Origin of the sequence: Pseudomonas sp. FDAARGOS_380 (assembly GCF_002591235.1) — a bacterium.
Lineage (GTDB): Bacteria > Pseudomonadota > Gammaproteobacteria > Pseudomonadales > Pseudomonadaceae > Aquipseudomonas > Aquipseudomonas salmasensis.
In genome coordinates this window covers 2,452,233-2,682,918 of record NZ_CP023969.1, presented here as the reverse complement: position 1 = coordinate 2,682,918, position 230,686 = coordinate 2,452,233, and the positions used below count along the sequence as shown (strand labels likewise).

Sequence of the window (230,686 nt, the reverse complement as noted above, 5' to 3'; positions counted from 1 at the left end):
CGCCACCAGCGCCGTGGCCTGGGCCAGTTGCAGCGGTGTGGCCTGCATATAGCCCTGGCCGATACCCAGGATCAGGGTTTCGCCGGGGAACCACGCCTGGCGGCGGGTCGCACGCTTCCACTCCCGCGACGGCATCAGGCCGGGGGACTCTTCGAACATGTCCAGGGAGACTTTCTGACCGAGGCCGAACTTACCCATGTAGGCAGACAGCCGATCAATCCCCAGCTTGTGGGCCAGGTCGTAAAAATAGGTGTCGTTGGAGCGCATGATTGCGGTATCCAGGTCGACATAGCCGTCACCGGAGCGGTTCCAGTTACGGTACTTGTGGTCGTAGTTGGGCAGCATGTAATAGCCTGGGTCGTACACCCGGCTTGAAGCCGTGACCACGCCAGCATCCAGGCCGGCAATCGCTACCGCCGGCTTGATGGTCGAGCCCGGTGGGTACAGGCCGCGCAACACACGGTTGAACAGTGGCCGGTCGATGGAATCACGCAGCTCGGCGTAGGCCTTGAAGCTGATACCGGTCACGAACGGGTTGGGGTCGAAGCTGGGCTGGCTGACCATCGCCAGCACTTCGCCGGTTTTCGGGTCCAGCGCCACTACGGCACCCCGCCGACCGCCCAGGGCCATTTCGGCAGCTTCCTGCAACTTGATGTCCAGGCTCAGGACAATGTCCTTGCCCGGCACCGGATCGGTGCGCTTGAGCACGCGCAATACGCGGCCACGCGCATTGGTCTCGACTTCTTCGTTACCCACCTGGCCATGCAGCTCAGCCTCATAGAAGCGCTCGATGCCGGTTTTGCCAATATGGTGGGTGCCGCTGTAGTTGATCGGATCGAGGGTTTTCAGCTCTTTCTCGTTGATCCGCCCCATGTAGCCAACCGAGTGGGCAAAGTGCGGCCCTTGCGGGTAATGCCGCACCAACTGCGCCACCACTTCCACACCCGGCAGGCGGAACTGGTTCACCGCAATGCGGGCGATCTGCTCTTCGGTCAGCTCGAACAGAATCGGCACCGGCTCGAACGGCCGGCGCCCCTGCCGCATGCGTTTCTCGAAGACCACCCGGTCTTCCGGCGTCAGTTGCAGCACCTCGACGATGACATCGAGCACCTGCTTCCAGTCGCCGGAACGCTCACGGGTCATGCTCAGGCTGAAGCTGGGCCGGTTATCGGCAACCACTACGCCATTGCGGTCGAAGATCAGCCCACGGGTCGGGGGAATCGGCTGCACATGCACCCGGTTGTTTTCCGACAGCGTGGAGTGATAGTCGTACTGGATCACCTGGAGGAAATACAGCCGCGCAATCAGCACGCACATCAGCACCACCACCAAAACAGCACCGAACACCACCCGCGCGCGTACCAGACGTGCGTCTTTCTCGTGGTCCTTGATGCGGATCGGCTGGGTCATCGGGGCGGCGCAGACTATTTGTGGTAAGGGTGCCCGGACAGAACTGTCCAGGCGCGATACAGCTGTTCACCGATCAGAATCCTTACCAACGGGTGCGGCAACGTCAGCGCCGACAGCGACCAGCGCTGATCGGCCCGCGCACAGACTTCCGGCGCCAGCCCTTCGGGGCCGCCGACCATGAAATTGACCGTGCGCGAATCCAGGCGCCAGCGATCCAGTTCCACCGCCAGTTGCTCGGTGCTCCAGGGCTTGCCGTGCACTTCAAGGGTGACGATGCGCTCATTGGGGCCGACCTTGGCCAGCATGGCTTCGCCTTCCTGACGGATAAAGCGCGCCACGTCGGCGTTCTTGCCCCGGGTATTGAGCGGTATTTCCACCAGCTCAAGCGACAGCTCAGCGGGCAGACGCTTGGCATATTCGTGCCAGCCTTCTTCCACCCACTTGGGCATGCGTGAACCAACAGCGATCAGACGCAGGCGCACAGCCGTTCCTTATTCCTGGTCTTTGTTGAGCTTGTCGAAGTGCGCGTGGCCTACTTCCGGGCTGTGGTGCTTGCCATCGGCAGCACGGCTCTGCTCGGCGCCTTTCCACAGACGCTCCAGGTCGTAGAACTGGCGAGCGTTGGAGGTCATCATGTGAACGATCACATCGTCCATGTCCAACAGCACCCAGTCGCTGTCGCCCTTGCCTTCTTCACCCAGTGGCTTGACGCCCTGGGCTTTGACGGCTTCGCGAACCTTGTCCAGCATCGCGCCGATCTGGCGGTTGGAGGTACCGGTGGCGATGATCATGAAGTCGGTGATGCTCTGCTTGTCGCGCACGTCCAGCACCTGGATGTCCTGGGCTTTAACGTCTTCCAGGGCAGCCACGGCGACTTTCACCAGCTCTTCGCCAGCCAGTTCCGGGCCAACGTGGGCTTCAACCGGCAGCGGCGCGCTTTTGAAGGTGCCTTTGCGCTTAACTTTGCTTACGTCTTTGTTCGTCATATAAAACTCGTTTTGCTCGTATGTTCGGGCGCTTGCTGCACGGTTCGTGCGTTCAAGCGCGCCTTTTCAGTTCGACGCACGGTAAAGCCCGTGCGCATCGATGTAGGCCAGGACCGCGTCAGGCACCAGGAAACGTACCGACTTCCCGCTGGCCAGCAGTTGACGGATCTGGGTGGCGGACACCGCAAGCGGGGTCTGCCAGACGAATGCAATATTCCCGTTCGGCCCGGTCAGGGCCAAGGGGTCACTTACCGACCGCGCGGCCAGTAGGTTGCGCAAGGCATCCGGCGGTTCGCTGTCGGCATCCGGGCGTTGCAAAACCAGGATGTGGCAATGCTGGAGGAGTTCCTCCCAGCGGTGCCAAGAGGGCAGGCCGCAAAATGCGTCCCAGCCCAAAAGCAGAAACAGTGGGTCATCTGCGGCCAATTCGGCGCGCATCAGCTCCAGGGTGTCGATAGTGTAGGACGGTTTATCGCGCTTGAGTTCGCGATCGTCCACCACCAGCGGCGATATACCTTCTACGGCAACACGCACCATTTCCAGGCGTTGCTCGGCGGCCACCTGCGGCGTGTCGCGATGGGGCGGCCGGAAATTGGGCAGCAGGCGCAGCTCATCCAGCGCAAGGGCATCCGCAACTTCCAGGGCACTGCGCAAATGGCCGATGTGCACGGGGTCGAAAGTACCGCCGAGCAGCCCGATGCGTTTAGTCATCAAGTGCGCACATGACCGTCGCCAAACACCACGTACTTCTCACTGGTCAGCCCTTCGAGGCCCACCGGGCCGCGTGCGTGGAGCTTGTCAGTGGAAATACCGATCTCCGCCCCAAGGCCATACTCGAAGCCGTCGGCAAAACGCGTCGAGGCGTTGACCATCACCGAAGCGGAATCCACTTCGTTGAGGAAACGCCGGGCATCGCTGAAATGCTCGGAAACGATGGCGTCGGTGTGCTTGGAGCCATAGGTATTGATGTGTTCGATGGCCTGGTCCAGATCGTCGACGATGCGGATCGACAGGATCGGGGCCGTGTACTCGGTGTACCAGTCCTGCTCGGTCGCCTCGATGACGTCCGCGCCCAGCAACGCCCGGGTGCGCTCGCAACCACGCAGTTCTACCGACTTGTCACGGTAGATGGCAGCCAGCGGCGGCAGCACGCGCTCGGCAATGCCGGCGTGCACCAGCAGGGTTTCCATGGTGTTGCACGGCGCGTAGCGGTGGGTCTTGGCGTTGTCGGCGATGCGAATCGCCTTGTCGAGGTCGGCGGCGATGTCGATGAACACATGGCAGACGCCGTCCAGGTGCTTGATAACGGGCACCTTGGCATCGCGGCTGACGCGCTCGATCAGGCTCTTGCCACCTCGCGGTACGATCACGTCGACGAATTCCGGCATGGTGATCAGCGCGCCCACGGCGGCACGGTCGGTGGTTTCCACCACTTGCACCACTTCGGCCGGTAACTCGGCCACGGCCAGGCCCTGCTGGATGCAGCCGGCGATGGCGCGGTTGGAATTGATCGCCTCGGAGCCGCCACGCAGGATGGTGGCGTTGCCCGACTTCAGGCACAGGCTCGCGGCGTCGATGGTCACGTTCGGGCGCGACTCATAGATGATGCCGATCACGCCCAGGGGCACGCGCATCTTGCCTACCTGAATGCCGGACGGCAGGTAACGCATGTCGCGAATTTCACCGATGGGGTCAGGCAGCTTGGCTACCTGACGCAAGCCTTCGATCATGTCGTCGATACGCGCCGGGGTCATCGCCAGGCGGTCCAGCAGGGCTGGCTCCAGGCCATTAGCGCGCCCATTGGCCAGGTCCAGCTCGTTGGCGGCAGTCAGCTCGGAGCGCGAAGCATCCAGAGCATCGGCAGCCGCCAGCAGCGCACGGTTCTTCTGCGCAGTGCTCGCACGGGCGATCAACCGCGAGGCCTGCCGGGCAGCGCGACCCAGGCGGGTCATGTAGTCAAGAACGGACTCAGTCATGGTCAGGGAGTCTTGGCAAAGAGGAAAGCGGCAGATTATAGCTGTGACGCCGCCCGACTGACAGCGGTGAGGGGCGGATGGTCGAAATGAACTGTAAAAACCCCAGGTTCAGGCGTAATTAAGGTGAGAGTTGTTATGATTCGGTCACATTTAGCCTTATCAACCCTTGACCGCCATGCCCGACTTTTCGCCCCAACTCCCCGCCAGCCCCCTGCCCGATAGCTTCTTCGACCGCGACGCGCAACTGCTTGCGCGCCAATTACTCGGAAAAGTCATTCGCCATCGCGTGGGCGATCTCTGGCTTTCGGCGCGAATTATTGAAACCGAAGCCTATTACGTGGCCGAAAAAGGCAGCCACGCCTCACTCGGCTACACAGAAAAGCGTAAGGCTTTGTTTCTGGATGGTGGCCATATCTACATGTATTACGCCCGTGGCGGTGATTCGCTGAACTTCAGCGCCCACGGCCCGGGCAATGCCGTGCTGATCAAATCGGCCTATCCCTGGGTCGATGACATTTCCGGCGCGGCGAGCCTGGCGCAGATGCTGTTGAACAACCCCAACCCCGACGGCAGCCCACGCCCCTCGCAAAAGCTGTGTGCGGGCCAGACGCTGCTGTGCAAGGCACTGGGCCTGAAAGTGCCGATGTGGGACGCCAAGCGCTTCGATCAGGAACTGCTGTATGTCGAAGACGTGGGCCAGGTGCCCACGCAGATTATCCAGACCACGCGCCTGGGCATCCCCAGTGGGCGCGATGAGCATTTGATGTACCGCTTCGTCGATGCTGGCTATGCGCCTTATTGCACGCGGAACCCGCTGCGTCGGGGGCAGGTCGAAGGCCGGGATTATTTTTTGATTTAACCCGCGACACATCCCATGTGGGAGCTGGCTTGCCTGCGATAGCGGTGGGTCAGGCAACTTCAATGCTGGCCATGCCGCCGCCATCGCAGGCAAGCCAGCTCCCACAACTGAATCTTCAGTGTTTTTGAATATGTATGCATGGAGTGGATTGTATGGGCCAATGGCTCGATAGCATCACCGGCTGGTTGACCCTCAACCCACAATGGCTGGCAGCGGCGGTGTTTATCGTCGCGTGCGTGGAGTGCCTGGCGATTGCCGGGCTGATCGTGCCAGGCACGGTGTTGCTGTTTGCAATCGCCGCGTTGGCCGGCAGCGGCGCGCTGTCGTTGAGTGAAACCCTGCTGCTGGGCTTCCTCGGCGGCTTGTTGGGCGACGGCGCCTCCTATTACCTGGGCCGCCATTTCCATCAGAACATCCGGCGCCTGCCCGGCCTGCGCCAGCATCCTGAATGGATGAACGGCGCAGAAACCTACTTCCACAAGTACGGGATTGCCAGCCTGTTGGTCGGGCGTTTCATCGGGCCATTGCGTCCCATGCTGCCCATGGTCGCGGGTATGTGCGACATGCCCTTCCCGCGCTTCGCCGCCGTGAGCATCATTGCCGCAGCAGGCTGGACCGTGGCCTATCTGCTGCCGGGCTGGGCCGCCGGCGCCGCGTTCCGCCTGCCGTTGCCGGAAGGTTTCTGGCCGGAAGCGGCGATTATCGCGGCGTGCCTCGCGGTGCTGCTGGGGCTGAGTTTGAACAGCAGTTGGCGTGGGCATCGGCGCGCCACCTTGTGGATCGGTTGCGCCAGCCTGGTGTTGTTGATCGCGCTGTTTATCGGCTACCCCCACCTCAATGACTTCGACCAAGGCCTGAGCGCCCTGGTGCAGGAACATCGCAGCCCGTGGCTGGACGAAGTGATGGTGCGTGTCACCCAACTGGGTGAGTTCAAGAAGATGTTTTTCGCCAGCGCCGTGTTCACTGGCCTGTTGCTGCTGGCACGGCAATGGCGCCATGCCGTGTTTGTCGGCGCCACCCTCGCCGGCGCGGCAGTGATCAACACCGGCACCAAGCTGTTCTTTGCCCGTGGCCGCCCGGAAATCCTCACCGACCCGCTGACCAGCTTCAGCATGCCCAGCGGCCATGCCTCCGGTGCCTTTGCCTTCTTCCTGGCGCTCGCGGTATTGGCCGGTCGCGGCCAACCCACGCGGCTGCGCCTGACCTGGATGCTGCTGGGCTGCATTCCCGCGGCGTTCATTGCCTTGTCGCGGGTGTACCTGGGGGCTCATTGGCCCACGGACATCCTGGCCGGCACCTTGCTGGCGATGACCGTGTGTGCGTTCAGCCTGACGGCCATCCAGTACCGCAGCCCATTACCAGCCATGTCGCAAAAAGCCTGGTGGCTGGTGCTGCCCGCCGTGGTGGCTGTGCTCGGTTTTATCGCCTTTACCGGCACGCCCCACGCCCTGCTCAGGTACGCCTACTGACCCTTGGCCGGGCCGATCCAGTCCACGGAGGCGCTGCGCCGTTCAACGCAACGTTCGCGGCGCTCCAGCAGCATCTCATCGGCCACTTCGGCGGCGCGCTCGGCGATGTACTCCGCGCCCCGCGAGGCTTGCTGCTGGAGTAATTGCGTGGTCACGCTGACGAAATAAGCGTCCCACGCGACTTGTTCCGAGGGTGTCAGCCGAATCATGGTTATCTCCGATCATTGTTGTGTGATCGGAAAATAGTGCAGGCGACGCAGTGGAGACGACCGAGCAAAGTCTGAAAGCTCTGTCAGGCAAATCCGAACCTCAGGTGAACAGCTCGCCCTGCAGTTCATCGAGCAACATCTGGATCGCATCCAGCCGTTGCTGTGGGTCGTCCAGTTGCAGCAAGTCGATCTTGTCGGCCTCGGTAAACGGCAGCAGATAGGCCAACCGGTTGCCCAGGGCTTGCTGGCCTTCGACGTCACCGCCCATGTCCAGCGAAGCCACCATCGGGTGCTCGGCCAGGGCCTCAAGCAACGCCAGCAAGTCGGCGTCTTCTTCGCCCAGTGGCGGGTCCGGCAACTCTTGCAACCATTGCACGTCGGCCACCAGCAATTGGTCTTTCTGTACGTCGGTCTCATGCACGCGGAAACGACGCCCCCCTTCGACGCGAATGCCCAGCAGGCCGTTGTCCTGCTGTTTGAAGTCACGAATCAGCGCTTCACAACCGACAAGCGCATAACCGTCAGGGGCCATGCCCACCTCTGAGCCATCCAGGATGCACACCACACCAAAGCCTTCGCCCTTTTTCATGCAACGGCCGATCATGTCCAGGTAGCGCGCCTCGAATATCTGCAAGTCGAGGGTGCAGCCCGGGAACAGCACAGTGTTGAGGGGGAATAGCGCCAGACTCATAACGGTTTCCTTAAAACCTGGTTTAAACAATGACCGACACCGCCAACGGCAGGAACACCGCCGTAGCCACGCCCATCAAACTCATGGCCAGCGCCGCAAAGGCGCCGCACTCTTCGCTTTCCTGCAAGGCCACCGAAGTACCGACGGCGTGGGCGGTCATGCCCAAAGCCATGCCGCGCGCTTCGGGGCTGCGTACACCCAGGCGCGTCAAGAGCGCTGGGCCGATCATTGCGCCGACCACCCCAGTGATCAACACAAACACCGCTGCCAAGGCCGCCACGCCGCCGATCTGCTCGGCCACCAACATGGCAATCGGCGAGGTCACTGATTTGGGCGCCATGGTCATCAACACTCTGTGTTCGGCACCAAACCACCACCCCAACGCCACACAAAGGCCGGTGGCCAACACCCCGCCTACCACCAGCGTAGTAAAAATCGGCCAGAACAATTGGCGAATCCGTCGCAGGTTCAGATAAAGCGGCACCGCCAGGGCCACGGTCGCAGGCCCCAGCAGGATGCCCATGATCTCGGTGCTCTTACGGTATTCGGCGTAGCTCAGGCCGCAGGTGAGCAGCACGCCGATCACCAGCAACATCGACACCAGCACCGGCTGCAGGAAGATCCAGCGGGTTTTCTCGAACCCCGCCAGCACCAATTGATAAGCGCCCAGGGTGATACCGATACCGAACAGCGGGTGATGAATGACCGCCGTCCAGGCGCCCTGCCAGTCGAGGATCATTGGTCCTTCTCCTTGCGCTTGACCATCTGCTGCATCAGCACACCGACAAAGCCCATGGCGATCACCAGCGACAACACCAACGCCCCAACGATGGCCCAGAAATCCGCCACGATGTCCTTGGCGTACACCATCACCCCCACGGCCGGCGGCACCAGCAGCAGCGGCAGGTAACGCAACAGGCTGCCGGCCGCCAGGCTCAGGGGCTCGCCGACTTCACCGCGCCAGACCAGAAAGCCCAGCATCAGCAACAAGCCGATGATCGGCCCCGGCAACACCGGCACCAGCAAATGATTGATCGCGGTGCCGATCAATTGAAACAGCACCAGCCAGGTCAGGCCACGTAACAGCATCCCGCTCTCTCCCCCTCAACGCTCGCGCGCATTATAAGCATGCCCGACCTATGCTCCGGCATTCGCCAAAAGCATCTTGGGTTGACCGGGCTGATTGCCCATGATGATCTACATTGGTTCTCTGTCACCGATAAAAACGCCCGTTACCGATGGGCAAAAATGATGAACCAAGGAGAGACGCAATGCCCTATGTACCCGTAGCGCAGCTCAAAGATTACGTCGGCAAGGAACTGGGACGTTCCGAATGGCTCACCATCGACCAGGCGCGTATCAACCTGTTCGCAGAAGCCACCGGCGATCATCAGTTCATCCACGTCGACCCGGTCAAGGCGGCGCAAACCCCGTTCGGCAGCACCATCGCCCACGGGTTTCTGTCGCTGTCGCTGATGCCCAAGCTGATGGAAGACATCCTGATCATGCCCGAAGGCTTGAAGATGGCCGTCAACTACGGCCTGGACAGCGTGCGCTTTATCCAGCCGGTGAAAGTGAATTCCAAGGTGCGCCTGAACGTCACCCTCACTGACGTCACCGAGAAGAAACCCGGCCAATGGCTGTTCAAGGCCACCGCCACCCTGGAAATCGAAGGCCAGGAGAAGCCGGCCTACATCGCCGAGTCGCTGTCACTGTGCTTCGTATAACCACCACACCCCCACGGTAGGAGCGAGCTTGCTCGCGAAGGTCGTCATCGATAACGCGTGCTGGCTGAACAAATGCGGCGCCTGTGAGTTTTTCGCGGGCAAGCCCGCTCCTACAGGTGATGGATCCTGCGCATAGACCACTAGGTTCGGCACCCCGGCTACGGCATACTCGGCGCTCAATTATCCGGATCCCGCTATGCGCCCACTCGCTCCCCTTGCCCTTGCCCTGTTGCTCACCGCTTGCGGAGACGGCGAATCGCTGTTGCCGCCCGATGCGCGCCTGCCCGATGGCGGCCGCTACCGTGGCGATGTGGTCAACGGTTTGCTGCAAGGCCAAGGCCGCGTGGACTACCCCAATGGCAGCTGGTACGCCGGCCAGTTCGACAAAGGCCAGTGGCACGGCCAGGGCGAATGGCACGGCAGCAATGGCGAAGTCTATAAAGGCGAATTCAAGCAGGGCCTGTTTGATGGCCAGGGCAGCCTGACCACTTCGGGCAGCAGCTACGTGGGCGGCTTCAAGAACGGTCGACGCAACGGCGAAGGCACCCTCAAAGAGGGGCAGATGACTTATCGCGGCGAATTCCAGGACGACCAGTACTCAGGCCTGGGCCGCCTGGAACTGGCCGACGGCAGCCAGTACCAGGGCCAGTTCGCCCACGGCAAGCCCAATGGCGAAGGCCAGCGCAATGACGACAGCGGCAACCAGTTCAGCGGCCGCTTTGTCGATGGCCAACTGGAAGGCAATGGCACTTTTAATAGCGCCGAAGGCGATATCTATGTCGGCCAGTTCAAGCAGAACCAGCTCAACGGTAAAGGTCGCTACGAGAACGCCGACGGCGATGTATGGATCGGCCAGTTCAAGGAAGGCGCGCTGACCGGCAAAGGCGAACTGATCGGCGTCGATGGCAGCCACTATGTCGGCCAGTTCAGTGACTGGCGCTTTACCGGCGAAGGGCGTCTGAACCTCACCGATGGCAGTTTCTATATCGGAGGTTTCGACAGCGACAACTATCAAGGCCGTGGCACCCTGGTGCTCACCGACGGCACCGTGCAGTCCGGCACCTGGGTCAACGGCCTGCGCGTGCGCGACGCCGAGGGCACGCTGCTGCCCGACCCACTGGAGACCGGCATACTGGCCCAAGGCCGCTTGCTCGATGACGCCCTGGCAGCCGTGCCCGCGTCCACCCCGGCCGTGGAGCTGTACACTCTGGTGCTGGCCGGTGACGGCAAACAAAGCGTGTTCCTGCGCGAAGCCGATTACGTCAGCAACCTGCTCGCTACCCGCTTCGGCGCGCGCGGGCAAGTGCGCCTGGTCAACCACCGCGACCATATCGCCGACCGCCCCCTGGCCACCCGCGAAAGCCTGCGCCGCTCCGTGCAAACCCTGGCCGAACGCACCGGGCCGGAAGACCTGGTGTTCATTTACATGACCAGCCATGGCACCCATGAGCATGAACTGGTGCTCGACCAACCGCGCATGGAACTGGCCGACCTGCCCGCCGATGAACTGGCGGCCGTGCTCGCACCACTGAAAAACCGTGACAAGGTCATCGTGATCTCCGCCTGTTACTCCGGCGGCTTCATACCGGCGCTCAAAGATGAGCGCACCCTGATCATGACCGCCTCCCGTGCAGACCGCGTGTCGTTCGGCTGCTCGGAAGAAGCAGACTTCACCTACTTCGGCGATGCCCTTTTCGCACAAGCCTTCAACCAAACGGATGATTTGCAACACGCCTTCAAACTGGCACAACTGCACGTGGCCGAACGCGAACAGGCGGACAATTTCGAAGCCTCCGAACCGCAGATCTGGGCGCCTAAAGGCGTGATCGCTCATTGGCAATTATTACGTAAACAGCAGGCACGAAAGGCGCTCGAAAGCGTCTCAATGAATAGCAAGGAAGCCAAAGGCAACTAAGCTGTAACGTGTAACAAGGGGGAAACACCATGTACCTGACACCGCAGCATATCTTGCTGGCCGGGGCTTCCGGCCTCACGGGCGAACACCTGCTCGACCGCCTGCTCAACGAACCCACCGTGACCCGCGTGCTGGCACCCAGCCGCAAACCATTGGCTGAACATCCACGCCTGGAAAACCCGGTGGGCGACCCGGCGGTGTTCCTGCCGCAACTGAGCGGCCGCGTGGATATCGCCTTCTGCTGCCTGGGCACCACGATCAAAAAAGCTGGCTCGGAAGCGGCGTTCCGTGCGGTCGACCTGGACATGGTAGTGGCCTTCGCCAAGCGCGCACGGGAACTGGGCGCGCGGCACCTGATCGTGATCAGTGCGATTGGCGCCGACCCGAAATCCTCGGTGTTCTACAACCGGGTCAAGGGAGAAATGGAACTGGCGCTACGAGCGCAAGACTGGCCGCAGTTGACCATCGTACGTCCGTCGCTGCTGCTGGGCGAACGACTGGAACCGCGCCTGGCCGAGCAGTTGGCCGGGCCTTTGTCACGGCTTATTCCGGGCAAGTACCACGGTATTGAAGTCTGCGAACTGGCCCGCGCCATGTGGCGCCTGGCGCTGGAAGAACAGGATGGCGTGCGAGTGGTGGAGTCGGACGAGTTGCGCAAGCTCGGCAAGTAATGATGCAGGGCTCGTACTGGCCTCATCGCAGCATCGGTATCTAAATAACGCAGTAGCGCTCAACGCTAACCACGATGCGAAGCGAGCCGCTCTTGCTCTTGATCTGCTTGTGATCTTGATCTCAGGCGCCCCGTTAAACCACGCTGGCCGAACGCAGGCTTGAATTCGTGGGCAACCCGGCAGGACGCCGGGTTAGCCGCCCCGCGCCATGGATGGCGCGTGGCGGCGGCCCACGGATTCAAGCCTGCGTTCGGGCACACCGAGCCTAGGCGAGGTGCCGAGTGGTGGGGCGAGGACCTTTTGGTTACTTTTGGGTCCTTCCAAAAGTGACCCGCTGTCAGAGCGGAACCCTAGGTGGCCGTTACCGCAGCAATGGATATGTACACAATCCAGCTGTGTTGACTGCCAGGCCGCCTTCGCGAGCAAGCCCGCTCCCACATTTGGATCGCGGGGCGTCAGGTAGATATGCGCTGGCCGCCGGGGCCGGCCCAGGCAGCCACTGTCTTACAGCCCGCCCGTGGCGTTGAAGCCCACCCCCAGCACCGTCAACACCGACAGTGGCAACAACAAGGTATCGAACAGCGCACTGGCCGGCAGGTCGAGCTGTGGATAGCTCGGCGCCTCGGCGCCAAAGCGGTCCTTGGCGCAACAGCCACCATTGATCGCGTACAGATCCAGCCGCGTGCCGGCATACACCACCGGCGCGCCCGGTTGCGCCGCATCCAGCGTGCGCGCCGTGGCGCAGCCGGTAAGTTGCAGCGCCATCACCAGCAGCAGCGCTTTATTCATCGCCGCCCAGATGGTGCTCACCCCAACGCGGCAGCATGTCCTGGGGAATGTTCAACAGGTTGAGAATGCGTGCCACCACAAAATCCACCAGGTCATCGATGGTCTGCGGCTGGTGATAAAAGCCGGGCGACGCCGGCAAAATGGTCACGCCCATGTTCGACAACTTGAGCATGTGCTCCAGGTGAATGCTCGAATACGGTGCTTCGCGCGGCACCAGGATCAATTGGCGGCGCTCCTTCAAGGTCACGTCCGCCGCCCGTTCGATCAGGTTGTTGCAGGCACCCGTGGCAATCGCCGACAAGGTACCGGTGGAGCATGGCACCACCACCATGGCCGCCGGCGCACCGGAGCCCGAAGCTACCGGCGACATCCAGTCTTCTTTGCCGTAGACCTTGATCTGCCCCGCCGCCGCACCGGTGTACTCGGTGAGGAACGCCTGCATCGTCTGCACTTTGGAAGGCAGCGCGACATCAGTCTCGGTCGCCAGCACCAACTGCGCCGCCTTGGAGATCAGAAAATGCACTTCACGGTCTTCACGCACCAGGCAATCGAGCAGGCGCAGGCCGTAGGGCGCACCGGATGCGCCGGTCATCGCCAGGGTAATGCGCTCCGGCCCGCTCATTTCAGTGCCTCGGCCAGCTTGCCGTGCAGACCGCCGAAGCCGCCGTTGCTCATGACCACCACGTGGGTGCCGGGCTGGGCCAAGGACTTCACCTGCTCAATGATGCCTTCCAGCGAATCGCAAACCTTCGAAGGTATGGTGCACAGCGCAGCAATGCCCGGCAAATCCCAGCCGAGGTTGGCTGGCGCATACCACACCACCTGGTCGGCATCGTTGACGCTTTCGGGCAGGCCATCACGGTGCGCGCCGAGCTTCATGGAGTTGGAACGCGGTTCGACGATGGCGATGATCTGCGCATCGCCGACGCGCTTGCGCAGGCCATCGAGGGTGGTGGCAATTGCGGTTGGGTGGTGGGCAAAGTCGTCGTAAATGGTAATCCCATTCACGTCGGCGACTTTCTCCATACGCCGCTTCACGCTCTTGAAGGCGCTCAAGGCGGCAATGCCCATGGCTGGCACCACGCCAACATGCCGGGCGGCAGCCAGGCTCACCAAGGCATTAGCCACGTTGTGCTGGCCAGTCATGCCCCAATCGACGATGCCTTGGGCCTGGCCTTCGAACAGCACTTCAAACCGCGAACCGTCATCGCTGAGCAACCTGGCCTGCCACTGCCCGCCCGCGCCGGTGGTTTGCACCGGGGTCCAGCAGCCCATATCGATCACACGCTGCAACGCAGGCTCAGTGGTGGGATGAATGACCAGGCCTTCGCTGGGAATGGTGCGCACCAAGTGGTGGAACTGCCGCTCAATCGCCGGCAGATCGGGGAAGATATCTGCGTGATCGAACTCAAGGTTATTCAGGATCGCCGTGCGCGGGCGGTAGTGGACGAACTTGGAGCGCTTGTCGAAAAAGGCGCTGTCGTACTCATCGGCCTCGATCACAAAAAACGGTGTCTCACCCAGGCGCGCCGACACCGAGAAGTTCTGCGGCACACCGCCAATCAGGAAGCCCGGGCTCATGCCCGCATGCTCCAGCACCCATGCGAGCATGCTGCTGGTGGTGGTCTTGCCGTGGGTACCCGCCACTGCCAGGACCCAACGGCCTTGCAGCACGTGGTCGGCCAGCCACTGGGGGCCGGAGACGTAAGGCAAGCCTTTGTTCAGTACGTATTCCACCGCCGGGTTGCCGCGCGACATAGCGTTGCCGATGACGACCAGGTCCGGCACCGGGTCGAATTGCGAAGGGTCGTAGCCTTGCGTCAGCTCAATCCCTTGCGCCTGTAGCTGCGTGCTCATGGGTGGATAAACATTGGCATCGGAGCCTGTTACGTGATGGCCCAGCTCTTTGGCCAGAACCGCCATCGAACCCATGAACGTACCGCAGATACCCAGAATATGAATGTGCATAGTCGACCTCGTAAACATCGAGGCAGGTTAGCGTAGGGTGGGAAAGTTCGCACGCATTAGCTGAGGGCGAAACGCCCGCCGGTAGGATCCGGCGGGCAAAAGGGATGACTTAAACCGTGGTGCCCGCGTTGTTAAGCTCAGCGCCTTTCAAGGTCATGATTCGGTCAGCGGTTTTTTTCAAGGCATGGTACCGACGCTCGATCACGCCTAAGCGGCCACCGGTACCAGGGGACGTTTGTGACTCGATGTGAGGTTTGAAAATCAGCTCGTTGTCCTCGGCAATTTGTTTCATATGGGTTTCTGAAACGTCCAGTAACTGCTCAAGGTTACTCATGCGTGCCCCGCGCTCCTTGGGCCAGGCGTCGTCCATGACAAGCCGGTCTCCGGTGTTTCCCGCCAGCGTGATGATGAGATTGGCAAACTCCAGCAGCACCTTTTCTACGCGATCCAGATGGCGTGTGGCCCCAGGCGCAGGCTCATCGGGTGTGGGTGGCGTAACGACTGGCGGCGCTGGCTTCTGACCGGCTTGCACACCGCCAGGCAAATGCGGTGGCGGAGCCGGCACCGGCGACGGTACGTATTGGCCCTTGATCGCTTCCCCCGCAGCCACGGACCCGGCATAGGCGCCCACATTGATCGGCGCGCTGACCATGCCATTGATGCCTGCGTTGATGAACGCGTCCTTGACCATCTTGCCGGTAGAGGGCGATGTAGAAATAACGCCCGACTTGACCAGCCTGTCGGCATCCAACAGCCGCTGAGTGACATCGGCCACACTGACCTTGGGCGATTCCGCCGGTTTCACGGGGGTGGTGCCACCGAGAGGGGGCGTCTGAGGCCCCTTGGTCAGCGCGTCCTTGAGCCTACTGGCCGTCGACTGGCCTGAACTGCCCGCGGTCACACTGGTGCCAGAGGTGTCGTGGGTTGTCGTCGGTTTTTTCCCTCCCGTCGCGGTTTGGGGCCGGGTAGGCGTGGGACTGACCGGGGCCGGCGGTACCCTGGGCGACGGCGGGGGAGACACGGGCGGTGTGGGCCTGGACCCTCCCCCGAACCGCCGCCCGAAGATTCCACGCTTGACGCGCACCTTCGGCGTTTGATCTGCCTCCGGCTCAGACAACTGCGTGCCAGGCTCAGGCTCAAGGGGGTGCATCGGTTCGCCCCAGCCCGCCATCAAGGGCTGCGGTGCAGGCGCGGGCGTAACATCAAGTTGAACAGGGAGTTGTGGCACAGGAGTCGTTATTGGACTTGTAATATTCATGTGTTGTCACCCTAGAAGTTTCAAACAACGGTGTTTAAGGGCAAGTGATGCTCTGCCCTTATTCCATCAGTGCTTAAAACAACGCGCCACGTTCCGGGACGACGTGAGTGCGTAGAGCGATAAAAAACCTTAAATCACGTGGGACAAAAAACGAATAGTCCGCAATAACTGAGTTATTCCGACAACTGTCGCGCCCCTAATGCATAACCTCCCGTGAAATCCCATGTTTGCGTAACTTGCGGTACAGCGTATTGCGACTGACGCCCAACTGTTCAGCCACATGGCTCATATGCCAGCGCTGCTGCGCCAACGCATCGAGTAATGCCTGGCGCTCGGCGCTCTCCAGCGGCGAGGCGCACGGCGCATCCACCCTCTCCCCTTGGGGCCGCGCCTGTCGAATCAGCGCCGGCAAGTCTTCAAGACCGACTCGCCCGCCCTCACAGAGCGCCACCACCGTGCGCAACACGGTACGCATCTGCCGCAGGTTGCCGGGCCAGGGGAATGCCAACAGGGCCTGGCGCGCCGACTCGTCGAGCCTCACCTGCTCGGTGCCCGCCTCTTGGGCCAGGAGGAAGTCCAACAGTTGCGACTTGTCAGTGCGTTCGCGCAACGGCGGCAGGGCCACTTCCAAGCCGTTCAAGCGGTAATACAGGTCTTCGCGAAAGCTGCCATCGGCCACACGCTCCAGCAAATTGCGGTGCGTGGCGCTGATGATGCGCACGTTCACGGCTTGGGGTTCACCACCGATAGGCACCACCAGGCGGTCTTCCAGCACCCTTAACAGGCGGGTTTGCAGCGCCAGGGGCATGTCGCCGATTTCGTCGAGAAACAGCGTACCGCCATCGGCCTGTTGCAGCTTGCCGCGCATACCTTCTTTAAGGGCGCCAGTAAAACTGCCGGCGCGATAGCCAAACAATTCGCTCTCGATCAGGTTTTCTGGAATCGCCGCACAGTTCAGCGCGACAAAGGCCTTGTCGCCCCGCAGGCTAGTCTGGTGCACGGCCTTGGCGAAGGCTTCTTTACCACAGCCGGTTTCACCGTTGATCAGCAAGGGCACGTCGCGCTCGAAAACTCGCGAGGCCTTGCGCAGCTCATTTTGCAACGCCGGGTCGCCCAGGCAAATACCCAAAGGCCGTGGCGCCTGCGGCTTGATGATAGGGGCCGGCACACTGCGCGGCTGGCCTCGCAGCGCTGCAAACAGAGGCCGACCCTCGCGGGTGCGCAGCGGCCAACTGGCCGTGGCGTTCGCGCTGGCCCGCCCCAGCAACTGATCCAGGGAACAGTCGAAAAACGCTTCCACCGGCTGGCCCACCAAACCGCCGCGCAACTGCCCCAACAGGTTCAGGGCGCTCTGGTTGACCGCACAAATGCGCCCTTCGCCATCGAACGCCAGCAAGCCCTCGCTGAACAACCCGACCGACTCGGCCTGCAGGTGAAAACGCAACAGCCAGTGATGTTCGAAGTGGCGCAGGAAATAGCAACTTTCGATCATCTTGGCCGACAGGTTCACCAGCGCCATGGTGTGGAACTGGCTCTGGCGCGACACGGCTTCGCGGGCCGAGGACACATCCAGTACCGCCAGCAATTCACCGTGAGGGTCGAACACCGGGCTGGCCGAACAGGTCAGCCCGGTATGGCGGCCGCGAAAGTGTTCGTCACGGTGGATCGTCAACGACTGCCGTTCCACCAGGCAGGTGCCGATACCGTTGGTGCCTTCGCAGGCTTCGCTCCAGTCAGCGCCCAGCCATAAGCCAGCGCGCTCGAAGATCTTGCGCTCCGACGGCGCGGTGACACAGTTGAGGATCACCCCGCGCGCATCGGTGAGCAGCACCGCATGACCGGCGCCGGAAAGCTGTTGATGCAGGCTGTTCATTTCGCTGCCGGCGATGTGCAGCACTTGGCGCAGGCGTTCGCGACTTTCCAGCAGGCGCCCGTGTTCGAGCACGGTGGGCGCGATGGTCAGCGCCGGGTCGAGGTGGTAGTCCTCCACGCAGCGCAGCCAGGAGCGGGCGATGGACGGGTCGCTGCCAGGCCCCTGGGAAAGCTCTTGGCCCCGGGTGACGGTCAAGACTTGCTGGGCATGGCGACTGAAATGATCGTTATGCATGTTCTTATTATTCTCCCTGCGTGAGAACGCCCAGCATCCCCCAGCCATCCGGCCATTGCAATCCCGGCCCGACCCACCGGTCACAGGCTGTACCGTTTGTGGCACAAACTGTCACCTGCCTGTATCGCCCCTGTCACGGCAACGCCTTGCAACAAAGCCCAACCCCTTGATTTTGCGGGCCCGCACAGCAGTGGCCCAACCTTTGCTCTACGCTTTATAACGCGCTTGCCGCGCTGTACTCCAATAAACATAAAAGCAGGAGATGCCCACCATGCGTTATGCACACCCCGGTACTGAAGGCGCCATCGTTTCGTTCAAGGCCAAGTACGGCAACTACATCGGCGGCGAGTTCGTGGCGCCGGTCGATGGCAACTACTTCTCCAACACCTCGCCGGTCAACGGCAAGCCGATTGCCGACTTCCCGCGCTCCACCGCCAAAGACATCGACAAGGCGCTGGACGCCGCTCACGCAGCCGCCGATGCCTGGGGCAAAACCTCGGCCCAGGACCGCTCGCTGGTGCTGCTGAAAATCGCCGACCGCATCGAGCAAAACCTCGAGCTGCTGGCCATCACCGAAACCTGGGACAACGGCAAGGCCGTGCGTGAAACCCTCAACGCCGACATCCCCCTGGCCGCCGACCACTTCCGCTACTTCGCCGGCTGCATCCGCGCCCAGGAAGGCAGCAGCGCCGAAATCAACGAACTCACCGCCGCCTACCACTTCCACGAGCCGCTGGGCGTGGTCGGCCAGATCATCCCCTGGAACTTCCCGCTGCTGATGGCCGCGTGGAAACTCGCGCCAGCCCTGGCCGCCGGCAACTGCGTGGTGCTCAAACCCGCCGAGCAAACGCCGCTGGGCATCAGCGTGCTGATGGAACTGATCGGCGACCTGCTGCCGCCAGGCGTGCTGAACGTGGTGCACGGTTTTGGCAAGGAAGCCGGCGAAGCCCTCGCCACCAGCAAGCGCATCGCCAAGATCGCGTTCACCGGCTCAACGCCTGTGGGCTCGCACATCATGCATGCGGCGGCCGAGAACATTATTCCGTCCACGGTTGAGCTGGGCGGCAAGTCGCCGAACATCTTCTTCGCCGACATCATGAAAGCCGAACCTCAATTTATCGAAAAAGCCGCCGAAGGCCTGGTGCTGGCGTTCTTCAACCAGGGTGAAGTGTGCACCTGCCCTTCCCGTGCACTGGTGGAAGAGTCGATCTACGACGACTTCATGAAAGTGGTGATGAAAAAGGTCGAGTCGATCAAGCGTGGTGACCCGCTGGACACCGACACCATGGTCGGCGCCCAAGCGTCCGAGCAGCAGTTCGACAAGATCCTGTCCTACCTGGAAATCGCCAAGGGCGAAGGCGCGCAATTGCTCACCGGCGGCAAGGTCGAGAAGCTCACGGGCGACCTGGCCACCGGTTATTACATCCAGCCGACCCTGCTCAAGGGCACCAACGACATGCGTGTGTTCCAGGAAGAAATCTTCGGCCCGGTGGTGAGCATCACCACCTTCAAGGATGAAGCCGAAGCCCTGGCGATTGCCAACGACACCGAGTTCGGCCTGGGCGCTGGCCTGTGGACCCGCGACATCAACCGCGCCTACCGCATGGGCCGGGCAATCAAGGCCGGCCGCGTGTGGACCAACTGCTACCACCTGTACCCGGCGCATGCCGCGTTTGGCGGTTACAAGAAGTCTGGCGTGGGCCGTGAAACCCACAAGATGATGTTGGATCACTACCAGCAGACCAAGAACTTGCTGGTGAGCTACGACATTAATCCGCTGGGCTTTTTCTAACCCCACCAAGGCAACAACCGTCACTGTAGGAGCGAGCTTGCTCGCGAAGAACGTTAACGATAACGCGAGCAGCCTGACTCCCCGAGGCGCTCGCAAGTTTTTCGCGAGCAAGCTCGCTCCTACATTAGCGGCGTGTATCAGCCAAATAAGGGGTAGCAGGCAAGCCAGCTCCCACATTTGATATCACACGCAATTGCTACCTCGTTCGGCACACAGATGCCGAGTCAAAAACAATAAGAATGGAAGGTACTTCCCATGCCTAGCGAACCCACTGGTTCTTCTGTCGACTTCGAAAACGTCGGCACCGATTATTTTCAACAACGCGAACTGAAAAAAGGCGCCGCCGGCTGGGTATTACTGGTTGGCCTTGGCGTCGCCTATGTCATCTCCGGCGATTACGCCGGCTGGAACTTTGGCCTGGCCCAGGGCGGCTGGGGCGGCATGTTCCTCGCCACTTTGCTGATGGCCACCATGTACCTGTGCATGTGCTTTTCCCTGGCCGAATTGTCTTCCATGATTCCCACTGCTGGCGGTGGCTACGGTTTTGCCCGCAGCGCCTTCGGCCCCTGGGGCGGATTCCTCACCGGCACTGCCATCCTTATCGAATATGCCATCGCGCCCGCCGCCATTGCGGTGTTTATCGGCGCCTATTGCGAGTCGTTGTTCGGCATTGGCGGCTGGATGATCTACCTGGCGTTCTACATCATCTTTATCGGCATTCACATTTTTGGTGTGGGTGAAGCCTTGAAGTTGATGTTCGTGATCACCGCCGTCGCCGCGATTGCCTTGGGCGTGTTCCTGGTGTCGATGGTGCCGCACTTCAACGTCGCCAATCTGCTGGATATTCCGGTGACCGAGGCCAAGGGTGCCAGCAGCTTCCTGCCGTTCGGCTACGTCGGCGTGTGGGCCGCGATCCCTTATGCCATCTGGTTTTTCCTGGCGGTGGAAGGCGTGCCGCTGGCCGCTGAAGAAACCAAGAACCCCAAGCGCGACCTGCCGCGTGGGCTGATTGGCGCCATTGTGGTGCTGACCAGTTTTGCCCTGTTGATTCTGGTGATCGCGCCGGGCGGTGCGGGCACTTATGCGCTGATCAAATCCGGCAACCCACTGGTTGAAGCCTTGGCGTTGTCCTACGGCGGTTCCACCTGGATGGGCAGCTTCGTCAACCTGGTCGGGCTGGCGGGATTGATCGCGAGCTTTTTCTCGATCATCTACGCCTATTCGCGCCAGATTTTTGCCTTGTCCCGTGCCGGTTACCTGCCGCGCAAATTGTCCGAGACCAACAAAAGCAAGGCGCCAGTACTGGCACTGGTGATCCCCGGGATTATCGGCTTTGGCCTGTCGCTGACCGGCCAGGGTGACTTGCTGATTCTGGTGGCGGTGTTTGGCGCCACGATTTCCTACGTGTTGATGATGGCCGCCCACATCACCCTGCGCATCCGTCGCCCTAAAATGGAGCGGCCATACCGCACGCCCGGTGGCATCTTCACCTCGGGTGTGGCGCTGGTGCTGGCTTGCGTAGCCGTGGTGGCGGGCTTTTTGGTAGACCCACGCGTGGTGATTGGCGCGGCGATCATCTATGGAGTATTAATTGCTTACTTTGCTTTCTACAGCCGGCATCACTTGGTAGCAGGCACGCCGGAAGAGGAATTCGCGGCGATCCAAGCCGCAGAGGCCGCCCTGCACTAACTGCCGAAAACCTCGACGCGGCGCCTTGCCCACAGCAGGCTCGCGTCATCAAGGAGACACTGTATGGCAAGTTTTTCCCACGCGGTGGGTGCTCAAACCTACCGCTTCGACAGCCTCAAGGACGTGATGGCCAAGGCCAGCCCCGCACGCTCCGGGGACTTCCTCGCCGGTGTCGCCGCGCAGAATGACGGTGAGCGTGTGGCGGCGCAGATGGCGCTGGCAAATATCCCGCTCAAGCACTTCCTGCAGGAAGCATTGATTCCCTATGAAAGCGATGAAGTCACCCGGCTGATCATCGACACCCACGATAAGCAGGCGTTTGCAGCGGTCAGCCACCTCACTGTCGGCGGCCTGCGCGACTGGCTGCTCAGCGACGCGGCCGATGAACAGGCCCTACGCGCCTTGGCGCCAGGGCTGACACCGGAAATGGCCGCGGCCGTGTCCAAGATCATGCGCGTGCAAGACCTGGTGCTGGTGGCGCAGAAGATCCGCGTGGTCACCCAGTTTCGCGGCACCCTGGGTCTGCGCGGGCGCTTGTCCACGCGCTTGCAGCCCAACCACCCCACCGACGAACCCGCCGGCATCGCCGCGAGCATTCTCGACGGCCTGCTGTACGGCAACGGCGACGCCATGATCGGCATCAACCCGGCCACCGACAGCATCGCCTCGATCTGCGCCATGCTGGAGATGCTCGACGCGATCATCCAGCGCTACGAAATCCCCACCCAGGCCTGCGTGCTGACCCACGTCACCACCTCCATCGAAGCGATCAACCGCGGCGTACCGCTGGACCTGGTGTTTCAGTCGATTGCCGGCACCGAAGCGGCCAATGCCAGTTTCGGGATCAACCTGAACGTGCTGCAGGAAGGATACGACGCGGGCTTGAGCCTCAAGCGCGGCACCCTGGGCCAGAACCTGATGTACTTCGAAACCGGCCAGGGCAGCGCCTTGTCGGCCAATGCGCACTTTGGCGTCGACCAGCAAACCTGTGAAACCCGTGCCTACGCCGTGGCGCGGCACTTCAAGCCGTTTCTGGTGAACACCGTGGTCGGTTTTATCGGCCCGGAGTACCTGTACAACGGCAAGCAGATTATCCGCGCGGGCCTTGAAGACCACTTCTGCGGCAAGCTGCTCGGCGTGCCCATGGGGTGCGACATCTGCTACACCAACCACGCCGAAGCCGACCAGGACGACATGGACACCCTGCTGACCCTGCTCGGCGTGGCCGGCATCAACTTCATCATGGGCATCCCCGGCTCCGATGACATCATGCTCAACTACCAGACCACCTCGTTTCACGACGCCCTGTACGCCCGGCAAACATTGGGTTTAAAACCGGCGCCAGAGTTCGAGCAGTGGCTGGCGAAAATGGGCATCTTTACGCAGGCTGATGGCAAGGTGCGCTTTGGTAACAGCCTGCCACCGGCCTTTCGTCACGCCTTGGCGCAATTGGGATGAAGGAGCCGACTGTGCAACCAGAATTGCCTGACAACCCGTGGCTGGAACTGCGCCGCCTGACCCCGGCGCGTATTGCCCTGGGCCGCACCGGTACCAGCATTCCCACCAGCGCCCAACTGGACTTCCAGTTTGCCCACGCCCAGGCGCGGGACGCGGTGCACCTGCCCTTCGATCACACCGGCCTCAGCCGCCAATTGGCCGAACGTGGCCGAGACAGCCTGTTGTTGCACAGCGCCGCTACAGACCGGCACATGTACCTGCAACGCCCGGACCTGGGGCGACGCTTGAGCGATGAGTCGGCGCAAACATTGCGCGACTATGCTTCGGCCCAGCCCGGCGGGGTGGACTTGGCCATCGTAGTGGCCGATGGCCTGTCGGCATTGGCGGTGCATAAACACACAGCGCCGTTTCTGGCGCGCCTGGAAGAACAGACCCACGCCGAAGGCTGGTCCTTGTCACCGGTGATCCTGGTGGAGCAAGGCCGCGTGGCGGTAGCCGATGAAATCGGGCAGTTACTGGGCGCCAAGATGGTGGTGATCCTGATCGGCGAACGGCCGGGGCTCAGCTCGCCGGACAGCCTGGGCCTGTATTTCACCTACAACCCCAAGGTCGGCCTCACCGATGCCTATCGCAACTGCATCTCCAATGTGCGGCTGGAGGGCTTGAGTTATGGCATGGCGGCCCATCGCTTGCTGTACTTGATGCGCGAGGCGTGTCGCCGGCAGTTGTCGGGGGTCAATCTCAAGGATGAGGCGCAGGTTCAGACCCTGGAATCCGACGACCCGGACCTGATGAAGGGCAATTTCCTGCTCAGCCCGGCGGATGACCGATAGCGGCACGATTGCGCTTTTTGGCGTCATTAGGCAGCATCGAGTCACGGCCGCTCGTGTGGTCATACCCCATTTGGAAGTTGAGGCCTGGCATGCGGATTACTCAAGCGACCCTGGAACACCTGGACCTGTTGACCCCGTTGTTCGTCAAATACCGCGAGTTCTATGGGGCCTTGCCGTTCCCGGACTCGTCACGGGCCTTTTTGGAAAAGCGCCTGCGGCGCAAGGAGTCGGTGATCTACCTGGCCCTGGCCGACGATGACGACAAGCGGCTGCTGGGGTTTTGCCAGCTGTATCCGAGTTTTTCTTCGCTGTCGCTCAAGCGGGTGTGGATCCTCAACGACATCTATGTGGCCGAGGATGCGCGTCGGCAACTGGTGGCCGACAACCTGATGCGCACGGCCAAGAAAATGGCCAAGGACACCCACGCGGTGCGGTTGCGGGTATCGACCAGCAGCGATAACGACGTGGCGCAGAAGACCTATGAGTCGATTGGGTTTCGCGAAGACACCGAATTCAAAAACTACGTGCTGCCGATCAACGAAGACTGAAAACCGGTAAGCCAAACACCGCCATTTCCTTGTGGGAGCTGGCTTGCCTGCGATGGCGGAGGGTCAGCCATACTGTATCGGCTATCGCAGCATAGGTATCTACCTGACCCTGTGGCGAGGGAGCTTGCTCCCGTGACGGCCTGACATCCGACGCTTATCTACCTGACGCGACGCAGTCCAAATGTGGGAGCTGGCTTGCCTGCGAAGACGGCCTGACAGCCAACACAGTTGGATTGTGTACATATCCATAGCCGCGGTAACGGCCACCTAGGGTTCCGCCCTGACGGCGGCTCACTTTCGAAAAGCGCGAAAGTAAGCAAAGCGCTCTTGCCCCACCACTCGGCACCTCGCCCAGGCTCGGTGTGCCCGTAATCCGTCAGTGATTTGGGGGGCCGCCGCCACGCGCCATCCATGGCGCGGGGCGGCTAAACCGGCATCCCTGCCGGTTTACCCCCCAAATCCCTGTCGAATTCCGGCCAGCGTGGTTTAACGGGGCGCCTAAGATCAAAAGCAGATCAAGATCAAGAGCGGCTCGCTTCGCATCGTGGTTACCTTTGGCGCTACAGCGTGGCGTTAATACCTATGGCCATCGCAGGCAAGCCAGCTCCCACACTTGATCCGGCGACTCAGGCGAAGCCCAACCCCTTCACAATTTCGCGACACTCCCCGCTACAAAAGCCACACGCTTTTCACCTCTCAATCCGTATAATGCCGACCTTTCAGGGTTGTAAGAACCGCGACAATTACTTGTAGCCTTATTGCCTGAGCTTCCGCACAAGCCCGCTGAGCCGGGCTATTCACACAGGTGCCATCCATGGATTTCAACCCGCTCGACCTTATCCTGCATCTCGACGTTTACCTCGACATGCTGGTAACCAATTACGGTCCGTGGATCTACGCCATTCTGTTCCTGGTGATTTTTTGCGAAACCGGCCTGGTGGTCATGCCCTTCCTGCCGGGCGACTCCTTGCTGTTTATCGCCGGTGCCGTAGCGGCCGGCGGCGGTATGGACCCAGTCTTGCTGGCCGGCCTGCTGATGCTGGCGGCCATCCTCGGCGACAGCACCAACTATGTGATCGGACGAACGGCGGGCGAGCGGTTGTTCAGCAACCCGAACTCGAAAATCTTCCGCCGCGACTACCTGCAAAAAACCCACGACTTCTACGACAAGCACGGCGGCAAAACCGTGACCCTGGCGCGCTTCCTGCCGATCCTGCGCACCTTCGCGCCGTTCGTCGCGGGCGTGGCCAAGATGCCGTATCCGCGCTTCTTCGGCTTCAGCGTACTGGGCACCATCCTGTGGGTCGGCGGCCTGGTGACCTTGGGTTACTTCTTCGGCAACGTGCCTTTTATCAAGAAGAACCTGTCGCTGCTGGTGGTGTTCATCATCCTGCTGTCCCTGGTGCCGATGATTATTGGCGTGGTGCGCAGCCGCTTTGGCCGCACTTCTTCCGAAGCCAACCCGCACTGACTGCCCGTGTGGTCCTTCAGCGCCTGGCGTCGCCGGCGCCTGCTGGCCAAGCACCCGATTGCCGATGACACCTGGCAACGGGTGCGCCACCACCTGACCTTCCTCGACGGCATCACGCCGGAGCAAGACCAGTGGCTGCGCGAAGCCTGCGTGGTGTTCCTCAGTGAAAAACACCTCACCGCCCTGCCCGGCGTCGAACTGCACCAGGAACAACGCCTGCTGCTCGCCGCCCAGGCGCAACTGCCGCTGATGAACCTGGGCGACCTCGACTGGTACCAAGGCTTTCATGAGATCGTGCTGTACCCCGACGACTTCCTCAGCCCACAACGCCATCGCGATGCCAGCGGCGTCGAACACGAGTGGGACGGCGAACACAGCGGCGAAGCCTGGCAACAGGGCCCGGTGATCCTCGCCTGGCCCGGCGTGCTCGCCAGCGGCCAATGGGAAGGCTACAACCTGGTCATTCACGAACTGGCGCACAAGCTGGACATGCTCAACGGCGACGCCAACGGCCTGCCGCCCCTGCACCACGACATGCGCGTGCAAGACTGGGCCAGCGTCATGCAAGGCGCCTTCGATGACCTCAACCGCCAACTGGACGCCAACCCGGACGCCGAGACCGAGATAGACCCTTACGCTGCGGAAAACCCGGCGGAGTTCTTCGCCGTCACCAGTGAATATTTCTTCAGCGCCCCGGATTTATTGGCCAATAGTTATCCACAGGTGTACGCCCAACTCAGCCGCTTTTATCGCCAGGATCCCTTGGCCCGCCTAGCCCAACTGCAAGCCAGCGACCCGCGCTACTCGCCACAGGGCGAATGACCGTACGACGCTTGGCGCATGGCATCGGCGTCAGAATATGCCTATAATCGCCGCCACTTTTAGGCCAATCCGGCCATGTCATATGGCCAACTAACGGGGGCAAAGCCCAATGAGCTACAGCAAGATTCCGGCTGGCAAAGACCTGCCGAACGACATCTACGTCGCCATCGAAATTCCGGCCAACCACGCGCCGATCAAATACGAAATCGACAAAGACAGCGACTGCCTGTTCGTTGACCGTTTCATGGCCACCCCGATGTTCTACCCGGCCAACTACGGTTTTATCCCTAACACCCTGGCTGACGACGGTGACCCCCTCGACGTGCTGGTGGTGACCCCTTACCCGGTCACCCCAGGCTCGGTTATCCGCGCGCGCCCAGTTGGCATCCTGAACATGACCGACGACGGCGGCGGCGATGCCAAAGTCATCGCAGTACCACACGACAAGCTGTCCCAGCTGTACGTGGACGTGAAGGAATACACCGACCTGCCGCCACTGCTGCTGGAACAGATCAAGCACTTCTTCGAGAACTACAAAGACCTCGAAAAAGGCAAATGGGTGAAGATCGACGGTTGGGGCAACGCAGACGCCGCCCGCGCCGAGATCATGAAGTCGGTTGCCGCCTACAAAGGCTGATACCCGCGCCTCATTGCTACTGCAAATAAAGAGCCCCGTTAATTCGGGGCTTTTTTATGGGCCGAATTAAACATCAAGTTCAATGTTTATTTGCAGCGTTTAACTAAGTTGCACACCTGAAAGATCCAGCCACAACTAAGCCAAATCCTACAACCGCAAATCAACGCATGGTTTATTTGATTAGACTTTCCGGCCAGTAAACTCTGCGTTTATGAATACATCAGGTGATCGTTTAAAAGCGCTACTACGGGAAGTTCATCTTTCCGCCTCCGACTTCGCCAAGAACCGCGGCGTCACGCCTCAGCACGTGAACAACTGGTTCAAACGCGGCGTCCCCATGGGCCGACTCAACGAGATCGCAGAATTGCTGTGCGTCTCAAGTCGCTGGTTAAGCGACGGCAAAGGCCCCAAACACCCGCCTGCCAACTACCTGTTGGAAGGCCCCACCGCAAGGATTGCAACCGCCCGCGAAGACACAGGCAAATACCTCACAGGCCCCGCCTGCCGCCCGGAAAAAACCGACGTGGAGATCCCTCTCCACCCCACCTTCACCTCAACCGAACGCATCCGCGTCTCCCTGCACAGCCTGGAAACACTCAACGTCAACCCCGACCGCGCGATAGGCGCCTACATGGTCGACAACAGCATGATCGACATCATCCAACAAGGCGCTACCCTCGCCATCGACCGAGGCCGCACCCAAATCATCGACGGTGAAATCTACGCCGTCGAACACGACGGCATGCTGCGCATCAAATACCTCTACAACCGCCCTGGCGGCGGCCTGCGCATGCGCAGCCACAACGCCAGCGAACACCCGGACGAATACCTCAACCACGAGGAGCGCTTCGAGCAAAGCTTCAAGATCGTCGGCTGGGTATTCTGGTGGTCCACCCTCAACAACCGCCGCCCACCGGTGCCACTGGATGAACACCTGCTGGGCTGGGAAGGCTCTAAATCGGAACCGGAGGTGGGCAATTGAAGTGAATGTGGGTATCATGCGCCGCACATTTGGCAGGGGTCGCTTTTAGCTGATTCCCTGCTGGCGAAGCGGAGGAGTTCCCGCGGATGCCCCTACTATTCAGCCTGACGCAATGTGGGCTGAGCGATTTGAAGGCTGGTGAGGTTTGTCAAAAACAAGCTGAGGCAGTCCCCGAGAAGCCGGCCACAAGCCGGCTTTTTATTTGTCCAAAACAATCCTACCAAATCCAAATAAAAACCTGATAGCCTAGTAAAATCAAGGGCTACGGCTATTTCCTTATCCTATCCCGTCCTATGCTGTACAACCCCATCCGACAACAAAGTGGGGGGACAGATGGGGGGATAACTAATAGCCATGCGGTGGGGACACGATGGGCAAGCTAAATCCAAAACAGGTTGAGAACCTGACAGAAGCAGGTACCTATGAAGATGGTGACGGACTACGCCTCGTAGTCAAAGCCACAGGACGCAAGTCTTGGTTGCTTCGATTTCAGCTCGCGGGTCGCCGTCGAGAAATGGGACTGGGTTCTTATCCAGAAGTCAGCCTCAAGAACGCCCGACTTGAAGCAAGCGCCAAACGCCGACATTTGATAGATGGTATCGACCCTCTTGCCGCACGGGATCAGGAGCGCACAGCTCGACGTGAGGCTCAACGATCCCAAGAGGCAAAACAACTCAAGTTTGAAACGCTGGCAAAAGATTATTGGACCGCGCACGGTGGGGCTTGGTCTGAACGGTGGCGCAAAGGCTGGATGCGCAAGCTAGAACTCTATGCATTTCCACATATTGGCAAGCTGGCTGCAGAGCAAATCGAGACTTCGCACCTTCTCAAGCTTTTACAACCTATCTGGGTCATAAAAACACGAACGGCAGACGAGGTACGTGGACAAATTGAACAGATCCTAGACGCTGCAAAATCTCGAGGGCTTCGCGAAGGAGAAAACCCAGCAAGATGGCGTGGTCATCTGGATAATTTGCTGAGCCGAGTGGAAAAGAAAAAAGCCAGGAAACGTGAACATTTCCCTGCAATGCCGTGGCAAGACGTACCAACTCTAATGCGTCAGCTAAAAACACACATGACTGCACCATCGCTTGCCGCACAACTGCTAATTATGACCGGTGCACGTGCTCATATGGTGAGGTTCGCTCGGTGGGATGAGTTCGACTTGGAGGCTTGTACGTGGTCACTTGCTGATGAGCGCATGAAAACTCGAGTCGCCTTCACAATTCCACTTACTGACGAGATCGTGGAGTGTGTTCGTGCCATCCCCCGTATTGAAGGCAGTCATTTTTTATTCCCCGGCCAAGGAAAAAGCGGTGTAATGCATGCGAATGCGATACGCAACCTCCTACATGGAATGGGCTATAAGTCGATTACGCGCCATGGTTTCCGATCTTCATTCCGTGATTGGGCCGGCGAATGTACAAATTACCCCCGAGAAGTTTGTGAAATGGCCCTGGCGCATGATGAGCGCGACCAAACTGAAGGCGCGTACTCTCGATCAGACTTCCTAGAAAAGCGCAGAGAATTGATGAGCGAATGGACCAGCTATATTCATAGCAAGTAGAGTTAAGCGAACCTACCTCTCAACACTACAAACAAAAATCAAGATCAGCGAAAAAGTATGCGTATCAAAAATAGAGTACCAGACTCACTAAAGGAGTTCCTGACAAAGGAGTCCCCTTCTAATGCCGAGGGGTGCCTTGAGGCTTTCGACACTATTGCTACAAATATTTTCCAAAAACTTCTTGGTGACTCTACGTACGAGGACCTGCTAGATCAACATCAGAAAAGCATAATCCTTGGCAATTTTGACGCTGACAAATTAAAGACTATGCGCCAAAATCTAAGCAACGAACTAGACAACTCAATACTCAGCCTGACTTATCACAGCAAACTTGCCCTCACATACAGAATCATCGCAGAAGATTATTACGATGCAAAGCTACACATCCAGACCATTGTAGAACTGATGAACGCAAACTTCCATCTAGGAGCAGCAGCATCCGCATACGAAGTCACCCTAGGAAAGGCCGTGATACTTTCGGAAAAGAACTCAAACAGCGCAAAAAACAAAAATGAAATCTTCGAAGTCTCTGCAACCCACTTTGCTTCTCTGATTAGAACACACGCACCCAACAACGGCTGGAGAACCAAGCAAGAAGCCGCAGACAAGCTTAACGACCTAATGGTTAATTACGAAAAAAATACTCTGCACAGAACCAAGGTGAAAAATGATATTACAGATCGTCTAAAAGCGTGGATGCGAGAAAGAGAATGCGTCAAGCATGCTATAATCGAGACGCTGTCATCTTCGCGAAAGTAAGTAGTAAAATCACCCTTTTAAAACACTCCGCCCGATTGATCGAAAGCGTGCATCAACATCAACTCGAAGAAGAACATCAGACTTTATTATCAGGCAAACTTCTTCTTGCACCTGGCGCTCGATTGCGACGAGCCCAACTCTGCCTTGTGGATCGTCTCGAGATACGACATCATGAAACTCTATAGAGGGGTCATTTCGAGCAGAACCAAAACTCTTTCCCTGACCTTCTAAAAAGCACTCCAACTTTCTCAAATAGTTCGCATCAAAAAAAATATAAACCTTTGAATAATATCTTTTAAACAGTCCAAACTCAATTTTCCAAACATACCCAAAAACCTCAGAAGATCCAAAACTTCCTCCCATGTTGCGCACAAAACTTTTCAGGTTCTTTCTAACCTGAGCCAAATCCCCCACTCCAAAGCACCCCTCACCGAAGCTATAGCTATAATTTATATTTACAACCATTACTCTCGCATGAGGGTAACGACAAAAAACATTCCGAACATACACTTCATATTCTTTTATATTACCCCTCACATTGCGCTCATAGTTTCTAGCTACAACCCTCAACTTATCCAAGCCGATACGGCGATCGAGCTCAGCGCGCAGAGCTTCCGCAAAAATCAAATAATCTGCACCACAACTAAAACCAGAAACTTCTGACTTGATCATTCCTTCTCCTATTATTTCTTTAACCGTGCAAAACGCCGAAATATAAGGATGCAGCCTTGCTCCGGAGAAGGCGTCCACCAACCCCTTTTGATCTATACACAACCCGCTTATAAAATTGCGTCCAAACGCAGTAAGCCCGCTCATCCCATCAGATAAAACCAGTTCTTTCCCTGCAATAAACCCCGCCATAATCTCAATAACAGAACACGCATCCGGTATAGAGTTGGAGTCTAATAAAACACGATTTTTACACCCACTCACACGCAAAAACGCCCTATCAACGATCAATCTATCTTGATCAACACCTTTAGAAATTTCATCAATCAACATGTTCAGCCTCAATCGCAGCCTATACTCAGTAAACCTCACTCACTAAAACTGCACGAGAACGAATCCACAGCTCGATACTACTCTCCAGCCAGCCAACTGCGGACAGACCGATTTTAAAAGGGCGAGGAAAACACTCATCGTATCGGGGCGATTTAGGATTTAACCGATCATAGATCGCTGATCTGGATAGACCGACCCGCTCCTCCACATGCTTGATACGTAATATCTTTGCTGCTGCATCCTCTGTCCACATAGTTCCACCAAAGGCAAACAATTTGGTGCAACCTTAAGGACTGCCACGCTCGCTGTGTAGCAGAGTGCCGTGGCACTCCCACTTTTTCATTCAAATAAGTTAAATCCCACCCCACGCCCGTTTCGACACAATTAAATCCCACCCCCCAGTTTTTCGGGCCTCAGAGCCATGTAATCGCGCCGTGCCACGATTCAAAAAAAACTCGACCACACATAACACCGATGACATCTCCACCAAGAAGGTTAGCCTCATGTCATTGCAGTGCCCTCGCTGTCACTCCCCAAAAGTCGCTTCATTCCATCACGCCATGAAAATCGGCGCGACCATCGGCACCGTTGGCGGTGCTGCGCGCGGCATCAGTGCTGCGCTGGCTGGCGGTCAGGCTGGTGCGCTTATTGGCGCTATTGCTGGGCCTGTGGGTATCACACTTGGCTCCGTATCGGGTGCCATCCTCGGTGGCCTCGCCGGCGGGGTTGGTGGTTGTGCGCTCGGCGCCCAACTCGGTGAGTCGCTCGATCGCCACGTCCTGGCCCACAACCTCTGCCTGCTATGTGGTCACCGCTTTAACCTACCGACCTAATCCGGTCACTTTCTCTTCTATCTATTAGGTCCGTTTCGGTGCTGCGTTGTGCGCGGCGCTTTATGACGGATAGCACCCAAAGGAATCACAACCATGGCTCATCTCGTCGAAACTATGGCCTACGCCGGAGCAACTCCTTGGCACGGCCTTGGCAATCACCTCACTCAAAAGCAACCCATCGAAGTTTGGCAACGCGAAGCCGGCATGGACTGGGAGATCCAGGAAAGCCCCGTCCTCTTCAAATCAGAGACCATCGGCCACCTAGGCGCGATCCATTCCTTCCCCGAACAGAAGGTGCTGTTCCGTTCGGATACCAAGGCGCCGCTGTCAGTCGTTTCCCAGCGCTACCACACCGTGCAGCCTCGGGAAGTCTTGGAGTTCTATCGTGACCTCACCGAGGTCTCCGGCTACGAGCTGGAAACGGCCGGAGTGCTCAAGGGTGGGCGCAAGTTCTGGGCGCTGGCGCGTACCGGTCAAGGTGCTGCGCTCAAGGGTAACGATCAGGTCAACGGCTACCTACTGCTGGCCACGTCCTGCGACGGCACCCTGGCCACCACGGCAACACCCACCACCGTGCGCGTAGTCTGCAACAACACCTTGACCATCGCCCTGGACGGCACCAGCCGTGCGATCAAAGTGCCGCACAACACGCGTTTCGATCCAAAGGCGGTGAAGAAGCAGCTCGGCATTGCCGTCTCGCAATGGGACGACTTTATGTACCGCATGCGTGCGCTGGCCGAACGCAAAGTGCAGTGGCATGAAGCGCTGGGCTTCTTCATGAGCGTGCTGTGCGAGACCAATCCGACCGGCGCACTGCCGGAGGTACTGCCCAACGAACGCGCCCTGCGAAAGGTTCAGGAGCTGTACGAAGGTCGCGGCCGAGGCAGTCAGCTGGACTCGGCTCGCGGTACCGCCTGGGGCCTGCTTAACGCCGTAACCGAGTACGTCGACCACGAACGTCGCGCCCGTAGCAACGAGTACCGCATGGACTCGGCCTGGTTCGGCCAAGGGGCGCAGATCAAGCAACGTGCTCTGGACACCGCCCTGCAACTTGTCGCCTAACCGGTTGCTTCCTCCACCCCAAAACGCCCGATCAGCCTCGTTGCTGATCGGGCGTTTCTATTTCTGCAAGGTGAACGCTATGAACGCTACTCCGTTGCGCAGCACTAGCAAGGCTCGTCCAGCGCTGCGCCTGATCAGCACCAAGGAACTGCCTCGTGAAGATTGGCTGGCGGTGCGCAAACAAGGAATCGGCAGCTCGGATGCCGGCGCTGCGGTGGGTCTAAATCCCTACAAATCGCAGTTGGAGCTGTGGCTGGAGAAAACCGGTCGAGACACCACACTGCCAAAAGCCGACCCACATGATGAAGAAAGTCCGATGTACTGGGGCAACGTGCTGGAACCAATCGTTGCCTGGCACTACAGCAAGCGTACTAAGAAGAAGGTGCGACGGATCAACGCCGTACTGCAGCATCCGAATCCGGATATGTCCTGGATGCTAGCCAACATCGACCGTGAGGTGATCAGCGCGGACGACGTGCAGATCCTCGAATGTAAGACCGCCGGCATAAACGGGGCACGTCTCTGGGAGAAAGGCGTACCCGAGTATGTAGAACTGCAAGTGATGCACCAACTCGCAGTCACCGGCAAGCAGGCGGCAGATGTGGCGGTGCTGCTCGGCGGTCAGCACTTGGAGATCCATCGCATTGAGCGAGATGAGCAGATGATCGCCCGCCTGATCGAACTGGAGCGTAAGTTCTGGACCTACGTGGAAACCGATACCCCGCCGCCAGCCGACGGCAGTGCCTCGGCCGAGGCGGCTTTGCGCTGCTTGTACCCGGAGGACAACGGTCAGACCGTCGACTTCAGCGGCCATGCAGGATTGGCGGAGGCCTACTTAGAGCTCAAGGCCGTGCGCCAATCCATCGGCGAGAAACAAACGCGCGAGGCCCAACTTAAGCAGATGCTGCAGCAAGCCATCGGCGAGGCCACCCGAGCGGAGTTTTCCAGCGGATATATCAGCTGGAAGAAATCCAAGGGCTGCACCGTGCTCGATGTCGAACGCCTACTGAAAGAGAAACCTTACCTGCAGGTTCGCTACGCCAAAACCAAGGAAGGCAGTCGCCGCTTCCTGATCAACTGACTCCGCTATTCCTTACTTCCCTCCCCTTGGCCAGTCCACGCAGTTAGCGCTGCGTAGCTGGCCTTTTTTTCATTTTCAGGAGAACCATCATGTTGAAAGGCTTAGCCCTAACGCCGCCCGTGCTCGGACGCATCTCCATCGGCAAAGTCATTGAAAGAAACGGTAAGCGCCTGCCGGAGAAAGATGATCAGTTCACCATCACATCCCAGGTACAAAGCAGAGATGGCTGGCTGCTACATCCACTCAACGACGAACTGCGCCAGAGTAAGGAAGACAAGCTGCGCAGTATTCCTATACGCCTATTGTTCAACGAACCGGAGCTGAATTTCCGGGCCGATTACACCCTGTTCGACCGGCAGTCCGGGCGACCGATGTGCGTGGGCAATGGTGAAACCTGCAAGCGCGCTGCCCAGGACGGCATACAGTCTCTGCCCTGCCCTTCGCCCGATGCCTGCCCACTAGCCAAAGGCGGTGCCTGCAAGCCTTACGGCCGACTGAATGTGATTATCGGTCATGAGGATTCGTTGGGTAGCTTTGTGTTCCGCACCACCGGATTCAACAGCATCCGCACCCTGGCCGCTCGACTGCATTACTTCCAGGCCATCTCAGGTAATCGACTGGCTTGCCTGCCGCTGGAGCTGCGTCTACGCGGTAAGTCCACCCGGCAAAGCCATGGCACGCCGATCTTCTATGTCGACCTCACCATACGCGCTGGCATGGATATGGGTGAAGCGCTGCAGAAGGCGAGCGAGCTGGATACACAGCGGCAAACAGCAGGTTTCGATCAGAGGGCTCTAGATGACGCAGCTCGCCGAGGCTTCGGCAACGGCGCCTTCGAGGACAGCGAGGAGGACAGTCACGTCGTGATCGAGGAGTTCTTCGTAAACTCGGAGCCCGCCAGCACCTCTAGCCAGGGTGAATCGCAGCCAGCTCCCAACTCCCTCGCGGGAAAACTAGAAGTCCTCACCTCGCAGGCCCACTGAATCAAACCTATCGGTGCCGAGTACATCGCCAGGCACAAGATCTTGGAGACCCGCCATGTCGCTACTGCGATTTTTGCTCTGCTTGTTCATATTCGTCGGCGCGCTTGCAGCCGCCGGGGCGCTGGTGCTGAGTATTCTGCTCATACTGCGCTTCCCACCGCTGTTACTGGTCGTGGTGCTGGCCTGCTGGATCCTGAGTCGCTTGCTCAGACTAATGTCCCCCAGTCGGGGCAATCCTACCTGAAATATTCCAAGCAACCGTCAGCGGCCATGCGCACGGCCGCTTTTACCAGGAGAATGAATCATTCTTCGATACTGCTTGATCTGCGACTCCAAGGCCGTCCTGACTAGGGAAGCAGCCAAAGGCATCGCCCTGTTGCTCGGCCTGGCTGACAGCGCGTTGCGAGAAGTGCAGAAAGCGAATGAGAATACCCAAGCGCCAGGCAGCCATCTGCTCATCAATGGGTTGGCCGCTATCACTCCCGCGTATCCATCGGCGTTGCGGGTAGCCGAGGATGTCGCCAAATATCACTTCGCGGGGTTCAACTGTTTGTGCCTACGCTGTGGTGCTCTGTTCGACGAGCCTGGGGAAAAGAATCCTCTGAAACAACAAAGCAACCGCCGTGACTGAGCCCATCAGTCGCGATCAAGCCTAGTGACAAGACGCTCCACCATGTCCATGACGAAGTCGCGGTCATGCGCCTCCAGCCTAGACAGCAAGTCATAGAGCCTCCGCGCCTGGTCCTCTGGGCGTGAACTCCCCTCGGTCAGCAGGTCAGCCGTTTCACAACGAAAAACCGCTGCCAGCTCCACCAAACGCTCGATGTTGGGCATAACGATCCCTCGCTCGATACGGGATACGGCCTCGCTTCCAATCCCAAGCTTTTCCGCAACCTGCTCCTGACTCAGCTTGCAACGAGCACGCTGGCGAGCAATTGCTTGGCCAACAAGCTCCGCCAACTGCTTCGATTCGGTTTTTGACATGCCGCCCTCCAGTTCAACCTGGATGGTTGAGCATCAACCTGTTGACATGAAGGACTTATCAAACCGAGACTCACCCTAAAAGGTTGGTAATCCACCCTTTCTCAAAACCACTATCTCTTGCAGGGAGCTCAGAAAACCCATGACCGTCGTAACAGGTCTGAATGAAGCGCAGATTGAAGGTCTCGTGAAAAGTAAAGCGTCCTTCGAGATCCATGGTCTCAGGGGCAATTTCATGGCAGGTATCAAACTGGTTGAAACCAAGATTGAAAGCCAGGGGCTGAAGTGTCGAGTCAAAAGCGATGTGAAAAGTGCAGTGGTACAAGGCGGCGCACTCGGCGCCGTATTCACCGTCCTGACAACACCTGCAACATTGACCATAGCGACATTAACGGCTGCAGCAGGCGTAGGTCATACGCTCGTTACGTACAACCCCGACTACGAAATCATCAAGGACTACGTCAACAAGCGGCTCAAGGTTGTTTACAAGAAATAGCAGCTTTGCTCAGCCCCCTCGTCAAACCCTTCATAGTAAGAAATAAACCATGAAACGTATCCTCAGCATCCTTCTTCTCGCGTCCTGTGCTCACGCCAACGCTGAGATCTCCGCGTACCAAGGGACAGCGGCTTTCTTTCCAGACGAGAAATCGACTCACAACCTCCCGGAAGCGATTCCATGTGTCACTCGCCCTGCAGCAACTGGCCAACCCATGCTCTTCTGCACTTGGCTCACCAGCACGCGGTACGTGGATATCTGGGATGCTCAACGCCAGCAAAATGTCCGCATCACCAACAAAGTCAACGGCATGTGTCAGCGTGGTAACTGTCGAATCCAAGGTGCGGATGTAGGTAACTGGAAGGAGGACACTCCGTTCCAACTCTCGATCTGGTATCGCATAGGCAGTAGCACTGACGGCAAGCCAGTCGCCTACCGTACCAACGCCACTCGTCAAGTGTCGTACGTCGAAGCAGGCAGTCTACTGATGAAGTTCTACCTGGATGCAGGTGTCCCGGACAATGAACTGGCTTCGACCTTCGACAAGCGCTACATCGGTGGCTGGGCAGCATGGAATCAGGAGAAGGGGGACACTGCATCAGCAACGACGAATACTCCGACTGCTTCCCAGTCCAGATGGCCAGAAGTCAAAAGTGCCTGGTGTAACCCACGAGCCGATGATGAGTGCTACATTAACAACAAGAAGGTGTCAGTATCTGAACTGGGTAAGTGGTTGCCGGACATCAGCGAATCGAATGCCGACCAGCTAGGCGGCCACTGTGAAACCATCATCTGCTTTGGCAAGGATGACCAACCCATCGGCTATCTACTGCAATAACGACGCCAAGCCACATAGTGGGCCTTCAAAGCAATTCATTGAGTAGTGAATAAGGGGGAGATGTACATCTCCCCTTTTGTACTCATTTCTTTTTTGCCGATACCATTACTGCGTCTATCCTGCGAGCGCCAACTGACATTACCCTCTACTGGTATCGAATCCGCGCTGACGCCCCCCGTAGGACTTTGTAGCCACCTTGCACAGGTAGCTAGCTCGGTAGAACAGCGCTGGAAGCTCATCCACATCACCACGACGGACACTCTGATCAATCCGGTACTCAGCATTTTCCGGGATGTGTACCAGTCCTCTGACCTCGTCGACTGACAGTTCCAACGCGCCAGCCCAGGATTCTTCCATGCGGCTCATCATGTTGACCCTCTCTGAACGCAGCCGTCCTACCGTGTAATAGGCGTTACCGTTCAGCAAAATCAGTACGTGGTAGTGCTGCTTACCTTCCTGACCGACCTCCCTCGACCAGACGTACCTGACCTTGCAACCACGAGCGTAGCCATCACGTTGACGCACTTTGTCTTGGTGGTATCGGATCTTCTTTGTGAAGGACTCGAAGAACCTGCTGATGACCTGGTTCGTATAGGCGTAGTCCGGCAGTTCGATCTGCTGAGGAAACCTGAGATCCACTCTGAATGCCAGCACCCTCGGATACTCAGCCATAGCCAATTCAATGGTGTGCTTGAGAGCAGACAGGTACTCCCGGATGAAAGGCCCTTTCTCGGCCATCACGGGCAGACTTTCGAAAGCATCGCTGTAATGTAGGCGGAGGTTTGCATTGTCAGAATGACGAAGCGGGTAGTGGCAGGGCGTATCTGGATGACTGAACATGGTTATGAGTCCTCAGTGGTGAGTTTCATAACCAACGCCTGCGAAGTTTTAATTTACCACTTACCTTTCCTACCTGATTACCCTCGGCTGGTGACGGAGTACGAGCCCTTCGGCAATGGTTCGCTGCCTGTAGCTCGCTATACCTTCAGGTACGCTGGATCTAGTCGAGGGTATATACCCTACTATCATCTGAGAAACCCTTTAGGTAGCGATACCTGGTAAAGCATACTACCCGCACCGCAAGAGCGCGCGCTGGCCGGCTCGGAAAAATCCATCCCGCTCACCAAGCTACAGCGGCATCTTTTGCTGGCATCCTATTCCGGAGATAAACCAGCCTAATGGGCCATGCCTCTGGAGTGGCTTTCGCCAGCCCACGAAGCCGGATTACCAATAGAGGGAGCCCTGATCTCCCTATTTTTTTGCCCTCAAACAGCGCAAGGGCTCTAGATTGTAGCTACAACGATCACAGTACGACTTGCGAATAGGCTTTTCCCGCGTCACGACGACCTCTTCACCTAGAAAAAGAGGCCGTAGGCATTGAGAAACCTCCGTAGCTGCCTGCCTGAAAGGTCTGAATGACCGTGGCACCAATACCTGGATGTGAATTGAATAGGTGCCCGAGTCCGTGTAAACACCGTGGCAAGCCAATCGACATGGACCTCCCAAGAGATCTGCACCAACAGAGCTTGATCGTTTGCTATCGCCGTGGAGCACACATTGCTGTATATTTATACAGCGATGTCAGTTGTGAATGCGCAACTGGAGCTATTCACCAGTTCGGGTTAAGCTGCGACTCATGAAAACTACCTCATCAAAAATCAGTCGAGTCGCATCTGTTCATTTCTCTGGACACGAAACGTTTCCATTGCGTCAGATGTGGCTCAAAAAAGCTTTCGACCAAGCGAGCGGCGACGGCCTGATTCCAAAGACAACCTTTACTACTGAAAGCTCTATTGCCGCTTTCGGAGTAGGTAAGAACATGGTTGCTTCCATTCGGCATTGGGCCTTGGCATCCGGCGTCATGAATGATGAAGGCGATACCTTTCGCGTAACGAGACTCGCCATGGAGATACTCCAAAGTGGAGGCCTTGATCCTTACGCGGAGGATCCTGCTACAGCATGGCTTGTTCATTGGCAGCTAGCCGGGCGGCGCTACCGTTCAACAACATGGTATTGGCTATTCAACCATGTAACCGCGCCAACCTTTACACGCCAAGAGCTCGAAGAGCCTCTGACCGAGTACGCTCGCAGCCTCGATCCTAAGCATCGCCTTTCAAGCGCGACCATATCGCGAGATTTGGAGACATGTTTGCGCAGCTATGCCCCCAGAACCGCAGCCGGTTCGCCCGAAGATTTTGCCGAGCCCTTACTCGCTGAATTAGGTCTGCTCCAAGAGGTTCACAAAGGCCAGTATGCTTTCCGTCGAGGCCCTAAAGCGTCCCTTCATGACGGTATTTTCACCTATGCGCTCATCGACTTCTGGAATAGAACCGCAGGGAGTCAAAGCTCGCTGGCCTTTGAGACTATTGCGTACGCAGAGGGTTCTCCCGGCCGCGTCTTCAAACTAGACGAAGAATCAATCGCTCAAAGACTGATTTCGCTGGCCGACTTAACCGGAGGCAAGCTTGCTTGGACCGACTCCGCCGGCCTTCGCCAAGTGCACAGAAAAGCGCTATCCAATGAAGATCAAAAAGAAATGGCCAGGCGCGCATATGAGTGAGAGAAAAGAGTTAATGCTCTCGGATATTGTTCACATCTCGCATCAATATCAACGATCAATCCGAATAGACGCAGACATTGGTCGTTCAGACGCATTGGATGGGTATATCATCCATGCAACTGCGGCATCCGTTGTAGCTGGAATGTGCAGGCAGCTTGCAAGCACAAATCAACGAAGCTTTACATGGACCGGACCGTTCGGTGGCGGCAAGTCATCACTAGCTGTCGCCCTCGCGAGCGCGCTCCATCCTGATGAGAGCCTGCGTACCAAAGCTCGTACCGCCCTAAAACTTGACTCGAAATCAGATTTCGACCAAGCCTTTCCTGTCCAAGACGGGTGGCTAGTTGTCCCTGTCGTTGGCCGGCGTGGCAGTGTTGTAAAAGAGCTGGACGCAGCGATCCGAAAAAGTCGAGGCATGAACGTTGACGGTCGAGGCAAGCCAACGATCCAAAGTGTTATCTCTGATCTAATTGTCGAAACCAAGAGCCGCCCAAACGATGGCGTCCTGGTATTTATCGATGAAATGGGTAAGTTTCTGGAGGCATCCGCTCTAGGTTCTGGCGACGACGTCTACTTCTTCCAAGAGCTTGCTGAAGCATCTGCTCGCGCCGATGGCAGACTGGTTGTAGTAGGTGTTCTACACCAGTCATTCGCGCAATACTCCAACCGACTGGGCATCGACACTCGTGACGACTGGGGCAAGGTTCAGGGACGATACCTAGACCTTCCTTTCGTAGCTGCAAGCGACGAGGTCGTTGAGCTTATCGGCAGCGCGATCGAAGCCAAAAGCCGCCCGGAGTGGGGGCAAAAAGCATCTGATGCGATAGCCGACGCGATCCGATCTCGCCGCCCTGCAGTTGGGAAGGATTTTTCTGCCGCACTAGAACGTTGCTGGCCGCTACACCCAGCCATGGCCGCATTACTGGGCCCGATTTCTAAGCGTCAGTTTGGACAGAATGAGCGTAGTACCTTTGGTTTCCTATCATCGGTGGAGCCCCATGGCTTCCGCGCTTACCTAGAGTCCACCCCTTCAGAACAGTCGTCCTTGTATCGTCCTAGTGACTATTGGGACTACCTGCGCGCAAATCTAGAGCCTGCAATTCTAGCCTCACCTGATGGGCACCGCTGGTCCCAAGCGGTTGAGGCTGTAGAGCGTGCAGAGGCAAAGTCAGGTGACCCACTGCTTGTGGCGATAATCAAAAATATCGCCGTGATTGATCTATTCCGTAACGGCTCAGGACTTTCTGCAGATCTACCTGTCATCGCGGCCCTATTCCACGATGTACCTCGCGAGCAGATTGAGGATGCTCTGAATAAACTCTCAGCACTCAAGGTTGCCTTATACAAAACTTACACCGGCTCTTGGTCAGTATTCGAGGGTAGCGACTTTGATATCGATGCGGCTATTTCTCAAGCGCTGGCCGCATCTGCTGGAGTCGATTACGCAAAACTCTCTCAACTGATGGGCATCCATCCTGTAGTAGCCAAACGGCACTACCATGAAACGGGCGCTATGCGCTGGATGGAGCTCTCACTGCAAAGCATTGAGCAGGCCGAAAAAATCGCAAAGGCCTACACTCCGCAACGGGGAGAGTTTGGTCAATTCATACTAGCGCTTCCAGGACGCGATATCTCAGCACGCGAAGCTGGCAAGCGAGCTCAAGCATGCGCGTATTTAGAGCCCTGGCCGGTACTGGTAGGCATCCCAGCTAACCACGCCCGCATCGCAGAACTTTCGGCTGAATTAGTCGCTCTAGAACAGGTAAAAGAGCGCCACGAGCTCGGAGGTGATTCCGTAGCTCGCCGCGAAGTCTTTGCGCGCTTGGCCGCGACCAAATCTGATCTCGAAGACCAGCTACAAGCAGCTGTTTCACTTTGCAAATGGCACGATGGAGGCGACACGGTCATCGAGCCCGGAACAAAACTCTCGCCGAAGGCTTCTGAGCTCGCCGATGAGCTCTATTATTCCTGCCCACCGGTCTGGAGCGAATTAGTAAATCGCGACAGCCTCTCTAGCAACAGCGTAAAAGCCCGACGCGATTTGCTACACGCAATGATCGACGCCGAGGGCATCGAGCAGTTGGGCATCGAAGGTTTCCCAGCAGAACGCGGCCTGTTCGAAACGCTGCTTGTAGCGTCTGGTGTATACCGCAAAGAAGGTGAAGTTTGGCAGTTCTGCCCCCCACTAGAAGAAGTGCACGAAGGACTTTACGAGCTTTGGAAAGTCACGCAAAAGCTCCTCATCGACGCCAATACACGAGTAAGCGTGGAGTCGATCTACAACCGCTGGCATCTGCCTCCATTTGGCATGAAACAGGGTATTTTGCCCGTGTTTCTCACTGCTTTCTTGTTGGCACATAAAGCCAACATCGCCGTTTACAAAGACAGCATGTTTATTCCGCGACTGAGCGATGCGGATATTGACGAGTGCCTGCAAGATCCTAAGCGATTCACTCTCCGCTGGATCACGATTGATGAAGACAAAGTCCAAATCCTGGAGGGCATTTCCCACCTCTTAGAGGAAGTCGGGGAGAAAGCCGGCTCTGCAGATCCGCTTGAAGCCGCACGCGGACTAGTGGCATTGATTTTCAGCCTCCCAGATTGGGGACGGCGCACACAACGCTTAGGTGAAACAGCCAAAGCAATACGCGACATGCTGCTAAAAGCCAACGACCCACACAAAGTTCTGTTCGTCGATCTAGCGTCGCTTCTTGGAGCTGATGACGGCGAGGCCTATGTAGAAGCACTGCGTGCCCCTCTGCATGAAATCGCAGGGGCCTATCCAAAGATGCTCTCCGAGGTAGAAGCCAAGATGCTTCAAGCTCTCGATGCGTCTCTCGACAACTTGGATTCGCTCCGCGACAGAGCGAAGGCTGTGGCAGGAGTTTCCGGTAACTTTAGGCTCGATGCATTCTCTACACGACTCGCGTCTTACGATGGCAGCCGTTCCGCACTGGAGGGCATTCTGAGCTTGGCCGCTGAAAAACCACCACGCGACTGGGTCGACCGCCACATCGATGCGGCTGTGCTTGAGCTTGTCCAATTCGCCCGGCGCTTTCGCGAGGCAGAGGCGTTCGTCACAGTCAAAGACCGTCCCGCACATAGCGAAGCAATCGCAGTTGTTATAGGTGCAGGTGCGGAAACCACGACGATATCCAGATCATTCTCGATATCGGAGCGCCACCGTAAAACAGTCGAAGACAAGGCTGCTGAGCTTACCTCGATGCTGCAAGATCAAGGTTTTGAAACTGACATTTTGCTGGCCATTCTTGCTAAAACTGGAATGAACCTGGCTGGTGAGAAGGAGCAGATGGATGATTGAACGACACGTGCTAGGCTTATCCGGCGGGAAAGACAGCGCCGCCTTGGCCGTCTGGATGCGTGACCACCATCCTGAGCTAGACATCGACTATTTCTTTACTGACACCGGTGAAGAGCTTCCCGAGGTCTACGAGTTTCTAGGACGACTCGAAGGCTATTTGGGCAAACCCATCGAACGACTCAATCCTCGCCGTGACTTTCGCTTTTGGCTGCGTGAATTCAATCATTTCCTCCCCAGTGCGCAGACTCGCTGGTGCACACGTCAACTCAAATTGGCCCCGTTCGAACAGTGGGTCAAACCATGGCTCTCAGCAGGAGATAAAGTTTCCTCCTATGTAGCGATCCGAGCTGATGAGGAGTATCGCGAAGGGTATTCAGCAAAAGCCGAAAACATGATTGTGAAATTTCCATTTCGTGAGGCGGGCATTGATAAAGCCGGCGTCGTCGACATACTAGAGTCTTCTGGACTCGGTTATCCGAAGTATTACGAATGGCGCTCTCGCAGTGGCTGCACATTCTGCTTCTTCCAGCAGAAAATCGAATGGGTTCGACTCAAGGAGCGACACCCTGAGGACTACGAAAAAGCCAAGGCGCTAGAAAAGGACGCACTAGAACACGGCTCGCCTTTCACTTGGTCTAAGGGCGAATCACTTTGGGATCTAGAAAAGCCTGCGCGCATTATCGAGATCAAAGCAGAATATGAGGTTCGTCGTGCACGACTTCGCAAGAATATTCCGACGAACCCACTTCGCCCCGTGAAAAACTGTCCAGAAGACATCGACGACGTGTACGGAGACGACGAGGGAAACAGCTCTTGCTTAATTTGTCACAAGTAAAAGTCAGAGCACATCCGAAAAACTCTCAAGATCAGAGACACAAATAGCGCTTGTACTCAGTGCCAATTACCGAACTTTCATCCACCGCAACCAATACAGAAATTTTCTTGACGGAACTCGGCACTGACTGCCCCACACTTTTGATAAACAGCTCTAGCTAATACCGGCTCATTAACGACATAGCAGTCACCGGCAAAGCTCGCCCCTCCTAGCATGAGTTCACACGTAAGCGTCCAGCCAAGTCACCTTCCGAACTCCAGCATTAAGGGCGATGGTGTCCGCGTATTTTTAAGCGGACGCGATCGTCCTTAACGTTAGGATTTCCATGCGCCAACGAAGCTCTTACCCCAAACCGTTCAAGGTCCAGGTCGTTCAGGAATGCCTACAACCGGGTGCGACCGTCTCCAGCGTTGCCATCCGCCATGGCATCAACGCCAACGTCATTCGAAAATGGCTACCGCTTTACCGAGATCAGCTACCCGCGGTGTTGTCGGCGTTCGTTCCATTGAGGGCTACGCCCAAACGGCCGACTGCAGCATCGGTGATTATTGAGCTATCGCTTGGCGAGCAGTCAGTCACAGTGAAATGGCCAGTGTCCGATCCTGACGGCTGCGCCCGCTTTGTCCGGGGGCTTGCCCCGTGATCCGCATCGATAGCATCTGGCTTGCCACTGAGCCGATGGACATGCGCGCCGGCACCGAGACCGCATTGGCCCGTGTAGTGGAGGTATTCGGTGCGGCGAAGCCGCACTGTGCTTATCTGTTCGCCAACCGCCGCGCCAACCGCATGAAAGTGTTGGTGCATGACGGTGTAGGGATCTGGCTGGCCGCGCGGCGATTGAACCAGGGCAAGTTTCACTGGCCAGGCATCCACCGCGGCTCGGAAGTTGAACTCGACACCGAGCAGCTTCAGGCTTTGGTGCTCGGTTTACCTTGGCAGCGGGTTGGTGCAGCCGGTGCGATCACAGTGCTGTAGCGCCGGCCATTAGCCCATCGCTTTATCTGCGCTGATCGCCTGCTCTGGCACAATCAGCGGCATGACTTCCTCGCCCAATCTCGACCAACTGACACCTGAGCAACTGCGCGCACTCGCTGCGCAGTTGCTGTCGCAAGTCGACACGTTGGGTAAGACGGTTGAAACGATGGGCAAGAAGATCGACCGCGATCAAACCGTCATCGAGCAGCTCACCCATGAAATCGCCTGGTTCAAGCGATACAAGTTCGCCAAGCGTAGCGAGCAACTAAGCCCTGACCAGGGCAGCCTGCTGGATGATTTGCTCGACACGGACATTGCCGCTATCGAGGCGGAACTGAAAACCCTCAATCCTCCGGCGGCTCCGGCTGAACCCCGCCAACAGCCCAAGCGCGCACCGCTGCCAGCCCAGTTTCCGCGTACTGTGATCCGTCACGAGCCGCAGAACACTCAATGCACCTGCGGCTGCCAGCTGCAACGCATCGGCGAAGACATCAGCGAAAAGCTGGATTACACGCCGGGCGTGTTCACCGTCGAACAGCACGTGCGTGGCAAATGGGCCTGCCGTCAGTGCGAAACACTGATCCAGGCGCCGGTACCAGCCCAGGTGATCGACAAGGGCATCCCCACTGCCGGCCTGCTGGCTCACGTGATGGTGGCCAAATTTGCCGACCACCTGCCGCTGTATAGGCAAGAAAAGATTTTTGGGCGCGCTGGCCTGGCCATCGCCCGCTCGACGCTGGCGCAGTGGGTCGGACACACCGGCGTACAGCTCCAACCATTGGTCGACGCCCTGCGCGAGGCGGTACTGGCGCAAGGCGTGATCCACGCCGACGAAACCCCCGTGCAAATGCTGGCCCCTGGCGAGAAGAAAACCCACCGGGCTTACGTCTGGGCATACTGCACCACACCCTTCGCCGACCTGAAGGCCGTGGTGTATGACTTCAGCCCCAGCCGGGCTGGTGAGCATGCGCGCAATTTTCTGGGTCAGTGGAGTGGCAAGCTGGTCTGCGACGACTTCGCCGGCTACAAGGCCAGCTTCGAGCAGGGCATCACCGAAATTGGCTGCATGGCCCACGCCCGCCGCAAATTTTTCGATCTGCACGCAGCGAACAAAAGCCAGTTAGCCGAACAGGCGCTGCACTCCATTGCCGGGCTGTATGAAATCGAGCGGCAAGCACGGCACATGAGCGATGAAGAACGCTGGCGAATACGGCAGGAAAAGTCTTCACCAATCCTCGATGCGCTGCATAACTGGATGCTGGCCCAGCGTGATCGGGTGCCCAACGGATCAGCCACGGCAAAAGCCCTGGATTACAGCCTAAAACGCTGGTTAGCGCTGACGCGCTATCTGGACGACGGCGCCGTGCCTATCGACAACAATCAGGTCGAGAACCAGATTCGACCATGGGCCCTTGGACGCTCGAACTGGCTGTTTGCCGGGTCGCTGCGCAGCGGCAAACGGGCGGCGGCGATCATGAGCCTGATCCAGTCGGCGCGGATGAATGGGCATGATCCGTACGCCTACCTGAAGGATGTGCTGATGCGGCTGCCGACACAGCGGGCCAGCGAGATTGGCCAACTACTGCCGCATCAATGGGCACCCGCCTGAATTACGCAAGGTGAGTTCGGCAGACGCTTACAGTTCCGCGCCCCCAGCGACCGTTGATGGCGCTCATGGTGCTCACCAAGTCCGGCGTTAGCAAACATCGGGTTGCTTCTCTGTGTCATGGCGATTCGCCGCCGGCAATTTATCGCCTAGTGCTGACGAGCTGCTGTGCCAAAAAAGAGTTACGGAAGTATTCGCGGAAGGCTTTCATTGGCGCGGTACATGGCCAGATCTGCATGCATGATGAGATCGTTCGTGCATTGCCCATCTTTGGGCGCGATGGCGACCCCCAGGCTGGCTGACACGACTAGGCTGTGCCCTAGGATTTCAATGGGGTGCGTGAACGGTCTCCTGGACACGGGCTAACTCACGCAGACGCTTGTCGAATGAGCGACTAAAACAGATCTCCAGTCTGAGTTCGATCTCATTCAGCGACGGCTTTATAACCTTCGCTGACAACTTCATTTACAGCTCAGCCTTACACGCTAATTTCCCCTTATGTTCGGGTGATCGGTTCCGGCTTACCAAACAGGTAACCTTGGAACGCTCGGCAGCCGATAGCAATCAGCAACTCCAGTTGTTCGCGCTGCTCCACGCCTTCGGCTACCACCTCCAGGCCGAGGTTTTGCGCCAGGGTCACCACGGTGTGAGCGATGGCGCTGTCGGTGTTGTCGGTGAGGATTTCGTCGACGAAGGACTTGTCGATCTTCAGCTGATCCAGCGGCATGTGCTTGAGGTAGCTCATGGACGAATAGCCGGTGCCGAAGTCGTCCAGCGAGAAGCGCACGCCGACCTGGCGCAGTGCCTGCATCTTGCCGATGGTTACCGTCAGGTCGTGTTGCAGCATGGATTCGGTGATTTCCAGGCGCAGGCGGTTGGCCGGTGCGCCGCTGCTGGCCAGCACCTGCAGCACCTGCTGGACGAAATCGGCCTGGCTGAGCTGGCGGGCGCTGATATTCACGGCAATGGTCCAGACCTGGCGCATGGGGTCGTGCTGCCACTCGGCCAGCTGGCGGCAGGCGGTGGCCAGTACCCATTGGCCGATCGGAATAATCAGGCCGCTTTCCTCGGCCAGGGGAATGAACTGCGCCGTGGAAACCAGGCCGCGCTGCGGGTTTTGCCAACGCAGCAGGGCCTCAAAGCCGAGGATCTGCTCGTCGGCGTCGACTACCGATTGGTAGAACAGGCGCAGCTCATCCTGCTCCAGGGCCAGGCGCAGGTCCCGCTGCAGCAGGGCGCGCTGGTTGATTTCGCTCTGCAGGGCGTTATCGAAGAAGCACAGCTGGTCGCGCCCGGCATCCTTGGCTTTGTACAGCGCCATGTCGGCCCGCTTGATCAGTTCGTCGGCGTTCTGCAGCGTGCCATCGAACAACACCACGCCAATGCTCGGGGTGATCTGCGCCATATGGTCGTGGAGCTGATAGGGCGCGGACAGCACCTGGCGGATCTTCTCGCCAGTATCGCTGGCATGGTGCATGGCGCTTTCCTGGCTGTTGCCCAGCTCTTCGATGATCACCACGAACTCGTCGCCGCCCAGGCGCGCCACCGTGTCGCTCTGGCGCAGGGTGCCCTGCAGGCGCACGGCCACTTCCTTGAGCAGCTGGTCGCCGATCGGGTGGCCGAGGGTGTCGTTGATTTCCTTGAAGTGGTCCAGGTCCATCAGCAACAGGGCACCGTGCTGATTATGCCGTTGGCTGTTGTGCAGGGCGCGGATCAGGCGTTCGCTCATCAGGCGGCGGTTGGCCAGGCCGGTGAGGGCGTCGTGCAGGGCCATGCGCTGGGCGGCTTCTTCGATGCGCTTGCGCTTGGTGATGTCGGCGCGGATGGCGATGTACTGCTCGGGCAGGCCATCCTTGCCGATGAAGGGCATGATGGTGCTCTGCACCCAGTACAGCGAGCCGTCCTTGGCGCGGTTGCACACCTCGCCACTCCACACCTCGCCATGGCTGATGGTGCGCCACAGGTCCTGGAAAAATTCGCGCGGATGATGGCCGGAGTTGATCATTTTGTGGGTGCGGCCGACCAGTTCACTGCGGGCGTATTGGGAAATGGCGCAGAACTTGTCGTTAACCTGGGTGATTACCCCGCGGGCATCGGTGATGGCGACGATGGCGTGGGCATCCAGGGCGGCCTTGATCTCGGCGATTTCACGCAGTGAGTCAATCAACTGTCGGCGATTGTGCTCGCGTTCGCTGGTGTCGGTGAAAATCGCCAGCACCCCGGCTTCGCGGCCGCTGACCTGGCGTTCCGGCACCACCAGGCAGGAGGCATAGGCGCTGTTGCCGTCCGGGCGCAGGTATTGCAGGTCCAGGTCGCTGCGTATGCCGTCGAGGGCTTTGATCAGGTGTGGTCTGATCTGCTCGGCAACGTCGTCCAGCAGCAGATCGCCGATGGTTTGGCCGATCACGCTTTCCGGACGACGATCCTGGCTGCGGATTAGCGTCGGGTTGGCATAGCGCAGGTGCAGGTGCTCATCCAGGCGGGCGATGCCAACCGGCAGGTTGCTCAGCAGGTTGTGCAGTTCGGTTTCCTGTTCGCGAATGCGCTGCTCACGCACTTCCAGCAAACGATAGGGTTTGCGCACGGCAATCTGGAAGGCAGCCAGGTAGAAGAAGCAGTAGGCGGCCACCTTATAGATGTGGCCGAACAGGTTGATGAATTCCGAAGTCGTTCGGTATTGGGTAAACGCCAGGCCGCCCATCGCGGTAATGAAACAGGCCGCGCCCAGCCATAGATCGCGGCTGCTCTGAGTCTTGCGGCTACGCAGGAAGAACCACAGGGCCAGGCCCAGGTTGGCGACGCACAGGATGAGTTCGCAGGTGTTCTTCAGTGGCGTCAGGCCGCTGCCGGGGATATAGCTCAGCGGCAGCCATTGTGGGCGCTGAGTGGCGATCAGGAACAGGGCGGCGACCAGGACAATGCCTGCTATCAGCCAGGCATTGCGGCTGCCGGGTAGGCGCAACGACAGGGCTGCCAGGCAGAGAACGGCCACCTCGACCGCACGGCTGCTGAGCCAGAAAAAGATCGCCGTGTTGGTACTGCCATCCACCACCAGCCCCGGCATGCCGGCGAAATACAGGGTATGCAACATGTCCAGGCCGGCCACGCTGGCGAAGCCGAAGACCAAGGTCTGAGCTATGGGCTCGGCGTCATGATCAGGGGTATTCCAAGCAATAGTCACAATCATCAGCGAGACGCTGATGGCGAACATTTCCAGCAGGATATGCACCGAGAGGTAGTCGGCCGGACGGGCAGTGAAGATGGCAATCGGAGGCAGGCTCAGGGCCAGGGCCATCAGTACCAAGGCCAGGGCGCAGGTGCTCAGAGCCAGACTGCGGTGGTTCAGATAGAGAGGCTGCAAGGCGTTGTCCGGGGGCGCTGCTAGCGCCCGTTGTGCAGGATTATTAACTGTTGAAACGCTCGACCAGCGCGTGCAGGGAGCCTGCAGTGGACTGTAGCTGGCTGCCTAGGCGCGCGCTATTGCCGGTGACTTCGGCATTGTCGTTGGTGGCCTGGGAAATCGAGTTGATCTGCCGGGCAATATCCTCAGCGACCAGACTCTGCTGTTCGGCGGCAGCGGCCATCTGCTCGGCCATCTGATGGATGTTGTCGACCGTCTGGCTGATGCCCTGTAGCGACTGTTCGGTTTGCGCTACCCGCGCCACGCCGTTACGCGCTTCCTCGCTGCCGGCGCGAGCTACGCTCAAGGCACGTTCGGTTTCCTTATGCAGGCCCGTGATGATGCCCTGGATGACGTCGGTAGACTGGCGGGTCTTGGAGGCCAGGGCGCGCACTTCGTCGGCCACTACGGCAAAGCCACGGCCCTGCTCACCGGCGCGGGCTGCTTCGATGGCGGCATTCAGGGCCAGCAGGTTGGTCTGCTCGGCAATCGCGTGGATCATGCTGGCGGCTTGCTGGATGGAAGCGGTTTCATCGGCCAGTGACTGCACCGATTGGCCGATGCCATCGACAGTCTGCGCCAGTTGCTCGATGACCTGGCGGCTTTGCTGCGACTGCTGGGCGCCGGCCATAGCCAGTTCACTGGCCTGACGTGCTTCCTGAGCGGTTTGCTGGACGTGGCTGGAGACCTGATTGATCGACGCGGCCATCTCGTGCATCGCCGTGGCGGCCTGGTCAGCTTCATTGCGCTGGGCCTGCAGGGCACGTTCGGCCTGCTCGTTGAGGCGGCCGTTTTCCTTGGCCAGGGCGGCGGTCTGGTCGGCGAAGTCTCCCAGGCGGCAAAGCGCCGTGCGAATCCGTGCATCCTCGCTGATCAGTGCCAGGTGCAGCAGCGCCAGTGGCCCGGAGGCATCGCTGTAGGTGCGGGCCACCAGCGGGCTGTCGAATGTTTTTGGCGCTACTGCACGAGCCCGGCCGAGCAGCTGGCTGGAGTTGTGCAGGCTGGCAAAACCCTGCAGCCCAAGCAGGACCAAGGTCAGCAGCAACGCCGTGCCGGGCAATTCCAGGCTCCAGAGCGCCGCGCCGCTCACTACACCGAGCAGCGGCAGCACGAAGAAGCGTGCCAGTTGCGCGAATGCCTCGCCACGGCCGATGGCCGGGCGCCCCTGGTTCAGGCGCGCGTAGAGCGCTTCGGCACGGCGCACCTGCTCGCTGTTGGGTTTGCTGCGCACCGACTCGTAGCCGACGACCCGGCCGTTTTCCTGGATGGGCGTGACATAGGCGCTGACCCAATAGTGATCGCCGTTCTTGCAGCGGTTCTTGACGATGCCCATCCAGCTGCGTCCGGATTTTAGGTAGTCCCACATATGAGCGAACACGGCAGGCGGCATATCCGGGTGACGCACTAGGTTGTGCGGGCTGCCGACCAATTCCTCGCGGGTAAATCCGCTGATCTCGGCGAACTCGTCGTTGCAGTACGTGATGATCCCGCGGGTATCGGTGGCGGAAATGAGGTGCTGTTCTGCTGGGAAACTGCGTTCGCGGCCGCTGAGTGGTTGATTGATTCGCATGGGGAGGGCTCACCTGAATGATAGGCACATCGATAGCCTGGGAGGCAGTGGGTCTAGTCGGCTCTGTAAGCTGATCGTTTAGTCAAACTTTTTCACATTAGCAGGCACCCCTCTTGATGCTCCCCCCATAGAGGGGGGGCTAAAAGACAGGTGAACAGCCTGATAGTCACAACTGTCGAAGAGTGCTCCCCCTTGATAGGTATTAGGGCTGGCAAACAGTTGTCGACCTGCGGCGGCAAAAGTTGAGTGCAGCACCTGGCCTTTCCGGTACGGTGCTGCCCCTATGTCTTACTCCGAACTCAGCGTTGAAGAGCGCGTCATTTAAATCGGTCATGCCCAAGGTTTCAGCCTGCGTAGGATTACCTGCTTGATCACCCGATCCCCTTCGACCATCAGCCGGGAGCTGCGCCGCAATCGAGATGCCTGCGGTTGTTACTCGGCCCGTGCGGCCCGGCAGCAGATGCAGGCCCGCCGCTAGGTTTGTCGACCGATGCGAAAGCTGTTGCTGGGTAGCGAGCGCTTCGAGTTGGTGGCCCATCTGCTGCGTGAGCGTTTGTCTCCCGATCAGATTGCCCGCAAGCATGCGCAGCATGAAGACTCCCAACCTCAGAGAGGCCTACGTCTGTCGCAAGACGATCAATAACGCGATCTATGCCCTGCCGGTCGGTGAACTGCGCAAGGAGCTTATCATCTGCCTGCGCCAAAGCAAGACGACGCGCAGACCGCGCTATGGCGGTGTGGATCGGCGCGGCCTGATCCCTGAGATGGTCAGCATTCATGTGCGTCCGCCGGAGATCGAAGACCGGCTGATGCCGGGGTATTGGGAGGCGACCTGACCAAGGGTAAGGCTAACGCCTCGTCTGTAGGCACGTTGGTGGTGCGCGCCAGCGCCGACCCACAGAGAGCAGTTCCTGGTAGATATGGTGATATTGCACCGTGTTGCGCGGTCGGCTACCAGGCAGCGGCGCTTTCGGTCGGCCAGTTCACTTTGATGGTACCGCTCGGGTGTGGGATTTCCAGACAGATAGTCGATGACGCGGAATCCGACTTTGTCCCAATAGCCTGCAAGGACAGAGGAATGAAAGCAGGTTGCAGCGCCATGGCTTTCTGCGTGTGCACTCGGATCCATTTATGGACGAGGTTTGCGTTGAGGCTGTGGCTCAGCGCAACGCTGGCAATCGAGGCCCCGGGCTGGGCGCACTCTTGAATAATCTGGGCCTTGAAGGATTTGGAGTAGGAACGGCGTTGTGGCTGCATGAAAGACCCGCTTAAAAGGCTAGAAATGGTGTCCACTTAAATCAGGTGGACACCATCGCCTTTGGCGTCGGGGCCAGGAAGGTGTGTTGGCCGGACGGATACGTTCACACGACTTACGCTACAACAGCAAATTGAGGAGTGGGCAGAGTTTTCCCTCATAAAACCCCACCCAAAAAACCTAGCGATACATCTTAAGCTTCTGCCCGACGCCGTGCACAGGAAAACTTCCCAACCATGAATCTTTAGTCCGGCACCCTATGTACGCGCAATATATTCAATAGCCTCATCCAAGCCTCTGAACACTCGAGTTGAGCACTGTCGAACCATTTCAAAATAGCGCTTAACTGAAGGATCTTCAATCTGGTCGACCAAGTATATTGTTTTACCTAGAGCCTTTGCGTACCCAATTTCCAATGCCAGTGCGTAACCTGCAGGATTGGATGCCTCCATGTTCGCCAATATAATTTCAGAATCACGGACAGCCGCCAAGTCCCAGCGCGTGTATTCAACAGGATCATCAATGCAATGGGCGCCAGGATCCAAAATAACAAAATTTTTGAGCCTAGCTTTCACACTCTCTTGCCAACCAGAATGAAACCCTCCAGCAAGGTAGATTTTTCTATGGATTACCGGCATTGGGGCCTCTCTTAAACTTAATTTCTGCAAAAGCTACCGAGAATGGTGTACTCATAGCTCGGGCATAAAAGACATTGGCCTGCTTAAAAAGAAAAACAGCCGCACTGAAGAGCAGAATAGCTTGCACTCCCCAAGGAGCGACCCGCTCATATCCGTATAAGAGCTCAGGAAAAAAAGATAAGCAGATGAGATAATCAACGCCAATAAGAACCAAAGCTGTTCCGACCCCGCTGCATAACAGCGAGATAAACATAAATCTTCGCCCAAGTGAAGCCGCCTCATCCGAAATCGACAAAGCAACACTTCGAAGATCATGAAACTGCCAAACAGCTTGACCGGCACCTTGCAATTCGTCTACGAGCTCATTAAACAACTTGTAAGACTGTCTCGTCCGAGCTTTTGATTCGTCAAAATCGCTTATTACCTTTACAAATTTAAGTAATGGCTTCATCGCAGTCTCATTCACTGCCAATAGCAGGTGCCCCACAGCAAAGAGCAAACCTGCCATTGTCAATGCCACACCAGCACCGTCACTTAACTTGGCTAACAACTTAATATAGTCAGGCCCCAGGTGCATTATTACCAACCCGATTGCCAACACTAAGCCCGGAACCCATGCGCCGATTAGATCATTAAAAAACCTCGTAATCGTCTCAACGGCATCATCAACCTTCACTAGTCTCTCCTAGTTCAGCATTATCGGAGTATATTGCTGCCACCGCGATTTCGATATCTTGATCTGAAAGAAACGGAGCTTGGGCGAATACTAAGCCCTGTTCCCCGTTGAGCTTAGCTGCCATATGCCCCCTACCTAGCAAAAGCTCTGCGCCTGGCCTATCAAGAGCTATTTTAGAGGTGGCTTCGCTGGAAACCTTTAAGATCAAACGATTACCTAAATTCTCGCGAAGCTGCATAGGCATCACATCTTTATCCGGACGCTGGGCCGCGAATATCAAATGTATCCCTGCCGCACGAGCCTTCACTCCGAGCCGTTGAACTGCGGCACCGACCGCTGCCTTGTAAGCATCGTCGAGCATCCAATCAGCAAACTCGTCATGAACCAGGAAAACCATCGGCAAACGGTCTGCGGCTGAAACTTTCGAATTATAGGTCGGTAAGTCGCGAGCCCTTGCTTTAGCAAAGGCGCGGTAGCGATCCTCCATTTCTTGAACCAGGGCGCCCAAGACCTCGGCAGCCTTTTCCTTGGTGGTAACAATTTCATCTCGCATATGTGGTAAATCGGCCAATGGCGCGTAGTCCACTCCCATCTTGGGATCTATCAAGATAATTTGAGCCAAATTTTTGGGGTTGGTCGCCGCAATATCCAATATAAGGGCCTGAATCAGAACCGATTTGCCACTACCCGTAGCTCCAGCCACCAAAGAATGTGGCTCATGCGATGAAAGCCCACCGAACTCAGTTCCCAGATTCAAATACAGCAACGCGCCATTAATCTCCTGAAGTCCCAACAAGAATGAGGTGTTGATACCCGCAACGTTTCTATTGAGCTCTCGACGTGACCAAAGCTCCCAAAGCGACACAGCCTGCCGCCTTCCTCCTGCGACCGTCACCACGATCTCTCCTGGCTTAGGTTGGACGGTTACTAGATTGATAGCGTGAGTAGTGAGCAGCTGTGTTCTTTTATTTTCGATATCTTCGACACGTAAGCGATCAGAACCCGCCAGACGAACGAGGCAGCCATTTGGAGTCAAGCGAGTGCCGAGGATCGCCGCCTGAAGACCGTAGCTGTTTAGCGCAGATTTGAGCTTCTTAGTGATCTCTTCGGACCACTCCTCCCGCTCAGCATCGGCCTGCGCACTGCCGGAGAATTTGGACGCAACTAGATCAGATAGCCCGCCACCAGAGTTGGTAGTCGCAGCGACAAGCTGGTCCGAATCTGAATCACCATTAGCTACAGAGACAAGAGTCAGTTCCTCCATTACAACCGAAGGCTCGGCCACTGGGTAAGTCGGCGAAGCCTTCTCGCCGTTTTTGTCTAATGACGAGACTTCTTCAACAAAGGTATCGATCAGTCCACTCGATAGCTGCGCCATTGCGGCCATCCAGGGTACTCGCGGGGCGGGCATTTTAAAGTGGTGTCCGCCCCAAGGCTGCTGGGGCCCAATCCCTGATCGAACTTCGTGGCCACCAGAGCCTTTGGCATAGGCTTCAGCGAGCTTTCGCAGATCCGGTCGATCGAATACCTCTTGCCAAGCCATTACGCCTTCTGTCTCATCCAAAAGCTCTTGCTCAGTAGAAGAGGCAGCTCCCGCGTCCGAGGTGTGGACGTAAACATGCGAATAGCCACGCAACGAAATCTCTACATCACCCTCTCGCAGTTTGGCTCGAGCACGCTCCATTAAGCCCGTCATACCAGGCGGGATGTCGGCATCTAATAGCATGTCTGCCAAACGGGCCAACCAAACATCCCGATCAAGACGACCCGGATCACCAAAAAGAGCTTCACGGAACATGCCCAATGTTGCCAACAATTGATCCTTGGAGCCTCGTCGAGCCTGAGCGAGCCCATCGACACTGACATATTTCGACTCAACAATTGAAATGACGACACGAACGGTTTCCTCGTGTTCCTCAACGTTTAGCGCCAAAATATCCGCGATACGGCTTTCAGGCTGGGATAGCCAACTTGCGTAATCGTCGAGCAGAAAATAGGCGGTTAAGACCTGCCCACCGTTCGACGAGGCCTGGAACTCCTCTGCGAGCAGGTGACGACTTAGCACAAGACCAAGCATCTCTCCTGCAGAAACGCCTCGCTTGGCCGCCCGCAGTACGATATCTCCAGAGACTGACAGCGCATCGCGCTTCGCCTTGTCGGCAGTTGCCTGAAGCTCGTCGGATCCGAGCTGGAGATTCAACTCTTCCAATCGCCGGCGAACCAGCACACCCAACAACCGGAGTTCCGAGGTTGAGCTCACAATCATATTGCGGCCGTTAGTCGAGTTTCGACGGTAGCGCACCACTGTGATGTTGTTGTGCTGGAGCTGTCGCTTGTCGAGTAGTTCGTCGTAGGTAGCCACCCATTCGGCCAACTCGTGCGCATCCTTGATCATTGCAGCCAACGCTGGACTTTGTAGAGAAATACGACGCGCAGGCAAGAATCGCTCCTCAGGCATAGCATCCGTCTGCCGGCAAACCGCTGCGACCGCCGACACATATGCCCAGCCTGAAGCCGTTTGCCATGGACAGGTCAGGAATGTGGTTGACTTCAGCTCGTTCTCGCCCGACACGCTCCGATAAGACCAGCGCGAGGGGGCATGATCCAAATTTGGTCGGTCATTGGTCCACTGTACGGGAAGCCATTCTGTTTGGGCCTCCCGTGCGACTACGTCATGCAGGAAGGCCACATCGAAAGCCTTGAAGCCTTGCGCACTCTCACTCGGAGTCGCCGAGAGGGGAGTCACAGAAATACGCAACTTGGAGATGAAGTTATCACTGGTCTCGCTGACCACTGGCAGATCAGGATCGTCTCCGGCCTTGTTGACCAGCTCGCCATACACTCGTCGCAGCTTTCCTGGATCTGAGTGGCGAACAGAAACGCTACATTGGAGCTTGCCATCCTCTTGGATTGAGGAGAGTTCCCGCACTGTGGCCAGCGGTAGCTCGGCTGCATCGGCATTATAAAGCACAACGCTAAGGTTGCTTGCCTCGTGGGGCTGCAGCCCCACATAGCGTTCCAAAAGCTCACGCGCCTGTTTTGCTGCAGCCGTCGGATCGACATCGGTCATAGCTCCTGCAGCCCCACGCGTGGGCGACTCCAAAAGGCTATAGCCGTTGATTGTGCTGCTTTCCGATACCAGCACCAGAGCTCCGTTCCGATTGAGAACTGCGATCTCTGGATAGAACGGATGAGCGATCTCGTCAGTGAGCTCCCGCATAAAAATTTCGCGGTCGCCATAGAGAATGCTACCGCTGGAAAGCAAATGAGTGGCGAAACCAGCTACGCGTCGCGTCTTTACCGCAAGTGCCTTCATTCGTTCTGGATGCCACGGGGGAATGATTATTGCGAGGTTATCGCCTGCAATCCGAACCGTGCCCACAGATAGTATTTCAGAGACCAGGCGCGAACGACATACATCGCCACGGGCATGTGCCATCAGAGTGTTCAACAGTTCCGCGTAAGACTCCGCTTGACGCATAACGGCATCGCCATGCAGCCCGGTCGTGACGAAGTCCTCCATCGCTTTGATGTAGTCCTCCTCGAACTTATCCCAAGAAGCCTTTACCTCATTTTGCTGATGAGCCGTGAGCCTACCCTCCTGGGCGAGCTCTTTGATCCGAGTCTTGATCACATGGCGCAGGCTTTGGAGCTTACTGACTGCAGGGACCAGTGACCCTGCATCAGTCGAGTACGTCGCCTCCAACGTCCCAGTGTCGAGTAACGAGACGTTTTGCACCCCCCCCTTCTTGCTCACTAACTTACGGGGTACTTCGGTACAACCTACTGCCCCCTTTTCCAAGAGGCGACGCATGTCGGCGGCCAAAGAAAGACCAATCACCGTTGGCTTGTAGCTCCAAAGGAGCTGCGTCTTAGCCAGCACCGTCTCTTTATCGTTAGCAACCTGAATTAAGGCCACGTCAAATTTGATCTGCAGGGCTAAGCGCGATAACGACAGATTCGGACGAACCTTGTTCTTCTTATCGTTGCGAAGTTTCTTTTCCTCGGCGAAGAAGGCTTCATAGTCGAAGAGGGGGTCGGGTAAATTTGCATTCCCCATCCGCTCAACCTTCCACTCGACTTTGGAGCCCATAAGCTCCTTTAAACCGCGGTACATAGCCGAGAAGTAGCAGCCGGCATCGTAGTTGAATCGCTCACGCCACTCCTTTCGGCCCTTAGTCACAGTGAAGCGTAGGATCCGCTCTCCTTCTGGATCGCGCAGACCAGCATGCAAACTGTTGACCACACGAGCGAAGCCCTCGAAGAAGTCATTGCAGTCAATGGGCTTGCCATAGAGAGCCTTTTCCCAGCGCGAGCAAAGCTTGGTGTCTTGCTCCAAGAGTCTTCGTTGCTTAACGAAAAACTCTTCATCCTCTTCAGTGAAATCTGAGCGTCGCTCACGGCCTTTCAAGTCCTCCAATAGCTTGCGGCTCTCAGCATCAAGTGAGTCCTCCTGATCGCACTCATGATCGAAGAAACGGATCGTCGACTCTGCTAAACCAAGTTGCTGCTCTTTGGGTTTGTCGAAGGCAAGGTATACGCCATCGCTTTCCCACTCGAATTGGGCAAGGACATCGGATGCTTCTGGATCTCCAGCAGGGGCGGCGGCGAAAGCATAGAGAGCTTGACGGGCACCCTCCGAAATTTCTGAAGCATTAGCATCGACTCGCTCGGTAATCTCCTCCGGGTCAAGAGCTTGGCCATTCTGGCGGAGTTTTTTGAGCAGCGGCGCACGCTGAGAAAAGAGTTTGATAAAAGCCTTGTGCCAGGGCTTGCGCGATTCCGCGAAAGTCTTCGCATTCGAGAAATAGGTGCTGTCTCTAGGGAGTCCTGAGCATGGCAAGGCGAAACCAACCGCATCACGGATGGGCAGCCCGTACGTGGCGATAGCCTCAACGATGGCAGAGCAAAATTCGCCAAGCTGCACTAACGAAAGCTCCGAGGATGCTAATAACCCGCTAAGAGCTGCATGGAACACCGCTCGGTCGTCGGGGACTGGTGAAATACCACCAGAGTGGAGCGTGGCCTCGACCCACGGCTGAGGATCAGCTCGCATTTCCTTAGCGCCTATGGCCATGACGTGACCCAAGGTGTCCGCAAGGTTGTGTTCATTGCCATTGGCCGTAAGAATTGCAGCCTTGACGGTCAGAGCGTTGTTGCGCACGTAGCCTGCGTTATGTGGTATCAGAATGCCAGGCGGCAGGCCTTGACCTCCTACCAAGGCCTCCGGGATCATGAGATCCACTTGGGCGACCAAGTCCGGATTGGCAAGGATAGCTCGCGCTACTGCTGCAATCTGACTGGCTGAAAGCTTATCCAGCCTGAAGAGCGCGGCCAAATCACCGGATTGAAGAGGATTGGATATACGTTGGGCAAGAATGTCCGCGCCAACGCGTCCAATAATGCGATCGGTCAGCATGCGGCTTCTCCCTGAAACGCGAACGGGTTTTCGACAAACGAGCAGGAGTCGGAGAGCCTGCGAACCAAGCCCAAACTGACGAGACGGGCTTCAAGATTGGTTCGGTTCTCGTTGAGCTCTTCTTGGTCAACTAGCTTGGCGCCGACTAGGCGCGCCCCCTCGGCATCACCTATTACCAAGCCATAGCGGTGCTTGGCTTCAGCGAGAAACTCATCGAACTGCATACGGTCTGTAACGATGGAGATCACTATCGACTTGAGCAATCTATCGTTCGGCGCGTAGCGAGTACGTCTCGAGAGCCGGCGTGAGCTGAGCCCGATAGCACGCGACCATGACGCGTGAATCTTGCCGACATGCTGCGCATGACGCGCCAAGGCATTCTCAACTAGTTTGGCAACTAATTCTTCTGGGCTCTTATCGATGGAGTCTTCATCGTCACCGGCATCAGTCGGCGGCCACTGAAAGCGATCACGCATGAGTTTCACACGCTCAGCATCCGGAAACTCCACGGATTCAGCAGCAGCCCACCCAACATCCGACCGGATTGACTCGATATGAGCTCGCACTGCCTTTGCTGGCAGCCCCTGATTGAATTGATAACTATCGCCAGAAAGCGCTCGCACCTTCGTGCGCTCCTTGGAGACGATTTCGCAAACAATTTCGACCGGATCGTCATCGCCAGCTACCCTCTTCGCACGCTCTAAGAAGTAGAGCAGCATGTTCAGACCGGTGATCGCAATCAAATGCTCCAAGGCATCGTAGATCGGCATATCCGTGTTCAAGATCGACAACCAGTCGTCGCAAATTTGGTCGAATCGTTCATTGGCAGCCTCGGGCAGATAGCCCGCACGCCTTGGTTCTTCGGCACTCTGAGGCATACCTTGCAGAGCCCTTACTAATCGGTTCATCGGCGCCTGATGGTCAAATAGACGCCTGGCGAGGATGCCACCGAGCTCCTCTCCACGCTTGGCCCGTGAGAGGATGAGATAGAGCAACTCACCAGTACGAGCGAAGAAGCGACGATCGTTGCTCATCCCCCCTTTCGCATTGATCGCTAAGTCCTCATAAAGAGCATCAGGACCGAAAGGAAAGACAAACTTAGAACTCCAACGCTTGTTACTGCGAGACTCAAATGACGAGGAACGCAGCAGTTCAATTGCCTTTGCAAAATCATCAAAGCTAGTGAACGAGCGACGGAGATAGGTCATGTCTTCATCACCATTACCTGTTGCTCCCTGCCTAAAACGCTCAAACCACTGCTTCCACTTCTCCTCATCAGACGCGGCGCTCTCCGCAATCGATTCAACGTAAGGATTGTTGAACAGAAGCCCACGCAAGCGAATTTGCCGCTGCGGCCTGAACATGACTGAGCCGCCCAGCTCTTGATGAGGCCTGAGCGGATGTTCCATATTCGATCCGAATACGCCCAAGAACTCCAGAACAGTCAGGTGAGGAAGCTGCTCGTCATAAAGTCGATGTCCCCAAATGTTCTCATCGACGCAAAAGTCGACGCTTTTAATCTCAGGCCTCTTGATGATTACACTCATTCCGAGACCCTCACAGTCACTGGACGCGAAAAACCGCGACCACCTGGCTCTATATCGATGAAGTTAAGTGTCAGTACAGAGGCCTCACCTCCGACTTCGTCATCATCACCAGCCACGCTGGCCTTTTTGACAATCTCAGCCTTACGCAAAAGCTTCGCCTTGAATGCCAGCAGATCTTCGAGACATTCGTTGGAGAAGCTCGCGGGCAAAGCACCCTCAGCCACCCGCGAGAGGAACTCATGACGAATAGGGGTCAAGTCAAAAGCAACTGAATTGCTCAAGCCCACAGCAAGCGAAATGTCGAGACGAGGGCGGCCGGTCTCCTCGACAAGCCTAATCGCCATGCCAACGCCGCCTTGTCGACGGGAAAGCGTCTCATAATCGCAAAGCACGCTTACTCGGCTTTGAGTAAAACCTCCCGAGCTTGCGATGAAAATGCGATCTTCGTTTTCGAGGAGAAGACCTGTTAATACTCGGTTAAGACCCTTAGCGATTCGTCCACGAATCGTCTCGCTTACTGGTTTCTGCGCTTTGAGCGCATCGATAATTTCCAAGTAGTCTCCAGCAAAGCAGAAGGCTGTCATCGACCAATGCGGATAGCCTCCTTCCCCATCCGGAAGTGTGAAGAAAAGCCTGCGTCGCTGGTCTTCAAGCATTGTAAGGAACTCGGAAGCCCCCCCTTCCAAACGGGAGCCCTCATACCCTTCTAAATAGGCGTCCTGGGCAGCGCGAAACGCGGCCGTGGCCCCGTAGATCGGATCGCTTGCGACCAAGCGGCCGAAGTCGGCTTGCAGCCGCGAGTCATCCTTGCCATAAACCAGAAGCCCATCAGCAGCATTGGTGGACTCATCGCCTACTCCAAAGCTGGACATCGCCTTGAAGATGGGACGATCAGACGTTCTTCGTTTAAGGAGGTTGGCCCCGAAGGCATTGGAATAGACACTAGCTTTACCAAGGTCCCCTCCTCCCTGAATCTTCGCAACATCTGCGCAAGTCAGCAGGTTGTCTTTTGCCTGCTTGGCATCGGAACAACCAAGGATCATATTCGAACACAGCGCAAGTAAGTCACGTATAGGGAGGTGCAGCCCATTGTGCCTGGCAATTTCTACCAGATCGCCCAAGCGGCGTGAGAGCTGTCCACCATCTGAATCACCCAAAAGTCTGCGGCGATTCTCATTGATGGGACAAACTTTATCTTCAGTCTGAAGTGCACAGCGATTGCAGTTGTCCCATTCGGGATGCCCTGCCACAGCCATGGCCACTTCGTCTAACGTTTTGCGGCTAGTAGAGCGGCTGAGATCGAACACCGCTAGGCGTTCAGGAGCCGGGCCGGCCTGTAGAAAGCGCTCTTGCAGCGGCTTGCGAAGTGGGTGATCCCGCTCTTGGCGTCGGCCTAAATCACGGAGACGATCAAGAATTTGACCATGGTTTGCGGCAAGGATCACGACCTCAGAGTCCTCGCCCTCTAGCACCGACCTTTCGAGTCGCTGCAATGGCAAATCGCTCTCCTCGCCATTGAGCTCAGAAAGGTCCTTGATAAAGATAGCCAAGCGTCCATCTGCCAGCTGCAATTCTTTCACGTTACCTTTGGCGGCCCAAGCATCGGGGTCTCCACCAATACGTTCCCACAAGGCACGGCAATGGTACGTCTTACCATCACCAGCAGTTCCGGCGATCAAGATAGACCCCGGCGCCTTGGATTCAATGTGTCGAACCATGTCCTCTAAAAAAGGTGCTGATAGGCTAATTGGCTTGACCCTTGCCTGTGCCAATGCCCTCGAAACATACTCGTCGAACATCGCTAGATTGGTCGATGACGGCCCATAGCTACGCAAAAAATGAACCCAAGCACTTGATGGTGGAGCCTCAACGTCAGCACGCCGTACGGAGCCGCCACGACCTTTACCGGCCTGCAGAATCCGCTGATCAATCAGTGCGTCACGTGTTTCCCAATAAAACTCATCAGTTATATGGGGGAACTGAATTCTGAGCCGCTCTAGCAGCGACTGGTTGCCAATACTAGAACCATCGGCGGGAACGGCGGCCAGCAAGGCCTCAACCAACTCATTCATTCACAACACTCCCCTGCAGCCCGCGGCAACACGGGCCAGCCAAAATCAGATATGGCGACCAATAAACTGGAATAAATCAGTGGGAAACTGACGCTAATAGCCTGGCAAAGACCTACGCTCATGAAGAGCCATCCCTGGGGGCAACCAATCGCTCAAGATACCGATCACCTTATCCACTGGCAAAGCATGGGTAAAGCCAAAGTCACAGCTTTTTGCCATCATGGATAGCTTACAGAACACGTTCGTCGGACATTGATGTTGCGGCCACACGCCCGAGACTTTTGCATAACAGGTATATGAGCAGGCTTTTAAGTGCTCGCCATTCCGCCCAAGAGCTGAAACGGCTGCAACCTGATTGTAAACGAAGCCCCGATGGATACCCTGAACTCACGCCTCTCGCGAGTGGGGGGATAAATGGGGGGACAAAACAAAAATCTAAAAATAAATCATTATAAATCATTAGCTTAATAAATATAAAAATCCGGCCACAAGCCGGCTTTTTAATGTCTGCTGAACACACAATACACCGTCGCGCGCCGTGCTGGCGACGAGCGAAGTTGTCCAGCAGGCCGCTGCTCAAATGATAGGGAATGTGTTGATATGTCGCCAATAACGACATGAAGGTAAAACGTGTCGCCAAAAATGCCAGATAGCGACATGAACCGGTAAATGAGCAGGCGGCCAGTACGGCATTGAATCAGCACCTTGCTGACCCAATGCCAATGTCACCTCACCTGGGCTGCAAACACTCCACCGCCCTATCCGCCACCATCTTCGCCATCTCCACCAAATGCATCACCGCTCTCTGCGGCGCAGCCACTGACTCGCCGATCACCTGTGACGTAGCCAACGCACAATGCAACAGCTCAGCCACCTGCACCCAGGCATCCTCGAAGCTCAGTTCTTCATTGACCTTGAATGGGTTGGTTGCGCCTGACGACGGCAAATCTGAAACAACGTTATCCATAGCAAAACTCCAATCGATAATTTGAAGCTGCCATTTACGCGACTAAACGAAAGGTGGCAGCTGTACGCAGGTTAGTCGACCGGTCGATTGGAACCCGGCGCACCCGAAGGTGCCCTGCGCACAGCCACCATAAGATGCAGGCGATGGGGTGCCTGACTCATGAGTTGCTTATGCGCCAATCGAATCCGGGCGACTAAACCCGATCACTGAATTAGCAGTGACGGTCAGCAGCCTAGTCACCCAATTCCACTGGCGCAAGCGGTTGGGATTCTCTCGGAAACGTCCTGCAAAGGAAAGGGATCGGACCTGCTGGCTACTCAAAATCAGGCAATTCACTCCTGTTCTGCACAGCAACCCGGAGGCCTGAAATCGGGCGCCAACCATTGTCCACTTTAAGTTGACAGTAAGACTCCTCCCACCCGATTTATCCCTCATCACCCACCCATTAATCTGTGCCCATGTTGAACGCAACGCCCAACCAACCTAAACAAAAAAAGGATTCAACCATGAGCGCTCCCACCTACAACCGCTTGAACAAAGACGACGCCATTGTTCTGCTGGTCGACCACCAGACCGGCCTGATCTCCCTGGTGCAGGACTTCTCCCCCAACGAGTTCAAGAACAACGTGCTGGCCCTGGCTGACCTGGCCAAGTTCTTCAACTTGCCGACTATCCTCACCACCAGTTTTGAGCAAGGCCCTAACGGCCCGCTGGTGCCGGAGCTGAAGGAGATGTTCCCGGACGCGCCGTATATCGCTCGCCCTGGTCAGATCAATGCCTGGGACAACGAGGATTTCGTCAAGGCAATCAAGGCCACCGGGCGTAAGCAGATCATCATTGCCGGTGTGGTGACGGATGTGTGTGTGGCGTTCCCGACCTTGTCGGCGCTGGCAGAAGGCTTTGAGGTGTTTGTGGTGACGGATGCGTCGGGCACGTTCAACACCACGGTGCAGCAGGCGGCGTGGAGCCGGATGACGCAGGCCGGTGCGCAGTTGATGAACTGGTTCTCGGTGGCGTGTGAGTTGCACCGCGACTGGCGCAACGACATCGAAGGGCTGGGAAATCTGTTGTCCCAGCGGATTCCTAACTATCGCAATTTGATGAACAGCTACTCGGCCCTGTCTGCTCGCCAGAGCTAAGACTGCCATGCTCCGTATTGAGCCTGCCTGAAAGGCAGGCTTTTTTATGGGTGTAGATTGAGAGGCGTGCGGGTGACGCGGAGCGTCACTGGATGCGTTACCACGCGGAGCGTGGGAACGATCAACTTCCTTAATCCAGGATCAAGTGCGGCAGAAACCGGCTCGAGTCCTTGGTGATCAAGCTATTGTCCTCGCGCACGCCGATGCCTGCGGCCTGGTCGCCAATTACCCAAGAGCCGATCAGCGTGTAGCTGTCACCAAATTTTGGTAGCGGTGCGAACTCTTGAAGGATGAACGGTGCGTCCGTGTAGGGGCCGTCTTCTTTTACGGTCAGGCCTTCGGCGGTTTGCAGTTCGATGTTGGCGCCTTCCCGGGAGAAGAACGGTTTGCGCACCCAGCCCTTGGGCACGGCTTTGCCTGGGTCGGTGTCCAGGTGGGACGCGAGCAGGTTGGGGTGGCCTTTGTTGAATTCCCACAGCAGCGGCAGGATGCCTTTGTTGGAAATAATGGATTTCCACGCGGGCTCAAAGAACTGTGTGTCGCTCTGGGCAATCGCGGTACCAAAGGGTTCGTGGAAGATGAACTCCCAGGCGTGCAGTTTGAACAGGTGGGGGATCCAGCGATCTTCAAGGTCGACGAAGCGGCCCTCGCTGGTCAGGCCGATGTCTTCGATGTCGATGTGGCGCGATTCGATGCCGACCTTTTCGGCGACCAGGCGCAGGTAGTCGGTGGTACCTTTGTCTTCGACCGAGTCTTTCATCGAGGCGAAGTAGAAGGGCTGGTTGACCTGCAGTTGCGCGAAGGCCTGGTGCAGTTTGGTGTCGATGCTATTGAACTGGTCGGCGTGCTTGGGCAGCAGGCCGCGTTCGATGCATTGCTCCAGCCAGCCCCACTGAAATGCCGCGGCTTCGTAGAGGCTGGTGGGGGTGTCGTAGTTGAGTTCCAGCAACTTGGCGGGCCCGCTGCCGTTGTAGGAGAAGTCCATGCGCCCGTACAGGTGCGGGTGGCCTTCAAGCCAAGAGGTGCGGATCATGTCGTAGAAGGGCGCGGGGATGCTCAGGCGTTCAAGCAGCTCTTCGCTGTGGACCACGCGGGCGACGAGGTCCATGCACATGTCATGGAGCTCGGTGGTCGGGTCTTCGAGGTCGCGCTCGATTTGCTTGAGCGTGAACTGGTAGTACGCGCTTTCGTCCCAGTAGGGTTCGTCGTCGATGGTATGGAACAGGAAGCCGAGACTCTCGGCGGTGTGTTTCCAGTCATGACGCTCTGCGCATTGGATCTTCTTCATGGCCGGTTTCCTTAGCTGCTCGACCCGCCGCCCCAGCCGCTGCGTGCGCTGGCTTTGCTGCCGAAGCCGCCCCGGGAGGTGGCCGATGAAACCGAGCTCGACTTAGGGGAAGAGCGCAGCGTGTTGGTGTAATTGCTGCTGCCGTACCGGGCCTGGTTGGAACGGCCAAAGGTCGCGCCATTGGACACGCGTTGGTTGAGCGTCGAGTTACCGTAGTTGCCGCGATCATCGCGATAGCGGTACACCGGTTCCGAGCGGTAGCTGTTGCGGTTGTTGCTCAGCATGTTGCCGATCAGCAGTCCGGTCAGCAGGCTGCTGGTAGAGAAGCCTGAGCCGCCGCCGCTGGCCTGAGCGTTGGCCGCTTGCGCATTGGCCGCGTCGACCTGGGATTGGGTCACCTGGCCTTCGGCGGTCAGTTCGAAGCCGCCCAAGCGTGGGATGAACTTGCCGGTGGAGTCTTGCTGGCACCAGTCGGCGACAAAGTCGGCGTCGCAGTCGGCCTGGCTGTCGTACACCGGCGCTATGCGGCGATGCTCGGCCATGGCGGTCATGTAGGCGTCCGAGCAGACGTCTACCGGAAGCTTTTCATCGGCGCATTGCTGTACCGATTGGAAGTTGTACTTCTTTTGCAGGTCGTAGGTTTTTTCCGTTGGGCCGCAGCCGGATATCGCCATGGCGACCGACGCTGCCAGCGAAAGCTGGACGTACTTGCTTCGTTTCATCGGGAGCTCCGTGGACAATCAGTTCGAGGTGGGCGTCATGCACGCGGCATTCAGCATGCCGACGCTGATGGCCACCGCGGCCACGTAGATACCGGCCGCCAGTTCGCCCTTCTTGATGCGCTCGGACGTGCCTTTGAGCACCAGGCTGGTCAGCAGGAACGCCAGCAACTGGACGACGGCGGCGATCACGGCCCAGACGATGAAGTCGAGAACGTTGATCGAGTAGGCAATCACGTTGCTGGCCGGAATGGCGAAACCGACGATGGCACCGCCCAGGGCGACCGCTGCGGAGGTGTTGCCCGCACGGATCAGTTCGAACTCCTTGTGCGGGGTGATGCGGGTGTAGATGAACTGGAACAGCGCGAACAGTACCGCAGCCCCCAGGATGTAGAGGACAAAGCCGAGCACGGCGGCTTTGTTGAGGGAGATGGAGAGTGCTTCTAGCATGGACGGCTTCCTTTTTTAGAGCGTAGTCAGGTCGGTGGTGTACAGCGAAATGCCCAGGGATGTGCTCAGGCTGATGGTGCCTTCGGCATCTTCTTCGACGGAGAACAGCAGGAACTCTCGACGGTCGGTCAGGCCGGTGTCGCGGGCGTATAGCATCGAACGGTGCTCGACGTTGTAGGTGGCCTCTGGGCTGGTGACCTGTTCGCTCATCGCCACCAATTCGGTCTGGCCGTCCTCACTGCCCCACTCGCGGAAAAACTCGACACCGTCGTGGGTGTAGGTCGGCAGACCGATCAGGCTCTGTGGGCCCGCCAGCCTGCGCAGTTCCGCTTCGCTGCTGATGGTGACGTAACTGAGGTAGTTGAACAGAATCACCGACTCGACCTGGCCTGCGATCTGGCCGGTGGTGTGCACCTGCAGCCAATAATCTTCGTCGTTCATGTAATAGCGCGACAGCCAGGTGGACTGGCCAAGATCGATGGTGCCATTGCTCCAGATTTCCTGGGAGCCGGGGATCACCACGTTGGTTTTTTCGTCGAGCAGCAATTTCAGGGTGGTGTCGAACATCACCCCTTTGCCCGGTGCCAGGCCAAGCGGGCCGGTGGCTGGCAGGCTTGGGCTGACGGCCCGGTTCGAGTCGGTAGTGGTTTTTGGGGCCTCAAGCCCCATCAACTGTTTAAGCCATCCCATGGGAGATTTCCTTAAGTCGAGTGGAAGCGATGTAGAAGAGTTCGCCGCCTTTGACCTGTGTGGCACTGGGCGGGTTGATCGACGCCTGCTGAACACCTTGGGCGCGATAGCCGATGAGGGTGGCGTTGTGGCGCTCCTTCATCTGCGTGTACAGCTCGCCGAAGGTTGCCTCAAAGGCATCGGGCAATTTCATCAGGTATTGGGTGGCACCCTGCCCCACGCACAGCAATTCATTGATGACCACCGACGAGCCCGGATCCTGAGAGGCGCGCACCAGCATTTCGATTGCCATGCTGGACGTGCACTCCAGGCGCGGCGCGTAGGAGCTGGCGAGTGCGGCGATTTCACTTTCGTTGAAGTGGGCGACCACATGCCCGACGGGGCTCAGTTGGTTCACCGCCAGCACGGTGGCCAGGGTCAGGTCATCAGACGGGGTTCGCACCAGCACGCGCTCGGCACCGGGCACACCGGCACGCAGCAACAGCGCGGTGGAAGACAAGCTTTCGCCGCGGATGAACGCTGCTTTGCCCGGCATCGGGTTTTCTTCAAGGCTGCAATCGCAGATCACGATCAGGTTGTCGTTGGAGGTTTCGTCTTGCAGCAACAACTCAATCACCCGCTCGCTGGACGCGCCCTCCCAGCCGATCAGCACGGTATGGCCGACCTTGCCGGTGAAATCACCTTTGCCCTTCATGCCTTTTCTCCATGCATCGATAACACTGCTGGTGGTTTTGCCGATGGCTGCCGTGAGCAGCGCAATGCCGCCGAGCATGACCCAGGCCGCCACAAAAATTCGCCCCGCCGAGGTCTGCGGTGCGAGGTCGCCATAGCCGACGGTGAGTGTGGTAGTGAGATAGAAGTAGATAAACGTGGCGGGAGCGGTGAGGTGTTGTTCGCCCAGCAACACCAGGCCCAGATAAGCCGTGCTCAGGTGGACACCCAAGGCAACGATCAGGCCTGCCCAACCGAAGCGGTGAAAGAGCGACGAGGCGTACATGCGTAACAAAAGGAAAATCGACATTTAGCCCCTGGCTCCCTGGGTACTTGAATCCTGACGACAGCATCGCCTCGGCTTCTGGATGCTCAAGTGCGTTCACCCGGCATTAAACCCGCTGCGCGGCCTGGATAGAAGTACCTTGGCTGCAATAAATCCAGCGAGCGCACCAAACAGATGTCCTTCGAAGGAAACGCCCTGCCGGGGAAGGAAGCCCACGATCAGGCCGCCATATAGCAAAGCCACCACAGCGGCTGTTAGCAGGTTGCCCCAGCTTCTGTGGAACCAGGCGCGAGAGAGTAGGTAGGCCCATAGCCCGAACACCCAACCGCTGGCGCCGACGTGTACGCCTGAAAAACCAAACAGCCAGACCAGCGAGCCGCCCAGCAGAATAACGATGGAACTGACGGCAATGAACCGGTTGACCCCTTCGATCATGACCAGGGAGCCCAAAACCAAAAAGGCAATCAGGTTGGCGCTCAGGTGGGCGAAGGAGGCGTGCAAAAACGGTGAGGTGAGGATGCCGAACAGGCCTTGCACCGTTCTGGGGATTAGCCCGAACGACATGAGGCTGTAACCGGTGGCCACATTGAGCAGTTGCAGCGCGACCATGAAGAAGGCCAGGCCTGCGATTGTCTTGAAACCGTTCAAGGCGTTCACCCTGACCTCAACATACAAAAGAAGAGCACTGCCACTGTGGCAGTGCTTAAATGTGCGAATTTGTTACTCAGCCGACTTTTGCTTCAAGCGCTCCAGAATCGCATTGGCACTGCCTTCGTTCGGCGTGATGCCGGCATCGCGCAGTTTGCGTTCCAGGTCTGTCCCCGTCGACGCTTCAGCCAGTTCATCCTGGGCTTGCAGCTCAGCGGCACGTTGCTGCTGTTTGGCCTGCAAGCGATTGAGCGTACCGACGGCAGTTTCCAGCTTGCCGTTGGCACCGCCGCTGGCAATGGAGGCGCTAACCTGAGCCTTTTGCACGCTGTCGCGAGCCTTGGCCATGTCCACTTGCTGGCGCAGGCTTTTGATGCGGCTCTCGGCCTTGGTGATGTCTTTGCGCATGCTCTCAGCATACCCACCGAACTCGGTGGTCTGCTTTTGCTCCACATCCCGCTCGTTGGTCAGGGTCGAAATGGCTTCGGCCACTTCCAGGGCGAGGTCTTCACGGTTGGCCTGGATAGCGGCCATCGCCTTGGATTCCAGGTCTTTGATCTTGGCGTCGTACTCGCCAACACGATCAGCCGCCAGTTTGTGCTTGGCCATGATGCTCACCAGCTCACGCTTGGCGTTGGCCAAGGCGTTGTCTGCATCGCGAATTTCCTGGTCAAGGATGCGCAGGGCCTGTTGGTCGACGATCGATTCGCCGACTTCGCTGGCACCGCCACGCAACGCGGTGAACAATTTGCTCCAGATGGACTGAGTCATTGGATTTTCCCGAATAATTAAATGAAGAAACGTTCGAAGGCTTCGCTGGCGCGCTGCACGTTATCAACCAGGGTTTTCACCTCGGTCACGATGTTGGTCAGGCTGGAGTCGGAGCTGAGCGCACCGAACATGTTGTAGACCACCTGCCCGTTCGGCATGGACTCGATACCGATGGACGACAACGGGAACATCTCCCGGCTGCGCAGCACGGCGTCGTTGAAGGCCGGCACGTCGTTGATGGACTCAGCGTCAACCAGGACGGTATCCACGATGATTTGCTCGCCCACCACCGCGATGTAAATCGGCAAGCCACCAAAGTCGTTCATCTCAAGCTTGATGCTGGACTCGGAGCCTTGGACGAGAGAAAGCGTAATGTCATTGGACGTCACGTCATCCAGGGCCTGAAGAGCACTGAAGAGGCGATCGATATTCCAGTTGGTACCTGCGCTCATGAAATTCTCCGACATGAATGAGCCAGCCAGGATCGGTTGGCGTAGCTGTTTCTCCATTTGCTTGAGCAGGCTTCGGTTTTCGGGAAGCACCCAAGTCTCGTGTTTCACATAACCGGCCGCCGCCAGGCCCGCACGCATCTGCTTCATGTAAAAGCTCGACGGCTTTTTTGCGGACGGCTTCAAGCGCTCTCCCTTGAGGCTTGCTGAATCGGTATCGAGCCCAGTTGATGGGCTCGATGGAGAGCTGCTGTTCATGGTACTGACCTCGCTGTGAAAAACTCACGCGTGAGAAAATCTACAGGCAATCCGCAAGGTACTCAATAGCTCACGCGTGAGATTTTTCCTTACATTTTTCAGCCACCGAAAAGACCCAGCCTACCCCGCCAACTCTCGCTCGATTTGCTCGTCTGCCGGGAAGTTTGTCCAAAAGCGCGACTTGATGGCACCAAGACAATTGTGCAGCAGCCTGTTGCACAATTTTCCGAACCCGACCACGCCTTAGCAAAAGCACGCCTGTACTTGAAATCGCGCGGCGAAGAACCCTGATGTCAGGGAAGGCAGGCTAGCCAGCCCACAGTACCGTCACAAGCGTTCATGAGCACTTCAGGAAGGGTCCTGCGCACCTCACAGAAAGGTCCTGCTGGCCCTTGACTCTCCCCTATACGGCAACCCCTACCCTGAATGCCCTTTTCAGGACCTATCACCATGAGTCAGCGCATCCTGGTCATCCTCAGCCACCCGTCCGCCGATAGTCTTTGTTCCGCTCTCGCGCACACTTATATCCACGCCGCTAAAACGGCCGGCCACGAAGTCCGCGTCCTGCGCCTGGGTGATCTCAGCTTCGACCCCACCCTTAATCATGGTTATACCCAGGCTCAGACGCTGGAGCCCGACTTGCTCAGTGCCCAAGCCGACATCCTTTGGGCCGAGCACCTGGCGTGGGTTTTCCCTGTTTGGTGGGGCGGGGTCCCGGCTCTGATGAAGGGCTTTATCGACCGCGTTTTCCTCCCCGGCTTTGCCTTCAAATACCGCGCAGGCAAGGCATTCCCAGACAAGCTGTTAAAGGGCCGAACCGCGCACTTGTTAGTGACCCTCGACACGCCGCCGTGGTATTACCGCTGGGTTTATCGCATGCCGGCCATCCACCAGATGCGTCGTACCACACTGGCGCTTTGTGGCATCACGACGAGCAAGACGCTGCTGTTGGGGCCGGTGCTGGGCTCTACGCTGACGCAGCGGGCCAAGTGGCTGAAACAGGCCAGCGCACTATTTGAAAAAGGGAGTTTTCATGTACATCGGCAAAGCCGCGCAGTTGTCCGGCACGACCATCAAGGCAATTCGTCACTATGAGGCGATCGGGCTGATGCCAGCGCCTGCGCGTCAGGGCGGTTATCGCGTTTATACCGAGCAGAGTGTCGAGCGGCTGATGTTTATAAAGTGCGCGCAACAGCTGGGGTTCAAGCTCAAGGAATTGCAGGAGATTTTGCTGGGGTACGAGGGTGATGCGCTTCCTTGGGACCGGGCTGAACAAGCCATCGCCGACAAGAAGCGCACGCTGGCCGCGCAAATCGCCGTATTGCAACAGATGCAGGCTGGGCTGATTGAGTTCGAAACCCAACTCAAAGGCGCTCAAGGGGACTGCTCGTCACTCAGTAGCGTCGCCATTTGAAGTAGCCCTTGCGTATGAATTAGTGCCGCCTTTTGCAAGCCCATTGCTCGGAGCCTTCTAGACGATGAGCCGAATACCCAGCACAATCGGCTCACAAAATGAGCCGAATAGACCCTCTATTCGGCTCACGCACCCAGGCACTCATCCATGGATCATCCGAACTGGATCTGGCAACACACCGACTGGCCTCACTTTCACTGGCAGCCTGGGCGGCTGGCGGCCTTGCTGCGCGAGTGTGGGCAGGCCCAAGGCAAGCTACTGGGCATGCTGGGTTCTGTCACCCAGGCAGTCAGCGCGCAGAATGAATTGGATACCCTGCTGCAAAATATCCTGACCTCTTCGGCCATCGAGGGTGAGCAGTTGAACGTTGGTTCGGTGCGCTCCTCCCTGGCACGACGAATGGGTTTGGAAGCCACGAAGGACGGCCAGGTCAGCCGCCGCAGTGAAGGGCTGGCCGATCTGATGATGGATGCCACCGAGCAATTTGCGCAGCCGTTCACCCTCGCGCGCCTGATGAATTGGCACCATTTGTTGTTCCCAGAGCCTGAGGCAGGCTTTGCCACACGAGAACTCAGCATCGGGACGTTGAGGGGCAATGAGCCGATGCAGGTGGTGTCGGGCAGGCTTGATCGGCCAACCGTGCATTTTGAGGCGCCGCCACGTCAGGGCCTGGAGCACGCTGTGGAAGATTTCCTGGAGTGGTTCGAAACCAGTCGCAATCAACCTGAACTGGATCCATTGGTTCGTGCAGGTGTTGCGCACTTCTGGTTCATCACTTTGCATCCTTTCGATGATGGCAATGGTCGCCTGACACGCGCTATCACTGACTTGGCCTTGGCTCAGGGTGAACACCACGCCATTCGCTTTTACGCCATGTCGGCCAGCATCCTGGAGGACCGGGCCGGTTACTACACCGCCTTGGAGTCCAGTCAAAAGGCCACACTGGATATCACCGACTGGCTGGAATGGTTTCTTAAAACTCTGTTGCGCAGCCTGCAACAGGCGATGACACGGATAGACCGGGTGTTGGCCAAAAGCCGGTTCTGGCAGCAGCACCGTGACGTCTCGCTCTGCGTCGAGCAAGTCAAGGTACTCAATCGCCTGCTCGAGGGTGGTGAGCGGGGCTTCGAACAGGGCATCAGCGCCGCGCAATACCAAGCGGTGGCCAAAGTGTCCAAGGCGACTGCGACGCGGCACCTGGCAGACCTGCTGGAGAAAAACTGCCTGGTGCGCCTCCCCGGGGGTGGCCGCAGTACGCGTTATCACGTCAATCCCCCTTAAGAGTAGCCCCCCACTCATTTGCCCCAATCCCCCATGTCTGCTAGTGTCGCGCCGGTTTACCGTCTACCGGAATTGCCGCCATGGCCCGCAAAAAAGTTGCACTCGATTTCGAACAATCCCTCGCCGACCTGCAAGCCTTGGTCGAGCGTCTGGAGAACGGCGAGTTGTCGCTGGAAGACTCGTTGACGGCGTTTGAGCAAGGCATCGGCCTGACCCGCGACTGTCAGAGCGCGTTGGCGCAGGCGGAGCAGAAGGTCCAGGTGTTGCTGGAGCGTGACGGGGAGTTGGCCGAAGAACCTTTCGATGCGGAACAGCCGGAATGATCAGCGCGTATCAGGCCAGTAGCCAAGCCCGGGTGAATGCGGCGCTGGAGCCCCTGTTTGTAGCGCCAAGCCCGGAAATGACGCGCCTCTATGCAGCCATGCGCTACAGCGTGATGAATGGCGGCAAGCGTGTGCGTCCGTTGCTGGCCTATGCCGCCTGCGAAGCTCTCGGGGCGCCGGCAGCCGAGGCGAATGGTGCGGCCTGTGCGGTCGAGTTGATCCACGCCTATTCCCTGGTGCATGACGATTTGCCAGCAATGGACGATGACGATTTGCGTCGCGGCCAGCCCACCACCCATAAAGCCTTTGATGAAGCCTATGCGATCCTGGCCGGTGACGGCTTGCAAAGCCTGGCGTTCAGCGCATTGCTGGACCCGCGCTTGAGCAGCGTCAACGCCGAGATCCGCCTGCGCATGGTCACCGCCCTGGCTCACGCCGCAGGCCCGGCTGGCATGGTTGGCGGGCAAGCCATCGACATGGGCTCGGTCAGCCTCAAGCTGGATCAAAAAGCCCTGGAACACATGCATCGTCACAAGACCGGCGCGCTGATTGAAGCCGCCGTGCAGTTGGGCGCCCTGGCCAGTGGCCGCGCCGACGCCGAGCACTTGGCAGCCTTGCAAACCTACTCCCGCGCTATCGGCCTGGCCTTCCAGGTGCAGGACGATATTCTCGACGTGGAAAGTGACACCGCCACCCTGGGCAAACGCCAAGGCGCCGATATCGCACGGGACAAGCCGACTTATCCTGCATTGCTCGGGCTGCAAGCCGCCAAGGCATATGCCATCGAGCTGCGTGACCACGCCCTGGACGCCCTGCGACCTTTCGACGCGGCGGCCGAGCCACTGCGTGACCTGGCGCGGTATATCGTCGAGCGTCGCCACTGACAGCCGCGGCCATTTGCGCCGCATATCGGCCAAGTTCGGCGCTCTGCGTGGGCAGTTTGCACGGCTTGAGGTAAACTGCCGCCTCTTCTATACCTATAACGATTCGCCTGATGCCCACGACGTTTCAAGAGATTCCCCGCAAACGCCCGTCTACGCCCCTGCTCGACCGTGCTGCCACGCCGGACGGCCTGCGTCGACTGGGTGAAGCCGAGCTGGAAACCCTGGCCGATGAGCTGCGCCTGGAATTGCTCTACACGGTCGGCCAGACCGGTGGGCATTTTGGCGCCGGGCTGGGCGTGATCGAGCTGACCATCGCCTTGCATTACGTGTTCGACACCCCGGACGACCGGCTGGTGTGGGACGTGGGCCATCAGGCGTATCCGCATAAAATCCTCACCGGCCGTCGCGAGCGCATGGCCAGCCTGCGCCAGAAGGACGGCCTGGCCGCCTTCCCGCGCCGTGCCGAGAGCGAGTACGACACCTTTGGCGTCGGCCACTCCAGCACCTCTATCAGTGCAGCGCTGGGCATGGCGATTGCCGCCCGCCTGCAAGGCAGTGAGCGCAAGGCGATTGCGGTGATTGGTGATGGCGCGCTGACTGCCGGCATGGCCTTCGAAGCGCTGAACCATGCGCCGGAAGTGGACGCCAACATGTTGGTGATCCTCAACGACAACGACATGTCGATTTCGCGCAACGTGGGTGGCCTGTCCAATTACCTGGCGAAGATCCTCTCCAGCCGTACCTATGCCAGCATGCGCGAAGGCAGTAAGAAAGTGCTGTCGCGTCTGCCTGGCGCGTGGGAAATTGCGCGTCGCACCGAAGAATATGCCAAGGGCATGCTGGTCCCCGGCACCCTGTTCGAAGAGCTGGGCTGGAACTACATCGGCCCTATCGACGGCCACGACCTGCCCACCCTGATCGCCACGTTGCGCAACATGCGCGACCTCAAGGGCCCGCAGTTCCTGCATATCGTCACCAAGAAAGGCAAAGGCTTCGCTCCGGCGGAAGTCGACCCGATTGGTTACCACGCGATCACCAAACTCGAACCCCTCGATGCCCCCGCCGCCGCGCCGAAAAAGGCCAGCGGGCCGAAGTATTCCGGGGTGTTTGGCGAATGGCTGTGCGACATGGCCGCCGCCGACCCGCGCCTGGTGGGTGTGACCCCGGCGATGAAGGAAGGCTCCGACTTGGTGGCGTTCAGCGAGCGTTTCCCGCTGCGTTACTTCGATGTGGCGATTGCCGAGCAACACGCCGTGACCTTCGCGGCCGGCATGGCCTGCGAAGGCGCCAAGCCGGTGGTGGCGATCTACTCCACTTTCCTGCAACGCGGTTATGACCAGCTGGTTCACGATGTAGCGGTACAGAACCTCGATGTGCTGTTCGCCATCGATCGCGCCGGCCTGGTAGGCGAAGACGGCCCGACCCATGCCGGCAGTTTCGATCTCTCGTACCTGCGCTGCATCCCCGGCATGCTGGTGATGACTCCGAGCGACGAGAACGAACTGCGCAAGATGCTCAGCACCGGCCACCTGTACAACGGCCCGGCCGCTGTGCGGTACCCGCGCGGCACCGGCCCGAACGCCGTGATCGAAAAAGACCTGGAGCCGATTGAAATCGGTAAAGGCATCGTGCGTCGCCAAGGCAGCAAAACCGCGTTCCTGGTGTTTGGTGTGCAACTGGCCGAAGCCTTGAAAGTCGCTGAGAAGATCGACGCCACCGTGGTCGACATGCGGTTCGTCAAGCCACTGGACGAAACACTGGTACGCGAAATTGCCGCCAGCCATGAGCTGCTGGTGACCGTCGAAGAAAACGCCATCATGGGCGGCGCCGGTGCGGCAGTCAGTGAGTTCCTGGCGCGGGAGAACATCCTCAAGTCGGTGCTGCACCTGGGCTTGCCGGATGTGTACGTCGAACACGCCAAGCCGGCGCAGATGCTGGCTGAATGCGGGCTGGATGAAGCGGGTATCGAGGCGTCCGTTCGCGAGCGCCTGGCGCTACTGACTCTGTAATCAGCCCCAACTGTGGGAGCTGGCTTGCCTGCGATGACGGCGGCACATTCGCTAACAATGTGTCAGATACACCGCTATCGCAGGCAAGCCAGCTCCCACAGTGGTTTTGCATGATCTTCAAATGCCATGGACAGCCCATGAAACGCCTGTGCCTTGCCCTGCTACTGCTTCCCTGCGCCGACCTGCTCGCCGACACCCGCGACCAGGCCCTGAAGCTCTCCGACGTGGTCATCAGCGCCAACCGCCAAGTCCAGGCGCGTAACGACAGCAGCGCCGCCAACACCGTCTTCACCCGCGCCGACATCGACCGCCTGCAACCCACCAGCGTCACCGACCTGCTCAACCGCGTGCCCGGTGTGCAGGTTGCGCCAACCGGTGGGCGTGGCAGTTTGCCGGGGATTTTTATTCGTGGCACCAAGTCGGCGCAGAGCCTGGTGCTGGTGGACGGCCAACGCATCGCCAACACCACCTCCGGCGACAGCGGCTTGCAATACCTCAACGTCGATCAGATTGAACGGGTGGAAGTGCTGCGCGGTTCGCGCTCGGTGATTTACGGCAGCGATGCGATTGGTGGGGTGATTCAGGTGTTCACCCGGCGTAATGCCGAGCAAGGCTTGCAGCCGCGCTTGAAACTGGGGTTTGGCAGCAACCAGACCTGGGAGCGCAGCCTGGGCCTGTCGGGCGGCGATGAACACACGCGCTTCAACCTGGGCGCGAGCCTGGATGAAACTGCCGGTATCAACGCGAGCCACGCGTCGTTCCCCAGTGACGGCGACCATGATGCCTACCGCAACCAGTCCATCAGCCTGAACCTCAGCCATTCGTTCAGTGATGAGCTGGAGGTGGGCTTCAATCTGCTGGATAACCGTGGCAAGTCGGAGTACGACAACAGTTATGGCCGCTATGACGGCGCCACCGGGCAGAGCCTCGGCCAGAAACCCTACACCGAATACACCGTGAGCAGCGCCAGCGGCTATGTCGATGCCAAGCTCAATGACAGCTGGCAGTCGCGCCTGGAGCTGGGCCACAGCGAAAACCGCGACACCAAGCGCGATGCCCTCAGCGATGATTACAGTGCATTCAACACCTACCGCGACTCGGTCAATTGGCAGAACGACCTGACCCTGGATGAGCAAAACAGCCTGATTGTCGGCGGCGACTGGTACGAAGACCGTTTCCACGGTTCCACCACCTTTACCGAGAACAGCCGCTGGAACCGGGCGGCCTTTGTGCAGCACCGTTTCAAGAGCCAGTGGTTTTCCACCGAGCTGGGCCTGCGCCGCGACCAGAACCAGCAGTTCGGCGGCCAGAACAGTTGGAGCGGCACCCTGACCGTGCCGGTCAACCCTGACAATGACCTGCTCTTGAGCTACAGCGAAGGCTTCCGGGCGCCGACCTTCAACGACCTCTATTACCCCGACACGCAGTACAGCAACCCCAACCTGCAGCCCGAGACCTCAAAGAGCTACGAGCTGCAGTGGCGCAGCCAACTGACCGACAGCACACGCCTGGAAGCCTCGCTGTATCGCACCGACCTGAGCGACGCGATCATCCTTGACGCCGGCAAGCCGCAAAACGTGGCCTCGGCGCGGATCAACGGCTTTGAAGCGGCGCTCAAGCAGGAACTGTTTGGCTGGCAGGGCAACCTGGGCCTGTCGCTTATCGACCCGCGTGACCGTGACAGCGGCCACACCCTGGCACGTCGCGCGCGGCGCACGGTGAACCTGGATCTGGACCGGCAATTTGATCAGCTCGGTCTCGGCGCGAGTTGGCAGGCGATCAGCAGCAGCTACGACGATGAAGCCAACCGCAACCGTCTGGGCGGTTATGCCTTGTTGGGGCTGCGCAGTAGTTGGGCGTTGAACCGGGAGGTGTCGTTGTCGCTGAAGGTGGATAACGTGCTGGATAAGTCTTATGCACGGGCCAAGTACAGCTACCTCGGGGAAAGCCAGAATTATCGTGAAGAAGGTCGGGTGTGGATGTTCGGGGTGACGTGGACGCCTGAGATCTGAGTAACCTGAACCGGCGTCATCGCAGGCAAGCCAGCTCCCACAATTGAAATGCATTCCCCTGTGGGAGCTGGCTTGCCTGCGATAGCGGTGTCACAGGTTCGGCGCAATCACCTGGCACAACCGCGCTACCGCCTCCAGCATCTGCCCACTCGGCCGTTCCAGCCCCTTGTCCGGCACCAACCGTACCCGAGCAGCCATCATTGGCCATGCCTTCCAAGCGTCCTTCTGAGCCTGATCCCCCACCAGGATCACCTCCGGATCACGCGCCAGCACCGACTCGATATTCACCTGCGGCGCCGGCAACTTCAGGTCATCAAACACATTGCGCGCCCCGCACACGCTGAGGGCATCGCTGATGATCTGCCCGCCGCCCACGGTGTACAGCGGTTGGTTCCACACTTGGTAGAACACCCGCAGCGGCTCGGCCCGCCGGTAGCGCTGGCGCAACTCGGCCAAGCGCTGGCGCAATTGTGCGGCACGCTCTCGCCCTGCCTCAGCGCGGCCCAATTGCTCGGCAATGGCCTGCACCTGGGCTGTCAGTTGTTCAAGGCTGTGGGGTTCGGCGACGTACACCGGGATATTCAACCGCTGGAGCTGCTCGCGCTGGGCCGGGCCGACGCTGCCAGGCCACAGCAGGATCAGGTCGGGCTTGAGGCTGAGCAGGCGCTCCATGTCCAACTGGCCGTAGCGCCCGACCGAGGGCACCTTCGCCAACGCTGCCGGGCGCTCACCACCGTCAAGCACGCCGACCAGCAAGTCCTCGGCACCCAGTTCAAGCACGATTTCAGACAGTGACGGCGCCAGGCTGACAACTCGCTCGACCGCCCAGCCCTGGGCACTGAATACCAGCAACAACGCCAGCCAGTAGCGCTTCATCCCAACTGACGCGGTATGCGATAGAGGTAGAACAGCACCAGCGTCGACAGCGCCAACAGAAACAGCGGCACCGCCTCCAGGCCGACGAACACCGCCAGCGCACCGATCCAGGCCGGTAGCGCTGCAACCAGCAACGCCGTGCGCCGACGCGCCGCCAGGGTGATCCAGGCTGCGGGCTCTTCAGCAGTATCAAGGGCTTTGGCGGTGGCGATCAGCGCGTGTTTATAGGCATGAAAATAACGCAGGCTGAGAAACATCGAGGCCACACCGGCGATGAAAAACGGCATGGCCAAGACGGGCAACAAGGATTCAGCACGGCCAAACAGCAGGTTGATCACGAACAAGGGCAGCAATGCCAGGGCCAGGTACTGCCACCAGTTGAAGGACAGTCGCCGTTTCACCTGGCCACGGGTCACGCGCGGTCGACCTCGCCCTGGTGCTCGTTGCCCATCATGTGGTCGAGCTTGCTGGCTTTGGTGGCCAGGTAGAGTTTGTTGTGCGGGTTGTGCCCAGTGTGCAGCGGCACACGCTCGGCCACGGTGATGCCCATCTCGGTCAAGGCTTTGACCTTGCGGGGGTTGTTGGTCATCAGGCGCAGGGATTTGACCCCCAGGTGCTCGAGCATCGGCAGGCAGATGGCGTAGTCGCGCTGGTCGGCAGCAAAGCCCAGGCGCTCGTTGGCCTCGACGGTATCGGCGCCGCCGTCTTGCAGCTCGTAGGCGCGGATCTTGTTCAACAAGCCAATGCCGCGGCCTTCCTGACGCAAGTACAGCAACACGCCACGGCCTTCCCGGGCGATGGCCTGCAGTGCGGCCTCCAGTTGCGAGCCGCAGTCACAGCGCTGGCTGAACAGCGCATCGCCGGTCAGGCACTCGGAATGCACACGCCCCAACACCGGCTCACCATCGGTGATGTCGCCGAGGCTGAGCACAACGTGCTCGCGCCCGGTGGCTTCTTCAAGAAAGCCGTTCATGGTGAACGTGGCAAAAGGGGTAGGCAGCTTGGAAGCGGCGACGAAAACGACGGGCACCGTGTGCTCCTGATTTCAGATTTCACAGAGGCGGGCATTGTAACAGCACGTTCCTACAGACGCTTAAGCTGAATTATCGCTGATAAAGATCAATAGGTTCGATTGGCCTTTGGATTGATTCTATGTAGGCGCGAGCTTGCTCGCGAAAGTCGTCAACGATGACGGGGTATCCTGGGTGAACGTGGCGTTTATGAGTTTTTCGCGAGCAAGCTCGCTCCTACAGGGGGTAGGGTTGTTTCCAGCGGTCGAAAATTGCTTTCAGCTCACCGGTCTTGACCAGGCTGGCCAAGCGCTGGTCATACACGGCCATCAATGCCCTGCCGCGCTCGGTGTCGGCGAAGGCTACGTAGAGCGGTAGTTCAGCGATATGGCTGAGTTTGAATAGCGCCGGATCTTGCGCCTGGCTGAGTACGTATTTGGCTTCGGTAAGGGCATCGATATAGAAATCGGCACGGCCGTGTTGCAGCATCGGCAGAATGCCGCTGCGCCGCTCGATCTGATTAAAGCGCTGCACGTTGGGCAGGTACCCCTCGTATTTGTAACCACGCACCCAGGCCAGGCGGTACTTGCCCAAGGTCGCCAGGGTCGGCGTGGGTGCAGTGGCCAGCCCGAGAGCATAGACATGATCGGCGTCGAAGTTCCAGCGCGGGTACAGCACCCCACTGGCCTCCTCGCGATAGGTGCCGACACACCCATCCACCTCACCACGCTGGGCCAGGCCGATCGAGCGGGTGTAGGGCACGCTGCGGGTGTGCACGGTGATGCCAGCCGGTTCAAAGACTTGGCGCAACACGTCCCAGGCCAAACCGCTGCCATCTTTGTTGGTGTAGTCGTTCCATTCCTCACTGGCCAGCACGATTTTGCCGGGCGCGGGAGTGTTCGCCTGGGCCAGGGAAGCGAAGGTACACAGCACGATCAGCAGCCAGCGGCATGCAGCCATAGTCACGGCCTCTTACTCGGGATAATCGTATAAAGGGTAGCGCAGAGCGCCGGCTTAGGGCGCCTGGCGAAAATGCTGGTAGCCGCGCACGGCCGGGGTGATGTCCTGGCCGTTGCCGTCGAGCAGCGTCACGCCCTGCCCCGCTTCGACGCGGCCGACCACATGCACTGGCCAGCCAGCGGCCTGCAACGGTGCCAACTGGGACGGTGGCAAGGTGAACGCCAACACATAGTCGTCGCCCCCGCTCAACGCCGCCACGTGAGCCTGGTCTTTACCGACAAACGCCAGCAAGGCCGCAGACAACGGCAACCGCTGACGCTCAACCACCAGGCGCACCGCTGACGCCTTGGCGATATGCCCACAGTCGGCCAACAGCCCATCGGAGATATCCATGGCTGCTGTCGCCTTGCCCCGCAACGCCAGCCCCAGGGCCAGCTGCGGTTGCGGCGACCAGTAATGCGCCAGCAGCGGCTCGGCGATTGCTGCGTCAGCCGTGCGCTGCCCCAATACCAGCGGCAAGGCGCCCGCAGCATTGCCCAGCTCGCCGCCGACACACAGCAAATCACCCGGCTGAGCACCGCTGCGCGTCAAGGCCTGGCCAGCCGGCACACGCCCGAACACGGTCAGGGTGAGGCTCAGCGGCCCACGGGTGGTATCGCCGCCCACCAAGCCTACGCCGCAGCTTTGCGCCATGGCGTTCAAGCCTTGGGCATAGCGTTGCAGCCAATCAGCTTCGACGCTCGGCGTGGTCAGGGCAAGGGTAAAGGCGAGGGGGTGGGCGCCCATGGCGGCCAGGTCGCTCACCGCTACGGCCAGCGAGCGCTGGCCGAGCAGGAACGGGTCACAGGGGTCGGCAAAATGCACGCCAGCCACCAGCGTATCGGTGGAGACTGCCAGTTGCTCCCCGGCGGGAAGCGCCAGCAAGGCGCAGTCGTCGCCGATCCCCAGGGCAATGCCTTCGCCGCCTTGCGCACAGGGCGCGGCGGCGAAGTAAGTGCGGATCAGCTCAAACTCACCCATTGAAGACTCAAGCGCAGGTTAGCGCTTGTGTTCCTTCACTTCGGCTTCACGCAGACGCGGGGCCAGTTTGTCGAGCACGCCGTTGACGAACTTGTGGCCGTCGGTCGAACCGTAGACTTTCGCCAGTTCGATGCCTTCGTTGATCACCACGCGGTACGGCACGTCAACGCGCTTGAGCAGTTCCCAGGTGGACAGGCGCATTACGCACAGCTCAACCGGGTCGAGTTCTTCGATGGTCAGGTCCAGGCAAGGCGCCAGGGCTGTGTCGATCTCGCTCAGGTTGGCGTGCACGCCGTGCAGGATGTCGTGGAAGTAGCTCTGGTCGGCGAAGGTGAAATCGTTATCGACGCGAAACTGTGCCTCGATTTCGTTCAGCGAAGCGCCTGCCAGGTGACGCTGGTACAGCGCCTGGGTCGCAAGTTGACGCGCCTTGCGACGCTTCTCGCTCTTGGACGGCTTGCCGGCATCAGCAGGACGCGGCTCCTGAGGGTTGAACTGATCGCTTTCGTCGGAAATCACTTGGCCTCCAACTGCGACAGCAGGCTGACCATTTCCAGGGCGGACAAGGCAGCTTCGGCGCCTTTGTTACCGGCCTTGGTGCCGGAACGCTCGATGGCTTGCTCGATGGAGTCCACGGTCAGTACGCCGAAAGCGACTGGTACGCCGAACTCCATGGACACCTGGGCCAGGCCCTTGGTGCATTCGCCGGCCACGTATTCGAAGTGCGGGGTACCGCCACGAATCACTGCGCCCAGGGCGATGATCGCCGCGTATTCACCCTGCTGAGCAACTTTTTGCGCAACCAGTGGAATTTCGAAGGCGCCAGGCGCGCGGATAAGGGTGATATCGCTCTCGCTCACACCGTGGCGAACCAGGGCGTCAACCGCACCGCTTACCAGGCTTTCAACCACGAAGCTGTTGAAGCGGCCAACCACCAGGGCATAGCGGCCTTTGGGGGCGATGAAGGTACCTTCGATGGTCTTCAGGGTCATTCGACAAATCTCTTAAAGAGCCGGGACGCGAAAAGTGCGTCCCTCAGTGATGATTTAACCGCGAACAAGGGGCAAGAATCGCCGGCCTTTATTCGGAGGGCACGTATTCTACAACTTCCAGGTCGAATCCGGATATCGCATTAAATTTCATCGGTGCGCTCATCAGGCGCATTTTGCGCACACCCAAGTCGCGCAGGATCTGCGAACCGGCACCGACGATGCTGTAGGTGGTCGGCTTTTTCACCGGCACGGCATCAGCGGTTTCGCGGATATGCGCCAGCAACACATCACCATCCAGCGGGTGACCGAGCAACAGCACCACACCGCTGCCCGCCTCGGAAACCGCGGCCATGGCGGCGCGCAGGCTCCAGCGGCCCGGCTGCTTGACCATCAACAGGTCACGCAGGGGGTCCATGTTGTGCACGCGTACCAGGGTCGGTTCTTCGGCGCAAATGTTGCCCAGGGTCAGGGCCATGTGCACGTCGCCTTCCACTGAATCACGGTAGGTCACCAAATTGAATTGGCCCAGTTCGCTGTCCAGCGGCTGCTCGGCAATCCGCTGAACGGTACGTTCGTGGATCATGCGGTAGTGAATCAGGTCGGCGATGGTGCCGATCTTGAGGTTGTGTTCGGCAGCAAAGGCTTCGAGTTCAGTACGACGGGCCATGGTGCCATCATCGTTCATCACTTCGCAGATCACCCCGCTTGGCTCGAAACCGGCCATGCGCGCCAGGTCGCAGGCGGCTTCGGTGTGACCGGCACGGGCCAGGGTACCGCCCGGCTGGGCCATCAGCGGGAAAATGTGGCCGGGGCTGACGATATCTTCGGCCTTGGCGTCTTTGGCAGCAGCGGCTTGCACGGTGCGGGCGCGGTCAGCGGCGGAAATGCCGGTGGTGACGCCCGTGGTGGCTTCAATGGATACGGTGAACTTGGTGCCGAAACCCGAGCCATTGCGCGGCGCCATCAAGGGCAGCTTGAGCAATTCGCAGCGTTCGCGGCTCATGGGCATGCAAATCAGCCCACGGGCGTGCTTGGCCATGAAGTTGATGTGCTCGGGCTTGCACGCCTCGGCGGCCATGATGATATCGCCTTCGTTCTCGCGATCTTCGTCATCCATGAGGATGACCATCTTGCCTTGGCGGATGTCTTCAACCAGTTCTTCGATGCTATTGAGCGCCACGCGGCACCCCCTTGGTCAGGATTTCAGGTAGCCGTTAGCGGCCAGAAAACTTTCGGTGATGTTACCGGCTGCAGGCTCTGCGGCCTTTTCGCCCAACAACAGGCGCTCCAGGTAACGGGCAAGCAAGTCCACTTCCAGGTTCACCCGGCGACCCGGCTGGTACGAGGCCATGATGGTTTCGCTGAGGGTGTGGGGAATGATGGTCAGTTCAAATTCGGCGCCATTCACGGCGTTCACGGTCAGGCTGGTGCCGTCGACGGTGATCGAGCCTTTGTGGGCGATGTACTTGGCCAGCTCTTTGGGCGCGCGGATACGAAATTCCACGGCGCGGGCGTTTTCGCTGCGGGCGACCACTTCGCCGACACCGTCGACGTGGCCGCTGACCAGGTGACCGCCCAGGCGGGTGGTCGGCGTCAGGGCTTTTTCCAGATTGACCGGGCTCCCGGCCGCAAGGTCATTCATTGCGGTGCAGTCCAGAGTTTCCCGGCTGACATCGGCGGCAAAGCCGTTGCCCGGCAGCTCGATGACGGTCAGGCACACGCCGCTGACGGCGATGCTGTCGCCCAGCTTGACGTCGCCGAGGTCCAGCTTGCCGGTTTCAACCAGCAGGCGGACATCGCCGCCTTTGGGGGTCATTGCACGGATGCTGCCGATGGATTCGATAATGCCGGTGAACATTTCGTTCTCCTGAAAACGAGAGGCTGGCGCTTAGGCGCAGGCCGGGAATTATACGCTCGCTGCTGGGACGGGGATGGCAGTGACTCGCCAGTCGTCGCCCACAGCGCGCATTTCGGTGATCTTGAGTTGGGGGGCGTCGGCCAACTTCTCAAGCGGCCAGTCCAGCAACGGGCGGGCAGCGGAGCCTAAGAACTTGCCGGCGATAAATATCACGTACTCATCCACCAGGCCTTGTTGGGCAAACGCACCGGCCAGGCTTGGCCCAGCTTCCACCAACACGTCGTTGACGCCACGGGCAGCCAGGGCGACCAATGCCGAGCGCAGGTCCACCTGGCCTTCCACGCCCGGTACTACCAGGCACTCGGGGCCACGGGGGAACTGGTTCTCTGGGGTGACGCAGGTGATGACCAATGCCGGGCCGGCCTTGAAGAACGGTGCGTTGAGCGGCACCCGCAGGCGGCCATCGATCAACACGCGTAGCGGCGGGCGCGACATGGCCAGGGCGGTGGTTGCTGCGTCCAGGCCCAGTTCGGCGGCGCGTACGGTCAAGCGGGCGCCGTCGGCCAGTACCGTGTCGGCGCCGGTCAGCACCACACTGGCTTCGGCACGCAGGCGTTGCACCGCAGCACGGGCGGCGGGGCCGGTGATCCACTGGCTTTCACCGCTGGCCATCGCCGTGCGGCCGTCCAGGCTCATCGCCAGCTTGACCCGCACAAACGGCAGGCCGTGCTCCATGCGCTTGAGGAAGCCGGGGTTAAGCGCCCGCGCTTCGGTTTCCAGCACACCGCTGCGCACCTCGATACCGGCCTGGGCCAAGCGCTGCATGCCCCGCCCGGCCACTTCCGGGTTCGGGTCCTGCATGCCGGCCACCACCCGCGCGACCCCGGCGGTCAACAGCGCATCGGCGCAGGGCGGCGTACGACCATGATGGCTGCAAGGCTCAAGGGTGACATACACCGTCGCGCCACGGGCCTTGTCGCCAGCGGCGCGCAGGGCATTCGGTTCGGCATGGGGTTCGCCGGTACGCTCATGCCAGCCTTCGCCGACAATCTGCCCGTCACGCACTATCACGCAGCCAACCCGCGGGTTGGGGTGGGTGGTGTACAGGCCCTTGCGCGCCAATTCGAGGGCGCGGGCCATGTAGTGGGCGTCGAGCACAGCCTGTTCAGAGGTCATTGTTTGGAGGGCTCACGGGCCAGGCGGTCGATCTCTTCGCGGAACTCATTGAGGTCCTGGAAGCGTCGATACACCGAGGCAAAACGGATATAGGCGACTTCGTCGAGCTTTTGCAGCTCGCCCATCACCAGCTCGCCGACCACCAGGCTCTTGACCTCGCGCTCGCCGGTCGCCCGCAGTTTGTGCTTGATATGCACCAGCGCCGCTTCCAGGCGCTCGACACTCACGGGGCGTTTTTCCAGGGCGCGCTGCATACCGGCGCGCAGTTTTTCTTCGTCGAAAGGCTGGCGGCTGCCGTCGGACTTGATCAGACGGGGCAACACCAGTTCGGCGGTTTCGAAGGTGGTGAAACGTTCACCACAGGCCAGGCATTCGCGCCGGCGACGCACTTGGTCGCCCTCGGCGACCAGACGCGAGTCGATGACCTTGGTGTCGTTGGCACCGCAGAAGGGACAGTGCATGGTTGGCAGGCAACAAAAAATGGGAGGGCCATGGTAGCGCATCCCTGTGGCAAGACAAGCCATAGCCTTTACGGTATATAGGCAGGCTTATATGTTTCATATTTTTAAGCCACGGATTTTGTCCTTTCTGGAGCCGTACATGCAGTTACGACCACTTGTTCTACTCAGCCTGTTCAGTTTTCTGGTCGCCTGCAGCAGCGAAGCCCCCAAGCCGGCCGCGCCTCAACCGACACCGGCGCAAGAGAAAAAAGTCCCGGGCATCGAAGACCTCGGCCCCCTGCCCGCCTATCAACGCGAAATCAGCGGCAGCCTGACCAACGTGCCGGCCGGTGCCGAAGTCGAGATGGCGCTCTTGGTGATCGACGACCGTTCGCGCCCCCAGCAACTGCTCGCCAGCAGCGTACTGAGCGGCAACGGCAAGCCCCTGGCCTTTCGCCTGCGTTTCAACCCTGAAGCCTTCCCGACCGGTGCCCGCGTTGAATTGCGCGGTCGTGCCAGCCAGTCCGGCCAGTTGATCCTGCACCTGCCTGCCGTGCGCGTCACCCAGGCGATCACCCAGAGCACCGGCCCCCTGCAACTCGTCAAGGCGCCATGACGCCACCGCTGGGCCTTCAACACGCCTTGAGCGCGTTGATTGGCGATGCGCAATTGGTGCCCTGCCCGTTACCGGGCACCGCATTGTCGTTGTGGCTGCTGGACGCCGACAACATGGACCGCGCCTTCAGCCAGGAAGAAACCCGGCGCATTCTGCATGAGCCGCCCTACTGGAGCTTTTGCTGGGCCAGCGGCCTGGCGCTGGCGCGTTACCTGGCGGCGCATCCCGAGTGGGTCGCCGGCAAACGCGTGCTGGATTTCGGCGCAGGTTCGGGCGTGGCCGGGATCGCTGCCGTCAAGGCTGGCGCCCTGGAGGTGGTGGCCTGCGACCTGGACCCACTGGCCTTGGCCGCTTGCCGTGCGAATGCCGAGCTCAACCAGGTGGCGCTGAGTTATTCGGCAGACTTTTTTGCCGAAGCCGACCGCTTCGACCTGATCCTGGTGGCCGACGTGCTCTACGACCGCGCCAACCTGCCGTTGCTGGATCAGTTCCTGACCCGCGGCCGCGAAGCGCTGGTGGCGGATTCGCGGGTACGGGATTTCCAGCATCCGGATTACCGGCGGCTGGAGATCCTCGAGGCTTTGACCCTGCCGGATCTGGCCGAGCCTTGGGAGTTTCGTAAGGTGAGCCTGTACCATTCGCGGCGTGCTTGAGGCCATCGCGGCATAGGTATCTACACAACTCTGTAGCAGTCGGCGGCAACCACGATGCGAAGCGAGCCGCTGTTGATCTTGCTCTTGATCTGCTTTTGATCTCAGGCGCCCCGTTAAACCACGCTGGCCGAACGCAGGCTTGAATTCGTGGGTAACCCGGCAGGACGCCGGGTTAGCCGCCCCGCGCCATGGATGGCGCGTGGCGGCGGCCCACGGATTCAAGCCTGCGTTCGGGCACACCGAGCGTGAGCGAGGTGCCGAGTGGTGGGGCAAGAGCGTTTTGCTTACTTTTGCGCTTTTCAAAAGTGAGCCGCCGTCAGGGCGGAACCCTAAGTGGCCGTTACCGCAGCAATGGATATATACAATCCAACTGCGTTGACTGCCAGGCCGCCTTCGCGAGCAAGCCCGCTCCCACAATTTGATCGCGGGGCGTCAGATAGACAGGGGCCGGCTGTCAGGCCGTCATCGCAGGCAAGCCAGCTCCCACATTTGGATCGCGGGGCGTCAGATGGATATGCTTCGGCTGTCAGGTCGTCACGGGAGCAAACTCCTTCACCACAGGTTAGCGTCGTACCGAAGTTGTGTAGATACCTATGGCCATCGCGGGCAAGCCCGCTCCCACAAGGGATGCATTTCAAGGTGGGCGCTACCACGATGCTTTCAGCCAACCTCGCCAGCCCTTATAGTTGCCCCCATTCCCGCTTTATTCGAGATGCCCCATGAGTGAGCCCACGCCGTACATCTTCGACGTCACCACCGCCAACTTCGATCAGGCCGTTATTCAGAACTCCTACGAAAAGCCCGTATTGGTCGATTTCTGGGCCGAATGGTGCGCTCCCTGCAAAGCGCTGATGCCGATGCTGGCGAAGATTGCCGAGAGTTATCAGGGCGAGTTGCTGCTGGCCAAAGTCGACTGCGAAGCCGAACAAGACATCGTGGCGCGTTTTGGCATTCAAAGCCTGCCGACGGTGGTGCTGTTCAAGGATGGCCAACCGGTGGACGGTTTTGCCGGGGCACAGCCGGAATCGGCAGTACGGGCAATGCTGGAACCCCATGTGCAGATGCCGCCACCGGCTGCGGCGGACCCGCTGGAGCAGGCTCAGGCGCTGTTCAGCGAAGGGCGCATCAGCGAGGCCGAAGCGCTGCTGGTGCAGTTGTTGGGCGAGGACAACACCAACGCCGCCGCCCTGATCCTGTACGCACGTTGCCTGGCTGAGCGCGGTGAGCTGGGTGAAGCCCAGGCCGTACTCGACGCGGTCAAGAGCGACGACCACAAGGCCGCGCTGGCCGGGGCCAAGGCGCAAATCACCTTCCTGCGCCAGGCTGCGGACTTGCCGGACGCCGCCGAGCTGAAAAGCCGTCTGGCGCAAAACCCGCAGGATGACGAAGCCGCCTATCAGTTGGCGATCCAGCAACTGGCGCGCCAGCAATACGACGCGGCGCTGGAAGGTTTGCTCAAGTTGTTTATCCGCAACCGCAGCTACAGCGAAGGCCTGCCCCACAAGACCTTGCTGCAGGTGTTCGAATTGCTGGGCAATGATCACCCGCTGGTCACGGTGTACCGCCGCAAGTTGTTTGCCGCGCTGTACTAACCCAACCGTGTAGGAGCGAGCTTGCTCGCGAAAAACGACAACGATAACGCGGGCATCCGGAATGAACGCGGTGCCTGAGGGTTTTTCGCGAGCGAGCTCGCGCCTACAAAGGGCCGACCCAGGTGTAGAGCGGGGTGTCGCCGCCGCTGGCCACCTTCACGTTCGCGCTGTGGCGCAGGCGCACCAGCAAGCGCTTGCCGGCACCGGCATCGCCGGCCAAGCCTTCGAGTTGGTCGAGCAATTCCAGGCCATTGAGTTGCCCGGCCTTGCGCAGTAAATCCTGGGCGTTCTGCCACAGGTCTTCGTTCTGTTTGACCGGTGCCGCAGTGGGCGCGCTGGGCGTTGGCGCGGCCTGAAGTTGTGCGCCCAATCGCGCCCAATCGCCGTCGTCCAGCTCCAAGGTCAAGTCCACCGGCAGGTCGCCGATGGTTCCACGAATTCGCAACATCGTCCTTACTCCTGCATTTTTCTGACGGGCATGCTCCCACGCAGCTTGCGCAACACCAAGCGGGCGGTCAAACTCTCGGCTCAATTGTTATAAGATCACATAACAAAACTTTCATCCTGGAGCCCTCTCATGCGCCGTTTGCTGCTCGCTTTGCCGTTTGCCCTGCTGCCTCTGGCTGTCGCTCATGCCCATGAAGACCATGACCACGAACACGGCAGCCTCGGTGCCCATGAACATGGCGTCGGGCGCCTGAATGCCGTGCTGGACGGCCAGGCCCTGGAGCTGGAACTGGACAGCCCGGCCATGAACCTGGTGGGTTTCGAGCATGTAGCCACCAGCGCCGCCGACAAAGCCAAGGTCGCCGCCGTGCGCAAACAGCTGGAAAATCCATCGGCCCTGTTCAACCTGCCCAAGGCCGCAGGTTGCGTGGTCAGCAGCCAGGAACTCAACAGCCCGTTGTTCGGTGACAAACCAGAAGCCGAGCATGACGACGATGACCACGCCACCGACGGCAAAGGCGCCGCCGCCCACAAGCATGATCACGACCACAGTGAAATCCACGCCCATTACCAGTTCACCTGCGCCACACCGGCGGCCCTGGGCAACCTGGACTTGAGCCAGGTGTTCAAGACCTTCCCCGCCACCCAGAAAATTCGGGTACAACTGATCGGCCCGAGCGGTCAGCAAGGTGTTGACGCGACAGCGACCGCAGCCACTCTGAAGTTCTGAGTTCACATGACCCAAGCACTGATCGAACTGTCCGACCTGGGCTTCAACTGGCCCGGTCACCCGCAGTTGCTGGACATCCCCGCGTTCCGCCTGGAACCCGGGGAAACCTTGTTCCTCAAGGGCCCAAGCGGCAGTGGCAAGACCACTTTGCTGGGGCTGTTGGGCGGTGTGCAGAAGCCCAGCCAAGGCAGCATCCGCCTGCTCGGCCAGGAGTTGACCGAACTCTCGGCCGGCGCCCGTGACCGTTTCCGTGTGGACCACACCGGCTATATCTTCCAGCAGTTCAACCTGCTGCCGTTTCTGTCAGTTCGCGAGAACGTCGAGCTGCCTTGCCACTTTTCCAAGCTGCGCGCGCAACGGGCCAAGCAGCGCCACGGCAGTGTCGACCAGGCCGCTGCGACCTTGCTCGCACACCTGGGTTTGAAGGATCCAAGCCTGCTGGAACGCCGTGCCGATTCGCTGTCCATCGGCCAGCAACAACGGGTGGCCGCTGCCCGAGCGCTGATCGGCCAGCCGGAGCTGGTGATCGCCGACGAACCCACCTCGGCCCTGGACTACGACGCCCGCGAAGCCTTCCTGCAGTTGCTGTTCGCAGAATGCCGCGAAGCGGGCGCCAGCCTGTTGTTTGTCAGCCATGACCAAAGCCTGGCGTCGCTGTTCGACCGCAACCTGTCGCTGGCCGAACTCAATCGCGCCGCCATGCCCGCAGAGGTTTGAGATGTATCTGTTCCGTCTAGCCATGGCCAGCCTGGCTAACCGCCGCTTTACCGCGATCCTCACCGCGTTTGCCATCGCACTGTCCGTCTGCTTGCTGCTCGCGGTGGAGCGTGTGCGCGTCGAGGCGCGCAACAGTTTCGCCAGCACCATCAGCGGCACCGACCTGATCGTCGGCGCTCGTTCCGGCTCGGTCAACCTACTGCTGTATTCGGTGTTCCGCATTGGCAACGCCACCAACAACATCCGTTGGGACAGCTACGAGCACTTCGCCGCCAACCCTCAAGTGAAATGGGCGATCCCGATCTCCCTCGGCGACTCCCACCGCGGCTACCGGGTGATGGGCACCAACGAATCCTACTTCGAGCACTACCAGTACGGGCGCAAGCAAAACCTCGAACTGGCCAGTGGCCGCGCCTTCGCCACCGACCCGTTCGAAGTGGTGCTCGGCGCCGAAGTGGCCGACGCCCTGCATTACAAACTCGGCGACAAGCTGGTGCTGGCCCACGGCGTGGCGGTGGTCAGCCTGGTCAAGCATGACGACAAACCGTTCACGGTGGTCGGCATTCTCAAGCGCACCGGCACGCCAGTGGACCGCACGCTGCATATCAGCCTCGGCGGCATGGAAGCAATTCATATCGACTGGCACAACGGCGTGCCGGCCCAGGGCAAAGGCCGCATCAGTGCCGACCAGGCGCGCAATATGGACCTCACGCCGCAAGCCATTACCGCGTTCATGCTGGGCCTGAACAACAAAATTTCCACCTTCGCCTTGCAACGGCAGATCAATGAATTCCGTGGCGAGCCGATGCTGGCGATCCTGCCCGGCGTCGCGCTGCAAGAACTGTGGAGCATGATGGGCACTGCCGAAAAAGCCTTGTTTGTGATTTCGTTGTTCGTGGTGCTGACCGGGTTGATCGGCATGCTCACGGCGATCCTCACCAGCCTTAACGAGCGCCGCCGCGAGATGGCGATCCTGCGGTCGGTGGGCGCGCGGCCTTGGCACATCGCAACGCTGCTGATCTTTGAAGCCTTCGCCCTGGCCTTGTCTGGCGTAGTGGCGGGCCTGGGGTTGCTGTACCTGTGCATCGCCGCCTCGCGGGGTTATTTGCAGGCCAATTACGGCCTGGACCTGCCGATGTCGTGGCCGAGCGAATATGAATGGACGTTGCTCGCCGGTATCCTGGTAGCCGCCCTGTTGATGGGCAGCGTGCCCGCGTGGCGCGCCTACCGCCAATCTTTGGCCGATGGCCTGTCCATCCGTTTATGAGGAAGGCTTCGATGCGTCGTTCCCTGTTTGCCCTGTTGTTGTTGATGGCCGTGCCTGCCTGGGCGCAGGAGCAGCCCAAGGATTTGTCCTGGCAGGAGATGATCCCGCCGGATGCGCCGCCGGAAGTGCCCAATATGAAGCCGCTGCACGACCTGTCGAACATGGCCGATGCCTTGTCCGCCGAAGCCGCGCCTGCGGCCAAGCAGGACATGCCCAACGCGCCGGTGGTACAGAGCCTGGATGGCCAGCACATTCGCCTGCCGGGGTATATCGTGCCGTTGGAAGTCAGCGAAGAAGGCCGCACCACGGAGTTTCTGCTGGTGCCGTATTTCGGCGCCTGTATCCATGTGCCGCCACCGCCGTCGAACCAGATCGTGCATGTGAAAAGCGAGGTGGGTGTAAAGCTCGATGAGCTGTATCAACCGTACTGGATCGAAGGCGCGATGCAGGTCAAGCCATCGTCCAGCGAGTTGGCCGACGCGGGTTACCAGATGGATGCCCAGAAGATTTATATGTACGAGCTGGAGGAATAACCCCACCAGCAAACACACCGAAGATCCAAATGTGTGCGGGCTTGCTCCCGAAGACGGTGTATCAGTCACTGAGTCTTTAACTGAACCACCGCTATCGCAGCATAGGTATCTACACAACGCTGTAACGGTGGACGGTAACCACGATGCGAAGCGAGCCGCTCTTGATCTTGATCTGCTTTTGATCTTAGGCGCCCCGTTAAACCACGCTGGCCGGAATTCGACAGGGATTTGGGGGGTAAACCGGCAGGGATGCCGGTTTAGCCGCCCCGCGCCATGGATGGCGCGTGGCGGCGGCCCCCCAAATCACTGGCGGATTACGGGCACACCGAGCCTAAGCGAGGTGCCGAGTGGTGGGGCAAGAGCGTTTTGCTTACTTTTGCGCTTTTCAAAAGTGAGCCGCCGTCAGGGCGGAACCCTAAGTGGCCGTTACCGCAGGAATGGATATGTACACAACACAACTGTGTTGACTGCCAGGCTGCCTTCGCGAGCAAGCCCGCTCCCACAGTTGGATCGTGGGGTGCCAGGTAGATAGGTGTCGGCTGTAAGACCCAGCCCTTTCAAGGTCTTTTCGTTTTGGCAGCCTTGATTACCCTGTCCGTTGAAACATGCGCATTCACCGCCTTGCCTTGCACCCATGTCTTGGGTTTAGGCACCTTGGGGCCGCGGGGACTTTTCGCAACTTGTTTGGGTTGGATGTTTCTGGCCAGCTCCAACAAACGCTGGGCCAACTTTTCCACAGGGATGGCGGGAAGATATTCCGAGGGAAGTGCAATCTGCATTCCCTCATAACCACTCCTGACCTGGACCGCCAAGTGATAGATCGAGGCTTCCCAGCCATCAGGCTGGGTCTCCCGATGGGCTTGCTCCACGCTTCGCTTGAGTACGGCCAGGACGTTGTAGGCCAACACTGCCGTAGTGAACCCGAGCAAGGCGGCCTTTGGGCTGCCGAGAGTTTCGATTTCACTTTCCAGGATCGCTTCCAGTCGCTGGAACATACCTTCAATGCTCCAGCGGCGGCGATAGAGTTGCGCGATCTGCTCAGCGCTGACGCTTTCAGGCAGGTTGCTCCAGAACATCAAGCTGCTGTCACCCGAGTCTGTTGGCGAATGAAGCGTCAGTTCGACGCGCCGACATTGGTAACCGCCTCTGACCTGGATGATCTGCTCACGCACAGAGCCTGTTTCCACAGGCACGGGTTCTTGCCACTCACCCTCTTGAATCAGGCGTGGATGTTTGGCTTGCTGGCGAATGACAAAGGACGTCTGGACCTGCTCACAAGCTTCCATTACCGGAAGCGTGCAGTAGAGTCGGTCAGCCAGCCACACCTGGCCCGGTTCAGCATTAGCCAACAGAGGCAACACGCAAACGCGCTCGCTGGCGTAGGCATCCTCACATGCCTGAAGGTCGATGACCTGATCGAGATCAGGATCGTAGACCACTACCGAAAAACCGGGACGAGCCGCACCTCGCTCCTGGCGTAAAGCCCCCAGACGCTTCTCAGTGGATGCCAGGTGATTGCCGTCTACCACGCGAACCTGCCAGTCCGGCAGCATCGTCGTGCAGCCCAGTTCTTTGATGGTTGGAGTCAGTCGTTGCGCACTACCGGTGACCAGAGCGCGCAATAGCTCGGGTTCTGTACGACTGATTTTGTCGTAAAGCGCCGCCAAGCTGACAGGGAGATCTTCCAGTTGCCGCGCAGCGGCGTGCAGGGATGGCTTCAAGCCCAATGAAACAAGGGACATCAGCTTGATTATGGTCGAGAACAGTAGTTCACGAGAATACTGCCGTTGCCGATGTTCTTCGAAGACCTGATCGACCCACTCAGGTGCAATAGCTTGTTCCAGCGCCAATTTGGCCATGACGCTGGCGGGTGCTTTTTTCTCGAAACGCGCTAGAACATCGGCCCACATCGTTTGGGATCCCTGAATGAAATTTCAGGGGATTTTACCGAAGACCTTGAAAGGGATGGCTGTAAGACCGTCTTCGCAGGCAAGCCAGCTCCCACATTTGGATGGTGGTGTGTCAGGTAGATCAGCGTCGGCTGTCAGGCCGTCACGGGAGCAAGCTCCCTCGCCACAGTCCGGCGTCGCACCAAAGTTGTGTAGATACCTATGGCCATCGCAGGCAAGCCAGCTCCCACAGGTTTAGATCAGTGCCGAAAGTGACTGATCACCCTTTCATTGAGCTGAGTCAAAAGACCGAACGGAACGATCTTTACCATTGGACGTACAACTTTTAAACGTCCTTTGGAGCTCCCATGAACAAGTCTCTGCTCGGCGCGTCCCTCTTCGCGCTCGCCCTCGTCGCCCCCGTCGCTCACGCCCACCAGGCGGGCGATATTCTGGTTCGCGCCGGTGCAATTACCGTGAACCCGAAGGCCGACAGCAGCAGCGTCAAGGTTGACCAGGGCCCGCTGGCCGGCACCAACCTGGGCGGCAAGGCGACCATGAGCAGCGACACCCAATTGGGCTTGAACTTCGCCTACATGATCACCGACCACGTCGGCATCGAATTGCTAGCGGCCACGCCGTTCGAGCATGACGTGAAGATCAAGAACACCGCCCTGGGCGCCGCCAACGGCAAGCTCGGCACGCTGAAGCACCTGCCGCCGACCTTGAGCGTCGTGTACTACCCGCTGGATCACAAATCCGCGTTCCAACCGTATGTGGGCGCCGGTATCAACTACACCTGGATCTACGACGAACACGTGGGCAGCCGTGCCGAACAGGCTGGTTTCAGCAACTTCAAGGCCGAGAACTCCTGGGGCTGGGCTGCACAGATCGGCGCCGACTACATGATCAACGACAAGTGGATGATCAACGCCCAGGCGCGCTACATCGACATCAGCACCAAGGCGACTGTGGATAACAACGCGCTGGGCCAGGGCACTCGGGCCAAGGTCAATGTGGATGTAGACCCGATGGTTTACATGGTGGGTATCGGTTACAAGTTCTAAGTCCGATATAAGCCACACCGCATAACCCATGTGGGAGAGGGCTTATGTGGGAGCCGGGCTTGCCCGCGATGCAGACACCTCGGTGTATCAGTGATACCCAGGTGATGCTATCGCAGGCAAGCCAGCTCCCACATAAGTCCCCTCCCACTTTTGGTTTTGGGGGTGTCATCTGTGGCGGTAGAAGCGATCCAGTAGCGCCGGCAAGCCTGCCCGCCATGCCCGTGGCTTGATGCCAAAGGTATGCAGGATTTTCTTGCAGGCCAGCACCGCATGCTGCGGTTCATCCGCCGCATCCGGCCGTGCTGCGTGAGCCTGGGCGGTGGGGGACTCGATGGCGAGCGGATGGAAGTTGCGCGCTTCAGTGAGAATCGCCTGGCCCAACGCCAACGGCGTGGTCGCCTCGTGGCCGGCGTAGTGGTAAGTGCCCCACAGTGGCGCGGCGCAATCGAGTTGCTTGAGCACCGAGATAATTACCCGTGCGGCGTCGTCCACCGGCGTCGGGTTGCCACGACGGTCGTCGGCCATCAACAGCTCATCCGGTTTTTCAGCCCGGGCCAGGAAGCGCCCGAGCGTGCCGTCGACGCTGTCATCCAGTAGCCAGCCAAACCGCAGCAGCACATGCTGCGGGCAGGTGGCGCGCACGCTTTGTTCGATGCGCCACAACGCCTGGCCGCGCAGGCCCAGGGGCACCGGCTCGTCTTTCTCGCTGTAGGCGGTGGCGCGGGAGCCATCGAACACGCGGTAACTGGACGGCTGCAGCAGGGTGATGCTGTGATGCTGGCACAGCTCGGCCAGGCGTTCGATGGCAAATTCCTGGGCGGCCAAGCGGGATTCGCTCACGGCTTCGGCCTGGAACCAGTCGAAATAGTAGGCGAGGTTGATCAAGGCATCGGGACGGGTGTCGTCGAGCAATTGGGTGAGGCTTGCGGCATCCCAGCCGTCTTGGGGCGGTTTGGGGGCGAGGAAACCGATGTCTTCCTCCGCACCGAGGCGAATCAGCGCCTGCCCGAGGGCATTCCCGCCGCCCAGTAACATAAGGCGCATTCGCATAGATTGAGCAGGCCCGGTCTGTTTGGAACGATGGTTATTATCGACAGGCGCGTGTGCGCTGTCATAGGTCATTGCCAGAATCGTTGCATTTTGCGGGCTTGTAGCGCAACCGTCACGGATTAAGTGTCTTGACGTCGGGTTCGGCGGCCTCCTGTTTCAGTGCCGTGCGGGGTGCGAGCAACAGCTGCTGTGGATAAGTCTGGGCGAAGTGCACCGCCTCACAGTTATCCACAAGCTTTTTCAGACGCTGGTTAAACGCACGGCTGACCGCGTATTGGCCACCCGACACGGTGCGGAACTGCGCGGTGAGCACCACGCCATTGAGGTCCATCTTGTCCACCCCGAACACTTCCAACGGCCCTTGCAGGTTGTACTTGAGGAACACATCGTCGCGGATCGACTGGCCGGCTTCGCGGATCAGCTCCACGGCCTTGTCCACGTCGGTGTCGTAAGTGAACTGCACCGAGAAAAACGCATAGGCGAACTGACGGGACTGGTTGGTGACCGCCTTGATCTGCCCGAACGGCACCGAATGCACAAAGCCCTTGCCGTCGCGCAGGCGCAGGGTGCGGATGGTCAGGCCTTCGACGGTGCCGGCGTGGCCGGAGTCGAGCACCACCCAATCGCCGATGGACAGGGTGTCTTCGATAATGATGAACAGGCCGGTGATCACGTCCTGCACCAGTTGCTGGGAACCGAAACCGATGGCCAGGCCCACCACCCCGGCGCCCGCCAGCAACGGCGCGACATTGATGCCCAGGTTGGCCATGGTGGTGATCGCGCAGATCACCACCAGGATGATCTTCACCGCATTGCGCAACAGCGGCAGGATGGTTTTGACTCGGGTACTGGGCTGGCGACTGGAGCGTTTATTCACCGGTGGTTTGAGGGCTTCCTGGATCGCGGTGTCAAGCACCACCCAGAACAGCCAGGTCACCAACAGGATCAGGCCGATGCTGCTGAGGGAGTCACTGATGGCCCGGCCCACGGAGTTGCGCTGGGCGAATTCGAACAGCGAGACACCCCAGATACGCCCGAGTATTTCGATAAACGCGATGGCCATGACGATGCGCAAAATCGCGTGCAGCAAACTCAGGAAGCGTTCCTTGTAGGCGCTGCTGCGTTGGATCGACACCTGGCTGCGGGACTTGAACAGATGTTGCAGCACGGTGCTGAGAAACACCGTGCCGATCAGCAACAGTGTAGTGAGCAGCGCGCAGCGCAGGGCCTCTTGGTTGTCGTCACCGGCGCCAATCAGGTTGACCGCCGAGACCAGCACCATCAACAGAATCGGCCAGTACCAGAGGCCGGAAAACACCCGCAGCGATTGTTGCAATGCTGGATGCTTGAGGCGCTGGGCCAGCGGCCGGTTGCGGATCAAATGGGCCACCGGGCGACGCAGGCGTACCACCAGCACGCCAAAGATGACCGCAGCAAACAGGCCGGTAAACACAGCGATGCTGCTGGTGATATTGCCGCCCAACTGACGGGCGATTTGCGGGCTGGTCAACGCATCGCTGAGGGCCGCGAGAAAGCCGATCAGGAACAGCGGCTTGGGGCAATAGTCACGAATGATCTGCACGGCAGGCCGCTTGTGCCCGACGTTGAACATCACAATGACGCAGAGCAGCAACGATGTGGAAAAGATGCCACTGCTGGTGGCGTAGGCGAAACACAGCGCCAGGGCTCGGCCGACAGACGCGGCTAAAAAGTGACTGACATAAAGGGTCAACGGCAGGCAGATCAGCGCTGGAATCGTGTAGGGCACCACATAGCCCAGCAAGCCTTGCAGCCGTTGACGCCGCGCAAGGAATGGGCGACGGCTCGCGCGTTTCACAACCAAGCGCCCCAGCATCGTCAGCACAGCAAAGGCACCGACCCACACGCCAGACAACAGCAGGAAATCGCCGGCCACGCTCCACGGCGAGCGTGCGGTGGTCTGGTCCACCAGGCGCCCTACTTCGTCTGCGGCGCGGTCGGCCCGCAGGCGCCAGGCGTCAATGAGGTTCTGGTTGAGGTCGAGCTTGTCTTGCACGTCATCAATACTGGAACTGATGGCCCCCAGCAGCCCGCCTTGCACCAGCAGTTCCGGCTTGGCCGGGGCCTCGTTGGCCGGCGCGGTGGCCGCGGCTTGCAGTGCGCCGTTACCGCAAAGCAGCAACGCACCGAGCAGTAATGCAGTCTTTAGATTCAGCAAAACAGCGAGCTCCTTCAGCAGGGTCTGTAAGGAACTGACGGGTTTAGGCCTTGATCGTTCCCCGCATGGGCGATGCCCTCCGATCTTTTCCTACCCTGTACCGCCTGTAGGAATGTGGAAACTTTCAGCCAAATAGCGCAGTCATCCCATAACGGAGGTCACCTCACCCACCAACCACGGGAGCACACATGGCGGCGATTCACATCGGCATTTCCGGCTGGCGCTACACGCCCTGGCGCGGGGATTTCTACCCCGAAGGGCTGACCCAGAAACGCGAGTTGCAGTTTGCGTCACGCGCCGTCAACAGCATCGAAATCAACGGCTCGTTCTACGCGCTGCAAACCCCCAAGCGCTATGCCGAGTGGTATGCCGATACGCCCGAAGGTTTCATGTTCAGTGTCAAGGCGCCCCGGTTCATCACGCATATCCTGCGCCTGCGGGATGTGCACAAACCGATGGCGAATTTCTTCGCTTCCGGCGTGCTGGAGCTCAAGGAGAAACTCGGCCCCATCCTCTGGCAGTTTCCGCCCAGCTTCAAATTCGACGCCACGCTGTTCGAAACCTTTTTGGCTGAATTACCCACCGACACCCAACAGGCCGCCGCCCTCGCCCGCCAGCATGAGCCGCGCCTTAACGGCAAGGCGAGCATGAAGGCCTATGCCAAGAAGCCGTTGCGCCATGCCGTGGAGATTCGCAATACGAGTTTTGCCGTGCCGGAGTTCATCCAGATGCTGGATAAACACGGGGTGGCCCTGGTGGTCGCGGACACCGCAGGCAAGTGGCCGTACATGGAAGACGTGACCGCCAACTTCATGTACCTGCGCTTGCACGGCGACAAGCAGTTATACGCCAGCGGTTATAGCGCCGAAGCGCTCCAGCGCTGGGGTGACCGCATCGAGCGCTGGGCCCACGGCAAGCAGCCTGCCGATGCACACCTGGTCGACGCGCACCACACGCCCCGCAGGCGTAAACAGCGCGATGTGTTCTGCTTTTTCGACAACGACATCAAAGTTCGCGCGCCCTTCGATGCACGCCAATTGCTGCAACGTTTCGGGCTGGACCAACACCTGCTCACCGAACCTGGCCGGCTGCCGGAACCAGGAGTATTGCCATGACGCATCCAGAGCTGATCCCCACCCCGCCGACCACCGCCATCACCCGTTTCACGGTGCTGACGGTCAATATCCACAAGGGTTTCACCGCGCTGAATCGCCGCTTCATCTTGCCCGAGCTGCGTGAAGCGGTGCGCAGTGTGGGCGCGGACATGGTGTTTTTGCAGGAGATCCATGGCACCCACGAACGCCATCCGCAGCGCTACAGCGACTGGCCGAAAATGCCGCAGTATGAATTTCTCGCCGACAGCATCTGGCCGCAGTTCGCCTATGGGCGCAATGCGGTTTATCCCCATGGCGACCACGGCAATGCGCTGCTGTCCAAATTTCAGATCATTCGCTACGACAACCTCGACATCTCGCAAAGCGGCCATGAAAACCGTGGCCTGCTGCATTGCGTGCTGCGCCTGCCGGGCAGCGGCCAGCAAGTGCACGCGATCTGCATCCACCTGGGCTTGCGCGAGGTGCATCGCCAACAGCAATTGCGGTTGTTGGAACAACGTATCAGCGAGATTCCTGCCGATGCGCCGTTGGTGGTCGCCGGCGACTTCAACGACTGGCGGCAAAAAGCCGACCTGAGCCACAGCGGTTTGCAGGAAGTGTTCATGCACACCCTCGGCAAACCGGCGCGCACCTTCCCCGCACGCCTGCCGCTACTGCCGCTGGACCGCATTTATGTGCGCAACCTGACGGTGCACAACCCGCGCGTGCTCACCACGCGCCCCTGGTCCCATCTATCAGACCATGTGCCGCTGTCGGTGGAGGTGGAGCTATGAACGTTGCGGTAGACCATATCGCCACAGACCAACCGCCGGATGACAGCAAGGCGCGGGATCTGGATTACGGCTGGCAGAGCGGCAACCAGGTGCAATTGCTGGAGAACGGCGAGGCGTACTTTCCTGCCGTATTCGAGGCGTTGCGCGGCGCCGAGCGCGAGATCCTGCTGGAGACCTTTATCCTCTTTGAAGACAAGGTCGGCTTTGAGCTGCACAGCATCCTCATCGAGGCGGCCAAGCGCGGGGTGAAGGTGGTGGTCAGCCTCGACGGTTTTGGCTGCGGCGAACTGAGCCCGGGCTTCCTGCGGGAGTTGGCCGAGGCCGGGGTGATGGTGCAGATGTTCGACCCGGCGCCCAAGACCCTCGGCATACGCACTAACTGGTTTCGCCGTCTGCACCGCAAGATCGTCGTGGTGGATGCCCGCGTGGCGTTTATCGGCGGGATCAATTTTTCTGCCGACCATCTGGCGGATTTCGGCCCCGAAGCCAAGCAGGATTACTCAGTACAGGTGATCGGCCCGGCTGTGGCCGACCTGCACCACTTCGCCCTCGCCCAAAGTGGCCGCCAGGTGCGCAGCCGTCGCGGTTGGCGGCGACGCCAGCAACGACCCTCGCCCTGGACGAACGAGCCAGGCGACGGCCTGGTACGCCTGATCTATCGCGACAACATCCAGCATCGTGACGACATCGAAGACGCGTATATCCATGCCTTGAGTCAGGCCCGGCAGCGGGTGGTAATCGCCAACGCGTATTTCTTCCCCGGCTATCGCCTGCTCCGCGAGATCCGTAACGCGGCGCGCCGTGGCGTGCATGTGCAGTTGATCATGCAGGGCCAGCCCGACGTGCTGTTGGCGAAACTGGCCGCGCGCATGCTCTATGACTACTTACTCAAGGATGGCGTGGTGATCCACGAATACTGCCAACGCCCGCTGCACGGCAAGGTGGCGTTGGTGGATGACGAATGGAGCACCGTCGGCTCCAGCAACCTGGACCCGCTGAGCCTGGCATTGAACCTGGAAGCCAATGTGCTGATTCGCGACCGGGCTTTCAATCAGCAGCTCTACGAACGCCTGGAAGCCCTCGCCCGAAATCATTGCCAGACCATGCCGGAAAAGCGCAAGCCACGCCTGTGGCTCTGGCGCCTGACCGTGGGTTTCCTGGTGTTTCATGTGATGCGCCATTTCCCGGTACTGGCCAGTTGGTTGCCGGCCCACAAACCGCGCTTGAGACCTTTTGAGGCCACGCCCCATGACATCTGAAGCCCGCCCCCAAGCGCAAGCCTCTGGGTTCAAGCGCTGGAAGAAACCGCTGACGATTGCATTCTTCGTGCTGCTGATCGTGTTGTTTACCCTGCTCGCCCGGCGCATCGACTGGAGCGAAGTGTTCCAGACCCTGAGCGAGTTCAAGCTGCGCACATTGTTCATCGCCGGCGCGCTGACGCTGTGCAGTTTCATTGTCTACGCCTGTTTCGACCTGATCGGCCGCACCTACATTCGCCAGCCGTTGCGTTGGAAGCAGATATTGCCGGTGGGCATCATCAGCTACGCGTTCAACCTCAACCTCAGCGCCTGGGTCGGCGGCATTGCCATGCGCTATCGGCTGTATTCGCGCCTGGGCGTGAGCACCAGCAATATCGCCAAGATCCTCGGCCTGAGCCTGGCCACCAATTGGTTCGGCTATATGGCGTTGGCCGGGGTGGTGTTCAGCAGCGGGTTGGTGACCCTGCCGCCGGGCTGGAAGCTCAGTAGCGGCGCCTTGCAAGGGGTCGGGGTGTTATTGGTGCTCGCGAGCCTGGGCTACCTGGCGGCGTGCCGGTTTTCTAAAAAGCGCGCGTGGTCGATTCGCGGTATCGAGATCAACTTGCCGTCGCTGCGCATGGCCTGTTTGCAGCTGGCTCTGGGTGCGTTGAACTGGTCGTTGATGGCCGCAGTGATATTCACCTTGCTGCCGGCCAAACTGGATTACCCGTTGGTGCTGGGGGTGCTGTTGATCAGTGCGATTGCCGGGGTGGTCACTCATATCCCCGCCGGGTTGGGGGTGTTGGAGGCGGTGTTCATTGCGTTGTTACAGCATGAGGCGTCGCGGGGGAGTTTGCTGGCGGGGTTGATCGCTTACCGAGCGATTTATTTTATTTGCCCGTTGTTGATTGCACTGGTGATGTATTTGGGGGTGGAGGCCAAGGCCAAGGCGTTGCGGGTGAAGAAGCCAGCCTGAGAGAACTGAGGTGATAGTGACATCGCCTTCGCGAGCAAGCCCGCTCCCACAGGTTGGGTGGGAGCGGGCTTGCTCGCGAAGGCGGCAGCCCAGGCACAGATGGTCAACGGGACTGGATGATGCTCAACCGCTCCCCCACCACCATCTCGGTAATCCAGTCCACCAGGATCGAGGTGTACGCCTGTTGCGACACCGGGTTACTCAGGGAATGGTCGGCGCCGTCGATGATGCGGTGGGTCAAGGAATGGGTCTGCTGGCACGCCGCGCGGTAACTCATGATGGTGGCGTGGGGTACATGGTCGTCGGTTTCCGACTCGACAATCAACACATCGCCGGTAAATTGCGCGCAGGCATGCAGGGCCCGATTGGTTTCGGCGTGCACAAGGGTGCCGCGGTAATCCATCAGGTCGGCTTTATCCAAGTCGCGCTTGGGCTTGAGCCATTCCTGGTCGCGGTACAGCGCTGGCACTCGCAGCGCCAGCCAACGCACCGGGCGCAATGAGGTGAGGATCGCGGCCAGGTAGCCACCATAACTGGTGCCCACCACTGCCACCGCCGAGGTGTCGATCGCCGGGTGGGACAGTAGGCGGTCGTAGGCAGCCAGCAGGTCGCGCAGGTTGTCTTCGCGGGTGACGCGGGACAAGGGGATGCCGTTGCCAGCATGGCCGCGCAAGTCGAAGGTCAGGCACACACACCCAAGGCCTGCGATGCCTTTGGCCCGCTCCAGGTCACGCTCCTGGCTGCCGCCCCACCCGTGCACAAACAACACACCGGGCACTTTGGACTTGGGACTGAGGAATGTCCCGCTCATTTGTTCGTCGTCTATATCGATGCTGATGCTCTCGCTTCTAGCCGTCATAAGTCTTGACCGTCACATACTTGAGGAGAAAGTCGCTGTTTTCGGCCGGGCCTCGGTATACCTCGATGGCATCCGCCGGCAGCGCTTGGTCTACATAGGTTTCTACCGAGGACACACGGATGGCCTTAATGCCCGGATGGTTGATAAAGCTCTGCAACGCCGCGACTTCCGCGCTGCTGGCCCCGCCCATGCGCCAGGATTGTTCGAGCACGCCACTGCGGCGCTGGCCGGTGCTGTCCAGGCCTTGGGCGATGTCGTAGTTGCGGCGCGAGGCGAAGAAGCCTGGGTAGGCCTCATTCGCAGCATGGTCGAACACCAGCGCCTGTTCGATGGCTTTACGCACGTCTTCAGGCAGATCCAGCTTGAGCAGGGCAGCGTAATCACCGGGGACGACCAGCAGATCGGAACCGCCGTAGACCTCTTCGCCCTGCCCGTCTTGCGTCAGGTGCTGCTCGCCGCAGTAGCTAATGAGGTGATCGCCGATAAAACTCTGGCCCACACTGTGGGTGACCACCTCGTGCAGGTCTTGTTCCAGCACCACGCCTTGATTGAACATTTTGGCCGCTTCCGGGCGGGCCACTATCGCGTCGAATTCATCCAGGCTGTGGATAACTTCCTGCCCTCGCCCTGCACAAGCGTTCACCGGTTTCAGACGAATAGGGCCGCTGTAGAGCAAGCGGGTCGCGGCAGGCCGTGCATCCTCAAGGGCGAACACACTCACACCGTCCAACACCACGTCACGCACACGCTCGCAGAATGTCGGCGACCAGCCTTCGGGCGCCTTGGCCTCGGGACTCAGCAGGCCATGGCTGATGGCTTTGGTGCAGATGAAAGCGTGATCGACATAGCCGCCCCACAGATCCTGTGGCCCTTTGATATTGAGCCGTTGCGCTTGGGCAGGTCCGACCAGCGTTTGCGTGGGCAGCAGGTACAATTCCCGACCCGCATGCAGGGCCGGGTCGTAGCTGCCACCGAACTTGAGCCCCAGGATCTGCGCCAGCCAGCGTGCAAGGGCACGGTTGGTTTCAATTTCATGCAGGGGCGCGCCTTCTCGCATGGAGTGGGCAACCACCAGCTTCTTGCGACTTATGGGGGTCATGCGTTCCCCTTTCTATCAGCCGTTGTGTAGCAGGAGAGCTGCATGGATCAGGCCAACGCCGGGTTTGAGGAAATGGTTGTTAAATCAATCAGTTGCGCAAAAAGTGATGGCCGTTAGCCTGTTTTATTCTGCACGACACTCAGTTAACCCTGCGGCGTTCTGCACGATTCAAACCCCAAAACGGTTGCGGTAATCGCTGGGAGACAACCCGGTGATTTTCTTGAAAATGGCGCGAAAGGCGCTGGGGTCCTGATAGCCCACGGTCCAGGCAATGTGATCGATGGTGCCGTTGGTGAACTCCAGCATCTGCCGCGCCTTGCCGACCCGCAGGTGCTGGCAGTACTCGGTGGGTTTCAAGCCGGTGGCGTTGCGAAAGCGCCGCAAGAACGTGCGCTCCTCCAGGTTGGCCGCCTGCGCCATCGCCGCCACGGACACATCCACCGCGCCACTGGCCTGCAGCCAATGCTGGACCTTGAGGACTGCACCATCGCCGTGCCTGAGAATCGGCGCAAAATTGCTGCCGCACTGGCTGGCACTGGCGCTGTGTTCGATCACCAAAAAACGCGCCGTGTCGGCCGCAACGCTTGGGCCCATCAGCCGATCGACCAGGCGCAGGCCCAGTTCGGACCAGGCCATCAGCCCAGCGGAGGTGATCAGGTCGCCGTCATCGACGATGGGTTTATCCGCTTCCAGGCGCACCGCCGGGTAACTGGCCGCAAAGGACTTCGCGGAAGACCAGTGAGTGGTGGCGCTGCGGCCATCCAACAGGCCGCTGCGCGCCAGCATGATCGAACCGATGCACACGCCGCCCAGCACGGTGCCGGCTGCATGTTGCTGACGCAGCCATTGCAGCAGTGCAGGCGGCGCCTGGTCTTCGGTGAACTCGGCAATCGAGGGGGGCACTAGCACGGCCATCATCGGTTGGTGGGGGCCAGGGTGGCTGTCGAACGTGCGCGCGGGCGTGCCGTGGACATCTACCTGCCAGTGGCTGACCCGCAGCAGCGGCAGTTGCGCAGATTCATGCTCGGCGGCGATGCGGTTAGCGACCCCGAACAGGTCAGTCAGCCCGTGGACTGCGGCGAGTTGCGCGCCTTGGTAGATCAACACACCCAGCTCGACAGTGCTGCGTTGCGCGGCCATTGTCAGTTTTCCCCCTGTTATTGTCGGTGCAGCCAATTCTCGGTGTGATCGCCAGCTAAGATACTAGGCCCATCAACCCATCACGAGGCAACACACATGGCCAAGCAGGCGCTCATCCTAATCGATATCCAGAACGACTACTTCCCCCAGGGCAAGTGGCCGCTCGACGGCGTGGAAGCCGCAGCGGACAAGGCGGCGCAGGTGCTACAGGCGTTTCGGCAAGCAGGCGATGCGGTGATTCATGTACGCCATGAGTTCGCTGGCGACGACGCACCGTTCTTCACCCCGGGCTCCGAAGGCGCGCACTTGCATGCCAAGGTAATCAACGAGGGCGATGAACCGGTGGTACTCAAACATTTCGTGAATGCGTTTCGCCAAACCAACCTGCGCGAATTGCTGGAACAGCGCAGCATCACCGATGTGGTGGTAGTGGGCAGCATGAGCCATATGTGCGTTGACGCCGTAGTGCGGGCGGCGGCGGACCTGGGCTACAAAGTTACGGTGATCCATGACGCCTGCGCGACCCGCGACCAGGAATTCAACGGCCAGGTGATTCCGGCGGCGCAGGTGCACGGGGCGTACATGGCTTCCCTGGCATTTGGCTATGCGGGTGTGGTGTCGGCAGAGGAATATTTGAAGGCCCAAGCAGCGGCCGCGTGACCGCCACACGGGCCGATCGCTTTAGCGCGTGGCGATGATGAACAGCCGCGGAAAGGGCAACAACACCGTGCCATCGGCCAGGGCGGGATAAGCCTGGGTAATTCGCGCATGGTATTGCTGCAGGAAGGCGGCTTTTTCATCGTCGGTCAACGGCGCAAGAAAAGGCCGCAATGCCGAAGCCTTGAACCACTCCACCACCGCCCCGTGGTCGGCCAACGGGTGCTGATAGGTGGTGCGCCACACATCCACGGTACTGCAATACTTGCTCAGCAGTTCGTAGTAGTAACTGGCGGTGTGCCGCTCATTGTGTTTAACCGCCCCTATCTTTGCCGCCCATGGGCCATCGGCCGCAACTTCACGGGCCAGGCGATGGGCGGGCTCGTCCAGATTGTCCGGGGTTTGCACCGCCAGCGTACCGCCTGGGTTCAATTGGTGGACCAAGTGCGGGTACAGCGTGGCGTGGTCGGGTAGCCATTGCAGCGAGGCATTGGCCAGGATCACATCCAAGCGTTGCGCCGGATGCCAGGCGCCGATGTCTGCCAGCTCGAAGTTCAACCTGGGCAGGCGCTTGCGGGCGTCTACCAACATGTCGTCGGAGCTGTCCATGCCCGTGACGTGTGCTTGGGGGAAACGCTCAGCCAGTACCTCGGTGGAATTCCCCGGTCCGCACCCCAAGTCGGCGGCGGTGTTCACCTCGGTGTTGGGAATGGCCGCCACCAGGTCACGGACGGGGCGAGTGCGCTGCTGTTCGAACATCGTGTACTGCTTGGCGGACCAGGTCATCACAGCTTTCCTTCTTGCTAGAGGTGGCGACAGCCTAAATCTTGTGGGCCATGAGAACAAATGTCGGGGTTGGTGTGCTGTCTGCACAAAGGCATCCCGTGCACCCACGCCTGACCATCGCCCATAAAAAACCCCCGATGCTTTCGCTATCGGGGGTTTTGTTTGTTCAGGGTCGGTCTTGAACCTTAGAACGGGATATCGTCATCAAAGCTGTCGAAATCCGGAGCCGGTTGCGGAGCAGCCTGTTGTGGCGCTGGGCGCGACTCACGCTGTGGCTGTTGGCTTGGCTGCGGACGCGACTGCTGTGGGCGCGGTGCCGAGTTGGACATGCCGCCCTGGCCCTGTTGGTCGCCCTGTGGACGGCCGCCCAGCAGTTGCATGGTGCCTTGCATGTCGACCACGATTTCGGTGGTGTAACGCTTGATGCCGTCTTTTTCCCACTCGCGGGTTTGCAGTTTGCCTTCGATGTACACCTGCGAACCTTTGCGCAGGTATTCACCGGCGATCTCCGCGACCTTGCCGAACAACGACACGCGGTGCCACTCGGTTTTCTCTTTGCGCTCGTTGGTCTGCTTATCGGTCCATTGCTCGCTGGTCGCCAGACTCAGGTTGGTCACGGCATTACCGTTAGGCAAGTAGCGAACTTCGGGATCCTGGCCGCAAGTACCGACCAATATGACTTTGTTAACCCCACGGGCCATAACGTTCTCCTAGGCTGGGCGCGCTGTCGGCACTGGGTTGACCAGTTGCTCGAGCGTCGCGCGATCCAATAATTCGGTGTCCAATTTGATGTAAATGGCCGCCTCTTCAGCGACCACCACTGCATCCGTTACCCCTACGACGGCCTTCAGGCGCTCGACCAGGCCGGCTTCGCGGATCGCCTCGGGCGATAGCGGCAAACGCAGGCTGGTGACGTAGGGAGGTTCGCGCATGGTAACAGCAAAGACCAGCCAAAGTGCAGCCAGCGCGGCGCATCCGAGGAACACAACCGACAAACCGCCATGCTGGAACATCCAGCCGCCCATGATGCCGCCCAACGCGGAGCCCAGGAACTGGCTGGTGGAATACACTCCCATGGCCGTGCCCTTACCGCCCGCCGGTGAAACTTTACTGATCAGTGACGGCAACGACGCTTCGAGCAGGTTGAACGCGGTGAAAAACACCACCGTACCGATCACCAGCGCGCGCAGGCTGTCGCCGAACTGCCAGAAGAATAGTTCAGTGAGCATCAATGTCGCGACGGCGCCGAGTAAAACTCGTTTCATTTTGCGTTTCTTCTCGCCATAGATGATGAACGGGATCATGGCGAAGAACGAAATCAACAACGCAGTGAGGTAGACCCACCAGTGCTGCTCCTTGGGCAGCCCGGCTTTTTCCACCAGGGCCAGGGGCAAGGCGACGAAGCTGCACATCAGCATGGCGTGTAATACGAAGATACCTAAATCCAGGCGTAGCAGGTCCGGGTGCTTGAGCGTCGGCAGCAACGCCTTGCGTGCAACGCCCGATTCACGGTGCGCCAGGGTGCCGGTGGAGCGCGGCACCATAAAGGCCACGATCAGAATGCCGAACAACGCCATGCCGCCCGTGGCCAGGAACAGCCCATGCAAGCCGAACGCGCGCGTGAGCAAGGGGCCGACCACCATGGCCACGGCAAACGACAGGCCGATGGTCATGCCGATCATCGCCATGGCCTTGGTGCGGTGTTGTTCGCGGGTCAGGTCGGACAGCAGCGCCATCACGGCGGCGGAAATCGCACCGGCGCCCTGCAGGATGCGGCCGGCGATCACGCCCCAGATCGAATCGGACTGGGCCGCTAGCACACTGCCAAGGGCGAATACGATCAGCCCGAGATAGATCACCGGGCGACGGCCAATGCGGTCGGAAATAATCCCGAACGGAATCTGGAAAATCGCCTGGGTCAGGCCATAGGCGCCAATCGCCAGGCCGATCAAGGCGGGGGTCGCACCTGCGAGATCCATCCCATAGGTGGCCAGCACCGGCAACACCATAAACATGCCCAGCATACGGAAGGCGAACACCAGGGCCAGCCCGCTTGCCGCTCGGGTCTCGCCGCTACTCATGCGTTCGCTGTGGGGATCGTGCATGGAAAAACCTCGTGTGAACCGGCGGCGATTCTACCAGTCCCATCGATTGAGAGGGTATATGCGGCGCTTTGCCGCGCAGCTTTCATGTAAGGCTGCAAGCGGCGTTTTGACAGTGTATATTCATCCAGTCTTTAGCCGTATACTCCGGCATCATTTACGCCCGCCGTGCGAGGCCATCTTGGACAAGATCCTGATTCGTGGGGCTAGAACCCACAACCTGAAGAACATCGACCTGACCCTGCCCCGGGACAAACTGATCGTCATCACCGGCTTGTCCGGCTCCGGCAAATCGTCCCTGGCGTTCGACACGCTGTATGCCGAAGGTCAGCGTCGCTATGTGGAATCGCTGTCGGCCTACGCCCGGCAGTTCCTGTCGATGATGGAAAAGCCCGATGTCGACACCATTGAAGGCCTGTCGCCGGCTATTTCCATCGAGCAGAAGTCCACGTCTCACAACCCGCGCTCTACCGTGGGTACCATTACCGAGATCTACGACTACCTGCGCCTGCTGTACGCACGCGTGGGTATCCCCCGTTGCCCGGACCACGATATCCCCCTGGAAGCCCAGACCGTCAGCCAGATGGTCGACCTGGTGCTGGCCCAGCCCGAAGGCGCCAAGCTGATGCTGCTGGCGCCCGTCATTCGCGAGCGCAAGGGTGAACACCTGTCGGTCTTCGAAGAGCTGCGGGCCCAGGGCTTCGTGCGGGCGCGCATCAACGGCAAGCTCTATGAGCTGGACGAAGCGCCGAAGCTGGACAAGCAGAAAAAGCACTCCATTGATGTGGTGGTCGACCGTTTCAAGGTGCGCGCCGACCTGCAGCAGCGTTTGGCGGAATCGTTCGAAACCGCGCTGAAGCTGGCCGATGGCATTGCCCTGGTAGCGCCGATGGATGACGAGCCCGGCGAAGAGATCATCTTCTCCGCGCGTTTCGCCTGCCCGATCTGTGGCCATGCCATCAGCGAGCTGGAACCCAAGCTGTTTTCCTTCAACAACCCGGCCGGCGCCTGCCCGACTTGCGACGGCCTGGGTGTGAAGCAGTTTTTCGATATCAAGCGCCTGGTCAATGGCGAACTGACCTTGGCCGAGGGTGCGATACGCGGCTGGGACAGGCGTAACGTCTACTACTTCCAGATGCTCGGGTCGTTGGCGTCCCACTACAAGTTCAGCCTGGAAGTGCCATTCAACCAACTGCCGGCAGACCAGCAGAAGGTCATTCTCAATGGCAGCGGTTCACAGAATGTCGACTTCAAATACCTGAACGACCGCGGCGATATCGTCAAGCGCTCGCACCCGTTCGAAGGCATCGTGCCGAACCTGGAACGCCGTTACCGTGAAACCGAATCGGCGAGCGTGCGCGAGGAGTTGGCGAAATTCCTCAGCACACAGCCATGCCCGGATTGCCGTGGCACGCGTCTGCGCCGTGAAGCCCGGCATGTATGGGTGGGCGAGAAGACCCTGCCGGCAGTGACCAACCTGCCGATCGGCGATGCCTGTGAATACTTTGGCGTGCTGAAGCTGACCGGTCGTCGCGGGGAAATTGCCGACAAGATCCTCAAGGAGATTCGCGAGCGATTGCAGTTCCTGGTTAACGTGGGCCTGGACTATCTGTCGCTGGACCGCAGCGCCGACACCTTGTCTGGCGGTGAGGCACAGCGTATTCGCCTGGCCAGCCAGATTGGCGCCGGCCTTGTGGGCGTGCTGTATATCCTCGACGAGCCGTCGATTGGCTTGCACCAACGGGACAATGACCGCCTGCTGGGCACGCTCAAACACCTACGCGATATCGGCAATACCGTGATCGTAGTCGAGCACGATGAAGACGCTATCCGCCTGGCGGACTACGTGGTCGATATCGGCCCCGGCGCGGGCGTGCATGGTGGCCATATTGTTGCTGAAGGCACGCCTGCCGAGGTGATGGCACATCCTGATTCACTGACCGGCAAATACTTGTCCGGCCGTGTGAAGATTGAAGTGCCCGCCAAGCGCACACCGCGTAACAAGAAGATGGCGCTGCATCTCAAGGGCGCGCGCGGCAACAACCTGCGCAATGTCGACCTGGAGATTCCGCTGGGCCTGCTGACCTGCGTGACCGGTGTTTCCGGTTCGGGCAAGTCGACGCTGATCAACAACACCCTGTTCCCTCTGAGTGCCACAGCCCTGAACGGCGCGACCACCCTGGAAGCAGCGGCCCACGACAGCATCAAGGGCCTGGAGCATCTGGACAAGGTGGTCGACATCGACCAGAGCCCGATTGGACGTACGCCGCGTTCAAACCCAGCCACCTACACCGGGCTGTTTACGCCTATCCGCGAGTTGTTCGCTGGCGTGCCAGAGTCGCGCTCACGGGGTTATGGGCCGGGTCGGTTCTCGTTCAACGTCAAGGGTGGGCGCTGCGAAGCGTGCCAGGGCGATGGCCTGATCAAGGTGGAGATGCACTTCCTGCCGGACATCTACGTGCCGTGCGATGTGTGCAAGAGCAAGCGCTACAACCGCGAGACCCTGGAGATCAAGTACAAGGGCAAGAGCATTCACGAGACCCTGGAAATGACCATCGAGGAAGCTCGCGAGTTCTTCGACGCGGTGCCGGCGTTGGCGCGCAAGCTGCAGACGCTGATGGATGTGGGCCTGTCGTACATCAAGCTGGGGCAATCAGCGACCACGCTGTCGGGTGGCGAAGCGCAGCGGGTCAAGCTGTCTCGCGAGCTGTCCAAGCGTGATACCGGCAAAACCTTGTACATCCTCGACGAGCCGACCACTGGCCTGCACTTCGCGGATATTCAGCAGTTGCTGGACGTACTGCACCGCCTGCGAGACCACGGCAATACCGTGGTGGTGATCGAGCACAACCTTGATGTGATCAAGACGGCCGACTGGCTGGTAGACCTGGGGCCAGAAGGCGGTTCGAAGGGTGGCCAGATCATCGCAGTGGGCACGCCGGAGCAGGTTTCCGAAATGCCGCAGTCGCACACCGGTTACTACTTGAAACCGTTGCTGGAACGCGACCGGGCCTGATTTTTCAGGTCCAATAAAAAGCCCCTGTCACTTTGCAGTGACAGGGGCTTTTTTGTAACCGGGAATCAGAACTGCGATTGCAGGTAATTTTCCAGGCCGATCAACTTGATCAGGCCCAACTGCTTTTCCAGCCAGTAGGTGTGATCTTCTTCGGTGTCATTCAACTGCACCCGCAGTATTTCCCGGGTGACATAGTCGTTATGCTGCTCGCAAAGCTCGATGCCCTTGCAGAGTGCGGCACGGACCTTGTACTCAAGGCGTAGGTCGGCAGCGAGCATGTCAGGCACCGTGGTACCCACGTCCAGATCATCAGGACGCATACGCGGTGTGCCTTCGAGCATCAGAATGCGGCGCATCAGGGCATCAGCGTGCTGTGCCTCTTCTTCCATCTCGTGATTGATACGCTCGTAGAGCTCGGTAAAGCCCCAATCTTCGTACATACGCGAATGGATGAAATATTGGTCACGAGCTGCCAGTTCGCCCGTCAGCAACGTGTTGAGGTAATCGATTACGTCGGGGTGACCTTGCATCGCCCTACATCTCCCTGCTTGAAAGACTGTAGTTTGAACCATGCTGACTTGAAGGTCACGGGACAAACGGCAGAAAAGTGAAGATTATCAGGGAAAAGTAGCTGAAATAACGCAAAAACCGCCCAAATGAGGGCGGTTCTGCTTATCGTTTAGAGTCAGTTAAGCGATACACCCAGTGCCTTTGCGATTGCTTCTCCATAAGCCGGGTCGGCTTTATAGAAGTGCTGCAGTTGACGCTGGACGACATCGCTGGAAACGCCACCCATTGCACCGGCGATGTTATTGGTAAGCAGGGCTTTCTGCTCGTCATTCATCAGACGGAACAGCGCACCGGCGTGGCTGTAGTAGTCCGTATCTTCGCGGTGATCGTAACGATCAGCGGCGCCGCTCAAGGCCAGTGCTGGCTCTGCATAGTGCGGGGCTTGTTTCGGTGCGTCGGCATAGCTGTTTGGCTCATAGTTCGGAGCTGCACCACCGTTGCTGCCGAAAGCCATGGAACCGTCACGCTGATAGCTGTTAACCGGGCTACGTGGCGCATTCACCGGCAGTTGCTGGTGGTTGGTGCCCACACGGTAGCGGTGCGCATCGGCGTAGGCAAAAACCCGACCTTGCAGCATACGGTCCGGAGACAGACCAACACCTGGGACCATGTTGCTTGGGCCAAATGCAGCCTGCTCGACTTCGGCGAAGTAGTTCTGCGGATTACGGTTGAGCTCCAGCTCACCCACTTCAATCAACGGGAATTCTTTTTGCGACCAGGTCTTGGTCACGTCAAACGGGTTCTCGTAATGGGCGTTCGCCTGCGCCTCGGTCATGATCTGGATGCACACGCGCCACTTAGGGAAGTCACCGCGTTCGATTGCACCAAACAGATCACGCTGGGCGTAGTCAGGGTCGGTACCCGCCAAACGGGCAGCCTCGGCCGGCGCCAGGTTCTTGATGCCTTGCTTGGTCTTGTAGTGCCACTTCACCCAATGACGCTCGCCCTGAGCGTTGATCAGGCTGTAAGTGTGGCTGCCGAAACCGTGCATGTGACGGTAGCCGTCCGGAATGCCACGGTCCGAAAACAGAATGGTGACCTGGTGCAAAGCCTCTGGGGAGTGCGACCAGAAATCCCACATCATCTGTGCGCTTTTCAGGTTGCTTTGGGGCAGACGCTTCTGGGTGTGGATAAAGTCCGGGAATTTCAGCGGGTCACGGATAAAGAACACCGGGGTGTTGTTACCGACAATGTCCCAGTTGCCTTCTTCGGTGTAGAACTTCAAGGCGAAGCCACGTGGATCGCGCTCAGTATCAGCCGAACCACGCTCACCGCCTACGGTGGAGAAACGCAGGAACGTAGGCGTCTGCTTGCCAACGGACTCGAACAACTTGGCGCTGGTGTACTGGGTAATGTCTTTTGTCACGGTAAAGGTACCGAAGGCACCTGAACCTTTGGCGTGCACGCGACGCTCAGGGATATTTTCACGGTTGAAGTGAGCAAGCTTCTCGATCAGGTGGAAATCGTCGAGCAGCAAGGGGCCACGTGGGCCGGCGGAACGTGAGTTCTGGTTGTCCGCAACGGGCGCGCCGCTGGCGGTGGTAAGGACTTTATTCTGGCTCATGCGCATCTTCCTCAGGTCGGGCTTGGAACTGCCGGCTAATCGGCTTGGAGGGAGTATTGACCATCCACATGACACCTACAAATTCATTAAATTGTAGGCATCAATAGAAAATAACTACCAACATACCCAACGCTCATAGTGAAGCGTGTCGCTTGAGGATTCTTGTACGCAGCGCGCTTTTGTTACGCGCACAAAAAACCGGGCACTAGGCCCGGTTTTTCGTTGTAGCTTGTCGTCTTACTCGGCGCTTACAGCTTCGCCGGCAGTAGCACGATCAACCAACTCGACGTACGCCATAGGCGCGTTGTCGCCAGCGCGGAAACCGCACTTGAGGATGCGCAGGTAGCCACCCTCACGGGTAGCGTAACGCTTGCCCAGGTCGTTGAAGAGCTTACCAACGATAGCTTTCGAACGAGTACGGTCGAAAGCCAGACGGCGGTTAGCCAGGCTGTCTGTCTTGGCCAAAGTGATCAGCGGCTCAGCAACGCGGCGCAGTTCTTTAGCTTTCGGCAGTGTAGTTTTGATCAGCTCGTGCTCGAACAGCGACACCGCCATGTTTTGGAACATGGCCTTGCGGTGCGAGCTGGTACGGCTCAGGTGACGACCACTTTTACGATGACGCATGGTTCATTCCTTACCAAACTCACGTTCGGTGATTACGACGATCAGGCAGTCGCCTTGTCGTCCTTCTTAAGACTTGCAGGCGGCCAGTTGTCGAGGCGCATGCCGAGGGACAGACCGCGGGAGGCCAGAACGTCCTTGATTTCAGTCAAGGATTTCTTGCCCAGGTTCGGAGTCTTCAACAGTTCTACTTCGGTGCGCTGGATCAGGTCACCGATGTAGTAAATGTTTTCCGCCTTAAGGCAGTTAGCCGAACGTACAGTCAGTTCCAGATCGTCAACCGGGCGAAGCAGGATCGGATCGATCTCGTCTTCCTGCTCGATTACCACTGGTTCGCTGTCACCTTTGAGGTCGACGAACGCAGCCAACTGCTGTTGCAGAATGGTTGCAGCGCGGCGGATAGCCTCTTCAGGATCCAGGGTACCGTTGGTTTCCAGATCAATAACCAGCTTGTCCAGGTTAGTACGCTGTTCGACACGGGCGTTTTCCACCACGTATGCGATACGGCGAACCGGGCTGAACGAAGAGTCAAGCTGCAAGCGACCAATGCTGCGGCTTTCGTCTTCATCGCTCTGACGCGAGTCGGCCGGTTCATAACCACGACCACGAGCTACAGTGAGCTTCATGTTCAGGGCGCCGTTAGACGCCAGGTTAGCGATTACGTGATCGGGGTTAACGATCTCGACATCATGATCCAGCTGAATATCGGCAGCGGTAACCACCCCCGAACCCTTCTTCGACAAGGTCAGCGTAACTTCGTCACGGCCGTGCAGCTTGATAGCCAGACCTTTAAGGTTCAACAGGATTTCAATTACGTCTTCCTGTACACCTTCGATGGCGCTGTACTCGTGGAGCACACCGTCAATCTCGGCCTCGACTACTGCACAGCCGGGCATTGAGGACAACAGGATGCGGCGCAGCGCGTTGCCCAGGGTGTGGCCAAAACCACGCTCGAGAGGCTCGAGAGTAATTTTGGCGCGGGTTGGACTGACAACCTGCACATCAATGTGGCGGGGTGTCAGGAACTCATTTACCGAAATCTGCATGGATGCACCTATTTTCTAGCCCTTACTTGGAGTAGAGCTCGACAATCAGGCTTTCGTTGATGTCGGCGGACAGATCACTGCGAGCAGGAACGTTCTTGAAAACGCCCGACTTCTTCTCAGTGTCTACTTCTACCCATTCTACGCGGCCACGTTGGGCACACAGATCGAGAGCTTGGACAATGCGAAGTTGGTTTTTTGCTTTCTCGCGAACTGCGACCACGTCACCAGCACGAACCTGGTAGGACGGAACGTTTACGGTCTGACCGTTAACGCTGATCGACTTGTGCGATACCAGCTGACGGGATTCGGCACGAGTCGAACCAAAGCCCATACGGTATACAACGTTGTCCAGACGGCATTCGAGCAGTTGCAGCAGGTTTTCACCGGTTGCACCTTTCTTGCCAGCAGCTTCTTTGTAGTAGCCGCTGAACTGACGCTCGAGAACGCCGTAGATACGACGGACCTTCTGCTTTTCACGCAGTTGGGTGCCGTAGTCGGACTGGCGACCGCGGCGTTGGCCGTGGATACCAGGTGCTGCTTCAATGTTGCACTTCGATTCGATCGCGCGCACGCCGCTCTTCAGGAAGAGATCGGTGCCTTCGCGACGAGCGAGTTTGCATTTTGGACCAATGTAACGAGCCATTCTTTACAATCTCCTGGATTACACGCGGCGCTTCTTCGGCGGACGGCACCCGTTGTGCGGGATTGGCGTCACGTCGGTGATGCTGGCGATCTTATAGCCACAGCCGTTCAAAGCACGGACAGCAGACTCACGACCTGGACCTGGACCTTTGACGTTAACGTCGAGGTTTTTCAGGCCATATTCCAGCGCAGCTTGACCAGCACGTTCAGCAGCTACTTGAGCAGCAAACGGGGTGGACTTGCGGGAACCGCGGAAACCCGAACCACCGGAGGTAGCCCAAGAAAGCGCGTTACCTTGACGGTCGGTGATGGTCACGATGGTGTTGTTAAAAGATGCATGGATGTGGGCGATGCCATCAACCACTGTCTTTTTAACTTTTTTACGAGGACGAGCAGCAGGTTTTGCCATGATAATTTTCCTGTCGATTCGCTGGGGCGATTACTTGCGGATCGGCTTACGCGGACCTTTACGGGTACGCGCGTTAGTCTTGGTACGCTGACCGCGTACTGGAAGACCACGACGATGACGCAGACCGCGATAGCAACCGAGGTCCATCAAACGCTTGATTTTCATGTTGATTTCGCGACGCAGGTCACCTTCAGTGGTGAACTTCGCCACTTCGCCACGCAGCTGTTCAATCTGCTCGTCGCTCAGATCCTTGATCTTAGCGGCTGGGTTTACCCCAGCAACTGCGCAAATTTTCTGCGCAGTAGTGCGACCAACACCATAGATGTAGGTCAGCGAGATAACAGTGTGCTTGTTATCTGGAATGTTAACGCCTGCAATACGGGCCATTCAGTGGGACTCCAATTGACAGCTACCTACGCCCCGGAAGCCAAGAAATAGGGCGCGAGATAATATCGCTGTAATAACAAATAATCAACCCGGCAGCGCACTAGCTGCCGGGCTTCAAGCGGATCACACTCAGCCTTGGCGCTGTTTGTGACGCGGTTCCGCGCTGCAAATTACTCGAACAACACCTTCGCGGCGAATAATCTTGCAGTTACGGCACAGCTTTTTCACCGATGCACGAACTTTCATCACCAACTCCTCGAACCTTATGGGGTACTCAGCGCAACATGCCGCTGCCGTAGCCCTTCAGGTTGGCTTTCTTCATCAGGGATTCGTACTGGTGCGAAACGAGGTGCGATTGTACTTGGGACATGAAGTCCATCACAACCACGACCACGATCAGCAACGAGGTCCCGCCAAGGTAGAACGGAACGTTTGCTGCAACCACCAGGAACTGGGGCAACAGGCACACGGCCGTCATATATAGAGCACCGAACAGGGTCAAACGAGTCAGAACGCCATCAATGTAGCGTGCCGACTGCTCACCTGGACGGATGCCCGGAATAAAGGCACCGGACTTCTTCAGGTTTTCCGCTACGTCTTTCGGATTGAACATCAACGCCGTATAGAAGAAGCAGAAGAAAATAATCCCTGCACTAAACAGCAGAATATTCAACGGCTGACCAGGAGCGATCGACTGAGAGAGGTCCTGCAGCCAGCCCATATTTTCAGACTGACCAAACCAGGTACCCAACGAAGCCGGAAACAGCAAGATGCTGCTCGCGAAAATTGCCGGAATAACACCGGCCATATTCACTTTCAGCGGCAAGTGGCTGGTCTGCGCAGCAAAGACCTTACGGCCCTGCTGACGCTTGGCGTAGTGAACAGCAATACGACGCTGGCCACGCTCAATGAACACCACAAAACCGATAATCGCTACTGCCAGCAAACCGATGGCAACCAAGGCGAAGATATTGATATCACCCTGACGCGCAGACTCGAAAGACTGCCCGATTGCTCTCGGAAGACCGGCGACGATACCTGCGAAAATCAACATCGAGATACCGTTGCCAACACCACGCTCAGTAATCTGCTCACCCAGCCACATCATGAACATCGCACCAGCCACAAACGTGGATACTGCGACGAAATGGAAGCCAAAGTCACCAGTGAACGCAACGCCCTGCCCGGCCAGGCCAACGGACATGCCGATAGCTTGAACCAGGGCGAGGACGACAGTGCCGTAGCGGGTGTACTGGCTAATCTTGCGACGGCCAGCTTCACCTTCCTTCTTCAACTGCTCCAGCTGCGGGCTGACGGCTGTCATCAGCTGCATGATGATCGATGCCGAGATGTACGGCATGATCCCCAGTGCAAAGATGCTCATCCGCTCCAGCGCGCCGCCGGAAAACATGTTGAACAAGCTAAGAATGGTCCCCTCATTCTGTCGAAACAGGTCTGCGAGTCGGTCCGGGTTGATACCTGGAACCGGGATGTGTGCGCCTATTCGGTAGACGATAATCGCCAGGAACAGAAAACGCAGACGAGCCCAAAGTTCAGACATACCGCCTTTGCCGAGCGCTGAGAGAGCACCTTGCTTAGCCATTTATTCCTCGAACTTGCCGCCAGCTGCTTCGATAGCCGAACGCGCACCTTTGGTGGCGCCGATTCCCTTGCCGATAGTGACAGCGCGAGTCACTTCACCGGACAGCATGATTTTCACACGCTGTACGTTGACGTTGATCACGTTGGCATCTTTCAGGGTCTGCACAGTAACGATGTCGCCTTCCACTTTAGCCAGCTCGGACAGACGCACTTCTGCGCGGTCCATGGCCTTCAGGGATACGAAACCGAACTTAGGCAGGCGACGATGCAGCGGCTGTTGACCGCCTTCAAAGCCTGGAGCAATGGTGCCACCGGAGCGGGAGGTTTGACCCTTGTGGCCACGGCCACCGGTCTTACCCAAACCACTACCGATACCACGGCCCGGACGATGCTTTTCGCGACGGGAACCCGGCGCTGGACTCAGATCATTGAGTTTCATCGATTAACCCTCTACACGCAGCATGTAGTAAGCCTTGTTGATCATCCCGCGATTCTCGGGAGTATCCTGGACTTCTACAGTGTGACCGATGCGACGCAGACCCAAACCTTTAACGCACAATTTGTGGTTAGGGATGCGGCCGGTCATGCTTTTGATCAGCGTTACTTTAACGGTAGCCATGATCAGAAGATCTCCTTGACAGTCAGACCACGCTTGGCAGCGATGGACTCAGGAGATTGCATAGCCTTCAGACCCTTGAAAGTGGCGTGAACCACGTTTACCGGGTTAGTCGAGCCGTAGCACTTGGCCAGAACGTTCTGCACACCAGCAACTTCGAGGACAGCACGCATAGCGCCGCCAGCGATGATACCGGTACCTTCAGAAGCAGGCTGCATGTACACCTTCGAAGCGCCGTGAGCGGACTTCATTGCGTACTGCAGAGTGGTGCCGTTCAGATCAACTTGGATCATGTTGCGACGAGCAGCTTCCATTGCCTTCTGGATCGCAGCAGGCACTTCACGTGACTTGCCACGGCCGAAGCCAACACGCCCTTTACCATCACCCACCACGGTCAACGCGGTGAAAGTGAAGATACGGCCGCCTTTAACGGTTTTGGCTACGCGGTTAACTTGAACCAGCTTCTCAATGTAGCCTTCGTCGCGCTTTTGGTCGTTATTTGACATAACTTAGAACTCCAGCCCAGCTTCACGAGCAGCATCAGCCAGCGCTTTCACGCGACCGTGGTACTTGAAGCCAGAGCGGTCGAAAGCCACTTGCGAGACGCCAGCGGCCTTAGCACGCGTAGCGACCAGCTGGCCAACCTTTGTGGCCGCGTCGATGTTGCCAGTGGCACCATCACGCAGTTCTTTATCCAAAGTCGAGGCGCTTGCCAGGACTTTGTTGCCGTCGGCCGAGATGACCTGGGCGTAGATGTGCTGCGACGAGCGGAACACGCAGAGACGCACGACTTCGAGTTCGTGCATTTTCAGGCGTGCTTTGCGAGCGCGACGCAGTCGAGTAACTTTTTTGTCGGTCATTTGCTATGCCCTACTTCTTCTTGGCTTCTTTACGACGGACGACTTCGTCCGCGTAGCGCACACCTTTGCCTTTGTACGGCTCTGGTGGACGGAAGTCGCGGATCTCAGCGGCCACTTGACCTACCAGCTGCTTATCGATGCCCTTGATCAGGATATCGGTCTGGCTAGGAGTCTCAGCAGTGATGCCCGCTGGCAGTTCGTAATCCACTGGGTGCGAGAAGCCAAGGGCAAGGTTCAAAACCGTGCCTTTTGCTTGCGCTTTGTAACCAACACCGACCAGCTGGAGCTTACGCTCGAAGCCTTGGCTTACGCCTTGGACCATGTTGTTTACCAACGCACGCGTGGTACCGGCCATTGCGCGAGTTTGTTGATCGCCATTGCGAGCAGCGAAACGCAGCTCACCAGCTTCTTCAACGATCTCAACGGACGAATGGATGTTCAGTTCAAGAGTACCCTTGGCACCCTTCACCGAAAGCTGTTGGCCTGCGAATTTGACTTCGACACCGGCTGGCAGCTTAACGGGGTTCTTAGCGACGCGAGACATGCTTATCCCCCCTTAGAACACAGTGCAAAGAACTTCGCCGCCGACACCGGCAGCGCGCGCAGCACGATCCGTCATCACACCTTTGTTGGTGGAGACGATAGACACGCCCAGACCGCCACGAACTTTCGGCAGATCTTCAGCGGACTTGTACTGACGCAGGCCTGGACGGCTAACGCGCTTCACTTCCTCGATGACCGAACGGCCTTCGAAGTACTTCAGCTCGATGGACAGCAGTGGTTTGATTTCGCTGCTGATCTGATAACCCGCAATGTAGCCTTCGTCTTTCAGGACTTTGGCAACAGCTACCTTCAACTTGGAAGATGGCATGCTTACGACGGACTTTTCAGCCATCTGGGCATTACGGATACGAGTTAGCATGTCCGCTAACGGGTCCTGCATACTCATGGGCTAGACGCTCCTAATACAAAAAAATTAGCCTTGCGGCTACATATGTCGCCGAGAATCTCCGAGCACAAAAAACACGGGCTCAGGCGAGCCGCGTATTTTAGACATACTCCAGAAATGAAACAAGCCCCAAAAGGGGCTTGATCCAGATTCAAGGTCACCGGCGGTCAGTATCTTGCGATTCCAACCACCTGGACGTTGAAAGTACTTACCAGCTGGCTTTAACCAGACCTGGTACGTCACCACGCATTGCCGCTTCACGCAGTTTGTTACGGCCGAGGCCGAACTTGCGGTAAACGCCGTGTGGACGACCGGTCAGGCGGCAGCGGTTACGCATGCGCGAAGCGCTTGCGTCACGTGGCTGCTTCTGCAGAGCAACTGTAGCTTCCCAACGCGCTTCTGGACTTGCGTTCAGATCAACGATGATTGCTTTCAGTGCTGCACGCTTCTTGGCGTACTTGGCAACCGTGAGCTGACGCTTCAGCTCGCGGTTTTTCATGCTCATCTTGGCCATGGTCCTACTCCAATCAGTTGCGGAACGGGAATTTGAAAGCACGCAACAGGGCGCGACCTTCATCATCGTTCTTGGCAGTGGTGGTCAGGGTGATGTCCAGACCGCGGAGAGCATCGATCTTGTCGTAGTCGATTTCCGGGAAGATGATCTGCTCTTTCACGCCCATGCTGTAGTTACCACGACCATCGAAGGACTTGGCATTCAGGCCGCGGAAGTCGCGGACCCGAGGCAGGGAGATCGACAGCAGACGATCCAGGAATTCGTACATACGCTCACGGCGCAGAGTCACTTTGACGCCGATCGGCCAACCTTCACGGACTTTAAAGCCAGCGATGGATTTCCGAGCGTAAGTCACAACGACTTTCTGACCGGTGATCTTTTCCAGGTCGGCAACAGCGTGCTCGATGACTTTTTTGTCGCCGATCGCTTCGCCCAGACCCATGTTCAGGGTAATTTTGGTGACGCGCGGAACTTCCATCACGTTCCCGAGCTTAAGTTCTTCCTTAAGCTTAGGGGCGATTTCCTTCCGGTAAATCTCTTGTAGTCGTGCCATGGTCTAATCTACCTAGCAGTGTTCAAGCATCAACCGCTTTTTGGGTCGACTTGAAGACACGAATTTTCTTACCGTCTTCTACTTTGAAACCAACGCGGTCAGCCTTGTTGGTTTCGCCGTTGAAGATGGCGACGTTAGAAGCATCCAGCGGAGCTTCTTTCTCGACGATACCGCCCTGCACGCCCGACATCGGGTTAGGCTTGGTATGACGCTTGACCAGGTTCAGACCACCGATAACGAGACGGTTATTAGCGAGAACCTTAAGCACCTTACCGCGCTTACCTTTGTCTTTGCCGGCGATCACGATGATCTCGTCGTCACGACGAATCTTTTGCATGTCGGATCTCCTTACAGCACTTCTGGGGCGAGCGAGACGATCTTCATGAACTTCTCAGTACGAAGTTCACGGGTCACTGGCCCAAAGATACGGGTGCCGATCGGCTCTTGCTTGTTGTTCAGAAGAACAGCAGCGTTGCCATCAAAGCGGATAATGGAGCCATCAGCACGACGTACGCCGTGACGAGTGCGGACTACAACAGCAGTCATCACTTGGCCTTTTTTCACCTTACCGCGAGGAATTGCTTCCTTCACGGTAACTTTGATGATGTCACCGATACCAGCGTAACGACGATGGGAGCCACCCAGCACCTTGATGCACATAACACGGCGAGCGCCGCTGTTATCGGCCACATCGAGCATGGATTGAGTCTGAATCATATAATTTCTCCGACCCCTAGTCCTTAGACTTCCACAGCGCGTTCGAGAACATCAACCAGTGCCCAAGACTTGGTCTTGGCCATCGGACGAGTTTCACGAATAGTGACTTTGTCGCCGATGTGGCACTGATTGGTTTCGTCGTGCGCGTGCAGCTTAGTCGAACGCTTAACATATTTACCGTAGATCGGGTGCTTAACGCGACGCTCGATCAAAACGGTGATGGTTTTGTCCATCTTGTCGCTGACAACACGGCCAGTCAGCGTACGGACAGTCTTTTCGGCTTCAGCCATGATCACTTACCTGCCTGCTGGTTGAGCACAGTCTTCACGCGAGCGATGTCACGCTTAACTTGCGAGAGCAGATGAGACTGCCCCAACTGGCCAGTTGCTTTCTGCATACGCAGATTGAACTGGTCGCGCAGCAGGCCGAGCAGTTGCTCGTTCAGCTGCTGTGCGGATTTTTCACGAAGTTCATTCGCTTTCATCACATCACCGTCCGTTTAACAAAGGAGGTGGCGAGCGGCAGCTTTGCAGCAGCCAGGGCGAAAGCCTCACGCGCCAGCTCTTCAGAAACACCCTCGATTTCATACAGGACTTTGCCTGGCTGAATCTGGGCTACCCAGTATTCCACGTTACCCTTACCTTTACCCATCCGAACCTCGAGAGGTTTTTTGGAGATCGGCTTGTCCGGGAATACACGGATCCAGATCTTGCCGCCACGTTTTACGTGACGGGTCAGAGCACGACGCGCTGACTCGATCTGACGAGCGGTGAGACGACCACGAGCTACAGACTTCAGCGCGAACTCGCCGAAGCTGACTTTGCTACCGCGCTGAGCCAGACCACGGTTGTGGCCTGTCATCTGCTTGCGGAACTTCGTACGCTTAGGTTGCAACATTTGGCGTACCCCTTACTTAGCAGCTTTTTTACGAGGCGCTGGTGCTTGTGGTTTCAGTTCTTCTTGGCGACCACCAATTACTTCGCCTTTGAAGATCCAAACCTTTACACCGATCACACCGTAAGTGGTGTGAGCTTCGTAGTTGGCATAGTCGATGTCGGCACGCAGGGTGTGCAGTGGCACACGACCTTCGCGATACCATTCAGTACGTGCGATTTCAGCACCGCCGAGACGACCGCTCACTTGGATTTTGATGCCTTTGGCACCAATGCGCATGGCGTTCTGTACGGCGCGCTTCATAGCGCGACGGAACATTACGCGACGCTCCAGCTGCTGAGCTACGCTCTGCGCAACCAGCATACCGTCGAGCTCCGGCTTGCGGATCTCTTCGATATTGATGTGCACAGGCACACCCATTTGCTTGGTCAGGTCCTGACGCAGTTTCTCAACATCTTCACCTTTCTTCCCGATAACGATACCTGGACGAGCGGTGTGGATGGTGATACGTGCAGTTTGGGCCGGACGATGGATATCGATACGGCTTACGGACGCGCTTTTTAGTTTGTCTTGGAGATACTCACGCACCTTCAGATCAGCGAACAAGTAGTCCGCATAAGTCCGACCGTCTGCGTACCAGACGGAGGTGTGCTCCTTGACGATTCCCAGGCGAATGCCAATGGGATGTACTTTCTGACCCATCTCTTCGACTCCGTTACTTGTCAGCAACCTTGACAGTGATATGGCAAGACCGCTTGACGATGCGATCAGCACGGCCTTTGGCACGTGGCATGATGCGCTTCAGCGAACGCCCTTCGTTGACGAAAACGGTGCTGACCTTCAGGTCATCAACGTCTGCGCCTTCGTTATGCTCGGCGTTGGCTACGGCCGACTCCAGCACTTTCTTCATGATCTCGGCGGCTTTCTTACTGCTGAAAGCCAACAGGTTGAGCGCTTCGCCCACCTTCTTCCCGCGGATCTGGTCGGCGACCAAGCGGGCTTTCTGGGCGGAGATTCGAGCGCCCGACAACTTAGCGGCTACTTCCATTTCCTAACCCCTTAACGCTTGGCTTTCTTGTCTGCCACGTGCCCACGATAAGTGCGGGTACCGGCAAACTCGCCCAGTTTGTGGCCGACCATGTCTTCGTTAACGAGAACTGGGACGTGTTGACGACCGTTGTGTACTGCGATGGTCAGACCGACCATTTGTGGCAGGATCATCGAACGACGCGACCAGGTTTTAACTGGTTTGCGATCGTTCTTTTCCGCCGCCACTTCGATCTTCTTCAGTAGGTGAAGATCAATAAAAGGACCTTTTTTCAGAGAACGTGGCACTGTCGTATCCCTCTATTTACTTGCGACGACGGACGATCATTTTGTCGGTACGCTTATTACCACGAGTCTTCGCGCCCTTAGTCGGGAAGCCCCATGGCGATACCGGATGACGACCACCAGAGGTACGACCTTCACCACCACCGTGTGGGTGGTCAACCGGGTTCATGGCAACACCACGAACGGTTGGGCGAACGCCACGCCAGCGTTTGGCACCAGCTTTACCCAACGAACGCAGGCTGTGCTCGGAGTTCGAGACTTCGCCCAGGGTCGCACGGCATTCAGCCAGTACTTTACGCATCTCACCAGAACGCAGACGCAGGGTCACGTAGACACCTTCACGAGCGATCAGCTGAGCCGAAGCACCAGCGGAACGAGCGATCTGTGCGCCTTTACCTGGCTTCAATTCGATGCCGTGTACGGTGCTACCAACTGGAATGTTACGCAGTTGCAGAGCGTTGCCCGGCTTGATCGGTGCCAGAGCACCTGCGATCAGCTGGTCGCCAGCACTCACGCCTTTAGGGGCGATGATGTAGCGACGCTCGCCATCTGCGTACAGCAGCAGAGCGATGTGAGCAGTACGGTTTGGATCGTATTCGATACGCTCGACAGTGGCAGCGATGCCATCTTTGTCGTTGCGACGGAAGTCGACCAGACGATAATGCTGCTTATGGCCACCACCGATGTGACGAGTGGTAATGCGACCATTGTTGTTACGACCACCAGACTTCGATTTTTTCTCGAGCAGCGGTGCGTGAGGAGCGCCTTTATGCAGCTCCTGGTTGACCACCTTGACCACAAAACGGCGGCCAGGGGAAGTCGGTTTGCATTTAACGATTGCCATGATGCACCCCTTCCTTACTCAGCACTGCTGCTGAAATCGAGATCTTGGCCTGGCTGAAGGGAGATAACTGCCTTCTTCCAGTCATTACGCTTGCCCAGACCGCGAGCAGTGCGCTTGCTCTTACCCAGTACATTCAGGGTAGTAACACGCTCTACTTTCACGCTGAACAGGCTTTCGACGGCCTTCTTGATTTCCAGCTTGGTTGCGTCAGTTGCAACCTTGAAAACGAACTGGCCTTTCTTGTCAGCCAGAACCGTAGCCTTTTCGGAAACGTGCGGGCCAAGCAGAACTTTAAATACGCGTTCCTGGTTCATCCCAGCAGCTCCTCGAATTTCTTCACGGCCGACACGGTGATCAACACCTTGTCGTATGCGATCAGACTAACTGGATCGGAACCTTGCACGTCACGTACATCAACGTGTGGCAGGTTGCGAGCAGCCAGGTACAGGTTCTGATCAACAGCTTCGGACACGATCAAAACGTCGGTCAGGCTCATGTTGTTCAGTTTGCCCAGCAGATCTTTGGTTTTTGGACTTTCAACAGCGAAGTCCTGAACCACGACCAGACGATCAGTACGCACGAGTTCAGCAAGGATGGAGCGCAGTGCTGCGCGGTACATCTTCTTGTTGAGCTTCTGAGAGTGATCCTGTGGACGAGCTGCGAAAGTGGTACCGCCGCCACGCCAGATTGGGCTACGGATAGTACCGGCACGAGCACGGCCAGTGCCTTTCTGACGCCAAGGGCGCTTACCGCCACCACGTACGTCGGAACGGGTCTTTTGCTGCTTGCTACCTTGACGGCCGCCGGCCATGTAGGCCACGACTGCTTGGTGAACGAGCGTCTCGTTGAATTCGCCGCCAAATGTCAGTTCGGAAACTTCGATCGCTTGAGCGTCATTTACATTTAATTGCATGTCAGCTTCCCCTTAACCGCGAGCCTTGGCCGCTGGACGTACAACCAGGTTGCCGCCAGTAGCGCCAGGAACAGCACCCTTGACCAACAACAGATTGCGTTCAGCGTCGACGCGCACTACTTCGAGGGACTGCACGGTCACGCGCTCAGCGCCCATATGACCGGACATTTTTTTGCCCTTGAATACACGACCAGGAGTCTGGCACTGGCCAATAGAGCCCGGGACGCGGTGGGAAACGGAGTTACCGTGAGTGTTGTCTTGACCACGGAAATTCCAACGCTTGATCGTACCCTGGAAGCCTTTACCTTTGGACTGACCGGTTACATCAACCAGTTGACCAGCGGCGAAGATTTCAGCGTTGATCAGATCGCCAGCCTGGTAGTCGCCGTCTTCAAGACGGAACTCCATGACAGTACGACCAGCTGCAACGTTTGCTTTAGCGAAGTGACCTGCTTGAGCAGCAGTCACGCGCGAAGCACGACGCTCGCCGACAGTGACTTGCACTGCACGATAGCCATCGGTCTCTTCAGTTTTGAACTGGGTGACGCGATTCGGTTCGATCTCAATGACCGTGACCGGAATGGAGACACCTTCTTCGGTGAAAATACGGGTCATACCGCATTTACGACCGACTACACCAATAGTCATGTTGTAAACCTCATGAGTGTACGGGGCTTTCACCCGCTATGGCCGCCCATTTCAGAGCGTTACACGACTAAGACCCAAGTCTTAGCCGAGGCTGATCTGTACTTCCACACCGGCCGCCAGATCGAGCTTCATAAGTGCATCAACGGTTTTATCCGTTGGCTGGACGATGTCCAGTACGCGCTTATGAGTACGGATCTCGTACTGGTCACGCGCGTCTTTGTTGACGTGCGGGGAGACCAGAACGGTGAACCGCTCTTTACGGGTAGGCAGTGGAATTGGACCACGCACTTGAGCACCAGTACGTTTCGCGGTTTCCACGATTTCCTGGGTGGATTGGTCGATCAGGCGATGGTCAAAAGCCTTCAACCTGATACGGATTTGCTGATTTTGCATTGGATTTCAGACTCCGGCTGCTATTCCCACCGGGCGCAATACGCCCGTTAAAAGGAGGCGCAATTCTATAGACGCCCTAGATAGGTGTCAACCCAATAAAAAAGCCCCCGCTAAGCGGGGGCTTTCTCAAAACATCAAAGCTCACTCAAAAGAGAGATTACTCGATGATTTTAGCTACAACGCCAGCACCAACGGTACGGCCGCCTTCACGGATAGCGAAACGCAGACCGTCTTCCATAGCGATGGTTTTGATCAGGGTGACAACCATTTTGATGTTGTCGCCTGGCATTACCATTTCTACGCCTTCCGGCAGTTCGCAGTTACCAGTCACGTCAGTAGTACGGAAGTAGAACTGTGGACGGTAGCCTTTGAAGAACGGAGTGTGACGACCGCCTTCTTCTTTGCTCAGCACGTACACTTCAGCTTCGAACTTGGTGTGCGGCTTAACCGAACCTGGCTTGACCAGAACCTGGCCACGCTCAACGTCGTCACGCTTGGTACCACGCAGCAGAACGCCGCAGTTCTCGCCAGCACGACCTTCGTCGAGCAGCTTACGGAACATTTCAACACCGGTGCAGGTGGTGACGGTAGTGTCACGCAGACCAACGATTTCCAGTGGATCTTGTACCTTGACGATACCGCGCTCGATACGGCCAGTTACAACAGTACCGCGACCGGAGATCGAGAATACGTCTTCGATTGGCATCAGGAACGGCTTGTCGATAACACGGACTGGATCTGGGATGTAGCTGTCCAGAGTCTCAACCAGTTTACGAACGGACGTGGTGCCCATTTCGTTATCGTCTTTGCCTTCCAGAGCCATACGAGCAGAACCGATGATGATCGGAGTGTCGTCACCTGGGAAGTCGTAAGTGCTCAGCAGATCGCGCACTTCCATCTCAACCAGTTCCAGCAGCTCAGCGTCGTCTACCAGGTCAGCCTTGTTCAGGTAAACCACGATGTACGGAACGCCAACCTGACGGGACAGCAGGATGTGCTCACGGGTTTGTGGCATCGGACCATCAGCGGCCGAGCAAACCAGGATTGCGCCGTCCATCTGGGCAGCACCGGTGATCATGTTCTTCACATAGTCAGCGTGACCTGGGCAGTCAACGTGAGCGTAGTGACGGATCAGCGAGTTGTATTCAACGTGCGCGGTGTTGATGGTGATACCACGAGCTTTCTCTTCTGGCGCGCTGTCGATTTTATCGAAATCAACGATTGCGGAACCGAATACTTCGGAGCAAACGCGAGTCAGAGCAGCAGTCAGAGTGGTTTTACCGTGGTCAACGTGACCGATGGTGCCAACGTTGACGTGCGGTAGGGAACGATCAAATTTTTCTTTAGCCACGACAATTAACTCCTTGCCTAAAGGACTGAATCAGCCTTGTTTTTTGGATACAGTTTCAGCGATGTGCGCCGGAGCTGTGTTGTATTTTTTGAATTCCATAGAGTAGCTTGCGCGACCCTGGGACATGGAACGAACGTCGGTCGCATAACCGAACATCTCGCCCAACGGAACCTCGGCGCGAATCACTTTGCCGGAAACCGTGTCTTCCATACCCAAGATCATGCCGCGACGACGGTTAAGGTCGCCCATGACATCACCCATATAGTCTTCAGGTGTAACAACTTCTACCGCCATGATTGGCTCAAGCAACTCACCACCGCCCTTCTGGGCCAGTTGCTTGGTTGCCATGGAAGCAGCCACCTTAAACGCCATCTCGTTGGAGTCGACGTCGTGGTAAGAACCGTCAAAAACGGTTGCTTTCAGGCCGATCAGCGGATAGCCGGCAACAACACCGTTCTTCATCTGCTCTTCGATACCCTTCTGGATAGCAGGGATGTATTCCTTAGGAACAACACCACCTACTACTTCGTTCACGAATTGCAGACCTTCCTGACCTTCGTCAGCAGGAGCAAAACGGATCCAGCAGTGACCGAACTGACCACGACCGCCGGACTGACGAACGAACTTGCCTTCGATTTCACAGTTCTTCGTGATGCGCTCACGATAGGAAACCTGAGGCTTACCGATGTTGGCTTCGACGTTGAACTCACGGCGCATCCGGTCAACCAGGATGTCCAGGTGCAGCTCGCCCATGCCGGAGATGATCGTTTGACCAGTCTCTTCATCAGTCTTGACGCGGAAAGATGGATCTTCCTGAGCAAGCTTGCCCAGAGCGATACCCATTTTTTCCTGGTCATCCTTGGTCTTAGGCTCTACGGCAACCGAAATAACCGGCTCCGGGAAGTCCATGCGAACCAGGATGATTGGCTTGGCAGCGTCGCACAAAGTCTCACCAGTGGTGACGTCCTTCATGCCGATCAGGGCCGCGATATCACCAGCGCGCACCTCCTTGATCTCTTCACGGGCGTTTGCGTGCATTTGCACCATACGACCCACGCGCTCTTTCTTGCCTTTAACCGAGTTGATCACGCCGTCGCCGGAGGCCAACACGCCCGAGTAAACGCGGACGAAGGTCAAAGTACCCACGAATGGGTCGGTAGCGATCTTGAACGCCAGAGCCGAGAACGGCTCGTTGTCATCGGCGTGACGCTCCATTTCTTCTTCCTCGTTATCAGGGTTGGAACCCTTGATAGCAGGAATGTCGGTTGGAGCAGGCAGGTAGTCGATAACGGCGTCGAGAACCAGGGGAACACCCTTGTTCTTGAACGAAGAACCGCAAACAGCCAAGACGATCTCACCAGCGATAGTACGCTGACGCAGAGCGGCCTTGATTTCCACGTTGGTGAGTTCTTCACCTTCGAGGTACTTGTTCATCAGCTCTTCGCTGGCTTCGGCAGCAGCCTCAACCATGTTGTTGCGCCACTCGTCAGCCAGCTCCTGAAGCTCTTCAGGGATAGGCTTACGAACAGGAACCATACCTTTGTCGGAATCGTTCCAGTAAACAGCTTCCATGTTGATCAGATCGATCTGACCCTGGAAGTTGTCTTCGGAACCGATAGCCAACTGGATAGGCACCGGAGTGTGACCCAGACGCTGCTTGATCTGACCGATCACGCGCAGGAAGTTGGCACCAGCACGGTCCATCTTGTTTACATAAACAAGACGCGGAACGCCGTACTTGTTGGCTTGACGCCATACGGTTTCCGACTGAGGCTCAACACCCGAGGTGCCGCAGAACACAACGACAGCGCCGTCGAGTACGCGCAGGGAACGCTCAACTTCAATGGTGAAGTCTACGTGGCCCGGGGTATCGATTACGTTGAAGCGATGCTCGTCTTTGTACTGCTTCTCGGAACCTTTCCAGAAGGCGGTAATAGCAGCAGAAGTAATGGTAATACCACGCTCCTGCTCCTGAACCATCCAGTCTGTGGTCGCGGCGCCGTCATGCACCTCGCCCATTTTGTGACTTTTGCCGGTGTAAAACAGTACGCGCTCGGTGGTGGTGGTTTTACCAGCATCCACGTGAGCGACGATACCGATGTTACGGTAGCGGCTAATCGGAGTAGTACGAGCCATAAAGCCCTCGCAAAATTAGTGAAGCTAAAATTAGAAGCGGTAGTGCGAGAAAGCTTTGTTGGCTTCAGCCATACGGTGCACGTCTTCACGCTTCTTAACAGCAGCACCTTTACCTTCAGCAGCGTCCAACAGTTCGCCGGCCAAACGCAGAGCCATAGACTTCTCGCCGCGCTTACGGGCGAAGTCTACCAACCAGCGCATTGCCAGAGCGTTACGACGGGACGGGCGAACTTCAACCGGAACCTGGTAAGTAGCACCGCCTACACGGCGCGACTTCACTTCGACCAGCGGAGCGATGGCGTCGAGAGCTTTCTCGAAGATTTCCAGGGGGTCGCTGTTCTTGCGTTCTTTAACCTTTTCCAGCGCGCCATAAACGATACGCTCGGCAACGGCTTTCTTGCCGCTTTCCATCACGTGGTTCATGAACTTGGCCAGAATTTGGCTTCCGTATTTTGGATCGTCAAGCACTTCGCGCTTGGCTGCTACGCGTCTTCTTGGCATGGATAAGCCCTCAAACGGTCTTCAGGTTCGCTCGGAATCGGTGCCCTTTCGGGACGCCTCCGACCTTACTCTTATCGACTCAGAAAATAAGATGATTCAGGTTTACAAAAAGCCGCTACTACTTAGGCTTCTTGGTACCGTACTTCGAACGACCCTGGTTACGACCTTTAACGCCGGAAGTATCCAAAGAACCGCGTACGGTGTGATAACGAACACCTGGCAAGTCTTTTACACGACCGCCGCGGATCAGTACCACGCTGTGCTCTTGCAGGTTGTGGCCTTCACCGCCGATGTACGAGGAAACCTCGAAACCGTTGGTCAGACGCACACGGCATACTTTACGCAGTGCCGAGTTAGGTTTTTTCGGCGTGGTGGTATACACACGGGTGCATACGCCACGACGTTGCGGGCAGTTCTGCAGCGCAGGTACGTCGGATTTCTCGACGATACGCTTACGCGGCTGACGTACCAGCTGGTTGATAGTTGCCATCTACTAGCTCCACTGTTGTCTTGCGACGCTATTGTCTTGCAAGAAAAGCAAAATGGCAGGAACGAATTCCCGCCAAATTTAGGGGTACAAGAGTCTAAAGAGGATCTTGTCCCCAGTCAAGGCAAGGCCCCGACCTCCCCTCGCGTCGAACCGGGGCAAAAATGCCTCGATCCGACGAATGGGAGTGTCAGGGCCCAGACTCATCTATCGCAGAACTCAGTTACCGCTTGAGTTCAGCGCTTCGGTCAGTGCAGCTTCCACTTCACTGGCGCTTACGCGCAGCGGCTTGTCAGCATCACGGCGACGCTTACGCTCGCTGTGATAAGCCAAACCGGTACCCGCCGGGATCAGACGACCCACGACTACGTTTTCTTTCAGGCCGCGCAGGTAATCGCGCTTGCCGGTTACCGCTGCTTCGGTCAGTACGCGAGTGGTCTCCTGGAAGGAGGCCGCCGAGATGAACGACTCAGTGGACAACGACGCCTTGGTGATACCCAGCAGCACGCGAGTGAACTTGGAGACAAATTTCTCTTCGTTCGCCAGGCGCTCGTTTTCTACCAGTACGTGAGTCAGTTCCATCTGGTCGCCCTTGATGAAACTGGAATCGCCGGATTCAGCGATTTCAACTTTACGCAGCATCTGACGCAGGATGGTCTCGATGTGCTTGTCGTTGATCTTCACGCCTTGCAGACGGTAAACGTCCTGGATCTCGTTAACGATGTACTTGGCCAGCGCACTCACACCCAGCAGACGCAGGATGTCGTGTGGATCGCTCGGGCCGTCGGAGATAACTTCGCCGCGGTTTACCTGTTCGCCTTCGAACACGTTCAGGTGACGCCACTTCGGAATCAGCTCTTCATACGGATCGCTACCGTCGTTCGGGGTAATGACCAGACGGCGCTTGCCCTTGGTCTCTTTACCGAACGCGATGGTGCCGCTGACTTCAGCCAGAATCGACGCTTCTTTCGGACGACGAGCTTCGAACAAGTCGGCAACACGCGGCAGACCACCGGTGATGTCACGGGTCTTCGAAGTTTCTTGCGGGATACGCGCGATAACATCACCGATCGCGATCTTCGCACCATCCGCTACACCGACCAGGGCGTTGGCTGGCAGGAAGTACTGAGCGATTACGTCAGTGCCTGGCAGCAACAGATCCTTGCCGTTGTCATCGACCATCTTCACGGCAGGACGGATGTCTTTACCGGCAGCTGGACGATCTTTGGCGTCGAGTACTTCAATGTTGGTCATACCGGTCAATTCGTCAGTCTGACGCTTGATCGTGATGCCTTCTTCCATGCCCACGTAGGTCACGGTACCTTTCATTTCGGTAACGATTGGGTGAGTGTGCGGATCCCACTTGGCCACGATTGCGCCAGCGTCGACCTTGTCACCTTCTTTAACCGAAATCACAGCACCGTACGGCAGCTTGTAACGCTCACGCTCACGACCGTAGTCATCAGCGATGGCCAGCTCACCGGAACGGGACACAGCAACCAGGTGGCCATCCACTCGCTCAACGTGCTTGAGGTTGTGCAGGCGGACGGTACCGCCATTCTTCACCTGAACGCTGTCGGCTGCGGAGGTCCGGCTTGCCGCACCACCGATGTGGAACGTACGCATGGTCAGCTGGGTACCCGGCTCACCGATGGACTGGGCAGCGATAACGCCGACCGCTTCACCGATGTTCACCTGGTGACCACGAGCCAAGTCACGGCCGTAGCACTTGGCGCAGATGCCGTAGCGGGTTTCGCAGCTGATCGGCGAGCGAACGATCACTTCGTCGATGCTGTTGAGTTCGATGAACTCGACCCACTTCTCGTCAACCAGGGTGCCGGCAGGAACGATAACTTCCTCGGTACCTGGCTTGAATACGTCACGGGCAATAACACGACCCAATACGCGCTCACCCAGTGGCTCTACAACGTCACCGCCTTCAATGTGCGGAGTCATCAGCAGGCCGTGCTCGGTGCCGCAATCGATCTCGGTTACAACCAGATCTTGTGCAACGTCTACCAGACGACGAGTCAGGTAACCGGAGTTAGCGGTTTTCAACGCGGTATCCGCAAGACCCTTACGAGCACCGTGAGTGGAGATGAAGTACTGAAGTACGCTCAAACCTTCACGGAAGTTCGCAGTGATCGGCGTTTCGATGATGGAACCGTCCGGCTTGGCCATCAGGCCACGCATACCGGCGAGCTGACGGATCTGCGCAGCAGAACCCCGCGCGCCCGAGTCGGCCATCATGTACATCGAGTTGAAGGATTCCTGGTCAACTTCGTCGCCGTGACGGTCGATGACTTTCTCTTTCGAGAGGTTGGCCATCATCGCCTTGGAAACTTCGTCGTTCGCTTTGGACCAAAGGTCGATCACCTTGTTGTACTTCTCGCCCTGGGTTACCAGGCCGGAGGCGTACTGGCTCTCGATCTCTTTCACTTCGTCAGTGGCAGCACTGATGATGCGAGCTTTTTCATCCGGGATAACGAAGTCGTTAACGCCGATGGAAACGCCGGAGATAGTCGAGTAAGCGAAACCTGTGTACATCAACTGGTCAGCGAAGATAACGGTCTCTTTCAAACCAACCACGCGGTAGCACTGGTTGATCAGCTTGGAGATCGCCTTTTTCTTCATCGGCAGGTTGACGACGTCGTACGACAGACCTTTCGGCACAACCTGGTACAACAGCGCACGGCCGACAGTGGTGTCGACGATACGGGTGTTGCTCACGCTGCCGCCGTCACGGTCGTTGACCGTTTCGTGGATCCGCACCTTGACCTTGGCGTGCAGTGCGGCTTCGCCGGCACGGAACACACGGTCAACTTCTTGCAGGTCAGCGAACACACGACCTTCGCCTTTGGCGTTGATCGCTTCACGGGTCATGTAGTACAGACCCAATACAACGTCCTGCGACGGAACGATGATTGGCTCACCGTTGGCTGGCGACAGGATGTTGTTGGTCGACATCATCAACGCACGCGCTTCCAACTGGGCTTCCAGTGTCAGCGGTACGTGCACGGCCATTTGGTCGCCGTCGAAGTCGGCGTTGTACGCAGCACAGACCAGAGGGTGCAGCTGGATAGCCTTACCTTCGATCAGTACCGGTTCAAACGCCTGGATACCCAGACGGTGAAGGGTCGGTGCACGGTTGAGGAGAACCGGGTGTTCGCGGATCACTTCAGCGAGAACGTCCCAAACCTCTGGCAGTTCGCGCTCGACCATTTTCTTGGCCGCTTTGATGGTGGTCGCGAGACCGCGCATTTCCAGCTTGCCGAAGATGAACGGCTTGAACAGCTCGAGTGCCATCTTCTTAGGCAGACCGCACTGGTGCAGACGCAGGGTCGGGCCTACGGTAATTACCGAACGACCGGAGTAGTCAACACGCTTACCGAGCAAGTTCTGACGGAAACGACCTTGCTTACCCTTGATCATGTCAGCCAGGGATTTCAGAGGACGCTTGTTGGAACCTGTGATAGCGCGGCCACGACGACCGTTGTCGAGCAGGGCATCGACCGCTTCTTGCAACATACGCTTTTCGTTGCGCACGATGATGTCCGGAGCGGACAGATCAAGCAGGCGCTTCAAGCGGTTGTTACGGTTGATCACGCGGCGGTACAGGTCGTTGAGGTCGGACGTCGCGAAACGACCACCGTCCAACGGTACCAGCGGACGCAGGTCTGGCGGCAGAACCGGCAGAACGGTCAGCACCATCCACTCTGGCAAGTTGCCGGAACCCTGGAAGGCTTCCATCAACTTCAGACGCTTGGACAGCTTCTTGATCTTGGTTTCGGAGTTGGTTTGCGGAATCTCTTCGCGCAGACGACCAATCTCGTGCTCCAGGTCGATAGCGTGCAGCAGTTCGCGGACAGCTTCGGCACCCATGCGAGCATCGAAATCGTCGCCGAACTCTTCCAGCGCTTCGAAGTACTGCTCGTCGTTCAGCAGCTGACCTTTTTCAAGGGTGGTCATGCCTGGGTCGATAACGACATAGCTCTCGAAGTAGAGAACACGTTCGATATCGCGCAGGGTCATGTCCATCAGCAAGCCGATACGGGACGGCAGCGATTTCAGGAACCAGATGTGGGCAACCGGCGAAGCCAGTTCGATGTGCGCCATGCGCTCACGACGAACCTTGGCCAGTGCGACTTCAACGCCACACTTCTCGCAGATCACACCACGGTGCTTCAAGCGCTTGTACTTACCGCACAGGCACTCGTAATCCTTTACCGGGCCAAAGATCTTGGCGCAGAACAGGCCGTCACGTTCAGGTTTGAACGTACGGTAGTTGATGGTTTCCGGCTTTTTAACTTCACCGAACGACCACGAACGGATCATCTCAGGCGATGCCAATCCAATACGGATAGCGTCGAACTCTTCGACTTGACCCTGGTTTTTCAGCAAATTCAGTAGGTCTTTCAAGGCCTTTCCTCCTGGCGGAGCAGAGAGCGGGCTAAACAGCCCCGCTCTCGATTCGCGTCACGTGTTATTCGGTTTCCAGATCGATATCGATGCCGAGGGAACGAATTTCTTTGATCAACACGTTGAAGGACTCGGGCATGCCCGGCTCCATACGGTGATCGCCGTCCACGATGTTTTTGTACATCTTGGTACGACCGTTCACATCGTCCGACTTCACTGTGAGCATTTCTTGCAGAGTGTATGCAGCACCGTATGCTTCCAGTGCCCAGACCTCCATCTCCCCGAAACGCTGACCACCGAACTGAGCCTTACCACCCAGCGGCTGCTGGGTAACCAGGCTGTACGAACCGGTAGAACGAGCGTGCATCTTGTCGTCTACCAAGTGGTTCAGCTTCAGCATGTACATGTAGCCAACAGTAACCGGGCGCTCGAACTTGTTGCCGGTACGGCCGTCGAACAGCTGCATCTGGCCGCTTTCTGGCAGGTCTGCCAGTTTCAGCATGGCCTTGATTTCGCTTTCCTTGGCACCGTCGAACACCGGGGTAGCCATTGGAACGCCGCCGCGCAGGTTCTTCGCCAGATCCAGGATTTCCTGGTCGGAGAAGGTGTCCAGCTCTTCGTTGCGACCGCCGATCTCGTTGTAGATCTCGTGCAGGAACTTACGCAGGTCTGCGACCTTGCGCTGCTCTTCGATCATACGGTTGATCTTCTCGCCCAGACCTTTGGCCGCGAGACCCAGGTGGGTTTCAAGGATCTGACCAACGTTCATACGCGAAGGTACGCCCAACGGGTTGAGGACGACGTCGACCGGGGTGCCATTGGCATCGTGCGGCATGTCTTCAACCGGCATGATCACAGAGACCACACCCTTGTTACCGTGACGACCGGCCATCTTGTCGCCCGGCTGGATGCGGCGACGGATTGCCAGGTAAACCTTGACGATTTTCAGCACGCCTGGAGCCAGGTCATCGCCCTGCTGCAGTTTGCGCTTCTTGTCTTCGAACTTGTCGTCCAGCAGACGGCGGCGATCAACGATATAGGCCTGGGCCTTCTCGAGCTGCTCGTTCAGAGCATCTTCAGCCATGCGCAGTTTGAACCACTGGCCGTGCTCAAGACCGTCGAGGATTTCGTCGGTGATGTCCTGACCTTTCTTCAGGCCTGCGCCACCTTCGGCCTTGTGGCCTACCAGAGCGGAACGCAGACGTTCGAAGGTCGCGCCTTCAACGATACGGAACTCTTCGTTCAGATCCTTGCGGATCTCGTCGAGCTGGGTCTTCTCGATGGACAGTGCACGAGCATCACGCTCAACGCCGTCACGGGTGAAGACCTGTACGTCGATGACAGTACCTTTGGTACCGGTAGGTACACGCAGGGAGGTGTCTTTAACGTCGCTGGCTTTTTCACCGAAGATGGCACGCAGCAGCTTCTCTTCCGGCGTCAGTTGGGTCTCGCCTTTCGGAGTGACCTTACCGACCAGGATGTCGCCAGCGCCAACTTCAGCACCTACATAAACGATACCGGCTTCGTCCAGCTTGTTCAGTGCAGCTTCACCCACGTTCGGGATGTCTGCAGTGATTTCCTCAGGCCCAAGCTTGGTATCACGCGCCACACAGGTCAGTTCCTGGATGTGGATCGTGGTGAAGCGGTCTTCTTGAACCACACGCTCGGACAGGCAGATGGAGTCTTCGAAGTTGAAGCCGTTCCATGCCATGAACGCGATGCGCATGTTCTGACCCAGAGCCAGTTCACCCATGTCGGTGGACGGGCCGTCGGCCATGATGTCGCTACGCTGAACGCGATCACCCTTGCTCACCAGCGGACGCTGGTTGATGCAAGTGTTCTGGTTCGAGCGGGTGTATTTGGTCAGGTTGTAGATGTCGACACCGGCTTCGCCAGTTTCTACTTCGTCATCGGCAACACGAACCACGATACGGCTGGCATCAACGGAGTCGATCACACCGCCACGACGAGCCACGACGCAAACGCCGGAGTCACGCGCTACGTTGCGCTCCATGCCGGTACCTACCAGCGGCTTGTCAGCACGCAGAGTTGGTACAGCTTGACGCTGCATGTTGGAACCCATCAACGCACGGTTGGCGTCATCGTGTTCCAGGAACGGGATCAGCGACGCTGCAACCGAAACTACCTGCTTCGGAGAAACGTCCATCAAGGTGACGTCTTCCGGCGCCTTGACGGTGAACTCGTTCAGGTGACGAACAGCTACCAGCTCGTCGACCAGGACTTTCTTGTCGTTCATCGTGGCCGAAGCCTGAGCGATCACGTGATCAGCTTCTTCGATGGCGGACAGGAATACGATCTCGTCGGTGACCAGGGCGTCTTTCACCACACGGTACGGGCTTTCGAGGAAGCCGTACTGGTTGGTGCGCGCATAGGCAGCCAGGGAGTTGATCAGACCGATGTTCGGACCTTCCGGCGTTTCGATCGGGCAAACACGACCGTAGTGCGTCGGGTGTACGTCACGGACTTCAAAGCCAGCACGCTCACGGGTCAGACCGCCCGGGCCCAGTGCAGAAACACGGCGCTTGTGGGTGATCTCGGAGAGCGGGTTGTTCTGGTCCATGAACTGCGAAAGCTGGCTGGAACCGAAGAACTCTTTCACCGCCGCAGCCACTGGCTTGGCGTTGATCAGGTCTTGCGGCATCAGGCCTTCGCTTTCAGCCATCGACAGACGCTCTTTGACCGCACGCTCAACACGTACCAGGCCAACGCGGAACTGGTTCTCGGCCATTTCGCCTACACAGCGAACACGACGGTTACCCAGGTGGTCGATGTCATCGACGATGCCTTTGCCGTTACGGATGTCGACCAGGGTCTTCAATACCGCGACGATGTCTTCCTTGCACAGCACGCCCGAACCTTCGATCTCGGTACGACCGATACGACGGTTGAACTTCATCCGGCCGACCGCAGACAGGTCATAGCGCTCAGGGCTGAAGAACAGGTTGTTGAACAGGGTTTCGGCAGCGTCTTTGGTTGGTGGCTCACCAGGACGCATCATGCGATAGATCTCGACCAGCGCTTCCAATTGGTTGCTGGTGGAGTCGATCTTCAGTGTGTCGGAGATGAACGGACCGCAGTCGATATCGTTGGTGTACAAGGTCTCGATGCGAACAACCTGGGCCTTGGCGATCTTGGCCAGGATCTCGGTGTTCAGCTCGGTGTTGCACTCAGCCAGGATTTCGCCTGTAGCCGGGTGAACGATGACCTTGGCGGTAGTGCGACCCAGGACGTAGTCCAGTGGCACTTCCAGCTCTTTGATACCGGCTTTTTCGATCTGGTTGATGTGGCGCGCAGTGATACGACGGCCAGCCTCAACGATGACCTTGCCCTTCTCGTCCTGGATGTCCAGGACAGCAATTTCACCACGCAGACGCGAAGCGATCAGCTCCAGCTTGAGGGTTTCATCCTTCAGGCTGAATACGTTGGTGGTGTAGAAAGCGTCCAGCACCTGCTCAGTGGTGTAACCGAGCGCGCGCAGCAATACCGAGGCCGGCAGCTTGCGACGACGGTCGATACGCACGAACACGCAGTCTTTCGGGTCGAACTCGAAGTCCAACCACGAACCGCGGTACGGAATGATCCGCGCGGAGTACAGGAGTTTGCCGGAGCTGTGCGTCTTGCCGCGGTCGTGGTCGAAGAACACGCCCGGGGAACGGTGCAGCTGGGAAACGATTACACGCTCGGTACCGTTGATTACGAAGGTACCGTTTTCAGTCATCAGTGGGATTTCGCCCATGTAGACTTCTTGCTCTTTGATGTCCTTGATCGCTTTGTTCGACGATTCTTTGTCGAAAATGATCAGACGGACTTTTACCCGCAAAGGTACGGCGTACGTAACGCCACGCAACACGCATTCTTTGACATCAAATGCCGGTTCGCCCAGGCGATAACCGACGTACTCCAGCGCAGCATTGCCGGAGTAGCTGATGATCGGGAAAACGGATTTGAAGGCCGCATGCAGGCCCACGTCGCGGAACTGATCTTTGGTCGCTCCCGCCTGCAAGAATTCACGATACGAATCCAGCTGGATAGCCAGAAGGTACGGGACATCCATGACGTCCGGCAACTTGCTAAAGTCCTTGCGGATACGTTTTTTCTCAGTATATGAGTAAGCCATCAGCGTTCCCCAGCTTGGTCACCTGCTTGTTTGGCCCCTCCGACGGGAGCAGCCAGAAAATCTTGCAAACCCCATGGTTTGCACCACCGCTTCGGGTGGCTACAGCGCGTTAATGGCGGCGACCGAGTCGACAGCCAAGAACGGAAAAAGGCCGGTGGCAAGAGCCACCAGCCATCAGCCTTCAGCTTAACGCTTGGGCTGGAGACGCAAGGTCGATGCTTACTTCAGCTCGACTTTAGCGCCTGCTTCTTCCAGAGTAGCTTTGGCTTTGTCAGCGGCGTCTTTCGACACAGCTTCCAGAACCTGGGCAGGAGCGCCGTCAACTACAGCCTTGGCTTCTTTCAGGCCCAGACCGGTCAGTTCACGTACTGCCTTGATCACGTTTACTTTCTTCTCGCCAGCTTCCAGCAGCATGACGTTGAATTCGGTTTGCTCTTCAGCAGCGACAGCAGCAACAGCTGGGCCAGCGGAAGCAGCGGCAGCGGAAACGCCGAATTTTTCTTCGAAAGCTTTGATCAGCTCAACAACCTGCAGAACCGACATTTCAGCTACGGCGTTGAGGATATCGTCTTGGGAGATAGACATTGCTGTATTTCCTGAATTGGGGGACGGCCTACGCGGCCATCGAAATAAACAAAAATACGCGAGAGAATTTGCTCAGCCTTAGGCTGCGGCAGCTTCTTTTTGCTCGCGAACTGCAGCCAGAGTACGAGCCAGCTTGCTGGTAGCGCCTTGAATCACGCTCATCAGCTGCGAAATAGCTTCGTTACGGGTCGGCAGTGTTGCCAGTACGTCGATTTGGTTAGCTGCGAGGAACTTGCCCTCGAACGCAGCTGCCTTGATCTCGAACTTATCCTGACTCTTGGCGAATTCTTTGAACAAACGGGCAGCAGCGCCTGGATGATCTTTAGAGAACGCGATCAGAGTCGGGCCGGTGAACACGTCGTTGAGAACACTGTATTCAGTGTCAGCAACGGCGCGCTTGAGCAGGGTGTTACGTACAACACGTACGTATACGCCAGCTTCACGAGCCTCTTTACGGAGTCCGGTCATAGCGCCTACTGTCACACCACGGGCATCAGCCACGACAGCGGACAGAGCAGCTTTGGCAGCCTCGTTGACTTCAGCGACGATGGCCTTCTTGTCTTCGAGATTAATTGCCACGGGTTTAACTCCTGCTTGTTACCGTTTCATCTGGCCTAGGCCTGATGTCGTTTTGGTGTCTGATTCGGTAAGGAACCGGGAGCACCATCTGCGTAGGCTTGTTGGTTTAAGACTTGCGTCGCCTACGGTCTTGGATAGCCCCCGCCAGGCAGGGACCCCAATCTTTCAATTGGCGCAATTACTTGCGCCAATTTATGTCTTATACGTCCAGCGAGCCTTGGTCGATGACCAGACCTGGGCCCATAGTGGTGCTCAGGGTAACGCGCTTGACGTAGATACCTTTCGAGGAAGCAGGCTTGATACGCTTCAGATCAGCGATCAGAGCTTCAACGTTTTCCTTCAGCTTGACGGCATCGAAGCCGACTTTGCCAACGGAGGTGTGAATGATGCCGTTTTTGTCGGTGCGATAACGAACCTGACCAGCCTTGGCGTTTTTAACCGCGGTAGCTACGTCTGGCGTTACGGTGCCGACTTTAGGGTTAGGCATCAGGCCACGTGGACCGAGGATCTGACCCAACTGACCTACAACGCGCATTGCATCCGGGGAAGCAATTACGACGTCATAGTTCAGGTCGCCGCCTTTCATTTCGGCAGCCAGGTCGTCCATGCCAACGCGATCAGCACCAGCGGCCAGAGCAGCTTCAGCAGCTGGGCCTTGGGTGAAGACAGCAACACGTACAGTCTTGCCAGTACCGTGTGGCAGCACAGTAGCGCTACGAACGACCTGGTCGGATTTACGTGGGTCAACACCCAGGTTTACAGCAACGTCAACAGACTCGCTGAACTTGACAGTCGACAGCTCGGTCAGCAGGGCAGCAGCGTCTACGAAGTTGTAGGACTTGCCTGCTTCGATTTTGCCGGCGATAGCCTTTTGGCGCTTGGTCAGCTTAGCCATTACACACCCTCCACGTTAAGGCCCATGCTACGAGCAGAACCGGCGATGGTACGCACGGCTGCATCCATATCAGCTGCAGTCAGATCCGCGTTTTTGGTTTTCGCGATTTCTTCCAGCTGAGCACGGGTTACAGTGCCAACCTTAACGGTGTTAGGACGAGCGGAACCGCTGGTCAGACCGGCAGCTTTCTTCAGCAAAACCGAAGCCGGGGTCGACTTGGTTTCGAAGGTGAAGCTACGGTCGCTGTATACAGTGATGATCACTGGAGTCGGCAGACCTGGCTCAAGACCCTGAGTACGGGCGTTGAAGGCCTTGCAGAATTCCATGATGTTCACGCCGTGCTGACCCAGAGCTGGACCGACGGGTGGGCTAGGGTTGGCCTGAGCGGCCTTCACTTGCAGCTTGATGTAAGCGGTAATCTTCTTGGCCATGAGGCACTCCAATTACGGGTTCAAACGCCTCGAAAGGCTCCCCGGTTACTTGCGCGTTTATCCCAGTGACGACAAAACCCCACAGCCGAAGCTGCGGGGTTGGGATGCTTGCCCAGCTAGACCTTCTCGACCTGGCTGAACTCCAACTCTACCGGAGTAGAGCGACCGAAAATGAGCACTGCCACTTGGATCCGGCTCTTTTCGTAGTTAACTTCTTCGACCGTACCGTTGAAATCAGCGAACGGACCGTCTGTAACGCGAACGACCTCACCCGGCTCGAACAACGTCTTCGGCTTGGGCTTGTCACTACCGTCAGCAACACGACGCAGAATTGCTTCCGCCTCTTTATCGGTGATCGGAGCAGGCTTATCGGCAGTACCGCCAATGAAGCCCATGACGCGAGGGGTATCCTTGACCAAGTGCCAAGTACCTTCGTTCATGTCCATCTGTACCAGCACGTAGCCAGGGAAGAACTTGCGTTCGCTCTTGCGCTTCTGCCCATTCCGCATTTCAACCACTTCTTCAGTGGGAACCAGAATTTCGCCGAAGCCATCTTCCATGCCTGCCAGCTTTACGCGCTCCAGCAAAGAGCGCATAACATGCTTCTCGTAACCCGAGTAAGCATGCACAACGTACCAACGCTTAGCCACGGGACACCCTTAGCCAACAATCAAGGAAACAAGCCAGCCGAGCAGGGAATCAAGCCCCCACAACAGCAACGCCATAACCAGAACAACAGCCACGACAATCAATGTGGTCTGCGTGGTTTCTTGGCGAGTCGGCCAAACGACTTTACGGATTTCGGTGCGAGCTTCCTTAACCAGTACCGCGAAGGACTTGCCTTTGGCAGTCTGCAGGCCTACAAAGGCAGCTACAGCAGCAAGGGCAAGCAAAGCGAGTACACGGTACAGGATCGGCGAAGCAGAATAGTACTGATTGCCAACAACGCCTACGACCACCAAGGCGACTACAGCGAGCCACTTTACCAGATCGAAACGAGAGCTTTGAGCTTCAGCCTTAGGAGTCATCTATGAAGATCCTGTGAAAAGAAAGCCAGACACACCACGTGAATCTGGCAGGTCAGGAGGGAATCGAACCCCCAACCTACGGTTTTGGAGACCGTCGCTCTGCCAATTGAGCTACTGACCTAAAACAAAATCAGGCCGACCATTATGCAGGCCTGAAAAAGACTTTACAACAACCAACCCCACAAGACCTGAAACATCGAACAACATTCAAGCCGAGGCAGCTGTTAAAACAAAGGCAGATATTTTCATATCTGCCTTGTTATATGGAGCTCTTGAGCGGATTTGAACCGCTGACCTCACCCTTACCAAGGGTGTGCTCTACCAACTGAGCTACAAGAGCGAAACACCTTGCACAACCTGCAAACTTGGAGCGGGTAGCGGGAATCGAACCCGCATCATCAGCTTGGAAGGCTGAGGTTCTACCACTAAACTATACCCGCGGAGCTTGCAGCTCACGCTAAAAATGGTGGAGGGGGAAGGATTCGAACCTTCGAAGTCGTAGACGTCAGATTTACAGTCTGATCCCTTTGGCCGCTCGGGAACCCCTCCTAAGCGAGCCGGCATTTTACATCACGCCGACCTTCTGTCAAGCATTTTCTCATTTAAATTATGAGGTTAGCTGCATTGACGGTAGCTTTGCACTGTAGCCCTTAAAGGTCTTCACTGCGAAGCGGGCGCCATTCTATGCAAACTATTCGAGAGTTGCAATGCCTTCACACAGCATTATTTTATGTTTTAACTCATTGAATTCATTAGCAAGGCTTTCAAAGGGCAGATCGTCAGCCAGGCGACGGCTCTCAGGGGCTACGCGCAACCAATAACCCGAGGCGTCCGGTGCGTTCAGCAACTGGACCTTGACCTTGATATCCAGGCTCGTGAGCCTCTGCTCGAGAGAGGAGGCTTGGCGTCGATCCGAGAGACCACCGATGTACAAGCAGGTATTTTGCGCCTCGGCCGGCCTCGCTCGATCACGCCGAGCCACAGTGTCTGCCGACTCACTCAAGAGGCGAATATCTTGCTGCGCTCCCCGATGGAGACTCAAGGGCGTGACATCCTTGGCCCGCAATGGCGCCTCTTGCTGATGCCAGACGTAATAGAAAACATTGAGAACCAGTAAAAGTAAAAACAGCCAGCGCATAATCACCTCAAGACAAAGGACACGCCATCGCCAAACCAACAAACACCAGGTCCGGGACCAGCCGAGCCTGAGGCGCAGCTTCCCTGACCAGGTCGGCATCGCCTCCAGTGAGGAAGACCGTGAAATCCTCCCCCCAATAGCCTCGGGCCAACTCGAGCTGGGTCAGCACGAACCCTCTAAGCATGAGCGTACAACCACGCTCGACAGCCTCTACGGTCGTTCGACCAGGAGAGAGACGCTCCAGAGCCCGCTCAGCGGCCGCATCGTCATAGCGTATCTTGCGGGTATGGGTTCGCAGCTGATTCCGCATAAGCGGCATACCCGGGCAAATAAACCCACCCAGGTGCCCACCGTCCGGACCAATAAAATCTGCTGTCGCCGCTGTACCAAAGTCGAGTACCAAGCATGCACCTGACGCCAACTTGAACGCGCCCAGCATGGCCAGCCATCGATCCATCCCCAGGCGCTGGAAGTCTTCGTAGCCATTGCGCACTCCACCCATTTCTTGAGCAGACGTTGCACAGGAAACAGCAACGCCAAATGCCGCTACCAAGGCTGCTATCAGCTTATCGGTCTCCTCAAGCGCGCGAACACTCACCAACCGACAACGCGTGAGCAATAGACCAGGCAAAGCCACCAAACTATCGATCAGCGCGATATCCGAGCCTGCGATGCCTTCCGCGCGAACAGTTGCCTCACTCAACTCAAGAACACGCCATTTGATAAAGCTATTTCCACAGTCGAGCTCAAGAATCATCACGCAACCTCAGGCTTAACTCACCACCGCTGTATGTTTTCTCAACGCCACCGACATCCAAACGCAAGGCGCCCTGACGATCCACGCCCAGCACAACCCCATCAATCTGATTGACGCCCGCGATAAGCGACACGGACTTCCCCTGCCAGGCGTGATGCTGCTCCCACTCTTCTTGCAACCCGGCAAAACCCGCAGCCTTGTGTCGGTCCAGGTAGGCTTGTAGCTGCAAACCCAGTCGCGCTACCAGGTGATTGCGATCAACTGAAGAGCCCGTCTCAAGCTGCATCGAGGTCCACTGCTGATCAATCTCAGCCGCTCTCTGCATATTCACATTGATACCTATCCCTAGCACAACGTGACAGATATCTGCAGGATCTCCCACCAACTCAAGCAAGATGCCTGAGATTTTCTTTTGCCCAACCAGGACGTCGTTTGGCCACTTCAAAGCTGCGCCCTGCACACCCGATTCACGCAGAGCCTGCAGGACTGCCAGCCCCACCACCAGACTCAGCCCCTCCAGTTGCCGCAGACCGCCCTCAATACGCAATACAAGGCTGTAGTAAACGTTTTGCGCAAATGGGCTGACCCACTTTCGGCCTCGTCGCCCCCTACCAGCCGTTTGCTGCTCCGCCAGCACAACAAAAGGAGCCGCACTGCCCGCACCGATAAGACGTAAAGCCTCAGCATTAGTGGAATCAATGGAGTCGAAAATGTGAACGGGCCAAGCCAAGGAAGCCGCGCCCAGAGAAATCTCCTGCGCATTCAAAAACACCAATGGCGCAGCCAATCTATATCCGCGGCCCCGCACCTTATGAATGGGGAGATTCAATTCTGCCTCAAGATGCTGAAGCTGCTTCCACACGGCACTGCGACTAACGCCCAAGGCAGCGCCAAGCGCTTCTCCAGAATGGAACTGACCATCTTTCAGAAGTTTCAACAACGTCAGCATGCACATATCGCCTCAGAATGAGGCACGCATGATAGCCATGCGCAGGGTCATTGCATAGAAAGGGTGGATATCAGTCTGGGTCGAGATTTTCGAGCGCCCAAAACAAAACCCCAACTGCTTTCGCAATTGGGGTTTCGGAATTTAATCTTGACGATGACCTACTCTCACATGGGGAAACCCCACACTACCATCGGCGATGCATCGTTTCACTGCTGAGTTCGGGATGGGATCAGGTGGTTCCAATGCTCTATGGTCGTCAAGAAATTCGGGTACTGAGTCGCGGCCAGCTGGCCTCGCTTCAGCAAATTGGGTAGGTGATAGATCTCGGTGTTTTGTGAGCGTCGAACTTTCGGTTCATTTTCGTCTTCACACACCGCAATCTGATGCTCGTTAGAGTAGTCAAATTGCTTGGGTGTTATATGGTCAAGCCTCACGGGCAATTAGTATTGGTTAGCTCAACGCCTCACAGCGCTTACACACCCAACCTATCAACGTCGTAGTCTTCGACGGCCCTTCAGGGAACTCAAGGTTCCAGTGAGATCTCATCTTGAGGCTAGTTTCCCGCTTAGATGCTTTCAGCGGTTATCTATTCCGAACATAGCTACCCGGCAATGCCACTGGCGTGACAACCGGAACACCAGAGGTTCGTCCACTCCGGTCCTCTCGTACTAGGAGCAGCCCCTCTCAAATCTCAAACGTCCACGGCAGATAGGGACCGAACTGTCTCACGACGTTCTAAACCCAGCTCGCGTACCACTTTAAATGGCGAACAGCCATACCCTTGGGACCGGCTTCAGCCCCAGGATGTGATGAGCCGACATCGAGGTGCCAAACACCGCCGTCGATATGAACTCTTGGGCGGTATCAGCCTGTTATCCCCGGAGTACCTTTTATCCGTTGAGCGATGGCCCTTCCATACAGAACCACCGGATCACTAAGACCTACTTTCGTACCTGCTCGACGTGTCTGTCTCGCAGTCAAGCGCGCTTTTGCCTTTATACTCTACGACCGATTTCCGACCGGTCTGAGCGCACCTTCGTACTCCTCCGTTACTCTTTAGGAGGAGACCGCCCCAGTCAAACTACCCACCATACACTGTCCTCGATCCGGATAACGGACCTGAGTTAGAACCTCAAAGTTGCCAGGGTGGTATTTCAAGGATGGCTCCACGCAGACTGGCGTCCACGCTTCAAAGCCTCCCACCTATCCTACACAAGCAAATTCAAAGTCCAGTGCAAAGCTATAGTAAAGGTTCACGGGGTCTTTCCGTCTAGCCGCGGATACACTGCATCTTCACAGCGATTTCAATTTCACTGAGTCTCGGGTGGAGACAGCGCCGCCATCGTTACGCCATTCGTGCAGGTCGGAACTTACCCGACAAGGAATTTCGCTACCTTAGGACCGTTATAGTTACGGCCGCCGTTTACCGGGGCTTCGATCAAGAGCTTCGCGTTAGCTAACCCCATCAATTAACCTTCCGGCACCGGGCAGGCGTCACACCCTATACGTCCACTTTCGTGTTTGCAGAGTGCTGTGTTTTTAATAAACAGTCGCAGCGGCCTGGTATCTTCGACCGGCATGAGCTTACGGAGCAAGTCCTTCACCCTCACCGGCGCACCTTCTCCCGAAGTTACGGTGCCATTTTGCCTAGTTCCTTCACCCGAGTTCTCTCAAGCGCCTTGGTATTCTCTACCCAACCACCTGTGTCGGTTTGGGGTACGGTTCCTGGTTACCTGAAGCTTAGAAGCTTTTCTTGGAAGCATGGCATCAACCACTTCGTTATCTAAAAGATAACTCGTCATCAGCTCTCGGCCTTAGAATCCCGGATTTACCTAAGATTCCAGCCTACCACCTTAAACTTGGACAACCAACGCCAAGCTGGCCTAGCCTTCTCCGTCCCTCCATCGCAATAACCAGAAGTACAGGAATATTAACCTGTTTTCCATCGACTACGCTTTTCAGCCTCGCCTTAGGGACCGACTAACCCTGCGTCGATTAACGTTGCGCAGGAAACCTTGGTCTTTCGGCGTGGGTGTTTTTCACACCCATTATCGTTACTCATGTCAGCATTCGCACTTCTGATACCTCCAGCAAGCTTCTCAACTCACCTTCACAGGCTTACAGAACGCTCCTCTACCGCATCACTTACGTGATACCCGTAGCTTCGGTGTATGGTTTGAGCCCCGTTACATCTTCCGCGCAGGCCGACTCGACTAGTGAGCTATTACGCTTTCTTTAAAGGGTGGCTGCTTCTAAGCCAACCTCCTAGCTGTCTAAGCCTTCCCACATCGTTTCCCACTTAACCATAACTTTGGGACCTTAGCTGACGGTCTGGGTTGTTTCCCTTTTCACGACGGACGTTAGCACCCGCCGTGTGTCTCCCATGCTCGGCACTTGTAGGTATTCGGAGTTTGCATCGGTTTGGTAAGTCGGGATGACCCCCTAGCCGAAACAGTGCTCTACCCCCTACAGTGATACATGAGGCGCTACCTAAATAGCTTTCGAGGAGAACCAGCTATCTCCGAGCTTGATTAGCCTTTCACTCCGATCCACAGGTCATCCGCTAACTTTTCAACGGTAGTCGGTTCGGTCCTCCAGTTAGTGTTACCCAACCTTCAACCTGCCCATGGATAGATCGCCCGGTTTCGGGTCTATTCCCAGCGACTAGACGCCCTATTAAGACTCGCTTTCGCTACGCCTCCCCTATTCGGTTAAGCTCGCCACTGAAAATAAGTCGCTGACCCATTATACAAAAGGTACGCAGTCACCCAACAAAGTGGGCTCCCACTGCTTGTACGCATACGGTTTCAGGATCTATTTCACTCCCCTCTCCGGGGTTCTTTTCGCCTTTCCCTCACGGTACTAGTTCACTATCGGTCAGTCAGTAGTATTTAGCCTTGGAGGATGGTCCCCCATATTCAGACAAAGTTTCTCGTGCTCCGTCCTACTCGATTTCATGACTAAGAGATTTTCGCGTACAGGGCTATCACCCACTATGGCCGCACTTTCCAGAGCGTTCCGCTAATCTCAAAGCCACTTAAGGGCTAGTCCCCGTTCGCTCGCCACTACTAAGGGAATCTCGGTTGATTTCTTTTCCTCAGGGTACTTAGATGTTTCAGTTCCCCTGGTTCGCCTCTTGCACCTATGTATTCAGTACAAGATAACCATCTTATGATGGCTGGGTTCCCCCATTCAGACATCTCCGGATCAAAGTCTGTTTGCCGACTCCCCGAAGCTTTTCGCAGGCTACCACGTCTTTCATCGCCTCTGACTGCCAAGGCATCCACCGTATGCGCTTCTTCACTTGACCATATAACCCCAAGCAATCTGGTTATACTGTGAAGACGACATTCGCCGAAAATTCGAATTTCTCAATTAAGAGAACTCACAAATTTTACCTTAGCCTGATCCGTTACCAGTGAAAGTAACGTTCAGTCTATCTTTCTATCACATACCCAAATTTTTAAAGAACGATCTAATCAAAGACTAGAAATCAATATTCACTTCAGAATATTCATTTCTAAACTCTAACAGCAGAAGCAGTTAATGGTGGAGCCAAACGGGATCGAACCGTTGACCTCCTGCGTGCAAGGCAGGCGCTCTCCCAGCTGAGCTATGGCCCCATAACAAAATTGGTGGGTCTGGGCAGATTCGAACTGCCGACCTCACCCTTATCAGGGGTGCGCTCTAACCAACTGAGCTACAGACCCAATTTCGAGCGCGTAACTGATTAGCTAAGAGCTATCAGCTTGGAGCTTAAAGCTGCTTCTATCGTCTTCTTCAATGAATCAAGCAATTCGTGTGGGAACTTATGGAGCAGCTGATGTCGTCGATTAAGGAGGTGATCCAGCCGCAGGTTCCCCTACGGCTACCTTGTTACGACTTCACCCCAGTCATGAATCACACCGTGGTAACCGTCCTCCCGAAGGTTAGACTAGCTACTTCTGGTGCAACCCACTCCCATGGTGTGACGGGCGGTGTGTACAAGGCCCGGGAACGTATTCACCGCGACATTCTGATTCGCGATTACTAGCGATTCCGACTTCACGCAGTCGAGTTGCAGACTGCGATCCGGACTACGATCGGTTTTATGGGATTAGCTCCACCTCGCGGCTTGGCAACCCTCTGTACCGACCATTGTAGCACGTGTGTAGCCCAGGCCGTAAGGGCCATGATGACTTGACGTCATCCCCACCTTCCTCCGGTTTGTCACCGGCAGTCTCCTTAGAGTGCCCACCATAACGTGCTGGTAACTAAGGACAAGGGTTGCGCTCGTTACGGGACTTAACCCAACATCTCACGACACGAGCTGACGACAGCCATGCAGCACCTGTCTCAATGTTCCCGAAGGCACCAATCTATCTCTAGAAAGTTCATTGGATGTCAAGGCCTGGTAAGGTTCTTCGCGTTGCTTCGAATTAAACCACATGCTCCACCGCTTGTGCGGGCCCCCGTCAATTCATTTGAGTTTTAACCTTGCGGCCGTACTCCCCAGGCGGTCAACTTAATGCGTTAGCTGCGCCACTAAAAGCTCAAGGCTTCCAACGGCTAGTTGACATCGTTTACGGCGTGGACTACCAGGGTATCTAATCCTGTTTGCTCCCCACGCTTTCGCACCTCAGTGTCAGTATTAGTCCAGGTGGTCGCCTTCGCCACTGGTGTTCCTTCCTATATCTACGCATTTCACCGCTACACAGGAAATTCCACCACCCTCTACCATACTCTAGTCAGTCAGTTTTGAATGCAGTTCCCAGGTTGAGCCCGGGGATTTCACATCCAACTTAACAAACCACCTACGCGCGCTTTACGCCCAGTAATTCCGATTAACGCTTGCACCCTCTGTATTACCGCGGCTGCTGGCACAGAGTTAGCCGGTGCTTATTCTGTCGGTAACGTCAAAATTGCAGAGTATTAATCTACAACCCTTCCTCCCAACTTAAAGTGCTTTACAATCCGAAGACCTTCTTCACACACGCGGCATGGCTGGATCAGGCTTTCGCCCATTGTCCAATATTCCCCACTGCTGCCTCCCGTAGGAGTCTGGACCGTGTCTCAGTTCCAGTGTGACTGATCATCCTCTCAGACCAGTTACGGATCGTCGCCTTGGTGAGCCATTACCTCACCAACTAGCTAATCCGACCTAGGCTCATCTGATAGCGCAAGGCCCGAAGGTCCCCTGCTTTCTCCCGTAGGACGTATGCGGTATTAGCGTCCGTTTCCGAACGTTATCCCCCACTACCAGGCAGATTCCTAGGCATTACTCACCCGTCCGCCGCTCTCAAGAGAAGCAAGCTTCTCTCTACCGCTCGACTTGCATGTGTTAGGCCTGCCGCCAGCGTTCAATCTGAGCCATGATCAAACTCTTCAGTTCAAACATCTTTGGGTTTTTAAGAAACCCTAAACTTGGCTCAGCAATCGTTGGTTACATCTTTGATTTCTCGCGGAGTAACTTGTGATGCTGATAATCTTGTTGACTATCAGTCTGACTCCACAAGCACCCACACGAATTGCTTGATTCAGTTGTTAAAGAGCGGTTGGTTAAGATCTTTCGTCTCAACCGAGGCGCGCATTCTACAGCAGCCTCATTTGCTGTCAAGTGGTTATTTTCAGAAGCTTTCGAAGATTTCTTCAACAACTTCAACCACTTGCGCTTGCGATCTCTCGTAAGCGGGAGGCGAATTCTACAGCGTTACACGCTGCTGTCAACACCTCTTTTTCAACTTCCTTTTGGCTTCGATGAACTGAAGCAACTTGCTGTCGATAACTGCGTAACCCTTTGTTTACCAAGGAGTTTTCCGTTTCGACTGCGCCGGAAGTGGGGCGAATTATAGACAGATATAATTCGCCGTCAACACCTATTTCAGACTTATTCGGATTTGAGCGTAATACGCGCAAATGCCTTCTTACCCGCCTGGCAAACGTGAGTGGCGCCCAGCTCGTATATAAAGGTGCGATCAACCACCTCACCATCTATACGCACACCGCCCGAACCCAAGAGATCGCGCGCGACCGCCGAGTTTTTCACCAGGCCAGCCTTATTAAGCACAGCCGCAATCGGCATAGCCTCGGCAGCAGTCAGCTCAATCTCCGGCAGATCGTCAGGCAGCTCGCCATCTTTCATGCGATTACCTGCCGCACGGTGAGCGCTGGCCGCAGCCTCCTCACCATGGAAGCGCGCAACGATTTCTTCAGCCAGCTTAATCTTCACATCCCGAGGATTAGCGCCCGCCTCGACATCCGCACGCAGCGCATTGATTTCGTCCATCGAGCGGAAGCTCAACAACTCGAAGTAACGCCACATCAGTGCATCCGGAATAGACACCAGCTTGCCGTACATCACACCCGGCGCTTCCTGGATACCGACATAGTTACCCAAGGACTTGGACATCTTCTTGACGCCATCCAAGCCTTCCAACAATGGCATGGTCAGAATGCACTGAGCCTCCTGACCATAGGCGCGCTGCAATTCACGCCCCATCAACAGGTTGAACTTCTGATCGGTGCCGCCCAACTCAACGTCCGCACGCAGCGCCACCGAGTCGTACCCCTGAACCAGCGGATAGAGGAACTCATGGATGGCGATTGGCTGATTGGTCGAGTAGCGCTTGTCGAAGTCATCGCGCTCAAGCATGCGCGCCACGGTGTATTGGGAAGTCAGGCGAATGAAATCTGCCGGCCCCATTTTGTCCATCCAGGTGGAGTTGAACGCCACCTCGGTCTTGGCTGGATCAAGGATCTTGAATACCTGGGTCTTATAGGTCTCGGCATTATCGAGCACCTGCTCGCGAGTCAGCGGCGGGCGCGTAGCGCTCTTGCCGCTTGGATCACCGATCATCCCGGTGAAGTCACCTATAAGGAAGATGACCTGATGGCCCAGTTCCTGGAACTGACGCAGCTTATTAATAAGCACGGTATGACCCAAGTGCAGATCCGGCGCAGTCGGATCAAAGCCAGCCTTGATACGCAGGGGCTGGCCACGCTTGAGCTTTTCGATCAGCTCGGACTCGACCAACAGTTCTTCCGCACCACGTTTTATCAGCGCTAGCTGCTCTTCAACCGACTTCATAACAGACCCGCAAGGCTCAGATTCAAAAGGGAACCAACCATACAAGATCAGGGACTAATTACAAGTTTTGCCCTGCGCACGGACACCGTTCAGCAAGCCCAGCGTTCGCGAGCTTGCACCACAGATGATTTGGTTATATTTTATACAGTTATTTCATCTTCATCATGTCATTCATCTTTTCCATTTCATCTTCAAAGTCAAAATTACCTATGACCACTGAACCGTCTAAAGCGCCGCCGCTTTACCCGAAGACCCACCTGCTCGCCGCAAGTGGTATCGCCGCCCTTCTCAGCCTGGCACTGCTGGTATTCCCTTCCAGTGACGTTGAAGCCAAACGAACATCCCTGAGCCTTGATCTGGAAAGCCCAGTTGAACAACTGACACAAGATCAAGACGCTTCCGACGTACAACAAGCCACAAACACTGCAACTGAATCACCTTTCGCACAGATCGAAAGCACTCCCGAAGACACCCAGCAAGCCGCCCAGGAAGCACCTGCGGCCGCCGCAGCCAAGAATCCCCAGCATCGCGAAGTCATCGTGGGCAAAGGCGACACTCTCTCTACCCTGTTCGAAAAGGTTGGGTTGCCTGCCGCCGCTGTAAATGACGTGCTCGCCAGCGATAAACAAGCCAAGCAATTCACTCAGCTCAAACGTGGCCAAAAGCTTGAATTTGAGCTGACGCCAGACGGCCAGTTGAACAACCTGCATACCAGCATCAGTGACTTGGAAAGCATCAGCCTGAGCAAAGGCGCCAAAGGCTTCGCATTCAACCGAATCACCACCAAACCCGTCATGCGTTCCGCCTACGTACATGGCGTGATCAACAGCTCCCTGTCGCAATCGGCCGCGCGTGCGGGCCTGTCGCACAGCATGACCATGGACATGGCCAGCGTATTTGGCTACGACATCGACTTCGCTCAGGACATCCGTCAAGGCGACGAATTCGACGTGATCTACGAACAGAAAGTAGCCAACGGAAAAGTGGTCGGCACTGGCAACATTCTTTCTGCGCGTTTCACAAACCGTGGCAAAACCTACACCGCCGTGCGCTACACCAACAAACAAGGCAACAGCAGCTACTACACGGCTGATGGCAACAGCATGCGCAAGGCCTTCATCCGTACACCCGTTGACTTTGCCCGTATTAGCTCGCGTTTCTCCATGGGCCGCAAGCATCCAATTCTGAACAAAATTCGCGCACACAAGGGCGTCGACTATGCCGCGCCGCGTGGCACGCCAATCAAGGCGGCGGGCGACGGCAAGGTCTTGTTAGCGGGGCGCCGTGGTGGTTACGGCAATACGGTGATCATCCAGCACGGCAACACTTACCGTACGCTTTATGGCCACATGCAAGGGTTCGCCAAGGGCGTCAAGACTGGCGGCAACGTGAAACAAGGCCAAGTGATCGGCTACATCGGTACCACCGGCCTCTCCACCGGCCCGCACTTGCACTACGAGTTCCAGGTCAACGGCGTACACGTCGACCCATTGGGCCAGAAGCTGCCGATGGCCGACCCGATTGCCAAGGCCGAACGCGCGCGCTTCATGCAACAGAGCCAGCCGCTGATGGCACGGATGGATCAAGAGCGCTCCACCTTGCTGGCTTCGGCGAAGCGTTAAGGTATGCCGCTCTATATCGGCGTGATGTCCGGGACCAGCCTCGACGGCCTGGATATCGCCCTTATCGAACAAGGTGCGGCGATCAATCTGATCGCCACCCGCTACATCCCGATGCCTGACGCCTTGCGCACAGAACTGCTGAGCCTATGCGCCAGCGGCCCGGATGAGATCGCCCGCTCGGCAATCGCCCAGCAACAATGGGTCATGCTCGCCGCCCAAGGCATCCACGCCTTGCTGGATCAACAGAACCTCAAGCCTCAGGACATTCGGGCGATTGGTAGCCATGGCCAGACGATTCGCCATGAACCCGCCCGAGGCTTTACCGTTCAGATCGGCAACCCTGCCCTTCTCACCGAACTCACAGGCATCACCGTCGTCAGCGACTTCCGCAGCCGCGATGTCGCTGCCGGCGGCCAAGGCGCTCCTTTGGTTCCTGCCTTTCATGAAGCCTTGTTCGGCGAGCAGACGGGCAATCGCGCGGTATTGAATGTCGGCGGGTTCAGCAACCTCAGCCTGATCGAGACGGGCAAGCCTGTCGCCGGTTTCGACTGCGGCCCGGGGAACGTGCTGCTCGATGCCTGGATTCACCTGCAGCGCGGCGAACACTTCGATCGGGACGGGCAATGGGCGGCCAGCGGCCAGGTCCAGCCCCAGTTGCTCAATACGCTGCTCAGCGATCCGTTCTTCTTGACCAAAGGCCCGAAAAGCACGGGCCGAGAGGTGTTCAACCTGGCCTGGCTGCAGCAGCACCTTGGCCGCTTGCCCGCCTTTGAACCCCAAGACGTACAGGCCACCCTGCTGGAGCTGACGGCCCTGACCATCGTCGAGTCCCTGCAAAGCGCCCAAACTGACACAACGACCTTGCTGATCTGCGGCGGCGGCGCCCATAACGGGGCACTGATGAGCCGTCTGACAACGTTGCTGCCTTCCACCCATGTCAGCACTACAGCGGCCTATGGCGTAGACCCTGACTGGGTAGAGGCAATGGCCTTCGCCTGGCTGGCCCATTGCTGCCTTGAGGGAATTGCCGCCAATCGCCCCAGCGTCACTGGCGCTCGCGGGCTTCGAGTGCTTGGCGCGATCTACCCCGCCTGAACCCCAGACAGCAAAACGCCGCTTGGCCCGTAAGAGCCAAGCGGCGTTTTTGTATCTGCTACCGATCAGATCGAGAACGAAGACCCGCAACCACATGTCGTGGTGGCATTAGGGTTCTTGATCACGAAACGCGAGCCTTCCAGACCTTCCTGATAATCCACCTCGGCACCCGCCAGGTATTGGAAGCTCATCGGATCCACGACCAGGCTCACACCCTCGCGCTCAACGATAGTGTCGTCATCGGCCACATCTTCATCGAAGGTAAAACCGTACTGAAACCCTGAACAACCGCCGCCCGTAACGAATACGCGCAGCTTCAAGCGATCATTACCCTCTTCATCGACCAGGCTCTTCACCTTGTGCGCAGCACCGTGGGTGAATTGCAAAGCCGTGGGGGTGAAGGATTCAACGCTCATGCTGATAATCTCCCGGCGTAGCGCCGCCATATGCGTAATGGCCGGTATTATCCGCTTCTCCTAGAAAAGCGGTCAACTATTGTTACGGTATATCAATCTGCCCAGCGACCATTAAAAATGCAAAAGGCCCGATCAACGGGCCTTTTGCACAACGGTAAGTCTGCGTTAAGGCAGCATGCCCGCGTGGGACAGGCCCAACTTCTCGTCCAGGCCGAACAGGATGTTCATGTTCTGCACCGCCTGGCCCGACGCGCCCTTGACCAGGTTGTCGATCACCGACAACACCACCACCAGGTCGCCATCCTGCGGACGATGCACAGCAATACGGCACACATTGGCGCCACGCACGCTGCGCGTTTCCGGATGGCTGCCGGCCGGCATCACATCGACGAACGGCTCATTGGCATAACGCTTCTCAAACAATGCCTGCAGGTCTACCGAGCGATCGGTGACGGTCGCATACAGCGTGGAGTGAATCCCGCGGATCATCGGCGTCAGGTGCGGCACGAAGGTCAGCCCTACCTCCTGGCCGGCAGCGCGGCGCAGGCCCTGGCGAATTTCCGGCAAGTGACGATGACCTTTTACCGCATAGGCTTTCATGCTTTCCGACGTTTCGGAGTACAGAGAACCGACCGCCGCGCCACGGCCCGCACCACTGACGCCCGACTTGCAGTCGGCGATCAGGCGCGACGCATCCGCCAGACCAGCTTCCAGCAATGGCAGGAAGCCCAATTGCGTGGCTGTTGGATAGCAACCGGGCACCGCAATCAGGCGTGCTTGCTTGATCTGCTCGCGATTGACTTCCGGCAGGCCGTAAACCGCCTCTTCCAACAGCTGCGGCGCACCATGGGGTTGGCCGTACCACTTGGCCCACTCATCGGCGTCTTGCAGGCGGAAGTCTGCCGACAAGTCGATAACCTTGGTACCCGCCGCCAGCAGCTCACCGGCCAACGCATGGGCTACACCGTGAGGCGTGGCGAAGAACACCACGTCGCAGGCCCCCAGGGTCTTGGTGTCCGGCACACTGAACGCCAGGCCGTCATAGTGGCCTCGCAGGTTCGGGTACATATCGGCCACGGCCAGCCCGGCTTCGGATCGGGAAGTGATGACCACCACCTCAGCTTGCGGATGCTGAGCCAACAGACGCAGCAATTCGACACCGGTGTAACCCGTGCCGCCGACGATACCGACCTTGACCATAAACCTGCCCTCAACGAACCCACTGGAAAGCCGTCGATAATAGGGGCCGTATCGTCCTGCGACAACCGTCAACGTGACGTACGGGCGCATGAGCCACTACTATCTTCGCTACCGTGAACCTGGGAATAACTAAAATGCTCTATCTATGGGTCAAAGCCTTCCATATCGTCAGCATCGTCTGCTGGTTTGCCGGGCTGTTCTACCTGCCGCGCCTGTTCGTCTACCACGCCCAAAGCGAAGACACCGTCAGCAAGGAACGCTTCAGCATCATGGAGCGCAAGTTGTACCGGGGCATCATGGGCCCGGCGATGGTTGCCACACTGGTCTTCGGCATCTGGATGCTGGCCCTCAACCCCGGCATTTTCCAGTCGGGCGCCTGGATCCACGCCAAGCTGACCCTGGTCGTCCTGCTGATTGGCTACCATCACATGTGCGGCGCACAGGTAAAGCGCTTCGCCCGTGGCGAGAACACCCGCAGCCATGTCTTTTATCGCTGGTTCAATGAAGTCCCGGTTCTGATATTGCTGGCTATCGTAATTTTGGTCGTGGTCAAACCGTTCTAACTTCAATTACTCGGGGAACCTCCAATGTCGCTGCCCGCTCTGCTGGAACAACGTCTGCGCCTGCCCGTGGTGGCCGCGCCGATGTTTCTGATCTCCAATCCGCAACTGGTCCTGGCCTGCTGCCGCAACGGGGTAGTTGGCAGTTTCCCGGCGCTCAACCAACGCGAAAGCAGTGGTTTCAAGGCCTGGCTGGAAGAAATCGAAGCGGGTTTGGCGCAGTTGGACAACCCTGCGCCCTATGCCGTGAACCTGATCGTGCACAACAGCAACCCGCGGCTGGAGGCCGACCTGGCGATCTGCGTCGAGCACAAGGTGCCCATCGTCATCACCAGCCTCGGTGCGGTAAAGGAATTGGTAGATGCCGTTCACAGCTACGGCGGCCTGGTATTTCATGACGTCACTACCCGACGCCATGCCGAGAAAGCCGCTGAAGCGGGCGTCGACGGCCTCATTGCCGTAGCCGCTGGAGCAGGTGGCCACGCTGGCACTTGGAGCCCCTTTTCACTGATTGCCGAAATTCGCCAGTTCTTCGACAAAACCCTGCTGCTGGCGGGCTGCCTTAACCATGGGCACGAAATCCTCGCCGCCCAGGTGCTGGGGGCAGACCTCGCTTATTTCGGCACGCGCTTTATCGGCACCACCGAAAGCCAGGCACCGGACGCCTATAAGGAGATGCTGCTCACATCGCGCGCCGCCGACATCGTGCACACTCCTGCAGTCTCCGGCGTACCTGCCAGCTTTATGCGCCAGAGCCTGGAAAATGCCGGTTTTGACCTCGCTGCGCTTCAAGGCAAAGGGGAAGTCAACTTCGGTTCCAAGCTCAAGCCATTGAGCGATGAGGCCAAAGCGTGGAAAACTGTATGGTCTGCCGGCCAAGGCGTCGGTGAGATCAATGATGTGCCCAGTGTGGATGAGCTCATAGCGCGCCTGGATGCCGAATACCGCAGAGCACGCGAGCATGCCGCGCAACTGCGCTGGCCACGCTGACCCACTGCCGGGCCTGCCAATTGGACAGGCCTGCACACTTCCCCTGATTAAGTGACAAGGATGCCCGCATGAGCGACAGCCGTTTCAAGATTGTGTTTGACGGAGCCTTGCGCCCAGGTGTCGAAAGCACCACCGCCAAGCTGAACCTCGCCGAGTTATTCAAAAGCGATGTTGAAGCGATAGAAAAGCTCTTCACCGGCCGCCCCGTCGCGCTCAAGCGCGACCTGTCGCGCCCCGACGCTGAAACCTACCTCACGGCACTGCACAATGCCGGGGTGGACGCACGCATCGAAGAGGAACACCCCGTGGCATTCAGCCTGGCAGAAACCCACGAGACAGGCTCGTCAACCGCTGACCGCGCCGCCGCTTCACCGTATGCACCGCCACGCGCCGCTGTTGGCGATGACCTGCCGGAGTTCGCCACTCTAAAGGTGTTCACCATCCACGGTCGCATCGGGCGCCTGCGCTACCTGGCCTGGACGCTGGCACTGACCGTCGCGATGTTGGTGGCCGCGGGCATCATCAGTACCGTGGGCTTCGCGGTGGCGACAGCCTCGCCAACCATCGCCATCATTATTGGCTCACTGCTGGGCTTCGCGCTGTTTGTGGCACTGGTAGTGGTGAGCGTGCAAATCGGCGTGCAGCGCCTGCATGACCTGGGCTGGTCTGGCTGGCTGTACCTGCTGAACCTGGTTCCGCTGGTGAACAGTGTGTTCCCTCTGCTGTTGCTGGTATTGCCAGGCAACACGGGCGCCAACCAATACGGCGCGCCACCACCACGCAACTCTACTGCGGTGAAAATCCTGGCCTCGCTGTGGCTGGCGTTTATCCCTTTGATGCTCATCATTGTCGTCACCTTGGGCATGAACGGTTACCTGGACCAGCTTGAAGCCAACATGGACAGCAGCTACGAAAGCAGCTCCATCACCTCCGATGCAGACGCAGAACAAAGCGTTATCGTTGATGAAGCCGCAGCGCAAAGTGCTGACGACGCAGCCGAACCTGTAGACTCTCCAGAACAGTGAAGAAACGCCCGCCGCCTGTGACGCACTGTCATGGGCCGGTGGCGTTGCGATGGAGAAAGGCATGACCCGTTACGCTCTGATCACCGGCGCCTCCAGCGGCATCGGCCTGGCATTGGCCGAAGCCTTGGCACGACGCGGCCGCAGCTTGATTCTGGTGGCCCGCCAGCGTGATCAGTTGGAAAGCATTGCATTGGAATTGACCCAACGCTTCGGTGTCGAGGTGCTGTTTCGTGCCTGTGACCTGGGCGAACCGCTGCGTTTGTCCGGCTTTTTGCTGGAGCTCGAAGAGGGTGAGCGGCAGATCGACCTGCTGGTCAACTGCGCCGGCATCGGCACCAGCGGGCCGTTCCTGGCCCAGGACTGGATGACCGAGCAGGACCTCATCGAAGTCAACATCCTGGCCCTGACCCGCATGTGCCACGCGCTCGGCAATGCCATGGCCCTGCATGGCGGCGGGCAAATCCTCAATGTGGCTTCGGTCGCCGCCTTCCAGCCTGGGCCGTGGATGAGCAGCTACTACGCCAGCAAAGCCTACGTATTGCACTTTTCCGAAGGGTTGCGCGAAGAATTGAAGACCTGCGGCATCAAGGTCTCAGTGTTGTGCCCTGGCCCTACGCGCACCGCATTCTTCGGCACCGCACAGACGGATACGGCGAAACTCGACCGCAGCCAGCAACTGATGAGCCCGGAAGAAGTCGCGCTCTACACCGTGCGTGCGCTGGAAAAGAACAAAGCCATCATCATTCCCGGGCGACGCAACCGTTGGCTGACGTTCAGCCCACGCCTGAGCCCCCGCTGGCTGACCCGCAAAATTGCCGGCGCCATCAACAAGGCCTATTGCCCACGCTGATGGCCTGCGTACACTCACCTCACTTTCACAATGGAGATACAGCTGTGGATACTCTGTTCACCAAGATCATCAACAGAGAAATACCGGCGAAGATCATCTATGAAGATGACCAGGTCCTGGCTTTTCACGATATCGCCCCACAGGCGCCGGTGCATTTTCTGGTTATCCCGAAAAAGCCCATTCGTACCCTCAATGACCTGACCGAGGACGATAAGGCGCTGGCCGGCCATATCCTGTTCACCGCCCAGCGCCTGGCCGTGGAACAGGGTTGCGAAAAAGGCTTTCGCGTGGTGATGAATTGCAATGAAGACGGCGGGCAAACCGTTTACCACATCCATATGCACGTGCTCGGTCAGCGCCAGATGAACTGGCCACCGGGCTGAGTGCACAAGGGCAAATTGACTCAGCACAAACGCTGGACGCTCTCTTGCGGTAAACTGGCCGCCGAGATTCTTCCCGGAGGTCAGCATGACTACCCAACGTCACTACTCGCCGATTGACCGTCTGTTGCTGCAAGCCGACATGGCCATGCGCACCCTGCTGCCGTTCAGCGGCCAACCTTACCGTCCATCGCCCGCCATTGTGCAGCCAGATGTACAGCTGAGCGAGACCGACACCCGTCACGTGGCCGGCCTGATGCGCATCAACCATACCGGTGAAGTCTGTGCCCAGGCGCTGTACCAGGGCCAGGCGCTGACCGCCAAGTTGCCGCAGGTTCGCACGGCGATGGAGCATGCAGCCGAGGAAGAGATCGACCACCTGGCCTGGTGCGAACAACGCATCCGCCAGTTGGGCAGCCATCCCAGCGTGCTCAACCCACTGTTTTATGGCTTGTCGTTTGGTATCGGCGCGGCTGCCGGGCTGATCAGCGACAAAGTCAGCCTGGGGTTTGTGGCCGCGACAGAACATCAGGTGTGCAAGCACCTGGATGAACACCTGGAGCAACTGCCGGCCGAGGACGAAAAGTCCCGGGCCATTCTTGAGCAGATGCGTATCGACGAAGAACACCATGCAGAAAGCGCGCTGGACGCGGGCGGCTTCCGCTTTCCAGCCCCGGTACGGTTCGGCATGAGCCTGTTGGCCAAGGTCATGACCAAAAGCACCTATCGAATCTGAACCGAAAAGAAGGGCGCCCGAAGCGCCCTTTCTTTTGCCTGCTGCAATCAACCCAACTCGATGATTTCGTAGTCGTGGGTAATGACCACGCCCGCCGCCCCCAGCATGATCGATGCTGAGCAGTACTTCTCGGCCGACAGCTCAATGGCACGCTTGACCTGGGCTTCTTTCAGCGCCCGGCCCTTGACTACGAAATGCATATGGATCTTGGTAAAGACCTTGGGGTCTTCAGTGGCGCGTTCGGCTTCCAGGAAGGCTTCGCAGCTTTCCACGGCCTGGCGCGACTTCTTCAAGATGCTGACCACATCGAAATTGCTGCAACCGCCCACACCCAGCAGCAACATTTCCATCGGGCGTACACCCAGGTTACGCCCGCCGGCTTCCGGCGGACCGTCCATGACCACCACATGGCCGCTGCCCGACTCACCGAGGAACATGGCTTCGCCCGCCCATTGGATGCGTGCCTTCATCGCCCAGACTCCACTGCTAAAAAAGGGTCGCCAGCTTAGCACAGGGCTTTGAAACAGCAGCGCCCTGCATAAATTCGATAAATGACAGCGTTTGCCCGGTAAATTGGCTAATCGTGACAGAAGGTGTCTGGTAAGCTGGCGCCAAATGAATGGCGCATTGCCATGACTTGTACAGCGTCTATCAATGAGAGGCCGCTGGATAAAAACAACGCCAACTACACCTTGCAGTCTTTTCGGGATACAACCATGGTTGCTCTTACTCCCACACCCAAGATCAAGAACCTCGACAAGCTGCTGTTGCATTGCCAGCGCCGACGTCATCCGGCCAAGCACAACATCATCTGCGCCGGCGAGCGTTCAGAAACCCTGTTCTTCATTATCAAGGGCTCGGTCACCATCCTGATCGAGGATGAAGATGGCCGTGAGATGATCATTGCCTACCTCAACACCGGGGATTTCTTCGGGGAGCTGGGCCTGTTTGAACAAGCAGGCAAAGAGCAGGAACGCAGCGCTTGGGTAAGGGCCAAAGTTGAGTGCGAAGTGGCCGAGATCAGCTATACGAAATTTCGCGAACTGGCCCAGCATGATCCGGATATCTTGTACGCCCTGAGCGGACAGATCGCCCAGCGCCTACGCGACACCACGCGCAAAGTCGGCGACCTGGCGTTCTTTGATGTCACCGGTCGCGTTGCTCGCTGCCTGCTGGAGCTATGCAAGCAACCCGATGCCATGACCCATCCCGACGGCATGCAGATCAAAGTCACGCGCCAGGAGATCGGACGTATTGTCGGGTGTTCACGAGAAATGGTTGGCCGCGTGCTCAAGGATTTGGAGGAGCGCAACCTGGTGCACGTCAAAGGCAAGACGATGGTGGTGTTCGGCACCCGTTAAACCGGCAGGAAGCCAGCCAGCATCTGACGGTACAACGTGTCGAGCCGACTGATAGCATCCGGCGCGGGAAACGCTTCGTGCAGTGCGATATGGCTGTCGGCGCGAACTCGCTGCTCCAAGCCGCAGGCTTGGTTGAAGCGGTTGACCGCCGCAATCAATTGCTCACGATCATTCTCCAGCAACATCGCCCCATGCACCAACCCTACCGGGCGGCCACCGCTTTGTCGCCAACGCTGGGCAGTGCCCACCATTTTGCGGCCATTGAGGTTGACGTTGTAACGACCGTCGCAAAAAGCACCGTCAATTTCGCCGACGGACGCATCGCCGCCCAACTCGATCAACAGATCACAGATCGGTTGGCACAAGCGCCGATAGCCGGTTTCGATACGCCCCGGGTCGCCTTCACTGCGCGGCGGGGCATAGACCAGGGCGATATTGACCGTGGCGCCGGACTGCGGCACCGGCTCACCGCCAGTTTCACGCAGCAACACCGGCCAACCCGCATCGACCGAGACCTGGCTCGCCGCCTCGAATGCCGGCAACCGGCTCAAACGGCGCGGCATAACCAGCGCTTGGTCACTGGGCTGCCAGAACAGCAATCCGAACGCCTGCTCACCCGCGCAAACGGCTGCCAATAGGTCTTGCTCGGCGGCAAGGCCTGCTTCGACAGTCATGATCACGGGCTGGAGCATCGAACACCTACCTACCTGAATAAACACAACACCAATGTGGGAGCTGGCTTCACATCAATCCAATGTCGAGCCGCTGATCGTCGTACCACGCTCCGGGAAGAACAAGCGCTGCAATTCCGCCCCTGGGTTCTCGGCGCGCATAAACGTCTCGCCCACCAGGAACGAGTACACGTCACTGATTTCCATCAGTTCCACATCGGCGCGGTTGACGATGCCACTTTCGGTAATCACCAGACGATCGCGCGGAATACGCGGCAGCAGGTCGAGGGTGGTTTCCAGGCTGACCTCGAAGGTATGCAGGTTACGGTTGTTGACGCCCACCAGCGGTGTATCGAGGGTCTTCAATGCGCGCTCCAACTCGTCGCCGTCGTGCACTTCGACCAATACATCCAAACCAACGCTTTTGGCCACGGCCGCCAGCTCGGCCATCTTCACGTCATCCAACGCGGAAACAATCAGCAACACGCAGTCGGCACCCAAGGCTCGGGCTTCGACGATCTGGTACGGGTCGACCATGAAATCCTTGCGGATCACCGGCAACTTGCACGCGGCGCGCGCCTGTTGCAGAAACAGGTCGGAACCTTGGAAGTAGTCGATATCCGTCAGTACGGACAGGCAAGTCGCCCCTCCCTTCTCATAACTGACGGCGATTTCAGCGGGCACAAAGTGTTCGCGTATCACCCCTTTGCTCGGCGAGGCTTTCTTGACCTCGGCGATCACGGCCGGCTGCTTGAGCTTGGCCTGGGCGATCAAGGCTTTGGCAAAGCCGCGTGGCGCATCGGCGCTTTTCGTCTGCGCTTCCAACTCGGCCAGGCTCACACGGGCGCGGCGCTCGGCCACTTCTTCAACCTTGCGGGCCAGGATCTTTTCCAGAACGGTTGGCACACTCATCCTTCATTCTCCATCTTGAATACGGCGGTGAATGCTCCCAGCTCTTCGAGCTTCTCGCGAGCCAGGCCGGTATGCAGCGCATCGTGGGCCAAGGCAACACCTTCCTTGAGACTATAGGCATGGTCGGCCGCGTAAAGGGCTGCGCCAGCATTCAGGACAATCATTTCCGCAGCTTTCTGACCGTTTTCGGTCTTGCGACGCCCCAAGGCATCACGAATCAACTCCAACGAAGCTGCCGGGCTTTCCACCGCCAGGCCGTGCAGGCTCTGGCTTTTCATCCCCAGGTCTTCGGGCTCGACCCAATATTCGGTGACCTCGTCGTTCTTGAGCTCCGCCACAAAGGTCGGCGCTGCCAGGCTGAATTCGTCGAGGCCATCCTTGGAATGCACCACCAGCACATGCTTGCTGCCCAGGCGCTGCAAGACTTCGGCCAATGGCCGGCACAGCGCCTGGCTGAACACGCCCACCACCTGGTGCTTCACACCGGCCGGATTCGTAAGCGGGCCGAGCATGTTGAACAGGGTACGCAGGCCGAGGTCCTTGCGCGGGCCGGCAGCGTGCTTCATCGCGCCGTGATGGGACTGGGCAAACATGAAGCCAATGCCAACGCTGTCAATGCAGCGCGCTACTTGCACCGGCGTGAGGTTCAGGTAAATACCGGCCGCTTCCAGCAAGTCGGCACTGCCGCTCTTGCCAGACACTGCACGGTTACCGTGCTTGGCGACGGTGCAACCAGCGGCGGCCACCACAAAGGATGAGGCGGTCGACACGTTGAAAATATTCGCACCGTCACCGCCGGTGCCCACTACATCGACGACGCCGTCGAGGGTCTTGAGTTCGACCTTGTCCGCCAGCTCACGCATCACCGACACCGCACCGACGATTTCGTCGATGCTTTCGCTCTTCATGCGCATCGCCATCATAAAAGCGCCGATCTGAGCATCGGTGCATTGACCGGTCATGATCTCGCGCATCACATCGCTCATTTCCGCGGTGCTCAGGTCCAGATGGCCGACGATACGGCTCAGGGCAGTCTTGATATCCATGAAAAGTCCTTAGCGCGTGCCGCCGCTCTGCTTGAGAAAGTTGGCGAACAGCTCGTAGCCCTGCTCGGTCAGGATTGATTCAGGGTGAAATTGCACCCCTTCGATATTCAGTGTCTTGTGACGCAGGCCCATGATCTCGTCGACCGAGCCGTCTTCCAGCTGGGTCCAGGCGGTCAGCTCCAGGCATTCGGGCAAGGTTTCACGCTTGACCACCAGTGAGTGGTAACGGGTCACGGTCACCGGCAGGTTCAGGCCATGGAACACACCCAGGTCGCGATGGAACACCGGGCTGGTCTTGCCGTGCATCACCTCGCGCGCGCGCACCACATCACCGCCAAACGCCTGGCCGATGGACTGGTGGCCCAGGCAGACGCCCAGGATCGGCAGCTTGCCGGCGAAATACTGGATGGCTTCCAGAGAGATACCCGCCTCGGTCGGCGTGCACGGGCCAGGTGAGACGACGATGCGCTCGGGGTTCAACGCGGCGATTTCGGCAACAGTAAGTTCATCGTTGCGCACCACCTTGACCTCGGCACCCAGTTCGCCCAGGTACTGCACAACGTTGTAGGTAAAGGAGTCGTAGTTATCAATCATCAGCAACATGTGGGTTCAAACCTCTTGAATTCACTGATTTCAAATGACCACCTTCCAAGAGCGTGACCCGCTGCCAGACGCACGTTCCGGTTGCCAGGGGGAGTTGGCAAGGGGCGTCAGACAACGGGTGAAGAAGGCAAATCGGTACAGGTCCGGCCAGGCCGGCAGAGAAAAATGTCAGGCGCGCCAACGCCAACGGGCGTGTGCCTTGACTACTCGCATCAAGAGTTTGCTGATGATCAACACGGGGAGGGTCTCATTCATACGTTCAGGCACAGTAACGTAGGCTCGCCAGCGGTGCAATATGGAGCCGCAAATACGGGGGCGCAACGTAGGCGGATTCCGGTTTTCCTTACAAAAAATGCCAAAAATTTTGCTAGTGTTTCACCTCCAACATAAAAACAACCGAATGGAATCTTGCATGCTCAGACCAGCGTTTTACGCGCCCCTTGCCGGCTGCCTTCTGTCATTGGCCTGTGCCCAGGCGTTCGCAGCCCCGTCACCTTATTCAACCATGGTGGTTTTCGGTGACAGCCTGGCGGATGCGGGCCAGTTTCCCGACGGTTCGGCCGGCGCCACATTACGTTTTACCAACCGAACCGGGGCGAACTTCCAGGGTGAGTACGGCCTGGTCTCCTCGACCCTGCTGGGCGCAAAACTGGGCGTCGCGCCCAACGACCTGAATGCCTCCACCTCACCGGTTCGCGCAGCCCAGGGTTTGCCAGACGGAAACAACTGGGCAGTGGGTGGCTACCGCACCGACAATATCCTCGACTCCATTACCTCAGTCTCCAATGCTGCGATTCCCCCAGGCAACCCCGGGGGCGGCACTGTATTGCGCAGCCGGCAGGGCTATCTGCCGACTAATGGTGGGAGAGCCGACCCGAACGCGCTTTACTTTCTTTCAGGGGGCGGCAATGACTTCCTGCAGGGCCGGGTCCTTAGCCCCGCTCAAGCGGTCGCCGCCGGTGGCAGGCTGGCGGACAGCGCCCAGGCCCTGCAACAAGCCGGCGCGCGCTACATCATGGTCTGGATGCTACCCGACCTGGGGCTGACGCCGGCCATCAATGGCACCCCACAGCAAGCAGCGACTTCGGCCCTGAGTAATATTTTCAACCAGTCCCTGGTACAGCGTCTGTCACAAGTGGATGCGCAGGTTATCCCGCTGAACATCCCGCTGTTGTTGAACGAGGCTTTCGCCGATCCGGCCCGCTTCGGCCTCGCCACCGGGCAGAACCTGACGGGCACCTGCTTCAGCGGTAACAGTTGCACCGCCAACCCAACCTACGGCATCGGTGGTACCAACCCGGACCCGACCAAGCTGATCTACAACGACTCGGTCCACCCTACCGTGGCCGGGCAACGCTTGATTGCCGACTACGCCTATTCGCTACTCGCCGCGCCGTGGGAACTGACCTTGCTGCCGGAAATGGCCCAAGGCACCTTGCGCGCCCACCAGGACGAACTGCGCAACCAATGGCAAGCAGACAACGGCAGCTGGCAAGCCGTCGGCCAATGGCGCGCCATCGTGGCCGGTGGCGGCCAACGCCTGGATTTCGATGATCAAAGCAGCTCGGCCAGTGGCGACGGCAGCGGCTACAACCTGAATATCGGTGGCAGCTACCGGCTCGATGAAAACTGGCGCGTGGGCGTTGCCGCCGGCCTGTATCGGCAGACACTCGAACCCGGTGCCAATGATTCGGACTACAAGCTCAACAGTTATATGGGCACGGCTTTCGCTCAGTACCAGCAAAATCACTGGTGGGCCGATGCTGCATTGACCGGCGGCAAGCTGGACTTCGACAGCCTCAAGCGCAAGTTCGCCCTGGGCGTCAGCGAAGGTTCGGAGAAAGGTGACACCCATGGCTGGCTCTGGGCCTTGAGTGGCCGCGTGGGATATGACATCGCCGCACCGGGCAGCGACTGGCACCTGTCGCCCTTCATCAGCGCCGATTACGCGCGGGTTGAAGTCAATGGCTACTCGGAGAAAAACAGCCGCTCCACCGCCCTGACCTTTGACGATCAACAACGTGACTCCAAGCGCCTGGGCGTCGGCCTGCAAGGCAGCTACCGCATCACGCCGCAAACGCAAGTTTTTGGCGAAGTGGCCCATGAGCATGAGTTTGAAAATGACACCCAGAAGGTGAACATTTCGCTCAACAGCGTGCAGGGAATCGACTTCAAGCTGGACGGGTATACGCCTCGCAGTAATTCTGACCGTTTGAGCCTGGGTGTCAGCCACAAGCTGACTCAGGACCTGGCACTGCGGGCGGCGTATAACCTGAGGAAGGATGACAATTTGACCCAGCAAGGGGTCAATGTCGGGGTCAGTCTGGACTTCTAAACGAATCCCAAGACCGGTGAAAAGCTAATGTGGGAGCGGGCTTGCTCGCGAATACGGTGTATCAGTCACACATGTATCGACTGACACTCTGCATTCGCGAGCAAGCCCGCTCCCACATTTTTTTATTCCAGTTTTAGTCTTGTGGGGTTTGCTCTGCCAACGCCACCGCACGGAACATCGCCCTGCGCTTGTTCAGGGTTTCTTCCCATTCAAGGGCCGGCACCGAGTCCGCCACAATCCCGCCACCGGCCTGCACATGCAGTTCGCCGTTCTTGATCACCGCCGTACGGATCGCAATGGCGGTGTCCATATTACCGTTCCAGGCGAAATACCCGACGGCGCCGCCATAGACACCACGCTTGACCGGCTCCAGTTCGTCGATGATTTCCATCGCACGGATCTTCGGCGCCCCCGACAAGGTGCCCGCCGGCAAAATCGCCCGCAGGGCGTCCATCGCCGTCAGCCCGGCCTTCAGCTCGCCGGTGACGTTGGACACGATATGCATCACATTGGAATACCGCTCGATGACCATCTTCTCGGTCAGTTTCACCGAGCCGATTTCCGAAACACGCCCAGTGTCGTTGCGCCCCAGGTCGATCAACATCAGGTGTTCGGCGATTTCCTTGTCGTCGCTGAGCAGGTCTTCTTCCAGCGCCACGTCGGCTTCTTCGGTCGCACCACGGGGGCGCGTACCGGCAATCGGGCGCACGGTGATCAGGTTGTCTTCAACCCGCACCAGCACTTCCGGCGAACTGCCCACGACGTGGAAGTCGCCGAAGTTGAAGAAGTACATGTACGGGGTCGGGTTGAAGCAACGCAGCGCGCGGTACAGGTCAATCGGCGCCGCCTTGAAGTCGATGGACATGCGTTGCGACGGCACCACTTGCATGCAATCACCGGCAAGGATGTATTCCTTGATGGTATCGACGGCGCGCTCGTAGTCATCCTGGGTAAAGCTTGAGCGGAACACCGGGTCGGCCGCGGGTGGGCGGCTGAGGTCCAGGCCGCGACGCGGGGTGATCGGCTGGCGGAGTTTTTCCAGCAACGCTTCCAGGTTGGCCTGGCCTTGTTCGAAGGCATCAGCCTGGGCGGGGTCGGCCAGGACAATCGCATGCATCTTGCCGGCGAGGTTGTCGAACACCACCACCGCGTCGGACACCATCAGTAAAATGTCCGGCACCCCCAGCGGGTCCGGGTTCGGGCATTTGCCCAGGCGCTTCTCCACATAGCGCACGCAGTCATAGCCGAAGTATCCCACCAGCCCGCCATTGAAACGCGGCAGGCCAGCAATGGTCGGCACGTTGTAGCGCGCCTTGAAGGCTTCGACAAAGGCCAGCGGGTCTTCTACGTCATGGCTTTCGATCTCCACGCCGTCATGGGTGATGCTCACATGATGGTCGTGTACCCGCAGCACCGTGCGGCATGGCAGGCCAATGATCGAGTAACGGCCCCACTTCTCACCGCCCTGTACCGACTCGAGCAGGTAGGAGTTGGGCTCGTCGGCCAGCTTCAGGTAGATCGACAGCGGCGTATCGAAGTCGGCCAGGGTTTCGCAAGCCATGGGGATACGGTTATAGCCGGCAGCGGCCAAACGCAGGAATTCTTCGCGGGTCATGATGTGCCTCGTGGTGTGAGGGTCAAACAGTCAGGTAGGCAAACGTGCCGCACACGCGGCCAGGATCAGTCAGGCGCGCCAACGCCAGCGGGCCAGGGCCTTGATGACTTTCATCCAGAGTTTGCGAGTGACCACCACGATGGAATTTCCAGAAGGGGACGAATCAATGTCGGGCAACGTTATCTCAGCGCCAGCGCCCAAGCAACCGGGGATTAGCAGTCGCAGGTCATCAATGACCAGCGCTGGGGACTCTTCCGCAATCGGCCGGCCATGGTTGTAACCATAACTCAAGGCCACGCACTGCACGCCCGCCGCTTTCGCCGCCAGCACATCACTGCGCGAATCGCCGACAAACAGCGATTGAGACGCCGGGATATTGGCCATTTTCATCACGAAAAACAGGGCCGCCGGGTCGGGCTTTTTCTGCGGCAAGGTATCGCCGCCGATGATCCAGCGGAAGTAGCGACCGATTTTCATCTGGTCCAACAACGGCGCAACGAAGCGCTCCGGCTTGTTGGTGATCAGGGCCATTTCCACGCCCTGCTTGTTCAACCACTTGAGGGTATCGCGCACGCCGGGGTAAACCACGGTCAGTTCGTGGCTGCTTTCATAAGCGGCATTGAACAGCTCCAAGGCATGTTCTGCCTCGACCTCATCCACACCCGTGGCATCGATGTCGTTGGCCAAGGCCCGGCGCACCAACATCGGCGCGCCATTGCCGACCCATTCGCGCACCGAATCAATCCCTGCCGGCTTGCGCCCCAGCTTGAGCAGCATCTGGTCCACCGCGGCCGCCAGGTCGGGCACCGAGTCGATCAAGGTACCGTCCAGATCGAACATCACCAGCCGTGGCAATTTGCCGGGGAACAACTGCTCAAAACCGCTCATGGACGCGCCAGCGCCAGTTCGGCACGCATCTGGTCGATGACGGCCTGGTAGTCCGGGGCGTTGAAGATCGCCGAGCCGGCCACGAAGGTATCGGCACCCGCTGCGGCGATCTCACGGATATTGTTGACGTTGACCCCACCGTCGATCTCCAGGCGAATGTCACGCCCCGACGCATCGATCAGCGCACGGGCTTCACGCAGCTTATTCAAGGTGCCAGGGATGAACTTCTGCCCGCCGAAGCCTGGGTTGACGCTCATCAGCAAGACCATGTCGACCTTGTCCATCACGTACTCAAGCACGCTCAGCGGAGTAGCCGGGTTGAATACCAGGCCTGCCTTGCAGCCGCCTTCGCGGATCAGTTGCAAGGTGCGGTCAACGTGCAACGTGGCTTCCGGGTGGAAGGTGATGTAGGTCGCACCCGCCTCGATGAAGTCACCGACGATACGGTCCACGGGGCTGACCATCAGGTGCGCATCAATCGGCGCGGTGATGCCGTACTTGCGCAACGCGGCGCACACCATCGGGCCGATGGTCAGGTTGGGTACGTAGTGGTTGTCCATGACATCGAAGTGCACGAAGTCGGCACCGGCGGCCAACACCTTGTCCACTTCCTCACCCAGGCGGGCGAAGTCGGCAGAGAGAATCGATGGAGCAATGACGAAGGGCTGCATGACGCACCTTTTTTGAGCTAAATCACGATGGCGCGCATTGTATACCTCATGCTTTGCTGCGCGCACCGTGACCTATCTCAACGGTTAGTAAGCTGCCCGGTAGATTTTTTCGATATCGGCGGCGCTGAGCTTGCGCGGGTTGTTGCGCATCAAGCGTTCAATGCCTGCAGCTTCGCTGGCCATGGCCGGGATGGCGTCCTCGGGCACGCCGAAACTGCGCAGGCCGGACGGGATCTCCACTGCCGCACACAGTCGCGTCATCGCCTCTACCGCCTGGTCGGCAGCGTCATTCACACTCAGCCCGGCAGTATTGACGCCCATGGCCTGGGCAATGTCCTGCATGCGCTCGACGCAGGCCAACTTGTTCCAGTGCATCACATACGGCAACAACAGCGCGTTGCTTACGCCATGGGCAATGTTGAAGCGCCCACCCAACGGGTACGCCAGTGCATGCACCGCACCGACGCCCGCGTTGCCAAAGGCCATGCCGGCCATCAGGCTGGCGGTGGCCATGTCGTCACGGGCCTGCAGGTTCGCCGGGTTCGCGTAAGCCTTGGGCAACGCGCTGGCAATCAGCTTGATTGCTCCGATGGCCAGGGCGTCGGTGATCGGCGAGGCATTCAGCGACAGGTAGGACTCGATGGCGTGCACCAAGGCGTCTACACCACTGGCAGCCGTGACACCCCGTGGGCAGGTCAAGGTCATTTGCGGGCTGATCAGCGCGACATCGGGCAGCAAGTAATCGCTGACAATGCCTTTTTTCAGCTGTGCCGCCTTGTCGGACAGTATCGCCACATTGGTCACCTCCGAGCCGGTGCCCGCCGTGGTGGGGATGGCGATCAACGGCGGGCCTTTGCGCGGCACCTGATCGACGCCAAACAAGTCCGCCAGCGCGCCGTGATAACCGGCATAGGCCGCCACGCTCTTGGCGATGTCGATGGCACTGCCGCCACCCACACCAATCAGGCCGTCATGCCCGCCTTCGCGGTACGCACGCATGCAGTCTTCGACGATGGCAATTTCCGGGTCGGGCAGTACTCGGTCGAAAATTTCATAGGCTCGATCGCCCAGATGCTCCAGGGCCAGCGCCACGGTGCCGGACTGGACCAACGCGGCGTCGGTGACGATCAGCGGGTTATCCACATCCAGGCGCGTGAGTTCGGCAGCCAGTTGTTCGATGGCACCTGCGCCGGTCAGCAGTTTGTGGGCGATCTTGAATGAGGAAGTACTCATGTGCGCGGCCTCTTATGAATGATGGGCTGGCACAAGAATAGCCGCCCCTGGCGTGTTGTCTGCCATTCATTGGTTGAATGGTCGCGCCGCGCCCATCAAGGCGGCGTACAAACCGCCGATAGCCTGTTGGTAACGAGAACCGCGCCGCATACCCCTGACAAATACCGACCAACCCATTAGGCTGCTGGAATCACTTCTGGCCGGGAATCAACGATGCTTTTTCTTCACCGTTCGGCACTGCCAGCATTGTGCCTGTCACTTCTGTTTACCAGCGCACTGCCTGTCCAGGCCGAGGATGCGCCCTCGCCTGCCGTCGAAAAACCGGCTGAACGCCAGCCTTTGCCCGAGCGTAGCCAGCAAGAAGCCAGTGCGCTCGAACGCCAGGTGCCGCAGCAGGAGCAACAACAATTGCAGGCGGGTAGCGATTCGTTCCTGGCGCTGTGGAAACCTGCCAACAGCGCCGAAGCCGAGGGTGTGGTGATCCTCATACCAGGTGCTGGGGAGAACGCGGACTGGCCGCAGGCCATCGCGCCTCTGCGGCGCAAGTTGCCGGACGCCGCCTGGGGCACCCTCAGCCTGTCATTGCCTGACGTCAATGTAGACACCCTGCCGCCACGGGTCATCGAGCCGCCGACAGCGGCGGTCGATACCAGCAGCAAGGAAGGCAGCACCGCAGCCAAGCCGGTCGAACAGGCCGCCAGCGCCGAGGCCGAAGGCACTGACCCGGCGGTGGTGCCGGGGGCGGATGAGCAGGACAAGACCGACGCCAAGCGCATCTTCGACCGTATCGACGCCGCCGTCGCCTTCGCCCAGACCCAAAGCGCCCGCAGCGTGGTGTTGCTCGGCCATGGCACCGGGGCCTGGTGGGCGGCACGCTACCTGAGCGAGAAACAACCTTCCCAGGTGCAAAGGCTGGTGATGGTGGCCGGCAAGACGCCTGCGGCTCGCCAACCGGACCTGCAACAACTGGCGCCGGCTTTGAAGGTGCCCACCGCGGACGTGTTCTATCAAGAAGGCGCCCAGGACCGCAAAAACGCTCAGGAACGACTTCAAGCGGCCAAGCGCTCGAAGAATGACGGCTATAAGCAGGTGTCGCTCACGGCGTTGCCCGGTAATAGCGCGGCGCAGCAAGAGCAGTTATACCGCAGGGTGCGCGGGTGGTTGAGCCCGCAGGGCAGCGCTGACTGACAGGGCAACATCGCTTTCTGTAGGAGCGAGCTTGCTCGCGAAAAACGTCAACGATAGTGCGTGCTTCCTGAATAAACGCGGCGCCTGGGAGTTTTTCGCGAGCAAGCTCGCTCCTACAACATGGAGTGGAGTGGCGATGGCCCCTCAGCGAAAATCCCGCCGTTCACGAATCAATGCATAGGCGTTATGCAGCTCTCGGGTTCGCTCGGTCGCCTCACGCACTTGCGCGGGGCTGGCACCCGTGCCGGCGATCTTGTCCGGATGGTGGCGGCTGAGCAGGCGGCGGTAGGCGCGCTTGATCACCGATGGCTCAGTGGTTGCCGTCACCCCCAAAATACGCAACGCCTCCTGATAGGCCCCGCCACGATTGGCCAATGGCTTGCGCTCCGGCGCGTAATCGCTCGCCAATGCCTGTAGCTGTTGCGGCGTCCAGCCCAACCACTTGCCCCACTGGTCGATCAGGTCGCGCTCGGCAGTATCCGCCCGACCGTCCGCCCACGCCATGCGCCAACAGGCGCGCAGCACGCCTTCCGCCGCATGGGGCTGCGTCTTGAGCACCCGCAGGTAACTGCGTACCCGGTCGCTGCCAGATTTGCCACGGTTGAAGGCGCTGATCGCGCGGCGCTGGGCCGGCTCAGTCATGTCCAGTGCACGCATTTCCTGGCGCGCTTGCTGGATATGCCCATCGACTACCCGGCCGTTACTCTTGGCCAAGCGCCCCAGCAGCACAAACAACAGTTCATCGTTGCGCAAGGCCGGGCGCCCACCCAGGCGTTCACGCAACTGCGCCCAACTGTGCAATTGCAGGCGGCGGTCCAGCGCCTGCCCCAGCAATGCTCCCAACAGAGCCCCCGGAATACTGGCAATGGCAAAGCCAGCCCCGGCGCCGATCAGCGTCCCTGGCCACAACATCCTACTGCCCCGCTGTCAGCAAGGTTTCGACCTGCGCCAGTCGCTCCAGCGTCCCCACATCCACCCAGCGTCCTGCCATGTGCTCCCCCGTTACCAAACCTTTGGCCATGGCCGCGCGTAACAGCGGGGCCAGCTTGAAGGCACCGGCGCTGCAACCCGCGAACAATTTAGGGTCGAGCACTGAAATGCCACTGAAGGTCAGGTTATCGGCACCGGGCGCGGCATCATGAAGCACGCCGTGATCCAAGTAGAAATCCCCGCCCGACGGGTGGTGCGCTGGGTTGTCGACCATCACCAAGTGCGCCAGGCCCCGGATCGGCTGCTTGAGCTGGGTGAAATCGTAGTCCGTCCAGATATCGCCATTGACCACCAGAAACGGTTCGTCGCCCAGCAGCGGCAACGCCTGGAATATCCCACCCCCCGTCTCCAGCGGTTCACCCTCTGGGGAGTAGCGGATGCGCAGACCAAACTGGGCGCCGTCGCCCAAGTAGTTTTCAATCTGCTGGCCTAGCCAGGCGTGATTGATCACGATCTCGGTAAAGCCGGCCTTCGCCAAGGCTTCAAGGTGATACTCGATCAGCCGCTTGCCGCCGGCTTGCACCAGCGGCTTGGGCGTATGCAGGGTGAGCGGACGCATGCGTTCGCCCTTTCCCGCCGCCAGGATCATCGCCTTCATACGCTAGCCTCGACAGGTTCGCGCAGGCTGGCGAGTAACTCGCCCAGGTCACTCAACTCAGGTCGGTCGGCCAGCACCGCTTCTATATAAGCAAAGAAACGCGGCACGTCGGCCAGGTAGCGTGGCTTGCCGTCGCGGTGGCAGATACGCGAAAAAATGCCGATGACCTTGAGGTGACGCTGCACGCCCATCAGGTCGCTGGCACGCAGGAACTCTTCAAAGTCGTCCTGTACGGGAATGCCCAACTGCCCGGCACGCTGCCAATAGCCACGCTGCCATTCGCGTACGCGGGCCTGGGGCCAACTGAGGAAGGCGTCCTTGAACAGGCAGGTAATGTCGTAGGTCACCGGGCCGTAGACCGCGTCCTGGAAATCCAGCACGCCAGGGCTCGGCTCACTGATCATCAGGTTGCGCGGCATGTAGTCGCGGTGCACCAGCACCTTGGGCTGGGCCAGGGCGCTGTCGATCAACTGCTGGCTGGCGCGTTGCCAAAGGGCCTGTTGCTCAGCATCGAGGTCGATGCCTAGGTGACGACGCACGTACCATTCCGGGAACAATTCCAGCTCGCGACGCAATAAAGCCACGTCATAGCTGGGCAACGGTGCATCCATCGGCAATTGCTGAAAAGCCAGCAGCGCGTCGATGGCATCGGCAAATAATTGGTCGGCGTTTTCACCGTCAATCACGTCCAGATAGGTTTTTGTGCCCAGGTCATTGAGCAAAAGAAAGCCTCGGGGCAAATCTTCTGCATAAATTTTTGGCACATTTATTCCCGATTTCGCGAGCAAATGCGCGATATCGACGAAAGGTTTGCAGTTTTCCTGGGGGGGTGGCGCGTCCATGACGACGAACGTATGGGCACCGCCCTCCCATCGGAAGTAACGCCTGAAACTCGCGTCGCTGCTGGCCGCGGTCAATGTGGCCGGGGGCACGGGGCCCCAGTCCTGAGCGTTGAAGAGGATCGGCAACTGCTCATCCAGCCAGACTTCCAGCTGTTGTAAACGTAGATCTTGCTCGGGCATTACAAGGGTCTCCGACGGCGCTAGCCGTCAAGCGGGGCATGCTTTATTATCACGCATCTTTTTCAGACCATCGAGAGGCGTGCGGCCCAAACCGCGGGCAGATGGCACGCAGGAAGCCCGGACTAATAAGATGGCATTGAAATCCCCCGCGTTTCGTAGAAAATTTCCGTTGCTGGTAACCGGCAGTCTGCTGGCCTTGCAACCTTTCGCCACCTCATTCGTGGTCGCCGCGGAACAGTATGACTGCTCAGTCTCTGCTTCGGGTGCCTGGGATTGCGCGCCGAAGACGGCCGCCGCCCCATTGCCACCGCGCCCGGTGCATGACGGCGCTGCCGTCAGCTCGGCCAACAGCACGCCGCAAGGCAAAGCTGGCGGCAGCGTCGACGCCGAGCCCAAGACCATGCTGGTCACCGAATCCAAGGGCCGCGGCCTGCGTTCGCGCAGTGCTGACTACAGCCACCTGGACTGGGTACCTCGCGACAAGCTGACCGCAGCACAGTTGGCCGAAACCGGCCCTTACTGCGGTGGCGCGTACATCGAGCCGACTCGTCCTGGCATGAACGACAAGACGGACAAAAGCGATGCGCCGACCTTCATCGGCGCCAAGGCTTCGCGTTACGAGCAGGAGCAGCAGGTTGCCACCCTGGCCGGTGACGTGGTCATGCGCCAGGGCAGCATGCAGCTGGAAGCGGACGAAGCCAGCCTGTACCAGGCCGAGAACCGTGGCGAACTGAACGGCAAAGTGCGCCTGCGCGACAACGGCGCCCTGATCGTGGGCGACCATGCCCAGGTCCAGCTCGACACCGGCGCCGCCCAGATCGACAACGCCGAATACGTGATGCACAAGTCACGCATCCGCGGTAACGCGCTGTACGCCAAGCGTGCAGAAAACGCGATCATCCGTCTCAAGGACGGTACGTACACCACCTGCGAGCCGGACAGCAACGCCTGGCAGCTGAAGGGCAACAACATCACGTTGAACCCGGCCACCGGTTTCGGTACGGCGACCAACGCGACGTTGCGGATCAAGAACATCCCGATCCTGTATACCCCGTACATCTACTTCCCGATCGACGACCGTCGCCAATCCGGTTTCCTGCCGCCGAGCTTCAGCACCGGTAGCGAGACTGGCTTTACGCTGGTAACGCCGTACTACTTCAACCTGGCACCGAACTACGATGCCACGTTGTACCCGCAGTACATGACCAAGCGCGGCATGTTGATGGAGGGCGAGTTCCGCTATCTGACCAAGTCGAGTGAAGGGCAGTTTGGTGGGGCGTATCTCAACGATGACAATGACGAGCGAAGCAAGCAGACCGACTCCGAAAAAACCCGTTATATGCTCAACTGGCAGCATAAGGGCGGGTTGGATTCGCGCCTGACGACCTTGGTCGATTACACCAAGATCAGTGATCCGTTCTACTTCCAGGACTTGAAGTCCTATCAGGAAGGCGTTCAGAGCCAGGACTTCCTGAACCAGCAGGGTACCGTGAGCTACCGTGGCGACAGCTACCAGGCTGCCGTGAACTTGCAGTCGTACCAACTGGCAACGATTTCCCAGATCACTCCGTATGATCGACTACCGCAAATTACATTTAACGGTACCCTCCCGTTTCAACCGGCAGGGCTGAACTTCTCCTATGAGACAGAAGCAGTAAGGTTTGATCGTGACCTGCGCAGCGGTAGAGTTCGCAACCAGGACGGTGGCCCGTTTAATGCTGATGGCACCATCGGAGAACGTCGCCTGGATGAAAACGTAACAGGCCTGACCCGTGCAAACGGTACCCGTCTGAACGTTGCGCCCGCAGTCTCGTACCCGATGAACTGGAGTTACGGCTTTATCACGCCGAAGCTGAAGTACGTCTATACCAAATACGACTTGGATCTCGATGGTAAAGGCAAGGACCAAATGGCCTTGGCCGGCCAGACGTTTAACAGCTCGCAAGATCGCTCCGTGCCTATTGCCAGTATCGACAGCGGCCTGTACTTCGACCGCAAAACCAATTGGTTCGGTAAAGACTACAACCAGACCCTCGAACCTCGTGCGTTCTACCTCTACGTACCGAATAAAGACCAGACCGAGATCCCTGTCTTCGACACCAGCGAGAACTCGTTCAGCTACTCCTCACTGTTCCGGGATAATCGCTTCAGCGGTTCCGACCGTATCGGCGACGAGAACAAGCTGTCCTTTGGTCTCACCAGCCGCTGGATTGAAGAGAACGGTTTCGAACGTCAACGCGCTTCCATCGGCCAAGCGGTGTACTTCAAGGATCGCGAAGTTCAATTGCCGGGCGTAGATGCCAAGACACGTGATGACGCGCACTCGAACGTATCTCCTGTTGCACTGGAGTACGAGTTCCGCTTCAACCGCGACTGGCGCGCCACAGCCGACTACAACTGGGATACCGAGACCCATAGTCCTCGCTCCGGCAGCGCAATGTTCCACTACCAGCCGGAAGACAACCCGAACAAGGTCGTCAACCTGGGCTACCGCTATCGCAACGACCAGGTTGTCTACAACCAACTGACCGGCAAATGGCAGTTCGGCGGTGACTTTGGCCAGGAAGGTGACAAGGATTTCGTGAAGGATTACTACAAAATCCAACAACACGACTTCTCGATGATGTGGCCGATCATTCCCCAGTGGAACTTGATCACCCGCTGGCAGTACGACTATGCCCGCAACCGTACCCTGGAAGCCTTCGGTGGTTTCGAGTACGACAACTGCTGCTGGAAACTGCGCGTCATCAACCGTTACTGGGTTTCCAACGACGAATACACGCAGCTCGCCCCTCAGAACGAAAAGGGTGACCACGGGCTCTTCTTCCAGATCGTCCTTAAAGGACTCGGCGGCCTGACCGGCGCCAAGGTAGAGAGCTTCCTCGACAAAGGCATTGAAGGTTATCGTGAACGTGAAGACAAAGCTTTCTGAGTGTTTGCGCCCGCTAGTGCTGGGCGCGCTGTTCCTGGGTACTGTTTCGGCACACGCCGCAGTTCAACAGCTGGATAAAGTAGCGGCCATCGTCGACAACGACGTGATCATGCAGAGCCAGCTGGACCAACGGGTCAAGGAAGTTCAGCAAACCATCGCCAAGCGTGGCGGTGGTGTGCCCCCGAGCAGCGTTCTGGAACCCCAGGTGCTGGAGCGTCTGATCGTCGAGAACCTGCAATTGCAGATTGGCGACCGTTCCGGCATCCGTATTTCAGACGAAGAATTGAACCAGGCCGTTGGCACCATCGCTCAGCGTAACAACATGAGCATTGATCAGTTCCGAGCCGCCCTGGCTCGCGATGGTTTGTCCTATGAGGACGCCCGTGACCAGATCAAGCGTGAAATGATCATCAGCCGTGTGCGCCAGCGCCGTGTGGCCGAGCGGGTTCAGGTGTCCGAGCAGGAAGTGAAGAATTTCCTGGCCTCGGACCTGGGCAAGATGCAGCTCTCCGAAGAACTGCACTTGGCCAATATCCTGATTCCCACCCCGGACGCAGCCAACTCTGAGCAGCTTAATGCCGCCGCCGCTAAAACCCAGTCGATCTACGAGCGCCTGAAAGCGGGTGCAGACTTTGCCCAGATGGCCATTGCTCAGTCCGGCAGCGACAACGCCCTTGAAGGCGGTGACATGGGCTGGCGTAAAGCCGCTCAATTGCCACCTCCGTTTGATCGCGAATTGAGCGCCATGGAAGTCGGCGGCATTACCCAGCCAGCACGCACTCCGGGTGGTTTCATCATCCTGAAGTTGCTGGAACGCCGCGGCGGCGAGACCTCGCTGAAAGACGAAGTCCATGTTCGTCACATCCTGGTCAAACCGAGCGAAATCCGCACCGAGGCCCAAACCAAGGAACTGGCGCAGAAGATCTACGACCGCATTGAAAGCGGTGAAGACTTCGCCACCCTGGCCAAAAGCTTCTCGGAAGATCCAGGTTCTGCCCTTAACGGTGGCGACCTGAACTGGATCGACCCGAAAGCCCTGGTGCCTGAGTTCCAGCAGGTTATGGCCGAGACGCCACAAGGCGTATTGTCCAAGCCGTTCAAGACTCAGTACGGCTGGCATGTGCTGGAAGTGCTTGGTCGTCGCGCCACGGACAACACCACCCAGGCCCGCGAGCAACAAGCCCTGACCGTGTTGCGTAACCGCAAATACGACGAAGAGCTGCAAACCTGGCTGCGTCAGATCCGTGACGAAGCGTATGTAGAGAACAAGCTGTCAGGCGCCGAGCAAACAGGCACCGACCAGGCACCCCAGTGAAACCCCAGCGTTTCGCGGTGACACCCGGCGAGCCAGCCGGCATTGGTCCAGACCTGTGCCTGCTGCTCGCCTCGCAACCCCAGCCACACCCCCTGATTGCCATTACCAGCCGCGACCTGCTCCTTGAGCGGGCCGCGCAGCTGGGTGTGGCCGTCAATCTGCTGGACGTGGCGCCGGGCAACTGGCCCGACCTGCCGGCCCCCGCCGGTAGCCTGTATGTGTGGGACACCCCGCTGCAGGCCAAGGTGGTGGCCGGGCAGTTGAACACGGCCAACGCGGCATTTGTGCTGGAGACGCTGACCCGTGCGGGCCAAGGCTGCATCGACGGCGACTTTGCCGGCATGATCACCGCACCCGTGCACAAAGGCGTGATCAACGAATCCGGCATTGCCTTTTCCGGCCATACCGAATTCCTCGCGGAACTGACCCATACCGCCCAAGTAGTGATGATGCTTGCCACCCGTGGCCTGCGCGTGGCCCTGGTGACCACGCACTTGCCGTTGCGTGAAATCGCCGATGCCATCACCGCCGAACGTGTAGAGCGTGTCACGCGCATCCTGCACAGCGACCTGCAACACAAATTCGGCATTGCCCAACCGCGTATCCTGGTCTGTGGGCTCAACCCCCACGCCGGTGAAGGCGGCCACTTGGGCCATGAAGAAATCGACATCATTGAACCGACATTAGAGCGCCTGCGCCAAGAAGGCATGGACCTACGCGGCCCATTGCCTGCAGACACTCTGTTTACCCCCAAATATCTGGAGCACTGCGACGCAGTGCTGGCGATGTACCACGACCAGGGGCTGCCCGTGCTGAAATACAAAGGCTTTGGCGCCGCAGTCAACGTGACACTGGGCCTGCCGATCATCCGCACCTCCGTCGACCATGGCACTGCTCTGGACCTCGCAGGCAGCGGCAAGATCGATACCGGCAGCCTGCACGTGGCCCTGGAAACCGCCTATCAGATGGCCGAGACCCGTATATGACTGAGCATTACCAACACCGGGCGCGCAAGCGCTTCGGGCAAAACTTCCTGCACGACGCTGGCGTGATCGACCGTATCCTGCGCTCCATCCACGCCAAGCCAGAAGACCGCCTGCTGGAAATCGGCCCGGGCCAGGGCGCGCTGACCCAAGGCCTGCTGGCCAGCGGCGGGCAACTGGACGTCGTTGAGCTCGACAAGGACCTGATCCCGATCCTCAACCAGCAGTTTGCCGGCAAGCCCAACTTCAACCTGCACCAGGGCGATGCACTGAAGTTTGACTTCAACAGCCTTAACGCTGCGCCCAGCAGCCTGCGGGTGGTGGGCAACCTGCCATACAACATTTCCACGCCGCTGATTTTCCACCTGCTGAACAACGCAGGGATCATCCGCGACATGCACTTCATGCTGCAAAAGGAAGTGGTGGAGCGCCTGGCCGCAGGCCCTGGCGGTGGTGACTGGGGCCGCTTGTCGATCATGGTCCAGTATCACTGCCGCGTGGAGCACCTGTTCAACGTCGGCCCGGGCGCGTTCAACCCGCCGCCGAAGGTTGATTCGGCCATCGTGCGCCTGGTGCCGCATGCCGTGCTGCCGCACCCGGCCAAAGATCACAAACTGCTGGAGCGTGTGGTACGCGAAGCGTTCAACCAACGCCGCAAGACCTTGCGTAACACCCTCAAGGCCCTGCTGAGCAACGCTGAAATCGAAGCCGCCGGCGTCGACGGCGGCCTGCGCCCCGAGCAACTGGACCTGGCCGCGTTCGTGCGCCTGGCTGACCAGCTTGCCATCCAGCCCGCAGCGACCGAGGAATAAGGCCCAACACCCTCCAATGTGTGCGGGCTTGCTCGCGAATGCGGTGTGTCAGTCAACATTTTCGTCAACTGATACACCGCATTCGCGAGCAAGCCCGCTCCCACAGGTTTAACCGCGTTTCAAGAGCCCAGACAGCATGTCTGGCCTAGTGCCCTCCTCTTGGCCTAGACTGACCCGCATCTGCTGTCCTTCGCTTTTAAGGCCTCTTGCATGTCCGATCCTCGTTATCAGATCGACGTCAGCGTCGTCACCCGCTTCCTGGCGGACCAATCGCAACCCGAACATAACCGCTTCGCCTTTGCCTACACCATTACAGTGAAGAACAACGGGCTGGTGCCGGCCAAGCTGCTGTCGCGCCACTGGGTCATCACCGATGGCGACGGCCAGGTCGAGGAAGTGCGCGGGGCAGGCGTTGTCGGCCAGCAGCCGTTGATCGACAGCGGCGCTAGCCACACCTATAGCAGCGGCACGGTGATGACCTCCAAGGTCGGCACCATGCAAGGCTCGTATCAAATGAAGGCCTCCGACGGCCAACTGTTCGATGCAATCATCAAGCCCTTCCGCCTGGCCGTGCCAGGAGCGCTGCACTGATGGCGACGTACGCGGTCGGCGACCTGCAAGGCTGCCTGGACCCTCTCAAGCGCCTGCTGGAGCGCGTAGCCTTCGACCCGGCAAATGATCGCTTGTGGTTGGTGGGCGACTTGGTCAACCGCGGCCCACAGTCCCTGGAAACCCTGCGCTACCTCTATAGCCTGCGCGACTCTCTGGTATGCGTGCTGGGCAACCATGACCTGCACTTGCTTGCGGCCGGCAAAAAAATCGAGCGCCTCAAAAAAGGCGACACCCTGCGGGAAATCCTCGAAGCCCCAGACCGCGCTCAACTGCTCGACTGGCTGCGCCGGCAAAAACTCATGCACTACGATGAAGGCCGCAACATGGCCTTGGTGCATGCCGGCATCCCGCCCCAGTGGACGTTGAAAAAAGCCCTCAAATGCGCTGCCGAAGTTGAAACTGCGTTGGCCGATGACAACCTGTACACCGCGTACCTCGACGGCATGTACGGCAACGACCCCGTGAAGTGGGACAACGACCTCAAGGGCGTGGCCCGCCTGCGAGTGATCACCAACTACTTTACGCGGATGCGCTTCTGCACGGCCGAAGGCAAACTGGACCTCAAGAGCAAGGAAGGCGCCGACACCGCCCTTCCCGGCTACAAGCCCTGGTTCGCCTACAAGGAACGCAAGACCCGAGACACAAAGATCATCTTTGGCCACTGGGCCGCGCTGGAAGGCAAGTGCGATGAGCCCGGCGTGTTCGCCCTCGATACCGGCTGCGTGTGGGGCGGTGCCATGACCCTGATGAACATCGACACGGGCAAGCGCCTCGACTGCCAGTGCGAATCGCCCCTTTCCATTACCCAGCCGGCCACCGCCAAGCAATAGGAGCCCGCCATGACCGAATTCAAACGTATCCCTCCCCAAGAAGCACAATCCTTGCGCGAGCAAGGTGCGGTAGTCGTCGACATCCGCGACCAACCCACTTATGCCGCCGCTCACATCACCGGCGCCCAGCACTTGGACAACGTCAACATCGCCGACTTCATCCGCGCCGCTGACCTCGATGCGCCGCTGATCGTGGCCTGCTACCACGGCAATTCCAGCCAGAGCGCAGCCGCGTATCTGATCAGCCAGGGTTTCTCCGACGTCTATAGCCTGGACGGCGGGTTTGAGCTGTGGCGTGCGACCTTTCCTGCGGAAATTTCTTCAGGCGATTCGCAATAATTTTTTTCACACCCCGCCACCCCGCGTGACGCTTGGGCTTGCGCCGTTTCTGACGAACGGCGCAGCCAAACTAATTGCGCATCGCGCCTTGACCTCCCGGATTCCGAACTATCCTTAAGCGCAGGCCATCCGAATCAGGGGAGAGCCGGTACACCGGCGTTCGGGTCATCGGTAGCGTTTCAGGGTGTTCTGGGGGGAAAACAGCCATTGGCATGCGTCAATGGCTGCCAGCATCGACTGATTGATCCGGCGTCGGCTCCACGTATCGAGCGAGGTGACGACGTCATGAGTATCTTTAGCCACTTCCAACAACGCTTTGCGTCCACACAGCAGGAAGAACTCACGCTTCAGGAGTATCTCGAGCTGTGCAAACAGGACCGCAGCACCTACGCCTCTGCCGCCGAACGCCTGCTACTGGCGATTGGCGAGCCAGAACTGGTGGAAACCGCCAATAATTCGCGCCTGTCGCGGATATTTTCCAACAAGGTGATCCGCCGCTATCCGGCCTTTGAAGACTTCCATGGGATGGAAGAATGCATCGACCAGATCGTTTCCTACTTCCGCCATGCCGCCCAAGGCCTGGAAGAGAAGAAGCAGATCCTCTATCTGCTCGGCCCGGTCGGCGGCGGCAAGTCGTCCCTGGCCGAAAAGCTCAAGCAATTGATCGAGAAGGTGCCCTTCTATGCGATCAAGGGCTCGCCCGTCTTCGAGTCGCCCCTGGGCCTGTTCAACGCCACGGAAGATGGCGCGATCCTTGAGGAAGACTTCGGCATACCGCGGCGCTACCTCAACACCATCATGTCGCCCTGGGCCACCAAGCGCCTGGCCGAGTTCGGTGGTGATATCAGCCAGTTCCGCGTGGTGAAACTCTACCCGTCGATCCTCAACCAGATCGGCGTGGCCAAGACCGAACCGGGCGATGAAAACAACCAGGACATTTCGGCGTTGGTGGGCAAGGTCGATATCCGCAAACTGGAAGAATTCCCGCAGAACGATGCCGATGCCTACAGCTATTCGGGCGCACTGTGCCGGGCCAACCAGGGCCTGATGGAATTCGTGGAGATGTTCAAGGCACCGATCAAGGTGCTGCACCCACTGCTTACCGCTACCCAGGAAGGTAACTACAACAGTACTGAAGGCCTGGGGGCGATTCCGTTTACCGGGATCCTGCTGGCCCACTCCAACGAATCGGAATGGCATACCTTCCGCAACAACAAGAACAACGAAGCCTTCATCGACCGGATCTATATCGTCAAGGTGCCGTACTGCCTGCGGGTCAGCGATGAAATCAAGATTTACGACAAACTGCTGTTCAACAGTTCCCTGGCCAAGGCCCATTGCGCGCCCGACACCCTGAAGATGCTTGCCCAGTTCACAGTGCTGTCGCGCCTCAAGGAGCCGGAGAACTCCAATATCTATTCGAAGATGCGCGTCTACGACGGCGAAAACCTCAAGGACACCGATCCCAAGGCCAAGTCGATCCAGGAGTACCGTGACACAGCCGGTGTGGACGAGGGCATGAACGGTCTGTCGACGCGCTTTGCGTTCAAGATCCTGTCTAAAGTCTTCAACTTCGACCCCCACGAGATTGCCGCCAACCCGGTGCACTTGCTCTATGTGCTTGAGCAGCAGATTGAACAGGAGCAGTTCCAGGCCGAAACCCGCGAGCGCTACCTGCGCTTCCTCAAGGAGTATCTGGCGCCGCGCTACATCGAGTTTATCGGCAAGGAAATCCAGACCGCTTACCTGGAGTCTTACAGCGAGTACGGCCAGAACATCTTCGACCGCTACGTGCTGTACGCCGACTTCTGGATCCAGGACCAGGAATACCGCGACCCGGAAACCGGCGAAATCCTCAATCGCGTGGCCCTCAACGAAGAGCTGGAAAAGATCGAGAAACCCGCCGGCATCAGCAATCCGAAGGATTTCCGCAACGAAATCGTCAACTTCGTACTGCGTGCCCGTGCCAACAACAACGGCAAGAACCCCACTTGGCTCAGCTACGAGAAGCTGCGGGTGGTCATCGAGAAAAAAATGTTCTCCAACACCGAGGACCTGCTGCCCGTCATCAGCTTCAACGCCAAGGCCAGCAAGGAGGATCAGCAAAAACACAACGACTTCGTCACACGCATGGTCGAGCGAGGCTACACCGACAAACAGGTACGGCTGCTCTCCGAGTGGTACCTGCGGGTTCGCAAATCACAGTAAGGCAGCGGCAAGCGCACACTGCCAGGCATCCGGCCTGGCAGTTGACCGCTTGTCCCTAAGCTTCCAGCTCGCGGCTTGAAGCTTGTAACGTGAAGCTGCCCGGAGGGCTCCCCATGAGCTATGTGATCGACCGACGCCTCAATGGCAAGAACAAGAGCACGGTAAACCGTCAGCGTTTCCTGCGGCGCTACCGTGACCACATCAAAAAGGCGGTAGAAGAGGCCGTCAGCCGCCGCTCCATCACCGACATGGAGCATGGCGAACAAATCAGCATTCCCGGCCGGGACATCGATGAACCGGTGCTTCACCATGGCCGCGGCGGCAAACAGACTGTGGTGCACCCCGGCAACAAGGAATTCACCACCGGCGAACATATCCAGCGCCCACAAGGCGGCGGCGGTGGCAAAGGCCCGGGCAAGGCCGGCAACTCCGGCGAAGGCATGGACGAATTCGTGTTCCAGATCACCCAGGAAGAATTCCTCGAATTCATGTTCGAAGACCTGGAACTGCCCAACCTGGTCAAGCGCAACCTCACCGGCACCGACACCTTCAAGACCGTACGCGCAGGCATCAGCAACGAGGGCAACCCTTCGCGCATCAATATCATCCGTACCCTGCGCTCAGCCCATGCACGGCGCATCGCCCTGTCGGGCAGCAGCCGCGCCAAACTCAAGCAGGCCAAGGAAGAGTTGGCACGCTTGAAGCGCGAAGAACCGGACAACTTCGGCGATATCCAGGAAATCGAGGTAGAAATTGAAAAACTCAGCGCGCGCATTCACCGCGTGCCGTTCCTCGATACCTTTGATTTGAAATACAACCTGCTGGTCAAACAACCCAACCCCAGCTCCAAGGCGGTGATGTTCTGCCTGATGGACGTTTCCGGCTCCATGACCCAGGCCACCAAGGACATCGCCAAACGCTTCTTTATCCTGCTGTACCTGTTTCTGAAACGGAACTACGACAAGATTGACGTCGTGTTCATCCGCCATCACACCAGCGCCCGGGAAGTGGACGAAGAGGAGTTTTTCTACTCGCGGGAGACCGGCGGCACCATCGTTTCCAGTGCACTGAAGCTGATGCAGGAGATCATGGCCGAGCGCTATCCCGCCAACGAATGGAACATCTACGCTGCCCAGGCCTCCGACGGCGACAATTGGAATGACGACTCACCGATCTGCCGGGACATTTTGATCAACCAGATCATGCCGTTCGTGCAGTACTACACTTACGTCGAAATCACCCCCCGTGAGCACCAGGCCCTGTGGTTCGAATACGAGCGCATCGGCGAAGCCTTTGCCGACACGTTCGCCCAGCAGCAACTGGTCTCGGCCGGCGATATCTACCCGGTCTTCCGTGAACTCTTCCAGCGCAGGTTAGTGACATGACCGCCAAAAAAGAGAACAAGCGCCAACCCATTTCCACCGGCTCCGAGTGGACCTTCGAACTGATCCAGGCCTATGACCGGGAAATCAGCCGTATCGCGGCGGGTTATGCCCTGGACACCTACCCCAACCAGATAGAAGTCATCACCGCTGAACAGATGATGGATGCCTATGCCTCGGTGGGCATGCCGCTGGGCTATCACCATTGGTCCTACGGGAAACACTTCCTCAGTACCGAGAAGTCCTACACCCGTGGCCAGATGGGCCTGGCCTACGAGATCGTGATCAACTCCGACCCGTGCATCGCGTACCTGATGGAAGAAAACACCATCTGCATGCAGGCGCTGGTAGTGGCCCATGCCTGCTATGGGCATAACAGTTTCTTCAAGGGCAATTACCTGTTTCGCACCTGGACCGATGCCAGTTCGATCATTGATTACTTGGTGTTCGCCAAGCAATACATCATGCAGTGCGAAGAACGCCACGGTATCGATGCGGTGGAAGATCTGTTGGACTCCTGCCATGCGCTGATGAATTACGGGGTCGATCGCTATAAGCGTCCCTATCCTATTTCCGCCGAAGAGGAGCGCCTGCGCCAGAAGGAACGCGAGGAGCACCTGCAGAAACAGATCAACGACCTGTGGCGCACCATCCCCAAGCGCGCCGACAAGAACAGCGACAAGGACAATGCACGCTTCCCCGCCGAACCGCAGGAAAACATCCTGTACTTCCTGGAAAAACACGCACCGCTGCTGGAACCCTGGCAGCGTGAAATCGTGCGCATCGTGCGCAAGATCGCGCAGTATTTTTACCCACAGCGCCAAACCCAGGTGATGAACGAAGGCTGGGCCACCTTCTGGCATTACACGCTGATGAACGACCTGTACGACGAAGGCCTGGTCACTGACGGCTTTATGATGGAGTTCCTCACGTCCCATACCAGCGTGGTCTTCCAACCAGGCTTCGACAGCCCGTATTACAACGGCATCAACCCCTATGCACTGGGTTTTGCCATGTACCGCGATATCCGCCGCATGTGCGAGCACCCCACCGAGGAAGACCGCCGCTGGTTCCCGGAAATCGCCGGCAGCGACTGGCTATCGACCATCAAGTTCGCCATGAGCAGCTTCAAGGATGAGAGTTTTATCCTGCAGTACCTGTCGCCCCAGGTGATTCGCGACCTCAAGCTGTTCAGCATCCTGGACGACGACCTCAAGGATGACCTGGTGGTGCCTGCCATCCACGACGAACCCGGCTACCGCATCATTCGCGAAACCCTGGCCGCGCAATACAACCTCGGTAACCGCGAGCCTAACGTGCAGATCTACAGCATCGATGTGCGTGGCGACCGTTCGCTGACCTTGCGTCACCAGCAGCACGACCGCAAACCCTTGGGCGAATCCACTGAGGAAGTGCTCAAGCACCTGCATCGGCTGTGGGGTTTTGATATTCATCTGGAAACCCTGCAGGGCGACCAGGTGATGAAAACCCACCATGTGCCACCGCGCAGCGATCATAACGACAACGACTACGGCCGCCTGGACATGGCCGTCGTGCATCTCTGAAACAGCAAAGCCTCCATTGGCCAGGCTCAGGCGTTATCCTGTGCCGCTAATGGAGGCTTTTTCATGAAAATCTACAAGGTCGGCGGCGCCGTGCGTGATCGTCTTCTGGGCATCGAGGTCACCGATATCGACCGCGTCGTCGTTGGCGCGACGGCCGAAGAGATGCTCGCCAAGGGCTATAAACCGGTGGGCGCCGATTTCCCGGTATTTCTCGACCCGAAGAACGGTGACGAATACGCCCTCGCTCGCACCGAACGCAAGAATGGCCGGGGTTACGGCGGCTTTATATTCCATGCGAGCCCCGACGTTACGCTGGAAGAAGACCTGATCCGGCGTGACCTGACCATCAATGCCATGGCGGAGGACGACGAAGGTAATCTGACTGATCCTTACCACGGCCAACGCGATCTTGAAGCGCGTGTTTTGCGGCATGTTTCTCCCGCGTTCGCCGAAGATCCCCTCCGCGTCTTACGCGTTGCACGCTTCGCCGCGCGCTATGCGCCTCTGGGCTTCACAGTCGCCCCCGAGACCCTGGCGTTAATGCGCCAACTCAGTGAGTCCGGCGAGCTGGAGGCCCTTACCCCCGAGCGCAGTTGGAAGGAAATCTCACGGGCGCTGATGGAAGCTCAACCCCAGGTATTTATCCAATTGCTGCGTGACTGCGACGCGCTGAAAACCTTGATGCCGGAGGTGGACGCGCTGTTCGGCGTGCCGCAGCCCGCAGCGCATCACCCAGAAATAGACACCGGCGTGCACACCTTGAGCGTGCTGGAGCAGGCCGCCCTGCACAAGCAACCGCTGAGCGTGCGCTGGGCCTGCCTGCTGCATGATTTGGGCAAAGGCCTGACGCCTGTGGATAAGTTGCCGCAGCATATTGCCCACGAGCAACGCGGCCTGAAGCTGATCAAAGCGGTGAACGAGCGTTTCAAGGTGCCGAGGGATTGCCAGGAATTGGCCTTGCTGGTGGGGCAATATCATACTCATGGGCATCGTGCGCTGGAGCTCAAGGCCTCGACATTGCTGGAGTTGCTGCAAAGTTTCGACGTTTACCGTCGGCCGCAACGCTTTGAAGAATTCGTGGTGGCCTGCGAAATGGACGCTCGGGGCCGACAGGGTTTTGAGCAACGCAGTTATCCACAGGCCGATTATTTGCGTGGAGCCGCAAAGGCTGCACGCGAAATGCCGGTCGCGCCGTTGCTGGAAAAAGGTTTCAAAGGCCCCGAACTGGGCGAGGCGCTCAAGCGCGAACGACTAAACGCATTGAAAGCCTACAAGGAACAGCAAAAGCCCCTGTAGGAGCGAGCTTGCTCGCGAAGAACCTCAACGATGACGCAGCGCCCTCAGGTTTTTCGCGAGCAAGCTCGGCGCCTACAAAAGAGCTAGCGGCGTGAGTGGCTGACCCTGCCACTCGAACGCCACAGGCGCCAATACCTGATCAATTTGCGCGTCTCGCCACAACTCGGCCATTGTCTTGCCCGCCTCCGGGTGCAGACGCTGCGGCGCCATCATCGACAGCGGCCACAACACAAAGGCGTTTTTCAGAATTTCGGCTCGCGGCAGGACCAAGCCATCAAAATCGCCCACCAGATCGCCATACAACAACACATCGATATCCAGCGGCAGGCCTTTGCGGTCGGGCGCGTAGCGGCCATTGTCGGCCTCGATGGATTTCAAGCGGCGATCCAACTCCATCAATGGCAGGTCGGTATAAGCCGACACCACCAGATTGAAAAACGGCCCGCTCTTGATACCCACCGGCTGGCTTTCGAACACCGCTGAACAGCGCATATCCGTCAAGAAGCCCGCCAACGCATCCAAGCCGGCGCATAAACGAGCCTCGCGCTCGATATTACTGCCAAGCCCGAGGTAAACCTGAGTCAACGACATCCGCGCTCGATCTCCACGCCCACGCCCTTGGCAGCCGGTACCGCGCCGGGCTTGGTCAACTTGAGGTGCAGCCAGGGAATCTGGAATTCACTCATCAGCACTTCGGCCAGGCGCTCGGCAAAGGTTTCCACCAACTGGTACTGGGACTGCTCGGCAAAGGCCTGGATACGCGCAGACACCCTGGCGTAATCCAGTGCCAGGGTCAGGTCATCACCGGCCGCAGCTGGGCGATTATCCCAGGCGAAGCTCAGGTCCAGGCGCAGGCATTGCCGGATTCCGCGCTCCCAGTCGTAAGCCCCGATCACGGTGTCGACTTCCAGGCCTTCGATAAACACTCTGTCCAAGCACTTTTCTCCGCAGCACGACAAGGGCGCGATGCCCCGTTAGAATCAGGGCGTCCTCGCCCGGAATAGTTAGCATGTTTTGGTCACTGGCGATTTTCGCCTACCTGCTCGGCTCGCTGTCCTTCGCCATTTTGCTCAGCCGCTTGACGGGAAATCCCGACCCGCGAATGAGTGGCTCAGGCAATGCCGGCGCCACCAATATGTTGCGCCTGGCCGGCAAGAAACTCGCCGTCCTGACCTTGCTGGGCGACCTGTGCAAGGGCCTGCTGCCCGTGCTGATCGCCAGCCTCGTCGGCCTTAGCTTGCAACAGCAAGCCTGGGTGGGCCTATGTGCCGTCCTGGGCCACCTGTTCCCGTTGTACTTCCGCTTTCGCGGCGGCAAGGGCGTCGCCACAGCGGCCGGCATGCTGCTGGGCATTTACCCACCGGCGGCGTTACTGGCCATGCTCGCCTGGCTGCTGACGTTCTACCTGACCCGCACCAGCTCACTGGCCGCGCTGATTGCCACGCCACTGACCCTACCGTTGCTGGCTTGGCAGGAACCGCAAGCACTGGTGCCGATGAGCGTGCTGACACTGCTGATCGTCTGGCGCCATCGCGGCAATCTACGCGACCTGTTTGCCGGGCGCGAACGGCATTTTTAAATACCCGCCTGAACCCGGCGCCCTTGAACCTTACAACGGCGGCAATTGCTCCATCGGCCAGCGCGCCTGCACGCTGATCGCCAGGCTTTCGTGCTGCCCGGCCTGCAAGCGCTGGCAACCGGCGTAGGCGATCATCGCGCCGTTGTCAGTGCAGAACTCAGGGCGTGCGTAAAACACATTGCCATTCATGTCGCCGAGCATCGTTTCGAGGGAGCTACGCAATGCCTTGTTGGCGCTGACGCCGCCTGCGATCACCAGCCGCTTCATGCCCGCCTGCTTCAGGGCGCGCTTGCACTTGATGGTCAAAGTCTCCACCACAGCCTGCTGGAACGCCAGCGCGATGTCGCAACGGGCTTGCTGGCCGTCGTCCCCGGCGCTGACGCTCTGCTGCCAAGTGTTCAAGGCAGAGGTTTTCAAGCCGCTGAAACTGAACATCAAGCCAGGACGATCACACATCGGCCGCGGGAAGGTGTAGCGACCGGCAACGCCGTTCTCAGCCAGGCGGGCGATTTCCGGACCGCCCGGATAATTAAGCCCCATCATCTTCGCGGTTTTGTCGAACGCTTCGCCGGCAGCATCGTCCAGCGACTCGCCCAACAGCGTGTATTGGCCGATCCCATCCACCTGAACCAGCTGCGTATGCCCCCCCGAAACCAACAAAGCGACGAACGGGAACTCTGGCGGTGTTTTTTCCAGCATGGGCGCCAATAAATGGCCTTCCATATGGTGCACGCCGAGGGCAGGAATGCCCCAGGCAAAGGCCAGCGCCTGGGCGCAAGAGGCCCCAACCAGCAGGGCTCCGACCAGTCCGGGCCCTGCCGTGTAGGCGATGGCATCGATCTCGGTTGCCACACAGCCGGCTTCATCCAGCACCTGGCGGATCAGCGGCAGCATGCGCTTGACGTGATCGCGGCTGGCAAGCTCCGGCACCACGCCGCCATAGGCGCGATGCAGGTCGATTTGACTGAACAGTGCATCGGCCAAAAGCCCGCGTTCACTGTCGTATAGTGCGACTCCGGTTTCGTCGCAGGAGGTTTCAAGTCCCAGTACTAGCATGGGTTTGCGCCTTGTAGAGGCTGAATTCGAAGGCGCGCATAATAGTCGCCACTCCCCCTCCCGACTAGCGGTTTTCGATCAGAGGCTTTGCATTCCGGGCAATGAGGGGTTAACATCCGCAACCCTTAAAAACCGACGACCTCAGCCGCGAATTTTTTGCGACGAGAACGTTGATTCCCGGTAATGAAAGAAGGTAGCTCTGGATGCCAGCCGTCAAAGTAAAAGAGAACGAACCCTTCGACGTAGCTCTGCGTCGTTTCAAGCGCTCCTGCGAAAAAGCCGGTGTTCTGGCTGAAGTTCGTAGCCGCGAATTTTATGAGAAGCCAACTTCTGAGCGTAAGCGCAAAGCAGCAGCCGCTGTTAAGCGTCACGCTAAGAAAGTTCAGCGCGAACAGCGCCGCGCCGTTCGTCTGTACTAATACACAGACGTTCGTAGCAAGCTTCTGCCAAGCCCGGCCCTCAGCCGGGCTGTTGGCATTTGCGGATATCGCTTGATGCTTCACCGTCGACGCCGCACATGCGACCGAGACACTGCTTCACACGTCAGGGCTGGCTCTTTTGCCAGCGGTGCACGTCTCTTCTGACGAGCCTAACAAGGCTACTGACGAGCACACCTATTCTTCAAACAGACGATCAACCGTGTCGGCTGTGCCCATCGATGCGTTTCCGAGGCCGCCATTGGCCAAGACCGGACGCCCGGGCAACATTTCCATGCCGAAGACTGATCAGAAACTACCCTCAGTGAATATTCGGCAGATACACTTCCTGATGACCCATGCAGACGATGATGCTCAAGCACTCCATACGTGCGCTTGAACACGTCACGGGCCCTCATTTACACGCAGTGATGACGAGAACGCCATGGCCGGGCTGATTCCCCAGAGCTTTATTGACGACCTTCTGAACCGCACCGACATCGTCGATGTTGTCAGCTCACGCGTACAGCTGAAAAAAGCCGGCAAAAACTACACCGCCTGCTGCCCTTTCCATAAAGAAAAAACCCCATCGTTCAGCGTTAGCCCCGACAAGCAGTTCTATTACTGCTTTGGTTGCGGCGCGGGCGGGAACGCCCTGGGCTTCCTGATGGACCACGACAACCTGGACTTCCCCCAGGCCGTCGAGGACCTGGCGAAAGCCGCCGGCATGGAAGTGCCCCGCGAAGAAAGTGGACGCCCGCACAAACCCCGGCAACCCACCGATTCGCCGCTGTACCCGCTACTGACCGCCGCTGCCGACTTTTACCGCCAGGCACTCAAGAGCCATCCGCAGCGCAAGGCCGCTGTCGACTACCTTAAAGGGCGCGGCCTCACCGGCGAAATCGCTCGGGATTTTGGTCTCGGCTTCGCCCCGCCGGGCTGGGACAACCTGTATAAACACCTGAGCAGCGACACCCTCCAGCAAAAGGCCATGATCGATGCCGGCCTGCTGGTAGAAAACGCCGAGACCGGCAAGCGCTATGACCGCTTCCGCGACCGCGTGATGTTCCCGATACGCGACAGCCGTGGCCGTATCATCGCCTTTGGCGGCCGCGTACTCGGGGACGACAAGCCCAAGTACCTGAACTCTCCGGAGACCCCGGTGTTCCACAAGGGCCAGGAACTCTACGGCCTGTTCGAAGCGCGCAAGAACAACCGCAACCTCGACGAAATCATCGTGGTTGAAGGCTATATGGACGTCATTGCCCTGGCCCAACAAGGCTTGCGCAATGCGGTCGCCACCCTCGGCACCGCCACCAGCGAAGAACATTTGAAGCGCCTGTTTCGCGTCGTGCCCAGCGTGCTGTTTTGCTTCGACGGCGACCAGGCTGGCCGCAACGCCGCCTGGCGCGCGCTCGAAGCCACGCTGTCGAGCCTGCAGGATGGCCGCCGCGCACGCTTCCTGTTCCTGCCCGAAGGCGAAGACCCGGACACCCTGGTGCGTTCCGAAGGTACCGACGCGTTCCGCGCACGCATCAATCAACATGCACAGCCGCTGGCGGATTATTTTTTCCAGCAACTGACCGAAGAGGCCGACCCGCGCTCCCTCGAAGGCAAGGCCCATATGGCCACCCTTGCGGCGCCGCTGATCGATAAAGTCCCGGGCGCCAACTTGCGCACGCTGATGCGTCAGCGCCTGCTGGAGATCACCGGTTTGAGCGGCGAAGCCGTAAGCCAGCTGGTGCACAGCGCCCCGCAGGATGCGCCGCCAACCTACGACCCCGGCATGGATTACGACGCCATGCCGGACTACGCTGACTTTCACCAACCTCAGGAGGCCTTCGCGCCCCAGCAGGAGTGGACGCCGAAGAAACCCGGCGCCGGCGGCAAGAAGTGGGACAAAAAGCCCTGGAGCAAAAACGGCAAACGCGGTGATCGCGATGAAGCCTACGCGCCACGCACACCCGTAGCGGTGGAAGCCCCCACACTGATTGCACTGCGCACATTGATTCACCACCCGCAATTGGCCGGTAAGGTTGAAAGCGCCGACCATTTTGCCAACGAGAGCAACACCTACGCCCAGGTGCTTATTGCACTGATCGAAGCCGTGCAGAAAAACCCTAAGCTAAACTCAATTCAGTTGATGGCTCGCTGGCATGGCACGGAACAGGGCCGTTTATTGCGGGCACTGGCGGAAAAGGAGTGGCTAATTGACGGCGACAACCTTGAACAACAGTTTTTAGACACCATTAATAGGTTATCCGCGGGTCAACACACTCAGACCCTCGACGAACTTATCAAGAGAGCGAGGCAGCCGGGATTATCGGCTGAAGAGCAAATTCAGATAGCAAAACAGATGCGCGACCTCTTAAAACAGAATGTTTACGCATCAAACCCGACCTCAGCTGGCGTGTGAGGTCATAGCTCGGGTATAATCCTCGGCTTGTTTTTTGCCCGCCAAGACCTTCAGTGGATAGGGTGTTATGTCCGGAAAAGCGCAACAGCAGTCTCGTATCAAAGAGTTGATACTTCTTGGTCGTGAGCAGGGTTACCTGACTTACGCGGAGGTCAACGACCACCTGCCTGAGGATATTTCAGATCCTGAGCAGGTGGAAGACATCATCCGCATGATTAACGACATGGGGATCAACGTATTCGAAGTCGCGCCAGATAAGGATTCCCTTATGCTGGCCGACGCTGATACCGACGAGGCCGCCGCTGAGGAAGCTGCTGCCGCGCTGGCTGCAGTAGAGACCGATATCGGCCGCACGACAGACCCGGTGCGCATGTATATGCGCGAAATGGGTACCGTCGAGCTGCTGACACGCGAAGGCGAAATCGAAATCGCCAAGCGTATCGAAGAGGGCATCCGTGAAGTGATGGGCGCAATTGCGCACTTCCCTGGCACGGTTGACCACATTCTCTCCGAGTACACCCGCGTCACCACCGAAGGTGGTCGCCTGTCCGACGTCCTGAGCGGTTATATCGACCCGGACGACGGCATTGCGCCGCCTGCCGCCGAAGTGCCGCCGCCTGTTGATGCGAAAGCCGCAAAAGCGGACGACGACACCGACGACGACGAAGCTGAAAGCAGCGACGACGAAGAAGAAGCCGAAAGCGGTCCAGACCCGGTTATCGCTGCCCAGCGCTTCGGTGCGGTTTCCGATCAAATGGAAATCACCCGCAAGGCCCTGAAAAAGCACGGTCGTGGCAACAAGCAGGCGATTGCCGAGCTGGTGGCCCTGGCTGAGCTGTTCATGCCGATCAAGCTGGTGCCCAAGCAGTTCGAAGGCCTGGTTGAGCGTGTTCGCAGTGCCCTTGAGCGTCTGCGTGCCCAAGAGCGTGCAATCATGCAGCTCTGTGTGCGTGATGCGCGCATGCCGCGTACCGATTTCCTGCGCCAGTTCCCGGGCAACGAAGTTGACGAAAGCTGGAGCGACGCACTGGCCAAGGGCAAGGCGAAATACGCCGAAGCCATCGGCCGCCTGCAGCCCGATATCATCCGTTGCCAGCAGAAGCTGACCGCGCTTGAGACCGAAACCGGCCTGACGATTGCAGAAATCAAAGACATCAACCGTCGCATGTCGATCGGTGAGGCCAAGGCCCGCCGCGCGAAGAAAGAGATGGTTGAAGCGAACTTGCGTCTGGTGATCTCCATCGCCAAGAAGTACACCAACCGTGGCCTGCAATTCCTTGATCTGATCCAGGAAGGCAACATCGGCTTGATGAAGGCGGTGGACAAGTTCGAATACCGTCGCGGCTACAAGTTCTCGACTTATGCCACCTGGTGGATCCGTCAGGCGATCACTCGCTCGATCGCCGACCAGGCCCGCACCATCCGTATTCCGGTGCACATGATCGAGACCATCAACAAGCTCAACCGTATTTCCCGGCAGATGTTGCAGGAAATGGGTCGCGAACCGACCCCGGAAGAGCTGGGTGAACGCATGGAGATGCCTGAGGATAAAATCCGCAAGGTATTGAAGATCGCTAAAGAGCCGATCTCCATGGAAACGCCGATTGGTGATGACGAAGACTCCCATCTGGGTGACTTCATCGAAGACTCGACCATGCAGTCGCCAATCGATGTCGCCACTGTTGAGAGCTTGAAAGAAGCGACTCGCGACGTACTGTCCGGCCTCACTGCCCGTGAAGCCAAGGTACTGCGCATGCGTTTCGGCATCGACATGAATACCGACCACACCCTTGAGGAAGTCGGTAAGCAGTTTGACGTGACCCGTGAGCGGATCCGTCAGATCGAAGCCAAGGCGCTGCGCAAGTTGCGCCACCCGACGCGAAGCGAGCATCTGCGCTCCTTCCTCGACGAGTGATACCAGAACCCCCGGCCCAGGCCGGGGGTTTTGCTTTCTACCGACCGCTTTCCACAGATTAACTGCCCCGCATCACCCCGCCCCCGCAATGCCCGTCTACACTCGAGACATTCCCCGTGCCATAACGAGACCGTTATGCCCAGATTGCCGACCGTGATACTGCTGTCGCTGCTGACCTGGACCGCAACGGCTGGCGCGTTGACTCTTACGGATGATGAGCGTAGCTGGTTGGCGGACCATCAGGAGCTGCGCCTAGGCGTGGATGCGTCCTGGCCACCGTTTGAATATCGCGATGAAAATGGCCGATATCAGGGCCTGGCGGCCGATTACGTACGCCTACTCCAGGACCGTCTGGGCGTTCGAATCAAACTGATCGAACCAGTTAACTGGACCGCGGTGCTTGAACAAGCCCGCAATAACCAGCTCGACCTGCTGCCTGGCATCATGTCCACCCCCGAACGCCAGAATTTCCTGGCCTTCACACGCCCCTATCTCGACTTTCCCATCGTCATCCTGGCCCATGAAGGTGGCGCGAAACCCCGCAGCCTCAAGGATTTGTACGGGCTGAAAATTGCCGTGGTGGAAAACTACGCGCCCCATGAACTGCTGCGTACCCACCATCCGGACCTGAATCTGGTGGCGATGCCCAACGTCAGTTCGACGCTGCAAGCCCTGGCCACCGATGAAGTGGATGCCGTAGTCGGCGACCTGGCCTCCAGCGTCTGGAGCCTGCGCCAACTCAAGCTCGACGGCCTGTACGTCAGCGGCGAAACGCCCTACCGCTACCAACTGGCAATGGGCGTGCCGCGGGATGAGAAAATCCTGGTGGGCATCTTGGACAAAGTCCTCGCCGACCTCAGTTCAGCCGAAACTGATGCGATCCAGCAACACTGGGTCGGTAGTTTCACCGATCACCGCACCTTCTGGGCTGACCTGCTCACGTACGGCCTGCCAGCGGTGCTGCTATTGAGCACGGTGCTGGCAATCGTCATTCGGATCAATCGCCGGCTCAGCTCGGAAATTTCCCGCCGGGTCGCCCTTGAGCAAGAATTGCGTAGCAGCGAGTACCACTATCGCGGCCTGGTGGAGAGCTTGTCCGCCATCGCCTGGGAAGCAAGCATCAGCGACTTCACCTACAGCTACGTGTCGCCCCATGCTGAAGAGCTGCTCGGCTATCCCCGCGCCCATTGGCTGATTCCAGGTTTCTGGCGCAACATCATCCACCCCGCCGACCTGACCCGTGCCGAGGCCTATTGCTATCGGGAAACCCGTGCCAATCGTGATCACAGCATTGATTACCGGGTCATAACCGCTGATGGCCGCTGCCTGTGGGTACGTGACATTGTCAGCCTGATCGAACACGGCCATGAGCCGGTGCTGCGCGGCCTGATGATCGACATCAGCGAAGCCAAGCGCACCGAAGAAGCCCTGCAACTGTCCGAGCAGAAATTTGCCTCGGTGTTTCAGCAGTGCCCCGACATTCTGGTGATTGCCCGGTTGTCTGATGGCTGCCTGCTGGAGGTCAACAAGGCATTCGAGGACCAGATTGGCCTGCGCGCCGACGAGGTGGTGGGCAAAACCGCCCCCGACCTGAATATATGGGGTATTCAAGGGGGCGGCCCGGATTTGCTGCAACGAGTACAGACCACCAGCATCCGCAACCTGGAAATGCCCTTTCTGCGCAGCAATGGCCAGGCCTTTACCGGGCTGATCTCAGCCGAGCCGTTCCAACTCGACACCACCGAAGCCTTGGTGGTGGTGGTGCGGGATATCACCCAGCTCAAGGAAACCCAACAGCGACTGCAAACCTCCGAAGAAAAGTTTGCCAAAGCCTTCCATGCCTCCCCCGATGGCTTGCTGCTGAGCCGCCAGAGCGACGGCCTGCTGATCGAAGTAAACGAGGGTTTCAGCCACCTGACCGGCTTCACCAGCGCCTCTTCACTCGACCAATCAGCCCTCGACCTGGGCATCTGGGTCGACCTCAACGAACGCAAGCACATGCTGGAATTGATGCAGCGCGACGGTTTTGTCCGCGATTTCATCTGCCATATCCGTCGTGCCGACGGCCAGATTCGCCTGTGCGAAGTGTCCAGCCGCCCGCTGCCGATTGGCGACGAAGATTGCATGCTGACCATCGCCCGGGACATCACCGAACGCCAGTTGATGCAGGAAAAACTGCAGCAGGCCGCCACGGTGTTCGAAAGTACCGCCGAAGGCGTCTTGATCACCGACACACGGCAGAACATCAGCGCCGTCAACCGCGCCTTCACTGAAATAACCGGCTACAGCGAGGTTGAAGCCCTTGGCCATACCCCGCGCCTGCTTGCCTCCGGCCTGCATGACAGCGCGTTCTATGCGGCGATGTGGCACCAGTTGACGACCCACGGCCACTGGCAAGGCGAGATCTCCAACCGCCGCAAGAACGGCGAGGTGTACCCGAGTTGGTTGACCATCAGTGCCGTGCGTAACCGCGAGCACTTGGTTACGCATTTCGTTGCCGTGTTCGCCGACATCTCCAGCCTCAAACTGGCCCAGGCACGCCTGGACTATCAGGCCCACCACGACCCATTGACCGGCCTGCCCAACCGCACCCTGTTTGAAAACCGGCTGCAGGCCGCCCTCAACGGCCAACAGGAAAGTGGCAAACAGGGCGCTGTGCTGTTTCTCGACCTCGACCGCTTCAAACACATCAACGACAGCCTCGGCCACCCGGTCGGCGACCTGCTGCTCAAAGACATCGCGGTACGCCTCAAGGAGCAATTGCGGGACGTGGACACCGTTGCTCGCCTGGGCGGCGACGAATTCATCATCCTGCTGCCCGGCTTGCAACAGGCCAGCGACGCCCAACACTTGGCGAATAAACTGCTCGACTGCTTTACCCCGCCCTTCCAGGCCGGCGAGCATGAGTTCTTTATCAGCGCCAGTATCGGCACCAGCCTGTATCCGCAAGACGGTACCGATGTGGCCACCCTGGTCAAAAATGCCGACGCCGCGATGTATCGCTCCAAAGCCAAGGGGCGTAACCGGGTCGAGCGCTATACCCGCGACCTGACGGCCCAGGCCAATGAACGCGTAGCGCTGGAGCACGAACTGCGCCGCGCCATCGAACGTGAAGAGTTGAGCCTGTATTACCAACCCAAACGCAGCCTGGTCACCCAACAACTGATCGGCGCCGAAGCCTTGATCCGCTGGCATCACCCGACGCTGGGCGAGGTCCCGCCCGAGCACTTTATTGCCCTGGCCGAAGAGAACGGCACGATCCTGCAAATCGGCGACTGGGTACTGGAACAGGCCTGCCGACAGCTGCATGCGTGGCAAGCGGCTTTCGAGGATTTCGGCCCCCTGTCGGTCAACCTCGCAGGCGCGCAACTGCGTCACCCCAACCTGCTGTCACGCATCGAACAACTGCTGCGCGATTACCGCCTCGAACCCGGCTGCCTGCAACTGGAAATCACCGAAAACTTCATCATGAGCCAAGCCGAAGAGGCACTGGCGGTGTTGCACCAACTCAAGCGCCTGGGCGTACAGCTGGCGATCGATGATTTCGGCACCGGTTATTCATCCCTCAGCTACCTCAAGCGCCTGCCCCTGGACTTCCTCAAAATCGACCAATCCTTCGTCCGCGGCTTGCCCGACGACCCTCACGATGCAGCCATCGTGCGCGCCATCATCGCCCTCGGCCACAGCATGCAATTCACCATCATCGCCGAAGGCGTGGAGACCCCGGCACAGCAAGCATTCCTCGCGGCTGAAGGGTGCGAACAGATGCAAGGCTACATCGTCAGCCTGCCACTGCCGCCGGAGCTTTTTGCCGCCAGCTTCCTTCGTACACGGCATGAGGATTTTTCGGATGGCACAGTGAACAAACCATCGTTATAATCCGCGACCTACTGAGGGCCTATAGCTCAGTTGGTTAGAGCAGGGGACTCATAATCCCTTGGTCGTAGGTTCGAGTCCTACTGGGCCCACCATACAAAAAAAGCCGCGCATTGCGCGGCTTTTGCGTATCTGGCTGAATCATTTTGTCAGCAGGGCCAAGCCTGTAACATGCCTGCTCACTGCCCTCCCGCACTGGAGCTCTCCCCTTGCCCGCCCTAGACGAAATCGACCGCCAACTGATCGCCGCCCTGCAGCTCAACGCCCGTGAAAGCGTGGCCATGCTCGCCCGGCAATTAGGCATCGCGCGTACCACTGTCACGTCGCGTCTGGCCCGCCTGGAGAAGACCCAGGTCATCACCGGTTACGGCGTGCGCCTGGGCCAGCGCGTTGCGGATGGTGGGTTGCAGGCTTATGTGGGCATTACCGTGCAACCCCGTTCGGGCAAAGAGGTGTTGCGCAGGCTGAGCGCCATGGCCCAGGTTCAGCAGTTGTGCGCGGTGAGTGGGAAGTTCGATTACGTGGCTTGGCTGCGCACCGATTCGCCGGAGCAACTGGACCAATTGCTGGACCAGATCGGCAGTGTCGACGGTGTAGAGAAAACCACCACCTCGATCATCCTCAGTAACAAACTGGATCGCGGACAACCAATCTGATCACTATATTCGTCATATTGACTAAAACTAGCGCAATACGACGACACATTGCGTCTTATTAACGAGCGCAACGCTCCCTAAACTGGCTGCCATCTTTTCCTATACTCAACGGGCCCCCCTCCCGCCGAGCCGTCAGTAAGGTCAGCCATGAGCATTCCATCCAGCACCCTCAGCAAGCCCAATCGCCACCCGGGCGATGGCAAGAAACCCATCACCATCTTCGGCCCGGATTTCCCGTTTGCCTTTGATGACTGGATCGAACACCCCGCCGGGCTGGGCAGTATTCCTGCGGCTAATCACGGCGCCGAAGTGGCGATCGTCGGCGCCGGGATCGCGGGCCTGGTTGCGGCCTACGAGTTGATGAAGCTCGGGCTCAAGCCCGTTGTGTACGAAGCCTCGAAGATGGGCGGTCGTTTGCGCTCGCAGGCCTTTGAAGGCGCCGAAGGCATCATCGCCGAGCTGGGCGGCATGCGGTTCCCGGTGTCGTCCACGGCGTTCTACCATTACGTGGACAAACTGGGACTGGAGACCAAGCCCTTTCCCAACCCGCTGACACCGGCTTCCGGCAGCACCGTGATCGATCTGGAAGGCCAGACCCACTACGCGCAAAAACTCTCCGATTTACCTGCATTGTTCCAGGAAGTCGCCGATGCCTGGGCCGACGCTCTGGAAGCCGGTTCGCAGTTCGGCGATATCCAGCAGGCAATCCGCGACCGCGACGTGCCGCGGCTCAAGGAGCTGTGGAACAAGCTCGTGCCGCTGTGGGATGACCGTACCTTCTACGACTTCGTCGCCACCTCCAAGGCCTTCGCCAAGTTGTCGTTCCACCACCGCGAGGTGTTTGGCCAGGTCGGTTTCGGCACCGGCGGCTGGGACTCGGACTTCCCCAACTCCATGCTGGAAATCTTCCGCGTGGTGATGACCAACTGCGATGATCATCAACACCTGATCGTCGGTGGCGTGGCCCAAGTGCCCATGGGCATCTGGCGCCATGTGCCAGAGCGCTGCGCCCACTGGCCGGCCGGTACCAGCCTGAGCTCGCTGCATAGAGGTGCGCCACGGGCCGGCGTGAAGCGCATTGCCCACGCCGCCGATGGCCGTTTCGCCGTTACCGACAACTACGGCGACACCCGCGAATACGCGGCAGTGCTGACCACCTGCCAAAGCTGGCTGCTGACCACCCAGATCGAATGCGACGAAACCCTGTTCTCGCAAAAAATGTGGATGGCCCTGGACCGCACTCGCTACATGCAGTCATCGAAAACCTTCGTGATGGTTGACCGCCCATTCTGGAAAGACAAAGACCCGCAAACCGGTCGCGACCTGATGAGCATGACCCTCACCGACCGCCTGACCCGTGGCACCTACCTGTTCGATAACGGCGACGACAAGCCTGGGGTAATCTGCTTGTCCTATTCGTGGATGAGCGATGCGCTGAAGATGCTGCCCCAGCCTATCGACAAGCGGGTGAAACTGGCTCTGGATGCACTGAAGAAGATCTACCCCAAGGTCGACATCAAGGCGCGCATCATCGGCGACCCGATCACCGTATCCTGGGAGGCCGATCCGCATTTCCTCGGGGCCTTCAAAGGCGCCTTGCCCGGTCACTATCGCTATAACCAGCGGATGTATGCGCACTTCATGCAAAAGGATATGCCCGCCGAACAACGCGGAATCTTCATCGCGGGTGATGATGTATCGTGGACGCCCGCCTGGGTCGAAGGCGCGGTACAAACCTCGCTCAACGCGGTGTGGGGCATCATGACCCACTTCGGTGGCAGCACCCACCCGCAGAACCCAGGCCCGGGCGACGTGTTCGATGAAATAGGGCCCATCGCCCTGGCAGAATAAGGAGTTGAGCATGCGTGTCGCCTTGTACCAATGCCCGCCGCTGCCGCTGGATGTGGCCGCTAACCTGCAGCGCCTGCACCGGCTGGCCCATGAGGCACACCGCGCCGATGTGCTGGTGCTGCCAGAGATGTACCTCAGCGGCTATAACATTGGCGCCGAAGCCGTTGGCGCACTGGCCGAGGCACAGGACGGGCCTTCGGCGCAGGCGATTGCCGAACTGGCACAAGGCGCCGGGCTGGCGATCCTGTATGGCTACCCGGAGCGGGCCGACGACGGCCAGATCTACAACGCCGTGCAGTTGATCGACGCCCAGGGCAAGCGCCTGTGCAACTACCGTAAGACCCACCTGTTTGGCGATCTTGATCACTCGATGTTCAGCGCCGGCCCCGATGATTTCCCGGTGGTGGAATTGAACGGGTGGAAGGTGGGCATGCTGATTTGCTACGACCTGGAGTTTCCGGAAAACACCCGCCGCCTGGCCCTGGCCGGTGCCGAACTGATCCTGGTGCCCACCGCCAATATGGTGCCGTTCGACTTTGTTGCCGACGTCACCGTACGGGCACGAGCCTTTGAAAACCAATGTTTCGTGGCCTATGCCAACTACTGCGGGCACGAAGACGAGATTCACTACTGCGGGCAAAGCAGCATTGCCGCGCCGGACGGCCAGCGAGTTGCCCAGGCCGGCCTGGATGAAGCCTTGATCGTCGGCACTCTGGAGCGCCAATCGATCTTCGACGCCCGAGCCGCCAACCACTACCTGCAAGACCGTCGCGCCGAACTCTACGGCGCACTGCACAAGCCCTGACCCATTGGGTTTGCTAGCATAGGCACTTCCCACGCCTCGGAAGTGCCCATGCCTGCGCCGGTTCACCCTCATCCCGTTCACCTGACCCTCGCCAATGGCCTGCGGGTTTGCCTGCGCCATGCGCCGCGCTTGAAGCGCTGCGCCGCCGTTTTACAAGTGGCTGCCGGCAGCCATGACGTGCCACTGGCTTGGCCTGGGCTGGCGCATTTTCTTGAGCACTTGTTGTTTCTCGGTACCGAGCGCTTTCCAGCCGGCGAAGGGCTGATGGCCTACGTGCAGCGACACGGTGGGCAGGTCAATGCCAGCACCCGTGAGCGCACCACCGAGTTTTTCTTTGAACTGCCGGTGCCGGTGTTTGCAGACGGGCTGATGCGGTTGGCGGATATGCTGACTCACCCACGCCTGGCCCTCGATGATCAACAGCGTGAGCGCGAAGTGCTCGACGCGGAATTCGTCGCCTGGTCCGACGATGCCAAAGCCCAACAGCAAGTGGCGCTGCTGCAAGGCTTGGCGGCGGATCATCCATTGCGCGGTTTTCATGCCGGCAACCGCGACAGCCTGCCAGTGGAAAGCGAGGCCTTTCAGCAAGCCTTGCGCGGGTTTCACGCACACTTTTATCAAAGCGGGCAGATGATTTTGAGCCTCGCCGGCCCACAATCGCTGACCGACCTGCAGGCCTTGGCCCAGCAGTTCAGTGACCACCTGACGCCCGGGCCATTGCACCCGCAGGCCGCTCCACCGGCCTTGATGCAAGGCTCGGCACGCCGCTATCAACACGTCGCCGGCCAACACCTGCATCAGGTCATTACCTGCAACGCGCCACGGGAAGCGTTGGCGTTTCTCTGCACCTGGCTCAACGCCTCGGCCCCCGGCGGGCTGCTCGCCGAACTGCAAGCACAACGACTGGCCACTGCGCTGCAGGCGTCCGTGCTGTACCAGTTTGCGGATCAAGCCGTGCTGGATATCCACTTCACTCTCGGCAGCGAGCGCGAACCGGCCACACAGATCGAAGCGTTGCTGCACGACTGGCTGAGTTTCTTCGCACACAGCGACTGGACAGCGTTACGCGAAGAATTCGCCTTGCTCAATGCTCGCCAACAACAGGTCCAAGGCGCCCTGGCCTTGGCGCGCAACGATGCCCAAGACCTCTCGGAACAAGGCGCCGCAGCCCTCAAGGCCATGCTCGAATCACTGCACCTGCCTGCCTCCCTCCACCCTTGGCAACTGCCGCCTAACAATCCCTTTCTCCGTGCACCCGCCAAGGACGAACGCGCCGGCCTGATTCGCGGCCAAACCAGCGCCCATCGTGGCTTGCGTACCTTTGCCCAGGATCGCTCACGGGGCCGACGGGAGCTGTCAGCGCTGACCTTCAGCCAGGCGTTGGCGGAGGACACTGGCGAAGGCGCGCTGTACCTGCACTGGCGGTTTGACTCGGCGGTACCCACAGGGCTGGAAAGCCTGTTGCGGCCGCTGTGCGAACAGGCACGGCAGGCGGGCGTCGAGTTGTCTTGCGAAACGATCGCCACTGACTGGCAGGTGAAGATGCACGGCCTTCATGAGCCCATGCCGGCGGTGCTCGAAGTGTTGGCGCGGTGCCTGATTGGCTCGGATGAACCGTCGCCTGCGCCCGCGCCGACGATGGCCATCCGGGAACTGCTCAAGGCGTTGCCTGCTTGCTGTGCCGGTGTTCAGCCCGAGCCTCTGGGGACGACAGCGTCATGGGCCACTGCACGTTGGCAGGGGCTGGGCGCAGGTCTGCCCGCCGCCTGTGAAGCCGCAATCAAAGCCGCAGCCGCCCGGCTGCCGGGGCAACCGGCAACTATGCCTTTCACACCTCAGCCCCTTGACGGACAAAAGCGCTGGCACACAGTCAGCACCGAATCCAGCGAAGCGGCGCTACTGCTATTTTGCCCAACGCCGACGCAAACCCTCGCCGATGAAGCCAACTGGCGGTTACTCGGGCACGTGCTCCAGGGGCCGTTCTACCAGCGCCTGAGAGTCGAACTGCAAATCGGCTACGCCGTGTTCAGCGGCATCCGACAGATCAACGGCCAAACCGGCCTGCTGTTCGGGGTGCAATCTCCCAGCACTTCCCTGGACGGCATCGTCGAACAGTTGCAGGCCTTCCTCGGGCAACTGCCGTCGTTGATCGCGCGCTGCCCCGACTTGGGTAACCAGGCCCTCGCGCAGCAGTTCTCGGCCCAGACGCTGCCCATCAACGAAGCTGCCGAGTTGCTCTGGCATGCGCATCTGGCAGGTCATTCGTCGGGTTATCTGGATCAGCTTCAAGCGTTGATTCAACAATGCACGCGCGAAGATGTGCAGCACGCCGCGCAGCAACTCAATGACGCTGCAGGCGGCTGGCGTTGCGTGGCCAACGGGCCGCGTATCAACGACGACTGGCAAGCAGCGCCGTGATCATTGCCAACCCTGCAACAGGCTTTCTCCACCGAGACAGCGCTAACTTGAATAAAATTGCGTAACATTGCGCAGCAATATCTGAACATCTCCAATGGGAGGTGGACTATATGTATTACTTGGTAGTGAACGTCCCATCCCTTGATAGGAGTAAGAATATGACCTGGTCCAAACCTGCTTACACTGATCTGCGTATTGGTTTCGAAGTCACCATGTACTTCGCCAGCCGTTGATTGGCTGAGTGATACAACGCCTCGGTTCGCCCGGGGCGTTTTTGTTTTGAGCTGTGCTTGATGGAGCGATCATGTTTGTCCAGATTCTAGGTTCCGCCGCCGGCGGTGGCTTCCCGCAGTGGAACTGCAACTGCGTGAACTGCGCAGGTTTTCGCGATGGCATCCTGCGGGCCCACGCGCGTACCCAGTCGTCCATCGCGATCTCCGACGATGGCGTGAACTGGGTGCTCTGCAATGCCTCACCGGATATCCGCGCGCAATTGCAGGGTTTTGCGCCCATGCAACCGGGCCGCGCCCTGCGCGATACCGGCATCAGCGCAATCATCCTGATGGACAGCCAGATCGACCACACCACCGGCCTGCTGAGCCTGCGCGAAGGCTGCCCGCATCAGGTGTGGTGCACCGACATGGTCCACGAAGACCTGAGCACCGGTTTCCCGTTGTTCACCATGCTGACCCACTGGAACGGTGGCCTGGCCTGGAACCGCATCGAGCTGGACGCCAGCTTCACCATCCCGGCCTGCCCCAACCTGCGCTTCACCCCGCTGCCGTTGCGCAGCGCCGCACCGCCCTATTCGCCACACCGCTTCGACCCGCACCCCGGTGACAACATCGGCCTGATCGTCGAAGACCTGCGCACCGGCGGCAAATTGTTCTACGCCCCTGGGCTGGGCAAGGTCGACGCGCCGCTGTTGGACATCATGGCCGGCAGTGACTGCCTGCTGGTCGACGGCACGATGTGGGACGACGACGAAATGCAGCGCCGTGGCGTCGGCACCCGCACCGGGCGTGAGATGGGCCACCTGGCCCAGAACGGCCCCGGCGGCATGCTTGAAGTGCTCGAGCAACTGCCCCAGCAGCGCAAAGTGCTTATCCACATCAACAACACCAATCCGATCCTCGATGAGGACTCTCCCGAGCGAGCGGAGCTGGTGCGGCGCAATGTCGAAGTGGCTTACGACGGCATGAGCATTGAATTGTAGGAGCATTCGAAATGACCGACACACCGTTGAGCAAGGCTGAGTTCGAAGCGGCCCTGCGCGCCAAGGGCGCCTTCTACCATATCCATCACCCCTACCATGTGGCGATGTACGAAGGCCGCGCCAGCCGTGAGCAGATCCAGGGCTGGGTCGCCAATCGCTTCTACTATCAGGTGAATATCCCGCTGAAAGACGCGGCGATCCTGGCCAACTGCCCAGACCGTGAAATCCGTCGCGAATGGATCCAGCGCCTGCTCGACCACGACGGCGCGCCTGGGGAAGACGGCGGTATCGAAGCCTGGCTGCGCCTGGGCCAGGCTGTAGGTCTGGACCCCGACCAATTGCGCTCTCAAGAGCTGGTGCTACCCGGCGTGCGCTTCGCCGTGGACGCCTATGTCAACTTCGCCCGCCGCGCCAGCTGGCAAGAGGCCGCCAGCAGCTCATTGACCGAGCTGTTCGCGCCGCAAATCCACCAGTCGCGCCTCGACAGCTGGCCCCAGCATTACCCGTGGATCGACCCGGCCGGTTACGAGTACTTCCGCACACGCCTGGGCCAGGCCCGGCGCGATGTGGAACACGGCTTGGCGATCACCCTGCAGCACTACACCACCCGCGAGGGGCAGGAGCGCATGCTGGAAATTCTCCAGTTCAAACTGGACATCCTGTGGAGCATGCTGGACGCCATGAGCATGGCCTACGAACTCAAACGCCCGCCCTACCACAGCGTGACCGAGCAGCGGGTATGGCATAAAGGGATCACCCTATGAGCTTTGATCGCAGCAAAAAACCGACCTGGCGCCAGGGCTATCGCTACCAGTACGAGCCTGCACAGAAAGGCCATGTTCTGCTCTACCCCGAAGGCATGATCAAGCTCAACGACAGCGCCGCATTGATCGGCGGCCTGATCGACGGCGAGCGCGACGTGGCGGCCATCATTGCCGAGCTGGACAAGCAGTTCCCCGGCGTACCGGAGCTGGGTGACGACATCGAGCAATTCATGGAGGTCGCCCGTGCTGAGCACTGGATCACTCTTGCCTGAGAAACCCGCCATCGGCCTGCCGCTGTGGCTGCTGGCCGAGCTGACCTATCGCTGCCCGTTGCAGTGCCCGTATTGCTCCAACCCGCTGGATTTCGCCGAGCAGGGCAAGGAGCTGAGCACCGAACAATGGATCAAGGTTTTTCGCGAAGCCCGTGAAATGGGCGCCGCGCAGCTAGGGTTTTCCGGCGGTGAGCCGCTGGTGCGCCAGGACCTGGCCGAACTGATCGGCGAGGCGCGCAAGCTGGGTTTCTACACCAACCTGATCACCTCGGGCATTGGCCTCACCGAGCAAAAAATCAGCGACTTCAAGAAAGCCGGCCTGGACCATATCCAGATCAGCTTCCAGGCCAGTGACGAGCAGGTGAACAACCTGCTGGCCGGCTCGAAAAAAGCCTTCGCGCAAAAACTCGAAATGGCCCGAGCGGTAAAAGCCCACGGCTACCCGATGGTGCTGAACTTCGTCACCCATCGGCACAATATCGACAAGATCGACCGCATCATCGAGCTGTGCATTGCGCTGGAAGCGGATTTCGTCGAGCTCGCCACCTGCCAGTTCTACGGTTGGGCGCAGCTCAATCGCGTGGGCTTGCTGCCCACCCGCGAGCAGTTGGTGCGCGCCGAACGCATCACTAATGAGTACCGCGCCAAGCTGGAAGCCGAAGGCCACCCGTGCAAGCTGATTTTCGTGACACCGGATTATTACGAGGAGCGCCCCAAAGCCTGCATGAACGGCTGGGGCAGCATCTTCCTGACAGTCACGCCCGACGGCACCGCCCTGCCTTGTCACGGCGCAAGGCAGATGCCCGTGCAGTTTCCCAATGTGCGCGACCACAGCATGCAGCACATCTGGTACGACTCGTTTGGCTTCAATCGCTTTCGTGGCTACGACTGGATGCCCGAGCCGTGCCGTTCATGCGACGAAAAAGAAAAAGACTTCGGCGGCTGCCGTTGCCAGGCCTTCATGCTCACCGGTGACGCCAGCAACGCCGACCCGGTATGCAGCAAATCCGAGCAGCACGGCATCATCCTTCAGGCGCGGGAAGAGGCCGAACAGGCCACCCAGACCATCGAGCAACTTGCCTTTCGCAATGAGCGCAACTCCAGGCTCATTGCAAAAGGCTGAGGGCCTCAACGCTTGGCGATGATGTACACCGCGTGGATGATGCCCGGGAAGTAACCGCACAGGGTCAGCAGGATATTTAGCCAGAAGGCACCGCCGAAGCCTACTTGCAGGAACACACCCAATGGCGGCAGCAGAATGGCGATGATGATACGAATAATGTCCATGGGTCAGCTCCAGAAAATCGGCTCGTGTGAGCCGTGTAGCTAATCGACCTTGGCGGTTCGTGAGGGTTCAGTGGATTCTGGCATTGGGCCATCTCAGGCCAGAATCTCCAGCCATCGTTTCATACCAGAATGACCCACACAAAAAAACGCCCCCAGCCAAAAGAATCAGGCTGGAGGCGCCGCGTATGCCGCGAGACGGTTCAGGAAACTGGGGTCAAACGGCGATGCCCTTGCGGCATTGCACTTGAGCGGTGCGCACCCGAGAAAAGGCGCGGGCAAGCCGCAGCAGCATTTCGTCGATGTGGGTTTTGCTGATGTTCAGCGCAGGGGTAAAGCGCAGGCAGTCAGGTTGTGAGGCGGTGAGAATCAGGCCTTCGTGCAGCGCGGCCTTGACCACTGCTGCGGCGCAATCGTCCGACAGTGTCAGGCCCCAAAGCAGCCCGTTGCCGCGCAAGGGCCCATGGCCGTAACGGTAGGCCAGACGGGCAAGGCCTTCTGCCAGGTACAAGCCGGATTCGCGCAGATGCTCGAGAAAGCCGTTCGCCAATACAGCGTCGAGTAACGCGATACCCGCAGATGCCATTAGCGCATTGCCATGATGCGTACCGTCCAGCTCGCCCGGCTCGAAGCAACAGGCAGTGCCACGCGCCAGCAGCGCCGCCAGGGGCACGCCCCCGCCGAGGCCTTTGCCCAGGGCAATGATGTCGGCGCGCACGCCGTATTGCTGTTCGGCCAGCAAGCTGCCGCAGCGGCCCACGCCGGTTTGCACTTCGTCGAAGATCAGCAGGATCCCCAACTCACGACACAGGCGTTCGACGCCCTTGAGGTAATGCTCTGTCGCGGGGATGACAGCGCCGCCGCTTTGGATCGGCTCCAGCATGATAGCGACGGTCTGCGCATCCACCGCTGCGTGCAGGGCCGGCAGATCGTTGAACGGCACCTGGCTGAAACCTGGCAACTGCGGTTCGAAACGGTTTTCGCAGGCCACAGCCGACGCCGACATCGCCCCCAAGCTACGGCCATGACAGCCATTGCTCACGGTGATGATGTGGTAAGCGCCACCGCGATGCCGTTGGCCCCACTTACGTGCCAGCTTGATCGCCGCTTCACAGGCTTCGGCACCCGTGTTGAGCAAGTAGGCCTGATCACTGCCGGTGTGGTGGCACAGACGGTCGACGAGGTCCAGTTGCGCACGGTTGTGCAAGCCCAGGCCGGGGTTGATCACGGTGTGCATCTGTTCGGCAATAGCGTCGCGCACGGCCTGGGGACTGTGGCCCAGGCTGTTGGCACCACCGCCTTGACTGAAATCCAGATAGGCGCGGTCGTCAGCGTCCGAAAGCCAGGAGCCCTGCCCCTGCACAAATACTTGGGGCGGGCGCGCCACAGTGGGCATCAGGCACTGGCTGGAAACCTCTGTACGCGGGGCATGCACAACCAGGTCATCCAGACTCGGCGCGAAGCGACGGAACAAGTTCACACTTCACCTCCGCTGGCAACCTGACCTTGGTCGATACCGCCGGCCAATGAGGCCTTCAGATTTTTTGCCTTGCCTATGTAAACGCTATCAACAAAAACGCTGTTCATTGTCCGATCCGGCCCTGTAAGCCCTGCGAATAGGCGCTAGACTAGGCGCCTCGGGGGCCAGCGGCCATTTCGATTTTCCAGCTTTTTCGATAAGCAAACCTTATGGATTTCAAGCAACTGCGTTATTTCGTCGCGGTGTATGAGGAAGGCCACGTAGGCCGTGCCGCGGAGCGTCTGTCGATCTCCCAGCCAGCGCTGTCGCAACAGATTCGCCAACTGGAACAGAACCTCGACGTCAGCCTGTTCGAACGCAGCAGCAAGCGCCTGTTGCCAACCCTGGCGGCCCACACCCTATACAACCATGCGTTGCCGCTGATTGATGGCATGCAACAAGCCGTCGAGGCGCTGCGCAACTTCAAGGGCCAGGCCATGCGCACCCTGGCCATCGGCGTGCTGCAAACCGTGCACACCAGCCTGGTACCGCAGATGCTTGAGCGCGTGCGCAAAGCCCAGCCCCATTTGGTGGTGCAAATCTACGAGCTGACCGGGCTTGAGATTGAACGGCGGTTGCTCAACGGCTCACTCGATATCGGCATCAGCTACCTGCCACCCCGTCAACCGGGCCTGCATGGCGTGCTGCTGTATGAAGACGAGTTGAAAGTGGTGATTCCCGAGGACCATCCGTTGCGCGAGTTCAAGAAGGTCTCGCTCAAACAAGCCGCCGAATTACCGATGTTGCTGCTAGGGGAGGAGTTTCAGGTTCGGCAGATCTGGCAAGGCCAACTGTCTAACCTCGGGCGGCGTCCGCAAGTGCAGGCGGAGCTCAATACCATGCTGGGCATTCTCGACAGCCTGCCTCACACCCGCTTGGCGACGGTGCTGCCCGGGCGCTCCCAGGACGAACACAACAGCAAGGCGCTGCTGTGGAAACCCTTGAGCGAGCCCAGGGTAGCGCTGAAAGTCGGGTTGGTGTGTCGCGATGTGCAACGCCAGCAGGCGACGGTGGCGTTGCTGCGCACCCTGCTGGAAGACGTGATGAATGCCCCGCCGGCAAGCGCCTGACTTTTTCGCGGGCAAAAGAAAACCCCGCCGAAGCGGGGCTTTGCAGACTGTTTCCCTGACATCCATTTCACTCCGCCGTCCTGGCAGAATCCTACGTGTCCGTGTTGTTGCTTTGCGCTTCCTGCGCGACGTCCATGTGAAGTAGATTAGCCGTGGATCCAATGTGGCGATAGAGGACGATTAGCAGCACGTCATGTAAGAGAATGCTTACACGCCCTCCCCGCCCTTAAAACAGGGCTTCATCCATCAGGAACAGTGATTCGCTACCGGCTTTTACCGACGCACTCAACGAGTGGATACGCGGCAACAGACGGGCAAAGTAGAACCGTGCAGTTCCCAGTTTGCTGGCGTAGAAATCCTCTTCGCCCTCTTTGCCCAACGCCGCCTTGGCCATGCGCGCCCACATATAGGCATAGGCCATGTAGCCGAACGCATGCAGGTATTCCACCGAGGCCGCGCCGATTTCATTGGCGTTGCTCTTGGCGCGGTCCAGCACCCAGGTTGTCAGCTCATCCAAGTTATCCACAGCCGCACTTAGCGGCTTAGTGAATTCGGCCAACTCAGGGCCCGATGCGGCGATGAACTGGCGGATCTCATCGGCGAACAAGGTATAGAACGCACCGCCGCTGCCGACGATCTTGCGGCCCATCAGGTCCAAGGCCTGAATGCCGTTGGTGCCTTCGTAGATCTGGGTGATGCGCACATCACGCACCAACTGCTCCTGGCCCCACTCGCGGATGTAACCGTGGCCGCCAAATACCTGCTGGCCGAGCACGGTGGTTTCCAGGCCCAGGTCAGTGAGGAACGCCTTGGCAACCGGGGTCAACAACGCCACCAGGTTATCGGCACGCTCGCGGGCCTGCGCATCGTCGCTGAACTTGGCGATGTCCAACTGCGTCGCCACGTAGGTGGAGAACGCCCGGCCGCCTTCGTTCGCCGCCTTCATGGTCAGCAACATGCGACGCACATCCGGATGCACGATGATCGGGTCTGCCGGCTTGTCCTTGGCCTGCGCGCCTAGCGGGGAGCGGCTTTGCAGGCGGTCGCGGGCATATTCAATCGCGTTCTGATAGGAGCGCTCGCCCGATGCCAAGCCCTGAATGCCAACACCCAGTCGCTCATAGTTCATCATGGTGAACATCGCCGCCAAGCCACGGTTGGGCTCACCAACCAAGTAGCCCACGGCTTCGTCGAAGTTCATCACGCAGGTGGCGGAGGCCTGGATGCCCATCTTGTGTTCAATGGAACCGCAGTTCACCGGGTTACGCGCGCCCAGGCTGCCATCGGCATTCACCAAAAACTTCGGTACCAGGAACAGCGAGATGCCCTTGGGCCCGGCCGGTGCGTCCGGGAGTTTGGCCAGCACCAGGTGGATGATGTTGTCGGTCAGGTCGTGCTCGCCACCGGTAATGAAGATCTTGGTGCCGCTGACCTTGTAGGAGCCGTCCGCCTGAGGCTCGGCCTTGGTGCGGATCATCCCCAGGTCGGTACCGGCATGGGCCTCCGTCAGGCACATGGAACCGGCCCACTCACCGGAATACATCTTCGGCAGGTAGGTGGCCTTGAGCTCTTCGCTGGCGTGGGTGTTGATCGATACACAGGCGCCGGAGGTCAACATCGGGTACAGGCCGAAAGCCAGGCTCGACGAGTTGATCATCTCTTCAACCTGCGCCGACACGGCCTTGGGCATGCCCATGCCGCCGTAGGTCGGGTCGCCGCCCACGCCTACCCAGCCGCCTTCGGCGTAGGTGCTGTAGGCCTGGGGGAAACCGTCGGGGGTCGTGACGGCGCCGTCTGCCCAGTGGCAGCCTTGCTCATCGCCGCCGCGGCTGAATGGGGCGATGGATTTGGCGGTGACCTTACCGGCCTCCTCCAGGATCGCCTCGACGGTTTCGGCGTCAACGCTGTCTGCCAATGCCGGTAACTGGGCCCAAGTATTAGCGACCTCAAAAACTTCGTTGAGGACGAAGCGCATATCACGCAACGGCGCTTTGTAATCAGCCATGGCAAACCTCGTGAGAACGTGAAAAGTGATTCGATAGGATCGGTTTTACAGACGCCGAGTGTACCCGAACAACTTTTCAGACACATAGGGTCCGTTCGTGACCATTAAGTATTTATAAGTCACACTGTAGGAGCGAGCTTGCTCGCGAAAAACTCAAGAACACCCCGCTAAACCAGGCGTGCGCGAATCGTTGAAGTTCTTCGCGAGCAAGCTCGCTCCTACAAGGAGAAAGCGTCGGCTGGGAGACTCATCAGGCATTCGCTCCCTGCCTCCACCGCAGCGCGGTGCATGGCCGTACGCGGCAACAGGCGCTTGAAATAAAAGTCGCAGGTCGCAAGCTTCGCCTGGGCAAATCCTTGGTCATCCTGGGCGTGCGCCGCGATCGCCATGCGCAACCACAGGTAGGCGAGGATGATGTAACCGCTGTACATCAGGTAATCCATCGCCGCCGCGCCCACTTCGTCAGGGTTTTTCATCGCCGCCGTGCCGACCTTCAGGGTCAGTTCGCCCCATTGCTGGTTCAGCTCATTGAGTTGCGCCACCTGGGCCTTGAGCTGCGCATGCTCGGCATTGGCCGCGCAGAACTTATGCACAATCTTGGTAAACCCGCGCAGCAACTTGCCCTGGCTGCCCAGCACCTTGCGCCCGAGCAGGTCCAGAGCCTGGATGCCGTTGGTGCCTTCATAGATCGGGGCGATACGTGCGTCACGGGCCAGTTGCTCCATGCCCCACTCACGAATATAGCCATGGCCACCGAATACCTGCATGCCGTGGTTGGTCACCTCCAGCCCGGTTTCGGTCATGAAGGCTTTGCAGATCGGGGTGAGGAAGGCCAACAGGTCCTCGGCTTCCTGGCGTTGCCCGGCGTCGCTGCCCAGATGCGCGGTATCGAGCAGTTGCGCGGTGAAGTAGGTCAAGGCGCGGTTGCCTTCGTTGAAGGCTTTCATGGTCAGCAACATGCGACGGACATCGGCGTGCACGATGATCGGGTCGGCGGCTTTTTCCGGGGCCTTGGCGCCGGTCAACGAACGCATTTGCAGGCGATCATTAGCGTATTTGATCGCGCCCTGGAAGCTCGCCTCGCCGTTGCACAGGCCCTGCATGCCGGTACCCAGGCGTGCGTGGTTCATCATGGTGAACATGCAGTTGAGGCCCTTGTTCGCCTCGCCAATCAAATAGCCTTTGGCGCCATCGAAGTTCAGCACGCAGGTGGCCGAGGCCTTGATGCCCATCTTGTGTTCGATGGAGCCGCAGTGCACCGCATTGCGCTCGCCGGAGTCGGCATGGAACTTGGGCACGATAAACAATGAGATGCCCTTGGTGCCCGCCGGTGCGTCCGGCAGTTTGGCCAGCACCAAGTGGATGATATTGGCGCTCATGTCGTGCTCGCCGGCCGAGATGAAGATCTTGCTGCCGGTGACCGCATAACTGCCGTCTGCCTGCGGCACGGCGCGGGTCTTGATCAAGCCCAGGTCGGTGCCGCAGTGGGCTTCGGTCAGGCACATGGTGCCGGTCCATTCGCCGGCGGTAAGTTTGCTCAGGTAAGTGGCTTTCTGTTCGTCGGTGCCGTGAGCGTGGATCGCCGACATCGCGCCGTGGGTCAGGCCCGGGTACATGCCCCAGGAGGTGTTGCTGGAGCCGATCATCTCGCTCAGCACCAGGCCCAGGGAATGGGGCAAGCCCTGGCCACCGTAGGCCGGGTCTGCCGCCACACCATGCCAGCCGCCTTCCACATACTGGGCGAAGGCTTGCTTGAAGCCTTTGGGGGTGGTCACCACGCCATTATCGAAATGGCAGCCCTCTTCATCGCCGCTGCGATTGAGCGGCGCGAGGACGTTTTCGCAGAACCTGGCGCCTTCTTCGAGGATCGCACTGACCATGTCCGGGCTGGCATCCGTGGCGCCCAGGGCCGCGTAGTGGCCGTGGAAATCGAATACGGTGTCGATCAGAAAGCGCATGTCGCGCAGGGGAGCTTTGTACTCAGGCATGGCGATGTCTCCGGCAGCAGATAGGGTTAACCTACTGCCGGCCATGGCCGTGGACAATCACTGTAGCGCTGCTGAATACGGCGCCATTACTCAACCGGCAGCGCTTTGCATGCGCACTGCGCCACGGCGGGTTTGCCCGGCCGCGACCACACAATTACGCCCCGCGCCCTTGGCGGCGTACAACGCCTGGTCGGCGGACTTGAGCACCTCGTCGGGGCTGCGCTGCTCGGCCTGGCGCTCGGCCACGCCGATGCTTACCGTCACCGACACACTGGATGCTCCGCTGCCCGCACGGCGTTGGCGGCCTTGATGGTCGTCCTGGGGACGGTCCGGGTTGCGCAACTTGATGTCGTAGCTGGCGATGATCTCGCGGATCTCCTCCAGGTGCGGCATGCACTCATCCAGAGTCTTGCCGGCAAACACCACGGCAAACTCTTCACCGCCGTAACGGTAGGCCCGCCCACCACCGTTGACCTTGGACAACTTGCTCGCCACCAGGCGCAGCACCTGGTCACCGACGTCGTGGCCGTGAGTGTCATTGAAACGCTTGAAGTGATCGACGTCGCTCATCGCCAGCACATAGTTACGCCCCAGCCGCTGCATACGCTCGTTGAGCGCACGGCGCCCCGGCAAGCCGGTGAGCTCATCACGAAACGCCATTTGATACGCCTCGTGCGCCACCCCCGCAGCGATCATCAACATCACCTGGCTGCACATGATGTTGAGGGTGAACGGCAAGATGAACGTTTGCGGCAACATCCAGAACATGCCCAGCAACCCCACCAGTTGTGCGGCGTGCAGCGGGCGCGGCTGGTACCAGTATTGGGCGGCCAGGGTGAGGAAACCAATCAGGAACATCGGGTACGAGAGTTGGATCAGGCTCATCCACGCGCCGTGCAGCATCGGCCAGCGAATCTCCGCCAACCAGCCCAGCAAGGCCTGGGGGAAGCTTTGCTCCAGGGCCAGCGCCACACTGCCCACCGCCAGCAGCACCGCGCAGCGGGCGACGAAGTCACGGAACAGATGGGTCTTTTCCTGCCACAGCGCATAGATGCTGAACAGCAAGGGCAACAGCAGGCAGCACAGGTGGAACACCACCGCAGCGTCTTCACGCACGCGGCCGTTGTCACGGTAGAAGTCGGTCTGGGTATCCAGCAGGAAATAGGCGACGTACACCGTGACCATCAGGAACAGTTCACGCTGGCGTCGATACACCGCGCAGTAGGCACCGCCGAGCAGCAGGACCAGGGTGGGCAGCACGTTGAACAGAGAGGTGAAGAAGACGCTGAGGTCCTTGACGTACGCAGCCGAAAGCCCGGCCAGCAACAGCAGCAGCGAAGGGAGGAAATGGCTGAAACGTACAGCGGACACGCGTGACAAGGGTAAAACTCCGACCCGCAAACAAATAATGGCACTGTGCCTCTAAGCGGTCAGTTAAGCACAACCGACCGGGCATGTATCACATTGCCATCACTGTAACGGCAGCGGGTTGCAATCCCTGAGTGCCTTACTGCGGTTTTTTATGCGCGCCTTCTGTAGGAGCGAGCTTGCTCGCGAAGATCCCATAGGCACCGCGCTTATCCAGAATGCCCGCGTTATCGTTAGCGACCTTCGCGAGCAAGCTCGCTCCTACAGGAGTGCAAAAAAAACCGCCGCGTCCCGAAGGAGGCGGCGGTTTTTTAGGGACCCGGTAAGGCTTAGTAAGCCAGGCCGAAGTCTTCTTCTTTCATGTCCATCAGGTTGTTGGCGCCCGACAGCATGGTTGCCACGTGGGTGCGGGTACGCGGCAGGATGCGCTGGAAGTAGAAACGCGCAGTCTGCAACTTGGCGGTGTAGAACGCCTCTTCGCTGGTGCCGGCGGCCAGTTTCTCGGCAGCCAGGCGCGCCATGTCGGCCCAGAAATAAGCCAGGCACGCGTAGCCGGAGTACATCAGGTAGTCCACCGAGGCGGCGCCGACTTCTTCGCGGTCTTTCATCGCGGCCATGCCGACCTTCATGGTCAACTCGCCCCACTCTTTGTTCAGTGCCGCCAGCGGTGCAACGAACTCTTTGACCGCGTCGTTACCTTCGTTGGCCTGGCAGAACTTGTGCACGATCTTGGTGAAGCCCTTGAGCGCTTCGCCTTGGGTCATCAGCACTTTACGGCCGAGCAGGTCCAGCGCCTGGATGCCGGTGGTGCCTTCGTACAGCATCGAAATGCGGCTGTCGCGAACGTTCTGCTCCATGCCCCACTCAGCGATAAAGCCGTGGCCACCGTAGATCTGCACGCCGTGGTTGGCCGATTCAAAACCGACTTCGGTCATGAACGCCTTGGCGATCGGGGTCATGAAGGCCAACAGGGCATCGGCCTGCTTCTTGGCTTCGTCGTCGGTGCCGTACTTGACGATGTCCACTTGCTTGGCGGTGAAGTACACCATCGCACGGTTACCTTCGGCGAAGGCTTTCATGGTCAGCAGCATGCGGCGTACGTCAGGGTGCACGATGATCGGGTCAGCGGCTTTGTCCGGTGCTTTCGGGCCGGTCAGGGAGCGCATTTGCAGGCGATCACGCGCATATTTCAAGCCGCCCTGGAAGCCGATCTCGGCGTGAGCCAGGCCTTGCAGCGCGGTGCCCAGGCGAGCGGTGTTCATAAAGGTGAACATGCAGTTCAGGCCTTTGTTCGCCGGGCCGATCAGGAAACCGGTGGCCGCGTCGAAGTTCATCACGCAGGTGGCGTTGCCGTGGATGCCCATCTTGTGTTCCAGGGAACCACAGGTGACCGCGTTGCGCTCGCCCACCGAGCCATCGGCATTGGGCAGGAACTTGGGCACGATAAACAGCGAAATGCCTTTGGTGCCGGCCGGTGCGTCCGGCAGGCGGGCCAGTACGATGTGGACGATGTTGTCGGCCATGTCGTGTTCGCCGGCCGAGATGAAGATCTTGGTACCGGAGACTTTGTAGGAACCGTCAGCCTGAGGCTCGGCCTTGGTGCGCAGCATACCCAGGTCGGTGCCGCAGTGTGGCTCGGTCAGGCACATGGTGCCGGTCCATTCGCCCGACACCAGCTTGGTCAGGTAAGCGTCTTGCTGCTCGGGGGTGCCGTGCTCGGAAATGGTGTTCATCGCGCCATGGGACAGGCCAGGGTACATGCCCCACGACCAGTTGGCTTCGCCGACCATTTCGCTCACAGCCAGGCCCAGGGATTCCGGCAGGCCTTGGCCACCGTGCTCCACGTCGTGGGCCAGGCTTGGCCAGCCGCCTTCGACGAATTGTTTGTAGGCTTCTTTGAAGCCCGCTGGGGTCTTAACGCCTGACTCACTCCAGGTACACCCTTCGATGTCGCCCACGCGGTTCAACGGTGCCAGTACTTGCTCACAGAACTTGGCGCCTTCTTCGAGGATGGCGTCGACCATGTCCGGGGTAGCGTCCTGGCAAGCCGGCAGGCTCTGATAGTGCGCTTCATAACCGAGCAGTTCGTCACGAACGAAGCGAATATCACGCAAGGGGGCCTTGTAGTCAGGCATAGCGATAAACCTCTGCTGATGTAGCTGGGATGAACAACCGCATGGATTTGTTATGGCGGTCAAACAGGTGTTTGAAACATACGTTTACGACCCAGGGTTGTCAAGCGTCGGCCAGATGCCGTTTGTCTTGACGCGGGTCAGCGTCAGGCACGCTAAGGCCTGAGGCGGGATGCCACACAGAATTTTCAGGAAAGATGAAGCTTTTTGTAGGAGCGAGCTTGCTCGCGAAGGACATCAGCACACCGTGCTAGTCCAGGCGGTACGCGTTATCGTTGGCGTTTTTCGCGAGCAAGCTCGCTCCTACAGGGTGGGACGGGATCAGGCGTAGGTATCGATCAAGGTACCGAGCATTTCATCCGAAGCCTTGGCGACTTTCGCCCCCAGTTCGACTTGAAACTTGCCCTGGGCCATTTCCACCATGTTGCTCGCCGAGTTGGACGCTTGGGCGCGGTCATTGGCTTGCAGACGGTCGCTTTGCGCGGCCGATGGCTGGGTGGTCGCGGCGCTGGCAATCTTGCCGGCCGCCTGGTCGACGCGGTTCTGCCCGGTCTGAATGGTGCTCAGGCCCGAATAAAACGCGCTGCTTCCAGAGATGTCCATGGCGTAAGCCTGCCTTTGAGAAAATCGTGAAACTGGATTGAAGCAGACATCCTGGCAAAAGGCCCGTCAAAAACACTAATGGCATATTGCCTTAGCGATAGCCAAAATCAGTCAAGCAGGTCCAGCTCCAAGTACTCGGCCACCGCGGCAGCCCCGGCGTGCTTGAGTTTCGGCACCCGCCCCAGGCAGGGCGCTGGTAAACGCTCAGCCAGGGTGGCGAGGTTCTCTTCCAGACGAGAGGTCTTGGGGTCGATGATGTTTGCCACCCAACCCGCCAGCGGCAAGCCGTCCCGCGCAATGGCTTCGGCGGTGAGCAACGCGTGGCTGATGCACCCCAGGCGCACGCCCACCACCAGGATCACCGGCAGCTTGAGCGCCATGGCCAGGTCCGACAGATTGGCCTGGTCGGCCAAGGGCACGCGCCAACCGCCCGCCCCTTCGATCAAGGTGAAGTCCGCGCCCCGTGCCAGGATCTGCTGCATCGGCTTGAGCAGCGATTGCACCGTGAGCCCGACGCCCGCCTCGCGCGCCGCCAGATGCGGCGCGATAGCCGGCTCGAAGGCCACCGGGTTGACCTCGGCATAACTGAGCGGCACGGAACACTCAGCCAGCAGCGCCAAGGCATCGGCATTGCGCAGGCCCTTGGCCGTCAGTTGGCAGCCAGACGCCACCGGCTTTCCGGCGGCCGTGCTTTTGCCGGCGAGCCTGGCGGCATGCAACAGGCCGGCGGCGATGGTGGTTTTGCCAACATCGGTGTCTGTACCGGTGATGAAGTAAGCGGCGCTCATAGCGGTTTCTCCAGTACGGCATACACCACTTGGTACGTGGCGGGCAGGCCCTGGGCCTGGCGGAACTGCTCGTAGGCCTCTACCAGCGCGACAATCCGCGCACGGCCCGTCAACCCTCCCGGGCGGCCTGGGTTGAGGTTATGGGCGCCCAATGCTTTGAGCTCATGGGTCAGGCTGCGCACATCCGCGTAATGCAACACATGGGGCTGTCGCTCCAGGCTGATCACGCGCAGACCACTGGCCGCACACAGTTGCTGATAAGCCTCGAAGGTGCGGAAGCGATTGACGTGGACCAGGCCGTCCGCCGCCCGCCAACTCTCGCGCAACTCATCCAGGGTGCCTACGCACAGGCTGGCAAAGGCCAGCACGCCACCTGGTCGCAGCACACGCTTGGCTTCACTGAGCACTGCATCAAAATGGGCACACCACTGCACCGCGAGGCTGGAGAACAGCAGCTCGAAGCTATCAGCTGCAAGCGGCAAGCGTTCTGCATCGCCAGCCACGAAATGCGCGGCGCCGCCCAGTGGCCTCGCGTGGTTGAGCATGCCCTCGGCAATATCCAACGCCACACCCTGGCTACCGGGCAAACGCTCGCCCAATACGCGGCTGAAGTAACCCGTGCCACAGCCCATGTCCAGCCAACGCTGGGGCACCAGCCCGTGCGGCAAGCGGCTGAGCAGTTCATGCCCGACAGCACGCTGCAACTCGGCCACGCTGTCGTAACTGGCCGCCGCACGGGAGAACGAGGCCGCGACCTGGCGCTTGTCCGGCAAGCCCCCAGGCAAGGGCGGGTGGGATAGGTCAGTCATCAACACACTCATGCAAAAAAGCCTGGATAGCCCCGGCGACTCCGTGAGGGTCTTCCAGAAGAAACGCGTGACCGGCCTGTTCAATCAGGCCGATTTCTACATCGGGGAGCAAGGCCAGCAGGTCACTGGCGGCTTCGGCAGGCACCAGCTCATCCAGGCCGGCAAACAGGTGCAACTGTGGGCCGCGAAAAGCCTGCAAGGCCGCCCGCGTATCCAGTTGGGCCAGCAGTTCCAGGCCGGGCATCAACACGCTGGGGGAGGTATTCGGCGCACCGCTGACCAATAAGCGCGACAAGCCGCGTGGGTCTTCGGCACCCTTGGCGCACAACAGGCCAAAACGCTTGAGCGTGACTTGGGAATCAGCATGACAGCCGGCCAAGAATGCATCGAAGGTTTCGGCAGGCATCCCATGGGGCCAGCCATCATGGGCGACGAAGCACGGGTTGCTCGCCAGGGTAAGCAAGCCGCAGCACCGCTCGCCACGGCGCGCCGCCAACTCGGACGCGAGCGTGCCGCCCAGCGACCAGCCCCCGAGCCAGGCGTTGTCCGGCAGCGTCGCATCGAGTTCGTCGAGCCATTCACCGAGCTCGCTGGCCTCAAGCGCCGGCAAGGGTTCGATCTGTACCTGCAAATGCTCGTTCAGGCCGTGCAACGCAGCGGCCAACGGCTCCAGCGGTGACACACCCAGGCCCCAGCCCGGTAGCAATATCAGTCGATTACGCATGGCCAGGCTCCGAGTCGCCTAATAAGCGAAAACACGCTTGCAACCCCTCTAACAGTAGCTGCACCTGCGCCTCGCTGTGGGCTGCCGTCAATGTCACCCGCAGACGGGCACTGCCGGCGGGCACGGTCGGTGGGCGAATGGCGGTCACCATCAGGCCGCGCTCGCGCAGCATCTGCGACAGGCGCAGTGCCCGGGCGCTGTCGCCAATCAGGATCGGCTGGATCGGCGTAAAGCTGTCCATCAACGCCAGGCCTATCTGCTCGGCGCCATGGCGGAACTGGCGAATCAACGCGTTGAGGTGCTCGCGTCGCCAATGTTCGCTGCGCAGCAGTTCCAGGCTTTTGAGGGTGGCGCAGGCCAGGGCCGGTGGCTGGCTGGTGGTGTAGATATAGGGGCGGGCGAATTGGATCAGGCTCTCGATCAAGTCCTCACTGCCAGCCACAAAAGCCCCGGCGGTGCCGAACGCTTTGCCCAAGGTGCCAACCAGCACGGGCACGTCGTCCTGGCTCAAGCCGAAATGCTCGACGATACCGCCGCCGTTGGCGCCCAGCGGGCCGAAGCCATGGGCGTCATCCACCATCAGCCAGGCCCCTTTGGCCCGGGTTTCACGGGCCAGCGCGGGCAGGTCGGCGAGGTCGCCGTCCATGCTGAACACACCGTCGGTGACCACCAAGGTATTGCCGGTGGCTTTCTCCAGGCGCTTGGCCAGGCTGCCCGCGTCGTTATGCAGGTAGCGGTTGAAACGCGCACCGGACAGCAAACCGGCATCCAGCAAAGACGCGTGGTTAAGCCGGTCTTCCAATACCGTATCGCCCTGCCCCACCAGCGCCGTGACCGCGCCGAGGTTGGCCATGTAACCGGTGGTGAACAGCAAGGCACGCGGGCGACCGGTCAAGTCAGCCAGGGCTTCTTCCAGCTCATGGTGCGGCGTGGCGTGGCCCACCACCAAATGCGAAGCACCGCCCCCAACGCCCCAACGGGACGCACCGGCGCGCCAGGCTTCGATCACTTGCGGGTGACTGGCAAGGCCCAGGTAATCGTTATTGCAGAAGGCCAACAACGGTTGCCCGTCCACCACCACCTGCGGGCCTTGGGGGCTCTGCAGCAAGGGGCGCTGACGGTAAAGATGGTCGGCACGGCGGGCAGCGAGGCGCGCGGCGAGATCGAAAGACATGCTGGCCTCGATTTAACAGGTTCAACTGGGTCCAATGGGGGAGCTGGAATGCATTCCAAAGGTGGTTACACCACAGCGTTGTAGAACTGCTCGCTGCTCTTTTGCTCCACCAACGCCTGCTCGATCGCCGCCTGGTGCACTTCGTCGGCATGCTCTTCACGGGCTTCGGGCAGGATGCCCAGGCGTGCGAACAGTTGCATGTCTTTGTCAGCCTGGGGGTTGGCGGTGGTCAGCAGTTTGTCGCCGTAGAAGATTGAGTTGGCACCGGCAAAA

General features: G+C 58.7%; 221 protein-coding genes, 7 tRNA genes, 3 rRNA genes and 1 pseudogene (2 of these 232 only partly in view). 91 read left to right on the top strand and 141 right to left on the bottom strand.

What is annotated here, in order from left to right:
• The 5 genes from mrdA to CRN80_RS12710 all read right to left on the bottom strand — a co-directional run.
• Positions 1-1,410, bottom strand: the 5' portion of a protein-coding gene (mrdA, locus tag CRN80_RS12730; RefSeq protein ID WP_003194477.1) for a penicillin-binding protein 2. The gene continues 489 nt to the left of window position 1, outside the view; only the first 1,410 of its 1,899 coding nucleotides appear in the window; it begins with the start codon at positions 1,408-1,410; its stop codon lies beyond the left edge, outside the window.
• Between the two features lie 14 nt (positions 1,411-1,424).
• Complete coding sequence (gene rlmH / locus CRN80_RS12725) at positions 1,425-1,892, bottom strand: 23S rRNA (pseudouridine(1915)-N(3))-methyltransferase RlmH (protein ID WP_003176297.1); 468 nt, start codon at positions 1,890-1,892, stop codon at positions 1,425-1,427.
• Between the two features lie 9 nt (positions 1,893-1,901).
• Entirely contained in the window at positions 1,902-2,396 is a 495-nt protein-coding gene (gene rsfS, locus CRN80_RS12720) for a ribosome silencing factor (protein WP_003176298.1), read from the bottom strand.
• Positions 2,397-2,462: 66 nt separating this feature from the next.
• A complete protein-coding gene (gene nadD, locus CRN80_RS12715; RefSeq protein WP_003194480.1) occupies positions 2,463-3,107 on the bottom strand; it encodes a nicotinate-nucleotide adenylyltransferase in 645 nt (214 codons plus the stop codon).
• A complete protein-coding gene (locus CRN80_RS12710) occupies positions 3,107-4,372 on the bottom strand; it encodes a glutamate-5-semialdehyde dehydrogenase (protein ID WP_098950275.1) in 1,266 nt (421 codons plus the stop codon). Before CRN80_RS12710 ends, nadD begins: the two co-directional genes overlap by 1 nt.
• 175 nt (positions 4,373-4,547) lie before the next feature.
• Here CRN80_RS12710 and CRN80_RS12705 point away from each other — a divergent pair, with 175 nt between their 5' ends.
• Together CRN80_RS12705 and CRN80_RS12700 are read left to right on the top strand one after the other, a co-directional pair.
• Entirely contained in the window at positions 4,548-5,231 is a 684-nt protein-coding gene (locus tag CRN80_RS12705) for a DNA-3-methyladenine glycosylase (protein ID WP_098950274.1), read from the top strand.
• 152 nt (positions 5,232-5,383) lie between these two features.
• Positions 5,384-6,700, top strand: a complete 1,317-nt coding sequence (locus CRN80_RS12700) for a bifunctional DedA family/phosphatase PAP2 family protein (protein WP_098950273.1) — start codon at positions 5,384-5,386, stop codon at positions 6,698-6,700.
• Here CRN80_RS12700 and CRN80_RS12695 read toward each other — a convergent pair.
• From CRN80_RS12695 to CRN80_RS12680, 4 genes are all read right to left on the bottom strand, one after another.
• Positions 6,694-6,909 (bottom strand): hypothetical protein, encoded by a 216-nt coding sequence (locus CRN80_RS12695; RefSeq protein WP_032895144.1) that lies wholly within the window; start codon positions 6,907-6,909, stop codon positions 6,694-6,696. The two genes, CRN80_RS12700 and CRN80_RS12695, sit on opposite strands and share 7 nt — an antisense overlap.
• A gap of 100 nt (positions 6,910-7,009) precedes the next feature.
• Entirely contained in the window at positions 7,010-7,600 is a 591-nt protein-coding gene (locus CRN80_RS12690; protein WP_047711863.1) for an LON peptidase substrate-binding domain-containing protein, read from the bottom strand.
• A 22-nt stretch (positions 7,601-7,622) separates the two neighbouring features.
• Entirely contained in the window at positions 7,623-8,339 is a 717-nt protein-coding gene (locus tag CRN80_RS12685; protein WP_032895141.1) for an LrgB family protein, read from the bottom strand.
• The gene (locus tag CRN80_RS12680) at positions 8,336-8,689 is read right to left on the bottom strand and encodes a CidA/LrgA family protein (RefSeq protein WP_003194494.1); all 354 of its coding nucleotides are present in this window, start codon (positions 8,687-8,689) and stop codon (positions 8,336-8,338) included. The genes CRN80_RS12685 and CRN80_RS12680 overlap by 4 nt, the downstream gene beginning before the upstream one ends.
• Before the next feature lie 182 nt (positions 8,690-8,871).
• On the opposite strand from CRN80_RS12680, the gene CRN80_RS12675 reads away from it, so the two are divergent.
• The 3 genes from CRN80_RS12675 to CRN80_RS12665 all read left to right on the top strand — a co-directional run bounded on the left by CRN80_RS12675 (position 8,872) and on the right by CRN80_RS12665 (position 11,913).
• Positions 8,872-9,327 (top strand): MaoC family dehydratase, encoded by a 456-nt coding sequence (locus CRN80_RS12675; RefSeq protein WP_003194496.1) that lies wholly within the window; start codon positions 8,872-8,874, stop codon positions 9,325-9,327.
• A 196-nt stretch (positions 9,328-9,523) separates the two neighbouring features.
• Complete coding sequence (locus CRN80_RS12670; RefSeq protein WP_032895140.1) at positions 9,524-11,242, top strand: C13 family peptidase; 1,719 nt, start codon at positions 9,524-9,526, stop codon at positions 11,240-11,242.
• Between the two features lie 29 nt (positions 11,243-11,271).
• On the top strand, positions 11,272-11,913 hold the full coding sequence (locus tag CRN80_RS12665) for an oxidoreductase (RefSeq protein WP_014720096.1): 642 nt from the start codon (positions 11,272-11,274) through the stop codon (positions 11,911-11,913).
• Between the two features lie 504 nt (positions 11,914-12,417).
• On the opposite strand, the gene CRN80_RS12655 is transcribed toward CRN80_RS12665, so the two are convergent.
• The 5 genes from CRN80_RS12655 to CRN80_RS12635 all read right to left on the bottom strand — a co-directional run bounded on the left by CRN80_RS12655 (position 12,418) and on the right by CRN80_RS12635 (position 18,035).
• On the bottom strand, positions 12,418-12,702 hold the full coding sequence (locus CRN80_RS12655) for a YceK/YidQ family lipoprotein (protein WP_098952605.1): 285 nt from the start codon (positions 12,700-12,702) through the stop codon (positions 12,418-12,420).
• Positions 12,695-13,324: a flavin prenyltransferase UbiX gene (gene ubiX, locus CRN80_RS12650; protein WP_003194503.1), complete on the bottom strand. Its 630-nt coding sequence runs from the start codon at positions 13,322-13,324 to the stop codon at positions 12,695-12,697. The genes CRN80_RS12655 and ubiX overlap by 8 nt, the downstream gene beginning before the upstream one ends.
• Positions 13,321-14,670, bottom strand: coding sequence for a UDP-N-acetylmuramate:L-alanyl-gamma-D-glutamyl-meso-diaminopimelate ligase (gene mpl / locus CRN80_RS12645; RefSeq protein WP_098950272.1), 1,350 nt, complete (start codon positions 14,668-14,670; stop codon positions 13,321-13,323). The genes ubiX and mpl overlap by 4 nt, the downstream gene beginning before the upstream one ends.
• Positions 14,671-14,779: 109 nt before the next feature.
• Complete coding sequence (locus tag CRN80_RS31650; protein WP_098950271.1) at positions 14,780-15,475, bottom strand: hypothetical protein; 696 nt, start codon at positions 15,473-15,475, stop codon at positions 14,780-14,782.
• Between the two features lie 649 nt (positions 15,476-16,124).
• Positions 16,125-18,035 carry a sigma-54-dependent Fis family transcriptional regulator gene (locus tag CRN80_RS12635; RefSeq protein ID WP_098950270.1) on the bottom strand — a complete coding sequence of 637 codons (1,911 nt, stop codon included), beginning with the start codon at positions 18,033-18,035 and terminating at the stop codon, positions 16,125-16,127.
• A 271-nt stretch (positions 18,036-18,306) separates the two neighbouring features.
• Between CRN80_RS12635 and CRN80_RS12630 the strand changes: the two genes are divergently transcribed.
• From CRN80_RS12630 to CRN80_RS12565, 11 genes are all read left to right on the top strand, one after another.
• Complete coding sequence (locus CRN80_RS12630; protein ID WP_032895131.1) at positions 18,307-19,827, top strand: aldehyde dehydrogenase family protein; 1,521 nt, start codon at positions 18,307-18,309, stop codon at positions 19,825-19,827.
• Positions 19,828-20,082: 255 nt separating this feature from the next.
• Positions 20,083-21,516 (top strand): ethanolamine permease, encoded by a 1,434-nt coding sequence (eat, locus tag CRN80_RS12620; RefSeq protein WP_098950268.1) that lies wholly within the window; start codon positions 20,083-20,085, stop codon positions 21,514-21,516.
• A gap of 63 nt (positions 21,517-21,579) precedes the next feature.
• Positions 21,580-22,974 (top strand): ethanolamine ammonia-lyase subunit EutB, encoded by a 1,395-nt coding sequence (locus CRN80_RS12615; RefSeq protein WP_098950267.1) that lies wholly within the window; start codon positions 21,580-21,582, stop codon positions 22,972-22,974.
• Positions 22,971-23,807 carry an ethanolamine ammonia-lyase subunit EutC gene (eutC, locus tag CRN80_RS12610; protein ID WP_098950266.1) on the top strand — a complete coding sequence of 279 codons (837 nt, stop codon included), beginning with the start codon at positions 22,971-22,973 and terminating at the stop codon, positions 23,805-23,807. Before CRN80_RS12615 ends, eutC begins: the two co-directional genes overlap by 4 nt.
• A gap of 89 nt (positions 23,808-23,896) precedes the next feature.
• On the top strand, positions 23,897-24,355 hold the full coding sequence (locus tag CRN80_RS12605) for an N-acetyltransferase (protein ID WP_014720105.1): 459 nt from the start codon (positions 23,897-23,899) through the stop codon (positions 24,353-24,355).
• Positions 24,356-25,169: 814 nt separating this feature from the next.
• Positions 25,170-25,826, top strand: coding sequence for a DedA family protein (locus CRN80_RS12595; RefSeq protein WP_003194521.1), 657 nt, complete (start codon positions 25,170-25,172; stop codon positions 25,824-25,826).
• Positions 25,827-25,832: 6 nt separating this feature from the next.
• Positions 25,833-26,648 carry a zinc-dependent peptidase gene (locus CRN80_RS12590; RefSeq protein WP_098950264.1) on the top strand — a complete coding sequence of 272 codons (816 nt, stop codon included), beginning with the start codon at positions 25,833-25,835 and terminating at the stop codon, positions 26,646-26,648.
• A gap of 109 nt (positions 26,649-26,757) precedes the next feature.
• Positions 26,758-27,285: an inorganic diphosphatase gene (ppa, locus tag CRN80_RS12585; RefSeq protein WP_003176323.1), complete on the top strand. Its 528-nt coding sequence runs from the start codon at positions 26,758-26,760 to the stop codon at positions 27,283-27,285.
• A gap of 211 nt (positions 27,286-27,496) precedes the next feature.
• On the top strand, positions 27,497-28,267 hold the full coding sequence (locus CRN80_RS12580) for a S24 family peptidase (protein ID WP_003194525.1): 771 nt from the start codon (positions 27,497-27,499) through the stop codon (positions 28,265-28,267).
• A 370-nt stretch (positions 28,268-28,637) separates the two neighbouring features.
• Positions 28,638-29,834, top strand: a complete 1,197-nt coding sequence (locus CRN80_RS12570) for an integrase arm-type DNA-binding domain-containing protein (protein WP_098950263.1) — start codon at positions 28,638-28,640, stop codon at positions 29,832-29,834.
• Positions 29,835-29,891: 57 nt separating this feature from the next.
• Positions 29,892-30,593 carry a hypothetical protein gene (locus tag CRN80_RS12565; RefSeq protein ID WP_098950262.1) on the top strand — a complete coding sequence of 234 codons (702 nt, stop codon included), beginning with the start codon at positions 29,892-29,894 and terminating at the stop codon, positions 30,591-30,593.
• 9 nt (positions 30,594-30,602) lie between these two features.
• On the opposite strand, the gene CRN80_RS12560 is transcribed toward CRN80_RS12565, so the two are convergent.
• Both CRN80_RS12560 and CRN80_RS12555 read right to left on the bottom strand, forming a co-directional pair.
• The gene (locus tag CRN80_RS12560; protein ID WP_098950261.1) at positions 30,603-31,595 is read right to left on the bottom strand and encodes a hypothetical protein; all 993 of its coding nucleotides are present in this window, start codon (positions 31,593-31,595) and stop codon (positions 30,603-30,605) included.
• Positions 31,596-31,620: 25 nt separating this feature from the next.
• Positions 31,621-31,848, bottom strand: a complete 228-nt coding sequence (locus tag CRN80_RS12555; protein WP_098950260.1) for an AlpA family transcriptional regulator — start codon at positions 31,846-31,848, stop codon at positions 31,621-31,623.
• Positions 31,849-32,155: 307 nt separating this feature from the next.
• Between CRN80_RS12555 and CRN80_RS31640 the strand changes: the two genes are divergently transcribed.
• From CRN80_RS31640 to CRN80_RS12525, 6 genes are all read left to right on the top strand, one after another.
• Positions 32,156-32,428 carry a hypothetical protein gene (locus tag CRN80_RS31640; protein ID WP_256588881.1) on the top strand — a complete coding sequence of 91 codons (273 nt, stop codon included), beginning with the start codon at positions 32,156-32,158 and terminating at the stop codon, positions 32,426-32,428.
• A 93-nt stretch (positions 32,429-32,521) separates the two neighbouring features.
• On the top strand, positions 32,522-33,490 hold the full coding sequence (locus CRN80_RS12545) for a DUF932 domain-containing protein (protein ID WP_098950258.1): 969 nt from the start codon (positions 32,522-32,524) through the stop codon (positions 33,488-33,490).
• Positions 33,491-33,569: 79 nt separating this feature from the next.
• A complete protein-coding gene (locus CRN80_RS12540) occupies positions 33,570-34,571 on the top strand; it encodes a YqaJ viral recombinase family protein (RefSeq protein WP_098950257.1) in 1,002 nt (333 codons plus the stop codon).
• An 89-nt stretch (positions 34,572-34,660) separates the two neighbouring features.
• Complete coding sequence (locus CRN80_RS12535) at positions 34,661-35,554, top strand: hydrolase or metal-binding protein (RefSeq protein ID WP_098950256.1); 894 nt, start codon at positions 34,661-34,663, stop codon at positions 35,552-35,554.
• Between the two features lie 55 nt (positions 35,555-35,609).
• Positions 35,610-35,798: a hypothetical protein gene (locus tag CRN80_RS31635; RefSeq protein WP_098950255.1), complete on the top strand. Its 189-nt coding sequence runs from the start codon at positions 35,610-35,612 to the stop codon at positions 35,796-35,798.
• A 75-nt stretch (positions 35,799-35,873) separates the two neighbouring features.
• Positions 35,874-36,185: a hypothetical protein gene (locus CRN80_RS12525; RefSeq protein ID WP_256588840.1), complete on the top strand. Its 312-nt coding sequence runs from the start codon at positions 35,874-35,876 to the stop codon at positions 36,183-36,185.
• 5 nt (positions 36,186-36,190) lie between these two features.
• Here the strand turns inward: CRN80_RS12525 and CRN80_RS12520 are convergent, their stop codons facing one another.
• The gene (locus CRN80_RS12520; protein ID WP_038609684.1) at positions 36,191-36,538 is read right to left on the bottom strand and encodes a helix-turn-helix domain-containing protein; all 348 of its coding nucleotides are present in this window, start codon (positions 36,536-36,538) and stop codon (positions 36,191-36,193) included.
• 139 nt (positions 36,539-36,677) lie between these two features.
• Between CRN80_RS12520 and CRN80_RS12515 the strand changes: the two genes are divergently transcribed.
• Both CRN80_RS12515 and CRN80_RS12510 read left to right on the top strand, forming a co-directional pair.
• Positions 36,678-37,031, top strand: a complete 354-nt coding sequence (locus tag CRN80_RS12515; protein ID WP_098950253.1) for a hypothetical protein — start codon at positions 36,678-36,680, stop codon at positions 37,029-37,031.
• A 49-nt stretch (positions 37,032-37,080) separates the two neighbouring features.
• Entirely contained in the window at positions 37,081-37,869 is a 789-nt protein-coding gene (locus tag CRN80_RS12510; RefSeq protein WP_098950252.1) for a hypothetical protein, read from the top strand.
• Between the two features lie 138 nt (positions 37,870-38,007).
• On the opposite strand, the gene CRN80_RS12505 is transcribed toward CRN80_RS12510, so the two are convergent.
• Positions 38,008-38,709: an inovirus Gp2 family protein gene (locus tag CRN80_RS12505; protein WP_098950251.1), complete on the bottom strand. Its 702-nt coding sequence runs from the start codon at positions 38,707-38,709 to the stop codon at positions 38,008-38,010.
• Positions 38,710-39,505: 796 nt separating this feature from the next.
• On the opposite strand from CRN80_RS12505, the gene CRN80_RS12500 reads away from it, so the two are divergent.
• From CRN80_RS12500 to CRN80_RS12475, 6 genes are all read left to right on the top strand, one after another.
• Positions 39,506-40,429 carry a DUF4007 family protein gene (locus CRN80_RS12500; protein ID WP_098950250.1) on the top strand — a complete coding sequence of 308 codons (924 nt, stop codon included), beginning with the start codon at positions 39,506-39,508 and terminating at the stop codon, positions 40,427-40,429.
• Complete coding sequence (locus tag CRN80_RS12495; RefSeq protein WP_256588838.1) at positions 40,389-43,751, top strand: ATP-binding protein; 3,363 nt, start codon at positions 40,389-40,391, stop codon at positions 43,749-43,751. Before CRN80_RS12500 ends, CRN80_RS12495 begins: the two co-directional genes overlap by 41 nt.
• Positions 43,744-44,586 carry a phosphoadenosine phosphosulfate reductase family protein gene (locus CRN80_RS12490; RefSeq protein WP_097090462.1) on the top strand — a complete coding sequence of 281 codons (843 nt, stop codon included), beginning with the start codon at positions 43,744-43,746 and terminating at the stop codon, positions 44,584-44,586. The genes CRN80_RS12495 and CRN80_RS12490 overlap by 8 nt, the downstream gene beginning before the upstream one ends.
• Positions 44,587-44,911: 325 nt before the next feature.
• Complete coding sequence (locus CRN80_RS32105; protein ID WP_073665984.1) at positions 44,912-45,229, top strand: transposase; 318 nt, start codon at positions 44,912-44,914, stop codon at positions 45,227-45,229.
• Positions 45,226-45,561, top strand: coding sequence for an IS66 family insertion sequence element accessory protein TnpB (tnpB, locus tag CRN80_RS31630; RefSeq protein ID WP_010562499.1), 336 nt, complete (start codon positions 45,226-45,228; stop codon positions 45,559-45,561). Before CRN80_RS32105 ends, tnpB begins: the two co-directional genes overlap by 4 nt.
• A 61-nt stretch (positions 45,562-45,622) precedes the next feature.
• Positions 45,623-47,170 carry an IS66 family transposase gene (locus CRN80_RS12475; protein ID WP_060772731.1) on the top strand — a complete coding sequence of 516 codons (1,548 nt, stop codon included), beginning with the start codon at positions 45,623-45,625 and terminating at the stop codon, positions 47,168-47,170.
• Between the two features lie 179 nt (positions 47,171-47,349).
• Here CRN80_RS12475 and CRN80_RS32100 read toward each other — a convergent pair whose 3' ends face one another.
• The 3 genes from CRN80_RS32100 to CRN80_RS12460 all read right to left on the bottom strand — a co-directional run bounded on the left by CRN80_RS32100 (position 47,350) and on the right by CRN80_RS12460 (position 52,137).
• The gene (locus tag CRN80_RS32100; protein ID WP_157717966.1) at positions 47,350-47,472 is read right to left on the bottom strand and encodes a diguanylate cyclase; all 123 of its coding nucleotides are present in this window, start codon (positions 47,470-47,472) and stop codon (positions 47,350-47,352) included.
• Between the two features lie 191 nt (positions 47,473-47,663).
• Positions 47,664-50,528 (bottom strand): EAL domain-containing protein, encoded by a 2,865-nt coding sequence (locus tag CRN80_RS31975; protein ID WP_198342814.1) that lies wholly within the window; start codon positions 50,526-50,528, stop codon positions 47,664-47,666.
• Positions 50,529-50,571: 43 nt separating this feature from the next.
• Positions 50,572-52,137, bottom strand: coding sequence for a PAS domain-containing methyl-accepting chemotaxis protein (locus tag CRN80_RS12460; RefSeq protein WP_060772730.1), 1,566 nt, complete (start codon positions 52,135-52,137; stop codon positions 50,572-50,574).
• Between the two features lie 325 nt (positions 52,138-52,462).
• On the opposite strand from CRN80_RS12460, the pseudogene CRN80_RS12455 reads away from it, so the two are divergent.
• A pseudogene (locus CRN80_RS12455) lies at positions 52,463-53,026 on the top strand (IS30 family transposase); the annotation flags it as partial.
• Between the two features lie 62 nt (positions 53,027-53,088).
• On the opposite strand, the gene CRN80_RS12450 reads toward CRN80_RS12455, so the two are convergent.
• The 7 genes from CRN80_RS12450 to CRN80_RS12420 all read right to left on the bottom strand — a co-directional run bounded on the left by CRN80_RS12450 (position 53,089) and on the right by CRN80_RS12420 (position 64,711).
• Complete coding sequence (locus CRN80_RS12450) at positions 53,089-53,394, bottom strand: transposase (RefSeq protein ID WP_047302739.1); 306 nt, start codon at positions 53,392-53,394, stop codon at positions 53,089-53,091.
• 255 nt (positions 53,395-53,649) lie between these two features.
• Positions 53,650-54,030, bottom strand: a complete 381-nt coding sequence (locus CRN80_RS12445; RefSeq protein WP_098950248.1) for a nucleoside 2-deoxyribosyltransferase domain-containing protein — start codon at positions 54,028-54,030, stop codon at positions 53,650-53,652.
• On the bottom strand, positions 54,014-54,706 hold the full coding sequence (locus CRN80_RS12440) for a hypothetical protein (RefSeq protein ID WP_098950247.1): 693 nt from the start codon (positions 54,704-54,706) through the stop codon (positions 54,014-54,016). Before CRN80_RS12440 ends, CRN80_RS12445 begins: the two co-directional genes overlap by 17 nt.
• Positions 54,696-60,125, bottom strand: a complete 5,430-nt coding sequence (locus CRN80_RS12435; protein ID WP_098950246.1) for an FtsK/SpoIIIE domain-containing protein — start codon at positions 60,123-60,125, stop codon at positions 54,696-54,698. The genes CRN80_RS12440 and CRN80_RS12435 overlap by 11 nt, the downstream gene beginning before the upstream one ends.
• Entirely contained in the window at positions 60,119-61,672 is a 1,554-nt protein-coding gene (locus CRN80_RS12430) for a hypothetical protein (RefSeq protein ID WP_098950245.1), read from the bottom strand. Before CRN80_RS12430 ends, CRN80_RS12435 begins: the two co-directional genes overlap by 7 nt.
• Positions 61,669-63,744: a hypothetical protein gene (locus tag CRN80_RS12425; RefSeq protein ID WP_098950244.1), complete on the bottom strand. Its 2,076-nt coding sequence runs from the start codon at positions 63,742-63,744 to the stop codon at positions 61,669-61,671. Before CRN80_RS12425 ends, CRN80_RS12430 begins: the two co-directional genes overlap by 4 nt.
• Positions 63,745-64,474: 730 nt before the next feature.
• Positions 64,475-64,711 carry a hypothetical protein gene (locus tag CRN80_RS12420; RefSeq protein ID WP_098950243.1) on the bottom strand — a complete coding sequence of 79 codons (237 nt, stop codon included), beginning with the start codon at positions 64,709-64,711 and terminating at the stop codon, positions 64,475-64,477.
• A 506-nt stretch (positions 64,712-65,217) separates the two neighbouring features.
• Between CRN80_RS12420 and ycaC the strand changes: the two genes are divergently transcribed.
• Complete coding sequence (ycaC, locus tag CRN80_RS12415) at positions 65,218-65,850, top strand: isochorismate family cysteine hydrolase YcaC (RefSeq protein WP_034126871.1); 633 nt, start codon at positions 65,218-65,220, stop codon at positions 65,848-65,850.
• A gap of 130 nt (positions 65,851-65,980) precedes the next feature.
• Here ycaC and CRN80_RS12410 read toward each other — a convergent pair whose 3' ends face one another.
• From CRN80_RS12410 to CRN80_RS12375, 8 genes are all read right to left on the bottom strand, one after another.
• Positions 65,981-67,138, bottom strand: a complete 1,158-nt coding sequence (locus tag CRN80_RS12410) for a glutathionylspermidine synthase family protein (RefSeq protein ID WP_032895117.1) — start codon at positions 67,136-67,138, stop codon at positions 65,981-65,983.
• Between the two features lie 11 nt (positions 67,139-67,149).
• Positions 67,150-67,860 carry a DUF1190 domain-containing protein gene (locus tag CRN80_RS12405; RefSeq protein ID WP_034126869.1) on the bottom strand — a complete coding sequence of 237 codons (711 nt, stop codon included), beginning with the start codon at positions 67,858-67,860 and terminating at the stop codon, positions 67,150-67,152.
• Positions 67,861-67,878: 18 nt separating this feature from the next.
• Entirely contained in the window at positions 67,879-68,307 is a 429-nt protein-coding gene (locus tag CRN80_RS12400; RefSeq protein WP_003194539.1) for a DUF350 domain-containing protein, read from the bottom strand.
• A 15-nt stretch (positions 68,308-68,322) separates the two neighbouring features.
• On the bottom strand, positions 68,323-68,997 hold the full coding sequence (locus CRN80_RS12395; RefSeq protein WP_098950242.1) for a DUF2491 family protein: 675 nt from the start codon (positions 68,995-68,997) through the stop codon (positions 68,323-68,325).
• Positions 68,984-70,018 (bottom strand): ion channel, encoded by a 1,035-nt coding sequence (locus CRN80_RS12390; RefSeq protein ID WP_098950241.1) that lies wholly within the window; start codon positions 70,016-70,018, stop codon positions 68,984-68,986. Before CRN80_RS12390 ends, CRN80_RS12395 begins: the two co-directional genes overlap by 14 nt.
• A 72-nt stretch (positions 70,019-70,090) precedes the next feature.
• The gene (locus CRN80_RS12385; RefSeq protein WP_098950240.1) at positions 70,091-70,651 is read right to left on the bottom strand and encodes a rhomboid family intramembrane serine protease; all 561 of its coding nucleotides are present in this window, start codon (positions 70,649-70,651) and stop codon (positions 70,091-70,093) included.
• Positions 70,652-70,714: 63 nt separating this feature from the next.
• Positions 70,715-71,413: a PspA/IM30 family protein gene (locus CRN80_RS12380; RefSeq protein WP_073523723.1), complete on the bottom strand. Its 699-nt coding sequence runs from the start codon at positions 71,411-71,413 to the stop codon at positions 70,715-70,717.
• 17 nt (positions 71,414-71,430) lie between these two features.
• On the bottom strand, positions 71,431-72,012 hold the full coding sequence (locus CRN80_RS12375) for a YjfI family protein (RefSeq protein ID WP_032895109.1): 582 nt from the start codon (positions 72,010-72,012) through the stop codon (positions 71,431-71,433).
• Between the two features lie 558 nt (positions 72,013-72,570).
• On the opposite strand from CRN80_RS12375, the gene CRN80_RS12370 reads away from it, so the two are divergent.
• From CRN80_RS12370 to CRN80_RS12340, 7 genes are all read left to right on the top strand, one after another.
• Entirely contained in the window at positions 72,571-73,215 is a 645-nt protein-coding gene (locus CRN80_RS12370; RefSeq protein ID WP_098950239.1) for an NAD(P)H-dependent oxidoreductase, read from the top strand.
• The gene (locus CRN80_RS12365; RefSeq protein ID WP_032895107.1) at positions 73,154-73,534 is read left to right on the top strand and encodes a MerR family transcriptional regulator; all 381 of its coding nucleotides are present in this window, start codon (positions 73,154-73,156) and stop codon (positions 73,532-73,534) included. Before CRN80_RS12370 ends, CRN80_RS12365 begins: the two co-directional genes overlap by 62 nt.
• A 147-nt stretch (positions 73,535-73,681) precedes the next feature.
• Entirely contained in the window at positions 73,682-74,815 is a 1,134-nt protein-coding gene (locus CRN80_RS12360) for a Fic family protein (RefSeq protein WP_098950238.1), read from the top strand.
• 80 nt (positions 74,816-74,895) lie between these two features.
• Positions 74,896-75,138, top strand: a complete 243-nt coding sequence (locus tag CRN80_RS12355; protein ID WP_003194556.1) for an exodeoxyribonuclease VII small subunit — start codon at positions 74,896-74,898, stop codon at positions 75,136-75,138.
• A complete protein-coding gene (gene ispA, locus CRN80_RS12350; protein WP_098950237.1) occupies positions 75,135-76,022 on the top strand; it encodes a (2E,6E)-farnesyl diphosphate synthase in 888 nt (295 codons plus the stop codon). Before CRN80_RS12355 ends, ispA begins: the two co-directional genes overlap by 4 nt.
• 110 nt (positions 76,023-76,132) lie before the next feature.
• Positions 76,133-78,031, top strand: a complete 1,899-nt coding sequence (gene dxs / locus CRN80_RS12345) for a 1-deoxy-D-xylulose-5-phosphate synthase (protein ID WP_032895104.1) — start codon at positions 76,133-76,135, stop codon at positions 78,029-78,031.
• Positions 78,032-78,168: 137 nt separating this feature from the next.
• On the top strand, positions 78,169-80,043 hold the full coding sequence (locus tag CRN80_RS12340; RefSeq protein ID WP_098950236.1) for a TonB-dependent receptor domain-containing protein: 1,875 nt from the start codon (positions 78,169-78,171) through the stop codon (positions 80,041-80,043).
• Between the two features lie 90 nt (positions 80,044-80,133).
• On the opposite strand, the gene CRN80_RS12335 is transcribed toward CRN80_RS12340, so the two are convergent.
• The 11 genes from CRN80_RS12335 to nrdR form a co-directional block, all read right to left on the bottom strand.
• A complete protein-coding gene (locus tag CRN80_RS12335) occupies positions 80,134-80,919 on the bottom strand; it encodes a cobalamin-binding protein (protein WP_098950235.1) in 786 nt (261 codons plus the stop codon).
• Entirely contained in the window at positions 80,916-81,335 is a 420-nt protein-coding gene (locus CRN80_RS12330) for an MFS transporter (RefSeq protein WP_098950234.1), read from the bottom strand. Before CRN80_RS12330 ends, CRN80_RS12335 begins: the two co-directional genes overlap by 4 nt.
• Positions 81,332-81,949 (bottom strand): GTP cyclohydrolase II, encoded by a 618-nt coding sequence (ribA, locus tag CRN80_RS12325; protein ID WP_003194569.1) that lies wholly within the window; start codon positions 81,947-81,949, stop codon positions 81,332-81,334. The genes CRN80_RS12330 and ribA overlap by 4 nt, the downstream gene beginning before the upstream one ends.
• Positions 81,950-82,166: 217 nt before the next feature.
• Positions 82,167-82,889, bottom strand: a complete 723-nt coding sequence (locus CRN80_RS12320) for an ABC transporter substrate-binding protein (protein WP_098950233.1) — start codon at positions 82,887-82,889, stop codon at positions 82,167-82,169.
• 54 nt (positions 82,890-82,943) lie between these two features.
• A complete protein-coding gene (gene thiL / locus CRN80_RS12315) occupies positions 82,944-83,909 on the bottom strand; it encodes a thiamine-phosphate kinase (RefSeq protein ID WP_098950232.1) in 966 nt (321 codons plus the stop codon).
• An 18-nt stretch (positions 83,910-83,927) separates the two neighbouring features.
• The gene (gene nusB / locus CRN80_RS12310; protein ID WP_098950231.1) at positions 83,928-84,428 is read right to left on the bottom strand and encodes a transcription antitermination factor NusB; all 501 of its coding nucleotides are present in this window, start codon (positions 84,426-84,428) and stop codon (positions 83,928-83,930) included.
• Positions 84,425-84,901, bottom strand: a complete 477-nt coding sequence (gene ribE / locus CRN80_RS12305; protein WP_003194576.1) for a 6,7-dimethyl-8-ribityllumazine synthase — start codon at positions 84,899-84,901, stop codon at positions 84,425-84,427. The genes nusB and ribE overlap by 4 nt, the downstream gene beginning before the upstream one ends.
• An 88-nt stretch (positions 84,902-84,989) precedes the next feature.
• Positions 84,990-86,081, bottom strand: a complete 1,092-nt coding sequence (gene ribBA / locus CRN80_RS12300; protein ID WP_003194579.1) for a bifunctional 3,4-dihydroxy-2-butanone-4-phosphate synthase/GTP cyclohydrolase II — start codon at positions 86,079-86,081, stop codon at positions 84,990-84,992.
• A gap of 15 nt (positions 86,082-86,096) precedes the next feature.
• Entirely contained in the window at positions 86,097-86,759 is a 663-nt protein-coding gene (locus tag CRN80_RS12295; RefSeq protein ID WP_047711880.1) for a riboflavin synthase, read from the bottom strand.
• A 48-nt stretch (positions 86,760-86,807) separates the two neighbouring features.
• Complete coding sequence (gene ribD, locus CRN80_RS12290) at positions 86,808-87,935, bottom strand: bifunctional diaminohydroxyphosphoribosylaminopyrimidine deaminase/5-amino-6-(5-phosphoribosylamino)uracil reductase RibD (protein WP_098950230.1); 1,128 nt, start codon at positions 87,933-87,935, stop codon at positions 86,808-86,810.
• On the bottom strand, positions 87,932-88,396 hold the full coding sequence (nrdR, locus tag CRN80_RS12285) for a transcriptional regulator NrdR (RefSeq protein WP_019818855.1): 465 nt from the start codon (positions 88,394-88,396) through the stop codon (positions 87,932-87,934). The genes ribD and nrdR overlap by 4 nt, the downstream gene beginning before the upstream one ends.
• A 139-nt stretch (positions 88,397-88,535) precedes the next feature.
• Here nrdR and CRN80_RS12280 point away from each other — a divergent pair, with 139 nt between their 5' ends.
• The 3 genes from CRN80_RS12280 to trxA all read left to right on the top strand — a co-directional run bounded on the left by CRN80_RS12280 (position 88,536) and on the right by trxA (position 91,236).
• Positions 88,536-88,991 (top strand): YbaY family lipoprotein, encoded by a 456-nt coding sequence (locus tag CRN80_RS12280; RefSeq protein WP_098950229.1) that lies wholly within the window; start codon positions 88,536-88,538, stop codon positions 88,989-88,991.
• Positions 88,988-89,644 (top strand): methyltransferase, encoded by a 657-nt coding sequence (locus CRN80_RS12275; RefSeq protein WP_044269058.1) that lies wholly within the window; start codon positions 88,988-88,990, stop codon positions 89,642-89,644. The genes CRN80_RS12280 and CRN80_RS12275 overlap by 4 nt, the downstream gene beginning before the upstream one ends.
• 719 nt (positions 89,645-90,363) lie before the next feature.
• On the top strand, positions 90,364-91,236 hold the full coding sequence (gene trxA, locus CRN80_RS12260; RefSeq protein ID WP_098950227.1) for a thioredoxin: 873 nt from the start codon (positions 90,364-90,366) through the stop codon (positions 91,234-91,236).
• A gap of 103 nt (positions 91,237-91,339) precedes the next feature.
• On the opposite strand, the gene CRN80_RS12255 is transcribed toward trxA, so the two are convergent.
• Positions 91,340-91,684: a hypothetical protein gene (locus tag CRN80_RS12255; protein ID WP_032895093.1), complete on the bottom strand. Its 345-nt coding sequence runs from the start codon at positions 91,682-91,684 to the stop codon at positions 91,340-91,342.
• 129 nt (positions 91,685-91,813) lie between these two features.
• Here CRN80_RS12255 and CRN80_RS12250 point away from each other — a divergent pair, with 129 nt between their 5' ends.
• From CRN80_RS12250 to CRN80_RS12235, 4 genes are read left to right on the top strand one after another with little or no spacing between them, the layout of a single operon-like run.
• On the top strand, positions 91,814-92,413 hold the full coding sequence (locus tag CRN80_RS12250) for a DUF2796 domain-containing protein (protein WP_098950226.1): 600 nt from the start codon (positions 91,814-91,816) through the stop codon (positions 92,411-92,413).
• 6 nt (positions 92,414-92,419) lie between these two features.
• Positions 92,420-93,130, top strand: coding sequence for an ABC transporter ATP-binding protein (locus CRN80_RS12245; RefSeq protein ID WP_044269070.1), 711 nt, complete (start codon positions 92,420-92,422; stop codon positions 93,128-93,130).
• 1 nt (position 93,131) lies between these two features.
• Positions 93,132-94,397: an ABC transporter permease gene (locus tag CRN80_RS12240; protein ID WP_098950225.1), complete on the top strand. Its 1,266-nt coding sequence runs from the start codon at positions 93,132-93,134 to the stop codon at positions 94,395-94,397.
• An 11-nt stretch (positions 94,398-94,408) separates the two neighbouring features.
• The gene (locus tag CRN80_RS12235; protein ID WP_098950224.1) at positions 94,409-94,930 is read left to right on the top strand and encodes a DUF3299 domain-containing protein; all 522 of its coding nucleotides are present in this window, start codon (positions 94,409-94,411) and stop codon (positions 94,928-94,930) included.
• Between the two features lie 557 nt (positions 94,931-95,487).
• Here CRN80_RS12235 and CRN80_RS12225 read toward each other — a convergent pair.
• On the bottom strand, positions 95,488-96,789 hold the full coding sequence (locus CRN80_RS12225; protein ID WP_098952603.1) for an IS4 family transposase: 1,302 nt from the start codon (positions 96,787-96,789) through the stop codon (positions 95,488-95,490).
• Between the two features lie 398 nt (positions 96,790-97,187).
• Between CRN80_RS12225 and CRN80_RS12220 the strand changes: the two genes are divergently transcribed.
• Positions 97,188-97,886, top strand: a complete 699-nt coding sequence (locus CRN80_RS12220) for an OmpW family protein (RefSeq protein ID WP_014720136.1) — start codon at positions 97,188-97,190, stop codon at positions 97,884-97,886.
• A 165-nt stretch (positions 97,887-98,051) separates the two neighbouring features.
• On the opposite strand, the gene CRN80_RS12215 is transcribed toward CRN80_RS12220, so the two are convergent.
• On the bottom strand, positions 98,052-98,936 hold the full coding sequence (locus tag CRN80_RS12215; RefSeq protein WP_098952601.1) for a sugar nucleotide-binding protein: 885 nt from the start codon (positions 98,934-98,936) through the stop codon (positions 98,052-98,054).
• A 112-nt stretch (positions 98,937-99,048) separates the two neighbouring features.
• Positions 99,049-101,133 (bottom strand): mechanosensitive ion channel family protein, encoded by a 2,085-nt coding sequence (locus CRN80_RS12210; protein ID WP_098950223.1) that lies wholly within the window; start codon positions 101,131-101,133, stop codon positions 99,049-99,051.
• Positions 101,134-101,321: 188 nt separating this feature from the next.
• Between CRN80_RS12210 and CRN80_RS12205 the strand changes: the two genes are divergently transcribed.
• From CRN80_RS12205 to CRN80_RS12190, 4 genes are read left to right on the top strand one after another with little or no spacing between them, the layout of a single operon-like run.
• Positions 101,322-102,248, top strand: coding sequence for a DUF72 domain-containing protein (locus CRN80_RS12205; protein WP_098950222.1), 927 nt, complete (start codon positions 101,322-101,324; stop codon positions 102,246-102,248).
• Positions 102,245-103,021: an endonuclease/exonuclease/phosphatase family protein gene (locus tag CRN80_RS12200; RefSeq protein WP_098950221.1), complete on the top strand. Its 777-nt coding sequence runs from the start codon at positions 102,245-102,247 to the stop codon at positions 103,019-103,021. The genes CRN80_RS12205 and CRN80_RS12200 overlap by 4 nt, the downstream gene beginning before the upstream one ends.
• Positions 103,018-104,280 (top strand): cardiolipin synthase ClsB, encoded by a 1,263-nt coding sequence (gene clsB / locus CRN80_RS12195; protein ID WP_098950220.1) that lies wholly within the window; start codon positions 103,018-103,020, stop codon positions 104,278-104,280. Before CRN80_RS12200 ends, clsB begins: the two co-directional genes overlap by 4 nt.
• Positions 104,270-105,235, top strand: coding sequence for a lysylphosphatidylglycerol synthase domain-containing protein (locus CRN80_RS12190; protein WP_098950219.1), 966 nt, complete (start codon positions 104,270-104,272; stop codon positions 105,233-105,235). The genes clsB and CRN80_RS12190 overlap by 11 nt, the downstream gene beginning before the upstream one ends.
• 103 nt (positions 105,236-105,338) lie before the next feature.
• Here the strand turns inward: CRN80_RS12190 and CRN80_RS12185 are convergent, their stop codons facing one another.
• The 3 genes from CRN80_RS12185 to CRN80_RS12175 all read right to left on the bottom strand — a co-directional run bounded on the left by CRN80_RS12185 (position 105,339) and on the right by CRN80_RS12175 (position 108,333).
• Positions 105,339-106,094, bottom strand: coding sequence for a S9 family peptidase (locus tag CRN80_RS12185; protein WP_098950218.1), 756 nt, complete (start codon positions 106,092-106,094; stop codon positions 105,339-105,341).
• Entirely contained in the window at positions 106,084-107,193 is a 1,110-nt protein-coding gene (locus tag CRN80_RS12180; protein WP_098950217.1) for a DUF3182 family protein, read from the bottom strand. Before CRN80_RS12180 ends, CRN80_RS12185 begins: the two co-directional genes overlap by 11 nt.
• 168 nt (positions 107,194-107,361) lie before the next feature.
• Positions 107,362-108,333 carry a GlxA family transcriptional regulator gene (locus CRN80_RS12175; protein ID WP_098950216.1) on the bottom strand — a complete coding sequence of 324 codons (972 nt, stop codon included), beginning with the start codon at positions 108,331-108,333 and terminating at the stop codon, positions 107,362-107,364.
• A 96-nt stretch (positions 108,334-108,429) separates the two neighbouring features.
• Here CRN80_RS12175 and CRN80_RS12170 point away from each other — a divergent pair, with 96 nt between their 5' ends.
• Entirely contained in the window at positions 108,430-108,993 is a 564-nt protein-coding gene (locus CRN80_RS12170) for a cysteine hydrolase family protein (protein ID WP_044269384.1), read from the top strand.
• 21 nt (positions 108,994-109,014) lie between these two features.
• On the opposite strand, the gene tam is transcribed toward CRN80_RS12170, so the two are convergent.
• The 3 genes from tam to CRN80_RS12155 all read right to left on the bottom strand — a co-directional run bounded on the left by tam (position 109,015) and on the right by CRN80_RS12155 (position 111,881).
• Positions 109,015-109,776: a trans-aconitate 2-methyltransferase gene (tam, locus tag CRN80_RS12165; protein WP_098950215.1), complete on the bottom strand. Its 762-nt coding sequence runs from the start codon at positions 109,774-109,776 to the stop codon at positions 109,015-109,017.
• 185 nt (positions 109,777-109,961) lie between these two features.
• Complete coding sequence (locus CRN80_RS12160) at positions 109,962-110,477, bottom strand: single-stranded DNA-binding protein (RefSeq protein WP_003194626.1); 516 nt, start codon at positions 110,475-110,477, stop codon at positions 109,962-109,964.
• A gap of 9 nt (positions 110,478-110,486) precedes the next feature.
• Entirely contained in the window at positions 110,487-111,881 is a 1,395-nt protein-coding gene (locus CRN80_RS12155; RefSeq protein WP_034133877.1) for an MFS transporter, read from the bottom strand.
• A gap of 178 nt (positions 111,882-112,059) precedes the next feature.
• Between CRN80_RS12155 and uvrA the strand changes: the two genes are divergently transcribed.
• Entirely contained in the window at positions 112,060-114,894 is a 2,835-nt protein-coding gene (gene uvrA / locus CRN80_RS12150) for an excinuclease ABC subunit UvrA (RefSeq protein WP_003194630.1), read from the top strand.
• A gap of 65 nt (positions 114,895-114,959) precedes the next feature.
• Here the strand turns inward: uvrA and bfr are convergent, their stop codons facing one another.
• The 55 genes from bfr to tyrS form a co-directional block, all read right to left on the bottom strand.
• On the bottom strand, positions 114,960-115,424 hold the full coding sequence (bfr, locus tag CRN80_RS12145; RefSeq protein WP_003176400.1) for a bacterioferritin: 465 nt from the start codon (positions 115,422-115,424) through the stop codon (positions 114,960-114,962).
• Between the two features lie 155 nt (positions 115,425-115,579).
• The gene (locus tag CRN80_RS12140; protein ID WP_032895073.1) at positions 115,580-117,028 is read right to left on the bottom strand and encodes a catalase; all 1,449 of its coding nucleotides are present in this window, start codon (positions 117,026-117,028) and stop codon (positions 115,580-115,582) included.
• Between the two features lie 237 nt (positions 117,029-117,265).
• Complete coding sequence (rplQ, locus tag CRN80_RS12135; protein WP_003176402.1) at positions 117,266-117,652, bottom strand: 50S ribosomal protein L17; 387 nt, start codon at positions 117,650-117,652, stop codon at positions 117,266-117,268.
• A 41-nt stretch (positions 117,653-117,693) separates the two neighbouring features.
• Positions 117,694-118,695, bottom strand: a complete 1,002-nt coding sequence (gene rpoA, locus CRN80_RS12130; RefSeq protein WP_003176403.1) for a DNA-directed RNA polymerase subunit alpha — start codon at positions 118,693-118,695, stop codon at positions 117,694-117,696.
• A 22-nt stretch (positions 118,696-118,717) separates the two neighbouring features.
• On the bottom strand, positions 118,718-119,338 hold the full coding sequence (rpsD, locus tag CRN80_RS12125) for a 30S ribosomal protein S4 (protein WP_003176404.1): 621 nt from the start codon (positions 119,336-119,338) through the stop codon (positions 118,718-118,720).
• Positions 119,339-119,356: 18 nt separating this feature from the next.
• Entirely contained in the window at positions 119,357-119,746 is a 390-nt protein-coding gene (rpsK, locus tag CRN80_RS12120; RefSeq protein ID WP_002555466.1) for a 30S ribosomal protein S11, read from the bottom strand.
• A gap of 30 nt (positions 119,747-119,776) precedes the next feature.
• Complete coding sequence (rpsM, locus tag CRN80_RS12115; RefSeq protein ID WP_003194635.1) at positions 119,777-120,133, bottom strand: 30S ribosomal protein S13; 357 nt, start codon at positions 120,131-120,133, stop codon at positions 119,777-119,779.
• A 129-nt stretch (positions 120,134-120,262) separates the two neighbouring features.
• A complete protein-coding gene (gene rpmJ / locus CRN80_RS12110) occupies positions 120,263-120,379 on the bottom strand; it encodes a 50S ribosomal protein L36 (protein ID WP_002555468.1) in 117 nt (38 codons plus the stop codon).
• A gap of 28 nt (positions 120,380-120,407) precedes the next feature.
• Positions 120,408-121,736 (bottom strand): preprotein translocase subunit SecY, encoded by a 1,329-nt coding sequence (secY, locus tag CRN80_RS12105; RefSeq protein ID WP_003194637.1) that lies wholly within the window; start codon positions 121,734-121,736, stop codon positions 120,408-120,410.
• The gene (rplO, locus tag CRN80_RS12100; protein WP_003176407.1) at positions 121,737-122,174 is read right to left on the bottom strand and encodes a 50S ribosomal protein L15; all 438 of its coding nucleotides are present in this window, start codon (positions 122,172-122,174) and stop codon (positions 121,737-121,739) included.
• 3 nt (positions 122,175-122,177) lie between these two features.
• Positions 122,178-122,354 (bottom strand): 50S ribosomal protein L30, encoded by a 177-nt coding sequence (rpmD, locus tag CRN80_RS12095; RefSeq protein ID WP_003176408.1) that lies wholly within the window; start codon positions 122,352-122,354, stop codon positions 122,178-122,180.
• 2 nt (positions 122,355-122,356) lie between these two features.
• Positions 122,357-122,857, bottom strand: coding sequence for a 30S ribosomal protein S5 (gene rpsE / locus CRN80_RS12090; protein WP_003176409.1), 501 nt, complete (start codon positions 122,855-122,857; stop codon positions 122,357-122,359).
• Between the two features lie 3 nt (positions 122,858-122,860).
• A complete protein-coding gene (gene rplR / locus CRN80_RS12085) occupies positions 122,861-123,211 on the bottom strand; it encodes a 50S ribosomal protein L18 (protein WP_003186037.1) in 351 nt (116 codons plus the stop codon).
• 10 nt (positions 123,212-123,221) lie between these two features.
• Positions 123,222-123,755: a 50S ribosomal protein L6 gene (rplF, locus tag CRN80_RS12080; RefSeq protein WP_003194640.1), complete on the bottom strand. Its 534-nt coding sequence runs from the start codon at positions 123,753-123,755 to the stop codon at positions 123,222-123,224.
• Between the two features lie 12 nt (positions 123,756-123,767).
• Positions 123,768-124,160, bottom strand: a complete 393-nt coding sequence (rpsH, locus tag CRN80_RS12075) for a 30S ribosomal protein S8 (RefSeq protein ID WP_003176413.1) — start codon at positions 124,158-124,160, stop codon at positions 123,768-123,770.
• 208 nt (positions 124,161-124,368) lie between these two features.
• Complete coding sequence (rpsN, locus tag CRN80_RS12070) at positions 124,369-124,674, bottom strand: 30S ribosomal protein S14 (RefSeq protein WP_003176414.1); 306 nt, start codon at positions 124,672-124,674, stop codon at positions 124,369-124,371.
• A gap of 13 nt (positions 124,675-124,687) precedes the next feature.
• On the bottom strand, positions 124,688-125,227 hold the full coding sequence (rplE, locus tag CRN80_RS12065; protein ID WP_003194642.1) for a 50S ribosomal protein L5: 540 nt from the start codon (positions 125,225-125,227) through the stop codon (positions 124,688-124,690).
• A gap of 22 nt (positions 125,228-125,249) precedes the next feature.
• Complete coding sequence (gene rplX, locus CRN80_RS12060; protein ID WP_003176416.1) at positions 125,250-125,564, bottom strand: 50S ribosomal protein L24; 315 nt, start codon at positions 125,562-125,564, stop codon at positions 125,250-125,252.
• An 11-nt stretch (positions 125,565-125,575) separates the two neighbouring features.
• Positions 125,576-125,944, bottom strand: coding sequence for a 50S ribosomal protein L14 (rplN, locus tag CRN80_RS12055; RefSeq protein ID WP_002555479.1), 369 nt, complete (start codon positions 125,942-125,944; stop codon positions 125,576-125,578).
• A gap of 23 nt (positions 125,945-125,967) precedes the next feature.
• A complete protein-coding gene (gene rpsQ / locus CRN80_RS12050) occupies positions 125,968-126,234 on the bottom strand; it encodes a 30S ribosomal protein S17 (RefSeq protein ID WP_003194644.1) in 267 nt (88 codons plus the stop codon).
• 2 nt (positions 126,235-126,236) lie between these two features.
• Positions 126,237-126,428, bottom strand: a complete 192-nt coding sequence (rpmC, locus tag CRN80_RS12045; protein WP_002555481.1) for a 50S ribosomal protein L29 — start codon at positions 126,426-126,428, stop codon at positions 126,237-126,239.
• A complete protein-coding gene (rplP, locus tag CRN80_RS12040) occupies positions 126,428-126,841 on the bottom strand; it encodes a 50S ribosomal protein L16 (protein WP_003176421.1) in 414 nt (137 codons plus the stop codon). Before rplP ends, rpmC begins: the two co-directional genes overlap by 1 nt.
• A 12-nt stretch (positions 126,842-126,853) precedes the next feature.
• Positions 126,854-127,540 carry a 30S ribosomal protein S3 gene (gene rpsC, locus CRN80_RS12035; RefSeq protein WP_003176422.1) on the bottom strand — a complete coding sequence of 229 codons (687 nt, stop codon included), beginning with the start codon at positions 127,538-127,540 and terminating at the stop codon, positions 126,854-126,856.
• A 13-nt stretch (positions 127,541-127,553) separates the two neighbouring features.
• The gene (gene rplV / locus CRN80_RS12030; RefSeq protein ID WP_003103908.1) at positions 127,554-127,886 is read right to left on the bottom strand and encodes a 50S ribosomal protein L22; all 333 of its coding nucleotides are present in this window, start codon (positions 127,884-127,886) and stop codon (positions 127,554-127,556) included.
• An 11-nt stretch (positions 127,887-127,897) separates the two neighbouring features.
• Entirely contained in the window at positions 127,898-128,173 is a 276-nt protein-coding gene (gene rpsS, locus CRN80_RS12025) for a 30S ribosomal protein S19 (RefSeq protein WP_002555486.1), read from the bottom strand.
• Positions 128,174-128,189: 16 nt separating this feature from the next.
• Positions 128,190-129,014, bottom strand: a complete 825-nt coding sequence (gene rplB / locus CRN80_RS12020) for a 50S ribosomal protein L2 (protein ID WP_003186055.1) — start codon at positions 129,012-129,014, stop codon at positions 128,190-128,192.
• A gap of 14 nt (positions 129,015-129,028) precedes the next feature.
• Positions 129,029-129,328, bottom strand: a complete 300-nt coding sequence (rplW, locus tag CRN80_RS12015) for a 50S ribosomal protein L23 (protein ID WP_002555488.1) — start codon at positions 129,326-129,328, stop codon at positions 129,029-129,031.
• A complete protein-coding gene (gene rplD, locus CRN80_RS12010; protein ID WP_003176424.1) occupies positions 129,325-129,927 on the bottom strand; it encodes a 50S ribosomal protein L4 in 603 nt (200 codons plus the stop codon). Before rplD ends, rplW begins: the two co-directional genes overlap by 4 nt.
• 12 nt (positions 129,928-129,939) lie before the next feature.
• A complete protein-coding gene (gene rplC, locus CRN80_RS12005) occupies positions 129,940-130,575 on the bottom strand; it encodes a 50S ribosomal protein L3 (protein WP_003194649.1) in 636 nt (211 codons plus the stop codon).
• Between the two features lie 81 nt (positions 130,576-130,656).
• A complete protein-coding gene (gene rpsJ, locus CRN80_RS12000; protein WP_003186070.1) occupies positions 130,657-130,968 on the bottom strand; it encodes a 30S ribosomal protein S10 in 312 nt (103 codons plus the stop codon).
• A 157-nt stretch (positions 130,969-131,125) separates the two neighbouring features.
• Positions 131,126-132,319, bottom strand: a complete 1,194-nt coding sequence (gene tuf, locus CRN80_RS11995) for an elongation factor Tu (protein WP_003176426.1) — start codon at positions 132,317-132,319, stop codon at positions 131,126-131,128.
• 30 nt (positions 132,320-132,349) lie between these two features.
• The gene (gene fusA / locus CRN80_RS11990; RefSeq protein WP_003194651.1) at positions 132,350-134,455 is read right to left on the bottom strand and encodes an elongation factor G; all 2,106 of its coding nucleotides are present in this window, start codon (positions 134,453-134,455) and stop codon (positions 132,350-132,352) included.
• A 30-nt stretch (positions 134,456-134,485) separates the two neighbouring features.
• Positions 134,486-134,956, bottom strand: a complete 471-nt coding sequence (rpsG, locus tag CRN80_RS11985) for a 30S ribosomal protein S7 (RefSeq protein ID WP_002555493.1) — start codon at positions 134,954-134,956, stop codon at positions 134,486-134,488.
• Between the two features lie 118 nt (positions 134,957-135,074).
• A complete protein-coding gene (rpsL, locus tag CRN80_RS11980; RefSeq protein WP_002555494.1) occupies positions 135,075-135,446 on the bottom strand; it encodes a 30S ribosomal protein S12 in 372 nt (123 codons plus the stop codon).
• A gap of 216 nt (positions 135,447-135,662) precedes the next feature.
• Positions 135,663-139,862 carry a DNA-directed RNA polymerase subunit beta' gene (rpoC, locus tag CRN80_RS11975; RefSeq protein ID WP_003194653.1) on the bottom strand — a complete coding sequence of 1,400 codons (4,200 nt, stop codon included), beginning with the start codon at positions 139,860-139,862 and terminating at the stop codon, positions 135,663-135,665.
• Between the two features lie 64 nt (positions 139,863-139,926).
• Complete coding sequence (gene rpoB / locus CRN80_RS11970) at positions 139,927-144,000, bottom strand: DNA-directed RNA polymerase subunit beta (protein WP_010206926.1); 4,074 nt, start codon at positions 143,998-144,000, stop codon at positions 139,927-139,929.
• A 219-nt stretch (positions 144,001-144,219) separates the two neighbouring features.
• On the bottom strand, positions 144,220-144,585 hold the full coding sequence (rplL, locus tag CRN80_RS11965; RefSeq protein WP_003176432.1) for a 50S ribosomal protein L7/L12: 366 nt from the start codon (positions 144,583-144,585) through the stop codon (positions 144,220-144,222).
• Positions 144,586-144,663: 78 nt separating this feature from the next.
• The gene (rplJ, locus tag CRN80_RS11960) at positions 144,664-145,164 is read right to left on the bottom strand and encodes a 50S ribosomal protein L10 (RefSeq protein WP_003176433.1); all 501 of its coding nucleotides are present in this window, start codon (positions 145,162-145,164) and stop codon (positions 144,664-144,666) included.
• Positions 145,165-145,363: 199 nt separating this feature from the next.
• Positions 145,364-146,059, bottom strand: coding sequence for a 50S ribosomal protein L1 (gene rplA, locus CRN80_RS11955; RefSeq protein WP_003176434.1), 696 nt, complete (start codon positions 146,057-146,059; stop codon positions 145,364-145,366).
• Complete coding sequence (rplK, locus tag CRN80_RS11950; protein ID WP_003176435.1) at positions 146,059-146,490, bottom strand: 50S ribosomal protein L11; 432 nt, start codon at positions 146,488-146,490, stop codon at positions 146,059-146,061. The genes rplA and rplK overlap by 1 nt, the downstream gene beginning before the upstream one ends.
• A gap of 116 nt (positions 146,491-146,606) precedes the next feature.
• Positions 146,607-147,140 (bottom strand): transcription termination/antitermination protein NusG, encoded by a 534-nt coding sequence (nusG, locus tag CRN80_RS11945; RefSeq protein WP_003176436.1) that lies wholly within the window; start codon positions 147,138-147,140, stop codon positions 146,607-146,609.
• A gap of 9 nt (positions 147,141-147,149) precedes the next feature.
• Positions 147,150-147,518 carry a preprotein translocase subunit SecE gene (gene secE / locus CRN80_RS11940; RefSeq protein WP_003194658.1) on the bottom strand — a complete coding sequence of 123 codons (369 nt, stop codon included), beginning with the start codon at positions 147,516-147,518 and terminating at the stop codon, positions 147,150-147,152.
• A 45-nt stretch (positions 147,519-147,563) separates the two neighbouring features.
• A tRNA-Trp gene (locus CRN80_RS11935) sits at positions 147,564-147,639 on the bottom strand.
• 143 nt (positions 147,640-147,782) lie between these two features.
• A tRNA-Thr gene (locus CRN80_RS11930) sits at positions 147,783-147,858 on the bottom strand.
• 26 nt (positions 147,859-147,884) lie between these two features.
• Positions 147,885-147,958, bottom strand: a tRNA-Gly gene (locus CRN80_RS11925).
• A 24-nt stretch (positions 147,959-147,982) separates the two neighbouring features.
• Positions 147,983-148,067 (bottom strand) — tRNA-Tyr (locus CRN80_RS11920).
• 142 nt (positions 148,068-148,209) lie between these two features.
• Positions 148,210-148,656: a hypothetical protein gene (locus CRN80_RS11915; protein WP_098950214.1), complete on the bottom strand. Its 447-nt coding sequence runs from the start codon at positions 148,654-148,656 to the stop codon at positions 148,210-148,212.
• Positions 148,657-148,663: 7 nt separating this feature from the next.
• On the bottom strand, positions 148,664-149,413 hold the full coding sequence (locus CRN80_RS11910; RefSeq protein WP_098950213.1) for a pantothenate kinase: 750 nt from the start codon (positions 149,411-149,413) through the stop codon (positions 148,664-148,666).
• Positions 149,403-150,362 (bottom strand): bifunctional biotin--[acetyl-CoA-carboxylase] ligase/biotin operon repressor BirA, encoded by a 960-nt coding sequence (birA, locus tag CRN80_RS11905; protein ID WP_098950212.1) that lies wholly within the window; start codon positions 150,360-150,362, stop codon positions 149,403-149,405. The genes CRN80_RS11910 and birA overlap by 11 nt, the downstream gene beginning before the upstream one ends.
• Before the next feature lie 145 nt (positions 150,363-150,507).
• Positions 150,508-150,623: ribosomal RNA gene (rrf, locus tag CRN80_RS11900) — 5S ribosomal RNA — on the bottom strand.
• Positions 150,624-150,781: 158 nt separating this feature from the next.
• Positions 150,782-153,672, bottom strand: a 23S ribosomal RNA gene (locus CRN80_RS11895).
• A gap of 237 nt (positions 153,673-153,909) precedes the next feature.
• Positions 153,910-153,985 (bottom strand) — tRNA-Ala (locus CRN80_RS11890).
• Between the two features lie 10 nt (positions 153,986-153,995).
• Positions 153,996-154,072, bottom strand: a tRNA-Ile gene (locus tag CRN80_RS11885).
• 124 nt (positions 154,073-154,196) lie between these two features.
• A 16S ribosomal RNA gene (locus tag CRN80_RS11880) occupies positions 154,197-155,733 on the bottom strand.
• The 16S, 23S and 5S rRNA genes sit together here with 2 tRNA genes alongside, the layout of an rRNA operon.
• A 495-nt stretch (positions 155,734-156,228) precedes the next feature.
• Positions 156,229-157,428: a tyrosine--tRNA ligase gene (tyrS, locus tag CRN80_RS11870; RefSeq protein WP_003194666.1), complete on the bottom strand. Its 1,200-nt coding sequence runs from the start codon at positions 157,426-157,428 to the stop codon at positions 156,229-156,231.
• Between the two features lie 209 nt (positions 157,429-157,637).
• Between tyrS and CRN80_RS11865 the strand changes: the two genes are divergently transcribed.
• The gene (locus CRN80_RS11865; protein ID WP_098950211.1) at positions 157,638-159,050 is read left to right on the top strand and encodes a peptidoglycan DD-metalloendopeptidase family protein; all 1,413 of its coding nucleotides are present in this window, start codon (positions 157,638-157,640) and stop codon (positions 159,048-159,050) included.
• A 3-nt stretch (positions 159,051-159,053) separates the two neighbouring features.
• On the top strand, positions 159,054-160,145 hold the full coding sequence (locus CRN80_RS11860; protein WP_098950210.1) for an anhydro-N-acetylmuramic acid kinase: 1,092 nt from the start codon (positions 159,054-159,056) through the stop codon (positions 160,143-160,145).
• Between the two features lie 65 nt (positions 160,146-160,210).
• On the opposite strand, the gene erpA is transcribed toward CRN80_RS11860, so the two are convergent.
• Positions 160,211-160,561: an iron-sulfur cluster insertion protein ErpA gene (gene erpA / locus CRN80_RS11855; protein WP_003176443.1), complete on the bottom strand. Its 351-nt coding sequence runs from the start codon at positions 160,559-160,561 to the stop codon at positions 160,211-160,213.
• Between the two features lie 165 nt (positions 160,562-160,726).
• On the bottom strand, positions 160,727-161,761 hold the full coding sequence (gene argC, locus CRN80_RS11850; RefSeq protein WP_044269421.1) for an N-acetyl-gamma-glutamyl-phosphate reductase: 1,035 nt from the start codon (positions 161,759-161,761) through the stop codon (positions 160,727-160,729).
• A 134-nt stretch (positions 161,762-161,895) separates the two neighbouring features.
• On the opposite strand from argC, the gene hemJ reads away from it, so the two are divergent.
• The 6 genes from hemJ to coq7 all read left to right on the top strand — a co-directional run bounded on the left by hemJ (position 161,896) and on the right by coq7 (position 166,302).
• Positions 161,896-162,324, top strand: coding sequence for a protoporphyrinogen oxidase HemJ (gene hemJ, locus CRN80_RS11845; protein ID WP_003194674.1), 429 nt, complete (start codon positions 161,896-161,898; stop codon positions 162,322-162,324).
• Between the two features lie 24 nt (positions 162,325-162,348).
• Complete coding sequence (locus CRN80_RS11840) at positions 162,349-163,311, top strand: nitronate monooxygenase family protein (RefSeq protein ID WP_098950209.1); 963 nt, start codon at positions 162,349-162,351, stop codon at positions 163,309-163,311.
• 68 nt (positions 163,312-163,379) lie between these two features.
• Positions 163,380-164,336, top strand: a complete 957-nt coding sequence (locus CRN80_RS11835) for a DUF805 domain-containing protein (protein WP_098950208.1) — start codon at positions 163,380-163,382, stop codon at positions 164,334-164,336.
• A gap of 61 nt (positions 164,337-164,397) precedes the next feature.
• Entirely contained in the window at positions 164,398-165,186 is a 789-nt protein-coding gene (locus CRN80_RS11830) for an SDR family oxidoreductase (protein ID WP_098950207.1), read from the top strand.
• Positions 165,187-165,230: 44 nt separating this feature from the next.
• Positions 165,231-165,569 carry a histidine triad nucleotide-binding protein gene (locus CRN80_RS11825; protein ID WP_003194682.1) on the top strand — a complete coding sequence of 113 codons (339 nt, stop codon included), beginning with the start codon at positions 165,231-165,233 and terminating at the stop codon, positions 165,567-165,569.
• A gap of 85 nt (positions 165,570-165,654) precedes the next feature.
• Positions 165,655-166,302 carry a 2-polyprenyl-3-methyl-6-methoxy-1,4-benzoquinone monooxygenase gene (coq7, locus tag CRN80_RS11820; RefSeq protein ID WP_003194684.1) on the top strand — a complete coding sequence of 216 codons (648 nt, stop codon included), beginning with the start codon at positions 165,655-165,657 and terminating at the stop codon, positions 166,300-166,302.
• Positions 166,303-166,349: 47 nt separating this feature from the next.
• Here coq7 and CRN80_RS11815 read toward each other — a convergent pair whose 3' ends face one another.
• Positions 166,350-166,772, bottom strand: coding sequence for an OsmC family protein (locus tag CRN80_RS11815; protein ID WP_003194686.1), 423 nt, complete (start codon positions 166,770-166,772; stop codon positions 166,350-166,352).
• Positions 166,773-167,018: 246 nt separating this feature from the next.
• On the opposite strand from CRN80_RS11815, the gene crp reads away from it, so the two are divergent.
• Complete coding sequence (gene crp / locus CRN80_RS11810) at positions 167,019-167,663, top strand: cAMP-activated global transcriptional regulator CRP (protein ID WP_032895057.1); 645 nt, start codon at positions 167,019-167,021, stop codon at positions 167,661-167,663.
• Here crp and CRN80_RS11805 read toward each other — a convergent pair.
• Genes CRN80_RS11805 through CRN80_RS11790 form a run of 4 tightly spaced genes read right to left on the bottom strand, consistent with a single transcriptional unit; the run spans position 167,660 to position 170,895 of the window.
• A complete protein-coding gene (locus CRN80_RS11805) occupies positions 167,660-168,355 on the bottom strand; it encodes a lipoate--protein ligase family protein (RefSeq protein ID WP_098950206.1) in 696 nt (231 codons plus the stop codon). The two genes, crp and CRN80_RS11805, sit on opposite strands and share 4 nt — an antisense overlap.
• A 54-nt stretch (positions 168,356-168,409) precedes the next feature.
• Entirely contained in the window at positions 168,410-169,246 is an 837-nt protein-coding gene (gene trpC, locus CRN80_RS11800) for an indole-3-glycerol phosphate synthase TrpC (RefSeq protein WP_098950205.1), read from the bottom strand.
• Positions 169,243-170,292, bottom strand: a complete 1,050-nt coding sequence (gene trpD, locus CRN80_RS11795) for an anthranilate phosphoribosyltransferase (RefSeq protein WP_003194694.1) — start codon at positions 170,290-170,292, stop codon at positions 169,243-169,245. The genes trpC and trpD overlap by 4 nt, the downstream gene beginning before the upstream one ends.
• Positions 170,293-170,301: 9 nt before the next feature.
• Positions 170,302-170,895, bottom strand: a complete 594-nt coding sequence (locus CRN80_RS11790; RefSeq protein WP_032895052.1) for an aminodeoxychorismate/anthranilate synthase component II — start codon at positions 170,893-170,895, stop codon at positions 170,302-170,304.
• Between the two features lie 412 nt (positions 170,896-171,307).
• Between CRN80_RS11790 and estP the strand changes: the two genes are divergently transcribed.
• Complete coding sequence (gene estP, locus CRN80_RS11785) at positions 171,308-173,230, top strand: esterase EstP (RefSeq protein ID WP_098950204.1); 1,923 nt, start codon at positions 171,308-171,310, stop codon at positions 173,228-173,230.
• Between the two features lie 133 nt (positions 173,231-173,363).
• Here estP and trpE read toward each other — a convergent pair whose 3' ends face one another.
• From trpE to CRN80_RS11765, 4 genes are all read right to left on the bottom strand, one after another.
• A complete protein-coding gene (trpE, locus tag CRN80_RS11780) occupies positions 173,364-174,845 on the bottom strand; it encodes an anthranilate synthase component I (RefSeq protein ID WP_098950203.1) in 1,482 nt (493 codons plus the stop codon).
• A gap of 69 nt (positions 174,846-174,914) precedes the next feature.
• Positions 174,915-175,733: a phosphoglycolate phosphatase gene (locus CRN80_RS11775; RefSeq protein WP_098950202.1), complete on the bottom strand. Its 819-nt coding sequence runs from the start codon at positions 175,731-175,733 to the stop codon at positions 174,915-174,917.
• A complete protein-coding gene (rpe, locus tag CRN80_RS11770) occupies positions 175,730-176,404 on the bottom strand; it encodes a ribulose-phosphate 3-epimerase (protein ID WP_032895049.1) in 675 nt (224 codons plus the stop codon). The genes CRN80_RS11775 and rpe overlap by 4 nt, the downstream gene beginning before the upstream one ends.
• An 84-nt stretch (positions 176,405-176,488) precedes the next feature.
• Positions 176,489-177,637, bottom strand: coding sequence for an iron-containing alcohol dehydrogenase (locus tag CRN80_RS11765; protein WP_098950201.1), 1,149 nt, complete (start codon positions 177,635-177,637; stop codon positions 176,489-176,491).
• A gap of 213 nt (positions 177,638-177,850) precedes the next feature.
• On the opposite strand from CRN80_RS11765, the gene CRN80_RS11760 reads away from it, so the two are divergent.
• Positions 177,851-178,825, top strand: coding sequence for an alpha/beta hydrolase family protein (locus CRN80_RS11760; protein ID WP_032895047.1), 975 nt, complete (start codon positions 177,851-177,853; stop codon positions 178,823-178,825).
• A gap of 144 nt (positions 178,826-178,969) precedes the next feature.
• Here CRN80_RS11760 and CRN80_RS11755 read toward each other — a convergent pair whose 3' ends face one another.
• Genes CRN80_RS11755 through CRN80_RS11745 form a run of 3 tightly spaced genes read right to left on the bottom strand, consistent with a single transcriptional unit; the run spans position 178,970 to position 181,435 of the window.
• Positions 178,970-179,737 carry a TerB family tellurite resistance protein gene (locus tag CRN80_RS11755; RefSeq protein WP_032895046.1) on the bottom strand — a complete coding sequence of 256 codons (768 nt, stop codon included), beginning with the start codon at positions 179,735-179,737 and terminating at the stop codon, positions 178,970-178,972.
• A gap of 1 nt (position 179,738) precedes the next feature.
• On the bottom strand, positions 179,739-180,413 hold the full coding sequence (murU, locus tag CRN80_RS11750) for an N-acetylmuramate alpha-1-phosphate uridylyltransferase MurU (protein ID WP_003194713.1): 675 nt from the start codon (positions 180,411-180,413) through the stop codon (positions 179,739-179,741).
• Positions 180,410-181,435 (bottom strand): aminoglycoside phosphotransferase family protein, encoded by a 1,026-nt coding sequence (locus CRN80_RS11745; RefSeq protein ID WP_032895044.1) that lies wholly within the window; start codon positions 181,433-181,435, stop codon positions 180,410-180,412. The genes murU and CRN80_RS11745 overlap by 4 nt, the downstream gene beginning before the upstream one ends.
• A gap of 130 nt (positions 181,436-181,565) precedes the next feature.
• On the opposite strand from CRN80_RS11745, the gene CRN80_RS11740 reads away from it, so the two are divergent.
• The 11 genes from CRN80_RS11740 (at position 181,566) to CRN80_RS11690 (ending at position 195,709) form a co-directional block, all read left to right on the top strand.
• Complete coding sequence (locus CRN80_RS11740) at positions 181,566-184,367, top strand: LPS-assembly protein LptD (protein WP_098950200.1); 2,802 nt, start codon at positions 181,566-181,568, stop codon at positions 184,365-184,367.
• The gene (locus CRN80_RS11735; RefSeq protein ID WP_138183599.1) at positions 184,348-185,682 is read left to right on the top strand and encodes a peptidylprolyl isomerase; all 1,335 of its coding nucleotides are present in this window, start codon (positions 184,348-184,350) and stop codon (positions 185,680-185,682) included. The genes CRN80_RS11740 and CRN80_RS11735 overlap by 20 nt, the downstream gene beginning before the upstream one ends.
• Positions 185,679-186,668: a 4-hydroxythreonine-4-phosphate dehydrogenase PdxA gene (gene pdxA, locus CRN80_RS11730; protein ID WP_003194722.1), complete on the top strand. Its 990-nt coding sequence runs from the start codon at positions 185,679-185,681 to the stop codon at positions 186,666-186,668. The genes CRN80_RS11735 and pdxA overlap by 4 nt, the downstream gene beginning before the upstream one ends.
• Positions 186,665-187,477 carry a 16S rRNA (adenine(1518)-N(6)/adenine(1519)-N(6))-dimethyltransferase RsmA gene (rsmA, locus tag CRN80_RS11725; protein ID WP_032895038.1) on the top strand — a complete coding sequence of 271 codons (813 nt, stop codon included), beginning with the start codon at positions 186,665-186,667 and terminating at the stop codon, positions 187,475-187,477. Before pdxA ends, rsmA begins: the two co-directional genes overlap by 4 nt.
• A 210-nt stretch (positions 187,478-187,687) precedes the next feature.
• Positions 187,688-188,068 (top strand): Co2+/Mg2+ efflux protein ApaG, encoded by a 381-nt coding sequence (gene apaG / locus CRN80_RS11720; RefSeq protein ID WP_032895037.1) that lies wholly within the window; start codon positions 187,688-187,690, stop codon positions 188,066-188,068.
• Entirely contained in the window at positions 188,068-188,919 is an 852-nt protein-coding gene (locus tag CRN80_RS11715; protein ID WP_098950199.1) for a symmetrical bis(5'-nucleosyl)-tetraphosphatase, read from the top strand. The genes apaG and CRN80_RS11715 overlap by 1 nt, the downstream gene beginning before the upstream one ends.
• Positions 188,920-188,928: 9 nt before the next feature.
• Complete coding sequence (gene glpE, locus CRN80_RS11710) at positions 188,929-189,258, top strand: thiosulfate sulfurtransferase GlpE (RefSeq protein ID WP_098950198.1); 330 nt, start codon at positions 188,929-188,931, stop codon at positions 189,256-189,258.
• A 285-nt stretch (positions 189,259-189,543) separates the two neighbouring features.
• Complete coding sequence (locus CRN80_RS11705; protein ID WP_003194732.1) at positions 189,544-191,466, top strand: PrkA family serine protein kinase; 1,923 nt, start codon at positions 189,544-189,546, stop codon at positions 191,464-191,466.
• 113 nt (positions 191,467-191,579) lie between these two features.
• The gene (locus CRN80_RS11700) at positions 191,580-192,851 is read left to right on the top strand and encodes a YeaH/YhbH family protein (RefSeq protein WP_098950197.1); all 1,272 of its coding nucleotides are present in this window, start codon (positions 191,580-191,582) and stop codon (positions 192,849-192,851) included.
• Positions 192,848-194,413, top strand: coding sequence for a SpoVR family protein (locus CRN80_RS11695; RefSeq protein WP_003194736.1), 1,566 nt, complete (start codon positions 192,848-192,850; stop codon positions 194,411-194,413). The genes CRN80_RS11700 and CRN80_RS11695 overlap by 4 nt, the downstream gene beginning before the upstream one ends.
• A gap of 63 nt (positions 194,414-194,476) precedes the next feature.
• On the top strand, positions 194,477-195,709 hold the full coding sequence (locus CRN80_RS11690) for a multifunctional CCA addition/repair protein (protein ID WP_098950196.1): 1,233 nt from the start codon (positions 194,477-194,479) through the stop codon (positions 195,707-195,709).
• A gap of 72 nt (positions 195,710-195,781) precedes the next feature.
• On the opposite strand, the gene folK is transcribed toward CRN80_RS11690, so the two are convergent.
• Together folK and folB are read right to left on the bottom strand one after the other, a co-directional pair.
• Positions 195,782-196,300 carry a 2-amino-4-hydroxy-6-hydroxymethyldihydropteridine diphosphokinase gene (folK, locus tag CRN80_RS11685; protein ID WP_032895031.1) on the bottom strand — a complete coding sequence of 173 codons (519 nt, stop codon included), beginning with the start codon at positions 196,298-196,300 and terminating at the stop codon, positions 195,782-195,784.
• A complete protein-coding gene (gene folB / locus CRN80_RS11680) occupies positions 196,291-196,644 on the bottom strand; it encodes a dihydroneopterin aldolase (RefSeq protein WP_032895029.1) in 354 nt (117 codons plus the stop codon). The genes folK and folB overlap by 10 nt, the downstream gene beginning before the upstream one ends.
• Before the next feature lie 74 nt (positions 196,645-196,718).
• Here folB and plsY point away from each other — a divergent pair, with 74 nt between their 5' ends.
• Positions 196,719-197,288, top strand: coding sequence for a glycerol-3-phosphate 1-O-acyltransferase PlsY (gene plsY / locus CRN80_RS11675; RefSeq protein ID WP_032895027.1), 570 nt, complete (start codon positions 196,719-196,721; stop codon positions 197,286-197,288).
• A gap of 30 nt (positions 197,289-197,318) precedes the next feature.
• Here plsY and tsaD read toward each other — a convergent pair whose 3' ends face one another.
• Positions 197,319-198,344, bottom strand: a complete 1,026-nt coding sequence (gene tsaD / locus CRN80_RS11670; RefSeq protein WP_098950195.1) for a tRNA (adenosine(37)-N6)-threonylcarbamoyltransferase complex transferase subunit TsaD — start codon at positions 198,342-198,344, stop codon at positions 197,319-197,321.
• A gap of 203 nt (positions 198,345-198,547) precedes the next feature.
• Between tsaD and rpsU the strand changes: the two genes are divergently transcribed.
• From rpsU to pqqE, 14 genes are all read left to right on the top strand, one after another.
• A complete protein-coding gene (gene rpsU, locus CRN80_RS11665) occupies positions 198,548-198,763 on the top strand; it encodes a 30S ribosomal protein S21 (protein ID WP_002551877.1) in 216 nt (71 codons plus the stop codon).
• Between the two features lie 442 nt (positions 198,764-199,205).
• Positions 199,206-201,176 carry a DNA primase gene (gene dnaG, locus CRN80_RS11660; RefSeq protein WP_003194750.1) on the top strand — a complete coding sequence of 657 codons (1,971 nt, stop codon included), beginning with the start codon at positions 199,206-199,208 and terminating at the stop codon, positions 201,174-201,176.
• Between the two features lie 67 nt (positions 201,177-201,243).
• The gene (gene rpoD, locus CRN80_RS11655; protein WP_003194751.1) at positions 201,244-203,091 is read left to right on the top strand and encodes an RNA polymerase sigma factor RpoD; all 1,848 of its coding nucleotides are present in this window, start codon (positions 201,244-201,246) and stop codon (positions 203,089-203,091) included.
• Between the two features lie 135 nt (positions 203,092-203,226).
• On the top strand, positions 203,227-206,970 hold the full coding sequence (locus tag CRN80_RS11650; protein WP_098950194.1) for a bifunctional diguanylate cyclase/phosphodiesterase: 3,744 nt from the start codon (positions 203,227-203,229) through the stop codon (positions 206,968-206,970).
• A gap of 15 nt (positions 206,971-206,985) precedes the next feature.
• Positions 206,986-207,062 (top strand) — tRNA-Ile (locus CRN80_RS11645).
• Between the two features lie 114 nt (positions 207,063-207,176).
• Entirely contained in the window at positions 207,177-207,623 is a 447-nt protein-coding gene (locus CRN80_RS11640) for an Lrp/AsnC family transcriptional regulator (protein WP_098950193.1), read from the top strand.
• A gap of 147 nt (positions 207,624-207,770) precedes the next feature.
• Positions 207,771-209,474 carry an NAD(P)/FAD-dependent oxidoreductase gene (locus tag CRN80_RS11635; protein WP_098950192.1) on the top strand — a complete coding sequence of 568 codons (1,704 nt, stop codon included), beginning with the start codon at positions 207,771-207,773 and terminating at the stop codon, positions 209,472-209,474.
• 10 nt (positions 209,475-209,484) lie between these two features.
• Positions 209,485-210,279, top strand: coding sequence for a carbon-nitrogen hydrolase family protein (locus CRN80_RS11630; RefSeq protein WP_098950191.1), 795 nt, complete (start codon positions 209,485-209,487; stop codon positions 210,277-210,279).
• A gap of 48 nt (positions 210,280-210,327) precedes the next feature.
• Positions 210,328-212,697, top strand: a complete 2,370-nt coding sequence (gene pqqF / locus CRN80_RS11625) for a pyrroloquinoline quinone biosynthesis protein PqqF (protein WP_098950190.1) — start codon at positions 210,328-210,330, stop codon at positions 212,695-212,697.
• Positions 212,698-212,855: 158 nt separating this feature from the next.
• Entirely contained in the window at positions 212,856-212,930 is a 75-nt protein-coding gene (gene pqqA, locus CRN80_RS11620) for a pyrroloquinoline quinone precursor peptide PqqA (protein WP_003194766.1), read from the top strand.
• Between the two features lie 71 nt (positions 212,931-213,001).
• A complete protein-coding gene (pqqB, locus tag CRN80_RS11615; protein ID WP_098950189.1) occupies positions 213,002-213,913 on the top strand; it encodes a pyrroloquinoline quinone biosynthesis protein PqqB in 912 nt (303 codons plus the stop codon).
• Positions 213,914-213,924: 11 nt separating this feature from the next.
• Entirely contained in the window at positions 213,925-214,677 is a 753-nt protein-coding gene (pqqC, locus tag CRN80_RS11610; RefSeq protein WP_003194770.1) for a pyrroloquinoline-quinone synthase PqqC, read from the top strand.
• Entirely contained in the window at positions 214,674-214,949 is a 276-nt protein-coding gene (pqqD, locus tag CRN80_RS11605) for a pyrroloquinoline quinone biosynthesis peptide chaperone PqqD (protein WP_003194772.1), read from the top strand. The genes pqqC and pqqD overlap by 4 nt, the downstream gene beginning before the upstream one ends.
• Entirely contained in the window at positions 214,942-216,072 is a 1,131-nt protein-coding gene (gene pqqE / locus CRN80_RS11600; RefSeq protein WP_019817403.1) for a pyrroloquinoline quinone biosynthesis protein PqqE, read from the top strand. Before pqqD ends, pqqE begins: the two co-directional genes overlap by 8 nt.
• A 5-nt stretch (positions 216,073-216,077) precedes the next feature.
• On the opposite strand, the gene CRN80_RS11595 is transcribed toward pqqE, so the two are convergent.
• Together CRN80_RS11595 and CRN80_RS11590 are read right to left on the bottom strand one after the other, a co-directional pair.
• The gene (locus tag CRN80_RS11595) at positions 216,078-216,236 is read right to left on the bottom strand and encodes a YqaE/Pmp3 family membrane protein (protein ID WP_003194776.1); all 159 of its coding nucleotides are present in this window, start codon (positions 216,234-216,236) and stop codon (positions 216,078-216,080) included.
• Positions 216,237-216,450: 214 nt separating this feature from the next.
• A complete protein-coding gene (locus tag CRN80_RS11590) occupies positions 216,451-217,713 on the bottom strand; it encodes an aspartate aminotransferase family protein (protein WP_098950188.1) in 1,263 nt (420 codons plus the stop codon).
• A 209-nt stretch (positions 217,714-217,922) separates the two neighbouring features.
• Here CRN80_RS11590 and CRN80_RS11585 point away from each other — a divergent pair, with 209 nt between their 5' ends.
• Positions 217,923-218,822 carry a LysR family transcriptional regulator gene (locus CRN80_RS11585; protein WP_098950187.1) on the top strand — a complete coding sequence of 300 codons (900 nt, stop codon included), beginning with the start codon at positions 217,923-217,925 and terminating at the stop codon, positions 218,820-218,822.
• A gap of 226 nt (positions 218,823-219,048) precedes the next feature.
• Here CRN80_RS11585 and CRN80_RS11580 read toward each other — a convergent pair whose 3' ends face one another.
• From CRN80_RS11580 to bioB, 10 genes are all read right to left on the bottom strand, one after another.
• Positions 219,049-220,827: an acyl-CoA dehydrogenase C-terminal domain-containing protein gene (locus tag CRN80_RS11580; RefSeq protein ID WP_098950186.1), complete on the bottom strand. Its 1,779-nt coding sequence runs from the start codon at positions 220,825-220,827 to the stop codon at positions 219,049-219,051.
• A gap of 218 nt (positions 220,828-221,045) precedes the next feature.
• Positions 221,046-222,815, bottom strand: a complete 1,770-nt coding sequence (locus CRN80_RS11575; protein ID WP_098950185.1) for an acyl-CoA dehydrogenase C-terminal domain-containing protein — start codon at positions 222,813-222,815, stop codon at positions 221,046-221,048.
• A gap of 90 nt (positions 222,816-222,905) precedes the next feature.
• A complete protein-coding gene (locus tag CRN80_RS11570; protein ID WP_003194787.1) occupies positions 222,906-224,195 on the bottom strand; it encodes a diguanylate cyclase in 1,290 nt (429 codons plus the stop codon).
• A 317-nt stretch (positions 224,196-224,512) separates the two neighbouring features.
• On the bottom strand, positions 224,513-226,318 hold the full coding sequence (locus CRN80_RS11565) for a phenylacyl-CoA dehydrogenase (RefSeq protein ID WP_014720204.1): 1,806 nt from the start codon (positions 226,316-226,318) through the stop codon (positions 224,513-224,515).
• Between the two features lie 318 nt (positions 226,319-226,636).
• Positions 226,637-226,918 (bottom strand): hypothetical protein, encoded by a 282-nt coding sequence (locus tag CRN80_RS11560; RefSeq protein ID WP_020302162.1) that lies wholly within the window; start codon positions 226,916-226,918, stop codon positions 226,637-226,639.
• A gap of 107 nt (positions 226,919-227,025) precedes the next feature.
• Positions 227,026-227,706, bottom strand: a complete 681-nt coding sequence (gene bioD / locus CRN80_RS11555; protein WP_047711931.1) for a dethiobiotin synthase — start codon at positions 227,704-227,706, stop codon at positions 227,026-227,028.
• Positions 227,703-228,515, bottom strand: coding sequence for a malonyl-ACP O-methyltransferase BioC (gene bioC / locus CRN80_RS11550; protein ID WP_098950184.1), 813 nt, complete (start codon positions 228,513-228,515; stop codon positions 227,703-227,705). The genes bioD and bioC overlap by 4 nt, the downstream gene beginning before the upstream one ends.
• Positions 228,508-229,239, bottom strand: a complete 732-nt coding sequence (locus CRN80_RS11545) for an alpha/beta fold hydrolase (RefSeq protein ID WP_098950183.1) — start codon at positions 229,237-229,239, stop codon at positions 228,508-228,510. Before CRN80_RS11545 ends, bioC begins: the two co-directional genes overlap by 8 nt.
• Positions 229,232-230,413 carry an 8-amino-7-oxononanoate synthase gene (gene bioF / locus CRN80_RS11540; protein ID WP_098950182.1) on the bottom strand — a complete coding sequence of 394 codons (1,182 nt, stop codon included), beginning with the start codon at positions 230,411-230,413 and terminating at the stop codon, positions 229,232-229,234. Before bioF ends, CRN80_RS11545 begins: the two co-directional genes overlap by 8 nt.
• 65 nt (positions 230,414-230,478) lie before the next feature.
• On the bottom strand, positions 230,479-230,686 hold the 3' end of the coding sequence (bioB, locus tag CRN80_RS11535) for a biotin synthase BioB (protein WP_032894995.1). It continues 848 nt past the right edge of the window; only the last 208 of its 1,056 coding nucleotides appear in the window; its start codon lies beyond the right edge, outside the window; it ends in the stop codon at positions 230,479-230,481.

Coding starts and splice junctions, on each gene's coding strand:
- rsfS (WP_003176298.1), bottom strand. CDS start 2,396: ATGACGAACAAAGACGTAAGCAAAGTTAAGCGCAAAGGCACCTTCAAA.
- nadD (WP_003194480.1), bottom strand. CDS start 3,107: ATGACTAAACGCATCGGGCTGCTCGGCGGTACTTTCGACCCCGTGCAC.
- CRN80_RS12710 (WP_098950275.1), bottom strand. CDS start 4,372: ATGACTGAGTCCGTTCTTGACTACATGACCCGCCTGGGTCGCGCTGCC.
- CRN80_RS12705 (WP_098950274.1), top strand. CDS start 4,548: ATGCCCGACTTTTCGCCCCAACTCCCCGCCAGCCCCCTGCCCGATAGC.
- CRN80_RS12700 (WP_098950273.1), top strand. CDS start 5,384: ATGGGCCAATGGCTCGATAGCATCACCGGCTGGTTGACCCTCAACCCA.
- CRN80_RS12695 (WP_032895144.1), bottom strand. CDS start 6,909: ATGATTCGGCTGACACCCTCGGAACAAGTCGCGTGGGACGCTTATTTC.
- CRN80_RS12690 (WP_047711863.1), bottom strand. CDS start 7,600: ATGAGTCTGGCGCTATTCCCCCTCAACACTGTGCTGTTCCCGGGCTGC.
- CRN80_RS12685 (WP_032895141.1), bottom strand. CDS start 8,339: ATGATCCTCGACTGGCAGGGCGCCTGGACGGCGGTCATTCATCACCCG.
- CRN80_RS12680 (WP_003194494.1), bottom strand. CDS start 8,689: ATGCTGTTACGTGGCCTGACCTGGCTGGTGCTGTTTCAATTGATCGGC.
- CRN80_RS12675 (WP_003194496.1), top strand. CDS start 8,872: ATGCCCTATGTACCCGTAGCGCAGCTCAAAGATTACGTCGGCAAGGAA.
- CRN80_RS12670 (WP_032895140.1), top strand. CDS start 9,524: ATGCGCCCACTCGCTCCCCTTGCCCTTGCCCTGTTGCTCACCGCTTGC.
- CRN80_RS12665 (WP_014720096.1), top strand. CDS start 11,272: ATGTACCTGACACCGCAGCATATCTTGCTGGCCGGGGCTTCCGGCCTC.
- CRN80_RS12655 (WP_098952605.1), bottom strand. CDS start 12,702: ATGAATAAAGCGCTGCTGCTGGTGATGGCGCTGCAACTTACCGGCTGC.
- ubiX (WP_003194503.1), bottom strand. CDS start 13,324: ATGAGCGGGCCGGAGCGCATTACCCTGGCGATGACCGGCGCATCCGGT.
- mpl (WP_098950272.1), bottom strand. CDS start 14,670: ATGCACATTCATATTCTGGGTATCTGCGGTACGTTCATGGGTTCGATG.
- CRN80_RS12635 (WP_098950270.1), bottom strand. CDS start 18,035: ATGCATAACGATCATTTCAGTCGCCATGCCCAGCAAGTCTTGACCGTC.
- CRN80_RS12630 (WP_032895131.1), top strand. CDS start 18,307: ATGCGTTATGCACACCCCGGTACTGAAGGCGCCATCGTTTCGTTCAAG.
- eat (WP_098950268.1), top strand. CDS start 20,083: ATGCCTAGCGAACCCACTGGTTCTTCTGTCGACTTCGAAAACGTCGGC.
- CRN80_RS12615 (WP_098950267.1), top strand. CDS start 21,580: ATGGCAAGTTTTTCCCACGCGGTGGGTGCTCAAACCTACCGCTTCGAC.
- eutC (WP_098950266.1), top strand. CDS start 22,971: ATGAAGGAGCCGACTGTGCAACCAGAATTGCCTGACAACCCGTGGCTG.
- CRN80_RS12605 (WP_014720105.1), top strand. CDS start 23,897: ATGCGGATTACTCAAGCGACCCTGGAACACCTGGACCTGTTGACCCCG.
- CRN80_RS12595 (WP_003194521.1), top strand. CDS start 25,170: ATGGATTTCAACCCGCTCGACCTTATCCTGCATCTCGACGTTTACCTC.
- ppa (WP_003176323.1), top strand. CDS start 26,758: ATGAGCTACAGCAAGATTCCGGCTGGCAAAGACCTGCCGAACGACATC.
- CRN80_RS12580 (WP_003194525.1), top strand. CDS start 27,497: ATGAATACATCAGGTGATCGTTTAAAAGCGCTACTACGGGAAGTTCAT.
- CRN80_RS12570 (WP_098950263.1), top strand. CDS start 28,638: ATGGGCAAGCTAAATCCAAAACAGGTTGAGAACCTGACAGAAGCAGGT.
- CRN80_RS12565 (WP_098950262.1), top strand. CDS start 29,892: ATGCGTATCAAAAATAGAGTACCAGACTCACTAAAGGAGTTCCTGACA.
- CRN80_RS12560 (WP_098950261.1), bottom strand. CDS start 31,595: ATGTTGATTGATGAAATTTCTAAAGGTGTTGATCAAGATAGATTGATC.
- CRN80_RS12555 (WP_098950260.1), bottom strand. CDS start 31,848: ATGTGGACAGAGGATGCAGCAGCAAAGATATTACGTATCAAGCATGTG.
- CRN80_RS31640 (WP_256588881.1), top strand. CDS start 32,156: ATGAAAATCGGCGCGACCATCGGCACCGTTGGCGGTGCTGCGCGCGGC.
- CRN80_RS12545 (WP_098950258.1), top strand. CDS start 32,522: ATGGCTCATCTCGTCGAAACTATGGCCTACGCCGGAGCAACTCCTTGG.
- CRN80_RS12540 (WP_098950257.1), top strand. CDS start 33,570: ATGAACGCTACTCCGTTGCGCAGCACTAGCAAGGCTCGTCCAGCGCTG.
- CRN80_RS12535 (WP_098950256.1), top strand. CDS start 34,661: ATGTTGAAAGGCTTAGCCCTAACGCCGCCCGTGCTCGGACGCATCTCC.
- CRN80_RS31635 (WP_098950255.1), top strand. CDS start 35,610: ATGTCGCTACTGCGATTTTTGCTCTGCTTGTTCATATTCGTCGGCGCG.
- CRN80_RS12520 (WP_038609684.1), bottom strand. CDS start 36,538: ATGTCAAAAACCGAATCGAAGCAGTTGGCGGAGCTTGTTGGCCAAGCA.
- CRN80_RS12515 (WP_098950253.1), top strand. CDS start 36,678: ATGACCGTCGTAACAGGTCTGAATGAAGCGCAGATTGAAGGTCTCGTG.
- CRN80_RS12510 (WP_098950252.1), top strand. CDS start 37,081: ATGAAACGTATCCTCAGCATCCTTCTTCTCGCGTCCTGTGCTCACGCC.
- CRN80_RS12505 (WP_098950251.1), bottom strand. CDS start 38,709: ATGTTCAGTCATCCAGATACGCCCTGCCACTACCCGCTTCGTCATTCT.
- CRN80_RS12500 (WP_098950250.1), top strand. CDS start 39,506: ATGAAAACTACCTCATCAAAAATCAGTCGAGTCGCATCTGTTCATTTC.
- CRN80_RS12495 (WP_256588838.1), top strand. CDS start 40,389: ATGAAGATCAAAAAGAAATGGCCAGGCGCGCATATGAGTGAGAGAAAA.
- CRN80_RS12490 (WP_097090462.1), top strand. CDS start 43,744: ATGATTGAACGACACGTGCTAGGCTTATCCGGCGGGAAAGACAGCGCC.
- CRN80_RS32105 (WP_073665984.1), top strand. CDS start 44,912: ATGCGCCAACGAAGCTCTTACCCCAAACCGTTCAAGGTCCAGGTCGTT.
- CRN80_RS12475 (WP_060772731.1), top strand. CDS start 45,623: ATGACTTCCTCGCCCAATCTCGACCAACTGACACCTGAGCAACTGCGC.
- CRN80_RS12460 (WP_060772730.1), bottom strand. CDS start 52,137: ATGCGAATCAATCAACCACTCAGCGGCCGCGAACGCAGTTTCCCAGCA.
- CRN80_RS12450 (WP_047302739.1), bottom strand. CDS start 53,394: ATGCAGCCACAACGCCGTTCCTACTCCAAATCCTTCAAGGCCCAGATT.
- CRN80_RS12445 (WP_098950248.1), bottom strand. CDS start 54,030: ATGCCGGTAATCCATAGAAAAATCTACCTTGCTGGAGGGTTTCATTCT.
- CRN80_RS12435 (WP_098950246.1), bottom strand. CDS start 60,125: ATGCTGACCGATCGCATTATTGGACGCGTTGGCGCGGACATTCTTGCC.
- CRN80_RS12430 (WP_098950245.1), bottom strand. CDS start 61,672: ATGAGTGTAATCATCAAGAGGCCTGAGATTAAAAGCGTCGACTTTTGC.
- CRN80_RS12425 (WP_098950244.1), bottom strand. CDS start 63,744: ATGAATGAGTTGGTTGAGGCCTTGCTGGCCGCCGTTCCCGCCGATGGT.
- CRN80_RS12420 (WP_098950243.1), bottom strand. CDS start 64,711: ATGGATAACGTTGTTTCAGATTTGCCGTCGTCAGGCGCAACCAACCCA.
- ycaC (WP_034126871.1), top strand. CDS start 65,218: ATGAGCGCTCCCACCTACAACCGCTTGAACAAAGACGACGCCATTGTT.
- CRN80_RS12410 (WP_032895117.1), bottom strand. CDS start 67,138: ATGAAGAAGATCCAATGCGCAGAGCGTCATGACTGGAAACACACCGCC.
- CRN80_RS12405 (WP_034126869.1), bottom strand. CDS start 67,860: ATGAAACGAAGCAAGTACGTCCAGCTTTCGCTGGCAGCGTCGGTCGCC.
- CRN80_RS12400 (WP_003194539.1), bottom strand. CDS start 68,307: ATGCTAGAAGCACTCTCCATCTCCCTCAACAAAGCCGCCGTGCTCGGC.
- CRN80_RS12395 (WP_098950242.1), bottom strand. CDS start 68,997: ATGGGATGGCTTAAACAGTTGATGGGGCTTGAGGCCCCAAAAACCACT.
- CRN80_RS12390 (WP_098950241.1), bottom strand. CDS start 70,018: ATGTCGATTTTCCTTTTGTTACGCATGTACGCCTCGTCGCTCTTTCAC.
- CRN80_RS12380 (WP_073523723.1), bottom strand. CDS start 71,413: ATGACTCAGTCCATCTGGAGCAAATTGTTCACCGCGTTGCGTGGCGGT.
- CRN80_RS12375 (WP_032895109.1), bottom strand. CDS start 72,012: ATGAAGCAGATGCGTGCGGGCCTGGCGGCGGCCGGTTATGTGAAACAC.
- CRN80_RS12370 (WP_098950239.1), top strand. CDS start 72,571: ATGAGTCAGCGCATCCTGGTCATCCTCAGCCACCCGTCCGCCGATAGT.
- CRN80_RS12365 (WP_032895107.1), top strand. CDS start 73,154: ATGTACATCGGCAAAGCCGCGCAGTTGTCCGGCACGACCATCAAGGCA.
- CRN80_RS12360 (WP_098950238.1), top strand. CDS start 73,682: ATGGATCATCCGAACTGGATCTGGCAACACACCGACTGGCCTCACTTT.
- CRN80_RS12355 (WP_003194556.1), top strand. CDS start 74,896: ATGGCCCGCAAAAAAGTTGCACTCGATTTCGAACAATCCCTCGCCGAC.
- ispA (WP_098950237.1), top strand. CDS start 75,135: ATGATCAGCGCGTATCAGGCCAGTAGCCAAGCCCGGGTGAATGCGGCG.
- dxs (WP_032895104.1), top strand. CDS start 76,133: ATGCCCACGACGTTTCAAGAGATTCCCCGCAAACGCCCGTCTACGCCC.
- CRN80_RS12340 (WP_098950236.1), top strand. CDS start 78,169: ATGAAACGCCTGTGCCTTGCCCTGCTACTGCTTCCCTGCGCCGACCTG.
- CRN80_RS12335 (WP_098950235.1), bottom strand. CDS start 80,919: ATGAAGCGCTACTGGCTGGCGTTGTTGCTGGTATTCAGTGCCCAGGGC.
- CRN80_RS12320 (WP_098950233.1), bottom strand. CDS start 82,889: ATGGCTGCATGCCGCTGGCTGCTGATCGTGCTGTGTACCTTCGCTTCC.
- thiL (WP_098950232.1), bottom strand. CDS start 83,909: ATGGGTGAGTTTGAGCTGATCCGCACTTACTTCGCCGCCGCGCCCTGT.
- ribE (WP_003194576.1), bottom strand. CDS start 84,901: ATGACCCTGAAGACCATCGAAGGTACCTTCATCGCCCCCAAAGGCCGC.
- CRN80_RS12295 (WP_047711880.1), bottom strand. CDS start 86,759: ATGTTCACCGGCATTATCGAATCCATCGGCAGCATCCGTGCAATGACC.
- ribD (WP_098950230.1), bottom strand. CDS start 87,935: ATGACCTCTGAACAGGCTGTGCTCGACGCCCACTACATGGCCCGCGCC.
- nrdR (WP_019818855.1), bottom strand. CDS start 88,396: ATGCACTGTCCCTTCTGCGGTGCCAACGACACCAAGGTCATCGACTCG.
- CRN80_RS12280 (WP_098950229.1), top strand. CDS start 88,536: ATGCAGTTACGACCACTTGTTCTACTCAGCCTGTTCAGTTTTCTGGTC.
- CRN80_RS12275 (WP_044269058.1), top strand. CDS start 88,988: ATGACGCCACCGCTGGGCCTTCAACACGCCTTGAGCGCGTTGATTGGC.
- trxA (WP_098950227.1), top strand. CDS start 90,364: ATGAGTGAGCCCACGCCGTACATCTTCGACGTCACCACCGCCAACTTC.
- CRN80_RS12255 (WP_032895093.1), bottom strand. CDS start 91,684: ATGTTGCGAATTCGTGGAACCATCGGCGACCTGCCGGTGGACTTGACC.
- CRN80_RS12250 (WP_098950226.1), top strand. CDS start 91,814: ATGCGCCGTTTGCTGCTCGCTTTGCCGTTTGCCCTGCTGCCTCTGGCT.
- CRN80_RS12245 (WP_044269070.1), top strand. CDS start 92,420: ATGACCCAAGCACTGATCGAACTGTCCGACCTGGGCTTCAACTGGCCC.
- CRN80_RS12240 (WP_098950225.1), top strand. CDS start 93,132: ATGTATCTGTTCCGTCTAGCCATGGCCAGCCTGGCTAACCGCCGCTTT.
- CRN80_RS12235 (WP_098950224.1), top strand. CDS start 94,409: ATGCGTCGTTCCCTGTTTGCCCTGTTGTTGTTGATGGCCGTGCCTGCC.
- CRN80_RS12225 (WP_098952603.1), bottom strand. CDS start 96,789: ATGGCCAAATTGGCGCTGGAACAAGCTATTGCACCTGAGTGGGTCGAT.
- CRN80_RS12220 (WP_014720136.1), top strand. CDS start 97,188: ATGAACAAGTCTCTGCTCGGCGCGTCCCTCTTCGCGCTCGCCCTCGTC.
- CRN80_RS12215 (WP_098952601.1), bottom strand. CDS start 98,936: ATGCGAATGCGCCTTATGTTACTGGGCGGCGGGAATGCCCTCGGGCAG.
- CRN80_RS12205 (WP_098950222.1), top strand. CDS start 101,322: ATGGCGGCGATTCACATCGGCATTTCCGGCTGGCGCTACACGCCCTGG.
- CRN80_RS12200 (WP_098950221.1), top strand. CDS start 102,245: ATGACGCATCCAGAGCTGATCCCCACCCCGCCGACCACCGCCATCACC.
- clsB (WP_098950220.1), top strand. CDS start 103,018: ATGAACGTTGCGGTAGACCATATCGCCACAGACCAACCGCCGGATGAC.
- CRN80_RS12190 (WP_098950219.1), top strand. CDS start 104,270: ATGACATCTGAAGCCCGCCCCCAAGCGCAAGCCTCTGGGTTCAAGCGC.
- CRN80_RS12185 (WP_098950218.1), bottom strand. CDS start 106,094: ATGACGGCTAGAAGCGAGAGCATCAGCATCGATATAGACGACGAACAA.
- CRN80_RS12180 (WP_098950217.1), bottom strand. CDS start 107,193: ATGACCCCCATAAGTCGCAAGAAGCTGGTGGTTGCCCACTCCATGCGA.
- CRN80_RS12175 (WP_098950216.1), bottom strand. CDS start 108,333: ATGGCCGCGCAACGCAGCACTGTCGAGCTGGGTGTGTTGATCTACCAA.
- CRN80_RS12170 (WP_044269384.1), top strand. CDS start 108,430: ATGGCCAAGCAGGCGCTCATCCTAATCGATATCCAGAACGACTACTTC.
- tam (WP_098950215.1), bottom strand. CDS start 109,776: ATGACCTGGTCCGCCAAGCAGTACACGATGTTCGAACAGCAGCGCACT.
- CRN80_RS12160 (WP_003194626.1), bottom strand. CDS start 110,477: ATGGCCCGTGGGGTTAACAAAGTCATATTGGTCGGTACTTGCGGCCAG.
- CRN80_RS12155 (WP_034133877.1), bottom strand. CDS start 111,881: ATGCACGATCCCCACAGCGAACGCATGAGTAGCGGCGAGACCCGAGCG.
- bfr (WP_003176400.1), bottom strand. CDS start 115,424: ATGCAAGGTCACCCCGACGTAATCGATTACCTCAACACGTTGCTGACG.
- CRN80_RS12140 (WP_032895073.1), bottom strand. CDS start 117,028: ATGAGCCAGAATAAAGTCCTTACCACCGCCAGCGGCGCGCCCGTTGCG.
- rplQ (WP_003176402.1), bottom strand. CDS start 117,652: ATGCGTCATCGTAAAAGTGGTCGTCACCTGAGCCGTACCAGCTCGCAC.
- rpoA (WP_003176403.1), bottom strand. CDS start 118,695: ATGCAGATTTCGGTAAATGAGTTCCTGACACCCCGCCACATTGATGTG.
- rpsD (WP_003176404.1), bottom strand. CDS start 119,338: ATGGCTCGTTACATTGGTCCAAAATGCAAACTCGCTCGTCGCGAAGGC.
- rpsK (WP_002555466.1), bottom strand. CDS start 119,746: ATGGCAAAACCTGCTGCTCGTCCTCGTAAAAAAGTTAAAAAGACAGTG.
- rpsM (WP_003194635.1), bottom strand. CDS start 120,133: ATGGCCCGTATTGCAGGCGTTAACATTCCAGATAACAAGCACACTGTT.
- rpmJ (WP_002555468.1), bottom strand. CDS start 120,379: ATGAAAGTTCGTGCATCGGTGAAAAAGCTGTGCCGTAACTGCAAGATT.
- secY (WP_003194637.1), bottom strand. CDS start 121,736: ATGGCTAAGCAAGGTGCTCTCTCAGCGCTCGGCAAAGGCGGTATGTCT.
- rplO (WP_003176407.1), bottom strand. CDS start 122,174: ATGAAACTCAATGATCTGAGTCCAGCGCCGGGTTCCCGTCGCGAAAAG.
- rpmD (WP_003176408.1), bottom strand. CDS start 122,354: ATGGCTACCGTTAAAGTAACGCTGATCAAAAGCATGACCGGCCGCATC.
- rpsE (WP_003176409.1), bottom strand. CDS start 122,857: ATGTCAAATAACGACCAAAAGCGCGACGAAGGCTACATTGAGAAGCTG.
- rplR (WP_003186037.1), bottom strand. CDS start 123,211: ATGACCGACAAAAAAGTTACTCGACTGCGTCGCGCTCGCAAAGCACGC.
- rplF (WP_003194640.1), bottom strand. CDS start 123,755: ATGTCTCGCGTCGCTAAGAACCCCGTTAAGCTGCCAGCCGGTGTCGAA.
- rpsH (WP_003176413.1), bottom strand. CDS start 124,160: ATGAGTATGCAGGACCCGTTAGCGGACATGCTAACTCGTATCCGTAAT.
- rpsN (WP_003176414.1), bottom strand. CDS start 124,674: ATGGCCAAGATGAGCATGAAAAACCGCGAGCTGAAGCGTCAGCTCACG.
- rplE (WP_003194642.1), bottom strand. CDS start 125,227: ATGGCACGACTACAAGAGATTTACCGGAAGGAAATCGCCCCTAAGCTT.
- rplX (WP_003176416.1), bottom strand. CDS start 125,564: ATGCAAAAGATTCGTCGTGACGACGAGATCATCGTGATCGCCGGCAAA.
- rplN (WP_002555479.1), bottom strand. CDS start 125,944: ATGATTCAGACTCAATCCATGCTCGATGTGGCCGATAACAGCGGCGCT.
- rpsQ (WP_003194644.1), bottom strand. CDS start 126,234: ATGGCTGAAGCCGAAAAGACTGTCCGTACGCTGACTGGCCGTGTTGTC.
- rpmC (WP_002555481.1), bottom strand. CDS start 126,428: ATGAAAGCGAATGAACTTCGTGAAAAATCCGCACAGCAGCTGAACGAG.
- rplP (WP_003176421.1), bottom strand. CDS start 126,841: ATGTTGCAACCTAAGCGTACGAAGTTCCGCAAGCAGATGACAGGCCAC.
- rpsC (WP_003176422.1), bottom strand. CDS start 127,540: ATGGGTCAGAAAGTACATCCCATTGGCATTCGCCTGGGAATCGTCAAG.
- rplV (WP_003103908.1), bottom strand. CDS start 127,886: ATGGAAGTAGCCGCTAAGTTGTCGGGCGCTCGAATCTCCGCCCAGAAA.
- rplB (WP_003186055.1), bottom strand. CDS start 129,014: ATGGCAATCGTTAAATGCAAACCGACTTCCCCTGGCCGCCGTTTTGTG.
- rplW (WP_002555488.1), bottom strand. CDS start 129,328: ATGAACCAGGAACGCGTATTTAAAGTTCTGCTTGGCCCGCACGTTTCC.
- rplD (WP_003176424.1), bottom strand. CDS start 129,927: ATGCAATTAAATGTAAATGACGCTCAAGCGATCGAAGTTTCCGAACTG.
- rplC (WP_003194649.1), bottom strand. CDS start 130,575: ATGACTATTGGTGTAGTCGGTCGTAAATGCGGTATGACCCGTATTTTC.
- rpsJ (WP_003186070.1), bottom strand. CDS start 130,968: ATGCAAAATCAGCAAATCCGTATCAGGTTGAAGGCTTTTGACCATCGC.
- fusA (WP_003194651.1), bottom strand. CDS start 134,455: ATGGCTCGTACTACTCCGATTAGCCGCTACCGTAACATCGGTATCGTC.
- rpsG (WP_002555493.1), bottom strand. CDS start 134,956: ATGCCAAGAAGACGCGTAGCAGCCAAGCGCGAAGTGCTTGACGATCCA.
- rpsL (WP_002555494.1), bottom strand. CDS start 135,446: ATGGCAACTATCAACCAGCTGGTACGTCAGCCGCGTAAGCGTATCGTC.
- rpoB (WP_010206926.1), bottom strand. CDS start 144,000: ATGGCTTACTCATATACTGAGAAAAAACGTATCCGCAAGGACTTTAGC.
- rplL (WP_003176432.1), bottom strand. CDS start 144,585: ATGTCTATCTCCCAAGACGATATCCTCAACGCCGTAGCTGAAATGTCG.
- rplA (WP_003176434.1), bottom strand. CDS start 146,059: ATGGCTAAGCTGACCAAGCGCCAAAAGGCTATCGCCGGCAAAATCGAA.
- rplK (WP_003176435.1), bottom strand. CDS start 146,490: ATGGCCAAGAAGATTACCGCTTACATCAAGCTGCAAGTGAAGGCCGCT.
- secE (WP_003194658.1), bottom strand. CDS start 147,518: ATGACTCCTAAGGCTGAAGCTCAAAGCTCTCGTTTCGATCTGGTAAAG.
- CRN80_RS11915 (WP_098950214.1), bottom strand. CDS start 148,656: ATGCGCTGGCTGTTTTTACTTTTACTGGTTCTCAATGTTTTCTATTAC.
- CRN80_RS11910 (WP_098950213.1), bottom strand. CDS start 149,413: ATGATTCTTGAGCTCGACTGTGGAAATAGCTTTATCAAATGGCGTGTT.
- birA (WP_098950212.1), bottom strand. CDS start 150,362: ATGCTGACGTTGTTGAAACTTCTGAAAGATGGTCAGTTCCATTCTGGA.
- tyrS (WP_003194666.1), bottom strand. CDS start 157,428: ATGAAGTCGGTTGAAGAGCAGCTAGCGCTGATAAAACGTGGTGCGGAA.
- CRN80_RS11865 (WP_098950211.1), top strand. CDS start 157,638: ATGACCACTGAACCGTCTAAAGCGCCGCCGCTTTACCCGAAGACCCAC.
- CRN80_RS11860 (WP_098950210.1), top strand. CDS start 159,054: ATGCCGCTCTATATCGGCGTGATGTCCGGGACCAGCCTCGACGGCCTG.
- erpA (WP_003176443.1), bottom strand. CDS start 160,561: ATGAGCGTTGAATCCTTCACCCCCACGGCTTTGCAATTCACCCACGGT.
- argC (WP_044269421.1), bottom strand. CDS start 161,761: ATGGTCAAGGTCGGTATCGTCGGCGGCACGGGTTACACCGGTGTCGAA.
- hemJ (WP_003194674.1), top strand. CDS start 161,896: ATGCTCTATCTATGGGTCAAAGCCTTCCATATCGTCAGCATCGTCTGC.
- CRN80_RS11840 (WP_098950209.1), top strand. CDS start 162,349: ATGTCGCTGCCCGCTCTGCTGGAACAACGTCTGCGCCTGCCCGTGGTG.
- CRN80_RS11835 (WP_098950208.1), top strand. CDS start 163,380: ATGAGCGACAGCCGTTTCAAGATTGTGTTTGACGGAGCCTTGCGCCCA.
- CRN80_RS11830 (WP_098950207.1), top strand. CDS start 164,398: ATGACCCGTTACGCTCTGATCACCGGCGCCTCCAGCGGCATCGGCCTG.
- coq7 (WP_003194684.1), top strand. CDS start 165,655: ATGACTACCCAACGTCACTACTCGCCGATTGACCGTCTGTTGCTGCAA.
- CRN80_RS11815 (WP_003194686.1), bottom strand. CDS start 166,772: ATGAAGGCACGCATCCAATGGGCGGGCGAAGCCATGTTCCTCGGTGAG.
- crp (WP_032895057.1), top strand. CDS start 167,019: ATGGTTGCTCTTACTCCCACACCCAAGATCAAGAACCTCGACAAGCTG.
- CRN80_RS11805 (WP_098950206.1), bottom strand. CDS start 168,355: ATGCTCCAGCCCGTGATCATGACTGTCGAAGCAGGCCTTGCCGCCGAG.
- trpC (WP_098950205.1), bottom strand. CDS start 169,246: ATGAGTGTGCCAACCGTTCTGGAAAAGATCCTGGCCCGCAAGGTTGAA.
- trpD (WP_003194694.1), bottom strand. CDS start 170,292: ATGGATATCAAGACTGCCCTGAGCCGTATCGTCGGCCATCTGGACCTG.
- CRN80_RS11790 (WP_032895052.1), bottom strand. CDS start 170,895: ATGTTGCTGATGATTGATAACTACGACTCCTTTACCTACAACGTTGTG.
- estP (WP_098950204.1), top strand. CDS start 171,308: ATGCTCAGACCAGCGTTTTACGCGCCCCTTGCCGGCTGCCTTCTGTCA.
- trpE (WP_098950203.1), bottom strand. CDS start 174,845: ATGACCCGCGAAGAATTCCTGCGTTTGGCCGCTGCCGGCTATAACCGT.
- CRN80_RS11775 (WP_098950202.1), bottom strand. CDS start 175,733: ATGAGCGGTTTTGAGCAGTTGTTCCCCGGCAAATTGCCACGGCTGGTG.
- rpe (WP_032895049.1), bottom strand. CDS start 176,404: ATGCAGCCCTTCGTCATTGCTCCATCGATTCTCTCTGCCGACTTCGCC.
- CRN80_RS11765 (WP_098950201.1), bottom strand. CDS start 177,637: ATGAGTACTTCCTCATTCAAGATCGCCCACAAACTGCTGACCGGCGCA.
- CRN80_RS11760 (WP_032895047.1), top strand. CDS start 177,851: ATGCTTTTTCTTCACCGTTCGGCACTGCCAGCATTGTGCCTGTCACTT.
- CRN80_RS11755 (WP_032895046.1), bottom strand. CDS start 179,737: ATGTTGTGGCCAGGGACGCTGATCGGCGCCGGGGCTGGCTTTGCCATT.
- murU (WP_003194713.1), bottom strand. CDS start 180,413: ATGAAGGCGATGATCCTGGCGGCGGGAAAGGGCGAACGCATGCGTCCG.
- CRN80_RS11745 (WP_032895044.1), bottom strand. CDS start 181,435: ATGCCCGAGCAAGATCTACGTTTACAACAGCTGGAAGTCTGGCTGGAT.
- CRN80_RS11740 (WP_098950200.1), top strand. CDS start 181,566: ATGGCATTGAAATCCCCCGCGTTTCGTAGAAAATTTCCGTTGCTGGTA.
- rsmA (WP_032895038.1), top strand. CDS start 186,665: ATGACTGAGCATTACCAACACCGGGCGCGCAAGCGCTTCGGGCAAAAC.
- apaG (WP_032895037.1), top strand. CDS start 187,688: ATGTCCGATCCTCGTTATCAGATCGACGTCAGCGTCGTCACCCGCTTC.
- CRN80_RS11715 (WP_098950199.1), top strand. CDS start 188,068: ATGGCGACGTACGCGGTCGGCGACCTGCAAGGCTGCCTGGACCCTCTC.
- glpE (WP_098950198.1), top strand. CDS start 188,929: ATGACCGAATTCAAACGTATCCCTCCCCAAGAAGCACAATCCTTGCGC.
- CRN80_RS11705 (WP_003194732.1), top strand. CDS start 189,544: ATGAGTATCTTTAGCCACTTCCAACAACGCTTTGCGTCCACACAGCAG.
- CRN80_RS11700 (WP_098950197.1), top strand. CDS start 191,580: ATGAGCTATGTGATCGACCGACGCCTCAATGGCAAGAACAAGAGCACG.
- CRN80_RS11695 (WP_003194736.1), top strand. CDS start 192,848: ATGACCGCCAAAAAAGAGAACAAGCGCCAACCCATTTCCACCGGCTCC.
- CRN80_RS11690 (WP_098950196.1), top strand. CDS start 194,477: ATGAAAATCTACAAGGTCGGCGGCGCCGTGCGTGATCGTCTTCTGGGC.
- folK (WP_032895031.1), bottom strand. CDS start 196,300: ATGTCGTTGACTCAGGTTTACCTCGGGCTTGGCAGTAATATCGAGCGC.
- plsY (WP_032895027.1), top strand. CDS start 196,719: ATGTTTTGGTCACTGGCGATTTTCGCCTACCTGCTCGGCTCGCTGTCC.
- tsaD (WP_098950195.1), bottom strand. CDS start 198,344: ATGCTAGTACTGGGACTTGAAACCTCCTGCGACGAAACCGGAGTCGCA.
- rpsU (WP_002551877.1), top strand. CDS start 198,548: ATGCCAGCCGTCAAAGTAAAAGAGAACGAACCCTTCGACGTAGCTCTG.
- dnaG (WP_003194750.1), top strand. CDS start 199,206: ATGGCCGGGCTGATTCCCCAGAGCTTTATTGACGACCTTCTGAACCGC.
- rpoD (WP_003194751.1), top strand. CDS start 201,244: ATGTCCGGAAAAGCGCAACAGCAGTCTCGTATCAAAGAGTTGATACTT.
- CRN80_RS11650 (WP_098950194.1), top strand. CDS start 203,227: ATGCCCAGATTGCCGACCGTGATACTGCTGTCGCTGCTGACCTGGACC.
- CRN80_RS11635 (WP_098950192.1), top strand. CDS start 207,771: ATGAGCATTCCATCCAGCACCCTCAGCAAGCCCAATCGCCACCCGGGC.
- CRN80_RS11630 (WP_098950191.1), top strand. CDS start 209,485: ATGCGTGTCGCCTTGTACCAATGCCCGCCGCTGCCGCTGGATGTGGCC.
- pqqF (WP_098950190.1), top strand. CDS start 210,328: ATGCCTGCGCCGGTTCACCCTCATCCCGTTCACCTGACCCTCGCCAAT.
- pqqB (WP_098950189.1), top strand. CDS start 213,002: ATGTTTGTCCAGATTCTAGGTTCCGCCGCCGGCGGTGGCTTCCCGCAG.
- pqqC (WP_003194770.1), top strand. CDS start 213,925: ATGACCGACACACCGTTGAGCAAGGCTGAGTTCGAAGCGGCCCTGCGC.
- pqqD (WP_003194772.1), top strand. CDS start 214,674: ATGAGCTTTGATCGCAGCAAAAAACCGACCTGGCGCCAGGGCTATCGC.
- CRN80_RS11595 (WP_003194776.1), bottom strand. CDS start 216,236: ATGGACATTATTCGTATCATCATCGCCATTCTGCTGCCGCCATTGGGT.
- CRN80_RS11585 (WP_098950187.1), top strand. CDS start 217,923: ATGGATTTCAAGCAACTGCGTTATTTCGTCGCGGTGTATGAGGAAGGC.
- CRN80_RS11580 (WP_098950186.1), bottom strand. CDS start 220,827: ATGGCTGATTACAAAGCGCCGTTGCGTGATATGCGCTTCGTCCTCAAC.
- CRN80_RS11575 (WP_098950185.1), bottom strand. CDS start 222,815: ATGCCTGAGTACAAAGCTCCCCTGCGCGACATGCGCTTTCTGATCGAC.
- CRN80_RS11565 (WP_014720204.1), bottom strand. CDS start 226,318: ATGCCTGACTACAAGGCCCCCTTGCGTGATATTCGCTTCGTTCGTGAC.
- CRN80_RS11560 (WP_020302162.1), bottom strand. CDS start 226,918: ATGGACATCTCTGGAAGCAGCGCGTTTTATTCGGGCCTGAGCACCATT.
- bioD (WP_047711931.1), bottom strand. CDS start 227,706: ATGAGCGCCGCTTACTTCATCACCGGTACAGACACCGATGTTGGCAAA.
- bioC (WP_098950184.1), bottom strand. CDS start 228,515: ATGACTGACCTATCCCACCCGCCCTTGCCTGGGGGCTTGCCGGACAAG.
- CRN80_RS11545 (WP_098950183.1), bottom strand. CDS start 229,239: ATGCGTAATCGACTGATATTGCTACCGGGCTGGGGCCTGGGTGTGTCA.
- bioF (WP_098950182.1), bottom strand. CDS start 230,413: ATGTCTTTCGATCTCGCCGCGCGCCTCGCTGCCCGCCGTGCCGACCAT.